Genomic DNA, 229,030 nt, shown 5'->3' with positions numbered 1-229,030 from the left:
AATTCACCGGGGTCTCCTTGCATCGAGTGCGGCCGGGGACGACACCCCGGCCGCACTCCAGTGCCATGACGTCAGCTGAGCTTGAGCTCCTGCAGAGCAGAGATCTCCGTGCCCTTGATCTGGTACGCCCAGATGACGACCTTCGACGGGTCGACATCGCCCTTGTCGTCGAACTTGATGTACTTCGAGACGCCCTGCTTGTCGTAGGACTTCACGTAGGCGAGGAGGTCGGCCCGGCTCTTCTTGCCGTCCTTGAACGCGTCCAGGTAGATCTGCGCCGCGTCGAAGCCCTCAGCGCCGTAGGAACCCGGCGCCTGGCCGAACTCCTTCTGGTAGTCGGCGGAGAAGGTGCCGCCGGCCTTGTCGGCCGGGAGGCAGGGGCAGGTGATGATGGCGCCCTCGGCGCCACCCGAGGCGCCCTGCGGGAACGCCGGGTCGTACAGACCGTCCGGGCCGACGAACTTGGCCTGGACACCGGCCGCGCGCATCTGCTTGACCAGCGGGGCCGCCTCACGGGTGTAACCGCCGTAGAAGACGAAGTCCGCCTGCGCCGCCTTGATCTTGGAGATCGTCGCGTCGAACTGCGACTGCTTCTCCTGGATCTTGTCGGTGCCAGCCAGCGTCCCGCCGAGGTTCTTGCCCAGCTCGGCGGTGATGCCCGCGCCGTAGGCGCTGCCGTCGTCGATCGCGAAGACCTTGGTCGCGTTCTGCGACTTCATGTAGCTCGCCACGGCGCCCGCCTGGGTGCCGTCGTTGCCGACCACCCGGTAGAAGGACTTGTTGCCCTTCTGGGTCAGGTCGGTCCGGGTCGCCGACGGGCTCACCATGGCCAGACCGGCGGCCTGGTAGATCGGCATGGTGGCGTCGGACTCGCCGGAGAAGTGCCCACCGATGACGCCGAGGAACGAGTTGTCACCGGCGATCTGGTTCGCGAACGGGGTCGCCACCGCAGGGTCACCCTGGGTGTCGAACTCCTGCATGGTGACCTTGCAGTCCTTGTTCTTCTCGTTGAACTGCTTGACGGCGAGCTTCGCGCCGTTCAGCGACGGGATCACCAGGCCCGCGTTGTCACCGGTGAACGCACCGAAGATAGCGATCTTGCCACCGCAGTCGCCGGACGCGGTGCCGCTGTCACCGCCAGAGTCCTGGCAACCCGCGGCGCCGACCATCGCCGCGGCGATTGCGGCGGCCCCCAGCACCCGTACATAGCTACGCCTCACGGCTTCCTGACCTCCTCCAGAAGCAAAAGGCGACTATCCCGAGAAGGCGGCGACAGCACAGCCCGCACCACCACCCACCCGGCAGGGACGCCCCCTGCGTTACGGCTCGTGATGGCGGAGCGTACCCACACTCATAACGCCGGGGAAGGGCTTGGGCCGTGGTCTGCAAAACCGTTACGAAGACGTGCGTCATCGCCCCGGAGCCCGTAACAGGCCGATCCCTGACCGGTCCTTAAGCAGGCCGGCGTGTCGTCAGCGGGCCACGACGGGCACCACCGCGGACCACGCCGTCGACCGGGTGCCGTCGTCGGTGAAGATCCACAGCCGCTCCCCCACCGCCGCCAGCGCCACGTCCCGGTCCGCCCCGGCCGGCACCGGACCGGGCAGCTCCAGCCGCCGCCACGACCCACCCCGGTCGACGGACGTCCAGACCGAACGGGACTTGCCGTCGGAAACCGCCGCCACCAGCCGTCCACGCGCCGTGACCAGGCCGTCCACCGACGGCACCTGCGACGGCGCCGCCCCGCCGAAGCCGCCGGCGGCAGCCCACCGGTCACCGTCGCGCCGCCAGGCGCCGAACGCCGCGCCCCGCAGCCCGACCGCCACCGCCGCACCGTCGACCAGGACGACCCGCTGCAACTCCTCGTAACGGTCGGTACCGGGCAGCGCCGTCCGCTGCCAGGTGCGGCCGTCCGCCGACGACCAGGCGACCGGGTCGCGGTCGATCCGGCCCGCCGGCAGCACGCCGCCCACCGCCAGCCACCCCCCGGGTACGCCCACCGCGTCGAACGCCCAGCTGACCCCGCGCCCGTCGCTGGCCAGCTCCGGCGCCCCCTCCATCAGGGCGAAGTCCGCCGCGTCCGGCGACACCCAGGCCGCCGCGCCGCTGGACCGGTTGCCGACGATCAACCAGCCGGCCGGCCCGCCCGTCAGGCGGGACACGTTCACCGCCTTCGGCCCGCCGTACGACTCGAACGAGGCGGACACCTCGACCAGCCCACCGTCGGGGCGCTGCCGCCAGGTGCTCACCCGGGGATAGCCGTGCGCGCCGCCGACCTTCGCGCCGATCACCGCCAGCACCCCGTCGCGGCAGCCGGCCGAATAGAGCACGTTCTGCTTGCCGTAGAAGGAATCCGCGGCGATCGGCACAACCGTCCAGTTCGTACCGTCCCGGCTCGACCAGGCTGCCGGCCGGGTACCGCCGGCGGCGTCCGCGAGGCCGCCCACCGCGTACCACCGGCCCGCACAGGCGGTCGCGTCGCGCAGCAGCGCGCGGCCCGGCGGCCCCGGCGGCGCCGGCAGGGTCAGCGCCTGCCACGCCGGGCGGACCGGCTCCTCGGCACGGCGCGGCGCGGGCGCCGGATCACAGGCGCCCAGCAGCACGGCCAGGACGCCGAGCACCGCGAGTACGGGCCGAGTGGACACGCGTCGATGCTAGCCACCGACGGTGGTTTCCGGGACCCGGCGGGCCGACCGGTGTCAGGCGGTCGGCTGGGTGACCTCGCCGCCGGCGGTCTCCGCGAGGATCCGCTCGGCGACCTCCTTCATGGTCATCCGGTGGTCCATCGCCGTGCGCTGGATCCACTTGAACGCCTGCGGCTCGGTCATCCCGTACGTGGTCATCAGCGCGCCCTTGGCCCGCTCGACGGTCTTGCGGATCTCCAGCCGGTCGGTGAGGCCGGCGACCTCCGACTCCAGGGCGGCGATCTCCGAGTAGCGCGACAGCGCGATCTCCACCGCCGGCACCAGGTCGCTCTTCTGGAAGGGCTTCACCAGGTACGCCATCGCGCCCGCCGCCCGGGCCCGCTCCACCAGGTCGCGCTGGCTGAACGCGGTCAGGATGATCACCGGGGCGATGCGGGCGCCGGCGATCCGCTCGGCGGCGGCCAGCCCGTCCATGATCGGCATCTTGATGTCGAGGATGACCAGGTCCGGCTTGAGCTCCTCGGCCAGCCGGACGGCGGTCTCGCCGTCACCGGCCTCGCCGACGACCTCGTAGCCCTCCTCGACCAGCATCTCGGCCAGGTCCAGCCGGATGAGCGCCTCGTCCTCGGCGATCAGTACGCGCCTGCGCTCGGCGTCCGTCTGCGTCTCGGCCACGAGCCACTCCCACCATCGATCTCGGCACGGCTACCACCCATGCTCTCGCATGAGACTAGTCGGGTACAGTGAGCCACACCCTCCGCAGGGGTGACGCCGGGATGATGGAATCGGCAGACATGAATGCCTCAAAAGCATTTGCCCGAAAGGGCGTGCGGGTTCGAGTCCCGCTCCCGGCACTTCTGTCATACACCTGTTCGATGATGCACGTGTGCACCCTCCTGAGATAAGGGCTCGCGCCCGCAGTCAGTACCTTGCCGGTGGCAGCGTGGCAGCCACCGCCCGCGCCCTCGGTCTCCCCTACCGGACCGTCTGGCACTGGTGCAACGACCGGCCCGAGCCGAGGCAGCACGGCACCCAGCTACGGTGCTTTCGATGCCGGTCCGTCGACAATCCGACAAAGCCGGCCGCCTATGCCTACCTGCTCGGCCTTTACCTTGGTGACGGTCACCTTGTCACCACGGCGCGAGTGCCGGTCCTTCGCATCTACTGCTCCGACGCTTGGCCGAACCTGATCGAGCTGTGCGACCAGGCCATGCGGGACGTGCTGGCGAATTCGGTGCAACGGGTACAGAAGCAGGGCTGTGTCGGGGTGCAGAGCTACGGAACGCACTGGCCCTGCCTGCTCCCGCAGCACGGCCCGGGCAAGAAGCACGAGCGGCCCATCGTCCTCGCCGACTGGCAACACGAGATCGTCGAGCGCTACCCGGGAGACTTCCTGCGAGGCCTTTTTCACTCCGACGGCTGTCGAGTCAGCAACCGGGTCACAGTGCGGGGAAAACGTTACGTCTACCCGCGGTACATGTTCAGCAACGAGTCGACCGACATCATGGAGCTCTGCCAGTGGGCGCTCGACCTGCTCGGCATCGCCTGGAAGATGAACCGCCGCAACTCCCTCTCCGTCGCCCGACGGGAGGCGGTCGCGGCCCTCGACCGGCACGTCGGCCCGAAGTCATGATCCAGACATGACGGACCCGAGGCGAAGTACCGGCCACGCGCGACGAGCGCGACAGGCCCGGCGAGCGCCGGTCAGATCACCCCGAGCGCCCGCTCCAGGTCGACCCGGAGGTCCTCCGGGTCCTCCAGTCCGACGGAGATCCGCAGCAGCCCGCCGCCCGGCTTGGCCTCCCCCGCCACCGGCCGGTGGGTGAGCGAGGCCGGGTGCTGGATCAGGGTGTCCACCCCGCCGAGCGACACCGCGTGGGTGATCAGTTCGCAGGCGCCGGCGACGGACGCGGCGGCGGGCGCGCCACCGCGTACCTCGAAGGCGAGCAGGCTGCCCGTGCCGGACAGCTGGCGGCCGACCAGGCCGGCCGGGTCGTGGACCGAGGGGTGGTGCACCCGCACGACGGCCGGGTGGCCGGCGAGCCAGCCGGCGAGCTTCTCGGCGCCGGCCTGCTGGGCGCGGACCCGCAGCGGCAGGGTCTGCAGGCCCCGGTGCAGCAGGTACGCGCCGAGCGGGTGCAGCACGGCTCCGGTGACGGCGCGTACCTGGCGCAGTCGGGCGGCCCAGTCGGCGTCGCAGGCGACGACGCCGGCGAGCACGTCGCCGTGGCCGCCGATGCTCTTGGTGGCGCTGTGCAGGACGAGCGCGGCGCCGTGTCGGGCGGGTTGCTGGAGCACGGGCGTGGCGACCGTGTTGTCGACGAGCAGCGGGACGTCGCCGGCGGCGGTGGCGAGCGCGGCGATGTCGACCAGGTCGAGGGTGGGGTTGGCGGGCGTCTCGACGATCACCAGGGCGGTGTCGGGGCGGACGGCGGCGGCGACCTCGTCGGGGCGGGCCCAGGTGACCTCGGTGCCGAGCAGTCCGGTGGCAAGCACGTGGTCGGTGCCGCCGTAGAGGGGGCGGACGGCGACGACGTGCCGGTTGCCGTCCCGGGTGGCGGCGAGCAGCGCGGCGGTCAGGGCGGCCATGCCGCTGGCGAAGGCGACGGCCGCGGCGGTGCCTTCCAGTTCGGCCAGGGCGGTCTCGAAGCGGGCCACGGTGGGGTTCCAGAGCCGCTGGTAGACGGCGCTGGCGCCGGCCGGGAGGGTGCCGCCGGTGGCGAGCAGCTCGTACGCGTCGCCGCCACCCTCGACCGAGGGCAGCGGGTTGGTGGTGGAGAGGTCGATCGGCGGCACGTGGACGCCGAGGCCTGTGAGATCGTCGCGGCCGGCGTGCACGGCCCGGGTGTCCACCGTCGTCATGCCGGAAGCGTCGAACAATAGGCCGTCTCCGGGCAACAGGATCGAAGATTATTCTGTGGATGTCGCTTTCGATGTCGCCGCATTCGCGGAAGGATGTTCACATGCCCCCTGCGCCGAATGATGTGCGGCCGTTCGCCGCGCTGGACGACGTCGACCGAGCGATCCTGACCGAGCTGGCGGCCGACGGCCGGCTGCCGAACAACGCCCTCGCCGAGCGGGTGGGGGTGGCCCCCTCGACCTGTCTCACCCGGACCAGGGCGCTGCGCGACTGCGGGGCGATCCGCGGCTTCCACGCGGAGGTGGACCCGGCCGCGGTGGGGTTGCCGTTGCAGGCGCTGGTGTCGGTCCGGCTGACTGCGCACGAGCGGGCCGCGGTGGACGCCTTCCGGGCCCGGTCGGTGCGGCTTCCGGGGGTGGTGTCGGTGTTCCACGTGGCCGGCGCGGAGGACTACGTGCTGCACGTGCGGGCGGCGTCCGGGGACGCGCTGCGCGACTTCGTGCTCGACCACCTGGCGGTGGACCCGGCGGTGCAGCACACCCAGACCAGCCTGATCTTCGAGCAGGCACGCGGCATGGGCTGACCGGCGGGTGCCGACGGGATGAACCGGGCCACCCGTACCCGACGAGGGGAACAAATCCGGCGCGCGGCGGGTTGGCCACAGCCGTGATCGACGTACCGATGTCTGTTCTTGATCTTGCTCCCGTGGCCCGTGGGGCGTCCGCCGGGGAGGCCCTGCGGGCCACCACCGAGCTGGCCCGCCGCACCGAGGAGCTGGGCTACCGCCGGTTCTGGGTGGCCGAGCACCACAACATGCCGGCGATCGCCAGCTCCGCGCCGGCGGTGCTGCTGGCGCACCTGGCGGCGCACACCTCGACGATCCGGCTGGGCTCCGGCGGGGTGATGCTGCCCAACCACGCGCCGCTGGTGGTCGCCGAGCAGTTCGGCACCCTGGAGGCGCTGCACCCGGGCCGGATCGACCTGGGCATCGGCCGCGCGCCGGGCACCGACCAGGTGACCGCGCTGGCGCTGCGCCGCACGATGGAGGGGCTGTCGGCGGAGGGCTTCCCGCGCGAGCTGGCGGACCTGATGAACTACTTCAGCGGCGACGAGCCGGGGCAGATCACCGCCACCCCGGGGCTCGGCCAGTCCCCCGCGGTCTGGCTGCTCGGGTCCAGCGGTTTCAGCGCCCAGCTGGCCGGGCTGCTCGGGTTGCCGTTCTCGTTCGCGCACCACTTCAGCGCGCAGAACACCCTGCCCGCGTTGCAGCTGTACCGGCAGAACTTCCGCCCGTCGCGCTGGCTGGAGCAGCCGTACGCGATGGTGGCGGTGAACGTGGTGTGCGCGGAGACCGACGAGCGGGCCGAGTGGCTGGCCGGGCCGAGCGCGCTGTCGTTCCTGAAGCTGCGCTCGGGGCGGCCGGAGCCGCTCGCCACGCCCGAGGAGGCGGCGGCGTACCCGTACAACGAGGTCGAGCGGGAGTTCGTGCGGCAGCGCCGCGACGGGCAGGCCATGGGGTCGCCGGAGACGGTCCGCCGGCAGCTCGGCGACCTGCTGGCGCGCACCGGCGCGGACGAGCTGATGATCACCACCATGGTGTACGACGTGGCCGACCGGGTGCGCTCCTTCGAGCTGGTCGCCGACGTGGCCGGTGGACTCAGGCGGAATGCCTGAAACACGCTCTTCATACCCACGTCACCCCACCGTCGCGTGCCGCGCCTAACTTGGTGACCGGTGGTGGTACGGCACTCCCGGTCGGGACGGGTCGGGGGTGCTGCGGTGTGGAGCACCGGGTCGCCAGTTGTGCGGATTCCGCGGCTGGCGACCCGGTGCCTACCGGATCGGGGTGACCGCCTCTTGCCCCCGCCGGATCGGTTTGGTCGACTCGTCAAATGGCTGAGCACATGGACCCGGACGAGTTCCGCCGCGCCGGGTACGCGGTGGTGGACTGGATCGCCGACTACTGGACGACGCTCGGGAAGCGTCCGGTCACCTCGCAGGACCCGCCCGGCGCGGTGGCGGCGGCGCTGCCCGCGAGCCCGCCCGAGCACGGCGAGCCGGTCGAGGCCGTGCTCGCCGACCTGGACACCCTGATCACTCCCCGGCTGACCCACTGGCAGCACCCCGGGTTCTTCGGCTACTTCCCGGCCAACACCTCCGGCCCGAGCGTGCTCGGTGACCTGGTCAGCTCCGGGCTCGGCGTGCAGGGCATGCTCTGGGCCACCGGCCCGGCCTGCACGGAGCTGGAGACGGTGATGCTGGACTGGCTCGCCGGGATCATGGACCTGCCGGAACGGTTCCGCTCCACCGGTCCGGGCGGTGGGGTGATCCAGGACTCGGCCTCCTCGGCCACACTGGTCGCCACCCTGGGGGCGCTGCACCGGGCCAGCGGCGGCCGGTGGCGCGCGGTGGGCATCGACCGCCGGTACCGGGCGTACACCTCCACCCAGGGGCACTCCTCCATCGAGAAGGCGGCGCGGATCGCCGGGCTGGGCGAGGACGGGGTCCGCCCGATCGAGGTGGACCCGGAGACGCTGGCGATGCGCCCGGCGGCGCTGCGGGCGGCGATCGAGGCCGACCGGGCCGCCGGGGACGTACCGGCGATCGTGGTGGCGACCATCGGGACGACGTCCACGACCGCCGTGGACCCGCTGCCGGAAATCGGCGCGATCTGCGCCGAGTACGGTGTCTGGCTGCACGTCGACGCCGCGTACGCGGGGGCGGCGGCGGTCTGCCCGGAGCTGCGCTGGTCGCACGCCGGGCTGCAGCTCGCCGATTCGTACTGCTTCGACCCGCACAAGTGGCTGCTCACCGGCTTTGACTGCGACGCGTTCTGGGTGGCCGACCGGGGCGAGCTGATCGAGGCGTTGACGGTGATGCCGGAGTTCCTGCGCAACGCCGCCACCGAGTCCGGCGCGGTGATCGACTACCGGGACTGGCAGGTGCCGCTGGGCCGGCGCTTCCGGGCGCTGAAGCTCTGGTTCGTGCTGCGCTGGTACGGCGTCGAAGGGTTGCGGGCGCACATCCGCACGGGCGTCGCGCTGGCCGACCGGTTCGCCCGCCGGGTGGCGGCCGACGACCGGTTCGAACTCGCCGCGCCGCACCCGTTCTCGCTGGTCTGCTTCCGGCTGCGGGCCGGCGACGAGGCGAGCGCCGCGCTGCTGGACCGGGTCAACGGCACCGGGCGGGTGCACCTGACCCACACCCGGGTCGGCGGGCGGTACACGCTGCGGCTGGCGGTCGGCTCGCCGCTGACCGCCGAGGAGCACGTGGACGAGGCGTGGGAGCTGCTGGCGTCCGCGGCGGGCGACGTGGTCGCCGGCTGACTCCGCCGGCCCGCCGGCACCCCCGTCGTCGCCCGGGGTCGCCCGGGTCAGGTCACGCGCGAGCGTGATACCTCAGAGGTATTTCGATGCCTCTGAGGTATCACGCTCATCGTCGTGTCGCCCCGCCCGACCTCACACCGCGTCACCGCGCGCGACTGTGGCGGCCCGGGAGCTGGGCGGTCGCCGGAGCCTGGCGGCTCACGTCAGGAGCACCGGGCAGACACGGCGGTGCGGGCTTGAGACGTACCCCCGGGGGTGGTCAGCGGTCGGCGGCGGCGAGTCGGGACACGGCCTCGACCGGCGCGACGGCCGCCTTCTCCGCGGCCTGGGCGGTCACCGCCCGGGCGGTCGGCCCGGGCGCGGGCTGGGCGGTCGCCGACAGCGCGGCGTCGACGGTGCTGCGGGCGCGGCGGGTACGGCGCAGCGCGCGCACCGCCAGCGCCAGCGCGACCGCCCAGCCGACGGCGAGCAGCGCGTAGACCGCCGGGCGGGCGGCGCCGCCCAGCTCGCCGGCGCGCATCAGGGTGCGGGCGTTGGTCAGCACGATCACGCCGCCGATGGTCGCGCCGAGCAGTTGGGCCGGGACGATGCGCACCAGCCAGGCGGCGACCGGCGCGGCGATCAGGCCGCCGACCAGCAACGCGGCCACCGTGGGCAGCAGGAAGCCCTGGCTGCCCAGCCCGATCAGGAAGCCGATGCTGGCCGCGCCGGCGACCACGACCTCGGCGGTGTCGACGGAACCGATCACCTTGCGCGGCTCCAGCCGGCCGGAGACCAGCAGCGCGGGCGTGGCCACCGGGCCCCACCCGCCGCCGCCGGTGGCGTCGACGAAGCCGGCGACCAGGCCGAGCGGGCCGAGGAACCGGCCGCGCAGCCCACCGGCGCCGGCCCGGGGACGCAGCGGCCGGGAGAAGCGGACCAGCAGGTACGCGCCGAGCACGAAGAGGATGCCCGCCATCCAGGGCGCGGCCGACTCGGTGGAGATGGCGCTGAGGAAGGTGGCCCCGGCGAAGGCGCCGAGCGCGCCGGGGACGGCGATCCGGGCGACCACCCGCCAGTCGACGTTGCCGAAACGCCAGTGCGCGACACCGGCGGCGAACGTGGTGCCGATCTCGGCCAGGTGCACCGAGGCGGAGGCGGCGGCCGGGGCGACGCCGGCGAAGAGCAGCAGCGTGGACGAGGTCAGACCGTACGCCATGCCGAGCGCCCCGTCGACGAGCTGGGCGGCCAGCCCGACCAGGGCGAGGACCAGAAGCTTGCGCACGCGCGCCCCTCCGAACTTTTCGGCATCTCCTATCGACTTGGTCGACAATGCGGCACGACGAGGGCTGGGTCAAGCCCCCTATCGGTGGGTGGGACGGCAGCGGACGGCGCGGCCGGACTCAGCTCCAGGCGCGGGGGTCGGCGGCCAGCTCGGTGATCCGGCCCGGCAGCTCCCCGGCGGCCACGTCGGCGATGCTGACCTGCTCCAGGATCTCCCGCTCGCTGGCCCGCAGGGCGATCCAGACCTCCTGCAACGCCCGGGCCGCGCCGTGGTAGCCCAGATCCTCGGGGCGCTGCCCACGCACGTGCGCCAGCGGACCGTCGATGACCCGGATCACCTCCGCCAGGGAGATCTCCGCGGCCGGTCGGGCCAGCCAGTAGCCGCCCTCGGGCCCGCGCTGGGCGTGCACGATGCCGCCCCGGCGCAGCTGGAGCAGGATGCTCTCCAGGAACTTCGGTGGGATCTCCTGGGCCCGGGCGATCTGCTCGGCGGTGACCGGCCGGGACCGCCCCACACTCGCGCCGTCGGCGACCGAGGCCAGCTCGGCGGCCGCACGGAGGGCATAGTCGACCCGGGCGGAGAGACGCATGACCGCAAGGTTAGTCGGCAGGTCAGCCCGCCGGCCTGCCGCCCCTCACCCTTTTGATCACTCGCCGACGCGGCGGAGCAGGCCCTCCTGCACGGCGCTGGCGATGTGCCGGCCGTCGGTGGTGAACATCCGGCCGGTGGCCAGCCCACGGGCGCCGGAGGCCGACGGGCTCCAGCAGTCGTAGAGGAACCACTCGTCGGCCCGGAACGACCGGTGGAACCACAGCGCGTGGTCGAGGCTCGCCCCGACCACGCCGCCCGGGCCCCAGACCTCGCCGTGCACCGAGAGCACCGAGTCCAGCAGGGTCAGGTCGGAGGCGTACGCGAGGGCGCACGCGTGCAGCAGCGGGTCGTCCGGCAGCTTGCCGTCGATGCGCATCCAGACCCGCTGGTTCGGGTCGGCGGGGCGGTCGCCGGGGCGTACCCAGCCGGGCTCGCCCACGTAGCGGACGTCTATCGGGCGCGGGATCTGCCCCCAGATGCCGAGCCGCTCCGGGTAACGGGAGAGCCGGTCGGTCATGGTGGGCACGTCTTCCGGCCCGGGCACGTCCGGCGGCGTGGGAGCCTGGTGGTCCAGGCCCTCCTCCTGCCGCTGGAAGGAGGCCGACATGAAGAAGATCGGCTTACCGTGCTGGAGGGCGACCGAGCGGCGCACCGAGAACGAGCGGCCGTCCCGGACGTTCTCCACCTGGTACTCGATCGGCTCCACCGGGTCGCCGGGGCGCACGAAGTAGCCGTGCAGCGAGTGCACGAAGCGCTCCGGATCGACGGTACGACCGGCGGCCACCAGGGCCTGGCCGGCGACCTGCCCGCCGTACACCCGCTGCGGGCCGACCGGCGGGCTCATCCCCCGGAAGGTCATCTCGCCGGTGTTGTCGAGGTCGAGGACCTCCAGCAACTGGTCGACCGCGGCCTGCCCGGCCACCTGACGCTCGGTCACTGCAGGGCCCGCGCGGAGGCCGCGTCGACCAGCGAGCCGAGCTGGTGCACCCGCAGGGTGTTGGTGGAGCCGGGGGTGCCGGGCGGGCTGCCCGCCACGATCACCACGTAGTCGCCGGGGTTGGCCCGGTTGAGGCCGAGCAGCGCCTGGTCGACCTGGCGGAACATGTCGTCGGTGTGCTCCACGAACGGCATCAGGAAGGTCTCCACTCCCCAGCAGAGCGCGAGCTGGTTGCGCACCTCGGGCACCGGCGTGAAGGCCAGCAGCGGCAGGTCGCAGTGCAGCCGGGAGAGCCGCTTGACGGTGTCGCCGGTCTGCGAGAAGGCGACCAGGGCCTTGGCGCCGATGGCCCGGGCGATCGAGGAGGCCGCGACGGTGAGCGCGCCGCCGTGGGTCCGCGGGTCGTGCTGGAGCCGGGGCACCCCGATCGAGCCGGACTCGGTGGTGGTGATGATCTTCGCCATGGTGCTGACGGTGAGCACCGGGTACTTGCCGACGCTGGTCTCACCGGAGAGCATCACCGCGTCCGCGCCGTCGAGCACCGCGTTGGCGACGTCGGAGGCCTCGGCGCGGGTCGGGCGGGAATTCTCGATCATGGAGTCGAGCATCTGGGTGGCCACGATGACCGGCTTGGCGTTCTCCCGGCAGAGTTGCACGGCGCGCTTCTGCACCAGCGGCACCTGGTCCAGCGGGAGCTCGACGCCCAGGTCGCCACGGGCCACCATGACGCCGTCGAAGGCCAGCACGATCGCCTCGAGGTGGTCCACCGCCTCGGGCTTCTCGACCTTGGCCAGCACCGGGCGGTGCACGCCCTCCTCGGCCATGATCCCGTGCACGAGCTTGATGTCGTCGGCCGAGCGGACGAAGGAGAGCGCGATCAGGTCGACGCCCAGGCCGAGGGCGAAGCGCAGGTCCTCCGCGTCCTTCTCGGACATCGCCGGGACGCTGACCGCCACGTTGGGCAGCGAGACGCCCTTGTTGTTGGAGACCGGACCGCCCTCGGTGACCAGGACGCGGATGTCGTTGCCGGTGACGTCGCTGACCTCGACGGCGACCCGCCCGTCGTCGATCAGCAGCCGGTCGCCCGGCTTCACCTCCTGCGGCAGCTTGCGGTAGGTGCAGGAGACCCGCTCCTTGGTGCCCACGATGTCGTCGCCGGTGATCACGACGGAGTCGCCGGTGCGCCACTCGTGCGGGCCGTCGGCGAACCGGCCGAGGCGGATCTTGGGGCCCTGGAGGTCGGCCAGGATGGCGACCGGGTGCCCGGCGGCGTCGGCCGCCTCCCGCACCAGCCGGTACACCGACTCGTGGTCGGCGTGACTGCCGTGGCTGAAGTTCAGCCTGGCCACGTTCATGCCCGCCTCGACGAGCCCCCGGATCCGCTCCGGGGACGAGGTGGCAGGGCCAAGAGTGCAGACGATCTTCGCGCGGCGTGTCACGCCCATCAGGCTAGTCTCTCCTCCGGGTCGGCCGGGCCGACCCCTTTCGGACTGTGGAACAGTTGTCCACCCGACGCGCCGCGCAGGGCGCGTGGCCGGCGGGCGCGGAGCCGCACCGGGGGACGTCGTGAGTGGCGGGCATCGGCGACCGCGCGCCGGGAATCGTACCGCCCGCCCGCATCCGCCGCCGGAGGCGCTCCCACGCCCGCGACGGGCGCCCGCCGCGCCACCGCTCACCCACCGCCGGCGACCTCGTCGGCGTCGCGGCAGCGGGCGACCAGCGCGGGCGCGTGGTCGACAGCGCCGTTCCAGACCCGGGTCGCGGCGGGGTAGTCGGCGAGCCGGAGCACCCGGTCGCCGATCAGCTCACGCAGGTCGGCGGCGGCGCGGGCGAGGTCGGGGGTGGCGGCGGAGGTCATCGGGGCTCCTCGGCCCGGCCCGGCGGCGCCCGGCGCGCCCGCCCCGGCCAGGGCCCTCCCAGTGGACACCCGCGCGGCGGCCGGCGCCGTCACCCCGGCGACAGTCGGTCAGCCCTGCGCCTTGACCAGCGGGAACTCCAGCGAGCCGGCCGGGCAGAGGAAGGTCAGCACGTCCACCTGGTAGAGCCCGGCCTGCACGGCCGGGTCGGCCTCCATCACGCTGCGCACGTCGTCGACCGAGCCGGTGCGGGCCAGGCCGATGCCGATCGGTGGGGCCGGCTCCCGGGCGGGGCCGTCGATCGACCCGGAGACCAGCACGATCCCCCGGCGCTGCAACGCCTGCATGTGCTCGAAGTGCTCGGCCTGCAACCGCTGCACGGTCTCGCTGGGCAGGGCCCGACCGGCCGCCCCCGGATAGATCACGATGCACTCGTACGTGTCGAGCGCGAAGTCCAGCTGCGGCATACCCGTCATGGCGCCCCCTCCCACGCTGCCGGCGTCGGCACCGCGCCGGCCTCCCCCGACTCGGCACAGCGTCGCACGCTGCGGCGGGCCGCAGCGGCCGCTCGGGCCAACTGCCCCGCCGCAGCACCCGGTTGCCGACCGGCTGGGTCGTTCGTCCAGCCGGCCACCGGGTACGTCGTCGGTGAAGCGTCCGGCGGAGCAGGCGGCCGCCGCCGAGGCCCGGCTCACCGACGACGACGGGCCGGGCGGCTGACCGCACGACGGGCGGACGGGGTGCTCCCGTCCGCCCGTCGCTGCTTCACAGGGCGAAGCAGTTGGGGCGAACCGGGGCGTCGGTGAGCACCTGCCGGACCACGGTGTAGGTGGTCCCGTCCAGGATCAGGCTGAGGTGACCGACCAGCCGCAGCGGGCACCAGCTCTGGATCAGCACGTTGTTCGCGCCGTCCGACAGCGCGGCGTTGCCGATCGGCCAGACCAGCTCGTCCTGCCAGGTCCGCACGGTCGCCCAGCGGATGGCGCCCGGGGTGTCGTCCCCGCCGTTGAGGGCGGTGAGCAGGTCCGAGCCGATGGACATCTGCTGGCAGGCGACGATGCCGGCGCAGCTGCCGAGGCCGATGAACTTGAGGATGTTGGCGGCGTAGGTGCCCTGCTGAGGGCTGCCCAGGCTCACGTACCGGCCGACGACGTCGGCACCGCCGAGGAACTTGACGTACCAGCGGGAGACGAGCCCGCCCTCGGAGTGGGCGACCAGGTCCACCTTGGCCGCGCCGGTGCTGGCGCGGACCTGGTCGACGTACGTCTTGAAGGCGCGAGCGGACTCGCGGATGTCGCCGAAGCCCAGCCCGGGGATCTGGAAGATGGAGACCCGGAAGCCGTCGGCACGCAGCCGGGCGGCGATCGGCTCGTACGCGATGGAGACGCCGATCAGGCCGCCGACCACGATGACCGGGTTGGCGTTGGCGTTCGCGGTGGCGGTGGCGGTGGCGGACGTGGCCGCGGCGCCGGCGGCCGTGGTGCCAGCGGTAGTGGTGCCAGCGGTGGTGGTGCGGTCGGGGGCGGCCGCGGCGGCGGTGGCCGGGACGAGCAGTGCGGCGACGGCGGTGGTGGCGGCGAGGATCGTTCGGAGCAGCATGGCTGCACCTCCGGTGGGAGGTTCCCGGGGAGCCGGGACGGCGGGTGGGGGGATCCGATCGATCGGTGGGACGATGATGCGGGTCACAATTCACACACGTCAATGGCAAGTTACGCGCCGGTAACGTGAAGTCTCCCCAGGGGCACGAACCGGCCTATCGGACGCGGCGGCGAGATGGTCCACAGTGGTGCGTATCGGTCGTGTGCCGACGGGCGGGTGCGGGTACGCGACGACGTCGCCCACCAGGGCGATCACGTCGCACGCTCCGAAGGGGGCTCGTATGCCCACACCCGGTGCCATCCGTTCCGGCATCGCCACCGCCGTCACCACGCTGCTGTGCCTGACGGCCACCCCCACCGCCGCCCTCGCCGACACGCGGCCCGGCCCGATCTCGTTCCTCAGTTCCCGGGACCGGATCGCCACCGCGTACCAGATCAACGCCAACCACGACGGCAATGCGGGGGCCGCCGTGGTGGCGCCGCCGCTGCGCCGGCACTGGTCGCGCAACCTCGGCGGAAGTGTGTCGTACCCGATCATCGCCGAACAGCGGGTCTTCGTCACCGCCCGCCAGGGCGACGAGTACGGCACCACCCTGTACGCCCTCGACGCCGCCACCGGCGCGAACGCCTGGCCGCCCGTGAAGCTCGGCGGGACGTACTGGTACGGCGGGCTCACCTACGGGGCGGGCCGGCTGTTCGCGCTCAACTTCGACGGTCGGCTCACCGCCTTCAGCGCCGCCACCGGCGCCCGGCTCTGGACCAGGGAGCTGGGCAGCGCGTACCAGTACGACTTCGCCTCCATGCCCACCTACCGGAACGGGGTCGTCTACTTCAGCGGCTCCGGCGTCGGCGGCACCCTGTACGCGATCAACGCCGACACGGGGTACGGGTGGGCGCGGCCGGTGGCCAACGGGCAGGACAGCTCGCCCGCCGTGACCGACACCGCGGTCTTCGCGTCCTACGGCTGCCCCCGGGTCTACCGCTTCGAGGTGGGCACCGGGACGCAACAGTGGGAGTACAACTCGACCTGCACGGGCGGGGGCGGCCTCACCCCGGTCCTGGCGGACGGGGCGGTGTGGGTCCGCGACGTCTTCAGCACCGCGCCGACGGTGCTGAACCAGTCCGACGGCGAGGTACGGGCCCTCTTCGGCGCCCGCTTCGAGCGAGCGAACCCACCGGCGTTCCTCGGCCGCACCGGCTTCTTCGTCACGGGCACGGCCATGCAGGCGCGACCGACCACCAGTCCGCTGCAGGCGCTCTGGACCTTCACCGGCGACGGCGGGCTGCTCAACGCGCCGATCATCGCTGGCGGGTACGTCTACGTCGGTTCCGAGACGGGCATGCTCTGGGCGGTCGACCCGGCAACCGGCCGAGCCGTCTGGTCCACCCAGGTCGGCGCGCCGATCTACCCGCCGAACGAGCGTGGCGGTGGCTCCCCCCGGACCGGGATGGGGGCGGGGCAGGGCCGGCTCATCGTCCCGGCAGCCAACCTCCTGGTCAGCTACGGCGGCTGACGCGAGCACGTCGGGTGGGTTCTGCGAGCGGGGCCGGCCCGACCACGCCCCTGGCTGCCCGGCGATCGCGGCCGGGCAGCCGGGGCGCCGACCTGGCCCGGGCAGCCGCGTCGCGACGCGTCAGGCGGTCGGGCCGGTCTCTCCGTCCGCCGCCTCGCGCAGCGCCTGGGTGGCCTGGTCGAGCAGCTTGGTGGGATCCGTCCGGCCGTTGACCTGGATCTCCGCCTCGGCGTCGCCGACCTGGATGCGGATGCTCACCTCGGTGCGCTGCTGGTCCACCCAGGACTGCACCAGGTTGAACAGGCCGGGCAGCAGTCCCTGGGCCACCACCGCGATGATCACCGCGTCGCTGAAGCCGGGCCGGCCGCCCTGGCCGGCGGCGTCGCGCACCGCGGCGCGGAACTCCGGCCGGCGGTGGATCCAGGCCAGCAGCGGCACCCGCGGTGGCCCGGCGGTACGCGGGGTCAGCACCATCCGCACGGGCCGTCCGGCCCGGTGCACGGAATCGGTCACGTCGTGCTCCTCCTCACTCGCCGCCGGGCCGGAACGTCAGCTTGCCGTCCACCACGGACAGCACCCCGGCCACCTGGATCTCCTCGTCCTCCGTGAACGGGGTGGTGCCGAAGAATCCGGTGGTGGTGCCGGTCGCCCGGGCCGACCCGCGGCCCTCGTACGGCGTCGACACCTGCGCCGAGGTCGGGCCGGTCAGGGTGAGTTCCACCGTCGGGTACCGGGTGATCTTCCAGGCGATCTTCTTCACCGTCTCCCCGGTGTAGTACCGGAACGGGCACCCCTGCGGCGCGGCCACCGTCTGGGCCGCGCAGGCGTCCAGGTACGCCCTGACGCTCTCCTCCGCCGTGGCCTGGGCCGCCGGGGCCAGCGTCGGCGTCAGGTCGGGGGTCCCCGCGCTCTCCTGCCCGGGCAGGACGTAGACGACCTGCGACGGGGTCTCGCTGAGCGCGTTGCGCTGGCCGCCGACGGTGTACACCCCGGGCAGCAGCGCCAGCTCCACGCCCGCTCCAGCCGCCGGTGCGGGTTGGCCGTTGACGGTCAGGCCCGCCGCGCCGGGGAGGCTGAGCCGCGCGGGTGGCGCGGCGACCTGCCACCGGTGGAACAGCCCGAGGGTCGCCGACTCGTCCCGGCGCAGCGGCAGCTCGGCGCTCAGCTTCTGCCCGGCCAGGGTGTAGGCGACCTTGGCGACCGCCTCGTCGCCGTCGCGCTCGACCGACGTGACGTCCACGTCGGTCGGCGGCTGGTAGCCCTTTCCGCCGACGATCCGGGCGAGCTGCTCGCCGTCGCCCGCCGCCGACCTGGCGTCCGGGGTCAAAGCCGCCAGGGCGGCCCGGCCGTCCCCGTCGTCCAGCGCCGAGAAGTAGGCGTCCACCGCCGCCTGCGGGCGGAACAGCAGCCACTGCGCCGTGGTGAGCGCGCCGCCGCCGAGGCAGCCGATCAGCGCCAGCGCGCCGACCAGCACCCAGGCCCGCCGGGAGCCGACCGGCCCCGGCCGCCCGAACAGCTCCTCGGTGCCCACCCGGGCGGGGCTCCCGTCGGCGGCCGTCGCCTCGTCGGCGGTGGCCGGCGTGAGCCGCTCGAGCCGGTCGAGCCGCAGCTCGGACGGCGGGTGGGTGGCGCAGACCGCCTCGTCCCACCCGCTGCGGCCGGTCTCGAAGGACCGACGCCGTTCCAGCATCGACCGCATCCCGGCCGCGTGGCCGGCGAGGACCGCCCCGGCGTCGGCCCGGTACTCCGCGGCCCGGACGTCGCGGCGGTGGCAGGGCAGCACCACGAACCGCATGGTCAGCAGCACCGGCCAGAAGACGAGGAAGACCAGCAGGTCGGTGGCCGGGTGCGGGAACCGGCGCATCAGCCAGGTCGGCACCGCGTGGACCAGCACCAGCGGCAGCCCGACCCCCCGGACGAACGCGCTGGTCACCTCGTCACCGGTACGCCAGTGCACCAGTTCGTGGCTGAGCAGCGCCGCGATGTCCTCGTCCGGCTCGTCGAGCAGGCTGGTGGTCACCACGATGTGCCGGGCGTAGGCCCGGGCGTTGGTGAGCACCGGGTCGTCCTCGATCAGCAGCCGGGGCACGCTCGGCAGGCCGAGCCGGGCGGCGCACCCGGACAGGATCGGCCGCAGCCGCTCCGCCTCCCGCCGGCTGAGCTGACGCGCGCCGGAGACGCTGAGCAACCACGGCTCCAGCAGCACCCGGCCGAGGGTGTAGACCAGGCCGACCAGGGCGGCGGCCACCACCATCCCGACCAGGCCGGTGAACAGGTTCGCCGGCTCGTCGAAGGCGTCCCGCCAGGGCAGCACCAGCACGACCAGGAAGCCGGCCAGGGAGCCGACCGCGAAGCCGACGAAGCCACCGACCACGCCGCCGGACCGGTTGAGGAAGGCGTCGAGCAGGGGACCGACCAGCGGCGCGTCGCGCACCACCGACGGCAGGGCGTCGCCCGACTGGGTGCCCCCGGCGACCAGCCCGAGCACGCCCAGCGCGAGCCCGCCCCACACCGCGGCCAGCAGCGCCAGCGGCACGTAGAACCAGGTGGCCAGGAAGCTGCCGAGCACGCCACGCCAGTCGCGCAGGATGCCGGCGCGCAGCCACACCAGCGCGTTCGGATACCCCGGCGGCCGGTCGGCCAGCCGCCGGTCGAGGCCGCCCGGCCCGGCCGGGCGCGGCTCGGTCGGCCGCTGCTCGGTCGGGCGCGGCTCGGTCGGCCGCTGCTCGACCGCGGGTCTCACTTGCGGGTCCACGTCCGGGTCGGTCACGGGCGACTCCTCGACGACAGACGCCACCACCCGGGACGGCGAAGGGGCGCACGTTCCACGGGCACGGCGCATCGGACGGCGGCCGGGCCGACCGTCGACGGTATGTGCGCGGACAGGAATACGGTGCCGAAATCGATCAGTGGATTTCGACGTCGCAGGACATTACCCGTAGCGAATGGATATCGCCACCACTGAACCGACCCGGCCCGCTCGCCACCGCACGCTGTGGTGGCCAGGATTCCCGTTCCACCAGGGCGTTCACCGCTCCCGCCCGGGTCGGTGGCGGCGTCGATCAATGCGAAAACAGGGGTTGGCGGGGTGCCTTCGGTGAATTGGCCGGGAGACCACGCCGATTGGTCGCGAACCCGCCAGGATATGCAAAACAGCGCAGGCGGCACCGCCCTGTTTCGGATCAGTTATCCGACACCGGGGCGCGGCATTGCGCTGCCGGGCGGGGCCGGATCAGCTGCCCAGCGCCCGTACCTTGGCGATGGTCTCCTGCACCTGCTGGCTGGCTGGCCCGGCGCCCTGGGCCGCCTGGGTCAGCGCCTGCCGGTAGGCGTCCAGCATCCCGATCAGCGGCCCGGCCGCGACCCCTTCCAGGGCACCGGCGACCAGTTCCCTCGCCTCGGCGGCGTCCTGTGCCGCGGCGGCGGTCTTCGCCTTCGCCTCGTCCAGCTTCTGCGCCGCCGCCGCCAACCTGGCGATCACCTGTGCTGCGCTCACGCGCCCTCCCCTGGTCGTTCCGCGTCGATCGGCCCCGCCACCGGCGTCGACCACAATGGAGGGTACGAGATGCCACGCCCTCCAGCGGTCACGCGACGACGGACCGATTGTCGACTACCGCTCGGCGACGAACACGCCGACGCCGCCGACTCCCTCGACGAGCCCTTCGATCTTGAGCGCGTTGATCGCCTGCCGGACGACGATGGCCGACACGCTGTGCTGACGGCACAGCTCGGACGTCGACGGCAGCTTGTCTCCCGGCGCGAGTTCGCCGGACTGGATCTGAGCGCGGATGCCATCGGCTATCTGCGCCCACTTGGCCTTGGCGGGCATTGGTGTCTCCCAGGTCTGCACCGCCATTTGATCACGTGAAACTTTGTATAGCAAGCAATGTCCGGTCCACTGCTTGCCCTTGCATGACCTGTTATATATGCTCTGTCTCGACCGGCTCCCAGGTCTGCAAACCGGAGTTGGTCCTTCCCCACCGCACAGAGCGCCCGGTCGGCCGGTCCCCCTGGACGGCCGGGCGTGCCGCGGCTGCCCGCAGGCAGCACCCACGCTGAAGCGATCCCCCACCAAGGAGACGCCACCGGACGGGAGACCCGATGCACGAGCAACCAAACGAGAACCGCTCCATGCATGGCGACGGGGACGGGGCGGGTGGAACACCATGGGTGTCAAACGCCTCCGGTGACACCCATGGTGTTCCACCGGCCGGCCGCGCCCGTCCTGCACCCACCGACCGGGACGATCGGGCGGGGCGACCGGGCGACGACCAGCCGTCCGGGCGGCCCGGCCGTCCGGAGTCGCTGGTGTCCGCACAGGACGTCGAGGACGCCGACGACATCCTCTTCGCCCATCCCCCGCGGGTGGTCACCCGGTGGCTCTGCGGCTGCGGCGAGGACTACCCCTGCCCCGACGTCCGCTTCGCCCGGCTGGTCAAGGCCACCCATAGCGGGGCCACCACCGGCGGCGAGGGCAGCCCGTGAACAGCTCGGACCTGCGCAGGTACGCGGCTGAGCAGGCTGCCGACGCGCGGCGGACCATCGCCGAGCACCGCACGGAGGCGTACACCGGGGTGTGCCGGAAGTGCGGGCGGCCCGGGCCGTGCGACGAGCAGCGGGCGGCGCGGACCCGGCTGGCGCACCACGACGCGACGCTGAACGCCCTGCGCCCGCAGGCCGGGCGCGGTCAGCGCAGGAAACGGACGAGCAATAGGCTGGCGCAGTACGCGGTCGGCACCAGCGCGACGCAGATGACGAAGCCGAGCGGGACGAACCGGGGCGGCTCCACGGTGGCCAGGGCGGGCCGCCCCCAGCGACCGAGGATCAGCCAGCCGGCGGCGAAGGAGAGCACCGGCAGCCCGGCGCAGATCCAGGCGCCCAGGGTGAAACCGCTGACCAGCCCCACGCCGGAGGCGACCACCAGGACCAGCATCAGCAGCACGCCCGCGGCGGCGCAGGCGACGTAGACGGCCACCGCCCGGGCCGCCGGCGACCAGGTCGGCAGCAGCTCCGGCCGGGCGGCGAGGGCCTCGACCTCCCGGGTCCGCAGGTCGGCCTCGTCGCCCAGCCGGCGGGCCTCCTCCAGCACGACACCCGGGTCGGAGTCGGCGGCGGGATCGACAGCGGCGGTGGCGACCGGGAAGCCGCTGGTGGCGTCCGGCCCGTCCGGAGCGGCCGCGGTGGCCGGCGGAATTCCGATCGCCTCGCCGAGCTGGTCTAGCCGCTGGCCCTGGGCGGCGAGCCGCTGGCCGACCTGCGCCACTCCGGCGTGCAGCCGCCGCCGGCGCTCCGCCTCGGCGGCGGCGCCCCGCTCGCCCTCGCGTACCTGCACGGAGAGCTGGCGCACCGCGGCGGCGTACTCGTCGAAGGTGGACACTCAGCGCTCCTCGTCCTCGGGCCGGTACCCGGGGCGGACGAACGGCACGATCAGCGCGGTCCGCTGCGCGTGCCGGTCCACCAGCAGCGCCCGGTCGGCCCGCGGGGTGTACGCCAGGTCGGTGACGCCCAGGTGCAGGCCGAGGTCGGCGCCGGCCACGTTGAGCGCCACCAGGCAGGCCACGTCGTCGCGGTTCTGCGAGCCGCCGAGGTCGTCGGCGAGCCGGCGCAGCCCGCGCCACCAGCCGAGCAGGTGCACCCCGTGGCCGGGGCCCTGGCGCAGCAGCGCCCGCAGGTCGTCGTGGCCGGAGCGGAAGGTCTCCGGGTCGGTCCGGGTGAGGGTGGCGCCGGCTGCGTCCACCCCGAAGACCACCAGGTACGTCCGGCCGCGCTGCCCCGGATCGGCGGCCAGCTCGCCGATCCGCCCGCGCAGCCCCGCCGCGTCGACCACGGTGACCGGGTGCCCGGCCGCCTTGATCCCGGCGGCGGTCTCGTCGGCCAGCTCGTCGGCGGCCTCGACCAGCGGCGCGAGCACGAACTCCGCCTCGCCCGGGGCGTGCTGGCGGGCCAGGCTCAGCGCGGCGGCGCGCAGCACGTGCGCCCCGGTCGCCGCGGTGCCCACCACGGCCAGGTGCCGCCCGGGGCCGGCGTCGAGGGCGAACCGGGCGGGGCTGCCCGCCACGTCGACGGTCCGGCCGACCAGCGCCGACGGGCGCCGCGCGCCGGGCCGCAGCGCGGCGGCGGCCGGCTCGTCCTCCAGGTGCGCCGGCTGGTAGCCGCGGAAGACCGCCGGCGGCGGCCAGCCCTCCGGCCGGTCGTCCCAGAGCTCGTAGCGCAGCCGGGCGACCTGCCGGGCGTCGGCGTGCGCGTCGGGGAAGCGGACCAGCAGGTCCGCGCCGGGCGCGCCGGCGGCGGTGTTGACCACGGCGGTGCCGACCGTGCCGGCGGTGACGGTCGCGGCGCGGGGACCGAGCACGGCCTCGCCGCCGGGCAGCGCCACCCGCAGCGCGAACTGCCCGAAGAGCGTCTCGGCGCGGCCGTAGAGGGCCTCGACGCCGGTGGTGCTCTGGCTGGCCAGCACCAGGTGCACGCCGTACGAGCGGCCCTTGCGGGCCAGTTCCTCCAGCAGGTCGACGGCCTCCCGGGCCAGCCGGTCGTTGCCGGCGAGCAGCACGTGGAACTCGTCCACCACGGTCACGATCCGGGGCACCGCCGCGTCCGCCGGCAGGTCGGCGAGCTTGGTGATGCCGTGCCGCTTGAACTCCTCGGCCCGGCGGCCCAGCTCCCGGCGCAGTTCGCGGAGCACGGCGAGGCCGTACTCGCGGTCGGACTCGACCCCGACGGTGCGGGCGTGCGGCAGGAACGACGGGTCCCGTTCGGTGGGCACGAACTCGGTGAAGCTGACGCCCTCCTTGAAGTCGAGCAGCCAGAGCTGGAGGTCGGCCGGGGAGTAGCGGGCGGCCAGTCCATAGAGGACGTCGACGAGGAAGACGGTCTTGCCGGCGCCGGTGCGCCCGCCGACCAGCCAGTGCGGGGTGGCGTCGTCGAAGGCGAGGGTGACCGGCTCCCGGCCGGCCCGGCCCACCACCGTGCGCAGCCCGGCCCGCGCGGACTCCGTCCAGCGCCGCTCGGGCAGCAGGTCCGCGACGTGCAGCGCCGCGTCGCGCCGCACGGCCGCGGCCAGCCGCCCGGCGAGCGAGCGTACGGCCTCCTGCGGCGGGTCGCCGTCGAGCAGCACGGGTACGGCCAGCCCGGTGCCGTCGTCGCCGAACGGGTACCCGGGCGGGTCGCCGACCCAGGCGTACCGCTCGTCGAGCCGCAGCGTGGTGGTGGCGCCCAGCGGCGGGGCCGGCCCGGACGGCGCCACCGGGTGGCCGGCGAGCAGCACGCAGACCGCGGCGGCGGGCCCGGCGTGGGTGAGCGCGGCGAGCCGGGCCAGCTCGCGCGGGGCCGGCACCGAGGCGGCCACCACCAGCAGCAGCTCGTGATCGTCGCGGTCGGCCTGCTGGGCGGCGCGGGCGTGCGCCTCGGCGGCGTCGAGCAGCGCGCCGATCTCGGCCTCGGTGGTGGCGGTCGCGCCGAGCACGCCGGCCTCGCGCAGCGGCCGCAGCGGCAGGAAGGTGGCGCCCAGCGCGGCCGGGTCGATGCCGACCACCCGGACGGCGCCGGGCGGGGTGGTGGCCAGCAGCCGCAGCACCAGCACCCGCAGCAGCACCGCCACCCGGGGGTCGCGGGCGTCGGCGCTGATCGCCAGGTGCCGGCCGGCGCCCAGCGGCAGCAGCAGCGGGAACCGGCCGTCGGCGGTGGTGGCGTCGCCGACGCGTACCGGCGCGGGTTCGCCGGCCGGGCGGGTCGCCGGTGCGGTGGGGGCGGTCAGCGAGGCGGCGAGGCGGCCGAGTCGGGCGACGAGGTCGACGGTGCGTTCCGGCACGGGCTGCCCGGCCAGCCGGTCGAGCAGCGCCCGAGCCCGGGTCCACCGGTCACGGGCCCGCCGGTGGGCGGTGACCGCCTGGCCGTACGCCGACGCGAGCCTGCCCACCGTCTGCTCCCCCACCACGTCCGTCCGATCGAGGGAACCCTAACGGAGCCGGGACGGCGCCGCACCAGGCGTCGCATCCGAGCCGTTGGTCCACTGTTCACCTGCCGGTCCGCCGCCGCGCCGCCCGGTGTTCCGCCGGTCCGGATTGCCTGCTGGCGGACGACTTGGTGAAAGAACTGGAAGGTGACGACGTGACCTCCTCCCCCATCTCCCGCCGCAACCTGCTGCGCAGCGGCGCGGCCGGCGGCCTCGGCATCGTGGTGGCCGGCAACCTGGAGGCGATCGCCGGACCGGCCGCGGCCCGGGCCGCCACCCGCCCCGCCGTGGGCTACGGCGAGCTGGTGCCGGACCCGGCCGGCCTGCTGGCGCTGCCGCCCGGTTTCTCGTACACGATCGTGGCGCAGGCCGGCAGCACGCTGCTGGAGAGCGGCCACCCGACCCCCAGCGACCCCGACGCGAACGGCTGCTTCCGGTCCCCGACCGGTTCCGTGCTGGTGAACAACCACGAGATCGGCGGCAGCGAGCCGTACGGCGTGCCCGCGCTGCCGGGCCTCACCTACGACCCGGGCGCCCGCGGTGGCACCACCACCATCGAGGTGGACGGCGCCGGGCGGCGGTTGCGCGAGTACGTCAGCGTGGCCGGCACCCACAACAACTGCGCCGGCGGGATCACCCCGTGGGGCACCTGGCTGACCTGCGAGGAGACCGAGCAGCGGGCCGGCGGGAAGTTCCTCAAGGACCACGGGTACGTCTTCGAGGTCGACCCGCACGACCCCACCGCCAACCAGGACCCGGTGGCCCTGAAGTTCCTCGGCCGCTACGCGCACGAGGCGGTGGCGGTCGACCCGTACACCCAGGCGATCTTCCTCACCGAGGACGCGGGCGGGCCGAACGGGCTCTACTTCCGGTGGACGCCCCCGGCCGGCTTCCCGGGCGGCAAGGGGGCGCTGCGCGCGCTGGCGCAGCGGCCGGACGGTGACACCGCCGGCAGCCTCCAGGCGATGAGCTGCTACCTCGGCGACAACCACATCGCGGACCTGTCCCAGGCGACCCTCCCGGGCACCCGGTACAAGGTGGAGTGGGTCGACGTGCCCGACCGCGACGCACGCACCGTCTCGGTGCGCAAGCAGTTCACCGACGGGCAGGTGACCCGCAGCCGCAAGCTGGAGGGCGCCTGGTGGGCCGACGGCGGCGCCTACTTCGTGGCCAGCTTCGCCCGGCACGGCGACGGCAGCGTCAACGAGCACGACGGCCAGGTCTGGTTCTACGACCCGCGCACCGAGACGGTCACCCTGAAGACCATCTTCGGCGTCAACCAGGCCCCGGACCAGGAGGGCGGCTACGACGGCCCGGACAACATCACCGTTTCGCCCTACGGCGGGGTGATCCTGGCCGAGGACGGCGACGGCCTGTCCCACCTGGTCGGGGTGACCGCGCAGGGCAAGGCGTACCCGCTGGCCCGCAACGAGCTGAACGACAGCGAGTTCGCCGGCCCGACGTTCAGCGCGGACGGCACGATCCTGTTCGCCAACATCCAGTCCCCCGGTTACGTCTTTGCGATCACCGGGCCGTGGGGGCGGCCGAGCGACGACGACCCGGCCTGATCCCTCGGGTGCGGCCGGCGTCCCGACCGGGCGGCCGGCGGCGATCCCGTGGACGGTGCGGCCGGCGTTCCTGACCGGGACGCCGGCCGCCCGGCCCGTCAGGCGGGGCGGCACGCCGGGTCGGGCGGGCCGTCGGCGGCGCCGCAGTGGTACACCTCCACCGGCTCCGCGTCCACGTCGGGCACCTCCGCCACCCGCAGCAGCGCGATCCGCTTCGCGACCGGCTCACCGGAGTCCGGGGCGTACCGGACCACCCCGGCGACGCCGCGGTAGCCGCCGGCGGCGTTCTGCCGCAGCACCTCGGCGTGCACGCCGGCCGGGTTGACCGCGCGGGGCTCCCAGCGCCGGCCGGTGTCGGCGTGCCGCAGCCGGGCGGCGAGGCTCTCCAGGGCGCGCACCATCATCATCGACGCGCCGTAGGCGAGGCTGACCCGCTCCCCGACCGGCGGGCCGGCGTCGTCGCGGCAGCGCGGCGGCTCCAGCAGGTCGTCGGCGCGCACCCAGCCGAGGAAGGTGCCCCGGGCGTCGTCGCGCCGGGCCTGCGCGGCCCGCAGCGCGCCGCAGGTCGCCAGGGCGGCCTTCGACACGTACGTCACCGGCAGGTTGCCGGGCGCGCTGGCCCGCAGCCCCGGGTTGGCCATGTAGCGGTTGACCGAGTCGTCGGCGAGCAGGTGCCGGGGCGGGTTCGCGCCGCACTCCTTGAGCGCGCGCAGGAACCCGTCGAACTCCGACCAGCGGCCGGCGAAGACCAGCGCGCCGGGGTAGCCGCACTCCTGGGTCAGCCGCCGCCCGGTACGCCACTCGTCCAGCCGGGTGAGCCGGTCGCCGAAGCGTTCCCGAAGGCCGTCGACGAGGGTGGAGACGTAGAGGTCGTCGGCGAGCGAGCTGCCCTCCCCGGTGGTGTGGTAGACGTGCGCCTCGGTCACCTTCAGCACCTGCCGGGCGTACGCCTCCAGCATCCGGGCCTGGTCGGAGTTGGGCGCCGACATCTGCAGGTAGAGGCTGGAGTTCTGGTCCATCCGGTCGGCCGACAGGGTGGGCGCGAGCACCGGCAGGCCGACCCGGTTGAGTTCCCGCAGCGCGGCGGCGGTGCTGGTCCGGCTCTCCACCAGGCCGACCACGCCGAGCAGGGTGGGGTCGTCGCGGGCCAGACCCTCCAGCATGGTCACCGCCCGGCCGGCGTGGCGCATCTGCCGGCCGCCGTTGGCAACGACGATGTGCAGCAGGGCGGCGCCGTCCGCGGCGGCGGACTCCTTGAGCAGGGCGTACTGGGCGGTCGCCATGCCCTCCAGCTCCTCCCGCTCGGAGACGTACGACTCCTCGTCCGCGCGGGTCCGGTTGCCGGTCAGCGAGCCCAGGTAGACCAGGGTGAGGTACGGCCGGCGGTGCTCGCTGCGCCGCCAGACCTCCGCGGCGGCGCGGTTCTGCGCGAAGATCCGCCGCTGCACCGCCCGTAGCCGGTCCTGGCCGGGGTCGCTGTTGAACAGCTGCCCCGCGCTGTCGCTGTAGCCGACGCACTCGCCGTCGACCAGCTGCACCCGGACCTGCCCCGTCGGGGACGGGTGGCAGTCGGGCGCCCAGCGCCGGTCGGCCCACGCCCCGGCGGCCACCAGCAGCACCAGGACCACCGCGGCCGGCAGGAAGCGCCGCGACCACCAGGGCGGGTCCGGCGTCACCAGCGCCCGGGGGGTGCCCCCCGGCGGGGGTACGACGTCCCCGGCCGCCACCCGCAGGACGACCAGCCAGGCGGCGGCCCGGCGCAGTCGCCGGGTCTCCGGCAGCGCCTCGGCCCACTCCTCGTACGCCTCGTCGGCCTCGCGCAGCGCGCGCGTGGCGGGCAGTTCCGGCGGCGGCTCGTCGGCGACCGCCACCACCAGCAGCGGGTCGTTGCGTCCGGTCTCGTTGCGGACGTCGTTGAGCAGCCGGACCAGGGTGTGCCCGACGGTGCCCACGGCGACCCCGTCGAGCAGCAGCACCGGGTATCCGGTGCGGCGCCAGTCCCCCGGTCGCCAGAACCGCCGGCGGTACGCCTGCCGCAGGTCCTCCAGGAAGGCGTGCAACAGCAGCTTGTCGACCTGGGCCGGCTGTTCGCCGTCCCGCCAGCCGGCGGTGAGCCGTTCGGCGAAGCCGAGAAAGGTCACCGACTGCCGGGGCGCGAGGTACTGCTGCCGCATGAACCACCGGTAGTGCCGGCCGACCAGCGGCACCCGCCCGGAGACGGCGATCCGGAACACCGCGCTGGGCACCGCGCGGCGCAGCAGCCAGAGCAGCACCTGCAGGGCGGTGCCGAAGCCCGACTCGCCGGTCACCGGGGGTTCCTCGGCGGAGCGCCGGCCCCGCCGGTCGCGCAGCCGCCGTACCAGCGCGGCCCGGCCGCTGTCGGCGGCGTCGACGCCGTCGGCGAGGGTCTGGTGCATCAGCCAGTCGGCCAGCGGGTAGTGCCGGAACCGCAGCCGGGCCGTGCCGAACGCCTCCAGGGACAGCTGCCGGTGCAGCTCGCGCAGCACGGCGGGGATGTCGTCGGTGCCGGGCCGGCCGGCCGGGTCGAGCACGGCGTGCGGCACCCGGCGGCCGGTGCCCTGGCCGACGAAGCGGCGCAGCAGCCCCGCCACGTCACCGGCGCCGGCCGCGCGGACCAGCCAGAGCAGCGGCAGCCGCCGGTCACCGCGCCGGGGCCGGCGCAGCAGCCGGGCCAGCAGGGAGAGCAGCTCCGGCCCACCGGTGGGGAGCCGGTCCCGGGCCGGCCGGGGCCGCTGCCGGGTGGTCGGTTCTCGCATCGCGCACCTCCGCCGGGTCCGGGCAGCCACGGACTCTCCATTGTCGGCAATGGATGCAACGGCGGCCGGTGGCCCGGGTACGGGACCGCCGGCCGCCGGGGCGCGTCGGTCAGCCGAGCACCGCGTTCAGCGCCGGCAGGTAGCCGTACCGGTAGCCGGCGGCGTTCGGGTGGTACGCCTCGATGACCCCGGAGACGTCCCGGATCCACGGGTCGGCGGCGCAGACCCCGTGACCGGCGAAGAAGGGACGGGCATCGGCGAAGGTGGCGCCGGCCGCGCGGGCCCGGTCGGCGATGACCGTGGCGAGCAGGTCGGCGGCCTCGTTGAGGAGGGTGCGCTTGTACGTGCTCATGGCCAGCAGCCCGCAGTAGTTGGTCTCGAACAGCCGCGGGTAGCCGAGGACCACGAGCCGGGCGTTGGGGGCCCGGTTGCGGATGGCGGCGTAGGTGGCGTCGAGCCGGCCGGGCAGCGTCGAGGTCGCGAAGCTCTTGGATTCGTTGACCGCGTTCACGCAACTGGTGGTGCTGCCGAACCGGCAGCTGGTGATCACGTCGGCGAAGCCGGCGTCGTTGCCGCCGATGGTGACGGTGACCAGCGTGGTGCTGGTGCTCAGCGAGTTGACCTGGCTGTTGATCACGTCGGCGGTGACCGCGCCGCCGCAGGCCGGGAACCGGAAGCTGGTCACCGCGTTGGCGGCGGCCCAGAGCGGGGCGTACGACTTCTCGCTGCGCAGGCAGGTGGACAGGTCGTACGGGCCGGCGCCGACCCCGGAGGAGTAGGAGTCGCCGAGGGCGACGTAGTTGACGGTGGCCGCCTGGGCGGTGCCGGGGACGAGCACGACGCCGAGGACGGTGGCGAGCAGGGCGACCAGCGCGGTGACGGCGCGGGCCAGGGCGCGGTGGGGCATCAGGGACCTCCACGGAGCAGGGGTGGTGGGATCCTCGTGACCGCGCGCTGGCCAGGGGTGTGGGTCTTGTTACTAGTCGGTAATACTATCGAAATATTTAGATCAACTGAACACCGCCGGGGCGGACACGTTCACAAACGTCGATTAGGTTCGTCCTGCGAACACCCCGACGGAGGGAGTCCACCTCGTGCGACGTGTTTTCACGGCGGCCATCGCCGCCCTGACCGTCACCACCGCCGGCACCCTGGTGACCGGCACCCCCGGCCAGGCCGCCCTACCGGGTTGGGGCCGGCCGGTCCCGGTCGCCGCCGCACCGGCGCCCGGCAGCCCGGGCCTGGGCGACAGCTACTTCCCCGACTACGGCAACGGCGGGTACGACGTCAGCCACTACGACGTCCGCCTGCGCTACGAGCCGGCCACCGACCGACTCACCGGCACCACCACCATCCTGGCGACGGCCACCCAGGACCTGTCCCGCTTCAACCTCGACTTCCTGCTCGACGTGGAGTCCGTCCGGGTCAACGGCTGGTCCGCCGCGTACACCCGCGAGGGCACCCACGAGCTGGTGGTCACCGCGCCACGCGCGATCGTGAAGGGTCAACTGCTGACCATCGTGGTCAGGTACTCCGGCGTGCCGTCGGAGACCCTGGTCGGCGGCTACACCGGCTGGACCCGCACGGACGACGGCGCGTTGGCGGTCAACGAGCCCGAGTCGGCCTGGTGGTGGTTCCCGGCCAACGACCATCCGCTGGACAAGGCCACCTTCGACATCTCGGTGTCGGTGCCCGCCGGGATCGAGGTGATCAGCAACGGCGTGCAGCCGCGCCCCCCGCTGGCCGAGCCCGGCAACCGGATGCGGTGGGGCTGGCGCAGCACCAGGCCGGCCGCCACCTACCTGGCGTTCCTGGCGATCGGCCAGTACGACATCGTCACCGACGCCGCGCCGAACGGGCAGCCGGTGATCAACGCGTACAGCGCCACGCTGGGTGAGCGCGGGCCGGCCGCGCGGGCCAGCATCGAGCGGACGGCCGAGATCGTCGACTGGGAGAGCGGCCTCTTCGGGCCGTACCCGTTCGAGGCCCAGGGCGGCGTCGCCGGGCCGATCGACGGCATCGGCTTCGCGCTGGAGACGCAGACCCGCCCGGTGTACGGGCCGAGCTTCTGGCGCCGCGGCGCGAACACCTACGTGGTGGTGCACGAGAACGCCCACCAGTGGTTCGGCGACTCGGTGTCCGTCGCGCAGTGGCGGGGCATCTGGCTCAACGAGGGCTTCGCCTCGTACGCCGAGTGGCTCTGGTCGGAGGGGCAGGGCGAGGGCACCGCGCAGGAACTCTTCGACTTCACCTACGCCGCCTATCCCGAGGACGCCGAGTTCTGGCAGGTGCTGCCGGGCGACCCGGGCGCCGACCGGGTCTTCGACGACGCGGTCTACGACCGGGGCGCGATGGCGCTGCACCAGCTCCGGCTGGCCGTCGGCGACGAGGCGTTCTTCGAGATCCTGCCGGCCTGGACCGCCGAGCACCGGTACGGCAACGGCTCCGTGGCGCAGTTCCAGGCACTCGCGGAGCGGATCTCCGGGCTGGAACTGGACGAGTTCTTCACCACCTGGCTGTTCACCGCCGGCCGTCCGGAACTGGCCACGGCCGCCCGCGCGACGGCGGTGGCCACGCCCGAGCAGCCGAAGTCGTGGACGAAGATCCGCGAGGCGCACCAGCTCCTGCAGCACTGACCCCCCGGCCCGGCCGGGTGCCCGCTCCCCTTCCGGGGGCCGGGTGCCCGGCCGGTGCGCCGTCCCGGCGGCGACGCCCGCCGGGCGGGAACAGCTCGCCCGAAACGCCGGGGCGGGCATCGCTCGGCAGGGCCGCCGGTCGGCGCGGACGCCGCTCAACGCGAAGACCACCTGGAGCGCAGACCGCCCCGAGACGCTACCGACCTGATGACGTGAACGACTCACGCCGCCCGGAGGGGTGTCAGGCCGCCGGCGTCGACAGCGGCGGCGCGGCCGGCACGCCGGCGGCCTCGATCGCCCGGATGTGCCGGTAGGCGAACCAGAGCGGTGGGAAGGCGCCGACCGCGAAGGAGAGGTCGACCAGCGTCCAGAACCACGGGATGTCCCGGATCGGCCCGCAGATCAGCGCCAGCGGCACGATCCCGGCGCAGGCGATCATGCCGAGCTGCACCACCCAGACGTTGCGCACCGGATCCCGCAGCGGTCCCCAGAAGGCCACCGCCAGCACCAGGTGGGCGAAGGCGAGCCAGTCGGTGCCGTAGAGCATGAACGGGTAGCGGTCGCCGGTCTCCACCAGCCCGGTGTGCACCCGCTCGATCCAGCCGACCAGCGCCGGCAGGTCGTCGGCGAGCGGATCGAGCGCGCGCAGCAGCCAGCGCACCTCGATCTCCAGCGGGAACGCGGTCGCTCCACTGAGGAAGAGACCCACCAGCACGATCCACAGCCACCGGCGGATCCGCCGCAGCCGCTCCTCGGTATCCATGGCCGGATCGTAACGATGATCTTCGCGCCGCCCGGTCCCGTGGACGCCTGATCCACCGGCGAACCTCATGACCTCGCTCACCCGCAGCCGGTCACGCCCGGTGAGGCCACCAGGAACGGCCACGCGGCCACCGGAGGACATCGCCACCGGCGAATCGTCTACGACATCAGGTCCGTAGCGTCCGGACACCGCTCGGGGTCGCACCGGGTGAGGTCCGGGCGCAGCCGGGTCGGCGGCCTGGCCCGAGGCAGGTGTGCAGCCGACACCGACAGCGCTTCCGCCCATGCCCTGCCCCGGCGTCGAGCCGCCTCAGGGCAGGCAGTCGCCCGGGGGCACCTCGATCAGGGCCGCGCCGCCGGCCAACCGGGGACGACGGCCGGACCGGGCCGGCGCCCCGCCGGCGCAGTCGGCCGCGGCCCGGACCAGTTGACTGGACGGCAGCCGCCCCGCCCCCGGCCGGCGCACCGCCGCCGGGTACCAGCCGGGCGGCGGGCTCCCCGCCGGGCGGGGCGTCGCGGCCGGGCGGGCGGTCGCGACGGGCCGGGTGGCGGGCGGGGTCGCGGGCCGGACGACGCGGGTGGCGATGGCGGCGACCCGGCGGGCCGGACGGCGCACCACGGGCGCGGCCAGCACCAGGGTGACCCGGCGACGCAGCCGGTGGTCGCGCAGCCCGTCGAGGGCGACGCCCGCGGCGGCCGTGGCGACGGCGGTCACCGCGCCGGCCAGCACCAGGGTCTGCCGGGGGCCGGCGTGCTCGGAGAGCCAACCGAGCAGGGGCGCGCCGACCGCCACGGAGACCGAGCCGGTGACCGCCAGGGCGGCCAGCACCCGACCGCGCATGGCGTAGTCGGTGTCGAGCTGGGCGCGGGCGCCGACCGTGGTGTCGATGACCACCGCCGCCGCGGCCACCGGGAGGATCACCGCGGCGAAGCTGACCGTGCCGGGAGCCAGCCCGGCGGCGATCTGCAACACGCTGGCCAGCAGGCCGGCGCAGATCAGCAGCCCGTAGCCCAGCTCGCGGCGGCGGGCCGCCACCAGCGCGCCCAGCACCGTACCGACCGCGAAGACGGTGGAGAGCACGCCGTAGCCCGACGCCCCGGCGCGCAGCGGGCCGTCACTCATCGCCGCCATGGTCACCTGGTAGTTGCGGCCCAGGCTGCCCAGCACGAACGACAGCGCCAACGCGACCAGCACCACCGGCTGGCGCAGCAGGTAGCGGAAACCGGCAAGGATGCCGCCGTCCACCGGCGCCGCGTCGGCCGCCGCCGGCTCGGCGGTGTGCCGCTCCTGATCGCGTACGGCGAGCAGGGCGCCGACCACCGCGACGAAGCTGGCCGCGTTGACGGCGAAGAGCAGTGCGGGGCCGACGGCGGCGACCACGACGGCGCCGGCGCTCATGCCGAGAATGCGGCCGGCGGAGTTGGTCAGCGAGCCGAGCGCGAGGGCGTTGCCCAGGTCCTTCCGGTCGACCAGCGTCGAGGACCAGCGGCCCGACACCGGCCCCTCGATCGCCGACACCGCCCCGGTGACCAGCGCGATCGCGTAGATCGCCGGGAGGCCGCCGACGCCGGTGACGGCGACCACCGCCAGCCCCGCGGCGAGCAGTGCGTGTACCGCCTGGGCGGCGATCAGCAGCGGCTTCGCCCGCAGCCGGTCGGCCAGCGCCCCGCCCCACACGCTGAGCAGCAGCGTCGGCAGGGCCTGGAGCAGGACGGCCAGGCCCATCGAGGTCGCCGAGTGGGTCTGCTCGAGCACGTACCAGTTGACGCCGAGCACCTGCATCCAGGTCCCGATCACCGAGACGAAGCCGGCACCGGCCCAGATCCGGTAGTTGCGGTGACGCAGTGCGGCGAACGTGCTTCCGAGGGCCACGAGGGCCTCCCCGTCCTGACGACGACATGACGAAGCCGAACCCACGGCGGGTTCGGCAGCGGCCAAGTCTGCCGCGCGCCAAACCGATTTCCGGCTTTCGTGAGCGGACTCACCGGGTCGACGGCGCCGGGGTGGGGCACGCCCCGCCAGCCCGGCAGGCCCCGGGACGGACCGGACGCCGACGACGGACACCCCGGTCGGGACGGGCACGTCCGGACCGGGGTGTCGGTGCGGCGGGATTGCCGCCGGGGTCGTCAGCGGGCGGCGAGCGGCTGCCGCGCCGGGTCCACCGGGGCCGGCAGCTCGCCGACCCCGCCGAGGTACGCGTGGATCGCCGCGGCGGCGGCCCGCCCTTCGGCGATGGCCCAGACGATCAGCGAGGCGCCCCGGTGCATGTCACCGGCGACGAAGACGCCGTCGGCGTCGGTCTGCCAGTCGGTTCCGGCGTCGACCGCGCCCCGGGCGTTGCGGCGCACCCCGAACTGCTCCAGCAGCGGCTGCTGCTCGGTGCCCTCGAAGCCGATGGCGAGCAGCACCAGGTCGGCCGGAAGCTCGCGCTCGGAGCCGGGCAGCGGGTTGACGATCCGCCGGCCGTCCCGCTTCTCGACGCTGACCTCGGCGATCCGCACGCCCTTGACCTGGCCGGTGCCGTCGTCGACGAACTCCTGCACCGCGACGGCGAAGACCCGCTCGCCGCCCTCCTCGTGCGCCGGGTAGTTGCGCAGCACCCACGGCCAGGTCGGCCACGGGTCGCGGGCGGCGTCCCGGGTCTGCGGGGGCTCCGGGTAGAGGTCGAGCTGGTGCACGCCGGCGGTGCCCTGCCGGTGGGCCACCCCGAGGCAGTCCGCGGCGGTGTCACCACCGCCGATGATCACGACGTGCTTGCCGGCGGCGTCGATCGGGGTGCCGTCGGGCAGCACGGCGAGGGCCCGTCGCCCGTCGCCGGCCGCCGCGACGCTGGGCCGGCCGGCAGCCGCCTCGGCGACTGCGCGGTTGGCGGCGACCAGGTGCGCCATCGCCTGGTGCACGCCGCGCAGCTGCCGCCCGGGGGTCTCCGGGGTGTCCCGGCCCTGGAGCGCGCCGCAGGCCAGCAGCACCGCGTCGTGCTCGGCGCGCAACTGCTCGGCGGTGACGTCCACGCCGACGTCCACGCCGGTGCGGAACTGGACGCCCTCGGCGGCCAGCTGGGCCAGCCGCCGGTCGATGTGCAGCTTCTCCAGCTTGAAGTCGGGGATGCCGTACCGGAGCAGGCCACCGATCGCGTCGTCGCGCTCGTACACGGTCACCGCGTGACCGGCGCGGGCGAGCTGCTGCGCGGCGGCGAGGCCGGCGGGGCCGGAGCCGACCACGGCGACCGACCGGCCGGTCGGCGCCGGCACCGGGCGGGGACGCAGCCCGCCCCGGGCCACCGCCGCGTCGGCGATCTCCACCTCGACCTGCTTGATGGTGACCGGCTGCCCGCCGCCGATGCCGAGCACGCAGGCGGCCTCGCAGGGCGCCGGGCAGAGCCGGCCGGTGAACTCCGGGAAGTTGTTGGTGGCGTGCAGCGACTCCACCGCGGCGTCCCAGTTGCCGGTACGGACCAGGTCGTTCCAGTCCGGGATGCGGTTGCCCAGCGGGCAGCCGTCGTGGCAGAACGGGATGCCGCAGTCCATGCACCGGGTGGCCTGCTCGCGGATCAGCTCCTCGCCGGCCGGCGGGTAGACCTCGCGCCAGTCGCTGATCCGCACCGGCACCGGGCGGCGCGCCGGCAGCCGCCGGTCGTAGCGCAGGAAACCGTTCGGGTCAGGCACGAGCCACCTCCTGGGCCGCCACCCGCGGGGCGGGCGGCACCGGCGCGGTCAGCGCAGACATGACCGCGTCGTCGACGTCACGGCCGGCGGCTTCGGCGGCCCGCATGATCTCCATCACCCGGCGGTAGTCCCGGGGGACCACCGCGGTGAACTCCTCCACCGCCTCCGGCCAGCGCTTGAGCAGCTCCGCGCCGAGGACCGAGTCGGTCTCCGCGACGTGCCGCTGCACCAGCTCGTGCAGCAGGTCGCGCTCGGCGTCGCGCAGCGGCGTCAGGTCCACCAGTTCGGCGTTGACCCGGTCGGTGTCCAGCCGGTGCACGTACGCGGTCCCGCCGGACATGCCGGCGGCGAAGTTGCGCCCGGTCTCGCCGAGCACCACCACCGTGCCGCCGGTCATGTACTCGCAGCCGTGGTCGCCGACGCCCTCGACGACGGCCACCGCGCCGGAGTTGCGTACCGCGAACCGCTCCCCCACCCGACCGCGCAGGAACAGCTCGCCGCCGGTGGCCCCGTACAGGATGGTGTTGCCGGCGATGATCTGGTCCTCGGCCCGGGCGCCGGCGGCGGCGTCCGGGTCGGCGAACGGCGCGGCGGCGTCCGGGCGGACGACGATCCGCCCGCCGGAGAGTCCCTTGCCGACGTAGTCGTTGGCGTCGCCGTGCAGCCGCAGGGTGACCCCGCGCGGCAGGAACGCGCCGAAGGACTGCCCGGCGGTGCCGCGCAGCACGAACTCGATCGTGTCGTCGGGCAGGCCGGCGCCGCCGAAGCGGCGGGTGACCTCACCGCCGAGCATCGCACCGACGCTGCGGTGCTCGTTGCGCACCGCCACCTCGACCCGGACCGGGCTGCCGTCGCGCAGCGCCGGCTGGGCGAGGGCGATCAGCTCGTTGTCCAGGGCCAGTTCCAGGCCGTGGTCCTGAGCCCGCACGCCGCGCCGCGCGGCGTCCGCCGGCAGCTCCGGCAGGTGCAGTACGCGCCCCAGGTCCAGCCCGTGCGCCTTCCAGTGGTCCACCGCCGGGGCGACGTCGAGCAGCTCGGCGTGCCCGATCGTCTCGTCGATGCTGCGGAAGCCCAGCTCGGCGAGGTAGCCGCGGACCTCCTCGGCGAGGAAGAGGAAGAAGTTCTCCACGAACTCCGGCTTGCCGGTGAACCGCTCGCGCAGCACCGGGTTCTGGGTGGCGATCCCGACCGGACAGGTGTCCAGGTGGCAGACCCGCATCATCACGCAGCCCTCGACGATCAGCGGGGCGGTGGCGAAGCCGAACTCCTCGGCGCCGAGCAGCGCCGCGACCAGCACGTCCCGGCCGGTCTTGAGCTGGCCGTCGACCTGCACGGTGACCCGGTCGCGGAGCTTGTTGAGCAGCAGCGTCTGCTGCGCCTCGGCCAGGCCCAGCTCCCACGGGGTGCCGGCGTGCTTGAGCGAGTTCAGCGGGGACGCGCCGGTGCCGCCGTCGTGGCCGGAGATCAGGATGACGTCGGCCTTGAGCTTGGCGACGCCGGCCGCGACGGTGCCCACGCCGACCTCGCTGACCAGCTTGACGTGCACCCGGGCGGCCGGGTTGACGCACTTCAGGTCGTGCACCAGCTGGGCAAGGTCCTCGATGGAGTAGATGTCGTGGTGCGGCGGGGGGGAGATCAGGCCGACACCCGGGGTGGCGTGCCGGGTACGGGCGATCCACGGCCAGACCTTGTTGCCGGGCAGCTGCCCGCCCTCGCCGGGCTTGGCGCCCTGCGCCATCTTGATCTGGAGGTCGTCGGCGTTGACCAGGTATTCGCTGGTCACACCGAAGCGACCGCTGGCGATCTGCTTGACCGCGGAGCGGCGGGCCGGGTCGTACAGCCGCTCGACGTCCTCGCCGCCCTCGCCGGTGTTGGACTTGCCACCGAGCCGGTTCATCGCGATCGCCAGGGTCTCGTGCGCCTCCGCCGAGATCGACCCGTACGACATGGCGCCGGTGGCGAACCGCTTGACGATCTCGGTGGCCGGCTCGACCTCGTCGATCGGCACCGCCGGGCGAACCCCGGTACGCAGGGTGAACAGCCCGCGCAGCGAGCCGGCCCGCGCGGCCAGCTCGTCGACCTTGGCGGTGTACTGCCGGAACACGTCGTACTGGCGGCTGCGGGTGGCGTGCTGGAGCAGGAAGACCGTCTCCGGGTTGAACAGGTGCAGCTCACCCTCGCGGCGCCACTGGTACTCGCCGCCGACCTCCAACCGGTCGGAGGTCTGGACGCCCGGCGCCGGCCAGGCCAGCGCGTGCCGGGCGGCCACCTCGGCGTGGATCTCGTTCAGCCCGATGCCGCTGATGGTGCTGGGGGTGCCGCGGAAGTAGCGCTCCACCAGCCGGGTGTGCAGCCCGACCGCCTCGAAGACCTGCGCCCCGCAGTACGACGACACCGTCGAGATGCCCATCTTCGACATGATCTTCAGGACGCCCTTGCCGAGCGCCTTGACGTAGTTGCGCACGGCCTTGGCCGGGTCGACGCCGACCAGCGCTCCGGTGGAGATCATGTCCTCGACCGACTCGAAGGCCAGGTACGGGTTGACCGCCGCGGCGCCGTACCCGATCAGCACGGCCGCGTGGTGCACCTCCCGGCAGTCGCCGGACTCGACGATCAGCGCCACCTGGGTACGGGTCTGCTCGCGGACCAGGTGCTGGTGCACCGCCGCGGTGAGCAGCAGCGACGGGATCGGCGCCAGGTCGGCGTTGGAGTCCCGGTCGGACAGGACCAGGATCCGCACCCCGTCCTCGATGGCCTCCGAGACGTGCCGGCAGATCTCGGTCAGCCGCGCCTTGATGCCGGCGCCGCCGTCGCGCACCCGGTAGAGCCCGGAGACCCGGACCGCCTTGAGGCCGGGCAGGTCGCCGTCCTCGTCGATGGAGAGGATCTTGGCCAGCTCGTCGTTGTCGATCACCGGGTGCGGCAGCACGATCTGCCGGCAGCTCGCCGGGCCCGGGTCGAGCAGGTTGCCCTCCGGGCCGACGGTCGACGACAGGCTGGTCACCAGCTCCTCCCGGATGGCGTCCAGCGGTGGGTTGGTGACCTGGGCGAAGAGCTGGTGGAAGTAGTCGTAGAGCAGCCGCGGCCGGGTCGACAGCGGGGAGATCGGGGTGTCGGTGCCCATCGAGCCGAGCGGCTCCGCGCCGAGCCGGGCCATCGGCGCGAGCAGGATCTTCAGCTCCTCCTCGGTGTAGCCGAAGGTCTGCTGGCGGCGGCGTACCGAGTCGTGGGTGTAGACGATGTGCTCGCGCGGTGGCAGGTCGGTCAGGTCGATCAGCCCGGCGTGCAGCCACTCGGCGTACGGCCGGGCGGCGGCCAGCTCGGCCTTGATCTCGTCGTCCTGCACGATCCGCCCGTTGACGGTGTCGACCAGGAACATCCGGCCCGGCTGGAGCCGGCCCTTGGCGACCACGGTGGCCGGGTCGAGGTCGAGCACGCCCGCCTCGCTGCCGAGCACGACGAGGCCGTCGGAGGTCCGCCACCAGCGGCCCGGGCGCAGCCCGTTGCGGTCCAGCACCGCGCCGACGATCTCGCCGTCGGTGAAGGCGACCGACGCGGGCCCGTCCCAGGGCTCCATCAGGCTGGCGTGGAACCGGTAGAAGGATCTCCGACCGTGGTCCATGTCGTGGTCGTTCTCCCAGGCCTCCGGGATCATCATCAGCACCGCGTGCGGCAGGCTCCGCCCGGCCAGGTGCAGCAGTTCGAGGACCTCGTCGAAGTTCGCCGAGTCGGAGGCGCCCGGGGTGCAGACCGGGAAGATCCGCCGGATGTTGCCGGGGATCTCGGGGCTGCGCAGCAGCGCCTCCCGGGCCTGCATCCAGTTCCGGTTGCCACGGATGGTGTTGATCTCACCGTTGTGCGCGATGAACCGGTACGGGTGGGCCAGCGGCCAGGACGGGAAGGTGTTGGTGGAGAACCGGGAGTGCACCAGCGCGATCGCGCTCTCCACCCGCTCGTCGGTCAGCTCCGGGAAGTACGCCGGCAGCTGGTCCGGGGTGAGCATGCCCTTCCAGGTCATCGTCCGCGAGGACAGCGACGGGAAGTAGGCCGGCACGCCCCGCTCGGCGCTCTCCCGCTCGGCCTGCTTGCGCACGCAGAACGCCACCCGGTCCAGGTCGAGGCCGGTCAGCGGCGAGCCGGCCGGTCCGGCAGGGGTGTCGGTGAGCCGGTGCGCGGCCAGGAAGAGCTGACGGATCCGGGGCATCGCCGCGAGCGCCGTCTCGCCCAGCCCGCTCGGGTCGACCGGCACGTCCCGCCAGCCGAGCAGGTCGGCCCCCTCCACCAGGGCGTACTTCTCCACCACCTGCCGGGCGCGGGCCTCCGCCGCGTCGTCGTCGGGGAGGAAGACCAGGCCGGTGGCGTACTGGCCGACCGGCGGCAGCGGGAAGTCGACCACCGCGCGCAGGAAGGCGTCCGGGACCTGGATCATGATCCCGGCGCCGTCACCGGTGTTGTGTTCCGCGCCCCGGGCACCCCGATGGTCCAGGCGGCAGAGCGCGCCGAGGCCGCCCGCCACCACCGCGTGGGAGCGCCGGCCGTGCAGGTCTGCGACGAAGGCCACGCCGCACGCGTCGTGCTCGTTGGCGGGGTCGTAGAGACCGGCCGCGGGCGGGGCCGACTGCGGGCTGTGAGGGTACGGAAAGGCCACCGGGTCTCCTGTCGTCACTCAGGTTGGATCATGGTCGGGACGACGTCGGCCCTTGGCGGTTTATTGAGTCTACGTTAGGGAGACCCGCGCAAGGCCAGTGCAGATTGATCACACCTTCCAGACTCTGGGACAGGTAGTCTCGCGCGGTGGATCCCCTGCGCAGCGAACTCCTCGCCCGGCTGGAACGCTTCTACGACGCGGTGCCGCGCGACGTCGCACGCGGGGAGGAATACGGCACGCTCGTGCTCTTCGTACGGGAAGGGGTCGGCTGGCCGTTCTACGCCCGACCCCGCCTCGACGCCACCACGCCCCCCTCGCTGGCCGACGTGACCGCCGTCCGCGAGCGGCAGCGCGAGCTGGGCCTGCCCGAGGCCCTCGAGTGGGTGCACGAGACCACGCCCGACCTGCTCGCGATGGCCCGGGCGGCGGGGCTGAGCGTGCTGGAGGCGCCGCTGATGGTGCTCGACCCGGCCGCTCTGCCCGACCCGGCGACCCTCACCGACGTACCGGTGCGGGTGCTGGACCCGGACGCGCCCGGCTTCGCCGCCGACGTGGCCGCCCGCCGCGCGGTCGCCGCGGTCGGTTTCGCCGCCGCCGGCACGGCCCGCGGCGACGCGGGCCCGGCGGAGCGGGACGCCGCGATCACCGAACTGGACGTGGCGGCGCTGGACGAGGAGCGGACCCGCCTCGCCGACGGCCGCCGGCTGTCGGTGGTGGCCGGCACGCCCGAGGACGGGGCGCTGGCCAGCGGGATGGCGATGCGGGTCGACGACGTGGCCGAGATCGCCGGGGTGGCCACCCTGCCGGCCGCCCGGCGCCGGGGCCTCGGCGCGGCGGTCACCGCCACCCTCGCCCACGAACTGCTGACCGCCGGCACCGACCTGGTCTTCCTCTCCGCCGGCAGCGAGGAGATCGCCCGGGTCTACCTCCGGGTCGGCTTCCGCCGCGTCGGCACCGCCTGCATCGCCGAACCCACCGCCCTCATCTGACCCCCGGCCCCCCGGCCGCACGCGTTGATCATGAAGTTAGCGGCGCCCACTCCGGCGTGTCCCGCCGCTAACTTCATGATCAACTTGGGTTTCGGGGGTAAGTCAGGGGGTTGGGGGGCGCCACTGGGCGGCCGACGAGGCGGCGCTGGAGAGCAGGCGGGGGCTTATCGTGCCGAGGGCGGCGTCGCGGGCGCGCAGGGCCAGCCGGCCCCGGGCCTGGAGGACCGCCGACATCCGGCGGGTCTGCCGGACCACCGTCGCCGCGCGGGGACGGCGCAACCGGTCGTACGCCTGCACGGCGTCGGGCAGTCGGGACTCGCGCAGCAGCGAGGAGAGGGTGGCCGCGTCCTCGAAGGCGAGGCACGCCCCCTGCCCCAGGTGGGGTGGCATGGCGTGCGCCGCGTCGCCGAGCAGCACCACGCCACCCGGGCCGGCCGGGAAGCCGTACGCCCGGGGCAGTGGGCGCAGCTCGCGGACCTCCTGCTGCACCAGGTCGGCCGGCTCGGTGGCGTCGAGCAGCTCGCCGATCGGCGCGGGCCAGCCGGCGTACCAGCGCTTGAGCAGGGCCAGCTGGGTCTCCGGCGGCTCGGGCCGGGGCGCTCCGGCGGCGGTGGCGACCCAGTAGATGCCGCCCCGGCGGGAGGCGCCGGAGGAGCCGCGCTCGCCCAGCGAGGCGGCCACGAAGCGGTAGCCCGCCCCCAGCACCTCCCCGCCGAGCGGCTGGTCGGCCGGCAGCCGGGGCGCCCGGTACCAGGGGATCACCGCGCGCCAGGCCGCGCAGCCGGAGCTGATCACCGCGGAGGAGGGAGCGAGCTGGCGGCGTACCGCGCTGTCGGTGCCGTCGGCGGCGACCACCAGATCGGCCTCGACCAGCTGCCCGGCGGTGCCGACCGCGGGCCGCTGGCCGGGGCGGACCCGGACGGTGTCCACGGCCACGCCGGTGCGCAGCTCCACCCGGTCGCCGAGCCCGGCGATCAGCGCGTCGTGCAGGTCCTCCCGGTGCACCACCACCGGCATCCGGTCAGCCGGCGTCGGGCGCGGCTGCACCAGCCAGTGCCCGTCCGGCCGGCGCACCCCGGCGTCGGGCAGCGGGGTCGCGATCGCGTCCAGGCCCGCGCCGAGGCCGAGCGCCTGCAGCGCGCGTACCCCGTTGGGCCAGAGCACCACGGCCGTGGCTTCCGGACGGACCCGGTCCGCCCGTTCCAGCAGGGTGACCTGCCAGCCGGAGCGGGCCAGCGTGCCGGCCACCGCCAGCCCGCCGAGCCCGGCGCCGACCACCACCGCGGTGCGCATCCCCGCCCCGCTCAGCTGTCCCGGTCGGCGGGCCGGGCGCCGGCGGCGCCCGCCCGGTCGTCCCGCTCCGGGACGTCGCCGTCGCCCACGGGCTCGGCCTCGTCGTCGGCGTCGGCCGGGGGTTCGTCGTCGGTCTCGGTGGTCGTCGCGGCGGCGGGCTCGTCGGGGACCTCGCCGGTCTCCCGGTACGCCTCGAACTGCTCCTCGCTGACCGTCCGGTAGCCCTCTGGAGCGACGGCCCGGGGGCCGTTCTCGGTGCGGGAGAGGTCGACCTGGGAGACGTCCCCACCGGCCGGCGGGACTGCGGCGGCCGGCACGCCCACCGGGATCAGGTACTCGCGGGGGCCGCGGACCCGGAGGAAGTAGATCAGCGCGCCGAGGAAGACCACGGCGGCGGTCCAGACATTGAGCCGGACGCCGAGGATCTGGTTCGCCTCGTCGGTGCGCATCAGCTCGATCCAGAACCGACCGGCGGTGTAGCCCATCACGTAGAGCGCGAAGGCCCGACCCTTGCCGAGCTTGAACCGGCGGTCGAGGGCGAACACCAGGGCGGCGACGCCGACGTTCCACAGCGCCTCGTACAGGAACGTCGGGTGGTAGAGCCCGGGCTCCAGGACCGCCTGGCCGGCAGGATCGCGCTGCGCCTGGCCCGGGTTGGCCGGGTCCATCCTGTGGATCTCCAGCCCCCAGGGCAGCGTGGTGCGGCCGCCGTAGAGCTCGTTGTTGAACCAGTTGCCGAACCGACCGACCGCCTGGGCCAGCGGCAGGCCGGGGGCGAGCGCGTCGGCCACCACCGCGAACGGGATGCCGAGCTGCCGGGCGGCGATCCAGGCGCCGACCGCGCCACCGGCGACCGCGCCCCAGATGCCCAGCCCACCCTCGTGGATGTAGAACACCTTGAGCCAGTCCCCGCCGGTGCCGAAGTACTTCTCCGGCGAGGTGATCACGTGGTAGATCCGGGCGCCGACGATGCCGGCCGGCACCGCCCAGACCGCGATGTCGAGCACCGCGCCCGGGGCCACGCCACGCTGGCGCAGCCGGCGCTCGGTGACCCAGCAGGCCAGCACGATGCCGAGGATGATGCAGAGCGCATAGGCCCGGATCGGCGCCGGCCCGAGATGCCAGACCGCGGTGGTCGGGCTCGGCAGGGCCGCCTGGGGGCTCAACGAGGCGAGGGTCACGGCTGCAAAGGCTACCGTTGCGGACCGCATCCGCGGCACCCCGGTCCGGCGAGGTTCGCGCGCCGGCTGACTTCCGGTTTGCCGGCCCGTACGCTCTGTGTCCATGAGCACGCTCACCTGGGCGGTCGCCGCGGTCCTGACCGACGAGGCCGGTCGGGTGCTGCTGTGCCGGCGCGACCGGGGCGGGCGGTGGGCGTTGCCCGGTGGGCGGCTGCACCGGCCGGGCTGCCCGACCGCGGCGGTGGCGGGCGAGGTCCTTCGGGAGACCGGGTGCCCGGTCGAGATCGTCGATCTGGTCGGCCTCTACCACCTGAGCCGCTCGCCCTGCGGCGGGCCGCCGACGCCGGACCCGCTGCCCGACGTGCTGGTGCACGTGTTCCGGGCGCGTACCCACCGGGACGCGGCCGAGACTCCGCCGGCCGGCTGCACGCTCTCCTGGCAGGTGCCGGACCGGCTGCCCGCGGAGGTCACCCCGGTCACCCGGGCCGCCGTCGCCGACGCCCGGGCCGGGCGCTCAGGGGTGCTGCGCGACCTGCGCCCCGACCCGGCGACGGTGATCCCGACCCCGCCGTCGCGGGCGGGCGATCCCGTGCCGCCCGCGCCGCGTGGCGCGTCGGCCGTCCGGCCCACTCCCTGATCCGAGGGCGCCACCCTGGGCCTCCGGCGCACTCCTGTTCGCGGGGTGTCGGGGTGTTCCGGCTTCGGGACACCCCGACCCGCCGCAAATCGGCGGGGACGCCGGGGCGGGCGGGTGGCGACGGGGGCGGGGCGGGTCAGCGGACGGGGTGGCGGACGCCCTCGGCGAGTTCGGCGCTGAGCGTGCGCAGGGCGGTCAGCCCGGCGGCCGGGTCCGGGGCGTCGAGCACGCAGCGGACCAGGGCGCTGCCCACGATCACGCCGTCGGCGTACCCGGCCACCGTGGCGGCCTGGGCGCCGGTGCCCACGCCGAGGCCGACGCCGACCGGCAGGTCGGTGACCTCGCGGAGCCGGGAGACCAGGACCGGCGCGGCCTCCGAGGTCTGCGCCCGGGCGCCGGTGACCCCCATGATCGCGGTGGCGTAGACGAAGCCCCGGCAGTGCTCGACGGTCATCTTCAGCCGGGCGTCGGTGGACGACGGCGAGACCAGGAACGTGCGGTCCAGGCCGTGGGCGTCCGAGGCGGCCAGCCACTCGCCGGCCTCGTCGGGGATCAGGTCCGGGGTGATCAGGCCGGTGCCGCCGGCGGCGGCGAGGTCGCGGGCGAACGCGTCGACGCCGTACTGCTCGATCGGGTTCCAGTAGGTCATCGTCACCACCGGGGCGCCGGTGGCGGCGACCGCCTCGACGATCCGCAGGGTGTCCGCGGTGCGGACCCCGCCGGCCAGGGCGATGTCGCTGGCCCTCTGGATCACCGGCCCGTCCATCACCGGGTCGGAGTACGGAATCTCCACCTCGATGACGTCGACGCCCGCCTCGACCATGGCGGTCATCGCGGCGATGCTGCCCTCGACGCTCGGGAAGCCGGCCGGCATACAGCCGACCAGCAGGGCCCGCCCGTCGGCGCGGGCCTTGTCGAAGGCCACCCCGATCCGACTCACGCTGTCACTCCTTGTCGAGGATGCCGAAGTACTCGCCGGCGGTGTGCACGTCCTTGTCACCCCGACCGGACAGGTTGACCACGATGACCGGCTCCCGGCCGAGCTCGGCGGTGAGCCGGGGAGCGATCCGCAGCGCGCCGGCCAGCGCGTGCGAACTCTCGATCGCCGGGATGATCCCCTCGGTACGGCAGAGCAGCTCGAACGCGGCCATCGCCTCGGCGTCGGTCACCGGCTCGTACGTGGCCCGGCCGCTGTCGTGCAGCCAGGCGTGCTCCGGCCCGACGCCCGGGTAGTCCAGCCCGGCGGAGATCGAGTGCGACTCGATGGTCTGGCCGTCGGCGTCCTGGAGCACGTAGGTGCGGGTGCCGTGCAGCACGCCCGAGGTGCCGCCGGTGATGCTGGCCGCGTGCCGGCCGGTCTCCACCCCGTCGCCGCCGGCCTCGAAGCCGTACAGCCGCACTTCGGTGTCGCCGACGAAGGCGTGGAAGATGCCCAGCGCGTTGGAGCCGCCGCCGACGCAGGCGGCGACCGCGTCCGGCAGCGCGCCGGTCAGGTCGAGGCACTGCTGGCGGGCCTCCTCGCCGATGCCCCGGACGAAGTCCCGGACCATCTCCGGGAACGGGTGCGGGCCGGCGGCGGTGCCGATCAGGTAGTGGGTGTCGTCGACGTTGGCGACCCAGTCCCGCATGGCCTCGTTCATCGCGTCCTTGAGGGTGCGCGAGCCGGTGGTGACCGGGACGACGGTGGCGCCGAGCATCCGCATCCGGGCCAGGTTGAGCGCCTGCCGCTGGGTGTCGACCTCGCCCATGTAGACCACGCACTCGAGGTCGAACAGGGCGGCGGCGGTGGCGGTGGCCACGCCGTGCTGGCCGGCGCCGGTCTCGGCGATCACCCGCTTCTTGCCCATCCGCCTGGTGAGCAGCGCCTGACCCAGCACGTTACGCACCTTGTGCGCCCCGGTGTGGTTGAGGTCCTCCCGCTTGAGCAGCACCCGGGCGCCCACCTTCGCGGAGAACCGCTCGGCGGAGTAGAGCAGCGACGGGGTGCCGGCGTAGTCGCGCAGCAGGGCGTCGAACTCGGCGAGGAACGCCTCGTCCGTCATCGCCTTGCGGTACGCGGCGTCCAGCTCGTCCAGTGCCGCGACCAGCGCCTCCGGCACGAACCGGCCGCCGAAGCGGCCGAAGTGACCGGCGGCGTCGGGAAGCTGACCGGCCGGGGCCGAGGCGTTGGCGCTCATGCCGTCACCTTCCTACGGTCGGCGACGCCATGAGGCACTGGCGCACCGCGCCGGATGATTCGCTCGCTGCGCTCGCTCAAGGCGGTGTCCTCTCGCTGCTGACGTCTCCCGGGCGCGGGCTCAGCGCACCGGGCGGGGCGTGGCCGGGTGGTTTCCGGCGTTGACCAGCTCGGCGACCGCCTCGCGGGGGCTCTTCTGGGTGACCAGGCCCTCGCCCACCAGCACGGCGTCGGCGCCGGCCGAGGCGTACCGGATGAGGTCGTGCGGGCCGCGCACGCCGGATTCCGCGATCTTGACGACGCTGCTGGGCAGGCCGGGCGCGATCCGCTCGAAGACCGACCGGTCGACCTCCAGGGTACGCAGGTCGCGGGCGTTGACCCCGATCACCTGCGCGCCGGCCTCCAGGGCGCGGTCGGCCTCCTCCTCGTCGTGCACCTCGACCAGCGCGGTCATGCCGAGCGACTCGATCCGCTCCAGCAGACCCGTCAGCACGTTCTGTTCGAGGGCGGCGACGATCAGCAGCACCAGGTCGGCGCCGTGCGCGCGCGCCTCGTGCACCTGGTAGCTGGAGACCACGAAGTCCTTGCGCAGGACCGGGACCCGGACGGCGGCCCGGACGGCGGCGAGGTCGTCCAGCGAGCCGCCGAACCAGCGCCCCTCGGTCAGCACGCTGATCGCCCGCGCGCCGCCGGAGGCGTACTGCCCGGCCAGGTCGGCCGGGTCGGCGATCTCGGCCAGCCGGCCCTTGGACGGCGAGGAACGCTTGACCTCGGCGATCACGGCCACCCCGGGCCGGCGCAGGGCCGCGTACGCGTCCAGCGGCGGCGGTGCGGCGGCGGCCAGCTCGCGGATCCGCTCCAGCGGAACCTGCTCCTGCCGCCGCGCCACGTCCTCCCGGACGCCGGCCAGGATCTCGTCGAGCACGCTTCCGGACGCCGCCGAACCGGCCTCGTCCCCCTCCGCGTGCGCATGCTCAGCAGTCACCAACGGACTCCCCTCTCCGGGTGTCATGGGCCGATGCTAGGGGGCGCCAGGTGACGACGGGTGCCGGGGGTATGGCGCTCCTCACGAAATGGGCTGTGGCATGATGGCCGACTTCCGGTGAACGCGGTGTCACGCAGCGCCACGATGCCCGTCGACCGGCCCGCACGCCCCGCTCCCCGGTCGTCGCTCGAGCATCCACCGTGGCCCATGGACCATGAGAGCACGGGCGCCCGGTCCCCGCAGCACGGCGACGCCCGTCGATGCTGTGACGAAGGTCAAGGAAGAACGGCCCTACCCTGGTCGTTCGCTCCGACGGACAGTTGATCCGGCCGTCACCACGGTGAAACGTGAGCCGGGCAGCCTGTCCACCGGGCAGACTCGATGACGCGCCTGCCGAGACGTCGGACTCCTCCTGCGGGGTGACCTCATGAGCACGACCGGGCCGAACTCCACCGCCATCGGACTGACCACCCTTTCCCGCACCGTCGCCTCGTTGGCCGTCGGGGTGGTGCACACCCTGGAACGCGCCGTGGTCGGCGAGGGTCGGGTGCGTACCGCGCGCGGCAACGCCTGGGAGGCGGTCTGCGCCGACCGGGCCCGCGCCGACCAGCGGGCCGAGCTGGACCGCCTGGTGGCCGAACTGGCCGCCGCCCGGGCCGCGGCCCGGGACCGCCGCGAGGTCCGCGAGCGCCAGCCGGTCAGCTGACCGTCGGGTCCTCGCCCCGGTCGAGGGCGTCCCACGCCTCGCGGGTGCCCCGCTCGGTGCCCGGACGCCCGTCGGCCCCCGCCGGCGCCTCGGCGCCGGCGTGCCGCTCGTACCGGGCGCCCATCGCCGGCCAGCGCTGACCGCGCGCCGCGGTGAGCCCGCCGCCGAGCGCCGCCAGCACCCCGCCGAGCAGGCAGAGCGCCGGCCACTGCCGGCTCACGTCGCCGTCGAACGCGGCGACCAGCCCGTACCCGCCGCCCGCCGCCACCGCCGCGCCGAGCAGGGCCAGCAGCCCGCCCAGCAGGCGCCGGACCCGGCCCCTGGTGGCCAGCACCGCGCCGCCCCCGGCCAGCCCGACCAGCGCCAGCGCCGACAGCCACGGCAGCAGGTCCGCGCCGGTGCGGCCCTGCCGCGCCGAGGGCAGCGACCCACGCGGGGTCACCTCCACCGACCAGGTCCGGGTCGCCGCCCAGAAAGCCAGGCCCGCGCCGGCCAGGCTGAGCAGCACCGCGTACGTCAACTCGCGCCGGCCCGAGGCGGCCGGCGTACCCGCTTCGGCGGGGGTGTCCGGCGCCGCGGGCGTCGCCGGACCGCTCACCGGGCCGCTCACCGGGCCGGCCGGAGGGTTTCGGCGGCGGCGATGGCGGCGAGCACCGCGGCGGCCTTGTTCCGGGTCTCCTGGTCCTCGCCGGCGGGATCGGAATCGGCCACCACCCCGGCCCCGGCCTGCACGTACGCCCGCCCGTCGCGGATCAGCGCGGTGCGGATGGCGATCGCCATGTCCAGGTCGCCGCCGAAGCCGAAGTACCCCACGGTGCCGCCGTAGATGCCGCGCCGGACCGGCTCCAGCTCCTCGATGATCTCCATGGCGCGCACCTTCGGGGCACCGGAGAGGGTGCCGGCCGGGAAGGTGGCGGCGAGCGCGTCGAAGGCGGTCCGGTCGTCGCGCAGCGTGCCCACCACGGTCGAGACGATGTGCATCACGTGGCTGTACCGCTCGATGGTGGCGAACTCCGGCACCTCCACCGTGCCCGGACGGCACACCCGGCCCAGGTCGTTGCGGCCCAGGTCGACCAGCATCACGTGCTCGGCCCGCTCCTTGGGGTCGGCGAGCAGTTCCGCGGCGAGCCGGGTGTCGGCGTCCGCGGTGGCGCCGCGCGGCCGGGTGCCGGCGATCGGGTGCAGCAGCGCCCGCCGCTGCCCGTCCGGGCCGGCGTTGACCTTCAGGTGCGCCTCCGGCGACGAGCCGACGATGTCGAAGCCGTCGAAGCGCAGCAGGTACATGTACGGGCTGGGGTTGGTGGTGCGCAGCACCCGGTAGACGTCCAGCGGGTCGGCGCGGGTGTCCCGCTCGAAGCGCTGGGCGAGCACGATCTGGAAGCACTCGCCGGCGCGGATCGCCTCCTTGGCCGCCTCGACCGCCTTCGGGTAGCCGCCGTCCGGGGTACGGCTGGCCACCTCGCCGACCGGCGGCCGGCCCACGGTGGAGATCATGGGCGGAATCGGTCGGGACAGCGCGGTGGTCATCGCGTCGAGCCGCCCGACCGCGTGGTGGTACGCCGCCGCGACCAGCGGCTCCCGGTCCGGCGCGTCCAGCGGCGGCAGCACCGCGTTGGCGACCAGGATCGCCGAGCCGTCGTAGTGGTCGAGCACCACCAGGTCGGTCGCGAGCATCATGCCCAGCTCCGGCACCCCGAGGTCGTCCTCGGTCAGCTCGGGCAGCCGCTCGAAGCGCCGGATCAGGTCGTAGCCCAGGTAGCCGACCATGCCGCCGGTCAACGGCGGCATGTCGCTGGCCGGGTCCCAGACCGGACCGGCCAGGGCCTCGACGGTCTCGCGCAGCACCTCGACCGGGTTGCCGGAGGACGGCACGCCGGCCGGGGGCTGGCCGGTCCAGACCGCGACGCCGTCCCGCTCGACCAGGGTCGCGCCGCTGCGCACGCCGATGAACGAGTACCGCGACCAGGACATCCCGGCCGAGCCGACGCCCTGCTCGGCGGACTCCAGCAGGAAGGTGCCCGGGCCGCCGGCGAGCTTGCGGTAGACCCCGACCGGGGTCTCCGCGTCGGCCAGCAGCCGCCGGGTCACCGGCACCACCCGCCAGCGGGCGGCCAGCTCGGTGAAGCTGCCCAGGTCAGGGCTCAGGGTGCCGTCGGTCATCGCCGGGCCTGCCTCTCGTCCGCGCCGGCGCGGTCCGGCCGCGCCCCGCTGTCCGCGCTCACCGCTGGGTCCCCGCGCCGCTGACCGGCAGCTCGGTGAAGAAGCAGGTGCGGTGCCCGGTGTGACAGGCCGCCCCCACCTGGTCGACGCTGACCAGCAGCGCGTCACCGTCGCAGTCCAGGGCGACCGAGCGGACGTACTGGTGGTGCCCGGAGGTGGCCCCCTTGACCCAGTACTCCTGCCGGCTGCGCGACCAGTAGGTGGCCCGGCCGGTGGTCAGCGTGCGGTGCAGCGCCTCGTCGTCCATCCAGGCGACCATCAGCACCTCGCCGGTGTCGTGCTGGCGCACCACCGCGGCGACCAGGCCGTCGGGGGTGCGGCGCAGCCGGGCGGCGATGGCCGGATCGAGGCGCGACGCGCGCACCGCGCCGGCGTCGCTCGGGGAAGAGTCAGTCACGGGCACAGTGACCCATTGTCCCGCACGCGGTGCGGGGACCTGCGGGCCGTACCCGCCCCGGCTCGCGGCCCGGGCGAGCTGGGCGACGTAGCGGTCCAGCCGCCCGTCGACGAGCGCCGCGGCCAGGTCCGGCCCGGCCACCTCCGCGACCCGGTCGGCGTACGGGCGGACCAGCGGGACGACTCCGGCGACCAGCCGCCCCGCGGCGGCCCCGAGCTGGCCGGTGGAGGCGGGGCGCAGCCCGAGGCAGAGCAGCATGTCGTCGCGGTAGCCGGGCGGGGCGACCGGCAGCGCGAGCGCGGCGGCGAAGGCGGCCCGCCGGGACACCACCCGGACGCTCGGGTTGGCCAGCCGCAGCACCGAGGGACAGAGCCGGGCCAGGTCGGCGGCGGCCAGCCGTACCCCGAGGTGGTCGCCGGCGGCGCGGGCGCCGGCCACCTTGCCCAGCGTGGCGACCAGCTCCTCCAGCCGGGGCTGGTCGGCGGGCTGGCAGAGCACCGGCAGGTCGATCCGGGGTCGCCAGCCCTCCTCGGCCCAGAGCAGCCGGACCGGCGCGGTGACCGGCAGGCCGAAGGCCCAGTCGGCCGGCTCGCCGAGCCGGTCCACCCAGGAGCGGACGTCGCGGGCGGCCACCGACACGTGCACCAGCCGGCCGTCCACCTCGACCAGGTACGCCTGCCGCGCGGCGTACGGGGTGCGGCCGGTGCCGGTGGACCGGCCCGTCGTGCCCGGCGTGGGCGGGGCGGGCCGGTCGTCGTCGGCGACGAGCACGTCGAGGTCGACGTCGCTGTGTGCGGTGGCAGCCCGTCGGGCGTGGCTGCCGCGCAGCAGGATCCCGACGACGGGGCGTTCGGCGCCCTCGCGCAGCCGGGTCGCCCAGTCGTCGAAGAAGGTGCCCGCCAACAACGGAGCGTGATCCACTACGCCATCGTGCCGTGTGCCCCATCGGGCCGCAATGCCCGATGACGGACACGGTGTCCGATTGACGGACAACCTGTCCGATCAGGAGGCTAGTGCCCGACGGTTCGCATTGATGCCTCGGGATACCTTTCGCCGGCCACCGCGCCGACGGGAACGGCCGCACCCAGCCGGTCCCGCTGCTCCGGGGTGAGCCGGATGTCGGCCGCTGCGGCGTTCTCCTCCAGGTAGCGGACCCGCTTGGTGCCGGGGATCGGCAGGATGTCCTCACCCTGGGCCAGCAGCCAGGCCAGCGCGGCCTGGGCCGGGGTGCAGCCGATCTCCTCGGCCACCGCGCGCACCGCCGCGACCAGCCGCAGGTTGGCGTCGAGGTTTCCCTCGGCGAAGCGCGGCACGCCGGCCCGCCAGTCGTCGGCGGCGAGCTGGTCGCGCCCGCTGATCGCCCCGGTGAGCAGCCCTCGCCCGACCGGGGAGTACGCCACCAGCGCCACCCCCAGCTCCCGGCAGGTGTCCAGCATCTCCCCCTCGACGTCCCGGGTGAACAGCGAGTACTCCATCTGCACCGCGGTCACCGGGTGCACCGCGTGCGCCGCCCGCAGCGTCGCCGGGCTCACCTCGCTGAGCCCGATCAGGCGGACCTTGCCGGCCTCGACCAGCTCGGCCAGCGCGCCGACGGTCTCCTCGATCGGCGTGCGCGGGTCGCGCCGGTGCAGGTAGTACAGGTCGATGGTGTCCACCCCGAGCCGGCCCAGTGAGGCGTCGCAGGCCTCCCGGGCCCAGGCGGCGCTGCTGTCGACGTACGCGCCGGGGGTGCCGGTGCCGCCGAAGCTGTCGCCGCTGGTGCGATTGCCGAACTTGGTGGCCAGGAAGACCTCGTCGCGGCGGGCCCGCACCACCGGGGAGAGCAGCCGCTCGTTGGCGCCGGCGCCGTACATGTCGGCGGTGTCCAGGTGGTTGACGCCCAGGTCCAGGGCCCGGTGCAGGGTACGGGTGGATTCCGCGTCGTCGCGGCCGCCGTAGGCGAAGCTCATCCCCATGCAGCCCAGCCCGATGGCCGAGACCTCGGGGCCGGTGGCCCCCATCCGTCGACGGATCATCGGCCCTCCTCGGCTCGGCGGTAGAGGTCGATCTTGTAGTTGAGCACCTTCAGGTCCTCCTCCAGTTCGGCCATCCGGGCCAGCACCCGGGCCCGGTGCGCCTCGAACAGCGCCCGCCGGGCGCCGAGCGTGCGGTCGCCCTGGCGGGCCAGTTCGGCGTACCGGCGCATGTCGCGCACCGGCATCCCGGTGCGGCGCAGCCGGGTGAGCAGGAGCAGCCAGTCCAGGTCGGACTCGGTGTAGCGGCGGCGCCCCGCCGAGTCCCGACCGACCGGGGCGACCAGCCCCTCCTGCTCGTACCAGCGCAGCGTGTAGGTGGTCAGGCCGACCCGGGCCGCCGCCTCGCCCACGGAGAGGGCCGGTTCCTGCGTGCTGATGTCCACGCCACCCAGGCTTCCAGTTCGAGAGCACTCGAAGTCAACCATTGCGCCGGTCCGGGTATCTCATCTAGCGTTGAGTTCAACAGCTGATGAGTTTTGGAGGTGGGCGGTGGAGGACGCGATCACGGTCCGCGACCTGGTCGTCGACCGGGGCCGGCGAAGGGTGCTGCACGGCATCGACTGCACCGTCCCCCGGGGCTCGGTGACCGGGCTGCTCGGGCCCAGCGGCAGCGGCAAGACCACCCTGATGCGGGCGGTGGTGGGGGTCCAGGTGATCGACTCGGGCACGGTCACCGTGCTCGGCCGGCCGGCCGGCTCGGCCGACCTGCGCCACCGGGTCGGCTACCTGACCCAGGCGCCCAGCGTCTACGCCGACCTGACCGTCCGGGAGAACGCCCGCTACTTCGCGGCGTTGCAGGGCCGGCACGGGGCCGACGCCGATCGGGCGGTCGCCGACGTCGGGCTGGCCGACGCGGCCACCCAGCTGGTCGGCACCCTCTCCGGCGGGCAGCGCAGCCGAGCCTCGCTGGCCTGCGCCCTGGTCGGCGACCCCGAGCTGGTCATCCTCGACGAGCCGACGGTCGGCCAGGACCCGGTGCTGCGGGCCGACCTGTGGGGCCGGTTCCACGAGATGGCGGCGGCCGGCACGACGCTGCTGGTGTCCAGCCACGTGATGGACGAGGCGGCCCGGTGCGACCGGCTGCTGCTGATCCGGGAGGGCCGGCTGGTCGCCGACGACACTCCCGACGCGATCCGGGAGCGCACCGGGGTCGACGACCTGGAGGAGTCGTTCCTGCGGTTGATCCGGTCGAGCGAGGCGGGCCAGCAGCCCGCCGGCAAGGAGGCATCGTGAGCGCGAGGAGTGAGCCGGGCCTGCGAGCGCCGCAGTCGCGAACCGAGGAGGCATCGTGAGCGCGAGGAGTGAGCCGGGCCTGCGAGCCCCGCAGTCGCGAACCGAGGAGGCATCGTGAGCGCGAGGAGTGAGCCGGGCCTGCGAGCCCCGCAGTCGCGAACCGAGGAGGCATCGTGAGCGCGAGGAGTGAGCCGGGCCTGCGAGCCCCGCAGTCGCGAACGGAGGAGGCATCGTGAGCGCGAGGAGTGAGCCGGGCCTGCGAGCCCCGCAGTCGCGAACGGAGGAGGCATCGTGAATGCGCGGATTCTGACCGTCACCATCGGGCGCATCCTGCGCCAGCTGCGGCACGACAAGCGCACGGTGGCGCTGCTGGTGGTGGTGCCCACGGTGCTGCTGACCCTGGTCTACTACATGTACGCCGACCTGCCCACCGCCCCCGGGCAGCCGTCGACCTTCGACCGGATCGCCCTGATCATGCTGGGCTTCTTCCCGTTCATCGTGATGTTCCTGGTGACCAGCATCGCGATGCTGCGCGAGCGCACCACCGGCACGCTGGAACGGCTGCTCACCACGCCGCTGCACAAGCTCGACCTGCTCTTCGGCTACGGCATCGCGTTCGGGCTGGCCGGGGCGGTGCAGGCGGCCATCGCCGCCGGCGTGGCGTACTGGCTGCTCGGGATGGAGACCGCCGGCAGCGCCGGGCTGGTCATCCTGGTCGCGGCGCTGAACGCCGTGCTGGCCGTGGCGCTCGGGCTGTTCTGCAGCGCCTTCGCCCGCACCGAGTTCCAGGCGGTCCAGTTCATGCCGGTCGTGGTCGCCCCGCAGCTGCTGCTCTGCGGGCTCTTCGTGCCGCGCGGCCAGATGGCCGGCTGGCTCCAGGCGGTCAGCGACGCGCTGCCCCTGTCGTACGCGGTCGAGGCCCTGCAGGAGGTCGGCGCGCACGCCGAACCGACCGGCACCATGTGGCGGGACGTGGGGATCGTCGCCGGCGCGGCGGTGGCGGCCCTGGTGCTCGCGGCGGCGACCCTGCGGCGGCGCAGCGGATGACGCGGCGCCGCACCGGCCGGCGCCCCGGCAACCCGGACACCCGGCAGGCCATCCTCGCGGCGGCCCGGACGACCTTCGCCGAGCGCGGCTTCGACGCGGCCTCGATCCGGGTCATCGCCACCGCGGCGGGGGTCGATCCGGCCCTGGTGCACCACTACTTCGGCAGCAAGGAGGAGCTCTTCCGGGCCACCGTCGAGATCCCGCTGGACCCGGCGGAGCTGCTCCCCGTGGTGCTGGCCGGCGGGGTGGACGGCGTCGGTGAGCGGCTGGTCCGGACGTTCCTCGGGGTGTGGGACTCGCCGGCCGGCAAGGCGGCGGTGGCCCTGCTCCGCTCGGCGGTCAACAACGACTGGACCGCCCGGCTGCTGCGCGAGTTCCTGGTCACCCAGGTGCTGCGCCGTGTGCTCGACCACCTCGACATCCCGCCGGCGGAGCTGCCGCTGCGCGGCTCGCTGGTGGCCACCCAGATGATCGGCCTGGCCATGATGCGGTACGTCATCCGGCTGGAGCCGGTGGCCTCCGCGGACCCGGAGACCCTGGTCGCGGCGCTCGGCCCGACGGTGCAGCGCTACCTCACCGGCGACCTGGCCTGACCGTCAGCGCCCGTCGGCCGCCGGGCGGGCGCCGGCCGCGCGCGGGCAGAGCATCGGGTGCAGCAGCCGGGACAGCTCCGCCGGGTCGGCCACCGGGTGCGGGAAGGCCAGCCGGGCCCGCCGCCGGTCGCCGGGCCCGCCGTACGCGACCACCAGGCCGTACCGGTCCAGCCGCACCACCCGGGGCCGGCCGCCGGCGAGGTCGAGGTGGCCGCGCAGGTACGCGGCGACCTGCGCCTCGTGGTGGTCGGTGAGGTCGGCCAGCAGCTCGGGCTCGATCGTGTGCAGCGGGTCCGGCTCGGCGGCGGCGTACTCCCCGGGGTCGACGCGGCGCACGGAGTCGGCGCCCTCCAGGCGGGCCTCGACCACCTCGAAGCGGTGCAGGCGGAACCGGGTGCCGACGTCGAGCAGGTCACCGGTCGGGTCGACGGCCGCGAAGTCGGCCGCACCGCGCCGGGCCTCCGCGCCCCGCAGCGGCACCGCCCAGCCGGAGACCCAGGCCCGACCGAGCGACGGCGCACCCGGCGCCGGCGGCAGGTCCAGCACGTCGAGCACCACGGCGACGTCGTCGTCGGCCCCGGGGTCCAGCTCGGCGGCGAGGTCGCTGACCACCGACACGAGCATCAGCACCCGTCCCTCCGGGTCGGTGGCGTGCCGGACGTGGTACGGGCCCGGGCGGTGCGCGAGGTGCACCAGACCGGGGAGCCGACCGGCGACCAGGGTGCGGACGATCTCGGCGGGGCTCGGTCCCATCGGGGCACCTCCTATATAGGTTAGGCTTACCTAAGTAGCACCCTAGAACACCCGAGCGGAGACGTCCACGTGAACCACCCCCGCCCCAAGGCCCGCCTCTCCCGGGCCCTCGGCATCCCACTGACCCGCAAGTGCGTCCAGTACCTCGAACGCCGCCCCTACCCGCCGGGCGTGCACGGCCGGGCCCGCCGGCGCACCTCCGACTACCAGGTGCGGCTGCTGGAGAAGCAGCGGCTGCGGCACCAGTACAACGTCAGCGAGGTGCAGCTGCGCCGCGCCTTCGACGAGGCGGCGCGGGGCGCCGGCAAGACCGGCCAGACGCTGGTCGCGCTGCTGGAACGGCGGCTGGACGCGGTGGTGCACCGCGCCGGCCTGGCCCGCAGCATCTACCAGGCCCGGCAACTGGTCGCCCACGGGCACCTCACCGTCGACGGGCGCAAGGTCGACCGGCCGTCGTACCGGCTGCGGCCCGGTCAGGTGGTCGCCGTCCGCGAGCGGAGCCGGCAGCTGCCGCCCTTCCAGCTCGCCGCCACCGGGGCCAACGCGGACGACGGGCCCGGCCGGCCGTACCTCTCGGTCGACCTGACCGGCCTGCGGGCCACCCTGCTGCGCGAGCCGGCCCGGCACGAGGTGCCGGTGGTCTGTGACGAGCAGCTGGTGGTCGAGCACTACTCCCGGTGAGCCGACCGGATCCGGCGCGCGACGCGCCGGATCCGGCTCAACGGGTCTGCTGTATCGGGCTCAACGGGTCAGCGGGTCTGCTCCAGCCAGGAGGCGAAGAGCAGGCCGTAGACCGACTCCGGGTCGCGGACCAGCTCGTCGTGCGGGCCGCGCTGCACGATCCGGCCCCGGTCCACCACGATCACCTCGTCGGCCGCCTGCGCGGTGGAGAGCCGGTGCGCGATGGCCAGGGTGGTCCGGCCGCGGGTCACCGCGTCCAGGGTGCGCTGCAGGCGTACCTCGGTGGCCGGGTCGACGGCACTGGTGGCCTCGTCGAGGACCAGCAGGTCCGGGTCGGCCACGTAGGCCCGGGCGAGCGCCACCAGCTGCCGCTCCCCCACGCTCAGCGACTCACCCCGCTCGCCGACCGCGGTGGCCAGGCCCGACGGCAGGCCGTCCAGCCAGTCGGCCAGCCCCAGCTCGGTGAAGGCCGCGGTGAGTTCCGCGTCGGTCAGCTCGGGGCGGGCGAAGCGGACGTTGTCGCCCACCGTGGCGTCGAAGAGGAAACCGTCCTGCGGCACCATCACCACCCGGGCGCGCAGCGAGTCGAACCGCACCCGGTCCAGCGGCACCCCGGAGAGCAGCACCTGCCCGTCGGTCGGGTCCATCAGCCGGGTGAGCAGCTTGGCGAAGGTGGTCTTGCCGCTGCCGGTCTCGCCGACCACCGCCACCCGGCTCTTCGCCGGGATGTCCAGGGTGACGTCGTGCAGCACCGGCGGACCGCCCGGGTACGCGAAGGTCACCCCGGCGAAGCTGATGTCCAGCGGGCCCGGCGGCAGCTCCCGCCCCTGCTCGCCGGGGTCGGCCACGTCCGGCGCGACGTCGAGCACGTCCAGCACCCGACGCCAGCCGGCGATGGCGTTCTGCGCCTCGTTGAGCACCTCGGTGGCGATCTGCACCGGCTGGATGAAGAGCGTGACCAGGAACAGGAACGCGGTGAGCTGGCCGATGGAGAGCGAGCCGTCCACGCCGAGCAGCACCCCGAGGACCACCACGCCGGCCAGCGCCAGGCCGGCGGCCAGCTCCCCCACCGAGCTGCCCACGATGCTGATCCGGATCGCCCGCTGCTGGGCCTGCCGCTGCCCCTCGATCGCGGTGTCGAGCCGCCGGGCGGTGCGCCCCGCGATGCCGTACGCCCGGATCACCGGCGCGCCGACCACGCTCTCGGCGATGGCGCCGAGCAGGGTGCCCATCCGCTGCCGGACCACCCCGTAGGCGGCGCCGAGCCGGCGCTGGAGCAGCCGGATCACCAGCACCGCCGGCGCGAAGGCGACCAGCACCACCAGGGTCAACTGCCAGGAGTACGCCAGCATCACGGCCGTGGTGACGACGAGCTGACCGAGGTTGACGAGCAGGATCACCCCGCCCCACTGCAGGAACTGGGTGATCTGGTCGACGTCGCTGGTCACCCGGGAGACCAGCGACCCGCGCCGCTCGGACTGCTGGTGCAGCATCGACAGGTCGTGCACGTGCCGGAACGCCCGGGTCCGGACGTTGGCCAGCGCGGTCTCGCTGACCGTGAACAGCCGGCGCATCATCAGGTAGCCGCAGGTGGTGGTGACCACCAGCACGGCCGCGGTGATCGTGACCACCCGCCACACCACGGCCAGGTCCAGGCCGCCGACGATGCCGCCGTCGATGCCGCGCTGCACGGCGACCGGCACGGCCACCCGGCCGACCATGTAGACCAGGGCCAGCGCCAGGGTGCCGGCCAGCCCGGTCCGCAGTTCCGGGGAGAGCGCCAGCCCGCGCCGCAGCGTCCGCCAGGTCGTCTCGGAACGCTCCTGCGGCTCCTCACGCCGCTCCGGCTCCACCGTCGTCGCGCTCACCGGGCCGACCTTTCGTTCGCGACTGCGGGGCTCCGCTCCGCTGCACTCCTCGCGCTCACCGGGCCGACCTTTCGTTCGCGACTGCGGGGCTCCGCTCCGCTGCACTCCTCGCGCTCACCGGGCCGACCTTTCGTTCGCGACTGCGGGGCTCCGCTCCGCTGCACTCCTCGCGCTCACCGGTCCACCTCGATCTCCAGGCCCGAGGTCAGCGGCGCGACCTCGTCGTACGTGCGGTTCTGCTCGCGTTCCTGCTCGGCCTGCTCGTACGCGGTCACCAGGTCGGCGTAGCCGGGCACGGTGGCGAGCAGCTCGGTGTGCGTGCCCCGGGCCACCACCCGCCCCTGCTCCACGTAGATCACCTCGTCGGCGAGGGCGATGGTCGCCCGCCGGTACGCGACCACCAGGATCGACGCGGCGGCGCCCTGCCCCCCGGTCGGGGCGCGCAGTCCGGCCAGGATGGCCGCCTCCACCCTCGGGTCGACGGCGCTGGTCGCGTCGTCGAGCACCAGCAGCCGGGGCCGGCCGGCGAGCGCCCGGGCCAGGGTGAGCCGCTGCCGCTGCCCGCCGGAGAGCGAGGTGCCCCGCTCGCCGACCATGGTGTCCAGCCCCTCGGGGAGTGCGGCGACGAAGCCGTCCGCCTCGGCCAGCCGCAGCGCGGCCCACACGACCTCGTCGCCGATGCCCGGCCGGTCCAGGGTGATGTTGGCCCGCACGGTGTCGTCGAAGACGAACGGCACCTGCGCGACCAGGGCGACCGTCGCCGCCAGCGAGTCCGCGGCCAGCTCGCGTACGTCGACGCCGTCCAGGGCCACCGTGCCGACGCGCGGGTCGACCAGGCGCACGGCCAGCGAGGCGATGGTGGACTTGCCGGCGCCGGTCGGGCCGACCAGGGCGACCGTCTTCCCGGCCGGCACGGTGAAGGTGACCTCGCCGAGCACCTCCGTGCCGGGCAGGTGCGCCTCGGCCGGCTCGTACCCGAAGCAGACGTCGGCGAAGGCCAGCGTGGCGGGTGTCGGCTCGGCCGGGGCGAGCCGACGCTCGCCGTACGGCATCTCGCCGGTGGCGTCCAGGACCCGGCGGACCCGGTCCCAGCCGGCGACGCTGCGCGGCAGCTCGGCGAGGACCCAGCCGATGGCCCGCACCGGGAAGGCCAGCACGGTGAAGAGGAAGGCGACGCTGACCAGCTCGGCGACGCTGATCGCGCCCGCCCGCAGCCGGAACGCACCGACCACCAGCACGGCGAGGGTGCCGAGGCTGGGCAGCGTCTCCAGCAGCGGGTCGAAGACGCCGCGCAGCCGGCCGACGGAGATCAGCGCGTCGCGCAGCTCGCCGGCCCGGGCCGAGAACCGGGCGGTCTCCTCGGCCTCGCGGCCCATCGTCTTGACCACCAGGGCGCCGTCGAAGCTCTCGTGGGCGATGCCGCTGACCTCGGCGCGCAGCCGCTGGGCGCGGGCCTGCCGGGGTGCCATCCGCCGGGAGTAGACCACGTTGAGCGCGAAGAGCGCCGGGAAGACAGCCAGCCCGACCAGGGCCAGCGCCCAGTCGGTGAGGAAGAGCGAGACGACCGCCCCGACCAGCATGACCAGGGTGCCGACCGCGAAGGGCAGCGGGGCGATCGGGTACCAGGCCGCCTCCACGTCCGAGTTGGCGTTGGACAGCAGGGTGCCGGTGGCGTTGCGCTGGTGCCAGGCCAGCGGCAGGTCGAGGTAGCGGCGGGTGACCCGGCGCCGGTAGGCGGCCTGGAGGCGGAACTGCATGTAGCCGGCGCCGAGCCGGCGGCCGAAGATGCCCACCACCCGCAGCACGCTGATGCCGAACAGCGCCGCCGCGGCCAGGGCCAGCGCGCCCGTCCCGACGGAGCCGCGGGCGATGGACGGCACCACCACCTCGCCGACCACCGCGCCCACCACGTACGCGCTGGCGATGACCATGAGGCCGAAGAGCACGCTGCCGCTCACCGCCACCGCGAAGATCCGCGGTTGTTCCCGGATCGCCCGGCCGAGGACCGACAGTCCCCTGCCGAGCACGTCCCGACTTGTCCCGCTCGCCACACTGTCCCCCGCCGTAAGCCGCCCTGTTCCCCCTCATCCTTACCGCTCCCGGCCACCTCCGCCGACCCGGACCCGGTATGTCCGCCGTCACGTGCCCTCTGGCACACTCCGGCGCGCCCCGGTCACCGCGGCACGCGCTCCGGCGCGCCGACACCGGCCGGCGCGCCTACGATCACCCTCATGCCGCGGTACGCCCGATCGGAGCGCGAGGCGCTCGTCGATCTCATGCTGGAGCTGGGACCGGACGCACCGACCGTCAACGAGGGGTGGACGACCCGCGACCTCGCCGCCCACCTGGTGGTGCGCGAGCGTCGCCCGGACGCCGCCGGCGGCATCGTGCTCCCGCCGCTGCGCGGGTACGCCGAGCGGGTGCGCCGGCGGGTCGCCGCCCGCCCCTGGGCGGAGCTGGTCGGCCTGGTGCGCCGCCCGCCGCTGTGGAGCCCGGTGAGCAACCCGCTCACCGACGAGCTGGCCAACACCCTGGAGTTCTTCATCCACCACGAGGACGTCCGGCGGGCCGCGACCGGATGGCAGCCGCGTGACCTGCCGGCCGGCCTGCGGGCGCGGCTGTGGAAGCCGGCCGCCCTGCTGGCCCGGGCGGCGTTGCGCCGGTTCCCGGCCGACCTGCTGGTGCAGGCGCCCGGCCACGGCGAGCTGTCGGTGGGCCGGGGCGGCGAACGGCTCCGGCTGGTCGGGTCGCCGGGCGAGCTGGCGCTCTTCCTCTCGGGCCGGCAGCGGGTGGCCCGGGTCCAGGTCGACGGCTCCGCCGGCCTCGCCGACCGGCTCCGCCACGCCTCGCTCGGCCTCTGACCTCCGGACCCGACGCCGTCCGGCTGGCTGGACCGGCGCGGCCAGGTGATCAGAAGTGCTGCTCGGCAGGTCGACCGATTCCGACCAGAGCCGGACGATTGCCGCCAGCGGCGGGTTCCGGGTGTGCGAAACCGGCCACGAGGAGTTTTCCCACCATGCGCGCCGAGCGATTCCCGCCAATGTGAGGTGTCGTACTCTTCTGCCCGCCGATCCCGTTCCGGGCGGCGGACAGGGGGCACCATGCGCGGCATCGCCGGGTCGGGACTGCACGAGCCCCCCTTCCCCGCCCGGCGGCACTCCGCCACCGGCCGGGTCGCCGCGGAGAGCCTGACCTGGGCCCGGAGCCTCGGGCTGGTGGAGGACGGGCCGCGCTGGCACCGACTGCGGGCCGCCGACGCCGCCGAACTCGCCGGCCGGGCCTGCCCACGGGCGCCGGTGGACCGGCTGCGGCTGCTCACCGACCTGATCACCTGGCTGTTCGTGGTGGACGACAGCTGCGACGAGGACGACCTCGGGGCCGAGCCGGGCCGGCTCGCGCCGACCGTCGGCGCGCTGCTGGACGTCCTCGACCGGCACGGCGCCGACGGCGGGGCGGCGCCCGCCGGCGGGCCGCTGGGCATCGCGCTGGCCGACATCTGTCGGCGGGTACGCGCGCACCGCCGTCCGGCGCTGCTGCTGCGACTGGTGGCCGAGTTGCGGGAGTACCTGCTGGCCCTGCTCTGGGAGGCGGCCAACCGGCAGCAGCAGCGGGTGCCGGAGCTGGCCGAGTACCTTCAGCTGCGCCGGCACACCGGCGGCGTACGCCCCAGCCTCACCCTGACCGATCTGGCGTACGACGTCCGGCCCGGCCGGGGAGGACGCACCGACCCGGCGGTGCTCGCCCTCGACGACCTCACCACCGACCTGGTCTGCTGGTGCAACGACCTCTTCTCGCACCGCAAGGAGCTGCGCGGCGCGCCCGACCCGCACAACCTGGTCACCGTCATCGCGGCCGGCACCGGGCAGGACGTCGACGCCGCCGTCCGCACGGCGGCCGGACTGTTCAACGACCGGCTGGACCACTACCTCGTCGGTGAGGCGGCGCTGGCCGGTGACCCGGTCCTGGCACCCTTCCTGGAGGTGCGCCGGTCCTGGATCCGGGCCACCTACGACTGGTCGCTGCGGGCCGTCCGGTACGCCTGAGCGTTCCACCTCGCGGGACACGGTCGGCTCACCGCTTTCGGGGCTAGCCGATGCCCCGGTGCAGGCAATACTCTTCGGTAACCGCAGAACGGCGTGACCCCCGTCACGTCCATCCACCCCCTGAAGGCGGCTACAGCGATGGCTCTCGATGTACCGTACCGTTCCATTCCCGACATGTTCCTCAAGCGCGTGGCCGCCACCCCCGACCGGCACGCGTTCGCCCACCCGGGCCCGGACGAGTCCGGCCCCGTCTGGCTGACGTGGGAGCAGGTCGGACAGCGGGCCAAGGCGGTCGCCGCCGGCCTGCACGCGCTGGGCGTCGGCCAGGAGGATCCGGTGGCGATCCTGGCCAACACCCGGCTGGACTGGGTGATCGCCGACTTCGGCATCATGTGCGCCGGCGGCGCGACCACCACGGTCTACCCCACCACCGAGCCCGAGGACGCGGTCTACATCATCGCCGACTCCGGCTCCCGGGTGCTCTTCGCCGAGAACCCGGCCCAGGCTGCCAAGATCGCCGGGGCGGAGCTTCCCGCGCTCACCCACGTGGTGCTCTTCGACGGCGCCGTCGACCCGGCCGCGGCCGTACCCCAGCTCACCCTGGCGGAGCTGGAGGAGCAGGGCGCGGCGCGACTGGCGGCCGAGCCGGACCTGATCGAGCGGCTCGTCGCCCCGATCGGCCCGGAGCACCTGGCCACCCTGATCTACACCTCGGGCACCACCGGCCGACCCAAGGGCGTCGAGCTGCTGCACGGCGGCTGGTGCTGGGAGGGCGTGGCGCAGGCCGAGATGGGGCTGCTGCGCGACGACGACCTGCAGTACCTCTGGCTTCCGCTGTCGCACTCGTTCGGCAAGACGCTGCTCTGCGGCGCCACCCACGTCGGCCTGCCGACGTACGTGGACGGGCGGATCGACAAGCTGGTCGACCTGCTCAGCGTGGTGCGGCCGACGCTGATGTGCGGCGCGCCCCGGGTCTTCGAGAAGGTCTACAACAAGGCCGTCACCACGGCCCAGAGCGCCGGCGGCGCGAAGGCGAAGATCTTCGCCTGGGGGGTCCGCGTCGGCAAGGAGAAGGTCGCGCTGGAGCAGGCCGGCCAGCCGGTCCCGGCGGGGCTGAAGCTGAAGTACGCGCTGGCCGAGAAGCTGGTCTTCAGCAAGCTCCAGGCCCGCCTCGGCGGCCGGATGCGGGTGCTGGTCTCCGGCGCGGCGCCGCTGAGCAAGGAGATCGCCACCTTCTTCGCCGCCGCGAACCTGCCCATCTCCGAGGGGTACGGCCTGACCGAGACCAGCGCCGGCAACTTCGTCAACCCGCCGGAGGGGCTGCGCATCGGCACCGTCGGCCGGGCGATGGGCGACCTGGAGTGCCGGATCGACACCGACGGCGAGATCCTGGTCAAGGGCACGCCGGTGATGCGCGGCTACCACAACCTGCCCGAGGAGACGAAGGCCGCGTTCACCGAGGACGGCTTCTTCCGCACCGGCGACATCGGCAGCCTCGACGACGACGGCTACCTGCGGATCACCGACCGCAAGAAGGACCTGGTCAAGACCTCCGGCGGCAAGTACATCGCCCCGTCGCACATCGAGGGCATGTTCAAGGCGATCTGCCCGTACACCTCGCAGGCGATCGTGATCGGCCAGGCCCGCAACTACTGCACCATGCTGGTCACTCTGGACCCGGACGCGATCAAGGGCTGGACGGCCGGCGGACCGCTGGAGGGCCGGGACTACGCCGAGGTCGTGGCCTCGCCCGAGGCGAAGGCCATGGTCGAGGAGTACGTCGCGCAGCTCAACGCGAAGCTCAACCGGTGGGAGACGATCAAGAAGGTCACCATCCTGCCGCGCGACCTGACCATCGAGCACGGCGAGGTGACCCCGTCGCTGAAGATCAAGCGACGCGGCGTGGAGACCAACTTCGCCGCCGAGATCGACAAGATGTACGAGGGCACGCTGGCCGAGATCTGACCGCCTCGGGTGGCCGTGGCCGGTAACCTCGCCAGGCACGGCCACCCGGGCGTCCGCTCACAGGTGCTCGCCCCGCCACCTGCTCTGCTCGGCCTCCGACGCCTCCTGCTCCGCCAGCGCCACCTGCCGGGTCCGGCGCCGGCGGGGGCCGTCGACCATCGTCTGCGCCCCGGTGGAGGCGCCGCAGACGAGCGCCAGCAGCCCCACCGCGGCCAGTTCGGGCACCCGGCTGGACAACGGCCCGAGGGCCGCGAGCAGCACCACCGTCGCCAGCGGCACCCACCGCACCTCGCCCCATGTCCGCCACCCCAGCCCGGCCAGGCCGAGCAGGTAGACGGCCACCCCGCCGTGCAGCACCAGCACCCAGAAGCCGCCCAGCGGCTCCCCCCAGGCCGGCGTGCCCGGCTCCGCACCCTCGGCCAGCAGGTCCTTGAGCCCCAGGGCGACGAAGATGATCCCGGCGATCAGCGGCAGGTGCAGGTAGGTGTACGCGTCCCGGGCGAGGCGCGCCCGCGCGGCGGGTTCCCGGATGCCGTGCAGCGCCTGCTCCATCGCCAGGGCGAGGGTGTCGAAGTAGGCCCACCACAGCGCCGAGACCACCGCGATGCCGAGCACGGCGGCCGCCATCACCGGCCAGGTCAGCGGCAACTCGGTGACGAACCGCGGGCCGAAGCCCAGCGCGATGACCGACTCGCCGAGCGCGACCAGCACGATCAGCGCGTGCCGTTCCGCCCAGTGCCCGGCCGACAGCACCGCCCAGTAGGCGCCACGCAGCAGCACGCCCGCCCCGTACTCGACCAGGAGCGCCGACGACCAGAGCAGCAGCCGCAACCACCTCTCGGCGGCGTCGTCGGCGACCCGGTGCGGCACCAGGGCGGCGGTGACCAGCAGCGCGGTCGCGATCACCGGCGGGCTGGCCAGCAGCAACCACCGCCGGCGGCGGGCCGGGTCGGGCCACTCCACCCAGCCGAGGACCGACAGCTGCGACATCCGGACCAGGAAGTAGCAACCGGCGAAGACGAGCGGGCCGTTCAACCCGCCCGGCCGGTCCACGAACGCCTTGGGCATGCTGAGCGCGAGCAGGAAGGTGGCGGCCAGGGTGACGAAGCCGATCAGCGGCAGCACGCCCTGGTCGGTGCGGACCGCGTTGCCGACGATGGCGAACCCGGTCCAGCACCACCAGAGCAGCGACAGCACCAGCAGGCAGCCGATCAGGTTGGGCACCGACGGCCGGCTCGACGTCACCGTGGTGACGGTGAGGAAGGCGAACACGAAGACGACGTCGTAGTACAGCTCCAGCCGGGTGGTCCGGGACCCCGGCGCGCCGGGGCGGACCCCGCGCGACCAGCGTTGGCCGCCGCCCGCCGCGCCCGGCCGCCGGTCCGCTGCCCCCACCCCCGCAGTGTCCCAGCAGGCCCGGCGTGGCCGGGGTGGATCGGCGCAACCCCACCCGGTCGGGCGGCCGGTCTAGTGCTCGGGCGCCGCAGCGGACCCGTGCTCGGCGAGGAAGGCGTCGCGCAGCTTGCGCCGGGCGTCGCCGAAGAGCACCACCTCCACCGCGATCATCCCGACGCAGACCACGGCGAGCAGTCCGAGGGCGGCCAGCGCCGGCAGGCGGTCGGCGACCGGGATCAGCAGCACCAGCAGCACGGCGGTCACCGCTCGCGGCCGGTTGGCCGAACGCATGTTGCGCAGCCGGAAGCCCAGGTGGCCGAGGAGGTAGAGGATCACCCCGCCGTAGAGGGCGTACAGGCCGATGCCGTGCAGCGGGTCGGTCAGGTCGTGCTCGGTGCCGTCGCCGACGTACGACAGGACCTTCTTGAAGCCGAGGGCGAGCAGGATGATGCCGGCCACCATCGGCAGGTGCAGGTACGTGTAGGAGTCGCGGGCCAGCGCGGCCCGCTCGGCGCCCTCGGCCCGGGCCAGTACCCGCTCGGCGGCGATCGAGACCACGTCGAAGTACGCCCACCAGAGCGCGGCGGCCACCGCGATGCCGAGGAACGACGCGACGACGATGGGCCAGGAGATCGGCAGCGCGGTCACCCCGACGCCGATCGCCACCAGCGACTCGCCGAGCGCGACGATGATGATCAGCCCGTGTCGCTCGGTCCAGTGCGCGGCGGAGTAGACCTGCCAGCCTCGCGCGCCGATGGCCATGATGCCGCCGTAGTCGACGACGAGGGCGAGCACCCAGAGCGCCGTCCGGATGACATCCTCCTGGTGCGGGGAGTCGGCGAGCTGCTGGGGCAGCACGGCGGCGGTGAACAGCACGGTGGCCCCGGCCAGCATCGGCAGGGCCGCCCGCAGCAGTTGCCGGCGCAGCGCGGCGTCGTCCTGGACCCGGGCGGCGTGCCAGTAGATCACCAGGTGCAGCACCCGGACCACCAGGTAGCCGGCCGCGAAGACGGCCGGCCCGGAGAGCCCGCCGGGCAGGTCCGTGAAGGCTTCGGGAATGGTCACCGCGACGACGAACATGGTGCCCATCACCGCGAACAGCGCCACCCGGACCACCCCCTCGTCCGCGCGCACCGTGTTGCCCAACCAGGCGTAACAGCACCAGCACCACCAGAGCAGGGCCAGCAGGAGCAGCCCGTGCAGCATGCCCCACCAGGTCAGGTCCCCCGCCATCAGCGCGGTCACCTGGGTGAGCGCGTAGACGAAGACCAGGTCGAAGAAGAGTTCCAGCGGGGTGACCGAGGCGCCCTCGGTCACGGCCCGCATCCGCGGCGCGCGCCGCGTCGTACCGCCGTCCGTCACGGCGCACAGTCTGGCAGCCGGGATCACGGCGTGGCGTCCCCGGTGGGTCCACCGCGTCGGGCTCAGGCGATGACCGTCGCCTCCCGCCACTGCGGACGCCCGGCCCGGTCCAGGTCGTAGCGGACCGCGGCGAGCCGGCCCACCGCCTCGACCAGGTCGGCGGCGGGCAGGGTGAAGGGCAGCCGCAGGAAGCGTTCCAGCGTCCCGTCCAGGCCGAACCGGGGGCCGGGCGCCAGGCGTACGCCGACCTCCTCGGCGGCCCGGGCCAGCGCGCTGGAGATCGGCCCGTCCAGCTCGGCCCAGAGGGTTACCCCGCCGTGCGGCGCGGTGACCCGCCAGTCGGGCAGGCGCTGCGCGAGCGCGTCGAGCAGGGCGTCGCGCTGTGCGGCGAGCTGGGCCCGGCGGGCGGCGACGATGGTCGGCGCGTCGGCGAGCAGGTGCACCGCGACCAGCTGGTCCAGCACCGGGCTGGCCATGTCGACGCCGACCCGGGCCGCGGCCAGCCGCTGCACCTGCGGCGCGGAGGCGCGTACCCAGCCGATCCGCAGCCCACCCCAGTACGGCTTGCTCATCCCGCCGATGCTGATCACCCGGCTGTGCCGGTCGAAGGTGGCCGCCGGTGGGGGCAGCTCGGTGCCGTCCAGCGGGAGATCCACGAACGACTCGTCGACGACCAGGTCGGTGCCGGCGGTGTGGGCGACGGCGACCACCCGTTCGCGCAGCTCGGCCGACATCAGGTGACCAGTCGGGTTCTGGAAGTCGGGGATCAGGTAGGCCAGCTTGGGCCGGACCTGGCGGATGCTGCCCAGCAACAGGTCGGCGTCCCAGCCGGCCCCGTCGACGGCCAGTCCGTGGGTGGTGATCCGGGCCCGCCGGGCGGACAGCGCGGCCAGCGCGTTCGGATAGGTCGGGGACTCCACCAGCACGCTGCCGCCGGGCGCCAGCGCCAGCCGGAGCACCAGGTCCAGCGCGTGCTGGGTACCGCTGGTCACCATGATCTGCTCGGCGCTGGTGGGCAGCCCCCGGGCGGTGTACGACCGGGCGACCGCCTCGCGCAGCTCGATGATCCCGGTCGGGTGGTAGCCGGCGCCGCCGAGATAGCGGGGCAGGTCCTCGGCGGCGGCGCGGGCGGCCGGCACGAGCTGCGGCGGGGCGGCCAGCGCGGCGACGCCCAGGTCGATCATGTCGCGGTCGTCCAGCGGGGTCCAGAGCCCGGTGCTGGCCACCCGGTGGGTGCCGGGCAGCATGGTCCAGCTGCCCGCCCCGCGCCGGCTGGCCAGGTGCCCGGTCTCGCGCAGCTGCCGGTACGCCGCGGTGACCGTGGTCCGGCTGATCCGCAACGCCTCGGCCAGCTCCCGCTCGGCCGGCAGGCGTACCCCGAGGGGGAGCCGGCCGTCGGCGAGCAGGCCGCGGACCGCGGCGGCGAGCGCGGCGTAGTCCGGGCTGCGACGGCGGCCCGGAAGCGCGTGCCACTGCCCCAGCAGCCGAGCCAATTGGGCTCCCCGCACCTGGCTGGTCACGGCCACCCCTCCCAAATTGGCTCTTCTCTCGCCACGATTGGCACCTAGGGTGGCATGCATGGCAGCGATTGGCAATCTGCGGCACCGGCCGGTCCGGCGGCTCACCCAGCTCTACGTCGGGCTGGTCCTCTACGGCGTCAGCATGGCGCTGATGATCCGCTCCGGCCTCGGGCTGAACCCGTGGGACGTCTTCCACCAGGGCCTGTCCCGACAGACCGGCATCTCGGTCGGCACGGCGAGCATCCTGGTCGGCGCGGTGGTGCTGCTGCTCTGGATCCCGCTGCGGCAGCGGCCCGGGCTCGGCACGGTCAGCAACGTGGTGGTGATCGGCCTGGCCGTGGACGCCGCCGTGGCGCTGCTCCCGGCGGACCTGCCGCTGCCGGCGCGGATCGGCCTGCTGGTGACCGGCATCGTCGCCAACGGCGTCGCGACCGGCCTCTACCTCGGCGCCGACCTCGGCCCCGGCCCGCGCGACGGCCTGATGACCGGGCTGGTCGCCCGGCGCCCGGGCAGCTCGGTGCGGCTGATCCGCACCGGCATCGAGGTGACCGTGCTGGCCCTGGGCTGGCTGCTCGGCGGCACGGCGGGCATCGGCACCGTCGCGTACGCCCTCGCCATCGGCCCACTGGCCCAGTTGTTCACCCCGCTGTTCACCGTTCCGCCCCGGTCCACCCCGGACACTCCGGTGGTCACCCTCGCTGAGCTGCGCTGACGTCACAGCGGGAAAGTAGGTGTTTCCTCCATCGACCCCGCCGGGCATCATTCGTGCATGGGGGAGAGCGGATGGCGCTGGACGGACGCCTGGATCTTCGTGTCACTGGTGATCGCGAGCGGCGCCGGGCGGCACCGCCGCGCGGCGGACACCAGACGCCCGGAGGGCGTCCGGCTGACCGACGTGCTCTCCACCGCGGAGCACCTCAACCAGGCGATCCCGGAGCGGGAGGACGTCGAGGCGGCGGTCCGCCGGCTGGCCGGCGCCGGCCTGGTCAGTGTCTCCGACGGCTGGTTCCGGATCACCCCCGACGGGGAGCGGCTCTGGCGCACCCGGCCGAGCGCGGGCGTGGGCACCACGGTGGACACCGTGCAGGGGGTGCTGGTCCGGCGGCACACCCCCGGTAGCGCCGAGTGGCACCTGCCCGAGGAGGACCACGCCGCCGCCGTCCAGGAGTACATCGTCCGGTCGATCCCGGCCCCGCGCCGCTCGCCGGAGGGGCGGACCGGCCGCTGAGCTGCCGAGGCGCGGAGGCGCCGGCGGCGGGGCCAGCGGCGCCGGCGGGCTGGCCGGTGGGGCGGCCCGGAGGCCGCGCTCGCCGACCGCTGACCGGAGGTCGCGTAGCGGAGCCGGCGGAAGGCACCACGATGGTGCCGGTGATACCTCAGGGTCATATTGATACCTGAGAGGTATCAGGCCCACACCGGACCTTGTCCCTTGACCCCGACACGCACGGAGCACGGCCGAGGACCCCCAGCGCGCGGCGCCGGGTGACAGACCCGGCGGGGTGACGGCGTGGCCGGGCCCGCGCGCCTCAGCGCACCGGGTGACCGGCGGCCTTCAGCGCGTCCTTGACCTCGCCGACGGTCAGCTCGCCGAAGTGGAAGACGCTCGCCGCGAGCACCGCGTCGGCGCCCGCGCCGATGGCCGGCGGAAAGTGCGCCACCGCGCCGGCGCCGCCGCTGGCCACCACCGGCACGTCCACCACCGCGCGGACCGCCTGGATCAGCGCCAGGTCGAAGCCGGCCTTGGTGCCGTCGGCGTCCATCGAGTTGAGCAGGATCTCCCCCGCCCCCAGCTCGGCGCCGCGCCGCGCCCACTCGACCGCGTCCAGGCCGGTGCCCCGGCGGCCGCCGTGGGTGGTCACCTCGAACCCGCTGGGCGTGGTGCCCGCCGGAGCCCGGCGCACGTCCAGCGAGAGCACCAGCACCTGCCGGCCGAACCGGTCGGCGATCTCGGCGATCAGCTCCGGGCGGGCGATCGCGGCGGTGTTCACCCCGACCTTGTCCGCGCCGGCCCGCAGCAGCGTGTCGACGTCGGCGACCTGCCGGACGCCGCCGCCCACGGTCAGCGGGATGAAGACCGACTCCGCGGTGCGCCGGACCACGTCGAGCATGGTCCCCCGGTCGCTGGAGGAGGCGGTGACGTCGAGGAAGGTCAACTCGTCCGCGCCGGCCCGGTCGTACGCCGCGGCCAGCTCCACCGGGTCGCCGGCGTCGCGCAGGTCGAGGAAGTTGACCCCCTTGACCACCCGCCCGGCGTCCACGTCCAGACAGGGAATCACCCGTACCGCCACCGTCATGGGGCGAGCCTATCCAACGGAAACGCGGCGGCGACCGGCCTGTGAGGCCGGCCACCGCCGCGCGTCGGATCGGGACTCACACCCGGACGAGCATCTTGCCCAGGTTCTCGCCGCGCAGCAGGCCGAGGAACGCCGCGGGGGCGTTCTCGATGCCGTCGACGATCGTCTCGTCGTACGAGAGCTTCCCGTCGCGCAGCCAGCCGGAGACGTCCCGCACGAACTGCTCGCGCAGGTTGCCGTGGTCATTGACGAGGAAGCCGCGCAGGGTGAGCCGCTTGCCGATGACCATTGCCAGGTTGCGCGGGGCGGCCGGCGGCTCGGTGTCGTTGTACTGGGCGATCATGCCGCAGATGGCGGCCCGGCCGTGCAGGTTCATCGCCGAGATCGCCGCCTCCAGGTGGTCGCCGCCGACGTTGTCGAAGTAGACGTCGATGCCGTTGGGGGCGGCCGCCTTGAGCGAGTCGCGTACCGGGCCGTCGTGGTAGTCGAAGGCGGCGTCGAAGCCGAGCGCCTTGAGCCGCTCGACCTTGGCCGGCGACCCGGCGCTGCCGACCACGTGCCCGGCGCCCTTGAGCTTGGCGATCTGGCCGACCAGGCTGCCGACCGAGCCGGCGGCGGCGGAGACGAAGACGCTCTCCCCCGGCTTCATGCCGGCCACGTCGAGCAGCCCGGCGTACGCGGTCAGACCGGTCATGCCGAGCACGCTCAGGTACGCGCTCACCGGCGCGATCGTCGGGTCGACCGGGCGGGCGGCCTTGGCGTCGAGCAGTGCGTACTCCCGCCAGCCGAGGCCGTGCAGCACGGTGTCGCCGACCTTGACGCCGTCGGCCTCGCTGGCCACGACCTCGCCGACCGCGCCGCCGTCGAGCGGCGCCCCGAGCTGGAACGGCGGAACGTACGACTTCACGTCGTTCATCCGCCCCCGCATGTACGGGTCGACCGACATGAACTGGTTACGGACCACGATCTGGCCCGGGCCGGGCGTCGGCACCTCGGTCTCGACGAGGCGGAAGTTGTCGGCGGTCGGCCAGCCCTGGGGGCGGGAGGCCAGGTGGATCTCGCGGTTGGTGCTCACGGTGTCGTCCTTTCGTACGCGGGGGATCAGGGCCGGGCGGCGCTCAGGCCGCGGCGGCCTCGCGGACGGTGAGGGCGACCTCGATGTTGCCGCGGGTCGCGTTCGAGTACGGGCAGACCTGGTGGGCCTGCGCGACCAGCTGCTCGGCGGCGGCCCGCTCGACGGCGGGCAGGTCGACCAGGAGGGCGACGGTCAGGCCGAAGCCGCCGCTGCCGTTCGGGCCGATGCCGACCTCGGCCTCGACCACGGAGCCGGAGACGTCGGCCTTGGCCCGGCGGGCGACCAGGCGCAGCGCCGAGTGGAAGCAGGCCGCGTAGCCGGCGGCGAAGAGCTGCTCGGGGTTGGCCGCGCCACCGGCGCCGCCCATCTCCTTCGGGACCGCCAGGTCCACCTCGATCGTGCCGTCGGAGGTGCGGACGTGGCCGTCGCGGCCATCGCCGCTGGCGAGGGCGGACGCGGTGTAGAGCACCTGCATGGTCACTGCTCCTTCTGTCGGTGGATCGTCTCGGTGACCCGGGTGAGGGTGTCGCGCAGGGCGATCAGCTCGGCCTCGGTGAGGCCGGTGGCGCGGGCGACCCGCAACGGCACCTCGTCCATCCGCTGCCGCAGGGCTCGACCGTCGGCGGTGAGCCCCACCTCCACCCGTCGCTCGTCGCGCGCCGACCGGGACCGGACCACCAGGCCCGCCGCCTCCAACCGCTTGAGCAGCGGGGAGAGCGTGCCGGAGTCCAGCCGCAGCGCGGCGCCGAGCTCGGAGACCGTGGGGGCGTCCTCGCGCTCCCAGAGCACCAGCAGCACCAGGTACTGCGGGTAGGTCAGGCCGACCTCGTCGAGGATGGGCCGGTAGACGTCGGTGAGGGCGCGCGACGCGGCGTAGAGCGCGAAGCACACCTGTCGACGTAGCACCAGATCATCGGTCACCGGGAAACCGTAGCCCACGATTGAATTGTGCACAACCGGTCTGCCCGGGATGTGGCCGCGGCCACCCGGTCACCCGGGCGGGGCGGCCGGGATCAGCGGTCGCCGAGCCAGGCCTCCAGCTCCACCTCGACCAGCTGGTCGGGGTCGAGCAGGCCGGCCACCACCACCATCGTCGCCGCCGGACGGACGGCCCCGAACACCGCGTTGTGCGCCCGACCCACCTCGTCGGCGTAGCGCCGGTCGGTCACGTACATCCGGGTCCGGACCACGTCGCCCGGCTCGGCGCCCACCTCGGCGAGCGCGTCCAGCCCGATCCGCAGCGCCTGCGCGGTCTGCGCCGCGGCGTCGCCGACGTGCGTCACCCGACCGTCCACGGTCGACGTGCATCCCGCCGTCCAGGCCAGGTCACCCGCCCGGACCACCCGGGCGTAGCCGTAGACGGCCTCCCACGGGCCGCCCGAGCCCAACCGGGTGACGGTCACGCGGTGGCCAGCGTTTCCAGCGCCTGGGCCACGGTGAACGCGCCGGCGTAGAGCGCCTTGCCGGCGATCACGCCCTCCACCCCGATCGGCTCCAGCGTGGCCAGCGCCCGCAGGTCGTCCAGGGTGGACACGCCGCCGGAGGCGATCACCGGGGCGTCGGTGCGCGCGCAGACCTCGCGCAGCAGGTCCAGGTTCGGCCCGCGCATGGTGCCGTCCTTGGTGATGTCGGTCAGCACGTACCGGGCGGCGCCCGCCTTGTCCAGCCGCTCCAGCACCTCCCACAGGTCACCGCCGTCGCGGGTCCAGCCCCGGGCGGAGAGGGTACGACCGCGCACGTCCAGCCCGATCGCGACGCGGTCGCCGTACTCGCCGCAGACCCGGTCGCACCACTGCGGGTCCTCCAGCGCGGCGGTGCCGATGTTCACCCGGGCCGCCCCGGTGCCCAGCGCCGCCTGCAACGACTCGTCGTCCCGGATGCCGCCGGAGAGCTCCACCTTCACGTCGAGCTGCCGCACCACCTCGGCGAGCAGGTGCGCGTTGGAGCCCCGACCGAACGCCGCGTCCAGGTCGACCAGGTGGATCCACTCGGCGCCGTCGGCCTGCCAGGCCAGCGCGGCCTCCAGCGGGTCGCCGTACGCGGTCTCGCTACCGGCGGCGCCCTGCACGAGCCGGACGGCCTGGCCGTCGGCGACGTCCACGGCGGGCAGAAGGGTGAGGCTCAACTTCTCTCTCCTCGCATCAGATCCGACGGTCCAGCGCGATCACGACGATCGCCGGCAGGACCAGCAGCAGCAGAACGACCAGCACCAGGCGCAACGCCAGATCGTCGACGAACGTCCAGATCCCGAACAGCGCTGCCAGGGTCAGGCCGGCGATGGCGGCCCGTTCCCCCCGGCTGCGGCGCCCCAGCCGGCCGGTGCGACCCCGCCGCCACTGCGGCGTCAGCCGGCGGACCAGCGTGCGGGTGCGCTGCCGGCGGGCCAGCCGGCGCTGGCGCACGACGCGTTCCCGGGCGGCCTCGGCCTCCCGGACGGCGCGGCGGCGGGCCCGCTCCTTGCTCACGCCGTGCCCCGCGGTGCCCCGGCGGCCGCCGTGCCCCGCGCCGGGCCGGCCGGCTCAGCCAGCTCAGCCAACCGTGGCCAGCCAGTTGCGCAGGAGGGCGGCACCGGTGTCGGCCGACTTCTCCGGGTGGAACTGGGCGGCCGACAGCGCGCCCCGCTCCACCGCGGCGACGAATTCGGTGCCGTGGTGGGCGGTGGTCACCGTGGCCTCGGCGGCGGCCAGTCCGGCGACGTCGTTCACCCCGTACGAGTGGACGAAGTAGAACCGGCTGTCGGCGGGCAGCCCGGCGAAGAGCACCGAGCCGGCCGGCGCGTCGACGGTGTTCCAGCCCATGTGCGGCAACCGGTCGGCGGGCAGTTTCGTCACCCCGCCGGGCAGCAGCCCGAGCCCCTTGGTGACCACGCCGTGCTCGTCGCCGTGCTCGAAGAGCACCTGCATGCCGACACAGATGCCCAGCACCGGCCGGCCGGCGGCGACCCGCTCGGCGATCACCGGGCCGGCGCCGAGCGCCTCGATCCCGGCCATGCAGGCGGCGAAGGCGCCCACGCCCGGCACCACCAGGCCGTCCGCCTCCGCGGCCACGGCCAGGTCGTCGGTGACGGTCACCTCGGCGCCGGCGCGCTCCAGGGCGCGCTCGGCCGAGCGCAGGTTGCCCGAGCCGTAGTCCAGCACCACGATCCGCGTGGTCATCAGCCCTCCCCGGGAAGCAGCCAGAGCACGCCGCCGACGGTGGCGAGCGTGGCCAGCAGCGCCATCAGGACCACCGCGCCGCGCGGTGCCCCCTGCCGGTGCAACGACCAGGTCCCGCCGGCCAGCACGCCGGCCAGGATCAGCAGCAGCGTCGGCAGCACCGGCCCCATCAGAGCTCTCCCTCATTCGCGACTGCGGGGCTCCGCTGCGCTGCACTCCTCGCGCTCATCAGAGCGCACCCTTCGTGCTCGGGATCGCACCCTGCGAGCGCGGGTCGATCGCGGTGGCCTCGCGCAGCGCCCGGGAGACCGCCTTGAACTGCGCCTCCACCACGTGGTGGGCGTCCGGGTGGCCACCGGGGCGGGCCGCCCGCAGCACGTCCACGTGCAGGGTGATCCGGGCCGACTGGCCGAAGGACTCCCAGATGTGCCGGGTCATGCTGGTGGGGTAGACCGGGCCGATGTACGGCGCGAGCGGCGGCTCGTCGTGCAGCACGTACGGGCGGCCGGAGAGGTCGACGGCGGCCCGGACGAGGACCTCGTCCATCGGCACGGTGGCCGAGCCGTACCGCCGGATGCCGGCCTTGTCCCCCAGCGCCTCGTCGAAGGCGGCGCCCAGGGCCAGCGCGGTGTCCTCCATCGTGTGGTGGGCGTCGATCTCCAGGTCGCCGACGGTACGCACGGTGAGGTCGAAGCCGCCGTGCCGGGCGATCTGGTGCAGCATGTGGTCGTAGAAGCCGACGCCCGTGCTGATCTCGGCCTGGCCGGTGCCGTCGAGGTCGATCTCGACCAGCACCTTGGTCTCCTTGGTGATCCGCTCCACCCGGGCGGTGCGACTCATGTCAGCGTCTCCATAGCGGTGAAAAAGGCGTCGGTCTCGGCGGGGGTGCCGGCGGTGACCCGCAGCCAGCCGGGCAGGCCGACGTCGCGGACCAGGACGCCCGCGTCGAGCAGGGTGCGCCAGGCGACCGCCTGGTCGCCGGCCACCTGGAAGAGCACGAAGTTGGCGTCGCTGTCGGCGACCCGGTGGCCGCGGGCGCGCAGTTCGGCGACGATCCGGTCGCGCTGGGCCTTGATCGCGTCGACGGTACCGAGCAGGGCGTCGCGGTGCGCCAGCGCCGCCCGGGCGGCGGCCTGGGTGAGCGCCGAGAGGTGGTACGGCAGCCGGACCAGCTGCACGGCGGCCACCACCGCCGGGTCGGCGGCCAGGTAGCCCAGCCGGCCGCCGGCGAAGCCGAACGCCTTGCTCATCGTCCGGGTGACCACCAGCCGCGGGTGGCCGGGCAGCACGGCGAGCGCGCTGACCGTGCCGGCGCGGGCGAACTCGGCGTACGCCTCGTCGACCACCACCATGCCGGGGGCCGCGTCGAGCACCGCGGCGACCACCTCCGGGTCCAGCGCGGTGCCGGTGGGGTTGTTCGGCGAGCAGAGGAAGACCACGTCCGGCCGGTGCTCGCGCACCTGGGCCACCGCGTCGTCGACGGTCAGCCCGAAGTCGGCGCCCCGGACCCCCGGCACCCAGCCGGTGCCGGTGCCGAGCGCCAGCAGCGGGTGCATCGAGTACGCCGGGGTGAAGCCGAGCGCGGTGCGCCCCGGGCCACCGAACGCCTGGAGCAGCTGCTGCTGGATCTCGTTGGAGCCGTTGGCCGCCCAGACCTGCTCGACGGTGAGCCCGTGGCCGAGGTACGCCGCCAGGTCGGCGCGGAGCGCCACCGCGTCCCGGTCCGGGTACCGGTTGAGGTCGCGCAGCTCCACCGCGAGGGCCTTGCCGATCGCCTCGACCACCGGCTCGGGCACCGGGTACGAGTTCTCGTTGGTGTTGAGCCGCACCGCCACGTCGAGCTGCGGCGCCCCGTACGGCCGCAGGCCCCGCAGGTCGTCGCGGAGGGGCAGGTCGTCCAGGGTGGTCACACCGGCCCCCCGGGGAAGCGGGCCGCGACGGCCTGGCCGTGCGCCGGCAGGTCCTCCACGTTGGCCAGGGTCACCACGTGCGGGGCCACCTCGCGCAGCGCGTCCTCGGTGTACTCCACCAGGTGGATGCCGCGCAGGAAGGACTGCACCGACAGCCCCGAGGAGTGCCGGGCGCAGCCGCCGGTGGGCAGCACGTGGTTGGAGCCGGCGCAGTAGTCGCCGAGCGACACCGGCGACCAGGCGCCGACGAAGATCGCACCGGCGTTGCGGACCCGCATCGCCCACGCCCGGGCGTCGACGGTCTGGATCTCCAGGTGCTCGGCCGCGTACGCGTCGACCACCCGCAGCCCGGCGTCGAGGTCGTCGACGAGGACCACGCCGCTCTGCTGGCCACTGAGCGCGGTGCTGACCCGCTCGGCGTGCTTGGTGGCCGGCACCTGCCGGGCCAGCTCCCGCTCGACCGCGTGGGCCAGCTCGACCGACGGGGTGACCAGCACGCTGGCGGCGAGGGGGTCGTGCTCGGCCTGGCTGATCAGGTCGGCGGCGACGTGCGCCGGGTCGGCGGTGTCGTCGGCCAGGATGGCGATCTCGGTCGGGCCGGCCTCGGCGTCGATGCCGACCACGCCCCGCAGCAGCCGCTTGGCGGCGGTGACCCAGATGTTGCCGGGACCGGTGATCATGTCGACCGGGTCGCAGTGCGCGCTGCCCTCGGCGTCGACCGCCGCGCCGTACGCCAGCATCGCCACCGCCTGGGCGCCGCCGACGGCGTACACCTCGTCGACGCCGAGCAGCGCGCAGGCCGCCAGCACCCGCGCGTCGGGCAGGCCGCCGTTGTCCTGCTGCGGCGGGCTGACCACCACCAGCGAGCGCACCCCGGCCGCCTGGGCGGGGACCACGTTCATCACCACGGTCGACGGGTACATCGCCAGGCCACCGGGGACGTAGAGGCCGACCCGGTCGACCGGCACCCAGCGCTCGGTCACGGTGCCGCCCGCGACGACCTGGGTGGTGTGGTCGGTGCGCCGCTGGTCGGCGTGCACCTTGCGGGCGCGCGCGATCGACTCCAGCAGCGCGGCGCGCACCTGCGCATCGAGCGTCCCCTCGGCCTCGGCGACCGCCTCGGCCGGCACCCGCAGCACCGCCGGGGAGACCCCGTCGAACCGCTCGCTGGCCTCCCGGATCGCCGGGTACCCATGGTCCCGGACCGCCTCGACGAGCGGGCGGATCCGCTCGACGGCCACGGAGACGTCGAGCTGGGCACGGGGCAGCAGGCGGCGCGGGTCACGGACAACGCCGCGCAGGTCGATCCGATTCAACACCCTTGCGAGTCTAGGCGGCCTCGTCCGGATCTTTCCGCGCCGCCCGTACCGCGGAGGCGTGAGCCGAGCCACGCCGCGGGCGGCCGGTCCGGATAGGCTCGACCCGTGACTGCGCGGCTGCCGGTGTTCCCGCTCGCAACGGTGCTCTTTCCCGGACTCGTGCTGCCGCTGCACATATTCGAGGAGCGCTACCGCGCCCTGGTGCGCCACCTGGTCGGGCTGCCCGAGGGGGCGCCCCGCGAGTTCGGCGTGGTGGCGATCCAGGCCGGCTGGGAGGTCGCCCCGGCGCCCGGCCGGTCGACCCCCGGCGGCGGTGACGTGACGCTGCACGAGGTGGGGTGCACCGCCGAGCTGCGGCAGGTCACCGAGCTCGACGACGGTGGCTTCGACATCGTCACGGTGGGCCGGCGACGGTTCCGGATCGCCGACGTGGACCGCTCCGCCGCGCCGTACCTGACCGCCGAGGTGGAGTGGCTGCCCGAGCCGGCCGGCAGCGACGAGATCGCCGAGCTGCTCGCGGCCCGGGTGATCGCGGTCTTCCGGCAGTACCTGGGGCTGATCCGGCCCGACCCGGAGGAGATCTCCGAGCAGCTGCCGGAGGACCCGACCGTGCTGTCCCACCTGGTCGCCGCGACGGCCGCGCTCACCGTGGCGGACCGCCAGCGACTGCTCGCCATCGACGACACCGCCACCCGGCTCCGCGCCGAGCTGCGGCTGCTCAACCGCGAGGCGGCTCTGCTGCGCCAGGTGCGGGCGGTTCCGGTGCCGCTGTCGGAGCTGGCATCGCCCCCGGCGCCCAACTGAGGCCGCCGGGCTCCGGCTCCGGACGCAGCGACGGCCAGCGCGACCAGCCGGCCAGCAGGGTGTACGTCACGGCCGCGGCGAACGCCGGCAGCAGCAGGTCCCCGAAGGGCACCGGCAGGAACCCGAACAGCCACTCGATCCCCCCGGCGCGCAGGTCGGCCGGCTTGGTGAAGGCGGTGCCGTCCGGGGCGTTCGCCAGCAGCCGCTGGTAACCGGAGAGCCCGACCCGGCGGCCGACCTGCCAGGCGACCAGCGCGGCGCCGAGCGCGCCGAGCGCCGCCCCGGCCAGCACTGCGGGGCCCCGGCGGCGGCGCAGCACGACCCAGAGCCCGACCGCGGCGAGCAGCCCGAAGCCGAGCCCGAGCAGGCTGAACCAGCCGTCGGCGGCGATCGGCTGCTCCGGCTGCGGCTGGGCGTAGATGGCGCCCTCCGCGGTCTTGAGGACCGGGGTGTCCGGGGCCACGAGGGCCCAGAGCAGCCCGAGCGGCACGCCCAGGACGGTCAGCCCGAGCACGGTGGCGAGGGTCACCGCGACGGGCCGGCGGGGCCGGTCGGCCGGCTGCTCCGGGAAGCCGGCGTACGCCGGGGGCCAGGACGCGGCCGGTCCCGGTCCGCCCGGCTGCGGCCAGCGGCCACCGCCCGGCGTGGCCGGCTCGACCGGGCCCGACTCGGCCGGCGGCGATCCGGCCTCGGGCGCACCCGAGAGCGGCGTCCAGCCGTCATTGACCGAGCGGGCCGGCGGGGCGGGGCCGGCGGGCGCGGCGGCACGGTCCGGCTCGTCGGGACGGTCGACGGACCGGTACGGATCGGGGGTGTCCGGGCTCACCCGGTGATCCTCTCAGGCCGGGCGACGACGCGGGGTGCCGGTGGTCGGACAGCCCCGACAGCCTCTTAGCGGGCGAACGGCTCCAGCATCACCGCGGCGGCGCGCAGCCAGGCCTGCCGGGTCTCCGGCTGGAGCTGGTGGTACTCGATCGAGGAGCCGGTCTCCAGCGCCGGGTCGTACGGCACCACGGCGACGGCCCGGGTACGGGTGGCGAAGTGCCGTTCCAGGTCGTCCTGCAGCTGGGAGCGGCCGGGCGTCGGGCACGAGATCAGGGTGACCGCGTTGTCGGCCAGCTCCCCCATCCCCTCCTCGTGCAGCAGGTCCAGCATCCAGTCCGCGCTGAACGCGGCGTCCTCGCGCGGCACGGTGGTCACCACCAACTGGTCGGCGGCGTGCATGACGGTGCGCCAGTTGGCGCTCTCCACGTTGTTGCCGGTGTCCACGCAGACCACGTCGTGGGTGCGGCGCAGCAGCTCCAGCACCCGCTTGACGGTGAACTGGTCCAGCCGCTGGGCGAACCGGGGGCTCTCCTCGCCGGCCAGCACGTCGTACGAGCCGTCGGAGGCGTGCCGCAGGTAGTCGTCGAGGGACTCCAGCAGCTCGGCGCCCTCGCGGATCTCGATGTGCGCCAGGTCGCTGATCAGGTGCCGGATCGTCCGGGCGTGCCGGGCGCTGCCGGCGCGCAGCCCGAGCGTGCCGCGCAGCTCGTTGTCGTCCCAGGCCAGCACGCCCCGCCCGCGGACGCTGCCGACGGTGGCCGCGGCGAGCACGGTGGCGGTGGTCTTGTGCACCCCGCCCTTGGGGTTGGCGAAGGCGAGCACCCGGGGCGTGCCGAGGTCGCGGCGCAGCACGCCGGCGGCCCGCTCCTGCTCGTCCTGCGGGGCCTGCGGGCGCCACTCGATCCGGGCCGGTTCGATCCGCGCCGGCGCATAGCCCCGGTCGGCGGTCACCGCCGGCGGGTACGCCGGCTCGGCGGGCACGGCCGGCTCCGGCGGATAGGTCGGCTCGGGCCGGTACGACGGCTGCGGCGGGTACGCCGGCTCGGCCGGGGCGTAGCCGGGTCGGTAGCCGTCGTCGAGCAGCGGGGCGTACCGCGACTCGACCGGCGGCGGGTCGTGCCGGTAGCCGTTGTCCAGCAACGCGTAGCGGGACTCCGCCGTCGGCTCGGGCGGGGGACCGGGCTCGGCCCGGTACGAGGGCTCCGGCGGGTACCCCGGCTCACTCCGGTAGGCCGGCTCCGGCTGGTACGACGGCTCGGGCTGGTACGAGGGCTCGGGCTGGTACGACGGCTCGGGCTGGTACGACGGCTCCACCCGGTACGCCGGGTCGACCCGGTAGGTCGCCTCGGCCCGGTAGCCCGGGTCGGCGCCGTACCGGGGCTCGACGGGCGGCACGGCGGCAGAGGCCCGGCCGGACCAGCCGGTGCCCGGGCCGCGCCGCGGCAGCGACTCGCGCGCCGGTGGCGGCTCCTCGGGGCGGTGGTCGGCCTCCGCCGGCTCGCCGCCGCGACCGCCGAGCCGGGCACGGTCGAGCAAGGCCCGCCATCGCGGTGCCGGTTCGGCCGACCGACCCCAGCCGGTCTCGGTGCCGTCCAAGGCTCGCCCTCCCCGCCCATCGATCTCCGCCTGACAGGCTACGAACGAAACCCTATTCGGACCACACCTGTCCCCGCACATCCCCCATGGGCAATCCTCACCCGCCCGGCGCCGGTGCACCCCCGCCGCCGGTGTCCGGCGAGGTCGGAGGGGGTGTGGGTGCCCGCGAGCCGGCCGATCCGCCGGGTGAGGGATCGATCACGTCCCGTGCCTGTTCCGACGAAACGCCCACCGACGCGGGCTCCAGCGCGGTGTCGGCCGGCGGTCGCACCACGTCCCGCTGTTCGGGCAGCGGCGGCAGGACCACCGCCCGGTCCAGCCGGCGCACCTCCGGGGCCGGGTCCACCGCCCGCACCCCGGGACGGCCGGCCAGCCTCCGCAGTACGACCGGGTCGGCGCGTACCACCGCCGCGTAGACGCACGCGCACCCCGCCCGGTACGCCCGCGCCTCCCGCGCGGCGACCTCCGCGCCGGTGGCGTACACCCGGCGCAGCTCGCCCTCGGCGGTGCCGGCGGCGCGGGCGCGCTGGTCGGCGGCCTCCCGGTCCTTGCGCTCGGCCACCCCCGCCATCCCGGCGACGACGTCCTGCGGCAGCAGCTGCGCCGCCAGGCGGACCACCTCGGTCTGCCGACCGGGCAGCGGCACCCGCGTCACCACCTCGGAGGCCGGCGCGTCGGCGAGCACCCCGGGCAACTCCCCCGGGGCCAGGTACCCGGTGAACGAGACCAGCGCGTACGTCCCGGACGGCGAATCGGCCGGCGGCAACGCGGCCAGCTCGGCCGCGGCGGCGCGCACGTACTCGGGAATCCGGTCGCCCGGCCGCACCCCGACCCGGGTGACCTCGCCGACCGTGCGGTCGCCGACCGGCTCCTCCCGGCGCCCCGCCCAGCCGGCGGTGAGCAGCACCGCCCCCACCGCGGCGAGCGCGGCCGAGGTCAGCCAGCGCGGCCGGGCACGGCCGGGCCGGCCCACCGGCGGTGTCGGCCGGTCGGCCGGTGGCGGTACGGCGGCGCTCACCGGCGCGGGCCCCCTGTCGGCTCGGATCGGGTGCGGTTCGGTCGGCTCGACCGGTGCGGTCAGTCGCGCAGGATCGCCAGCGCCCGGGCCAGGTCGTCCGGGTACTCGCTGACGAAGGTCACCTCGTCGCCGGTACGCGGGTGCAGGAAGCTCAGCGACCGGGCGTGCAGCCACTGCCGGCCCAACCCGAGCCGGGCCGAGAGGGTGGGGTCGGCGCCGTAGGTGATGTCGCCCACGCAGGGGTGCCGCAGCGTCGAGAAGTGCACCCGGATCTGGTGCGTGCGGCCGGTCTCCAGGCGCACGTCGAGCAGGCTCGCCGCCGGGAACGCCTCGATGGTGTCGTAGTGGGTGATGCTCGGCTTGCCGCCGGAGACCACCGCCCAGCGGTAGTCGTGGTGCGGGTGCCGGTCGATCGGGGCGTCGATGGTGCCGCGCAGCGGATCGGGGTGCCCCTGCACCACGGCGTGGTAGCGCTTCTCCACCTCGCGGTACTTGAACGCCCGCTTCAACGCGGTGTACGCCTGCTCGCTCTTGGCCACCACCATGATGCCGGTGGTGCCGACGTCGAGCCGGTGCACCACGCCCTGCCGCTCGGCGGCGCCGCTGGTCGAGATCCGGTGCCCGATGGCGGCGAGGCCGCCGATCACGGTCGGCCCGGTCCAGCCGGGGCTGGGGTGGGCGGCCACGCCGACCGGCTTGTCCACCACCACGATGTCGTCGTCGGCGTGGACCACGTCCAGACCCGGCACCGCCTGCGGCACCACGGTCGGCGGCGCGACCGGGGCGGGCAGGGTCACCTCCAGCCAGGAACCGGCCTTCACCTTGTGCGAGTTGGGCCGCGCGGTCCCGTCGACCAGCGCGTCTCCGGCGTCGACCAGGGCCGCCGCGGCGGTACGGGAGAGCCCGAAGAGCCGGGACACCGCCTGGTCCAGGCGCATGCCGTCGAGCCCGTCCGGGACGGGCAGGGAACGCTGGTCACCGCCACCGGCGGCGAAGGCCGAGGTCACGCCCGCTCCCGGGGCTGGGCGCCGGCGGCGTCCCGGTCGCCGGCGGCGGCGTTCTCGGCGGCGCGTGGCGCACCGGCCCGGCTGCCGTCGCGCTGGCGGCCGGTCAGTTCGAGCAGCACGGCGAGGAGCACCCCGGAGACCAGCGCGCTGTCCGCCAGGTTGAACACCGGCCAGACCTGCCCGTACGGGTCGAAGGGGCTGACCATATCCACCACGTGCCCGACGAAGTGGCCGGGGGCGCGGAAGATCCGGTCGGTGAGGTTGCCCAGCGCGCCGCCCAGCACCAGGCCGAGGGAGACCGCCCAGGGCAGGGACCGCAGCCGTACCGCCATCCAGACGATCCAGCCGACCACGCCGATGGTGATCAGCGGGAAGACCCAGGTGTGGTCGGCGCCGATGCTCCAGGCCGCCCCACTGTTGCGGGTCAGGGTCAGGTAGACGGCGCCGCCGAGCAGGCGTACCGGACCCCGGTCGTCGAGGGTCACCAGCGCGAGGTGCTTGGTGAACAGGTCGGCCAGCAGGGCCGCGAGGGCGATGCTGACCAGGACCACGACCGCCTTGCGGCGAGGCGTACCGTCGCCCGGCTCAGCGGTGCCGGATCCGGCGGTCGGTGCTGTGGTCATCGACTCCCCATCGACTGTCCGACGGTGAGCGGTTCACCGTCTCGCGTTTGTCACCGGGGAGCGGACGTCAGCGCCGCTCCTCCAGCTGCTTGCAGGTCACGCAGAGGGTCGCCGACGGGAAGGCGGCGAGCCGCTCGACCGGGATCGGGTTCCCGCACCGCTCACACCACCCGTAGCCACCCTCGTCGAGGCGCTCCAGGGCCCGCTCGACCTGCGTGATCCGTTCCCGGATGCTGTTGGCGAGGGAGATCTCCTGCTCGCGCTCGAACGTCTTGGTGCCGGTGTCGGCCTGGTCGTCCCCGGCCGAGTCGGTCAGCCGGTCGCGCTGCAGCTCGGTGATCTCGCTCAGCGTCTGATCGTACTCGGCTCGCAGCTCGTCCCGTCGGGCCGCCAGGGCCGCCCGGATCTTCTCGGTCTCCGCCGCGCTGCGGGTGGCCTTCACCGCAGCCTTGCGGCCGGCGGTCCTGGTGTCGGCTGGCTTCGCCATCGTCAGCTCCCTCAGCCGCGTAACGCGGCGGTCGGCGGTGTCCGGACAGGGGTCACCGGCCTGGCGTCCCCCACGTAACGAAACGGGCGCACGGCAACGTCGGCCGCGCACTCCGGAGGTTGGCAAGAATACGGAACGTACAGGCGTCCGACAACGTGGCGCACCGTCGTGCCGCTATTCAGCCCCTAGTAAGCCCTAATTGGGGCAAAGGGAACGCTAGCAGATCAGCCATCCCGATCCTCGCCGTACTCGCCAAACCACCTGGCCAGTCGACCCCGCCGACTGACCGCCCGGAGCCGCCGCTCGACCTCGTCCCGCACCCCGGCCGTCGCCACGATCAACAGGCTGTCGCCCGCCTTGAGCCGGGTGTCCGGGCCGGGCACGAAACCCGCCCCGTCGCGCAGCACCAGGGTCACCGAGGCACCCACCGGCAACCGCAGTTCGTCGACGTGCACCCCGGCCAGCCGGGACCCCGGCGGCACCTCCAACTGGAGCAGGTCCGCCCGCATCCGCTCCAACGGCGCCGTCTCCACCCGGATCTCGGCCAGCTCGGCGGGCGCGGTCACCCGCAACCGGCGGGCCGCCGGCGCCAGCGTCCCCGCCTGCAACAGCGTGAAGATCACCACCAGGACGAAGACCGCGTCGAAGAGCCGGTCCGCCCCGGGCACCCGCTCGGAGAGCGGGATGGTGGCCAGCACGATCGGCACCGCCCCGCGCAGCCCGGCCCAGGACAGGAACGCCTGCTCGCGCAGGTTGACCCGGAACGGCAGCGCGGCCACCAGCACCGACAGCGGCCGGGCCAGCAGCAGCAGGGCCAGGCCGGCGACCACCGCCGGCAGCACCGCCGCGTCCAGCCGGCTGGGCGTGGCCAGCAGCCCGAGCAGCACGAACAGCCCGATCTGGGCCAGCCAGGCCAGCCCGTCGGCGAAGCCGAGGATGGCCTGCCGGTGCGGCAGCCGGGCGTTGCCGAGCAGCACCCCGGCCACGTACACGGCGAGGAAGCCGGAGGCGTGCAGCACCGCCCCGGCCGCGTACGCCAGCACGGTGAAGCCGACCGCGGCGATCGGGTAGAGCCCGGACGAGGGCAGCGCCGCGCGGCGCAGCGCGAAGCGGCCGGTCAGCCCGGCGGCGAGCCCGACCGCCGCCCCCATGCCCAGCTCGTAGCCGACCAGGAACACCTCGTACCACCACGGGTGACCGCCCTCGGCGCCGCGGGAGAGCAGCACCACCAGGATCACCACCGGGGCGTCGTTCATCCCGGACTCGGCCTCCAGCGTGGCCACCAGCCGGGGCGGCAGGCGCAGCCGGCGCAGCGTGGCGAAGACCGCCGCCGCGTCGGTGGAGGAGAGCACCGCGCCGTAGAGCAGGGCGAGCCGCCAGTCCAGGCCGAGCAGCAGGTGCACCACCAGGCCGACGACCAGGATGCTGACCAGCACCCCGACCGTCGACAGGGCGGCGGCCAACCCGAGCACCGGGCGCAGGGTGCTCCACCGGGCGGTCAACCCGCCCTCCGCGATGATCACGATCAGCGCACAGAAGCCCAGCACCCGGGTCAGCTCGGCGTCGTCGAAGCGGATGCCGAGGCCGGCCTCCCCGATCGCCACCCCGAGCGCCAGGTAGACCAGCAGACTCGGTACGCCGAGGCGGGTCGAGAAGCGGACCGCGCCGATCGCCACCAGCAGGACGGCGGCGCCGAGCAGCAGCGCGAGGTCCAGCCCCGCCGTCACGGGCCACCGACCCGCAGCGCCCTCACCCGTCCGATCCGTCGCGCAGCCGGCGGAGCACGTCGGTCAACCCGGGGGTGGGACGCTCGACGGTGAACAGCTTGTCGCGGCTGGCCGCGCCGGTGCGCAGCGACACCGCGGCCGGTCGTACGCCGAGCGCGCCGGCCAGCGCCTTCCGGGCCGCCTCGGTGGCCCGCCCGTCCACCGCCGGCGCGTTCACCGCGATCACCAGCGCGGGGCCGTGCGGGCCGTCGAAGCGGCCGCCGACGCGGGCGCGGGAGGCGCCGGGCTTGACGCGTACCGCCACGGTGAGCGGGTCCCCGGTGGGCATCGACGCGACTCAGCCGGGTCGGGTGTCGGCGAGCAGGGTGGTGTTCGGCGCGCAGTCCGCGCAGGGGGTGAAGCCGAGCGAGACCGCTTCGGCGACCGGCAGCGGCTCGTCGTCCCGGCCCAGCAGATGGAGGCAGGAGCGCAGGTGGTAGCGGGGGCGGCCGTCGACCACCCGCACCTCGGTGTCGAGCCGGGCCACCCACGCGGCGTCGGCGGGGGACACGTCCTGGGCCTCCGGTTCGTCGTCGACCTCGGCCTGTTCCGCCGCCCAGCCGCCGGCCGCCCCGTCGCGCCAGGGGCCCGGCGCCGGACTCACCGAGTCCCACGGGCCGGCGTCGTCGACGTCGCGGGACCGCCCGGCGGTCGACGTGGCCTGCCACGCCGGGTCCGCGTCCGGTGCGCGGCGCGCGGCCACGCTGTCGGAGTCCCACGGACTCTCGGCCTGCGGCTCCCACGGGTCGGCGTCGCCGGTCACCGGCGGCTCGGGCGGTTGCCGCCACCCGTCGCCACCGGTGCCGCTCGTCGTGGGAACGTGCTGGACGGGGATCTCCGACTCCACCGGGGCGTAGGGCTCCGGCGGGGTCGTGCCGCGGGGCGTACCCGCGAAGCCCCGGCCCGCGCGCGGCCCGGGCCGGTCCGTCGTCGCCTTGGTGGCGGCCACCTGGCGGGCGCCCGCGACCAACGCGACGGCTGCCAACAGGCTGGCCGCGATGGAACTGATCAACAGGGTGCTGGAGCCGTCAGCGAGACCGACCACCAGCAGTACGACCGCGACGAGGATGAGCAGCAGACTTGCGACTATCACGGCTCACCCCCGCCGCGTCGTGTCGGTGTGGCGCGGTCGACGACCGTCGGGCGACGGCCGCCGACCGTGGATCAGCGACCGGCTTCGAGAGCGCCGGAGCGACCGCCGCCGTACGAGCCGGCGAGGCTCGCGGCGGCCAGCCCGTTGCCGGTGGCGGCGCGGCTGCCCTCGGTGCGGGTCATCTCGGCCTCCAGGCCCTGGCCCCGGCCGTCGAGGTCCCGCAGCTGGCTCTCCAGGTACGCCTTGAGCCGGGTGCGGTACTCGCGCTCGAACTGCTTGAGCTCCTCGATGTGCTTCTGCAGCGCGGTGCGCTTGGCGTCCAGGCCGCCCATGGCCTCCTGGTGCCGCTGGCGGGCGTCCCGCTCGAGGGCGTCGGCCTTGGCGCGCGCCTCGCGGGTGACCTCCTCGGCCTTGGACCGGGCCTCGGAGAGCAGCTGGTCGGCCTCGCGGCGGGCGTCGGACACGTGGTCGTCGGCGGTGCGCTGGGCCATCATCAACACGCGCAGCGCCTGCTGCTCGCCGTCGCCGCCGCCGGCCGGGCCACCAGCGGACCGGACCTGCTCCAGCTCGGCCTGCATGGCCCGGGCGGCCTGCTCGGCCGCGGCCTTGTCGCGCTGCACCCGGTCGAGCTGGGCCTTGACGTCGTTGAGCTCCGCCGCGAGACGGGCGTCGCCGCCGGGGCCGGCGGGAGCGCCACCACGGCCGCCGCGCTCCACCTGGGCGCGCAGCTCGTTGTTCTCCTCGATAAGACGGGCAAGCTCGCGCTCGACCTCGTCCAGGAAGGCGTCGACCTCCTCCTCGTCATACCCCCGCTTGCCGATCGGCGGCTTTTTGAAGGCGACGTTGTGGACGTCGGCCGGGGTCAGCGGCATCGAAACTCCTCGGGTCAGTTGCGGCCGCGTAGCGGGCTGGGCCACCGGACGTTCATCCGATGATCAACCGCTTCAACACGAACTCCATCAGCACGAACAGGATAACCAGGAGCACAAGGGAGGCCAGGTCGATGCTCACGGTACCAATTCGCAGTGGAGGGATCACACGCCTCAACGCCTTGAGAGGCGGATCAGTGACGCTCCACACGGATTCCAGTCCCGCCGATGCCCCGCGTCCCGGTTGCCACCGGCGACCGTACTGCAGTACGGCGCTGAGAACGAATCGGGCCAACAGCACAATTAGGAAGAGGTACAGGAGCAGGTACAGCGCTTGGAGCACGATCGACAACACGGCAGGCGACGTCCCTTGGTCGGGCGGACTTAGCTCAGGCTGAAAAAGCCGCCCTCAGCAATCTTGGCCTTGTCCTCCGCGGTGACCTGGACGTTGGCCGGTGAGAGCAGGAACACCCGGTTGGTCACGCGCTCGATCGTACCGCGCAGACCGAACGCCAGCCCGGCGGCGAAGTCCACCAGTCGGCGGGCGTCCGCCTCGTCCATCTCGGTGAGGTTGATGATCACCGGAACGCCGTCGCGGAAGTGCTCGCCGATGGTGCGCGCCTCCCGGTACGTGGTCGGGTGCAGCGTGGTGATCTGGTAACGCTGCTCCTCCTCGGCGACCACCGCCCGCTCGCGCGACTGGGTCTGCGGAGCCAGGGCCAGGTTGTCCCGGGTGTGGTAGGTCAACGCACCCGAGGTCTCCCCCGCACCGGACCGGGTGATCGAGCGGACGCTGGACCGCTCGACCCGCTCCGGACGATCGTCGTCGGAGCGGTCGGCCTCCAGGGCCCGGCCCGCGCCGCGCTCGCTCAGCCGGCCCCGCTCGCCGAGCCGCGGGCGCGGCGCCGGCGGCTCCTCCGACTCGTCCTCGTCGTCGGCGAACTCCTCGGAGTACCGGCTCGACCGGTACCGCGAGTCGCGGTAGCCGGGCTTGTCATAGCCGTCGTCGTAGGCCCGCTCGTCATCCTCCTCGACGAGACCGAGCCAGACCCCCGCCTTGCGCAGTGCACCCATCCCGCGCCCTTCCGTCCGCCGTGCGGCACGCACCCCCGTGCCGTGTCGCCTGATCACGAATGGACAATCCATGCCCACCGGATCGGATCGGCAATCCCCCGACAGGCGATTCGCGGCCGCCCGCCGTGGCCCCCGACAACGGGACGCCGTTCCCTCAAACAACACAGATGTAATTTGCTTCTACCGCGGTCAGGCTACCGCAGCGTGGGACGCATTCCGAGCAACGCGCTGCCGACGCGGACATGTGTCGCGCCGTATTTGATGGCCGCTTCGAGGTCGCCGCTCATTCCGGCGGAGAGCGCGGTGGCCTCCGGGTGCCGGTCGCGGAAGCGCGCCGCCACCTCGGCGAGCCGGGCGAACGCCCGCTCCAGCTCCCAGCCCAGCGGCGCCACCGCCATCAGCCCGGCCAGCCGCAGGCCGTCGGCCCCGGCCAGCGCCTCGGCCACCGGGCCCAGGCCGCGGTCCGGGTCGGCCGAGTCCGGCAGCGCGCCGCCGCGCGCCGGGTCGCTGTCGATGCTCACCTGCACCAGCGCGTCCAGTGGCCGGTCCCGGCCGGCGGCCGCGGCCGCGGCCAGGGCCCGGGCCAGCCGGACGCTGTCCACCGAGTGCACGACGTCGGCGTAGCGGACCACCGAGCGGGCCTTGTTGCGTTGCAGCTGGCCGATGAAGTGCCAGCGGACGGCCACCCCGGCGGCGGCCACGTCGGCCGCCTTCGGCGCGGCCTCCTGGTCGCGGTTCTCCCCCACGTCGGTCACCCCGAGCCCGGCCAGCGCGACGACGTCGCCGGCCGGGTACGTCTTGGTGACCGCGATCATGGTGACCTCGGCGCGGTCCCGTCCGGCGTCGGCGCAGGCGTCGGCGATCCGGGTGCGGACCCGGGCCAGCCCGGCCGCGAGTTCGGCACGCCGGTCGGGCCGTACCGTGGCTGGTTCGTCGGTCATCGGCGGAGCTCAGGAACCATTCTTGAGGAAGTCGGGCACGTCCACGTCGTCGAAGAGCACCCGGCGCGGCGACTGCTGCTGGGCCGGCAGGGTGGTCGACGGCGCGACCGGCGGGTTCTGCGGCGCCGGCTGGTTCTGGTTGGTCTTGCGCGGCGCCTCGGCCGCCTTGTACGACGGCGTGCCCCCGTCGAAGCCGGCCGCGATGACGGTGACCCGGACCTCGTCGCCGAGCGCGTCGTCGATGACCGCGCCGAAGATGATGTTGGCCTCCGGGTGCGCCGCGTCGGTGACCAGCTGGGCCGCGTCGTTGATCTCGAACAGGCCCAGGTCGGAGCCGCCGGCGATGGAGAGCAGCACACCCCGCGCGCCGTCCATGCTCTGCTCCAGCAGCGGGCTGGAGATGGCCGCCTCGGCCGCCTCCACCGCGCGGTTCTCGCCGCGGGCGCTGCCGATGCCCATCAACGCGCTGCCGGCGCCGCTCATCACGCTCTTGACGTCGGCGAAGTCCAGGTTGATCAGACCCGGCGTGGTGATCAGGTCGGTGATGCCCTGGACGCCGGAGAGGAGCACCTGGTCGGCCGTGCGGAAGGCGTCCATCATGGAGATGTTGCGGTCCCCGAGCGCCAGCAGCCGGTCATTCGGGATGACGATCAGCGTGTCGCACTGGTTGCGCAGCTCGTCTATGCCGGACTCGGCCTGCACCTGGCGGCGCTTGCCCTCGAAGGAGAACGGCCGGGTCACCACGCCGATGGTCAGCGCGCCGAGCTTGCGGGCGATGTTCGCCACCACCGGCGCGCCGCCGGTGCCGGTGCCGCCGCCCTCGCCGCAGGTCACGAAGACCATGTCGGCGCCCTTGAGCACCTCCTCGATCTCGTCGCGGTGGTCCTCGGCGGCGTTCTTGCCGACGTCCGGGTTGGCGCCGGCGCCGAGGCCCCGGGTCAGCTCCCGGCCGACGTCGAGCTTGACGTCGGCGTCACTCATCAGCAGCGCCTGGGCGTCGGTGTTGATCGCGATGAACTCGACGCCCTTGAGCCCAACCTCGATCATCCGGTTGACGGCGTTGACGCCGCCGCCCCCGATGCCGACGACCTTGATGACCGCCAGGTAGTTGTGCGGAGGTGTCATCTCCGGTCCTTTCCCTTCGAGATTGGCATCGCCCCGACCGGGTACGGCGTGGCCAGACCGACGGTCGACGACAGCTGTCACCACAGAGGATCAGGAATAAACCCTCACCCTCTACTAGAGGCTTACAGTTATGTCAACCACTGATCCTCTTCCGGGCAACGTAAGCGCCCCCACGCCGAGAGCCAAGGACCTGCCCGGCGTGTCGCCGCCATTGGCGGGACGGCTCACGTCCGGCGTGCCGGTATCACTTGAAGGTGACCACGTCGGGCGCGCTGACGTCGATCGTGTCGGCCTTGCGACCCAACAGCGCGGTGGCCACCCGCGCCTTGTCCGCCCCCCGAGTCGCGTCACCCCAGACGACCGTCCGATCGCCACGGAGGGTGAGGCTGATCCGGGCCAGCCCCTGCACGGTGAGCTCGGTCAGCTCCGCGCGCAGCGGCGGGGTGAGCACCGCCAGCACCTCCAGCGCGGCCCGGGTGCCCGGGTCGTCCGGGCCGGGGCTGGCCAGCCGGACCACCGGCAGGCCGTCGGGGGCGCGCGGCACCGTCCGGAACACCACCCCGTCGGCGTCGAGCACGACGAACTGCCCGTCCCGGGGCACCGCCGCGACCCCGGTCCGCTCCACCACCGTCACCACCAGGGTGCCCGGCCAGTCCCGGGTGACCGTGGCCCGCTCCACCGGGGCCAGCGCGCCGATCCGGCGGCCGGTCGCGGCCAGGTCCACCCGGGCCAGCGGGACGCCGTCCGGCACCCCCGCGGCCTCCCGCACCTCGACCGGGGTGACCAGCTCCGCGCCGACCACCCGCACCTCGCGGACCCCGAGCAGCCCGGTGCCGAGCACCGTCCAGGCGACCAGCGTGGCCACGGCGAGCACCGCGGCGGCCACGGCCCAGGGCAGGGCCGCCCGCATCCGCCGCTGCCGCGCCCGGGCCATGAACCGCCGGGTGGACGGCGGGACGGCGTCGCTGCCGGCCCGGACGAGCTGCCAGCGCCGGACCGGGTTGCGCCGGGGGCCGCCGCCGTCCGTGCCGGCGGTACGGCCGCGCGCCGGACCCGGGCTCATCCGGCGGCGGAGGCCGCGCCGTCCGGGTCGACGGCCACGCCGAGGGCCGTCGGGTCGGCGGCGCCGCCGGAGGCCCGCGCGGTGAGGGCGTCGATCAGCTGGTCCCCCATCAGGGAGATCGGCGGGGCGCCCATGGTCACCACCACGTCGCCGGGGCGGGCCCGCCGGGCCACCTCGACCGGCGCGTCCTCCCAGGAGTCGACGAACACCTTGTTCGCGGCGTCCAGCGGCACCGCCTCGACCAGGGCCGCGGAGCCCTCCCCCGGCTGGCGCAGCTCGCCCGGCCCGAAGACCTCCAGCAGCACCAGCTCGTCGGCGATGCCCAGCGCCGCGGCGATCTCCGCCTGGAGGTCCCGGGTGCGGTAGAGCCGGTAGGGCTGGAAGACCACGATCAGCCGGCCGTCCCCGGCCACCTCGCGCAGCGTCTGCAACGCCAGCGTCATCGAGGTCGGGTGGTACGCGTACTCGTCGTAGACCAGCACGCCGTCCGCGACGCCCTTGCGCTCGAAGCGCCGGCGTACGCCGGGGAAGGCGCCCAGCGCCACCTCGGCCGCCTCCACGGGCAGCCCCAGCAGGTACGCGGTGAGCACCGCCGAGGCGCTGTTGAGCCCCATGTGCCGCCCCGGCACCGGCAGCCGGATCTCGCCCAGCGAGTGGCCGTCGATCCCGGCCAGGAAGCGCACGCCCTGCGCGGTGGAGGCCATGTCGTCCAGCCGCAGGTCGGCGTCGGGAGACAGGCCGTAGGTGTGCACCCGGCGGCCCTCCGCGCGCAGCGTCTCAGCCAGCCGGCGGCCGCCCGGGTCGTCGGCGCAGGTGATGATGAAGCCGTCCGGGTCGGTGAGCCGGGCGAACTCGGCGAAGGTCGCCTCCAGGTTGGCCAGGTCGCCGTAGGTGTTGAGGTGGTCCGCCTCGATGTTGGTGATGATCGAGACGTACGGCCGGTAGATCAGGAACGAGCGGTCGCTCTCGTCCGCCTCGACCACGAAGTACTCGCCGGTGCCGTGGTGCGCGCCGGAGCCGACCTCGGAGATCTCCCCGCCGATGACGAAGGACGGGTCCGTGCCGGCCTGCTGGAGCACCATGGTGACCATCGAGGTGGTGGTGGTCTTGCCGTGGGTGCCGGCGACCGCCACCGTCCGGCGACCGGTCATCGCCGCGGCGAGGGCCTCGGAGCGGTGCAACACCCGCAGGCCGCGCCGGCGGGCCTCGACCATCTCCAGGTGGTCCTGGGGGATGGCCGAGGAGTAGACCACGGTGTCCACGCCGTCGAGGTTGCTCACCTCGTGGCTCATGTGGATCGTCCCGCCGAGCGCCCGCAGCCCGGCCAGCGACGGCCACTCGCGCAGCTCGCTGCCGGAGACCGGCAGGCCACGGGTGAGGAAGAGCCGGGCCAGGCCGCTCATGCCGACCCCGCCCACCCCGATCAGGTGGATCCGGCCCAGGTCCTCGGCGGTGAGCGTGCCGGCCGGGGTGAACTGCGCGGTGTTCATGCCAGGTACCTTCCCGTCGCGGTGGCCGACGTCATCGGGCCACCGCCTCGTAGACGAAGTTCAGCAGCGCGACATCGCCGTCGCGCCGGCCGTACCCGGCCGCGGCCGCACCCATCGCGGCGAGCCGGCGGGGGTCGCGGACCAGCGGGATGACCGTCCGCTCCAGCCAGTCCGGGGTCAGCTCGGCGTCGTCGACGAGCAGCCCGCCGCCGGCCTCCACCACGGGCAGCGCGTTGCGCTTCTGCTCCTGGTTGCTGTGCGGGTACGGCACGTAGATGGTGGGCAGGCCGATGGCGGCCACCTCGGCGCAGGTCATCGCCCCGCCCCGGCCCAGCATCAGGTCGGCGGCGGCGTAGCCCAGCTCCATCTCGGACAGGTACGGCAGGGTCACGTACGGCACCGGCAGGTCGGTGGGGATCGGCACCGGCTCGTTGCGGGCACCGATCACGTGCAGCACCTGCACGCCGTTGCGGGCCAGTTCCTTGGCCGCGCCGGAGACCGCCAGGTTGATCGAGCGGGCGCCCTGCGAGCCGCCGGCGACGAAGAGCACCGGCAGGTCGGGGCGGAGTCCGAAGTGGGCCCGGGCGGCGTTGCGCATGGCGACCCGGTCCAGCCCGGCGATGCCCCGGCGCAGCGGCACGCCGACCACCCGGGCGTCGCGCAGCGACTCGGCCTGCGCGGGCTGGTGCGGAAAGCCCACCGCGACGTTCTTGGTGAACTTCATGCCGAGCCGGTTGGCCACGCCCGGCGGCACGTTCACCTCGTGGATGACGATCGGCAGCTCGCGGCGCCAGGCGGCGAGGTAGCCGGGGACGGAGACGTACCCGCCGAAGCCGACCACCGCGTCGGCCTGCACCTCGTCGATCACCTTGCCCGCGGCGCGGGCCGCCTTCCACATCCGGTCCGGGGTGCGCACCAGGCTCATGTTGACCGAGCGGGGCAGCTGGTACGCCGGGATCTGCCGCAGGTCGTAGCCGGCCGGCGGGATCAGCTCGTTCTCCAGCCCCTTCGGCGTGCCCAGACAGGTGATCCGGACGCCCGGGTCGTGTCGGCGCAGGCAGTCGGCGAAGGCGAGCAGCGGGTAGATGTGGCCACCCGTACCGCCTCCACAGAGCACCACCGAACGCAGCGGACCCATCAGCGTCTCCTCTCGCTCGCCGTCCCGCCCCGGGTCCGGCCCTGCCGGCCACCGCGCGGTGCGGCCTGGTCGTCCTCCCGCCGCGCTCGCGACCGGGGCACGGACCCTCGGGCAGCCGGTGGCGTCGCCGGGCGGCGGCGCCGGCCGGGAAGCGGCGGCAACGGGGCCCAGAGTAGTCGGACCCACCGGGCGGGTGGACGGGCATGCAGGGCTCGCGCGGCGTCGGGCTCGGCGCGGGCGAACGAGGCGAGGATGCCGACCGCCGCCAGCGTCACGACCAGGGCGCTGCCGCCGTCGGAGATGAACGGCAGCGGCACGCCGGTCAGCGGCAGCAGGCCGATCACGCCACCGACGTTGATCACGGCCTGGCCGACCAGCCAGGCGGTGATCGCGGCGGCGGCGAGCCGGCGGAACGGGTCCTCGACCCGCCGGGCGACGCGCAGCCCGGTGTAGGCGAGCACGGCGAAGAGCACCAGGATGACGGTGCAGCCGACCACCCCGAGCTCCTCGGCGATCACCGCGAAGATGAAGTCGTTGTGCGCGGCCGGCAACCAGCCGAACTTGAGGCTGCTCTTACCCAGCCCGACGCCGAACCAGCCGCCGTGCTCGATGGCGTTGCGGGCCTGGACGAGCTGCCAGCAGCCGGTCTCCAGGCAGGTGGCCGGGTCGGGCGGGCTGATGAACGAGGTCAACCGGGCCAGCCGGTAGTTCTCCTCGCCGGCCGCGCCGGAGCCGGCGCCGAGCGAGGCCACGGCCACCAGCAGGCCGATGCCGAGCAGGCCCACCGCGGAGAGCGCGGCGAACACCCGCATTCGCACCCCGGCCGCCCAGAGCAGCCCGACCACGATCGCCAGCAGGCAGAGCATGGTGCCCAGGTCGTTGTAGCCGACCAGCACGAAGAGCAGCCCGACCACCGGGAAGAGCGGGGTGGCCAGCTCCTTCCACCAGCCGAGCGCGGCGCCCTTGCGGGCGATCACGTGCGCGCCCCAGAGCACCAGCGCGAGCTTGGCCAGCTCGGAGGGCTGCACCTGGATCGGGCCGAGGTAGAGCCAGAGCAGGTTGGCCCGCAGCGGGCCGAGCGCCGTGATCCGGAACAGCGAGTCCAGGGCCAGCAGCAGGTTGAGCACCAGCAGCAGCACCACCGCCGCGGCCAGCACCGGCCGGCCGAGCGAGCGGAAGGTGCTGGCCGGGAACCGCTGGCAGGCCCAGAACGCGACGATGCCGATCACCGCGAAGACGGCCTGCTTGGTCACCGACGCCGAGGCGTCGCCGGCCTCGGCGTAGTCCTTCACGCTGGTCGCCGAGAAGACCATGGTCAGGCCGATCAGCAGCAGCAGGCCGGCGCTGGACAGCAGCAGGTAGTAGGAGGCCAGCGGGCGGGCCAGCAGGCCGCGCAGCGCCGCCAGGCCGCCGGCCGCGTCCAGGCCGGCGATCGCCGCCGGCGGGTCGGCGGTACGCCCCGCGCCCGCGACCCGCCGCGCCTGGGTCTCCGCCGTCGTCGTCGTCGTGCCGGTGCTGCCTCGGTCCTCCCCCACGAGCCCATCATCGCCGCTTCTCCGGGCCCGTTCGCGCCGTTCGGCCCGGTCGGCGTGTCGGAATGCGGAACGGGGGTCCCTCGGCTATGAGGGACCCCCGTACGCGACGGTCGCGGCGCGGCCCGGCCGGCGTTCGCCGACCCGGTCGGGGCCGATGGTGCGGGCGACTCAGCCCATGCTGGCCAGGAAGTCGCTGTAGAACAGGCCGAGGGCGATGGCGACCCCGATCCCGGCGATGATCCAGAACCGCACCACGATGTTGACCTCGCTCCAGCCGGCGAGTTCGAAGTGGTGCTGCAACGGCGACATCCGGAACACCCGCTTGCCGGTGGTCCGGAAGGAGATGATCTGGATCACCACCGACATGGTGATGATCACGAACAGCCCGCCGATGATCGGCAGCAGCAGGATCGTGCGGGTGGACATCGCCATGCCGGCGATCAGACCGCCCAGGCCGAGCGCGCCGGTGTCGCCCATGAAGATCCGGGCGGGCGAGGTGTTCCACCAGAGGAAGCCGACGCAGGCGCCGGCGGCCGCCCCGGCGATCAGCGCGATCTCCAGCGGATCCCGGACCGCGTAGCAGTAGTTGTTCGGGTTGGCGGTGTAGGTCGGGTCGGCGCACCAGTGCCGGTACTGCCAGAACGCGATCAACGCGTACGCGGCCAGCACCATCACCGAGGCGCCGGTGGCGAGGCCGTCGAGGCCGTCGGTGAGGTTCACCCCGTTGGTCGCCGCCATCACCACGAAGATGATCACGATCACCGAGGCGATCTTGCCGATCTCCAGCGCCGGGATGTCCCGGATGAAGCTGAGCGTGGTGGCCCCGACGGTCTCGGTGTTGGTCGCCGCGCCGCTGGCGTCGGTCATCGTGCTCGGGAAGTAGAGCGCCACCACCCCGAAGATCGCGCCGACCAGGATCTGCCCGGCGAGCTTGCCGCGCTTGTTGAGACCGCCGCTGTGCCGCTTGCGGACCTTGAGGAAGTCGTCGATGAAGCCGACCGCGCCGGAGAAGACCATCAGCCCCAGCAGCACCAGCGCCGTGATGGTCGGCTCGACCTGGGCGATCTGCGCGTCCGGCAGCGTGGTCAGGGCCAGGTGACCGGCGACGTACGCGATCACCGTGGCCAGGATGAAGACCACGCCGCCCATCGTCGGCGTGCCCTTCTTGCCCTGGTGCATCGCCGGGCCCTCGGCCCGGATCGGCTGCCCGGCCTTCAGCCGGGTGAACACCTTGATCGCGATCGGGGTGCAGAGCAGCGAGATCAGGAACGCCACGCCGACGGCGATGATGACCGCCCTCATGCGGCGACCCCGTTTCCAGCAGCCTCGGCGCGCAGCGCGTCGGCCACCTCCCAGGTGCGGTACCGGGAGCCCTTCACCAGGACGACGTCGCCCGGTCGTAGCTCTCTGCGCAGCACCTCGACGGCCGCCGCCTGATCGGTGAGCAGCACCGACTCTCCTCCCCAGTCACTTACCGCTGTCGCGCCCTCGTGGATCGGCGCCGCCGGCTCACCCACCACGAGCAGCCGGTCCACGCCCAGCTCCGCCGCGAGCCGGCCCACCTCCCGGTGCCCGTCGCGTTCGAAGTCGCCCAGCTCGGCCATGTAGCCGAGCGCGGCAAAGATACGCCCTTCGCGGCGCATGCCGGCAAGCGCGCGCAGCGCCACCGCCGTCGACGCCGGATTGGCGTTGTACGAGTCGTCGATCACGGTCACCCCGTCGGACCGGTCGAAGACGTCCATCCGGCGGGTGGAGACCAGCCCCAGCTCGCCCAGGGCGCCGGCCACCTCGGCCGGCGGCATCCCGAGCTCGCGGGCCACCGCCGCCGCGGCCAGCGAGTTGGAGACCTGGTGCCGGCCGGTCAGCCCGAGCCGCACCGGCGCGCTCCCCTCCGGGGTGAGCAGCGTGTACGACGGCCGGCCCCGGTCGTCCAGCGACACGTCGACCGCCCGGACGTCGGCGTGCGCGGCCTCGCCGTACCGGACCACCCGGGCGCCGGTACGCGCGGCCATCGCGTCGACCAGCGGGTCGTCGGCGTTGAGCACCGCCAGCCCGTCGGCCGGCAGCGCCTCGACCAGTTCCCCCTTGGCCAGGGCGATGTTCTCCACCGAGCCGAACTCGCCGATGTGCGCGACCCCGACGTTGAGCACCACGGAGATCCGCGGCGGCACCACGTCGCACAGGTAGCGCACGTGCCCGATCCCCCGGGCGCCCTTCTCCATCACCAGGAAGCGGGTCTCCGGCGTGGCCTGCAACGCGGTGTACGGGTGCCCCAGCTCGTTGTTGAACGAGCCGGGCGGGGCCACCGTCGGGCCGAGCCGGACGGTGAGCTGGGCGATCAGGTCCTTGGTGGTGGTCTTGCCCGACGAGCCGGTCAGCCCGATCACGGTGAGCTGCGGCAGCCGGTCCACCACCGCGCGGGCCAACCGGCCCATCGCGGTCAGCGCGTCTCCCACCAGCACCATCGGCACCCCGGGCACCTCGCGGGTGCCGAGCACCGCCACCGCGCCCGCGTCCACCGCGCCGGCGGCGTAGTCGTGCCCGTCGACCTTCTCGCCGGGGAACGCGACGAAGAGCGCCCCGGCGGTGACCTTGCGCGAGTCGAACTCGACCGGGCCGGTGACCCGGGCCGCCGGGTCGGCGCCGACGAGGCGGCCGTCGACGGCCGAGGCGACCTCGGCCAGGCTCAGCGGGATCACCGTCGACCCGCCAGGTCCCCGAAGCGGGCGCCGAGCGCCTCCGCCAGCTCCACCCGGTCGTCGAACGGGTGCACCTCGCCGGCGACCTCCTGGCCACGCTCGTGGCCCTTGCCGAGCAGGGCCACCACGTCGCCGGGCTCGGCGAGCCGGACCGCCTCGGCGATGGCGGCCCGCCGGCCCGGGGCCTCGATGATCCGGGCGGGGGTGCCGGCCCCGTACGCCCCGGCGAGCACCTCGGCCCGGATCGCGGCCGGGTCCTCGGTACGCGGGTTGTCGTCGGTCACCAGCACCACGTCGGCGCCCCGCGCCGCGGCGGCGCCCATCACCGGCCGCTTGCCCCGGTCCCGGTCACCGCCCGCGCCGATGACGCAGATCAGCCGACCCGCGCTCAGCTCGCGCAGCGCGGCCAGGGCGGCCACGATGGCGTCGGACTTGTGCGCGTAGTCGACCACGCCGCGCACCGGACCGGCCGCGCTGACCAGCTCCAGCCGCCCCGGGACGCCGCCGCAGGCGGCCACCCCCTCGGCGGCGACCGCCGGGTCGACCCCGGCGGCCACCAGGCTGGCGATGGCCAGCAGCGCGTTGGCCACGTTGTGCCGGCCGGGCAGGGCCACCCCGGCGGGCAGTGCCAGGCCGTCCGGGCCGTGGACGGTGAAGCGCTGGGCGTACCCCTCGCCATCGACCTCGTCGGCCCACCAGGTGGCCGCGCGGTCGCCGGCCGCCGAGTAGCTGACCGTGGCGGGCTTGAACAGCGGGCGCAGCGCCGGGTCGTCGAGGTTGAGCACCTCGAAGGCGCAGCGGCCGTCGAAGAGCCGCGCCTTGGCCGCGAAGTAGTCGGCCGAGTCGGCGTGGAAGTCGAGGTGGTCGGAGCCGAAGTTGGTGTAGCCGCCGACGGTGAACCGGACCCCGCCGACCCGCCCCATCGCCAGGGCGTGGCTGGAGACCTCCATGACCAGCGCGGTCACCCCGCGCTCGCGCGCGGCGGCGAGCATGGCGTGCAGGTCCGTCGCCTCCGGGGTGGTCCGCACGCTGTCGATCACCAGATCGCCGAGCCGAGTCTCCACGGTGCCGATCAGGCCGGTGGTGTACCCGGCGGCGCGCAGGCCGGACTCCACCAGGTAGGCGGTCGAGGTCTTGCCGGCCGTGCCGGTGACCCCGATCACGGTCAGCCCCTCGGTCGGGTCGCCGTAGACGGCGGAGGCGAGGTCGCCGAGCACCGCCCGGGGGTCGGGCACCACCAGGGCGGGCAGGCCGGCCTCGGTCACCGCGGCGGCGCCGGCCGGGTCGGTCAGCGCGGCCACCGCGCCGGCGGCCGCGGCGGCCGCGGCGAACTCCGCGCCGTGCCGGCGGGCCCCGGGGAGCGCGGCGTACAGGTCGCCGGGGCGGACCTCCTGGCTGGCGTGGGTCGCCCCGGTCACCGCCACGTCGGCGGCGGCCTCCGGCGGCGCGACGGCGAGCCGGGCGGCGAGGTCGCCGAGCCGGACTCCGGGCACGGTACGGGGACGTGGATTGCCGGGCACGGCGTCAGACCCTACCCGGTCGTCCGGTTTCGAGCGCACAGCCGCCCCGGTGGTTCGTCCCCACTCACCGATGATGTCCCGCCGTGGCTGTTCAGTGCGGAAAGACCTCGAACTTGGGGGCCTTGCCGCCCGACGGGGGAACCCGGTAATGCCGCAGCGTGAAGCCCATCATCTCGCGGAAGGCGGGCGCGGCCACCGTGCCGCCCTCGCCGCCGGGGCTCCACACGAAGACCGCCACCACGTACCGGGGCTTCTCCGCCGGGGCCATCCCGATGAACGAGCCGACCTCGCCGGGCTGCTTCTCGCCCTCGACCAGCCGCCAGCCGGTGCCGGTCTTGCCGGCGACCCGGTAGCCGGGCACCGCCGCGGCCACGCCGGTCGCCCCCTCGACGGTGGTGACCGCCTCCAGGATGGTGCGCAGCGCGGCGGCGTTGGCCGGGCTGAGCACCGGTCGGGTGACCGGCGGCCCGGCGGGCGTACGCTTCCCGTCCGCCCCACTGATCACCTCCTTGATCAGGTGCGGCTGGACGTACGTGCCGTTGTTGGCGATGGTGGCGTACGCGGCGGCCATCTGCAGGGGCGTGGCGTCCACGCTGTGCCCGATCGGCACCGACCCGTACGACGACAGGCTCCACTCGTCGGCGGGCAGCAGCCGCCCGGAGGCCTCCCCCGGCATCCCCTCGCCGGTGGGCTGCCCCAGCCCGAACCGCTTCTGGTAGTCGATCAGCCGGTCCCGGCCCAGCTCGTGGGCGATCTCGATGGTGCCGACGTTGGACGAGAAGGCCATCATCCCCGGCAGGCTCATCCGCCGGCCGTTCGCCGGGTGGGTGTCGGCGAAGGTCGTGTCGCCCTTGGTGACGGTGTTGGGGATGGGCAGCGTGGTGTCCGGGGTGACCACCCCCTCCTGCAACGCCGCGCCGAAGGTGATCGCCTTGTGCACCGACCCCGGGTCGACCACGAAGCTGGTCGCCGCGTCCTCCCGGTCGGTCGGCCGGCTCGGCTCCGGGTTGGCCGCGTTGTAGCTGGGGTGGCTGGCCTGGGCCAGCACCTCGCCGGTCGCCACGTCCAGCACCACGGCGGCGCCGACGCTGCCCCGGGTCTGCGCCATCTGCCGGCCGAGCACCTGCTGCACCTGGTACTGCAGGTCCCGGTCGATGGTGAGCACCAGCGAGCTGCCCGGCTTGGCCGGGGTGGTCTGGCTGTAGCCGCCGGGGATGGGGGCGTCCAGGTCGCCCTGGCCCGCCTCGTAGACGCGCCGCCCGTCCTTGCCCTGGAGCACGTCGTCGTAGCGCGCCTCCAGCCCCTCCAGGCCGTTCATGTCCTGGCTGACGAAGCCGACCAGGTTGGCGGCGAGGTCGCCGCCGGGCACCTCGCGCCGCTCGTCGCGGTGGGTGCCGATGCCGGCGAGGTCGAGCGCCTCGATCTGCTTGGCCTTGGGGATGTCGACGCCCCGGGCCAGGTACTGGAACTGCGACTCGCCGCCGCCGGGCAGGCCGCGCCGCTTCATCTTCTCGACCAGCTCGGAGGCGGGCACGCCGAGCAGCGGGGAGAGCAGCCGGGCCGTGGCCGGCCGGTCCTTGACCTGGGTCGGGTCGGCGAAGACGTACCGGGCCTCGACGCTGCGGGCCAGCGGCGCGCCGGTGCGGTCGACGATGGCGCCGCGCGGGGCGGGCAGGTCGACCCGGGTGAGCCGGGAGTCGATGCCCCCGCCCGCGTACGCCGGGGTGTCGACCGCCTGGAGGAAGACCAGCCGGATGCCGATGGTGACGAAGAGCGCCAGCACCAGCATGGTGCCCAGCCGCAGCCGGCGGCGCGGCTCGGCCAGCTTCGGCGGTCGGCGCGGCTTGCGGGCGGGGCGGCGGGCCGCCGGACGCTCCGGCCGGCGCGGCGTGCGTCCGCCGTTCCGGCGGCGCGGCGGCGCCAGCTCCTCCTCGTCGTCGTCGGTCCAGGCCGGCCGGGTCGGGACGGTGCGGATGACGCCGGCCCGGGCGACCGGGGCGGCGTCCCGTCGCCCGGCGCGGGCTCCCGCCCGGCCGCCGTCGAGCACCTGCAACGCCGGGCGGAACGGGTCGCCGGAGCGGCCCGCCCGGGGGGTACGCCGCTGGCCGGCCCGCTCCTCACGGCCGCCGGCCCGCTCCTCGCCGCTCTCCCGGATGGTCCGGCCCCGAGGGGTGTACGCCCGGGCGTCGGAGATCCCGCCGATCCCCGGTTCGCCGGTACGCGGGTCCCCGCCCCGGCCGGCCCGGGACGGGCCGCGCCGGGAGCCCGTGGTGGGGTCCCGGCGCGGTTCGTCCGATCTCGGCGGCACTGCTATCCCCCGTTGCCCTGCTGGCTGGTGATCGCCGGCTGCCCGTCGGCGGGCTGCGGCACGCCGATCACCTTGCCGTCCGGCAGCCGGATGTACGCCGGCTCACCGGCCTCGACCAGGCCGAGCTTGCGCGCCTCGGCGGTCAGGTTGCCCGGCGCCTTGGCCTCCTCGATCTGCTTGTTCAGCTGCTGCTCGTCCACGTCGAGGCGGGCCTGCTGCTGCTGGAGCTGCTGGAGCTTGAAGGCGTTCTCGTTGATCTTCGTGTTGACGGCCAGGATGCCCAGCACCCCGCCGACGACCAGCACCACGATCAGCGCCGCGAACGGCGCCCGCGGCACCCGCACCGGCGGCGGCGGAGCGACCCGCAGCCGGGGCCGGGCGGCCGTGGTGTCGGCGACCTTCTCGGCCGGCCGCAGCGCGGCGTTGCCCTGGACCGGGAACTCGCGCGCCCCCCGGGCGCGAGTCTCCCCCTGCCGGCCGGCGAGGTCCGCCGGCTTGTCGCCGCGCGTGGTGCGCTGCGCCGCGGTCCGGCCCCCGACCGCGGTGCGCGCTGCCCGACGGCCTCCCGGCCGTCGCGCTTGTTGACGTTCATGTCCCCTCCCCCTCTTCGTCCGTCCCTCTGCCGTCCCCCGGCGCCGACCCACGGTCCACTGAGGAACCCGCCGTCGACCCCGTCCCCGGTTGGTGCATCGCCTTGACCCGGCGGCGGTACCGTTCGCGGTCGGTCCGCCCCTGCTGCTCGGTGGCCGGGTCGAGTCGCTCCGCGGCCCGCAGGCGCACCGAGGCGGCGCGCGGGTTCACGGCGACCTCCGCCTCCCCGGCAAGCTCGGCGCCCCGGCTGAGCAGCCGGAACGTCGGGCCCGACCCGGGAAGTTCCACCGGGAGGTCGACCGGGCCCTTACTGCGGACCCGGTCGGCGAGCGCCTGCTTGGTGAGCCGGTCCTCCAGCGAGTGGTAGGACAGGACCACCATGCGGCCGCCCACGTTGAGCTTGTCCAGAGCGGCCGGCAGCGCCGTCTCCAGCGCTGCCAGCTCCCTGTTTACCTCGATCCGTAAAGCCTGAAACGTTCTCTTGGCCGGGTGTCCACCCGTTCGTCGGGCTGGTGCCGGAATGCTCTCCCTGACCAGCTCGGCGAGCCGGGCCGAGGAGGTGATCCGGCCGCGCTCGCGCTCCCGGAGGATCGCCGAGGCGATCCGCCCGGCGAACTTCTCCTCGCCGTAGACCCGCAGCACCCGGGCCAGGTCCGGGTGCGAGTAGGTGTTGACCACCTCCTCGGCGGTCACCCCCCGGGTCTGGTCCATCCGCATGTCCAGCGGCGCGTCCTGGGCGTACGCGAACCCGCGGTCGGGCGCGTCCAGCTGCAACGAGGAGACCCCCAGGTCGAACAGGATCCCGTCGATGCCCGGGTAGCCCAGCCCCGCCAGCACCTCGGGCAGCTCGTCGTAGACGGCGTGCACCAGGTGGATGCGGTCGGCGAAGCGGGCCAGCCGGACCCGCGCGTGGGCGAGGGCCTCGGTGTCCCGGTCCAGGCCGATCAGCACCGTGCGCGGGTGCCGTTCCAGCACCGCCTCGGCGTGCCCGGCCAGCCCCAGCGTCGCGTCGACGTGCACCGTCCGGTCACCCCGGTCCAGCGCGGGGGCCAGCAACTCGAGACACCTCTCGAGCAGCACCGGCACGTGCGTGCCGCGTAGCTCCCCCATGTCGACCCCCACTGGTTGAAAGTTCCGTTCGGTCCTGCGACCCTGCTCGTCGGACGACGCCGTGCCGTCGTACCGCCAGATCCCCATCCGCTCCCGCTTCGCCTCCCGAGGCCGCGGCCCCGGAGACTGATCGTGCGCCTGGCACCGGGGAAGGGGTGCCAGGAACTCGAAAGCGGCTGGAGATCTCGCAGTACGTCGGGCGTCGTCACGCCCTACAGGCCGCCGGGCAGCACCCCCTCCTCGATGTCGGCGAAGTCGTCTTCGCTCTCGGCGAGATAGGTCTCCCAGGCCGCCTTGTCCCAGATCTCCACCCGGGTGCTCGCCCCGATCACCACCAGGTCCCGGTCGAGCGCGGCGTACGACCGGAGGTGGGCCGGGATGGTGACTCGTCCCTGCTTGTCCGGGACCTCGTCGTGCGCGCTGGCGAAGAAGACCCGGCTGTAGGCCCGGGCCGCCTTGTGCGTCATGGGCTGCGCGCGCAACTGGTCGGCGATCCGCTGGAACTCGGGCGTGGGGAAGACGTAGAGGCAGCGCTCCTGCCCTTTGGTGATCACGACACCCCCCGCCAGCTCGTCCCGGAACTTCGCCGGAAGGATCAACCGGCCTTTGTCGTCCAGGCGCGGAGTGTGGGTGCCGAGGAACATCGGCCCTACCCCCTCGCCCTTTTAGCGGCGTTCGCGGCGCCGCTGACCCCCCGGGCCGGTGGGCCCTCCCGGCCTCACCATCGCGCCCCACTCTACTCCACTTCCCTCCACCTGCAACCAGAAACGCCCGCGTGGCGCGCCGCTCCGCCGGGCAAAAGAGCACGTCAGAAGGGGTGGAGCGGAGTGGAGGGCCGGAGCGCCCCCCGCGCCCCGTCCGCTACCCGACACGGTCGACGCCGACCGGCCGAGCGCGGGGCGACCGGACGCCCGAGAAGGAGCCGGCCGAACGGTTCGCCGTCGGCGGCGATCTGGTGGGCGTGCCGGTCCGGTAACCTCGCTCGGGTGACGGACGCGAAGATGCCCCTGCGGGCAAAGGTGGCCAGCTCCGTGTCCCGGACGGCCGCGGCCCTGTCGCGCGCCGCCGGCCGGGGCGACGGCTCGGTGATCGGCGGCTGGATCGGGCTGAAGATCGATCCCGACCTGCTCGCCCACCTCTCCGCCGGCCGCGCCATCGCGCTGGTCTCCGGCACCAACGGCAAGACCACCACCACCCGGCTCGCCGCCGCCGCCGTCGGGGTGCTCGGTCGGGTGGCCACCAACTCCTTCGGCGCCAACATGCCGACCGGCCACACCTCCGCCCTGGCCAAGGCCGGCAGCACCCCGTACGCGGTGCTGGAGGTCGACGAGCACTACCTCGCGCAGGTGCTGGAGGCCACCGAGCCGCACGTGGTGGCGCTGCTCAACCTCTCCCGCGACCAGCTCGACCGGGCCAAGGAGGTCGCCATGATGGCGCAGCTCTGGCGCGCCGCGCTGGTCCGGCACGCCGACGTGCGGGTGGTGGCCAACGCCGACGACCCGATGGTGGTCTGGGCGGCCACCCCGCCGGCCGACCCGGCGCGCGGCGTCAACCCGCCGCACGTCACCTGGTTCAGCGCCGGCCAGCGCTGGCACGACGACTCCTGGGTCTGCCCCGAGTGCGGCTCCACCATCCAGCGCTCAGGAGAGCAGTGGTGGTGCACCGGCTGCCCGCTGCGCCGGCCCGAGCCGCAGTGGACCGTGGAGGACGACGGCGTCCTCGACCCCGTCGGCGCCTGGCACAAGGTGGCCCTCCAGCTCCCCGGCAAGGTCAACATCGGCAACGCGGCCACCGCGCTGGCCGTCGCCGCCGAGTTCGGGGTACGTCCCGTCGACGCGGTCTCCCGGCTCGGATCGGTCACCTCGGTCGCCGGCCGTTACGCCCAGGTCGACCGGGACGGGCGCAACATCCGGCTGCTGCTGGCCAAGAACCCGGCCAGCTGGCTGGAGGCGTTCGACATGGCCGACGTGGCGCCGACGCTGCTCTCCATCAACGCCCGCGACCCCGACGGGCTGGACACCTCCTGGCTCTTCGACGTCGACTTCGCCCCGCTGCGCGGCCGGCAGGTGCTGATCACCGGCGACCGGGCGTACGACCTGGCGGTCCGGCTCGACGTCAACGCCGTGCCGTTCCAGCACGTGCGGACGTTCGACGAGGCGGTCCAGGCGGTCCCGCCGGGCCGGCTGGAGGTCATCGCGAACTACACCGCCTTCCAGGACATCCGAGCGGAGTTGGACCGTGTCAACTGAGAGCCTGCGCATCGTCTGGATCTACCCCGACCTGCTCTCCACCTACGGCGACCGGGGCAACATGCTGATCCTGGCCCGCCGGGCGCAGCTGCGCGGGATGCCGGTCGAGGTGATGGAGGTCCGCTCCGACCAGCGGCTGCCCGCGACCGCCGACATCTACCTGATCGGCGGCGGCGAGGACGGCCCGCAGGCGCTGGGCGCGCAGCGGCTGATCGCCGACGGCGGCCTGCACCGGGCGGTCGCCCAGGGCTCGGTGGTCTTCGGCGTCTGCGCCGGCTACCAGCTGCTCGGCACCTCCTTCTTCGCCAAGGGCACCAAGTGCACCGGGCTGGAGCTGCTCGACCTCTCCTCCGACCGCGGCCCCACCCGGGCCGTCGGCGAGCTGGCCGGCGAGATCGACCCGCGGCTCGGCCTACCGGCGCTGTCCGGGTTCGAGAACCACGGCGGGCGTACCCACCTCGGCCCCGGCGTCTCGCCGCTGGCCCGGGTCACCGCCGGAGTCGGCAACGACGGCGCCACCGAGGGCGCCTGGCGCGGCAAGCTGCTCGGCACGTACTCGCACGGGCCGGCACTCGCCCGCAACCCGGCCCTGGCCGACCTGCTGCTGCGCTGGGCCACCGGGGTGCACCAGCTCCCGCCGCTCGACGACACCTGGGCCGACCGGCTCCGCTCCGAGCGCCGTGCCGCGGTGGCCGCCGCCGACCGGGCATGATCCACGCCGTCCGGCGGCTGTTCGGCCAGCCGTCCGGGCGTCGCTTCGCCGCGCTGCTGCTCCTGCTCGCCGGCTTCGGGGTGCTGCTACTGGTGGTACCCCGGCCGGACGTCGCCCGGCTGCCGCACCTCGCCGACTCCCTGGGCGGGTACGCCCCGCTCGCGGCGATCGCCACCGGGGCGGTGCTGCTGGTCGCGCTGGTCCCCCGCACCTTCGTCACGCTCGCCTCCGGCGCCATCTTCGGCCCCCTGGAGGGCGCCGGGTACGCGCTCGGCGCGGCCCTGCTCGCCGCGGCGATCGGCTTCGCGGTCGGCCGGGTGCTGGGCCGGGAGTTCGTCGCGGAACGGGTCCGGGGCCGGCTGGCCCGGCTCGACGGCTGGTTCGCCCGGCAGAGCGTGCTGGGGGTGATCACCGTCCGGCTGCTGCCCATCGCCGGCTTCGGCCTGGTCAGCTACGGCTACGGCACCACCGGCGCGCGGGTGCTGCCGTTCCTCGTCGGCAGCGTGCTCGCCTCCGCGCCGACCGCGTTCGGCTACGCCGCGATCGGCGCGGCGGTCAGCTCGCCGGGCGACGTCAACTGGTACGCCGCCGCCCCCGCCAGCCTCGGCCTGATCGCCAGCGCCGCGCTGATCCACCGCTGGTGGCGGGCCGAACGGCAGCGCCGCCGCGGTGCGCCGGAGCCGCGACCGTGACGGGTGGGAACCGGCCGCCGTCGGCCGGATCCGCTCCCCCGGGATGAGCTGGTCACCGTCATGCTCGACCAGATCGAGGGCACCTGGCGGGGCATCGACGCCGGCGCGGACCGGGACGAGCCCGGCATGCGCCGGCTGCGCGCGGCCGGCGCCGTCGACGGGGTACGCCGCTGGCAGGACTGGCTGCGCAGCCACCGGCGCACCGTTAAGTCGACCCTGCACGCCTGAAGCCCGCTGGGCCGCCGGCCGGCATGGCCCCGGCGTGTCGCGGCCCGAAGTGGACGTGGCCGAAACGAGCGTGATGACTGTGAGGCATAAATATGCCTCACAGTCATCACGCTCGTTTCGGCGTGCGCCACCACGGACGTCACGCTCGGTTTCCCGGCCTTCCGGGCGGCGTTCCCCGCTGGACCGGGCCGCGCCTGACCGCCGCGGGCCGGGTGGGTCATTCCGACGGGTGGACCAGCCTCGCCTCGTAGGCGGCGATGACCAGGTGCACCCGGTCGCGGGCGCCGAGCTTGGTGAAGAGCCGGGCGACGTGTGCCTTGGCGGTGGCCACGCTGATCACCAGCTCGGCGGCGATCTCGGCGTTCGACATCCCGCGCCCGACCAGGGTCAGGACCTCCCGTTCCCGGTCGGTCACCCCGGCCAGGGCCCGCGGCCGGGCCGGCGGGCCGGGTCGGCGGACGAACTCGGCGATGAGCCGGCGGGTGACGCCCGGGGCGATCAGCGCGTCCCCGGCGGCCACCACCCGGATCGCGGCGAGGATGTCGTCGAGGGCCATGTCCTTGACCAGGAACCCGCTGGCGCCGGCCCGCAACGCGGCGTGCACGTGTTCGTCGTCGTCGAACGTGGTGAGCACCAGGACGCGGGTCGGCCCGCCGCGCGCGGTGATCGCGCGGGTGGCCTGGATGCCGTCCGTGCCGGGCATTCGCAGGTCCATCAACACCACGTCGGGCGCGACCTCGCGGGCCAGCCGGACGGCCTCGGCGCCGGTGCCCGCCTCACCGATGACGTCGATGCCCGGTGCGTCGGCGATGAGCACCCGCAGGCCGGCCCGGACCAGCGGCTGGTCGTCGGCGAGCACTACCCGAACGGTCACCGGTCGGCCTCCGGCGCCGGCAACCGGGCCGTCACCCGGAAGCCACCCTCGGGGCGCGGCCCGGCGCGGAACTGCCCGCCGAGCAGGGCGACCCGCTCCCGCATGCCGACGATGCCGTGCCCGTCGCCGGCGACCGGCCCGCCCCGGCCGTCGTCCACGACGTCCACAAATACCTCGCCTGGGCCGTGCTCCACGGTCACCCGGCACCGGTCGGTTCCCGCGTGCCGGACCACGTTGGTGAGCGCCTCCTGCACGATCCGGTACGCAGCGAGGTCGAGGTCGGCGGGGACCGGCCGCGACGGTTCGTTCCGCCGCAGCCGCACCCGGACCCCGGCGTCCGCGGCGGCGGTGACCAGCCGATCGAGGTCGGCCAGGCCAGGGGCCGGGTCCAGGGACGCCGACTCGGACTGCGGGCGGCGCAGCGCGCCAAGCGTACGCCGCAGGCCGGCCAGGGTCTCCCGGCTGGTCGCCTCGATGGTGGCGAGCGCGGCCCGCGCCTGCGCCGGTTGGCTGTCGATGACCCGGGCCCCGACGCCGGCCTGGATGGCGATGACCCCGATGCTGTGCGCGACCATGTCGTGCAGCTCGCGGGCGATGCGCAGCCGTTCGGCGGTGACCGCCTCGGCGGCGGCGTGCGCGCGCAGCGCGTCGGCGTGACGGCGGCGGGCGCGCACCGAGTCGCCCACCGTCCACGCGGTGACCACCGCCAGCACGGAGAGGGTGGCCCGGCTCAGCGGCTCCTGGGACGGGTTCACGAAACTGGCCGCCACCTGCACCGCGAGCACGACGACGGCGGCCGGCACCGAGACGCGACGGGGCCGGTGCGCCGCGACCAGCCCCACCACCAGGTCGATGGCGAGGAACTGCCCGTACCAGATGTCGCGCAGGTAGCCCTCCTCCGGGACGTAGACGGTCACGGTGACCACGCACGCCGCGGCGAGCATCAGCCCCAGGGCCAGCATCGGGCGACGCCGCAGCAGGCCGGCGGGCGGGGCCACGGCCAGCAGCGGCACCAGGTAGCGCCCGGGGAGCCACCAGTCGCCGAAGCCCAGACCGTTCCGGCTCCACGCGACGGCCGGGGCGAGGAGCACGGTCACCGGCAGCACCGCGACGCCGGCCCAGGGCAGTACCGCCCGCGCCAGCGACGAGGCACGGCGCGGCAGCGGCACGGCGTCGTCCATCCGGACACGGTAGCCAGCCGGGCCCGCCCCGGGCATCGGCCCAGGGGCGTACGCCCGCGGGCGGGTGCCCGGTGGACGGGTGTGACCGCCGGTGGGACGCGGCGCCGGCCGCCGCCCGGCAGCGTGGGTCGCGTGATCGAACTCCACGCCCTGACGAAACGCTACGGCCCGACCACGGCCGTCGACGACCTGACCCTCACCGTGCGGCCCGGCCACGTCACCGGCTTCCTCGGCCCGAACGGCGCCGGCAAGTCCACCACGCTCCGGATGATCCTCGGTCTCACCGAGCCGACCAGCGGCACCGCCATGGTGAACGGCACCCGGTTCCGGGGCCGGCCGCGCGGGCTACGGCACGCCGGCGCGCTGCTCGACGCGGGCGACGTGCACGGCGGGCGCAGCGCGGTGGCGCACCTGTCCGCGCTGGCCCGGAGCAACGGCATCGGCCGTGGCCGGGTCGACGAGGTGCTGCGGGAGGTGGGCCTGGCCGGCGTCGCCCGCCGTCGGATCGGCGGCTTCTCACTCGGCATGCGGCAGCGACTCGGCATCGCCGCCGCCCTGCTCGGCGACCCACCCGTGCTGCTCTTCGACGAGCCGTTCAACGGCCTCGACCCGGAGGGGGTGCGCTGGGTGCGTGACCTGTTCCGGCGGCTCGCCGCCGAGGGACGCACAGTCTTCGTCTCCAGCCACCTGATGAGCGAGATGGCGAACTGCGCCGACCAGCTCGTGGTAATCGGCCGAGGCCGGCTGATCGCCGAGCAGGGCCTCGCCCAGTTCGCCGCGCGGAGCACCCAGGCCAGCGTGGCCGTCCGTACGCCCGACCCGGCGGCGCTGGTCGCCGTGCTGGCGGCCGAGGGCGGCACCGTCCGCCCGGATGGCCCGGGAACGCTCGTGGTGACCGGCCTGACCGCCGAGCGGATCGGTGATCTAGCGTTCGCCCACCGGGTCCCGCTGCACGAGTTGACCACCCGCACCGCCTCGCTGGAGGAGGCGTTCATGGAACTCACCGCCGCCAGCGTCGAATACACCGCGAGGGAGCCCGGATGACCAACGTGACGCCACTGCCCACCCGCGCGCCGGTGACCGGCGCTCCGGCCCGGTTCCGCGACCTGCTCGCCGCCGAGTGGATCAAGCTGTGGTCGCTGCGCTCGACCCGGTGGACGCTGCCGCTGGTCTTCCTCTTCGTTGTCGGGGTCAGCGTCAGCGCCAGCCTCGCCGACCACCGCAACTGGCCGATGTACCCGGACGGGCGGCGCGAGATGTTCCACCTCTACGGACCGGTGCGGGACGCGTTCCCGGAGGCCGGTTACCTGCTGCTGATGCTCGCCGCCACCACCGTCGGCGCGCTGACCCTCGTCGGCGAGTACCAGAGCGGACTGATCCGCACCACGTTCGCCGCCGTCCCCGCCCGCCGGTCGGTGGTGGCGGCGAAGGCCGCCGTGCTGACCGCGGTCATGCTCGTGCTGGGCCTGGTCACCGCGGCCACCTCGTTCTGGGTGTCGCAGGCGATCCTGTCCGGACGCGACGCCGGCTGGTCGATCGGCGAGCCGGGCGTGGCGCGCTCCGTCCTCGCCAGCGCGCTGCTCGTACCGGTCTGCGCGCTGCTCGGGATGGGTCTGGGCGCGGTCATCCGGCACGCCGCCGGGACGGTCGTCGCGGCCACGTCGGTGCTCGTGCTGCTGCCGCTGGTCGTCGACAGCGACAGGTACCGGTGGATCGCGGAAGTCCGCCATGCGCTCCCCGTCGCGGCCTGGCAACGGCTGATCGAGGTGCACCCCGACATCCTCAACCCGGACCCGTTCCCGGCCACCGTCACCGGCTCCTGGCTGACCTTCGCCGGCTGGTCCGTCGCCGCGCTCGCCGCGGCCGTCCTCGCCATCCACCGGCGCGACCCCTGATCCGCCCCGCCGGGCCCGACTCGGGGCGGGCCCGGCGGGCGGAACGGGTCAGGCGACGACGGAGACCATGCGGCCCTTCACGACGATGACCTTGCGGGGTTCCTTGCCGGCCAGCGGGCCGGCCACCGCCTCCAGGGCCGCCGCGCGGACGGTCTCCTCGGACGCGTCGGCGGGGACCTCGACCCGGCCGCGGACCTTGCCGTTGATCTGCACCGGGTACGTCACCGTCTCGGCGACCAGCAGCGCCGGGTCGGCGGTCGGGAAGTCCGCGTACGTCAGCGAGGTCTCGTGCCCCAGCCGCCGCCACAGCTCCTCGGCCACGTGCGGGGCGAACGGCGCCAGCATCAGCACCAGCGGCTCGGCCACCTCGCGCGGGGTCTCCGACAGCCGGGTCAGCCCGTTGGTCAGCTCGATCAGCTTGGCGATCGCGGTGTTGAACCGGATCGCCTCCATGTCACCGCGGACCCCGTCGACCACCTTGTGCAGCAGCCGCCGGGTCGCCTCGTCGGCCGGGGCGTCGGTGACCCGCAGCGCGCCGGTCTGCTCGTCGACGATGGCCCGCCAGACCCGCTGCAGGAACCGGTACGACCCGACGACCGCCCGGGTCTCCCACGGGCGGGACACCTCCAGCGGGCCCATCGACATCTCGTAGACCCGGAACGTGTCGGCGCCGTACGCGGCGCACATGTCGTCGGGGGTGACGACGTTCTTCAGGGACTTGCCCATCTTGCCGTACTCGCGGTTGACCCGGGTGTCGCCCAGGTAGAAGCCGCCGTCGCGCTCGGTGACGTCCTCGGCCGGCACGTAGGCGCCCCGGGCGTCGGTGTACGCGTACGCCTGGATGTAGCCCTGGTTGAACAGCTTGCGGAACGGCTCGAACGACGAGACGTGGCCCAGGTCGTACAGCACCTTGTGCCAGAAGCGGGCGTACAGCAGGTGCAGCACGGCGTGCTCGGCGCCGCCGACGTACATGTCGGTGCCGCCGCAGTCGCCCTCGCCGCGCGGGCCCATCCAGTACCGCTCGTTCTCCGCGTCGACGAACCGCTCGGAGTTGGTCGGGTCCAGATAGCGCAGCTCGTACCAGCAGGAGCCGGCCCACTGCGGCATCACGTTGGTCTCGCGGGTGTAGCGCTTCGGGCCGTCACCCAGGTCCAGCTCGACCTCGACCCAGTCGCGCCGCCGCGACAGCGGGGTCTCCGGATTGCTGTCGGCGTCGTCGGCGTCGAAGGTGCGCGGCGAGAAGTCGTCCACCTCGGGCAGCTCGACCGGCAGCATCTCCTCGGGCAGCGCGATCGCCGCGCCGGTCTCGTCGTACACGATCGGGAACGGCTCGCCCCAGTAGCGCTGCCGGGAGAACAGCCAGTCGCGCAGCCGGTAGGTGACCGCGCCGGCGCCGTGCCCGTTGGCCTCCAGCCACTCGATGATCGCCGCCTTGGCGTCGGCGACCCCCAGGCCGTTCAGGTCCAGGCCGCGGTCGGGCGCGGCGCTGTTGATCGCCGGTCCGTCCCCGGTGTACGCCTTGCCGTCGAAGCCCTCCGACGGCTGCACGGTCCGCACGATCGGCAGCTCGAAGACCTCGGCGAACGCCCAGTCCCGCTCGTCCTGCGCGGGGACCGCCATGATCGCGCCGGTGCCGTAGCCGGCCAGCACGTAGTCGGCGATGAAGATCGGGATCTGCCCGCCGGTGACCGGGTTGACGGCGTACGCGCCGACGAAGACGCCGGTCTTCTCCCGGGTGTCGGCCTGCCGCTCGACGTCGGTCTTGGCCGCCGCCGCCTTGCGGTACGCCTCCACGGCCGCGCGCGGGTTGGCGTGCCCGCCGGTCCAGGCGTCCTTCGTCCCGGCCGGCCAGGCTGCCGGCACCAGCGCGTCGACCAGCTCGTGCTCCGGGGCCAGCACCATGTAGGTGGCGCCGAAGATGGTGTCCGGGCGGGTCGTGAACACCCGGATGGGCTCCCGCTCGGTGCGGAAGTCGATGTGGGCGCCCTGGGAGCGGCCGATCCAGTTGCGCTGCATCAGCTTGATCGGCTCGGGCCAGTCCAGGGTGTCCAGGTCGTCCAGCAGCCGGTCGCCGTACGCGGTGATCCGCATCATCCACTGCTTCAGGTTGCGCTTGAAGACCGGGAAGTTGCCCCGCTCCGAGCGGCCGTCGGCGGTGACCTCCTCGTTGGCCAGCACGGTGCCCAGCCCGGGGCACCAGTTCACCGGGGCCTGCGAGATGTACGCCAGCCGGTGGTCGTCGACGATCTGCCGCCGCTCGGCCACGGTCAGCTCGGCCCAGGGCCGGCCGTCCGGGGTGGGGCGGTTGCCGCCCTCGAACTCGGCGATCAGCTCCGCGATCGGGCGGGCCCTGCGCACCTCCGGGTCGTACCAGGAGTTGAAGATCTGCAGGAAGATCCACTGGGTCCAGCGGTAGAAGTCGGTGTCGATGGTCGCCACCGAGCGGCGCTCGTCGTGGGCCAGCCCCAGCCGGCGCAGCTGCGCCTTGTACCGCTCGATGTTCGCCACCGTGGTGGTCCGCGGGTGGGTGCCGGTCTGCACCGCGTACTGCTCGGCGGGCAGGCCGAACGCGTCGAAGCCCATCGCGTGCAGCACGTTGCGCCCGGCCATCCGCTGGTAGCGGGCGAAGCAGTCGGTGCCGATGTAGCCCAGCGGGTGGCCGACGTGCAGGCCGGCGCCCGACGGGTACGGGAACATGTCCAGCACGTACAGCTTCTCCGCGCCGGCCCGGGGGTGGTCCGGGTCGGCCAGCGGGCCGGTCGGGTTCGGGGCGTGGAAGGTGCCCTCACGCGCCCAGACGTCCTGCCAACGGTTCTCGATCTCGTCGGCCAGGGTCGCGGTGTACCGGTAGGGGGGAATGTCGCCCGCCGGTGCGGCTGCCTCACTCATGGCGTCTCCTCGCTTCGCTCGTCGCCGCCGGCCATGCGCGGCCGGGCTGGGTGCTGACCTCGCTCGGCGTGGTCATGGGTCGGGTATGGGGAGTGGATCCGCTCCCGGTGCGGCCCGCCCGGGCCAGGGCGGGCCCGGGGCGCACGCCGGCCGGCGGAGGGCACAAAAAAGCCCCTCGCGCAGGAGGGGCCGCCGTGCTGTCGCGCGTCAGCGCATCAGCACGGCCCGGTAAGAAGCAGGAAGACTCCGGCCATGACCGGCAGTGTACCCCGCCCGCCGGACGCGCGGGTGGCCCGCCACCGCGGGCCGGCGCCGGGCCGGCCGGGGCCACCCGCGGCCGGGGCCCGCGCCGATGCCGGCGCCGGTGCCCATCGTGATCATGGTGGGCACCGACAGCGACCGCCAGGTCCCCCGTTGCGGCGAATATTCGGGGCGTAACCGACCGTCTACCTGCGGGGGTCGGCGACAACGAGAAACATGGTTAGCCTGAGAACCAGTGAGATTTCTGCGGCAGACGTGGCTCGGCGTCGCGAACCCAACGGCGGGTCCAGGTGCTCTATACAGAGCTGCCGTTCCGGCGACGAGGAGGAGGCCCGTGACACAACAGACCTGGGACGAGGTGGGCGGCCTGCTGCCGCACGACCAGTTCCGCGCCGCCAGCGAAGCCATCGTGGCCAACATCGAGCAGGTCATCGAAGGCAAGACCGCGACCGTGCGCCTCGCCCTGGCCGTCCTGCTCGCCGAGGGACACCTCCTGATCGAGGACGTGCCGGGGGTCGGCAAGACCAAGCTGGCCAAGGCCCTCGCCCGCTCGATCGACTGCTCGGTCCGGCGCATCCAGTTCACCCCCGACCTGCTGCCCAGCGACGTCACCGGGGTCAGCGTCTACAACCAGGAGACGCACGACTTCGAGTTCCGTCCGGGCGCCGTCTTCGCCAACCTGGTGGTCGGCGACGAGATCAACCGGGCCTCGCCGAAGACCCAGTCGGCGCTGCTGGAGTGCATGGAGGAGCGGCAGGTCACCGTCGACGGGGTCACCTACCAGCTCCAGACGCCGTTCATGGTGATCGCCACCCAGAACCCGATCGAGATGGAGGGGACGTACCCCCTGCCGGAGGCCCAGCGCGACCGGTTCACCGCCCGGATCGCCATGGGCTACCCGGACCCCGGCGCCGAGCTGGCCATGCTGGACGGTCACGGCGCCACCGACCCGCTGCAGGAGCTGCGCCCGGTCTCCGACGCCGCGACGGTGCGCCAGCTGATCGCCACGGTCCGGCAGGTGCACGTCGCGGACGCGGTCAAGCAGTACGCGGTGGACCTGGTCACCGCCACCCGCGAGGCTCCCGACCTGCGCCTCGGCGCCTCCCCCCGCGCCACGCTCCAGCTGCTGCGCACCGCCCGCGCGGTCGCCGCGCTGGAGGGTCGCGACTACGTGCTCCCCGACGACCTGCAGGCGCTGGCGGTGCCGGTGCTGGCGCACCGGATCATCCCGACCGCCGACGCCCAGCTGGCCCGGCGCACCACCGACGCGATCGTCTCGGAGCTGGTGCACCGGCTGGCGCTGCCGCAGGAGCGCAAGCGCACCCCGTACGACACGCCGCGGCCCGCCGCGGGCAACGGCCGCGGGCCGTACGAGCCGCGGAGGCCGTGAGGTGCGCGACGGGCTGCGCGGCCTGACCACCCGCGGCCGCTCGTTCCTGGCGGCCGCGGTCGCGGCGGCGGTCTCCGCCGGCATCCTCGGCGAGAAGGACCTGCTGCGGGTGGCGGTGCTGCTCGCCGTCCTGCCGCTGCTCGCCGCGCTCTACGTCGGGCGCAGCCGCTACAAGCTGGCCTGCAACCGGTCGCTCGAGCCGCACCGGGTGCCGGTCGGGGCCAGCTCCCGGGTGGTGCTGCGCCTGCAGAACATGTCCCGCCTGCCCACCGGCACCCTGCTGCTGGAGGACCGGCTGCCGTACGCGCTGGGCAGCCGGCCCCGGGTGGTGCTGGAGCGACTCGGCGCGCTCCAGGCCAGTTCGGTGGCGTACACGGTCCGCGCCGACGTGCGCGGCCGGTACGAGGTGGGCCCGCTGGTGGTCCGGCTGACCGACCCGTTCGGGCTCTGCGAGCTGACCCGGGCCTTCCCCAGCACCGACCACCTGACCGTGATTCCCCAGGTCACCCCGCTGCCGACGGTCCGCCTCCCCGGCGAGTACGCCGGCAGCGGCGACAGCCGGGCCCGGTCGGTGGCGGTGCACGGCGAGGACGACGCCGCCACCCGGGAGTACCGGGTCGGCGACGACCTGCGCCGGGTGCACTGGAAGTCGACCGCCCGCACCGGTGAGCTGATGGTGCGCCGCGAGGAGCAGCCCTGGGAGAGCCGGGCCACCGTCGTGCTGGACACCCGGGCGTTCGGCCATCGCGGCGACGGCCCGACCGCCAGCTTCGAGTGGGCGGTCTCCGCCGCCGCGAGCATCGCGGTGCACCTGCGCCAGTCCGGCTACAAGCTGCGGCTGGTGACCGGCTCGGGTGCGGACGTGGACGCCACCGAGCTCGCCGGGGACGGCCTGCTCCTGGATCACCTGGCGGACGTCCGCCTCGACCAGCGCGGCGAGGTCGCCACCCTGGTGCAGCGGGTCCGGCAGCGCTCCGACGGCGGCCTGATCATCGCCCTGCTCGGTGCGGTGAGCACCGTCGAGGCCGAGCTGCTGGCCGGGCTGCGCGTCAACGGGGCGACCTGCGTCGCCTTCCTGTTGGAGAGCTCCACCTGGCTCAACCTGCCGGAGAAGGCCCGCGCCGAGTCGGAACGGGCGCACGGCGCGGCCGCGCTCGCCCTGCTCCAGGGCGGCTGGCGGGTGATCGGGGTGGACCACGGCGGCCGGCTGCCCGCGCTCTGGCCGCAGGCCGCCCGGGGCTCGCAGGGCTTCGCGTTGCGCGCGGCGCTCGCCGAGACGGTCGCCGGCGGCGTCCGATGACGGAAAGGGTGACGTCGTGATCGCGTCCCGGAACCTCGGCTTCGTGGCCGCCGCGGCGACTCTGCTCGCCGCGGCGCCGCTGTCTTCGATCTTCCAGCGCTGGACCTGGCTGATCGAGGCCGCCATCGCGGTGGCCGTGGTCGCCGGGGTGGCCGCGCTGACCCGGCTGGTCCGGGCTCCCCTGTGGGGCCAGGTGCTGGGCATGCTGGCCGGCCTGCTGCTCGCCCTGACCTGGCTCTTCCCGGGCGGCACCGAGCTGGTCGCGTTCCTGCCCACGCCGGCCACCCTGGCCCACTTCGGCGAGCTGTTGCAGGGCTCGGTGCAGGACATGCGCTCGTACGGCGTCGAGGTGCCGGACACCACCCCGCTGCTGTTCATCACCGTGCTCGGGGTGGGCTCGGTGGCGATCATGGTGGACGTGCTCGCGGTGGGGCTGCGCCGTCCGGCGCTGGCCGGCCTGCCGATGCTGGCGATCTACTCGGTGCCGGTGGCGGTCTACGTGGACAGCGTGCCCGCGCTGCCGTTCGTGGTCGGCGCCTCCGGCTACCTGTGGCTGCTGGTCACCGACAACGTCGACCGGGTACGCCGGTTCGGCCGCCGGTTCACCGGCGAGGGACGAGACGTCGACGTCTGGGAGTCCTCCCCGCTGGCCGCGGCCGGCCGCCGGCTGGCGGTGGTGGGCGTGGCGCTGGCCGTGGTGCTCCCGCTGGCCGTGCCCGGGATGACCGGTGGGCTGCTCAACCAGGTCGACTCGACCGGCAACGGCACCGGCAACGGGCGGCCCGGCCAGGGCGGCAGCCCCGGCCGGATCGACCTGTTCGCCGCGCTCAGCGGCCAGCTCAACCAGAGCGAGGTGGCCGAGATGGTCAAGGTGACCACCACCGAGCCGAGCCCGTTCTACCTGCGCTTCGGCGTCGCCGACGAGCTGCGGCCGGACGGCTTCCGGGTGCGCCCGCCCAACGGCCGGCGGGTGGACCGGGACCTGCCCGCCCCACCGGCCCGCCAGGGCGCCGAGCAGCAGCGGTACCAGGCCACCGTGGAGGTCACCCGCAACCTCGAGATGCCGCTCGTGCCGGTGTACGCCGACCCGGTCAACGTCGACGGTCTCAGCGGCAACTGGCTCTACGACTCGAACCTCGGGGTGGTCTTCTCCAACCGGGACAACTCCCGGGGCAAGCGCTACTCGTTCGAGTACGTCCGCTCGACGTTCACCCCGTCCGCCCTGCGCCGGGCCCGCTCCCTGCCCGCCGAGCACCCGATCGCCGTCCAGCAGACCCGGCGGCCGGCGGTGCAGCAGGTCGACCTGCTGGTGTCCCGGCTGGTCGAGGGCAAGCAGAACGACTACGACAAGGTCCGGGCGATCTACGACTACTTCTCCCGGGACAACGGCTTCAGCTACTCGCTGAGCACCAAGGGGGGCACCAGCGGCGAGGAGATCGTCGACTTCCTCACCAACAAGGTCGGCTACTGCCAGCAGTACGCGGCGGCGATGGCCTGGCTGGTGCGCTCCGCCGGCATCCCGGCCCGGGTGGCGTTCGGCTTCACCAACGGCACCAGCGCCGACGACGACACGTACGTGCTGACCAACCGCAACCTGCACGCCTGGACGGAGGTCTACTTCGACCAGCTGGGCTGGGTCCCGTTCGACGCGACCCCGGCGTACGCGGTGCAGGGCGCGAACCGCTCGGCCTGGGCCCCGGACAGCGACGCCCCGGACCCGGAGCCGTCGGAGACCAGCGCGCCGGGCGCCTCCCCGGAGGACCCGGCCGCCACGGCCGGGCCGGACCGGGAGGACGCCGCCGACCGGGACACCGACGCCGGCTTCGACGCGGCCGGCGGCGCCCCGACCCGGCGCGCGCCGAGCTGGCCCTGGTGGACGGCGGGCGCCGTGCTGGTGCTGATCGCCCTGCTCTGCCTACCGGCCCTGCGGCGGATGGCGCTGCGGCGTCGTCGCCACGGCCGGCCGGCCCGGGCGGTCGCCGCCGTCGCCGGTGCCGGCGGCCCGGACGGGGCGGGCGGGGCGGGCGCCGACGCGCCCGGCATGGTCGTGCTCGGCGCGGACCACGACCGGGCCCGCGCCGACGCGCACGCGGCCTGGGACGAGCTGCTGGACACGCTGGTCGACTACCGGGTACGCGTGGACCACACCGAGACGCCCCGGGCCACCGCCGAGCGGCTGGCCCGCGAGGCCGTCGCCGACGACACCGCGTCCGCGGCGGCGGTACGGCTGCTCGGCCGGGCGGAGGAGCGGGCCCGGTACGCCCGTGACCCGCTCACCGGTGAGCCGTTGCACCGGGCGTTGACAACGGTTCGGGGCGCCATCGCCGCCCGGTCGGACCGGCGCACCCGGTTCCTGGCGACTGTGCTGCCGCCGTCGGTGCTGCTGCGCTGGCGGCTGGCGGCGGCGGACTCGTCCTCCCGGCTGGTGGCGAGCGGCGGGCGGACCCGCTCACGGTTGCTGCGCTGGAACCCGCGCCGGCTGCTCGCCAACCGCTCCACCCGCCACGCCTGACCCGGCCCCCCACCCGCCTGGCCACGTGCTCGGGGCCGCCCCGGCCGAGCACTTTCAGAGAAAGCGTGGCTATTCTTCGCCGAATAGCCACGCTTTCTCTGAAAGTGCGTGAGGACAGCTCGGCGTGGGCGGGCCGGGGCCGGGGCTCGGATCGGGGCCGGACGTGCGGAAACGACGGAGGTGGCCGGACCTCGTCCGGCACCCACCGTCGTGGCGACGCCCACCCGCCTCAGGGGCGGTGAGCGTTCAGCGATGTCCCTCCGGACGCTGCCGCCACCGGTCCTCCATGCGGTCCAGCAGCGACGGCCGTCGACCACCCGCGCGCCCGCGCGGACGACGGCGACTCGTCGTGCCACCCACCACGTGCAGGTCGGGTGACTGCGACCGGCGATGCGACTGCACCGCGTAGCCCAGCGCGGCCAGCATGACGACGAAGCCCGCCACTGCCAGCGGCGGAGTCTTGATCACCGCGCCGTAGACCAACAGGGCCAGTCCGACGACGACCACGCCGGCAGCGACGAGCAGGCGACGCCGCGCGTGGAAACGCGGGTCGCTGGCGCGCACGGCCGAGGCGAATTTGGGGTCCTCGGCAAGCGACCGCTCGATCTGCTCGAACAGCCGCTGCTCGTGCTCCGAGAGCGGCACGGCACTCCTCCCCGGTCACGTTGGTCGGCCCGGTCGGGCCGACAGACCGTGGCAGCCATCCGGCTGCTTGCCGTCAAGTCTACGAGGGGGCTCGCGCGTCGGAAAGCGGGACGACCTACGGCCGGGTCGGATTTTCGCCTCTACGGGTATCACGCTTGCCGAGCAGACTGGCCGGACCTATGACGGACCGCCCGAAACGGGCAGCCGCGGCGTCGGCGGCAGCTTCCGCCTCCCGCCAGCCGCGCTCGGGCGCGCCGAGGGTCAGCTGCTGTGGCGTCTCCGTCACCCCGGCCAGCCCCTCCATTCGTACGCCGACCAGGCGGACGCGCTCGGCGGGGTCGAGAACGGTGTAGAGCGCCCAGGCGGTGTCGAAGATCTCCCGCGCGGTGTCGGTGGACACGCCGAGGGTGCGGGACCGGTTGACCGTGCGGAAGTCGGCCAGCCGGACCTTGAGCGAGACCGTCCGGCCGACCTGCCCGGCCCGGCGCATTCGGGCGCCGACCTTGTCACTGAGGGCGAGCAGGGCACGGCGGATCTCCACCGGGTCGGCGACGTCGGCGTCGAAGGTCACCTCGGCGCCGATCGACTTCTCCACGTGCTCGGGGCTGACCGTGCGCGGGTCGCGCCCCGAGGCCAACTCGTGCAGGTGGCTGGCGGACGCCTCGCCGACCGCCTTGCGGAGCATGCCGTACGGCGCCTCGGCCAGGTCGCCGATGGTGTTCAGGCCCAGCCGGCGCAGCGTCTCGGCGGAGCGCTCCCCCACCCCCCAGAGCGCGCCGACCGGCAGCGGGTGCAGGAACTCCAGCACCCGATCGGCCGGCACCACGAGCAGGCCGTCCGGCTTGGCCCGGGTGGAGCCGAGCTTCGCCACGAACTTGGTCGGGGCCACCCCGACCGAACAGGTCAGCTCCTGCTCGGCCGCCACCCGTTCGCGGATCCGGCGGGCGATCTCGGCCGGCGGCCCGAACAGCCGCCGGGCGCCGGCCACGTCGAGGAACGCCTCGTCCAGGGAGAGCGGCTCGACCAGCGGGGTGACGTCCCGGAAGATCTGCATGACCGCCCGGGAGGCCGCCGTGTACTGCGCGAAGTCGGGCGGGAGGTAGACCGCGTGCGGGCAGAGCGCCCGGGCGCGCATGGTGGGCATGGCGCTGCGGACGCCGTACCGCCGGGCCTCGTAGCTGGCGGAGCTGACCACGCCGCGGGGCCCGACGCCACCGACCACCACGGGCCGGCCGCGCAGCTCGGGGCGGCGACGCACCTCCACCGAGGCGAAGAAGGCGTCCATGTCGACGTGCAGGATCGGGCTGCCGGAGTCGTCGGCGTCCGGCCCGAAGCGCGGGTCACCGCCGCGCGGCAACGACTGGCTCCGACCCACTCCCGCAGGCTAACCCGCCGGTACGACAGCCCGACCGGTCAGCCCCGCACCACCAGCAGCGGGATGGTCAGCTCCGCCGCCGTGTCCGCCCCGTGGTACGCCACCAGCCGGGACACCGCGGGCGGCTCGGAGCGGCTGGCCAGCACGGCGTACGTGCCGTGGCAGGTCACCACGACGTCGCCGACGCGCCGCAGGTGCTCCTCCGGCACCGGGCCGAACCGCCCGGCGGCCACCGCCTCGTCCCGGGTCTCCACCCGGGCGGCCGGGCCGAGCACTGCCGACCAGGCGGCCACCACGTCGTCGACGGCGCCCGGCTCCACGTGCAGGTAGCGCACCCGCGGCTCCCCGGCGACGACCTGCACCCCGGCCCGCAGCCGGGAGTCGGTGTCCAGGTCGAAGCGGTGCGCGGCGGGCACGTCGAGCTGCCCGTGGTCGGCGGTGACCAGCAGCGCGGCGTCCGGCGGCAGCCCGTCGACGAGCCGGGCGAGCAGCGCGTCCACCTCGGCGGCGGCGATCCGCCACGGCGCGGAGTCGACGCCGGTCAGGTGACCGTGCCGGTCCAGGTCGGGGTGGTAGCCGGAGACCAGGGTCGGTCCGGGGCCGGCGGCGAGCGCGGCGAGCATCGTCGCCGCCAGGGCGTCCACCCCGGCGGCGCCCCGGTAGTCACCGCCCCGGTTGGCGGCCAGGGTCAACCCGCTGCCGGCGAACTCGGGGCGGCTGACCACGGTCACCGCGACGCCGGCCGCCCGGGCCCGCTCCCACTGGGTACGGACCGGCTGCCAGGTCAGCGGCTCCGGGTCGCCGGCCCACTCGATGTGGTTGAGCACCCGGTCGGTGCCGGGCACCCGGACGGTGAAGCCGAGCACCCCGTGCGACCCGGGCGCGACGCCCGCGCCGAAGCTCACCAGGCTGGTCGGGGTGGTGGAGGGAAAACCCGAGGTCAACGGCCGACCGACGGTGGCGGCGAGCCCGGCCAGGGTTGGCGCGTACGGCGCGGCCGTCGGGATCTGGTACCAGCCGAGCCCGTCGACCAGGAGCACGGCGATCCGCCGCACCCCGGCCAGCCGGGGGGTGAGCCCGAGCAGGTCGACCGCGCCGGGCACGCCGAGCACCGCCAGCACGCTGGGCACCACGTCGGCGAGGCTGCCGCCGCCGTAGCGGGGCGCCACGACGTCCAGCGGATCGGGCGGTGCCGCCGAGGTCATGCCGTCATGCCGGCCGGCGGGCGAACAGGTGCAGCTGGGCGGCGAGGTCCCGGTACGGCGACCGGGCGGCGAGAGCCCGCTCCAGCTCGACCAGGTTGCCCGGCTGGCCGTCGGCCACGGCGGCGGGAAGCAGGTCGGCGAGGACGCGTACCCCGTGGATCTCCTCGACGGTGAGCCCGGCGGCGCGCAACAGCGCGGCGGCGCCGTCGGCGTCGAAGCGCCGGCGCAGGGTGTCCCGCGGCCCGGCGGAGCCGTCCGGGGCGGCGGCGAGCGCGGCGGCGACGTCCAGGTGGCCGTTCATCGCCCGGGCCAGCACGGCGGCGGCCCGGCCGGCGACCAGCACGCTGGCCGCGCCCCCGGGTCGCAGCGCGGCGGCCAGCGCGGTGACCACCGGCGTCGGGTCGTCGACCACCTCCAGCACGGAGTGGCAGAGCACCAGGTCGGCGCTGGCCGGTTCGACCAGCCCGGCCAGGGCGTCGCCGTCGCCCTGCACGGCGCGTACCCGGGCGGCGACCCCGGCCTCGGCGGCCCGGCGGGTCAGCGCGGCGAGCGCGTCGGGGCTGGCGTCGACCACGGTGACCCGGTGCCCGGCCTGGGCGAGCGGGACGGCGAAGCCGCCGGTCCCGCCGCCGACGTCGAGCACGGTCAGTTCGGCGTCGGCACGTCGGTCCAGCTCGGCGGCGAGGACCGACCAGATGACAGCGGTACGGGGGGTCAACGGCGGCCCGGTGAACCGGCCTCGGGTGGTCTGCTCCACCCGGTCGAGCCTAGTCACCCGCGCCACCGGACCCCCCGCAGGCGGTACCGCGCTGGTCAGGACTCGCCGCCGGCGGCGGGGTCCTCCTCCGCGCGGGACCGGTTCGCGTTGGCCACCGGGCCGTCGTGCACCTGGTACTCGCGCGTCTCCACGTCCTGCGCCGGCGCCCAGCCGGCCGCGAGCCGGGTGCGCCGGGCGTTCGCCACGCCGCCGGTGTGCATGCTGTTCGACGTCATCGCGTCTTCCCCCTTGCCGCGAGCGGGCCACTCTGCCCGCACGTGCCGGAAGTCTCCCGCCTGGCGCCCGGGGAAACCGTAATGTGGATCACTGGAATCAACGGAAATCCCGGGACGCCGGGCTGACCGGTGGCTCGATGGCGTCCAGCCGGTCCGCGGTGAGGCTGGTGACTCCCTCGTGCCGCTGCAACCGGCCTCGCACCACCAACGCCGCGCTGGTGCGGGCGATACGACGGTAGCGCTGCCACAGCCCCGGGGAGCAAGTGACATTGAGCATCCCCGTCTCGTCCTCCAGGTTGAGGAAGGTGACCCCGCCGGCGGTCGCCGGCCGCTGCCGGTGGGTGACGATCCCGCCGACCCGGATCCGCCGGCCCGGCTCCACCCGGCCGAGCCGGGCGATCGGCACCGCGCCGAGGGCGTCGAGCCGGTCGCGGATGAACCGGGCCGGGTGGCTCTCCGGGGACAGCCCGGTCGCCCAGACGTCGGCGACCAGCCGGTCCACCGCCTCCATCCCGGGCAGGGTGGGCGCGGCCGTCCCGGTCACCGTGCCGGGCAGCCGGCCCGGCCGGTCCTGGGCCGCCGCGCCGGCGGCCCAGAGCGCCTGCCGCCGGGTCAGCCCGAAGCAGGCGAAGGCGTCCGCGGTGGCCAGCGCCTCCAGCTGCGCGGCGGTGAGCCCGACCCGCCGGGACAGATCCGGCATGTCCCGGTACGGCCCGTGCGCCGCCCGCTCCGCCTCGATCCGCTCGGCCACGTCCTCGCCGAGGGTACGCACGCTGCCGAGCCCGAGCCGGACCGCCGGCCCGCCCAACCCCCAGGCGTGCGGCGGCTCCCCCGGCTGGCTCCCCCACCGGGTCTGGTGCGTCGACTCCAGCACCGCCTTGGCCCCGCTGGCGTTGATGTCCGGCCGGCGTACCTCCACGCCGTGCCGGCGGGCGTCGTCGACCAGGGTCTGCGGCGAGTAGAAGCCCATCGGCTGGGCGTTGAGCAGCGCGGCCAGGAACGGCCCCGGGTGGTAGCGCTTGAGCCAGGAGCTGGCGTAGACCAGGTAGGCGAAGCTCATCGCGTGGCTCTCCGGGAAGCCGTAGCTGGCGAAGGCGGTGAGCTTGCGGTAGACGTCGTCGGCCAGCTCGCCGGTGATGCCCCGCTCGGCCATCCCGGCGTAGAGCCGGTCGGCGATCTGCGTCATCCGCTCCACCGAGCGCTTGGACCCCATGGCCCGGCGCAGCTGGTCGGCCCCGGCCGCGTCGAAGCCGGCCAGGTCGATCGCGAGCTGCATGAGCTGCTCCTGGAACAGCGGCACGCCGAGGGTCTTCTCCAGCGCGTTGCGCATCAGCGGGTGCGGGAAGGTCACCGGCTCCTGGCCGTTCTTGCGCCGGATGTACGGGTGCACCGAGCCGCCCTGGATCGGGCCGGGCCGGATCAGCGCCACCTCGACCACCAGGTCGTAGAACTCGCGGGGCTTGAGCCGGGGCAGGGTGGCCATCTGGGCGCGGCTCTCCACCTGGAACACCCCGACCGAGTCGGCCCGGCAGAGCATGTCGTAGACCTCGGGGTCGTCCAGCGTCATGTCGCCCAGGTCGAGGGTCGTCCCGATCATGTCGTAGCCGTAGTGCAGCGCGGAGAGCATGCCCAGGCCGAGCAGGTCGAACTTGACCAGGCCGACGGCGGCGCAGTCGTCCTTGTCCCACTGGAGCACGCTGCGGCCGGGCATCCGGCCCCACTCCACCGGGCACACCTCGATCACCGGCCGGTCGCAGATCACCATCCCGCCGGAGTGGATGCCCAGGTGCCGGGGGAACGTCTGCAGCTCGTTGGCGTACGCGACCACCTGCTCGGGGATGTCCTCGACGTCGACCGACGCCACCGAGCCCCACCGGTCGATCTGCTTGCTCCAGGCGTCCTGCTGGCCCGGTGAGAAGCCGAACGCCTTGGCCACGTCCCGCACCGCCGAGCGGGGCCGGTACGAGATGACGTTGGCGACCTGCGCGGTGTGCTCCCGGCCGTACCGGGTGTAGACGTGCTGGATCACCTCCTCCCGGCGGTCGGACTCGATGTCCACGTCGATGTCGGGCGGGCCGTCGCGTTCCGGGGCGAGGAAGCGCTCGAAGAGCAGCCGGTGCCGGACCGCGTCCACGTTGGTGATCCGCAGCGCGTAGCAGACCGCCGAGTTCGCCGCCGAGCCCCGACCCTGGCAGTAGATGTCCTGCTCGCGGCAGAACGTGACGATGTCGTAGACCACCAGGAAGTAGCCGGGGAAGCCCAGCTCCTCGATCATCTTCAGCTCGTGCTCCAGCTGCGCGTACGCCTCCGGGTGCGCCTCGGGCGGGCCGTAGCGCTCCCGGGCGCCCTGCATCGTCAGGTGCCGCAGCCAGCTCATCTCGGTGTGCCCCGGCGGCACCGGGTACGCCGGCAGCTGCGGCGCGACGAGCTGGAGGTCGAAGGCGAGCTCGGCGCCGAACTCCGCGGCCCGGGCCACCGAGCCCGGGTACGCGGCGAACCGCGCCGCCATCTCCGCGCCGCTGCGCAGGTGGGCGGTGGCGGCGGCGGGCAGCCAGCCGTCGATCTCGTCCAGGCTGCGCCGGGCCCGGACGGCGGCCAGGGTGGTGGCGAGCCGGCGCCGGGCCGGGGTCGCGTAGTGCACGTTGTTGGTGGCCACCGTGGGCAGCCCGGCGGCGGCGGCCAGCTCGGCGAGGGCGTCGTTGCGGTCGGCGTCGACCGGGTGGCCGTGGTCGGTCAGCTCCACCGCCACCGTCTCGGCGCCGAAGAGGGCGGTGAGCCGGTCCAGCTCGCGGGCCGCCGCGTCGACGCCCTCGGTGAGCAGCGCGCCCGGCACGTGCCCCTTGCGGCAGCCGGTCAGCACCAGCACGTGGTCGCGCAGCTCGGCGGCGACCTCCTCCAGCTCGCCGTAGACCGGGCGGCCCTTCTCCCCGCCGCGCAGCTGGGCGCGGGCGATGGTGGCGGCCAGCCGGGCGTACCCCTCGTGGCCGTGGGCGAGCACCAGCAGGTGCGCGCCGTGCGGGTCGGGCTCGCCGTTCTGCGGGCCCGGCAGCCCGAGGGAGAGCTCGGCGCCGAAGATCGTCGGCAGGTGCAGCGCGCGGGCCGCCTCGGCGAAGCGGACCACGCCGTAGAAGCCGTCGTGGTCGGTGACGGCGAGCGCGGTGAGCCCCAGCCGGGCGGCCTCCTCGGCCAGCTCCTCGGGATGGCTGGCGCCGTCGAGGAAGCTGAAGTTGGTGTGCGCGTGCAGCTCGGCGTAGGGCACCGTGCCGTCCGGGTGGGGCAGCTCGGGCGCCTCGTACTGCTGGCGCTTGCGGCTCCAGGCCGGGGCGTCGCCGCCGTCGGCGTCGACCGCGAGCGGGTCGACCACGTGCAGGTGCCGCTCCTCGCGCGACCGGCCACCCCGCGGCCTCCCGCCGCCGCCCGACCCGCCGCCGGGTCGCCCGGAGAGCACCCGTTCCAGCTCTGACCAGGGCAGCTTGGGGTTGTGGAAGCTCATCTGGCCGCCCCCGCGGGCAACCGGGTCCCGACGGCCGGCTCCACCGACGAAAGGGTCGGTGAGCGATATGCCGGAGAGTCATAAATATGCCTGCCAGTCATATCGCTCACCGGGGCATCCGCCCCCGACCCGGAGCGGACCGACCGGTCGGGCGCGCCGGCTCCGCGAGGGAACCGCCCCGGACCGGACGGGACCGGCTCAGTCATAGATCGCCTCCACCAGCCACTGGCCGGCCTCGACCGCCAGCAGCAGGGCGGCGCCGTCGGCCAGGCAGACCTGGAACCGGGCCCGGCGCCGGGCCTCGGCGGGCGCCCACCAGCGCTCGTCCACCGGCCACGGCCCGGCCCAGCCGACGATCTCGACCGGTCGGGCCGTGCCGACGGCCAGTCGGGCCGGCGCGGCGCTCACCGTCAGGCGCGCGCTGACCACGACCGGCTCACCGGCAGCGTCGTGCACGGTCGCGGTGAGCGGGGTGGGCAGCACCACGGCCGGTGCGGGCGGCGGCAGCCGGCCCGGCCACGGCGGGACGGCGCTCCCGCCGCCGCCGGCCCGGCCGGCGCCGGCGGAGCGGCCGGCAGCGGACCCACCGGCGGCCGGGCCCGCGCCGGCGGGGCCACCGGCGGCCCGGTCGGCGCCGAGGGCCGGCTCGCCGGGCAATGCCGGCGGGCCGGGGCGGGCCGGGATCCGCTCGTCGCCCCAGGGGACCAGGTGGGTCTGGTCGGCCGGGGAACGACCGCCGCCGAGCACGGCGGTCACCACCGCCTCCGGGCCGAGGATGCCCTGCACCCGGCTCAACGCCCGGTGCGCCCGCTCCCGCTCCTCGCCGGTCTCCCCCCACAGGCCGGGTTGCAGCCCCGCCTGGGCCAGCACCCCGTCGGGGACCAGCCGCAGCCGGACGATCCCGGCGGTCGGCCGGGCCGGGCGGGCGCCGGCCCGGCCGGTGCTGCCGGAGAGCCAGCCGTCGAGCTGCCACCGGACCCGGTCGGCGATGGCCGCGGCGGTGAGCAGGCCGTCGTGCCGCCAGACCCGGTGCAGCTCCTGGCCGTGCGCGGTGACCGCCTCGATGCCGAGCCGGGTGCAGGCCAGCCCGTGCGCGGCGAGCCGGTCGTGCAGCCGCTCGGCGAGCGCGCGGGCGGCGAAGGCGGCCGCGTCGACCCGGTCGAGCGGCTCGTCGTGGTCGGCGGTCACCGCCAGGTCGACCGGGGGCTGCCGGACGGCCAGCGGGCGGTCGTCCCGCCCGGCGGCGAGCCGGTGGGCCAGCGCCCCGTCGAGGCCGAACCGGGCCAGCACGTCGCCGGCGGGCAGCGCCGCGAAGTCGCCGAGGGTACGCACGCCGAGCCGGCGCAGCAGGTCGGCCAGCGCGGGACGGCCGAGCGCCTCGACCGGCAACCCGGTCAGGAACTCCGGCGTCCCGCCCGGGGGTACGACCCGACCGGCGCGCGCGGCCAGCCCGGCGGCGAAGACCCCGTCGGCGATGCCGACCTGGCTCTCCACCGCGCAGGCCTGGGCCACCTGCTCGACGATCCGTTCGGCGGCCGCCTCCTCACCGCCGAGGTAGCGGCTGGGGCCCCGGGCGGCCACCGCGCAGGCGCCGGGGCGTACCACCTCGACGCCGGCGACGACCTCCTCGACGGCGGCGACCACCGGTTCGAAGGCGCGGGCGTCCCGCCCCGGGTCGTGGTCGACGACGGTCAGCTGCGGGCAGCGTCCCTGCGCCTCCCGCCGGCGCAGGCCCCGCCGTACCCCCTCGGCGCGGGCCTGCTCGGAGCAGGCCACCACCCGGTTGGCGTGCAGCACGGCGACCGGGCCGGTGGCGGGCACCCCGTCGACGATCTCGGCGGCGATGACCGGCCAGTCCGGACACCAGAGCAGCAGGGTGCGCACCGGCGTGCCGGTCACGCGGACCCGACCACGGTGAGCGCGCCACGCCGGGGGCGGCCGACGCCGCCCACCGTGGACGGCCGGGGGATGACCCGGGTGAGCCCGTCACCGGGCAGCCAGACCTTGATCTCCTTGGGGCGGGCGGCCGCGCCGCGCCCGCGCGCCGACACGGTCACCTCGCGGCGGCGCAGCCGGCCCCGGCCCGACCCCAGCCCCTCCCAGACCCCGCGGACCACCTGGAGGGTGACGTCCGCGCCGTCCCACCGGCCGTATGGGACGAGCACGCTGCCGCGCTGCCGGGCCCGGGCGGCGAGCCGGTTGGCGACCGAGGCGGAGACGGTCTGCGGTACGGCGGTCACCACCACGTCGACCCCGTCGATCAGCGCCGCGACGACGGTGGGCCACTCCGGGCCGGGGTCGGGCACCAGGGCGAGCCGGTCCAGCGCGATCCCGATCTCGGCGGCCGCGCCGGCCCCGAAGGTCGGCACCCCGACCACCGCGCACCAGGAGCCGGCCCGGGACGCCTCGGCGAGCAGCGCCAGGACCAGGGAGGTGCCACCGCTGCGTCGGGGCTGGCCGGCGGAGACCGCGATCGTGCTGCCCCGGCGCAGCCCGCGGTTGGGCAGCAGGCCGGTCAGCTCGGGCGCCACCGGGAGCACCCGGTGGCCGCCGGCCGGGTCCGGCGCGCTCGCCGGGCGCACCAGATCGGCCAGTGCGGCGGAACCGACCACCATGCGGCCCGCCATGGGACCAACCCCCCGTCGTGTTTCTGCTGGATCAGGTGTCGCTTGTCGGATGGGGCGCCGGGTGTGCCCGGCGGGGGAACCCGGGCGGTGCCGGGTCAGGCGGCGAGGCCGTCGAGGGTCGGCTGGTGGGCCAGGCCGAGCGCGGTCTCCACCACCGAGACGAACTGCTCGGCGGCCCGGAGCAGGTCGTCGGCCTCCCGGGCGCTCACCACGCGGGGTATCCCCGCCTCGGCGGCGGCCCGCTTGCCGGCGCCGGCGGCGAAGTAGGCGGACCACTCGTCGAGCTCGGGGGCGACCGTGGAGAGCAGGACCCAGACGCTGGTGATCCGGTGACGTCGGGCGGGCGCGGGGCGGGCGCGGGCGGCGAGCAGGGCCGCGGCCGCGCGCAGCGCGGCGAGGTGGGCGGCGGCGTAGCGCAGCCCGTCGGGGCGGGTCTGGGCGGCCTCGCTGAGCCCGATCCGGGCCACCGCGAGGAGCTGGGCCGGGGTGCGGTGCGGCAGCACGTGCGCGGGCACCGTCGGTGCCTGGGCCGGGTTGGTCGGCATGACTGTCTCCTCCGCGTGACCGGGGCGGGCGCGACGCGCGGCGGAAGGGGATCCGTCGGCGGGCGCCCGGAGCGGGTGGTGCGGAGGAAGACGCACCGGATGGGGGCCGGCCGGGTGTGGACGCTTCCCCACACCACACCCGGCCGGCGAACCGGCGGGTTCGTCGTCCGCCGCCCGGGGGTCGTGGGCGGCGAACGACGATCCTGCCTTGACGGGACCGGGCTCGCGACTGCCCGGAACCCGGTGCGGTCCGCGAAACCGCACCTCTCCCGGAAGCCGGAGCCGCGAAACACCACTCCCGGGCGTTGGAACGGGCGTACGACTCAATCGAACACTCGTTCTAACTGCTCCCGACAGTACACCCTCCCTCCGACGAAAACGCAACGTGTGACGTCCGGCGTGCCGCCGTCTCCGGGGAGCGCGGGGATCGGGCCGGGAGCGGGCGCGCCGGCGTGGGCGCGGAGATTCAGGGCGCGCACAGCAGCGGCAAGCCGCAGCGGAGCCGGCTCCCCCGGGTGCCGCCCGCCGCCCCCGACACCCGCCACGCCGACCGGACCCGACCGGCTCCACCGGGCCGGGGCGTACCGGGAAGAATGGGGGCATGCAGCCACACCCGAACGTGCAGGCGGTGCAGGCGGCCCTGGACGGCGCGGGCGCGCGCGACAGCGCGGGCGCGCCCAGCCTCGTCCGCCTGCTGCCCGAGGCGGTCCACACCGCGGCCGCAGCCGCCGCGGCGCTCGGCGTCGACGTCGGCGCCATCGCCAACTCGCTGGTCTTCGAGGCCGACGGCGAGCCACTGCTGGTGCTGACCTCCGGCGCGCACCGGGTGGACACCGCCGAACTGGCCGCCCGGCTGGGGGTCACCCGGCTGCGTCGGGCCACCCCGGAGTTCGTCCGGGAACACACCGGCCAGGTGATCGGCGGGGTCGCCCCGGTGGGCCACCCCCGCCCGCTGCGCACCCTGGTCGACACCGCCCTGCAGGAGTACGCCGAGATCTGGGCGGCCGGCGGGGTCCCCCAGGCGGTCTTCCCCAGCACGTACGCGGACCTGCTGCGGATCACCGCCGGCACCCCGGCCGAGGTGGCGTGAGCGAGCCCGGCGGGGCGACTGCCGGCGACACCGTTCCCGAGCTGGTCACCCTGCACGTGTGGCGGATCTCCCGGGCCGCGCTGCCCCGGGCGCTCACCCGGATGGCGCTCGACCCGCGCCGGCTGCGCGCCACCCCGGGCGTACGGTTCGGCAAGCTGCTCGGCACCGGGACCGGCACCGGCTTCGGGCCCGGCGACGCCGACCTGACCCGGTGGGCGGCGCTGACCGTCTGGGACTCCCCCGCCGCCGCCGACGGCTTCGACGCCTCCCCGGTCGGCCGCGCCTGGGCCCGGATCGCCCGGGCCACCGTCCGGGTCGACCTGCGCCCGGTGAGCAGCCGGGGCGAGTGGTCCGGCCGGCGCCCGTTCGGCGACCCGCCCGGCGGCCGGGTCGGCGGACCGGTGCTGGCGCTGACCCGGGCCCGGCTGCGGCCCCGCCGGGCGGCCACCTTCTGGACGGCGATCCCCCCGGTGGCCGCCGCGCTGCACGCCGCGCCCGGGCTGCTCGCCCGGTTCGGCGTCGGCGAGGCCCCGCTGGGCTGGCAGGGCACGGTCAGCGTGTGGCGCGATCCCGCGGACCTCGTGGCGTTCGCGTACCGTCACCCGGAGCACCGCGCCGCGATCAGCCGCACCCCCACCGAGGGGTGGTACGCGGAGGAGCTCTTCGCGCGGTTCGAGGTGCGCGACGTGGTCGGCGACCGGACGGTGCTGGGGTGGGTCGCCGACGGCGACGCGGCAACGGTGAAGGGACACGCATGAGGTTGGTGCGGTGGACGCCGGACGATCTCGTCCGGCGGCTGGACGACGTGGTCGCCGTCTACGGGGAGGCGATGAACTACCGCGCCGACCTGCTGGAGGCGCGCCGCGGCTACATCGCCACCCACGTGCGCCGCCCCGGCTTCCGCGCCGTCGCCAGCCTCACCACCGACGGCCGGCTGGCCGGCTTCGGGTACGGCTACCTGGGCGCGCCCGGGCAGTGGTGGCACGACCAGGTGCACCGGGCCCTGGACCCGCAGGCCCGCCGGCGCTGGCTGACCGACTGCTTCGAGGTGGTGGAGCTGCACGTCCGGCCACCGGCGCAGGGGCACGGCCTGGGCATCCGACAGTTGACCGCCCTGCTCACCCTCGCCGAGGGCGCCACCACCCTGCTGTCCACCCCGGAAGCCGACGAGCAGACCTCGCGGGCCTGGCGGCTGTACCGGCGGTTCGGCTTCGTCGACGTGCTGCGGCACTTCCACTTCCCCGGCGACGAGCGGCCCTTCGGCGTGCTCGGCCGGGACCTGCCGCTGGCCGTCGCCGACCCGGCCGCCACCGTCGGGTCCGGCCCGGCCGCGCGGTGATCCGACGGCGAGCCCCCTGGGCGTTGCTGGCGGTCGGAGTCCTCGCCCAGATCTGCTACCCGCTCACCACCGGGACGACCCGGGCCCGGCTGACCGTGGCCACCGTGCTGCTGGGCTACCTGCTCGCGGTCGGCCACGCCCTGCTGAGTCGCGGCCCGCGTACGGCGGGGGCGCTGGTCGCGGTGGCCACCGGCGGGGGCTTCGCGATCGAGGCCCTCGGGGTCGCCACCGGCTTCCCGTTCGGCAGCTACGACTACTCCGGGGAACTCGGTCCGAAGCTGGCCGGGGTGCCGCTTATCATCCCGCTGGCCTGGACCTGGATGGCGTGGCCCGCCTGGCTGGCCGCCGTCCGGCTGACCGCGTCCGGGCCCGGGCGGATCGCGCTGGCCGCCGTGGGGCTGGCCGCCTGGGACCTCTTCCTCGACCCGCAGATGGTGGCCGAGGGCTACTGGGTGTGGCGTGACGCCGATCCGGCCCTGCCCGGGCTGCCCGGCATCCCGGTCAGCAACTACCTGGGCTGGCTGCTCTTCGCGGTGCTGCTGATGAGCGCGCTGCGCCCGCTGGCCGGGCCGTCCGTCGCGGTCACCGACTCCCGGGACGACCCGATGTTCGCGCTCTACCTGTGGACGTACTTCTCCAGCGTGCTGGCCCACGCGGTCTTCCTCGACCTGCCCGCCTCGGCGGCCTGGGGCGCGGCCGGCATGGCGGTGGCGGCGGTGCCGCTGGCGGTGACGCTGGTCCGCGCCCGCCGGCACGGCGACGACCGGCGGGCACCCCGCCGACCGGCGCGTCCCGGCGTCGACGCCACCGCATGAGCGCGGCGGTCCTCGCCCTGGTCCTCGCGCTCGCCGCGCTGACCGCGCACACCGGGGTCAACGCGGGCCGCTGGCTGCGCCGCCCCGCCGGCGGGCCGGTCGAGGTCACCGAGCCGGTGGCGGTGCTGCTGCCGCTGCGCGACGAGGCGGCCCGGCTCACGCCCTGCCTGCGGTCGCTGCTCGCCCAGCGGGGGGTGCCGCGGCTGCGGATCGTGGTGCTCGACGACTCGTCGACCGACGGCACCGCCGACGTGGTCCGCGCCGTGGCCCGTGACGATCCCCGGGTCACCCTGCTCACCGGGGTCAACCCGCCGCCGGGCTGGCTGGGCAAGCCGCACGCCTGCCACCAGCTCGCCGGCCGGGCCGATCCGGCCGCCACCGCGCTGGTGTTCGTCGACGCCGACGTGGTGCTCGCCCCGTACGCGGTCGCGGCGGCGGTCACCGAGCTGCGCGCCGCCGGGGCGACGCTGCTGTCGCCGTACCCCCGGATCGTGGTGCGGACGGCGGCCGACCGGCTGGTGCAGCCGCTGTTGCAGTGGTTGTGGCTGACCTTCCTGCCGCTGCGCGCGATGGAACGCTCGCCGCGGCCGTCGCTGGCCGCCGCCGGCGGGCAGTTCCTGGTGGTGGACCGGGCCGGCTACGACCGGGCCGGCGGGCACGCCGCGGTGGCCGACAAGGTGCTGGAGGACATCGAGCTGGCCCGGGCGGTCAAGCGCTCCGGCGGGCGGATCGCCCTCGCCGACGGCTCCGGGTTGGCCACCTGCCGGATGTACGAGAACTGGCGGCAGCTGCGCGACGGCTACAGCAAGTCGCTCTGGGCCTCCTTCGGTCACCCGGCCGCGGCGGCGGTCGTGGTGGCCCTGCTGCTCCTGCTCTACGCCGCTCCCCCGCTGGTCGCCGTCGCGGCGCTGGTTGCCGGCGCGCCGGTGGTGGCCGTGCTCGCCACCGGCGGCTACCTGCTCGGGGTCGCCGGGCGGGTGCTCAGCGCCCGGGCCACCGGTGGGCGGGCCTGGCCCGACGCGCTGGTACACCCCGTGTCGGTCGTGGTCCTCGGTTGGCTGACTTTGCGGTCGTACCATCTGCGGAAGCGGCGACGTCTGTCCTGGCGGGGCCGCCCGGTCAGCTAGGAGGACGCGGCATGGCGCGGATCGTGGTCGTCGGCGCCGGGGTGGGCGGCCTGGCCGCCGCCGCCCGGTTGGCCGTCACCGGGCACGAGGTCACCGTCTTCGAACGCGCCGACACCGTCGGCGGCAAGCTCGGCCGGTACGCGCACCACACCCCGGCCGGCTCGTTCCACTTCGACACCGGCCCCAGCCTGTTCACCCTGCCCCAGGTCTTCCACGACCTGTTCGAGGCCACCGGGGCCAAGCTCGACGAGTACCTCGACCTGGTGCCGCTGGACCCGATCGTGCGGCACGTCTTCCCCGGCGACGGGCCGGTGCTGGACTCCTGCGCCGACCCGGCCGAGTTCGCCGCCCGGATCGGCGCGGCCCTCGGCGACCGGGCGGCCGCCGACTGGCAGCGGCTGTGGCGCCGGGCCGGCCGGGTCTGGGAAGCCTCGCACCGGGACATCCTGCGCCGGGCCGTCGGCTCGCCGCGCGACCTCGCCGCGCTGGCCTGGCGGCTGGGCGACCTGGCCGCCATCGGTCCCGGCCGCAGCCTGCGCGGGCTGGGCCGGTCGCAGCTGTCCGACCCGCGGCTGCGGATGCTGCTCGACCGGTACGCCACCTACACCGGCGCCGACCCGCGCCGCGCCCCGGCCGCGCTGGTCGCCGTCCCCTACGCCGAGCTGACCTTCGGCGGCTGGTACCTGCGCGGCGGGCTGGGCACCCTGGCCGACGCGCTGCTGTCGCGCTGCCTGGACCTCGGCGTGGTCGTGCAGACCGGCGCCACGGTCACCCGGATCGACGCCGCGGGCGGCCGGGTGCACGGGGTACGCCTCGCCGGCGCCGCCGCGCCCGTCCCCGCCGACGTGGTGGTGGCCAACACCGACGCGCTCACCCTCTACCGGGACCTGCTGCCCAGCCCCCGCCGGCTGGCCGGGCTGACCGACCGCAGCCTGGCCGGCTTCGTGCTGCTGCTCGGGGTACGCGGCGACTCCGGGCTGGCCCACCACAACGTGTTCTTCCCGCGCGACTACGACGCCGAGTTCGACGCGGTCTTCGGCGACCCGGGGCGGGGCGTCCGGGCCCGGCCGGCGGCCGACCCGACCGTCTTCGTCACCGTCGCCGACGACCCGATGGTCCGTCCGGACGGGCACGAGTCGTGGTTCGTGCTGGTCAACGCCGCCCGCCACGGCACCGCCGCCGGGGCGGTGGACTGGCGCCGGCCGGGGCTCGCCGAGGCGTACGCCGACCGGATCCTCGACGTGCTCGCCGAGCGGGGCGTCGACGTCCGCGACCGGCTGGTGTTCCGGGAGGTGCGTACCCCCGCCGACCTGGACGCGGCGACCGGCGCGCCGGGCGGCACGATCTACGGCACCGCGGGCGGGCTGCTGCGCCCGGCCAACCGGGGCCCGGCCCACGGGCTCTGGCTGGTCGGCGGCTCCAGCCACCCCGGCGGCGGCCTGCCGATGGTGGCCCTCTCCGCGCAGATCGTCGCCGAGGAGATCGGCCCGGCCTGGTAACGCGCCGCCCGGCGGTGGGCGACGAGCGGGTCAGCCGGCGTCGATCAGGGCGCGGCGCACGGTCGACAGCAGCTGTCCCAGGCCGAACCCGGCCAGTAGCACCCAGACCGCGGCGGCCATGGTGATGGTGCCGGCGGCCAGGTCCGGGTCGATCAGGCCGGTCAGGCCGGCCAGCAGCAGCCCCACCAGGGCCACGCAGACCCGGGTCGGGCGCTCCCCCACGGTCACCGCGCCGATGTCGCGCATCCCGGCGGCGACCGCGCGGGCCCGGACGTACTCGTGCAGCCAGGACAGCGCGCCACCGGCGACGACCAGCACCCCCGGCGCGCCGACCAGCCAGAACGCGGCCAGCCAGGCGATCTCACCGAGCCGGTCGGCGAGCGAGTCGTAGACGTAGCCGAGGCGGGTGGTCCGGTTGGTGGCCACCGCCACCGCCCCGTCGACGCTGTCCGCCACCGAGGCGAGCAGCACGAACAGCGCGCCCAGGATCGGCCCGTTCACCGACCGTACGGAGAACAGCGGCACGCAGAGGCAGAGCAGCACCCCGGCGACGGTCACCGCGGTCGGGGTGATCCGGAGCCGGCCCAGGATGTATCCCACGTGGTAGGCGAAGCGCAGCCAGGCCCGGACCACCGGCGCGGCGGCACGCGGGTCGAAGCCGCCGTGCAGCCGGGCCCAGGCGGTCGCGTAGTCGTCCCACTTCAGCTGTGTGCCCACCATCGGTCAACCGTCGCGGCGTGGTTCAGGTGGCGGGGTGCCCGCGGTCACACCCGGGCGCCGGCCTGGAGACTGCGCCAGACCTCCCGGGTGGCGGTGGACCGGTTGAGGGTGATGAAGTGGATCCCCGGCACCCCCTCGTCCAGCAGCTTGGCGCACATCTCGCTGGCCTGCTCGATGCCGAGCCGACGCACCGCCTCCGGGTCGTCGGCCACCCGCTCGAAGCGCTCGGCGAGGGCGGGCGGGAAGGGCGCCCCGGACAGCTGCACGGACCGCTCGATGGTGCCGATCTGGGTCACCGGCATCACGCCGGCCAGGATCGGGGTGTCGCAGCCGGCGGCGGCGACCCGGTCCCGCAGCCGCAGGTAGTCGTCGGCGTCGAAGAACATCTGGGTGATCGCGAACTCGGCGCCGGCCCGGCACTTGCGGACGAAGTACGCGGTGTCACTGGCCACGTCCGTCGAGCGCGGGTGCTTGTACGGGAAGGCGGCCACGCCGACGCTGAAGTCGCCGGCGTCGCGGACCAGCCGGACCAGTTCCTCGGCGTAGAGCACGCCCTTGGGGTGGCGGACCCACTCGCCGCCCGGGTCGCCCGGCGGGTCGCCGCGCACGGCGAGCACGTTGCGCACCCCGACGCCGGCCAGCCGGCCGATGACGTTGCGCAGCTCGGCGACCGAGTGGTTGACCGCGGTCAGGTGGGCCATCGGCAGCAGGGTGGTCTCGGTGGCGATCCGCTCGGTCACCGCCACCGTGGTGTCCCGGGTCGACCCGCCCGCGCCGTAGGTGATGGACACGAACGAGGGACGCAGCGACTCCAGCTCCCGGATGGCCTGCCAGAGCAGCCGCTCGCCCTCGGGCGTCTTGGGCGGGAAGAACTCGAAGGAGAAGGTCGGCTGGCGCTCACGGATCAGCTCCCCGATCGCCGGCTGGGGATTGGGGAGGACGGAGGGAAGACCGAGCGCCACGACCCGACTCTAGCGGGCGGCGGCCCGCCGACCCACGATCTTCCCATTGCGGCATCGACGGCCGTCGCCGAACACCGGCGGACCGCTCGGCGCGGCGACGCACGACGGGTCCGACGCGACGTCGTACCCCCGGGGTAGACAGGAGCCAGCGCGGGTGGCGCCGGTCGGGGCCGGCGCCCGGGGGCACGCGCGGGGGTCAGCACCGACCGACGGCGCGCCGGTCCCGTCCCGCGGGGCGGCCGGCGTCGCCGCGCCGACGCCCGACCGGAGGACCGATGACCCCGCCCGACCCGCGCCTGCTCGGGCCGCTGATCGCCCAGCTACGGCTGGCCCGCGGCTGGAGTCAGCAGCGGCTCGCCGCCGAGCTCTGCGCCGCCGCCGGCGCGGCCACCGTGACCCGGCACGAGATCTCCCGCTGGGAGCGCCAGGCCCGGGTGCCGGGCGACCGCTGGCTGCGCCGGCTCGCCCTCGTGCTCGACGCGCCGGCCGCGCTGCTGGTCGAGGCCGCCGGGCGCAGCCGGCACCACGGCCCGGTGGGGGCGGGCGGGTCCCGATCCCGGTCGGCCCTGCTCGCGCTGGCCCAACGCTGGGTGGCCGACCCGCACGCTCCGCTGCTGGTCGCGCCGGCGGCGCACCGGTCCGCCCCGGTGGGCGCACCCGGCGGGTCCGACCCGGGCGGGCCGGCCGGGCCCGGCGAGCTGGCCGAGCTGCGCCGGCTCGACGATCTCACCGGCGGCGCCGACCTGGCCCCGGCCGGGGCGTACCGGCTGCGGCGGGCGGTTCGGGCGCTGGCCGGGGCGGGTCCGGCCGAGCGGCGACGGCTGCTGCCGGTGCTGGCCGAGACGGCCCAGCTCGCCGGGTGGCTGCACGCCGACGCCGGCCATCCCACCGTCGGGCTGGACGCCTACCGGCTCGGCCTGCGGGCCGCCGCGGCGGCCGGTGACCCGGCGCTCGCCGGGCACGTGCTCGGGTCGGCCAGCCATCTGCTGGCCGGGGCCGGCGACCCGGAGGGCGCGCTGCTGCTGGCCCGCACCGCGTACGCGGGGGCCCGGCGGTCGGCCGGTCCGGGGCTGCGGGCGCTGCTGCTGCACCGGGTGGCGCTGGCGGCCGCGCTGGGCGGGCGGGCCCGGGCCGCCCGGCAGGCCCTGGACGCGGCGCGGCAGACGGCCGGCGCGGTCGAGCCGGGCGCCGAGCCGGCCTGGCTCTACTGGCTCGACGACACCGAGCTGGCGGCGATGACGGGCCGAGCCCTGGTCGCGCTCGGCCGACCCCGGCCGGCGCTGCCGCTGCTGCGCGCGGCCCGGCGCGGTGGCCGGCCCCGCCGGGCGGCGGTCTACGGCGGCTGGCTGGCCCGCGGCCTGCTCCAGCTCGGCGAGGTGGAGCAGGCCTGCGCGGTGGCCGGGGCCGCGCTGCTGGACGCGGTCCGCGCCGGGTCGGCGCGGGCCGCGACCCCGCTGGTCGAGCTGGAGCGGCGGCTGGCCGCGCACCGCACCGAGCCGGCGGTACGCCGCTACGCCGCGCTGCTCGCCGACGCCCGCGGCTTTCTGCCCCGTGGCCCGGTCACCGCCCCCTCCCGACCGCCCGCGCCGGGGCGGCGGGGCGGCCCGTCGGGCGCGGCGGGCGCGACGCGCCGGGCCGGTGGGGGGACGCGGCCAACCCCGACCGGCTAGCGTCGGTACGTGACCCACGCTGCTCCCGTCTCCCCCGTCGACCGCGCCGGTCTGCGTCAGCGCGTCGACAAGGCCCTGGCCGAGTTCCTGGCCAACCAGCGCACCTGGATGACCGGCGTCGACGACGCGCTGGTGCCCGTCGCCGAGGCGATCGAGGCGTTCGTGCTGGGCGGCGGCAAGCGGCTGCGCCCGGCGTTCGGCTACTGGGGGTACCGGGGCGCCGGCGGGGTCGACTCCGACCACGTGGTGACCGCGCTGGCGGCGTTGGAGTTCGTGCAGGCCAGCGCCTTGATCCACGACGACCTGATGGACCGCTCCGACACCCGTCGCGGCGAGCCGGCGGTGCACCGGCGGTTCGCCGCCCGGCACCGGGCGGCCGGCTGGGGCGGCGATCCGGACGGGTTCGGCGACGCCGCGGCGATCCTCCTCGGCGACCTCTGCCTGGTCTGGTCGGACGAGCTGCTGCACTCCGCCGGCCTGGAGCCGCGGACGGTGGCCCGGGCCCGGCCGGTCTTCGACGAGATGCGCACCGAGGTCACCGTCGGGCAGTACCTGGACGTGCTGACCCAGGTCACCGGGGACACCTCGCTGGAGCGGGCCGGGAAGGTGGCCCGGTACAAGTCGGCCAAGTACACGGTCGAGCGGCCGCTGCTGCTCGGCGCCGCGCTGGCCGAGGCGTCGGCGGACGTCCGGGCGGCCTACTCGGCGTACGGGCTGCCGCTGGGCGAGGCGTTCCAGCTCCGCGACGACGTGCTGGGGGTCTTCGGTGACCCGGCGCAGACGGGCAAGCCGGCCGGCGACGACCTGCGCGAGGGCAAGCGCACCTACCTGGTGGCGGCGGCCGTGGAGGCGACCGACGACGCCGGTCGCGAGCTGCTGCTCGGCCAGCTGGGCGATCCGGGGCTGGACGAGGCCGGGGTGGCGCGGCTGCGGGACCTGATCAGCGCCAGCGGCGCGCTGGCCCGCACCGAGCAGCGGATCGTCACCCTCACCGACGCCGCGCTGGCCGCGCTGACCACCGTCGACCTCGACACCGAGGCCCGCCAGGCCCTGGTCGATCTCGCCATCGCCGCCACCCGCCGCGCCGACTAACCCCACCCCCGCCCCCCGCCCCCTCCCGCCCCAGCAAAGTTGATCATGAAGTTATTGCCACCGACACCGGCGCGTCGGGGGCAACAACTTCATGGTCAACGGGGCGAGGGAGCCGGGGAGGGGTCAGAAGCCGAGGGCTTGGGCGCGGCGTTTGACCTCGCGGGCGTGGTCGCCGCCGAGGGTGGCCGCGGCGGTGCCGCCGGAGAGGGTGTCGTCGGGCTCGTAGAGCCAGCGCAGGGCGGCCTCGTCGTCGTAGCCGGCGTCGGCCAGCAGGTTCAGCACGCCGGGCAGGTGCTTGAGCACCGTCTTGTTCGCCACCAGGTCGACGGGAATCCGGCGGACACCGTCGCGGCGGACGGCGATCAGCTCCCGGTCGCGGATCATCTGGTGGACCTTGCTGATCGGCAGCTCGAGGCGCTCGGCCACGTCGGGCAGGGTCAGCCAGGCGGCCGGGTCGGACGGGCCGGCGAGAGCGGCGCCGGAAGCCTGGTCGGCGGGTACGGAATCGGTCACCCGACCACCCTGCCACGTCGCCCCGGCCCGGGCGCAGCGGCACCCCGGGTGGCCTGCGACAGCACGGCGGGACGGACCGGATCGTGTCCCGGCTGTAGCATCCTGTTCAACCTTCACCCTCCGGACACATAGACTGCCTGCCGATGGACACACAGGTCGCCGACACGTTGCTGGGCTCGCTGCTCGACGGGCGTTACCGCATTCGCGGGCGCGTCGCGCGCGGCGGGATGGCGACCGTGTACACCGCCACCGACGAGCGCCTGGAGCGCACCGTGGCGGTCAAGATCATTCATCCGACCCAGGCACCGGAGGCCCGCGGTCGGGCGGCCGGGTTCATGGCGCGGTTCACCGACGAGGCGAAGACGATCGCCCGGCTGACCCACCCCAACGTGGTGGCGGTCTACGACCAGGGCACCCACGGCGGGCTGCCGTACCTGGTGATGGAGTACGTCCGCGGCCGCACCCTGCGCGACGTGCTGGCCGAGCGGCGCCGGCTCAACCCGGACGAGGCGTTGGCGATCATGGAGCAGATGCTCGCCGCGATCGCCGCCGCGCACCGGGCCGGGTTGGTCCACCGGGACGTGAAGCCGGAGAACGTACTGGTCGCCGAGGCGCCCACCGGCGGCGTGGCGAACCTCGTCGACAGCGTGGTGAAGGTCGCCGACTTCGGCCTGGCCCGCGCGGTCGAGGCCAGCGCCGAGGAGGAGAGCGGCAACCAGCTCATGGCGACCGTCGCGTACGTGGCGCCGGAGCTGGTCACCGACGGGCACGCCGACCCCCGCACCGACGTCTACTCCGCCGGAATCGTGCTGTTCGAGATGCTCACCGGGCGGGTCCCGTACGACGGGGACCGGCCGGTGGACGTCGCCTGGCAGCACGTCGACCGGGACGTTCCGGCCCCGTCGACCCTGGTACCCGCGCTGCCCAAGGTGCTCGACGACCTGGTCGCGCGGGCCACCCGGCGCGACCCCGGCGCCCGCCCGACCGACGCCGGCGCCCTGCTGGCCGAGGTGCAGGTGGCCCGGGACGACCTGGGCAATCCGAACACGCACACCGCCGTGCTGCGCCAGGTGGGCGACGAGACCTCGGCGGTGGCCCAGCCGACCATGGTCGTGGCGGCGGTCCACCCGGCCCAGCGGCCGGCCTGGGCGCGCCTGCCCGAGGGGGCCCAACAGCGGCCGCACCGCCGTCGGGCCGCCCCGGAGTCGGACCTCGGGGCCCGGTTCGCCGCGCTGCGCACCCGCCTGATGGGCAGCCAGCGCGGCCGGCTCTCGGTCGCCGCCGCGGTGCTGGCGCTCGGCCTGCTCGCCGCGCTCGGCGGCTGGTGGGTCGGGGTGGGTCGCTACACGGTCGCCCCGGAGCTGGTGAGCCTGAGCAAGGCCGAGGCGCAGGCGCAGGCGGACCGGGCCGGCTTCACCCTGGCCTACGCCGAGCCCCGCTACGACGAGAAGACCCCCCGGGACAGCGTCGTGGCGCAGGATCCGGTCTCGGCCGCCAAGATCCTCAAGGGTGGCACCATCACGCTCACCCTGTCGCTGGGCCCGGAGCGGTTCCCGGTGCCGGACGTGGTGGGCAAGGAGTTCGAGCTGGCCGAGGCGGACCTGACCAGCGCGAAGCTGCTGGTGGCCAAGGGCGCCCCCCGCTACGACGACAATCTGCCGGCCGGGGTGGTGCTGGAGACCAACCCGAAGGTCGGCGCCGAGGTGAAGCCGGGCACGAAGATCACCCTCATCCTGAGCAAGGGCCGGGCGCCGATCTCGGTGCCGAACCTGCTCGGCAAGAACGTCAACGAGGCGCGGGCTACGCTGGCCCAGCTCGGCCTGGTGCCGGTCGAGACGTACAAGGACTCGGACAAGCCGAAGGACGAGATCCTCGGGCAGAGCCCGGCCAACGGCGCCGGGGTCGAGAAGGGCGCCCAGGTCCGGCTGGAGGTCAGCAAGGGTCCGGCCCAGGTGATCATGCCCCGGGTGGTCGACCTGCCGTGCCCGCAGGCCAAGCAGCAGCTGGAGAGCCAGGGCTTCCCGGTGACCGTGCAGTTCAACCCGAACGGGATCGTCCGGTTCCAGAACCCGCCCGAGAACTCACCGGTGCCGCCGGCCACGCCGGTCACCATCGGGTGCCTGTGACCATGCGACCCGTCGGCTCACACACCCCCACCTCGGGCGGACTGGCCCGGGCGGCCCTGCCGTACGTCGACGCGGCCGGCTCCGAGGTGGTGCAGGTCTACGTCTCCAACTCGCGCGGCTGGGCGCTGCCGGCCGGCGACCCGGCCCAGGACATGCTCTTCCGGGACGGCTGCGCCGAGCGGGGTGTCCCGGTCTTCATCCACGCCTCGCTGCTGGTGAACCTCGGCTCCCCGACGGCGGCGACGGTGCAGCGGTCGGCGGAGACCCTGGCGCACGCGCTGCGCCGCGGCCGGGCGATCGGTGCCCGGGGCGTGGTGTTCCACGCGGGCAGCGCGGTCGACGCGGGGCACGCCGAGGCCGCCATGCGACAGGTCCGCGAGACGCTGCTGCCGTTGCTGGACGAGGCTGCGGCCGCGGGCGGGCCGATGCTGCTGGTCGAGCCGAGCGCGGGCGGGGGTCGCTCGCTGGCCTCGCGGGTGGAGCAGCTGGGTCCCTACCTGGACGCGGTGGACCGGCACCCCGGGCTCGGCGTCTGCTTCGACACCTGCCACGCGTGGGCGGCCGGGCACGACCTGGCCGCCGAGGGCGGCATGACGGCGACGCTGGACGCCCTGGTGGCGACCGTCGGGGCGGACCGGCTGCGGCTGGTGCACGCCAACGACTCCAAGGACCTGTGCGGTTCCACCCGGGACCGGCACGAGAACATCGGCAAGGGCAGTATCGGTGAGCCCGCGTTCGCCGAGCTGATGGCCCACCCGGCCACCGCCGGCGTCCCCGTGTTGGTGGAGACCCCCACCGAGAAGCACGAGGGCCACGCCGCCGACATCGCCACCCTCAAACGCCTCCACCCCTGACCCACCCGCGCGCAGGCCGCCGGTCCCGCCCCGCGGGGCCCGCTCGGCTCAACCCCACCGGCCCGACTCGACCCGGTCGGGCCCGACCCGGCTGGACCGACCGGTTGATCAAGAAGTTTGCGTCAGTTCCGGCCCGGATCCTGACGCAAACCTCTTGATCACCGTGGCGGGCGGGCACGGGCAGCGCGGGCGGGCACGGGCAGCGCGGGCGGGCACGGGCAGCGCGGGCGGGCACGGGCAGCGTGGGCGGGCAGGCGCAGCCGAGCCCCGGCCGGGTGGGCGCGGGGCTCGGGTGCGCCAGGTGGGTCAGGCGCGCAGCAGGCGGGTGAGGATCTCCACCGCGCGGTCGATCCCGGCGTCGTCGACGTCCATGTGGGTGACCAGGCGGGCGGTGCGCGGGCCGAGCACCGAGACCAGCAGGCCCTCGGCGCGGGCGGCGGCGGCCAGGGCCTTCGCGTCCAGCGGGTGCTTGGTCAGGTCCAGCGGGACCAGGTTGGTCCGGACCGGCGCGGCGAGCACCCCGAACGGGGCGACCGCCTCGGCCAGCCGGGCGGCCTTGGCGTGGTCCTCGGCGAGCCGGGTGACGTGGTGGGCCAGCGCGTACCGGCCGGCGGCGGCGAGGACGCCGACCTGGCGCATGCCGCCGCCCATCCGCTTGCGGATGAACCGGGCCCGGTCGATCTTCTCGGCGCTGCCGAGCACCAGCGAGCCGATCGGGGCGCCGAGGCCCTTCGACAGGCAGACCGAGAGCGTGTCGAAGAGCGCGCCGTACTCGGCCAGCGGCACCCCGTCGGCGACGTGCGCGTGCCAGATCCGGGCCCCGTCGCAGTGCAGCGCGAGCCCGTGGTCGTCGGCGACCCGGCGCAGCTCGCGCAGGGTGGTCAGCGGGATCACCCCGCCGCCGCCCCGGTTGTGGGTCTGCTCGACGGCGATCGCCCGGGTGGGGACCGCGAAGTAACCGTCGGGCCGCACCATGCCGGCGACCACGTCCGGGTCGATGTCCGCGCCGACCGCCGGCCAGGTCCGCGAGGAGATCCCGCCGTACGCGGCGGCGGCGCCGATCTCGTACGTGACGACGTGCGCGTCGGCGTCGCAGAGCAGCTCGTCACCGGGGGGCACGACGAGCTGGAGGGCGATCTGGTTGGCCATCGAGCCGGTCGGGGCGAACAGCGCCGCCTCGTGCCCGAAGAGCGCGGCGACCTCGGCCTCCAGCGCGGCGACCGTCGGGTCCTCGCCGTAGACGTCGTCGCCGACCTCGGCGGTGGCCATCGCCTCCCGCATCCCGGCGGTGGGCCGGGTCACCGTGTCGGACCGCAGGTCGATGAAACTCTCAGCCACAATCATCCTTTCGGCTGCCGACGGCGGGGCTCGCAAGCTCACTCCTCGCGTCAGCCACGCAGCATCTCCGCCACCAGGAAGGCCAGCTCCAGCGACTGCTGGGTGTTCAGTCGCGGGTCGCAGGCGGTTTCGTACCGATCGGGCAGGTCGAGGTCCTCGATGCCCTGGGCGCCGCCGAGGCACTCGGTGACGTCCTCGCCGGTCAGCTCCACGTGCAGGCCGCCCGGGTGGGTCTCCAGGCCGCGGTGCACCTCGAAGTAGCCGAGCACCTCGTCGACGATCCGGTCGAAGTGTCGGGTCTTGTAGCCGTTGGACGACTCGTGGGTGTTGCCGTGCATCGGGTCGCACTGCCAGACGACCTTGGCGCCGGCGGCGGTCACCTTGGCCACGATCGGCGGCAGCGCGTCGCGGACCTTGTGGTTGCCCATCCGGCTGATCAGGGTGAGCCGGCCGGGGACGTTGTCCGGGTTGAGCTTCTCGCAGAGCTCGATGGCCTCGTCCGGCGTGGTCGTCGGGCCGAGCTTGACGCCGATCGGGTTGGCGATCCGGGAGATGAAGTCGATGTGCGCCCCGTCGAGCTGCCGGGTCCGCTCGCCGATCCACAGGAAGTGCCCGGACAGCCCGTACGCCCGGCGGTCGGAGACCCGGGTGAGCGCCCGGTCGTACTCCAGGGCCAGGGCCTCGTGGGAGCAGTAGAGGGTGACGGTGCGCAGCGCCTCGTCCTCGGTCATCCCGCAGGCGCGGATGAAGGCCAGCGCCCGGTCGATCTCCCGGGCGATCGCCTCGTAGCGCTCGCCGGCCGGGGAGTTCTTGACGAAACCCTTGTTCCAGTCGTGCACGGCGTGCAGGTCGGCCAGCCCGCCGGCCAGGTACGCGCGGAGCATGTTCATCGCGGCCGCCGAGTTCGCGTACGCCCGGATCATGCGCTGCGGGTCGGCGATCCGCGCCTCCGGCGTGGCCTCCAGCGCGTTGATCATGTCGCCGCGGTACGCGGGCAGCCCACGGGCGTCGGTCGGCAGGGACCGGGGCTTGGTGTACTGGCCGGCGACCCGGGCGACCTTGACCACCGGCAGCGAGGCGCCGTAGGTCAGCACGATCGCCATCTGGAGCAGGGTGCGGGCGTTGGCCAGCAGGTGACTCTCGGTGTTGTCGGCGAAGGTCTCGGCGCAGTCGCCGCCCTGGAGGAGGAACGCCTTGCCCTCGCAGACCAGCGCGAGGCGCTGCCGGAGCCGGTCGACCTCGTAGGGCGCGACCACCGACGGTACGACGTCGAGCACCTTGCAGACCTCGGCCACCTGCGCCGGGTCGGGCCAGGGCGGGGTCTGTTCCCGGGGCAGGTCCCGCCAGCGGTCCAGGCCGAGGGCCGCGTCCTCGGCGGAGTCGACGGTGGGTCGGCTGGTCTGCAGCCCGGGGCTGCTCACGGCGGGGTAGCTCAGCTGATGCCACTCATGGCGCATGAGGGAAAGCGTACGGCGACGGTCGCGGTGACCCGCCGTCGAGGGTGACGGTTCCGGCAGATGGGAGGTCAGGGAGTGACCGACGGCTCCGGGGTGTGCCCGCCGGGCGCTTCGCCGGAGATGCACCAGTCGGCGCCGCTGCGGGTGACCGTGAACAGCAGCGGCCGGGCCACGTCCCGGGCGCCGACCGAAACGGTCACCGAGGCGCTGACCTCCTGCCCACGCGGGCCGGAGCGCACGTCGGTGATGGCCGCCTTGGGCACCTCGAAGTGGTCGGCGAAGTCGCCGTTCGGGCCGGTTGCCGCCGCGTCGAAGGCCTGCTGCATCGGCGCGCAGAGCTGGCTCCGGCCGGCCGCGACGTCCTTGGCGGCCATCGCGTCGAGGTAGGCCTGCACCCGCTCGCGGGACTTGGTGGCGGCCTCCTCGGCGGGGGCGCGTCCGATCGCGGGACCGTCGCCCGCGTCGTCGTCGCCGCCGATCCCGCAGCCGAGCAGGGACAGCGGCAGCAGTGCCAGCGCGGCGACGCCGGCGGCGCGGTTCCTCGGGCGCATGGTTCCTCCCCTCGCTGCGGACATCGAGAGATGCCGAGCGGCGAGTCTGTCACATCGACCGGGCCGGGAGTTGCGGCGGGGCCGGAGCGCCTGCCGGGGCACCGTCGCCTCGCGCACCCCGGCGGACCCTGGTTAGTCTGCGGTGGTCGACGCGCCCGGGCGCGTCGCCGTGGCAGGAGGTGACCGCCCATCCTTTCCGTGGCGTCGGTCGACACCGGGTGGCTGCCACCGGCCGAGCGGTTCGACTTCTGGCAGGACCTGGTCGCCCGGGAGTCGGTGCCGGCCCGGATCAGCAGCGACCACGCCGCCGACTTCACCGCCTCGGCGCGGGTGGTCGACCTGGGCGTGGTCCGGCTCGGCGTGTGGCGGTACCCGTCGCTGGAGCTGCACCGGACGCGTCGGATGATCCGCAGCACGGATCCGGAGCTGTACCAGCTCGCCCTGCCGCTGTCCGGGCACGGCGCGGTGTCGCAGCAGCGGCGGCAGTCGCCGCTCGCCCCGTCCGGCTTCGCCTTCGTCGACACCGTCCGCCCGCACGGGTCGTCGCACCGGACCGACGGGACGGCCGCCGGCCCGCTGCGCACGCTGACCGCGCTGGTGCCCCACGCGGCGCTGCCGCTCCCGGCGCACCGGATCGAGGAACTGCTCGCCGCCGAGCTGCCCGCCGGCAGCGGGATGGGACTGCTGCTGGCCCGCTTCTTGCGTCAGGTCGCCGACCACCCCGAGCAGTACGCGCCGACCGACGCCGCCCACCTCGACCAGGTCGCCCTGGCGCTGATCGCCGGCACCCTGGCCGGCCGGCTCGACGACGAACACGCCCTGCCGATGGACGTCCGGGTCACCGGGCTGCGTACCCGGATCGAGGCGTTCGTGCAGCGGCACCTGGCCGACCCGGAGCTGACCCCGGCCGCGGTGGCCGCGGCGCACCACCTGTCGCTGCGGTCGCTGCACCGGCTCTTCGAGGGCACCGGCACCACGGTGGCCGGCCTGATCCGCGCCCGCCGCCTGGAGAGCTGCCGGCGCGACCTGGCCGATTCCCGGCTGGGCGGCCTGTCCGTGCACGAGGTGGCCGCGCGCTGCGGGTTCCGCGACCGGGCCCACTTCAGCCGGGCGTTCCGTGCCCGGTACGGCGTGTCCCCGCGCGAGCACCGGGAGTGGGCCGCCCGGCGGTGAGCGCACGCGGGCGGGGAGGGACCGTGGTGTCCCTCCCCGCCGTGTGGGTGGTGCGTCGGCGCTCGGCTCAGCCGAGACCGCCCTTGATGGCGCCGATCAGCTCGCCGTTGCCGGTGTCACCGGAGAGCTCCCAGAAGAAGGCGCCACCGAGGCCCTGGTTCTTCGCGTAGGTCATCTTGCCGCCGATGGTGGACGGGGTGTCGTAGCTCCACCAGTTGCTGCCGCACTTGGCGTACGCCGTGCCGGCGATGGTGCCGGTGGCCGGGCAGGTGTTCTTGAGGACCTTGTAGTCATCGATGCCCTGCTCGTAGGTGCCCGGGGCGGGGCCGGTGGCGGTGCCGCCCGGAGCGGTCTGGGTGACCCCGGTCCAGCCCCGGCCGTAGAAGCCGATGCCGAGCAGCAGCTTGCTGGCCGGGATGCCCTTGGCCTTGAGCTTCTGGATCGCGGCGTCGGACCAGAAGCCCTGCTGCGGGATGCCGGTGTACGAGGTGAGCGGCGAGTGCGGGGCGGTGGGGCCCTGCGGGTTGAAGGCGCCGAAGTAGTCGTACGTCATCGGCATGAGCCAGTTCAGCGACGACGCCGCGCCGGCGTAGTCGGTGGCGTCGATCTTGCCGCCGGTGCTGCCGTCCGCGGTGATGGCGGCGGTGACCAGCGCGCTGGAGCCGAACTTCGACCGCAGGGCGCCGACCACGTTCTTGAAGGCGTTCGGTCCGCTGCTGTCGCACTGCAGGCCGCAGGCGTTGGGGTACTCCCAGTCGACGTCGATGCCGTCGAAGACGTCGGCCCAGCGCGGGTCCTCGACGAGGTTGTAGCAGCTGTCGGCGAAGGCGGCGGGGTTCTGCGCGGCCTGGGTGAAGCCACCCGACCAGGTCCACCCGCCGAAGGACCAGATCACCCTCAGGTGCGGGTACATCTTCTTGAGCTTGCGCAGCTGGTTGAAGCTGCCGCGCAGCGGCTGGTCCCAGGTGTCCGCGACACCGTCCACACTGTCGGCCGCGGTGTACGCCTTGTCGTAGTCGGCGTAGCTGTCACCGATGGTGCAGCGCCCGCCGGTGGTGTTGCCGAAGGCGTACAGGACGTGGGTCAGCTTGGCCGCGGACCCGCTGGTGTGGATGTTCTTGACGTGGTAGTTGCGGCCGTAGACGCCCCACTCGGCGAAGTAGCCGACGACCTTCTTGTCCCCGGTCGGCGGGGGCGCGGTCGGCGACACCGTCGGCGAGGTGGTGGGCGAGGCAGTGGGCGACGCGGTCGGCGACGCGGTCGGCGAGACCGTGGGCGAGGCGGTCGGCGAGGTGGTCGGGGTGCCCCCGCCGCACGGCGCGCCGTTGACGGTGCAGTTCAGCGGCGCCTTGTACGCCCCGGTGCCGTTGTAGCCCCAGCTGAAGCTGGCGCCGGGGGCGAGCGGGCCGGCCCAGCTCTTCTTGACCGCGACGTAGTGGGTGCCGCTGCTGGTGACGTCGGCGTCCCAGAAGCTGCTGATGGTGGTGCCCGACGGCAGGTCGAACTCGATGCGCCAGGTGTCGACGCTGACGCTGGAGCCGTTGGCGACGGTCACGCGGGTCTCGTGGCCGGTCCCCCAGTCCTGCACCTTGGCGAACGTGGCGGTCACGCTACCGGCGCCGAACGCCGAGGTCACCGGCACCGCGGCGACGGTCAGCGCGACCACGGCGCCGGCCCAGAGGGCGCGACGGAGCGATCTCTTCATGTGGCACCTCCTCCAACAGTTAGGAAACTTTCCAGAAGATGGGGAGACGCTACTCACGCTGTCATCACTTCGTCAAGATGTGCATTTATCGATTTCCCACGGGTCGCGGCGGCGCGCCGGCCGGGGCGCGTAGCCTCGCGACATGACCGTCTTCGACATCGAGATAGACGCCCTGGCCGGCGGCCCGGCCGACCTGGCCGCGTACCGGGGCCGGGCGCTGCTGGTGGTGAACGTGGCCTCCCGCTGCGGCCTCACCCCGCAGTACGCCGGCCTCCAGGAGCTCTACACCACGTACGCCGACCGGGGCCTGGTCGTGCTCGGGGTGCCGTGCAACCAGTTCGCCGGGCAGGAGCCGGGCACGGCCGACGAGATCGGCGACTTCTGCCAGGTCAACTACGGGGTCACCTTCCCGCTGACCGAGAAGGTCGACGTCAACGGCCCGGCGCGGCACCCGCTCTACGCGGAACTGGTCGGCACCCCCGACGCCGAGGGGCACACCGGGGACGTGCGGTGGAACTTCGAGAAGTTCCTCGTCGCGCCGGACGGCACGGTCGCGGCCCGGCTCGCCCCGACCGTCACCCCGGACTCCGCCGAGCTGCGCGCCAGCATCGAGAAGGTCCTGCCGGCCTGAGCCGCCGCCCGGCAGCCCCGGCCGGCGCGGGCCGGGGCGCGGCGTCGTCCACCCCGGACGAAGGCGCGACCGCGCCGCCCACCGGTCGGTGGGCGGCGCGGCGCCGCCGGGGGCGGCGGTGGCGGGTCAGCCGGCCGCCGAGCGGAACACCGGGTAGTAGCCGCCGGACTGACCGGCCGCCGTCGGGTGGTACGAGATGCCGATGTTGGTGTAGTTCAACGCGTGCAGCCACTTCTCCCCGTAGCTGCACAGCTGGTGCCCGACGAAGATCGATCGGACGTCGGCGAAGGTGAAGCCGGCGGTGGCCGCAGCGCTGCGGGTGATGTCGTCGACCAGGTTGATGCCTTCGTTGATCTTCGCGCGGGAGGTGGCGCTGAGCCCGACGCAGAGCGTGCCGAGCTGGTAGAAGACCGGGTAGCCGACGACCACCACCCGGGCGGACGGGGCCCGGCTGCGGATGCCGTTGTAGACGGTGGCCAGCAGGCCGGCCAGCTGCGCCCGGGCCTTGTCCTCGGCGGCCTGCACCGCGGCCACGCACTGCGTCTCACCCTGCAGCACGCAGGTGGTCATGATGCTGGAGAAGCCGACGTCGTTGCCGCCGACGGTGACGCTGACCAGCGTGGTGCTCGCCGACAGCGCGGAGAGCTGGGTGTTGGTCACGCTGGTGGTGGTCGCCCCGGAGCAGGCCACCGAGCGGTACGCGGCGGGCTTGATGTTGGTGTTGTACAGCGCCGGGTACGCGCTGGTGCTGCGCTGGCAGGAACCGCTCTCGGCGGTGTAGTTCCCGGCGCCGACGCCGGAGGCGTACGAGTCGCCGAGGGCGATGTACTGGTCGCTGGGGGATGCCTGGGCGGGCACCGCGATGCCGAGCGTGACGCCGAGGGACGCGGCGAGGCTCAGGGCGAGGGTCATGAAACGGGATCTCCGCACGTCGCACTCCTGGGGGTGGGAAGTGGTGGTGTGAGATAGATATCAATTGATCGGTGCGGGTCGGAAGATCACCGATTGCGCGGCAGGTGCAGATAGATACTTAGCGATACAAACCATTGCCAGTGATGCGATCGATGATGAAGGATTCCTCCACGGGAGGATCCGTGCGCGCCGCCGGCCGAATAACCAAGCACGGCGGTGGGGAATGCCGACGTCCACACCGGAGTTGGCAACGGACATGACAACTGTGGGACTGATCGGCAGCGGCAACATCGGTGGCACCGTGGCCCGGCTGGCGGTGGCCGCCGGTCACGACGTGGTGCTCAGCAACTCGCGCGGACCGGAGACGCTGAAGGACCTGGTGGCGGAGCTGGGCCCACGGGCCCGAGCGGCCACGCCGGCCGAGTCCGCCGCGGCGGGCGACCTGGTCGTGGTCACCATTCCGCTGCGGGCCTACCGCGAGGTGCCCGCCGCGCCGCTGGCCGGCAAGACGGTCATCGACACCAACAACTACTACCCGGAGCGGGACGGGCACTTCCCGGAGCTGGACGACGAGTCGACCACCACCAGTGAGCTGCTCCAGGCGCACCTGCCGGAGTCCCGCGTGGTCAAGGCCTTCAACAACATCTACTTCGCGCACCTGCACGCCCTGGCCCGCCCGGCCGGGGCCGCCGAACGCAGCGCGCTGCCGATCGCCGGCGACGACGCCGGCGCCAAGGCCGCGGTGACCGCGTTCCTCGACTCGCTCGGGTACGACGCCGTCGACGTCGGGCCGCTGGCCGAGGGCTGGCGGTTCCAGCGGGACACCGCCGCGTACGCCGGCCTCTACTCGGCCGACCCGGCCGACTGGGAGCGGCCCGCGCCGAGGAACGCGGAGCAGGTCCGGGCCGCGCTCGCCGCCGCCCGCCGCTACGCCGACAGCTGAGCGGCGACGCTCCACCCGGTGGCGGTGCCGGTCCGGCACCGCCACCGCTGCGGGCCGGCCCCCGTCCCGGCCGTCCGGGGCCGCACCCGGAGCAGCCCCAGCCACCCGGGGTCGGGCGCTGGACGGGCCGGCGTCAGGCCGGCGAGCGCCACTCGGCGGCGAGCACCGACCAGACCTCGATGTCGATCCGGCCCGCCGGGCCCGGGTAGAGCTGCCGCAGCGTGCCGTCCCGGCGCATGCCGAGCCGCCGGGCCACGGCGATGCTGCGCGTGTTGGTGGCGTTGGTGCGCCACTCCACCCGCTGGATGCCCCGCTCGCCCACCGCCCAGTCGACGATCCGGCCCACCGCGCGGGTGACCAGCCCCCGACCCTCGGCCGCCGGCTCCAGCCAGCAGCCCGCCTCACAGACGCCGAGCGCCGCGTCGAACGACACGAACATCACCCCGCCGACCAGGACGCCGCCGTCCCAGATCCCCCAGATGCCACCGGCGTCGCGCGCCCACAGGTCGGCGTAGCGACGCAGCACGGTCCGGGCCGAGTCGAGGTCGGTGGCCACGAAGGACGCGCCGACCCAGGGCGCGATGTGCTCCCGGGCCCGGTCGAGGTGGGCCAGGAACTCCTCCGCGCACCAGGGCGACAGCGGGCGCAGCTCGGCGGAACCGGTCAACGGCAGGGCGAACACGGCGACTCCTCAGGACGCGGGCAGGCTCAGGCGCAGGGTGGGGCCGGGGGTGTCCCGGAAGCCGAGCGAGCGGTAGAGCGCCTCGCCGGCCACCGACGCCCGCAGGTCGATCTTCAGCACGCCGCGGTCCCGGTACCAGTCGAGCAGGCCCGTCATGCAGGCCCGCGAGTAGCCGCGCCGCCGGTACCCCGGATCGGTGACCACGTTGAAGACGTAGCCGGTCAGTCCACTGGGGTTGCCCGGCCCGCCCAGGCGACGCTCGATGGTGCCGGTCGCGCAGGCGGCGAGCACGCCGGGCCGGTCGGGAGCGTCCACCACGAAGACGGCCATCAGGTCCACCGGGTCGGCGAGCCGCTCGCGCAGCACCTCGCGGGCGGCCGGCTGCCACGGCCCGGGCGGCGGCTCCGCCCCGTCCATCGACGCCAGCATCACCCCGCGCAGCCGGACGATCTCCGCCGCGTCACCGGGTCCGGCCCGCCGCACCTTGATCATGACCGGACGGTACCGCACCCCGGCGGCCGGGTGTCGCAGGTGATTCCGCTGGTCGGGAACGGCCACGACACGCGCGTCGGGAGTTGCGCGGCAGTCCCTTGAACGAGACTCTATGACCGGTCCCCTGACACGCCTCGGAGGCGACGTATGCCCCAGCTCCGTACCGCGCCCCGCCGGCTGGTCGCCGCCGCCGGGGCGCTGCTGCTCGGCGCCGCGCTGACCGCCGCCGCCACCCCACCCGCCCGGGCCGCCGCCGGCCAGGACGTCGGGTACGTGCGCCTGGCGCACCTCTCCCCCGACACCCCCGCCGTGGACGTCTACCTCTCCGCGCCGGGCGTTGCCGAGCCCCGGGTCTTCCCCGCCGTCGGCTACGGGGTGGTCTCCGCGTACCTGCCCCTGCCCGCCGGCCGGTACGCGGTGGCGATGCGCGAGGCGGGCGCCCCGGCCAGCCAACCACCGGTGCTCACCACCGAGGTGGCCGTCGAGGCCGGCGCGGCGTACACGGTCGCCGGGGTGGGCCGGCACGCCGACCTCGGCCTGCGGGTGCTCGCCGACGATCTCAGCGCCCCGACCCCCGGGCAGGCCAAGGTCCGCGTCGTGCAGGCGTCGGTCCGGGCGCCGGTGATCGACGTCGCGGCGACCGACGGGCCGGCCATCGCCGACGCCGTCCGCTTCGCCACCACCACCGACTACCGCGAGATCGATCCGGGACGCTGGCGGCTGCGGCTGGGCGGGGACAACGGCCCGACCACGGACGCCGAGGTCACCCTCAGCGGCGGCCGGGTCTACTCGCTGCTGGTGCTGGACGGCCGGCGCGGTGGGCTCGTCACCGAGCTGCGCGAGGACGCCCGGGGCGGGGCGGTCACCCCGGCCGGCGGGGTGGCGGCGGGAGCCGGTGGGCTGGCCGGGCGGGGGCTCGGGGCGTACCCGATGGTGGCCGGCGCCCTGCTCGCGGCGGCCGTGGTGGTCGGGGCGGCGCTGCTGGTGCGGCGCCGGCGGCGACCGGTCTGGTGACCAGCCGGCCCGGCTTCGCGATCCGGCGGCACCGCGACCGCCGGGCGCCGCTGGCCGCGCTGGTCGCGGCCGGCGCGGCGGTCTGCCTCGCCGCCGGCACCGGCGTCGGGCTGGCCGGCGAGGCCGCGCCGGTGCCGCCGGCGAGCTGGCGGCCGGGCTGCGTCGACGGTTGCGCGACGACCGCCGCCCCGCTGCCCGCGCCGCACGGTCCCCCCACCCGGGTACGCGTCGCGCGGATCGGCGTCGACGCCGACCTCGCGGTGCTCGGGCTGGACGCGGCCGGCCAGCTGGTCCCGCCCGCCGACTACGACCGGGCCGGCTGGTACGGCGGCGGCCCCGCGCCGGGCGACCCGGGGCCGGCGGTGATCGCCGGCCACCTCGACTCCCGCCGGGGGCCGGCCGTCTTCGCCCGCCTCGGTGAGCTGCGCGCGGGCGACCGGATCGAGGTCTGGCGCGGCGGGCAACGGCTGGCCTTCCGGGTCACCGGGTCGCTGCGCACCCGCAAGGACGCCTTCCCCACCGCCACCGTGTACGGCCCCACCCCCGGCCCGGAGCTGCGTCTGGTCACCTGCGGCGGTGACTTCGACCGGCGCTCCGGCCACTACCGGGACAACGTGGTGGTCTTCGCGGTCGCCGCGCCGCCGGCCGACCCGCTCCCCCGCTCGGCGGCCGACTGAGCGGCAGACCGCTCGGCGGCCGGCGATGCGTCAGACCGGCGGCCGGCGGTGCGTCAGACCGGTCGACGGCCGGCGAAGCCGCACTCGGCGCGGTGGTACCAGCGCACGTCGGTGTCCCCCTCCAGCCAGCACCACAGCACCGGCCGGCCGTCGCGTTCGCCGGGGAAGTCCAGCAGCACCGGGGCGATGCCCTTGACCTGGATGTCGTGTCCGTTCAGCTCCTCCAGCACGGCGTGCAGCCGGGCCTCCAGCCCCTTCACCTCGGCCCGGCCGCCGAGGGCCGAGACCCCCGAGGCCGCCAGGTCGGCGCGGAGTTCGGCGAGGTCGGCACGGAGCCGGATCAGCTCGTCGACGCGGGGGCGCAGGGTGGCCACCAGGTGCCGGGCCTGGGCGAGAGTGAACACCCGGCAAGTATGGGCCACCGGGACGCCGTCGAGCGGCCCAGCCCGCGCCCGGAGCGCTCCGGGACGAGGTGCCCCGGCCCGCCCGCCGGCGGGCTCAGTCGGCCTGGGCGGCCAGCTCGCGGGCCCGGTCGCGGGCCGCCTCCAGGGCGGCCAGCATGGCCGCGCGGACGCCGTGGTTCTCCAGTTCACGGATGGCGGAGATGGTGGTGCCGGCCGGTGAGGTGACCGCCTCGCGCAGCTTCACCGGGTGCTCCCCGGAGTCGCGCAGCATCACCGCCGAGCCGATCGCGGTCTGCACGATCAGCTCGTGCGCCACCTGCCGGGGCAGGCCGAGCAGGATGCCCGCGTCGATCATGGCCTCGACCAGCAGGTAGAAGTACGCGGGACCGGAGCCGGAGAGCGCGGTGACCGCGTCCTGCTGGGACTCGGGCACCCGGATGGTGGCGCCGAGCGGAGTGAACATCTCCTCGGCCAGCTCCAAATGCGCGCCGGTGGCGTGCGCGCCGGCCGAGATGGCGGTCATCGCCTGGTCGACCAGGGCCGGCGTGTTGGTCATCACCCGGACCACCGGGGTGCCCTCGGGCAGCCGGCGGGCGAAGAAGCCGGTGGGCAGGCCGGCGCAGAGCGAGATGACCAGCTTGTCCGGCGGAACCTTGGGGCCGATCTCGTCCAGCAGGGTCGCCGCGTCCTGCGGCTTGACCGAGATCGCCAGCACCGCCGCCTCCTCGACCGCGGTGAGGTTGTCGACCACCCGTACGCCGTACCGGGCGGTCAGCTCCTCGGCGCGCGCCGGACGCCGGGCGGTGGCCAGCAGCCGCTCCACCGGCCAGCCGGAGCGCAGCAGCCCGGAGAGCATCAGCTCGCCGATCTTGCCGGCGCCGATCACGGCGACCGTGTGCCTGCCCGGTGCCATCGCTGTGGTACCCCTTCCGTCACGGTGGCCGGCGGCGCGGCGGGTGTTCCGCCACGCCACCGGCACCGGGCGATCAGCTGCCGAAGAAGACCTCGGCCTCGGCGTACCGCTCCAGCGGCACGGTCTTCAGCTCAGCCGTGGCGTCGGCCAGCGGCACCCGGACGATGTCGGTGCTCTGCATCGCGACCATCTTGCCCCAGTCGCCCTCGTGCGCCGCGTCGATCGCCTGGAGGCCGAGCCGGGTGGCGAGCACCCGGTCGAAGGCGGTCGGGGTGCCGCCGCGCTGGATGTGGCCCAGCACGACAGTGCGGGCCTCCTTGCCGGTCTTCGCCTCCAGCTGCTCGGCGAGCCACTGGCCGATGCCGCCGAGGCGGACGTGGCCGAACGAGTCCAGCTCCTGGTTGTGCAGGACCATCTGGCCCTCCAGCGGCTGCGCGCCCTCGGCGACCACCACGATCGGGGCGTACTGGTGCTGGAAGCGCTTCTCGACGTAGCCGGCGACCTGCTCGACGTCGAACTGCCGCTCCGGCAGCAGGATCACGTTGGCGCCACCGGCCAGGCCGGCGTGCAGGGCGATCCAGCCGGCGTGCCGGCCCATCACCTCGACGACCAGGGTGCGGTGGTGGCTCTCCGCGGTGGTGTGCAGGCGGTCGATCGCCTCCATCGCGATGTTGACCGCGGTGTCGAAGCCGAAGGTGTAGTCGGTGGCGCCGAGGTCGTTGTCGATCGTCTTCGGCACGCCGACCACGTTGACGCCCAGCTCGTGCAGCTTGGTGGCGACCCCGAGGGTGTCCTCGCCGCCGATCGCGATCAGCGCGTCCACGCCCTGCGCGGCAAGGTTCTCCTTGATCCGTTCCACGCCGTTCTCGATCTTGAACGGGTTGGTCCGGGACGAGCCGAGGATGGTGCCGCCGCGCGGCAGGATGCCGCGGACCTCCGCGATGCCCAGCGGCTTGGACAGGCCCTCCAGCGGGCCCTTCCAGCCGTCCTTGAAGCCCACGAACTCGTGACTGTAGGTGGCGACGCCCTTGCGGACCACCGCCCGGATTACCGCGTTGAGACCTGGGCAGTCGCCGCCGCCGGTGAGCACGCCGATACGCATGATCTGCTCATCCTCCTGGAGCATCAGGTGAAGCCCGGATAAGCCCCAGGATATGCGTCAGATCAGACCATCGGCGCCGTTGCCGGCCCGGGGCGGGCCGTCAGTGCGCACTGTAGTCGGCGCGGGGGTCCGCCGACACCGCGCCCCGGCCCCGTTCCATCCGCCGAACCGACCTACCGGTCAGTAGCTGACCTCGTGGTTCTCGCCCGCCTTCGGTGGCCTGCCGGTCACCGCCGCCTTGGCGAACCCGAGCAGGTTGACCACCGCGCCGCCGGGCGAGTCCCAGTACTCGGCGGAGTTGGCGTGCACCTTGATCAGCGTCAGGCCGGGGGTGTCCAGGCCGTCCGGGAACCAGGTCTTCAGCAGCGGGTTCCACAGCTGCTCGGCCTTCGCCCGGTCGTAGCTCTCCTGGGCGGTGCCGGAGACCGACACCCAGGCGTCGTGCCGCTGGTCGGAGAAGGCGACGTTCACCTCCGGGTTGACCCGGATCTGGCGCACCTTCGGCGAGTCCGCGTAGGCGAAGAACCAGAGGTCGCCGTCGAACTCCGCCTCCTGCAACGCCATCGGCCGGCTCACCATCCGACCGTCGACGCCGATGGTGGTCAGCATGCAGATCCGAGCCTGTCGGATCAGCTCGGTCACGCGGCGGCGGGCCTCGGCGGCGCTGGTCGGGTCACTGCTCATCGTGAACTCCCTCGCATCGGCTCGTCGAACCGGTGCCCAGGACAGAACGGGTCAAACCCGCATCGCCTCACCGGCCGGTCATCGCCCGCCAGCGCGCCAGGTTGTGCCGGGCGTCGACCAGGGCGTCGTGCCGGTCGGCGTCGGCGTCGGGCAGCTTCGGCCGGCCCCGGTCGTCCCAGAGCTGGCGCAGCTCCTTGGTGAACCGGGGGATCTCCCGGGGCAGCGCCGGCATCGCCCCCCAGAGCTGGGCCAGCACCACGTGGTCGTACGCGGCGTACCAGGCCCAGAGTTCGAGCTGCTCGCCCGGACGGTCGCGGACCGGCTCCAGCAGGAAGTCGTAGAGGTCGTCGCGGATGCGCTCGCGCGAGCGCCAGGCGCGGTCGGCCGGGGACGGCAGCTTGTCGAGCACGTTGCGGCGCACCCAGGGCACGGCGCGGGAGTCGTCGAACTGGGTGGAGACCGCATAGAACTCACGGCCGTACTCGTCGACGACACCGATCGACACGAGGTCGACGATGCGGCCGTCCTCGATGAATTCGCAGTCGTAGAAATAGCGGTAGACCATCGCGTCAATCCTCGCGTACGCCCGGCGGCGTCCGCCGCCCGGGTCCGATCCCGACCGGCTCCCCACCCTTGCGACGGGGGCAAAACCGCACCTCAGCCGGCACCTCGACCCCGTCCGGCGGCGTCACGCAGACGATTTGAGGGGTGTACAGCAAGCGACTGGACCGTCATGATCTGATGTGTACCGCTACCGGACGCCGAACCGGTGTCAGTTCACCTCTTCAGGGGCCGTCAGGTTCACCCGGTGAGCGAGTTGTGGTCCTTGACCGGGGAGGGGTTGGGCCGTGGAGATGCGCCTGCCGGAGCCGGGTGACGCCCTCACGGGCGTGGAGATGTTCGCCGGGCTGGAGCCGGAGGTGCGGCAGCGGGTGATCGCCGCGGCGGTGCCGCGCACGTACCGCAAGGGCCAGCTGCTCTTCGTGGAGAACGACCCGGGCGAGTCGCTGATCGTGCTGCGCCGGGGGGCGGTGGCGGTGTTCCGCACCGCGCCGACCGGCGAACGGGCGGTGCTGTCGGTGATCCGACCGCCGGACGTGCTCGGCGAGGTCTCGCTGCTGGACGCCTCCACCCGCTCGGCGTCCGCGGAGGCGATCGAGGACAGCGCCGCGCTGGCCCTGTCCCGGCCCGCCTTCATGGAGCTGGTGCACTCCAACCCGCGCATCCTGGACGCGGTGATGCGCTCGCTGGGCGGGCTGATCCGCCGGCTGACCGAGCAGAACGCCGACCATGTCTTCCTGGACCTGCCCGGCCGGGTGGCCAAGACCCTGGTCCGGCTGGCCGGCGAGAGCCAGGCCCCGATGATCACCATCGAGCTCAACCAGAGTCAGCTCGCCGAGATGGCCGGCGGCTCCCGGCAGAGCGTCAACCAGGCGATCGGCTCCTTCGCCAGCCGGGGCTGGCTGCGGACCGAGGGTCGCCGGATCGTCGTCACCGACGTGTCGGCGCTGCGCCGCCGGGCCGGGATGAACGACCGCTGACCGCGCGACGCGGCCGGGCGCTGCCTGCGCCGGCCGCGTCGGCTCACCGCCCCCGGCTCACGGGGTGGTGCTGGTCGGTCCCGCCCAACTGGTGGTGGTGCCGGTCGGCCCGGCCCAGTCGGTGCCGTCCTTGCCGTCGCCGGACTGCTCGCTGACGATCCCCTCGGCCTGGAGCACGGCCAGTGTGGCCGCGTCGACGTCGACCGACTCCCCCGCGGAGTGGGCGACGCCGTCACCGTCGGTCCAGTCGCTCTCCAGCTTCACATATACCATGATCTCTCCCCTTGATCATTGATGCGATTTCGGCCGCCTGAATGTAGCTCTCCCCACCGGCCGGAGGAGTGTCCACAAGCCAACAGCCCGGTACCTGACAGCGCCGGCAACGGCGATACTCACGGTGGACACCGGGCGACGACCGGCAGGCAGACCCACCCAGTGGAGGGTGTCATCTCCGCGCAGTGTGACCGTTGTGGACGTACCGCCGCCGACGGCGACCGCTTCTGCGGTGGCTGTGGGACGGAGCTGGGTGCGCTCTGCCCGCACTGCCTGCGGCCGCTCGCCACCGACGCGGTGTTCTGCACCTCGTGCGGCGCGCCCCGGGCCGGCTCCGGCCAGCCCGTCGCGACCCCGCAGGAGGACCGCCGCCGGGTCAGCGTGCTCTTCGTCGACCTGATCGACTTCACGCCGTACGTCGAACGGGCCGACCCCGAGCAGGTCCGCGGCATGCAGACCGGCTTCTTCTCCGCCGCCAAGCGGGTCGTCGGGCAGTACGGCGGGGTGGTCGAGAAGTACATCGGCGACGCGGTGATGGCGCTGTTCGGTGCCCCGGTGGCCACCGAGACCGACGCGCTGCGCTGCGTCCGGGCCGGGCTGGAGCTGCAACGGGTGCTCACCCGGTTCGCCCCCACCGGCGCCGACGAGCTGCGCTTCCGGGTGGGCGTGGCGACCGGCGAGGCGCTGGTCGACGTGGCCGCCGCCCGCGACGGCGGGCAGGCCATCGTGGCCGGCGACGTGGTCAACACCGCCTCCCGGATGCAGTCCGTGTCGCCGCCCGGCGGGGTGCTGGTCTGCGGCACCACCCACGCGCTGACCAAGGACGCCATCCGGTACGCCGAGCAGCCGCCGGTCACCCTGCGCGGGCGTTCCTCGCCCACCGAGGTCTGGCTGGCCCTGTCCCCGGTACGCCGGCAGCCGACCGACCGGGAACCCGACACCACCCCGCTGATCGACCGCGAACACGAGCTGGGCCTGCTGGTCAACGCCCTGCACCGGTCGCTGCGGGACCGCCGCCCCCAGGTGGTGACGCTCTTCGGCCGGGCCGGCATCGGCAAGAGCCGGCTGATCCGGGAGCTGTACCGACACTCCGGGCGGCTGGTCGACGAGCCGGTGAGCTGGCGTACCGGGCGGTGCCCGCCGTTCGGCGAGAACGTCACGTTCGCCGCGCTGGCCGACATCGTCAAGACCGAGGCCGGCATCCTGGACACCGATCCGGCCCCCACCGCGTCCCGCCGGCTGAGCGCGGCGGTGGCCGAGCTGGTCGGCCCCGGCGAGCGGGACCGGCTGGTGGACGCGCTGCGCCCGCTGGTCGGGCTGGCCGGCGTCACAATGCCCGCGGAGGAGACCGAGTCGGCCTGGCGTCGCTTCCTGCTGGCGCTCGCCGCCCGCCGTCCCACCGTGCTGGTCTTCGAGGACCTGCACTGGGCCGACGACGCGATGCTGCGCTTCGTCGAGCTGCTCGGCGCCGCCGCCCGGGACGTGCCGCTGCTGCTGCTCTGCACCGCCCGCCCGGAACTGGTGGACCGGGACCCGAGCTGGGCGGGCACCATCACCGGCTCGGTGACGATCACCCTCCCGCCGCTGCGCGACACCGGCATCGCCTCGCTCTACGCGCACATGTTCGGCCAGGCGGCCTTCTCCGCCGACATGCTCACCCCACTGATCGAGGTGGCCGGGGGCAACCCGCTCTACGCCCACGAGTACGTGCGGATGCTGATCGAACAGGGCGCGCTGCGCCAGTCCGGGCGGGGCTGGTCGCTGGAGAAGCACCTCGAACTGCCGATGCCCGAAAGCGTGCACTCGGTCATCGCCAATCGCGTCGACCTGCTCGACGCCAAGGACCGCGCGGTGCTGCTGGCCGCCTCGGTGGTCGGCGTGCAGTTCTGGCCGGGCGCGGTGGCCGCCGCGCTGGGCCAGCCGGTCGAGTCGGTGGAGCGGTCCCTGCGCCGGCTGGAGCAGCGCGACTTCATCCACGAGCAGGCGGCGTCCACGATGGCCGGGCAGCCGGAGTTCCGGTTCCGGCACGTGCTGGTGCGCGACGTCTGCTACCAGCGGTTGCCGCGTACCGAGCGGGTGGCCCGGCACGAGCGGACGGCCGGCTGGCTGGACGCGCTGTCGCAGAGCCGGGACACCGATCTGGCCGAGGTGCTGGCGCACCACCGCTGGGCGGCCCACGAGATCGCCCGCACGCTGGGCATGCCGATCCAGCGGTACGCCGGCCCCGCGCGGGCCGCGCTGCACCGGGCGGCCCGCCGCGCGTACGCCCTGCACGGGCTGGACGCCGCGGCCAGCCACGCGGGCCGCGCCCTCGGCCTGGCCGACGACAGCGACCCGGTCGACCGGCTGCAACTGGAGCTGCTGAGCACCGAGATCTCGTTCTACCGCGACGGCAACGCCTTCCTCTCCGGCGGCGGCCCGGAGCAGCTGCACGCGCTGGCCGACCGGCTGCTCGCGCACGACGACGACGCCTGCGCCGCCCGGGCGTGGACGCTGCTCGGCCAGGCCGCCTGGCTGCGCGCCGACCGCAGCGCCGCGGTGGCCTGTCTGGACCGCGCGGTCGCGCTCTTCGCGCCACTGCCGGACAGTGCCCAGAAGGCGGACGCGCACGCCGAGCTGGGCCGGCTGCACATGCTCAACTACGAGCGGGACGCGGCGGTGGCCGCCGCCGAGACGGCGGCCGGGATCGGCGAGCGCCTGGGCCTGGCGGAGATCCGCACCAACGCCCGGATCACCGCGGCCACCGCCCGCTACCAGGCCGGTGACCGGGCCGGCCTGGACGAGCTGCACGCGCTGGTCGAGTTGAGCCGGACCCAGCAGCTGCTGGCCCTGCCCCGGGCGTTGCAGAACCTCGCCTTCGCGCTGCGCGAGGAGGGCGACTGGCTGCGCTCCGACGCGCTGCTGTCGACCGCGCCGGCCGCCCGGGGCAGCGGGCAGACCCTCGCCACCAGCTACTCCGGCGAGGCGATGCGGGCGTACTTCGACGGGGACTTCGGCCGGCTGCTGGCCGCCGCCGACGCGTTCGTGGACACCCCCACCGGCGGCTGGGACATGCAGGTGCGCGGCCTGCGCTCGTGCCTGCTGGTGCTGCGGGGCCTACCGGTGCCGCTGGCGCCGCGCCCGCTCCCGGCCGCCGGGGACGAGCCGGCCGCCGTGGGGGCCGAGCGGCACCGCGACGACGTGGCGGCGGCGCTGGAGACGGCCCGCCGCGGCGGGTTCCACCGGCCCTACTGGACGATGCTCGGGATGGCCGCGCTCTGCCGGGCGTTGCAGGGGCGACTCGACGAGGCGGCCGCACTGGTGGACGAGCTGGCCGACGCGTGGACGGCCGTGCCGGCGCTGGCCAGCGGCGAGTGGATCGCGGCGGCGGCGTACGCGGCGACGCTGGCCGGCCGGGACGCCGCCGTACGGGTCCGGGCGATGCTGGACCAGTTGGCCCACCGCACCCCGTGGTCGGAGGCGGCGCTGCGCACCGTGACCGGGGCGCTGGCCGCGGCGGACGGCGACCACCGGCGCGCCGGCGAGCTGCACCTGGCCGGGGCGGAGATCTACGCCCGCATCCCGGACGTCACCGACCGGGTGCTGGCCCTGGCGCTGGCGGCGGCGGAGCTGACCCTGGCCGGCGACCCGGCGGCCCGGGCGCCGCTGACGGAGGTACGCACCTTCGCCCTGCGCAACGACGCCCCGGGCCTGCTGGACCTGGCCCGCGGCCCGGTCCAGCAGGCCGGCCCCGCCCTCGCCTCCTGACCCCCGCTCCCCCGGCCCACCCACCCGCCACCCCCGGGCCCAAGATCCGCCCAGTTTCACGGAAAGAGTGGCTGTTCCGCGCGGAATAGCCACTCTTTCCGTGAAACTGCACGCTCAGGGCAGCACGTGGCGGGGGGGTCGGTCAGGCGGCGATCGGCTCGCGGGTGACCGGCTCGGTGGGGGGCTGGTTCTTCAGCTTCGCGGCGTACATGTCGATGTACTCGCGACCGGAGAGCTCCATCAGTTCGTACATGATCTCGTCGGTCACCGCGCGCTCGACGAAGCGGTCGCCGGCCAGGCCGGCGTAGCGGGAGAAGTCCAGCGGCGGGCCGAACCGGATCCGGACCCGGGCGATCTTGGGGATCAGCTTGCCGGGCGGCTGGATCTCGTCGAGGTTGAGCATCGCCACCGGGACCACCGGGGCGCCGCTCTCCAGCGCGAGCCGGGCCACCCCGGTCTTGCCCCGGTAGAGCCGCCCGTCGGGCGACCGGGTCCCCTCCGGGTAGATCCCGGCGACGCCGCCGCCCCGCAGCACGGTGAGCTGGGTGTTCAGGGCCGCCTGGGCGGCGCGGCCGCCGGAGCGGTCGACCGGGATGCAGCCGGTGCCGGCGAAGAACGCCTTGGTGAGCCAGCCTTTGATGCCCTTACCGGTGAAGTATTCCGCCTTGGCCACGAAAGTGACTTTTCGCGGCACGATCAGCGGGGTGAAGATCGAATCCGAGAACGACAGGTGGTTGCTCGCGAGGATCACCGGACCGGTCTCCGGCACGTGGTGCAGCCCCTCCACCCGGGGACGGAAGATCAGCCTGAGCAGCGGGCCGAGGATGATGTACTTCATCAGCCAGTACAGCAACGGTGTCCTTCCGAAGCAGGGGCGGGCGACACCACCGCCGATCGGGTCGGCGGGCCGCCGGGCGGACCCGGCGACCCCGCCGGGAATGGCCGTCGGCGGGCGGGATCGTCGGCCATGAGCCTACGAACCGGGAGCGGCACGCCACAACGCACTCCCGGAACCGGGTCCGGACGTGTCACGATTCAGGGCACGGCGTACGGGGCGCCGACACAACCGCACCGTGAGGTGCGCCGAGGAGGATGTCCGGTGTCAGCGGGTGGGGCCCGCCGGGGGCGGCGGGACAACGGGATCGACGCGAGCGAGTACGCCGTCGCGGGCGACGTCGATCCGCGCGTCGGCGAGCACCTGCTCGACGTGCTCGCCGCCGGCGGAATCGCGGCCTACCTCCAGCCGTCGGCCGACCTCAACCCGATCACCCGCACCACCACCGTCCCGGCCCGGCCGGTCGACCGGCTCTACGTGGACCGCTCGCACCTGACCACCGCCCGGGACTACCTCACCCAACTCGCCGACGAGTCGACCCCGGAGCCGCCGCGCGGCGAGCCGGACGTCGACGCCGAGTGGGACCGGATCGTCGCCGCCTTCCACACCGCCCCGGCCGCCGGCAGCCACCCCTGGCCCGCCGCCGAGGACGTCGACGACGACCCGACCGGCCCGGCCGGCGCGCCGGCGACCCGCACCGAGGAGGCCACCGGCCCGACCGCCACCGACGTGCGGCGGCTGCCGTACGCGGCGGACATCTCCGGCGTCTCGGTGAGCCGGCCGCGGGCCGAGGAGCCCTCGCTGCTGGACGGTCTGGACACCTTCGGCGCCGACCTGCCGGGTGGGGAGGACGAGGGCTACACCCCGCCCCCGCCCCCGCCGCTGCCCCGGGTGTCGAAGTACGCGGTGGTCGGCGTGCTGGCGATCGTGCTCGGCTTCGTGCTCTTCCTCAACCCGGCGCTGCTGCCGGTGGACGCCTCGGTGGTGACCCTGCTCGGGTTCACCGGCATCCTCGCCGGCTTCGTCACGCTGATCTGGCGGCTGCGTCCCGGCGACGAGGACGACGAGGATCCCGACGACGGCGCGGTCGTCTGACGCTCCCCCGTCCGATCGGCACCCTTCGCCCGTATCCCGGGACGGCCACGACCCCGCCGCCGAGGTAACAGTGGTGTAACTTACGGTCAGTAGGAATACCGCTGTCCGTCACTTCCCCCCTCCGGCTGCCCGGTTGTTCCTCCCCTCGCGGTGGTCGGCCCCCGCTGCGGATCGGAATGCCCGAGATGCGACCGAATTCCAGTTCCCTGGTGGTGGTGGCCAATCGGCTCCCCATCGACGACAGCATGGCGCCCGACGGCGCCTGCGAGTGGCGCCGCAGCCCCGGTGGGCTGGTCAGCGCGCTGCACCCACTGCTGCGACACACCCCGGCCACCTGGGTCGGCTGGGCCGGCGGCACCGGTCCCGCGCCCCGCCTGCCCGACATCGACGGCGTCCGCATGCACTCCGTCTCGCTCACCGCCGAGGACCTGCGCGACCACTACGAGGGCTTCGCAAACGCCACCCTCTGGCCGCTCTACCACGACGCCGTCGAGCAGCCGGTGTACCACCGCCGCTGGTGGGAGGCGTACCAGCGGGTCAACCAGCGGTTCGCCGAGGCGGCCGCGGCGGTGGCCGAGCCGGGCGGCCTGGTCTGGGTGCAGGACTACCACCTGCAACTGGTTCCCGGCCTGCTCCGGGCGCTCCGGCCGGACCTGCGGATCGGCTTCTTCCTGCACGTGCCATTCCCGCCGCCGGAGTTGTTCATGCAGCTGCCCCGGCGGGCCGAGCTGCTGCGCGGCATGCTCGGCGCCGACCTGATCGGCTTCCAGCGGGCCCAGGCCGCGCACAACTTCGCCCAGTTGGTGGTGAAGGTGCTCGACCTGCCGGCCACCGACCGGCGGATCGGCGTCGACGACCGGGTGGTGCGGGTCGGGGCGTACCCGGTCTCGATCGACACGGCCGAGATGGCTGCGCTCGCCGGCCGTCCCGACGTGACCGCCCGGGCCCGCCGGCTGCGCCACGACCTCGGCGACCCGCAGCAGGTGATCCTCAGCGTCGACCGGATGGACTACACCAAGGGCATCGAGCAGCGGCTCAAGGCCTACAGCGAGCTGCTGGCCAGCGGCGACGTCAAGGTCCGGGACACGGTGCTGGTCCAGGTGGCGGTGCCCAGCCGGGAGCGGGTCGGCCAGTACCAGATACTGCGGGACCGGGTGGAGCGCGAGGTCGGCCGGATCAACGGCGAGTTCGGCCGGGTCGGCGAGCCGGCCATCCATTACCTCAACCAGCCCTTCGACCGCGCCGAGCTGGCCGCCCTCTACCGGGTCGCCGACGTGATGGCGGTGACCCCGCTGCGGGACGGGATGAACCTGGTCGCCAAGGAGTACGTCGCCGCCCGGGTCGACGACACCGGCGCGCTGCTGCTCAGCGAGTTCGCCGGCGCGGCGGCCGAGCTGGAGCAGGCGTACCTGGTCAACCCGCACGACCTGGAGGGCCTGAAGCAGATGCTGCTCACCGCGCTGCGGGCCGGCCCGGACGACGTCGGCGACCGGATGCGGGCGATGCGGACGTATCTGCACCGCCACGACATCCGCGCCTGGGCCCGCTCCTACCTCAGCGCCCTGGACCAGACCGGCTCGCTGGTCACCCGGCTGGGCAGCACCGGCTGACCCCGGTCACACCCGCTGCGGGTCCTTGACCAGCCAGTCGAGGATCGCGTCGATCGGCTCCCGCCACCGGGCGTCGAGCATCAGGTCGTGCCCCATGCCGGGAAAGAGCAGCGGAGCCGAGCCGTACCGGCGGGCGGCCCGGGTCAGCGCGGCCGGCGGCACCACCCGGTCGTCCGGGCTGCCCAGCACCAGCACCGGCGGGCGACCCACCGCCGGCTCGGCCTCCCGGCCGGCCAGCAGCTGCCACTGCGCGCGCCGCCCGGCCCGGCCGAGCCGCGCCACGTGCCGGCGGGCGTCCGCCTCCGGCAGCTCCCCGCTGAACAGCTGCCGGCGGTGCAGCCGCAGGCCGCCGCCGAACAGCGCGGGCAGCGTGCCGACCGGGTTGCGGCGCAGCGCCACGCCGGCCGTCGACCAGCCGCCCAGCACCGGCGCGGCCAGCACCGCGGCCCGGGCCGGGTAGCGGGCCAGCGCGTGGGTCACCACGAGCGCCCCGGCGCCGTACCCCACCAGCACCGCCTGGCGCGGCAGGCCCGCGGCCACCTGGACCACGTCATGGGTGTACGCCCGCAGCGTCGCCTCCGGCGCCGGCTCGCTGCCGCCGTGCCCACGCAGGCTCAGCGCGTACGCCGCGAAGCCGCGCGACGCGGCGTGCTCCAGCCAGTGCTCGGCGAACGCCCAGGCCCCGTGCCCGAAGCCGGGGACGAAGAGCAGCGGCGGCCGCCCCTCCTCCAGCTCCGGGGCCGCGCCCAGCACCTCCCGCCGGGCCGGGCGGACCGGGCGGGCCCACTCCCGGCCCCGCATGATCCGCAGCCGCTCGCTCATCTGCTTTGCCCTCCGTCCGCGACCGCTCGAGCCCGCCCCGCCACCTCGCGCGCACTCACCGGTCGCTCTCCAGCTCGTGCAGGGCGCGCTGTACGGCGCGCAGGTAGTCGGCGTGGCCCACCTCGAACCAGTGCCGGCTGCTGTCCTTGACCTTGCCGGAGTACCGCTCCCCGGCACCGGCCTCCACCTTGGACGCGAACGCGGCCGCCCGCTCCGGGCGGCCCAGCCGGGCCTGGAGCAGCCGGGCGAAGAGCACGGTCTGCCAGTGCGACAGGGTGAAGATGCCGGAGTCCGGCTGGACCAGGCCGGCCACCGCGAGCGTCGGGTACCCGGGGACGAGGGCGTTGAGCCAGAGCCGGGGGCGGCCCGAGGCGTCTTCGTCGCCGAGCACCTTCGGGTCGAGGAACTCGAAGCGGGGCAGGTAGCCGGTGGCGAAGACGACCAGTTCCGGGTCGATCTCCCGCCCGTCGGTGAGGGTGACCCCGCCGGCGTGGAACCGGGCCAGCTCCGGCACCGGGGTGATCTCGCCGTGGCCGACGTAGTAGACCAGCTGGCTGTTGGCGATCGGATGGGTCTCGTAGACCCGGTGGTCGGGCTTCGGCAGGCCGAACCGGGTCAGGTCGCCGACGGTCAGCCGCAGCGTCCAGTGGTAGAGCCACTGCCGGACCCGCAGCGGCACGCGCAGCGCGAGCAGGGCGTCGTTGACCTGGTCGGCCGGGCGGCCGAGGACGTACTTCGGGGCGTACCAGTAGCCGCGGCGGGTGGAGTGCCAGCAGCGGGAGGCCTGCTGGGCGGCCTCGACCGCGATGTCACAGCCGGTGTTGCCCGCGCCGACCACCAGCACCCGCTTGCCGCGCAGCTGCGCGGGGTCCTTGTAGGACGAGGCGTGCATGACCTCGCCCCGGAACTCCTCCAGCCCCTCGTAGCGGGGCAGCTTCGGCGACCAGTTGTGGCCGTTGGCGACCACCACAGCGGCGTAGCGGGAGGTGCGCTCCGGGCCGTACCCGCCGGTGCTGCGGGTGGTGACGTCCCAGCGATCGCCGACCACCGGCTCGACCCGGACGACCTCGGTGCCGAACCAGATGTGCTGGCGCAGGTCGAAGTGGTCGGCGTAGCGCTCGAAGTAGGACAGCAGCTGGCTGTGGTGCGGGTAGTCCGGCCAGGAGTCCGGCATCGGGAAGTCGGGGAACTGGGTGAACGGCCGCGACGAGATCAGGTGGGTGCTGGCGTACACCGGGCTGCGGTCGTGCCGCCAGTTCCACGCGCCGCCGACGCCGGTCTCGCGCTCGTAGCAGTCGACGCCGAAGCCGTGCTCTTTCAGGTTCTTCACGGCGGTCAGGCCGCTGGCGCCGGCGCCGATGACGCAGACCGTGTCGCCCCGGTCGGAGACCGGGCGGCCGTCCCGGCTCGGGGCGAGCGTGGTCTCCGGATCGGGCCGGCCGTGCTCGGTGGAGGGGGGCACCGGGGAATCTCCTTATGTGCGGCACGAACGCCGGTTCGACGGGCATCCTCCCCGTACCCGGAGCCGGTTGTCCAGCCCGGCACTCCGGGCGCGGACCGGCGCCGGGCTCAGGCGGTGGCCGGCAGGAGCAGGTCGACCAGGACCGGGAAGTGGTCGCTGGCCCGCCGGGTGAGCGGGGTGTCGACCACGTCGTAGCCGACCACGGTGACCCGCGGATCGACGAAGAGCGCGTCGATGCGCCGGCGCGGGTTGGCGCAGGAGTAGGTGTGCCGGTCAGCGGCGTCGGCGGCGACCGCCGCGTCGGTCAGTCCCGCACCGACGGTGCGCCAGGCCGCCCCGTCCGGGCCCTCGTTGAGGTCCGCGCCCAGCACCACCGGCAGGTCGGCGCCGGCCAGCTCGCGCTTGAGCAGCGCGGCCTGGCGGGGCCGCTCGGCCGGGTCGGTGGACAGGTGCGAGCCGGCCAGCAGGAACCGCGCGCCGCCGACGGCGCACTCGGCGTACGCCGCGCCGCGCAGGTGCCGCCCGGGGGTGAGCGGAAACCGCTGGCAGCGGGTCGCCAGCACCCGCACCCGGAGGCTGGTGAGCAGCAGGTTGCCCAGCGACGGCAGGCCACCGGCGGCCACCACCAGGCCGAACGACTCGGCGAGGGTGGCGCAGCGCTGCCGCCAGCGGAACCGGCGCGGGGCCTCCTGCACGATCACCACGTCGGGGGCCGCCTCGCGGACCACCGCCGCCAGCGCGGCCGTGTCGTCACGCTGGCTGTGGATGTTGTACGACACCACCCGCAGTCGCACCCCGCCGGCGGGGGCCGGCGCGACGGTCACAGCCGGCGGGCGAGGTCGGCGGCACCGATGACGCCGGCGGTGTTGCCCAGCTCAGCGGGGCGCACCTCGGCCACGGCGAGCCGGCTGCGCTGGGCCAGCGCGTCGGTGAACGAGCGCCGGGTCGGGCCGAGCAGCAGGTCGCCGGCCTCGACGACGCCGCCGCCGACCACCAGCACCTGCGGGTCGAGGATCTGGGCCATGTCGGCCAGGCTGGTGCCGAGCCAGCGCCCGATCTGGGCGAACGCCTCGGCGGAGATCGGGTCGCCGGCCTGCGCGGCGGCGGTGACCATCGGGCCGGTGACCGCCTCGGCGTCGCCGCCGGCCAGCTCCAGCAGGGCGGTGGCGCGCTGCGGCTCCTGCCGGGCGCCGGCCCGGGCGAAGCGGACCAGGGCGCTGCCGCTGGCGTACTGCTCGATGCAGCCGAGCCGGCCGCAGCCGCACTGGTGGCCGTCCGGGACGGTCAGCATGTGGCCGAGCTCGGCCGCGATGCCGTTGGCGCCGCGCAGCAGCTCGCCGCCGAGCACGATGCCGCCGCCGACCCCGGTGCCGATGGTGAACATGACCATCGAGTCGTCGGCGTCGCGGGCCGCGCCGTAGCGGAACTCGGCCCAGGCGGCCACGTTGCCGTCGTTCTCCACGATCACCGGCAGGCCGGTGGCGGTGCTGACGTACTCGCGCAGCGGTTCGTCCCGCCAGGCCAGGTTGGGGGCGAAGAGCACGGTGGAGCGGGAGGCGTCGATCCAACCGGCCGCGCCGATGCCGACCGCGCCGATGTCGTGGCCGGTCGCCAGTTCGGTGACCAGCTCGATGATGACGTCGCGGGTCTTGCCGACATCGTCCGCAGGGGTGTCCCGTCGGGCCTGCACGAGAACCTTGCCGGTGTCGTCCACGACACCGCCGGCCACCTTCGTGCCACCGACGTCGACTCCGATGGTCAGCGTCACCGCTGCCACTCCCCTCTGCTGTGCTGCCCGACATCGGCCGGACCGGCCGGATGTGATGTCGGATGTCCCGTGTTCAGGCCTCGTCGCCTGGTGCGTCCCCGCCCGCGCCGGCCGGCGCTCGCGAGGCGGGCACCACCGGACGGTCGGCCGTCGACCGGACCTGGGCCGGCGCGACCGGCCCGGCGTCGTCGACGGGCGCGGCGGCGGCCGGCACGACCACGTCCTCCGCCCGCGTGGCGGCGGACCAGACGTCCCGCTCCGGCGCCGACGGAGAATCATGCCCGGTACGGGTCGCCTCGCGCCACACGTGGTCGGCGTCGGCGTCCGACCTGGCGGCGGGTCCGGGGGCACCGGCCGCTCCGGCCGCCCTGTCCGAGGCTTCCCCGCTGTCGGCGGGAGCGAACGCGCGCATCAGACTGGCGATCCCGGCGGCCAGATCACCGGCGCCGGTGGCGAGCCGCTCGGCGAATTCCGGACTCGGATCGCGCAGCGCCGCGATACCGCGGCAGACCGGGCAGACGCAGCATTCCGGCGATCCGGTGGCGAATCCCCCGGTGCCGCCGGCACCCCCGGCCGGGCCGGAGGCGCCGCCACTGTGACCGAGGACACCGGAGAGGATCCCACCGAGCGGGCCCCACGGACCGCCGCCGGACCCGGCGTTGGCCAACCGTGCCGTGGCCAGCAGCGTGGCGACGAGCCGCTCGGCCTCCTCCCGGGCGGAGCCCGGTTGCGTACCCGCCATCGTCGGCTCCTCTACCGTGCCGCCGGCTGCGTCACTGTGCCGCACCGGTTGCTTCTACCCGGCGCTTGAGCTGCTTCAACGCCGTATCCATGATCATTTTCTCGGCCTTGCGGCGAAACATGCCGAGCATGCCCACCGACAGCTCGACCTCGAGGGTGTAGGTGACCGTCGACGTCCCGTCCGGGTTGCCGACGATGTCGTACGACCCGCGCTGGGACTTCTGCATCTTCGACGGCGCCACCAGGTGCCACTCGATCCGGGACAGGTCCTCGGCGTACTCGTACGCCAGCACGTACTCGTCGGCCATCACGCCGGCGTCGATGGTGAAGTGGACCTGGCTGGCGTAGCCGTCCTCGTACTCCTCGACCACCTCGGCCCGGCGCACCGCCTCGGTCCACTCGGGGTAGCTCGCGAAGTCGCAGATGACCGCCGCCACCCGGTCCGGTGACGCGCCGATGATGATCGACTGGGTGGAGGAGTCCGCCATGGGGGGAGGCTACCCGGAGCGACCCCGGCGCGCGGCGCTTGACCCCGGCCACGCCCGGCGCGGCGGCGCCGACGGCCCCGCGACGGCGGCGTCCCACCAGGCGGGCGGGCGGCCTCCCTACCTCACCCGCCCGGGCGTGCGGGTAGGTTTCGACAAAGCCGAACCGCCACGGCGGCCGGCCCGGCCAGTGCGAGCACGAGGGAGTGCAGGTGCGCGAGTTCTCCGTCCCGCCGATCGTCACCATCGGCGACGCGGCCAACCTGACCGACCCGGTCTGGGACAACGCCGCGACCGCGCCGGACGCGGTCCAGTTCGTCCGGCCCGCCGCCCGCGCCGAGGGTGCCGCCCAGGTGGACGTGACCTGCCGGCAGTTCCGCGACGAGGTCGTCGCCGTGGCCCGCGGCCTGGTCGGCTCGGGCGTCAACCCGGGCGACCGGGTCGCGCTGATGAGCCGCACCCGCTACGAGTGGACCCTGCTCGACTACGCCATCTGGGCGGCCGGCGCGGTCACCGTGCCCATCTACGAGACCTCCAGCGCCGAGCAGGCCGCCTGGATCCTCGCCGACTCCGGCGCGGTCGCCGTCGTGGTGGAGTCCAACGCGCACGCCACCCTGGTCGCCGGCGTCCGCGACCGGCTGCCCGAGCTGCGCCAGGTCTGGCAGATCGAGCTGGGCGGGGTGGACGAGATCGTCGCGGCCGGCGCGTCGGTCGAACCGGAGGAGGTCGAGCGGCGCCGCAAGGCGGTCCGCGCCGCCGACGTCGCCACGATCATCTACACCAGCGGCACCACCGGCCGGCCCAAGGGCTGCGTGCTGACCCACCGCAACATGTACGCCGACATCGCCAACGCCGTGCCGGTGCTGCCGAACCTGTTCCGGCCCGGCGCGTCGACCCTGCTCTTCCTCCCGCTGGCGCACGCCTTCGCCCGGCTCATCCAGATCGGCGTGGTGCAGGCCCGGGCCACCATGGCGTACTGCCCCGACACCAAGAACCTGGTCGCCGAGCTCCAGGCGTTCAAGCCGACCTTCGTGCTCTCCGTACCCCGGGTCTTCGAGAAGGTCTACAACGCCGCCCGGCAGAAGGCCGAGGCGGACGGCAAGGGCAAGATCTTCGACCGGGCCGAGCGGGTGGCCATCGCCTACAGCGAGGCGCTGGAGACCCCCGACGGCCCGGGCCTGACCCTGCGCGCCCAGCACGCGCTCTTCGACAAGCTGGTCTACCGCAAGCTGCGCGCCGCGCTCGGCGGCCGCTGCCGGGACGCGATCTCCGGTGGCGCCCCGCTCGGCGCCCGGCTCGGGCACTTCTTCCGCGGCATCGGGGTGACCATCTGCGAGGGCTACGGCCTGACCGAGACCTCCCCCGCCGCCGCCGCGAACCTGCCCACCGCCACCCGGATCGGCACGGTCGGCCGGCCGCTGCCCGGCGTCACCATCCGGATCGACGACGACGGCGAGATCCTGATCTCCGGCGACCTGATCTTCCAGGGCTACTGGCGCAACGAGGCGGCGACCGCCGAGGCGATCACCACCGACGGCTGGTTCCGCACCGGCGACCTGGGTCAGATCGACAGCGACGGGTTCGTCAGCATCACCGGCCGCAAGAAGGAGATCATCGTGACGGCCGGCGGCAAGAACGTCGCACCGGTCGTGCTCGAGGACCAGGTGCGGGCGCACCCGCTGGTCAGCCAGTGCCTGGTGGTCGGCGACCGGCAGCCGTTCATCGCCGCGCTGGTCACCGTCGACGAGGAGGCCCTGCCGAAGTGGCTGGCCACGCACGGCCTGCCGGAGGACACGCGGGTCGAGGAGCTGGTCGACCACGAGGAGCTGCGGGTCGAGATCCAGGGCGCGGTCGACGTGGCCAACCAGGCGGTCTCCAAGGCCGAGGCGATCAAGGTCTTCCGGATCCTGCCCCGGGACTTCACCGAGGCCACCGGCGAACTGACCCCGTCGCTCAAGGTCAAGCGGCAGGTCGTGCACAAGACGTACGCGTCCGAGATCGCCGAGATCTACCGGAGCTGACTACCATCCGTCACGTGCCCGCCTCCACACCCGTCCGACCCCAGCCGCATCCCCTCGCCGTCGCGGCGCGCGGGATCATGCTCGTCCTGGTCGGCGTCCTGACCCTGATCGCCACCCGCGACCCCGCCCAGCTCTGGTGGATCGCCCTGCTGGCGGCCGCCGGCCTGCCGGCGGTGCTCGCCCCCGAGCACCGGCTGCTCGGCCCGCTCAGCCGGGTCGCCGAAGCGGTGGTGCTGGGACTGGCCGCCAGCCAGGTCGCCGTCGAATCCGCCCTCGGCGGATCGGTCGGTGGGCTCGGCGCCTCGGCGGTGCTGCCCTACCTGGCGGTGCCGGTGACGGTCACCGCGCTGCGCCGCCGCTTCCGCGAGGGCGCGGCGCTGCTCGGCGTCGCCGCGGCGACCTTGCTGATCGCCGGGGCGTTCACCGAGGTGGACGGCGGGCGGCAGCTCGGCCAGCCCGGCTACCTGGCGGTCTGCGCGCAGTGGCTGATCCTGGCCGGGCTCGGGCTCTACGCGGCCGGCACGCTGCACCAGGTGATGCGGGTCCGGGGCGAGGGCAAGCCGCAGCCGTACGCGGAGGCGACCCGGCTGCTGACCCAGCTGCGCACGGTCGCCCGCCAGCTGCCCGGCGCGACCCTGGACCCGGGCGGCATCTCCGAGCACCTGCTGGAGGAGCTGCGCGGCGTCGCGCCCAACAACCGGGCCGCGGTGCTCTCGGCCAGCGGCGGCGGCCGGCTCGTGGTGCTCGCCCAGGTCGGGGTGGACCGGGTGGACTGGGAGACGACGCTCGACGCGGACTCGGCCATCGCCGACGCCTGGGCCAGCCAGCAGCCGCAGACCGCGGCCCGGTCGCAGGCCCGCTCGCACCGCGGCGGGGACGTCTCGGCGCTGATCGTGCCGCTGGTCGCCGGCGTGCGTACGGTCGGGCTGGTGGTGCTGGAGGCGGACGCCGCGCACGCGTACCCGCCGCCGGTGGTGTCCCGGGTGACCGCGCTGACCGGCCCCGCCGCGCTGCGGCTGGAGGCGGCGCTGCTCTTCGACGAGGTGCGCTCGCTAGCCACCAACGAGGAGCGGCAGCGGCTGGCCCGGGAGATCCACGACGGGGTCGCCCAGGAGCTGGTGATGGTCGGCTACGGCATCGACAACGCCCTGGCCACCGTCCACGACGACGCCGACGAGACCGCCGAGGGGCTGCGTACGCTGCGCGGCGAGGTGACCCGGGTGATCACCGAGCTGCGGCTGAGCCTGTTCGAGCTGCGCAGCGAGGTGGACCGGCACGGCGGCCTGGCCGCCGCGATCGCCGAGTACGCGCGCACCGTCGGCGCCTCCGGCGGCCTGCGGGTGCACCTGTCGCTGGACGAGTCCACCGCCCGACTGCCCGCCGCCACCGAGGCCGAGTTGCTGCGTATCGCGCAGGAGGCGGTCACCAACGCGCGCAAGCACGCGGGGGCCTCGAATCTCTGGGTCACCTGCGAGGTGGACCCCCCGTACGCGCAGATCGAAGTGTCGGATGACGGTCACGGCATCGGTGACCAGCACGCGGACGGGCACTACGGTCTTGCGATCATGGCCGAGAGGGCGGAACGTATCCGGGGCCGGTTGGAGATCAGGCCGCGACAGCCCAGCGGCACGACCGTGGCGGTGGTGGTCGGTTCCTCGCCCCGGCGCGATAACGTGCGTGGCAGCGCAGCAGCAGAAGGGGAGTAACCCGAGGATGACCACAAGCCCGACACCGGCCACTCGTACCAAGGTCCTCCTTGTCGACGATCACGACCTGATCCGCAAGGGGCTTCGGCACGCCTTCGAGCGCGACCGGCAGTTCGAGGTCGTCGGCGAGGCCGCCACGGCGGCGGAGGGCGTACGCCAGGCTGGCGCGCTGCAGCCGGACGTCGTCATCATGGATCTGCGCCTCCCGGACGGCAGTGGCCTCGAGGCCACCCGGGCCCTGCGCAAGTCCAGCACGACGATGGGGATCGTCGTGCTCACGATGTACGCCGGTGACGACCAGCTCTTCGGCGCGCTGGAGGCCGGCGCGAGCGCCTTCGTGCCGAAGACCGCGCCGGCCGACGAGGTGGTGGCCGCCGCCCGGCACGCCGCCTCCTCCCCCAGCGCCTTCACCGCGGCCGACCTGGCCGAGGCGATGAAGCGCCGGCTGGCCCCGTCCGGTCCGCAGCTCTCCCCCCGCGAGGGGCAGGTGCTGCGGCTGCTGGCCGACGGCATGAGCGTGGCCGGCATCGCCAAGCAGTTGTTCGTCAGCGAGTCCACCGCCAAGACCCACATCTCGAAGCTCTACGAGAAGCTGGGTGCGGCCAACCGCGCCCAGGCGCTGATGACGGCGCTGCGGCTGGGCCTGCTCGAGGCCCCGGACGCGCCCAAGTTCTGAGGCTCCGGCCCGTCGTCGAGAGGTCCGCGCCGCCCGCCGGTCGCGGACCTCTCGCCTGTCCGGGGCACCGGCAACGGCAGCGCCCCCAGCGCCCTGAGTGAGCATGCCGTCGCGCAACGACCGTGGTCTTTGCACCGGGGCGAAGCGAGGGCAGAATACCCGCGTGGCCCGCGCGGGCGACGATCCTCGCGTTTGTCAGCTAAAGGGGTGGGCATGCAGCGGCCGGACTGGGCACCCGACGACATCGACATCGAGCGCCCCAGCGTCGCCCGCATGTACGACTACTACCTCGGCGGCTCGCACAACTTCGCCGCCGACCGGGCGGCGGCCCGGGCGATGATGGAGGCGGTCCCCGAGGCTCCGCTGATGGCCCAGGCCAACCGGGCGTTCATGCGGCGGGCGGTGCAGTACCTGGTCGACTCCGGCGTCCGTCAGTTCCTCGACATCGGCTCGGGCATCCCCACCGTCGGCAACGTGCACGAGATCGCCCAGCGCGCCGCGCCCGACTCCCGGGTGGTCTACGTCGACGTCGACCCGGTGGCGGTGGCCCACAGCCGGGAGATCCTCCAGGGCAATCCCGGCGCCACGGTCGTCCAGGAGGACCTGCGCCGACCGGCCGCGATCCTCAGCCATCCCGAGGTGACCAAGCTGCTCGACCTCTCCCAGCCGGTGGCCGTGCTGATCGTGGCGGTGCTGCACTTCGTCCCGGACGCGGACCGGCCCGAGGAGATCCTGCGGACGCTGCGCGAGACCCTGGCGCCGGGCAGCTACCTGGTGATGTCGCAGGCCACCGACGAGGACCGGGGCCACACCGGCGAACGGGCCGAGGCCGAGCGGGTCTACCGCCGCACCGACAGTCCGCTCTCGATCCGCAGCCGGGCCGAGCTGACCGCACTCTTCGACGGCTTCACGCTGCTCGAACCGGGCGTGGTGTGGGTGCCGCAGTGGCGGCCGGAGTCGCCGGAGAGCGCCGAGGACGCCGCGCAGGCGGTCTTCATGGGTGGCGTCGGACGCCTCGGTGGGTGAGACACCGGACCTGCCGGGGCACCCGTCGTGCCCCGGCGTGTTCGCCCGTGCCTGGGCCAAGGCGGTCTCCGGCACCAGCTACCTGCCGATGACCCAGGCGCAGCTGGAACTGCTGCTGCAACGGCTCACCGAGCGGTTGGCCGGGGCGCTGCGGGCCGAGCCGTTCGACCCGCGCGTCGGGCACCAGGTGGGCGCGGAGCTGGTCGCCGCCCACATCGCCTCGGCCGAGGGTCTCGGCCGCACCGTGGAGGTCATCCAGCTCCGCCTGATCCGCGACCTGGGGCTGGTCGCCGACGACGTCGAGGACCGGATGGCCCGGCTGCTGGCCACCGTCACCACCGGGTACGCCCGGGCGCTGCGCGACCGGACGCTCGACGAGCAGGAGTCGATCCGCCGGGCCGCGATGGTGGCCCGGGCCCAGGCCGAGCGGGCGCTGCGCGACAGCGAGGCCCGGTTTCGCCACCAGGCCAGCCACGACCCGCTGACCGACCTGCCCAACCGGCTCCTGTTCACCGAGCGGCTCACCGCGGCGATCGGCGCGCCGGGCCGGAGCGCCGACCGGGTGGGCGTCTGCTTCCTCGACCTCGACCGGTTCAAGGTGGTCAACGACTCGCTCGGGCACCAGATCGGCGACGCCCTGCTGGTGTCGGTGGCGCGGCGGCTGCGCGCGGCGCTCGGCGAGCACCTGCTCGCCCGGCTCGGCGGCGACGAGTTCGTCATCCTGGTCGAGCGCACCGCCCGGGTCGACGACGCGGTCGCGGTCGCCGAGGCGGCGCTGGCCGCGCTCGCCGAGCCCTTCCTGGTCGACGGGCACGAGCTGACCCTCACCGCCAGCATCGGCATCGTGGAGCGCCCGGTGGCCGGCACCACCCCCGGCGAGCTGATGCGGGCGGCCGACAGCACCCTGCACTGGGCCAAGGCGGCCGGGGGCGCCCGCTGGTCGGTGTTCGACCCGGACCGGCACCGCGCCGACCTGGCCCGGTACGCCCTCGCCGCGGCGATCCCCGCCGCGATCGACCGGGGTGAGTTCTTCCTCGACTACCAGCCGCTGACCTCGCTGCGCGACGGCACGATGCTCGGCGTGGAGGCGCTGGTCCGCTGGCGCCACCCGGAGCTGGGCGTGCTGCGGCCGGACAGCTTCATCGGGCTGGCCGAGGAGACCGGCCTGATCGTCCGGCTCGGCGGCTGGGTGCTCGCGGAGGCCTGCCGCGAGGCGGAGAGCTGGGGTGCCCGGGCCCCCTTCGTCAGCGTCAACCTGGCCGTCCGCCAGGTGCACCGGCCCGGCCTGGTGCAGGAGGTGCGCAGCCTGCTGGCGGCCACCGGCCTGCCGCCGGAACGGCTCCAGTTGGAGCTCACCGAGAGCACCATGATGAGCACCGCGGAGGAGCCCGTCCGGGCCCTGCGGGTCCTGGCCGACCTCGGCGTACGGATCGCCATCGACGACTTCGGCACCGGCTACTGCAACCTGGCGTACCTGCGGGACCTGCCGGTGACCGAGCTGAAGGTGGCCGGGGAGTTCGTCACCGGGCTGCGCGCGCCGGCGGTCGACCCGGCCAGCCGCACCGACGAGCGGATCCTCGCCTCCCTGGTGTCGCTGGCCCACGCGCTGGACCTGACCGTCACCGCCGAGGGGGTGGAGACGGCCGGGCAGGCCGAACGGCTGCGGGCGATCGGCTGCGACGCCGGTCAGGGCTGGTACTTCGGGCGGCCGGGGCCGGCCGAGGGCTGCCTCGGCCGCTCCCCCGCGCTGTCCACAATGGCTGGCGTCGAGCCGGTCGCCTCAGCCGGGTAGCGACGGTCCGGCGGCGGTACGCCGCGGCGCCCGGCCCGGCACCGGCAGCTGGCTGTCGTCCCCGTTGAGGTACGTCAGCACCGCCAGCACCCGCCGGTTGTCGTCGTCCGACGGCGGCATCCGCAGCTTGCTGAAGATGTTGTTGATGTGCTTGCTGACCGCCTTCTCGGTGACGAAGAGCCGCGCGGCGATCGCCGCGTTGGACCGCCCCTCGGCCATCAGGCCCAGCACCTCGCGCTCGCGGGCGGTCAGCTCCTGCAACGGCTCGGCCCCGGAGCGGCTGGCCAGCAGCTGGGAGACCACCTCCGGGTCCATCACGGTGCCGCCGCCGGCCACCCGGCGTACCGCGTCGACGAACTGGGCCACGTTGGAGACCCGGTCCTTGAGCAGGTAGCCGACGCCACCGGCGCGGTCGGAGAGCAACTCCCGGGCGTAGAGCTGCTCGACGTGCTGGGAGAGCACCAGGATCGGCAGGCCGGGGATCTCGGCGCGGGCTCCGATGGCGGCCTGCAAGCCCTCGTCGGTGAAGGTCGGTGGCAGCCGCACGTCGAGCACCGCCACGTCCGGGCGGTGGGTGACCAGGGCCGACAGCACCGACGGTCCGTTGTCGACGGCCGCGACCACCTCGAAGCCGAACGCCTCGAGGATGCGGGTCAGCCCGTCCCGGAGGAGGGCGAGGTCTTCGGCGATGACAACTCGCAAGGCAGCTCCATGGTCACGACTGTGGGCCCGCCGGGCGGACTGGTCACCACCATCGTTCCATCAAAGGCCGCGAGCCGTCGTCCGATCCCGGCCAGTCCGCTGCCCGCCGCCGGGTCGGCGCCGCCCCGGCCGTCGTCACCCACCACCATGGTCAGTCGGCCGTCGCCGTAGCTCACCTGGATCCAGGCCTGCGCGGCGCCGCTGTGCTTGGTGACGTTCGCCAGCCCCTCGGCCACCGCGAAGTACGCCGCCGACTCCACCGGCGCCACCGGGCGGCCCGGCAGCTCCACCTCGACCGCCACCGGCAGCGGCACGGCCAGCGCGAGGGCCCGGACCGCGCCGTCCAGGCCGCGCTCGGCGAGCACCGGCGGGTGGATGCCGCGCACCAGGCCGCGCAGCTCGACCAGGGCCTGACCGCTGGTCTCCCGCGCCTCGGCCAGCAGCTTCCCGGCGGCGGTCGGGTCCTGCTCCAGCAGCTGCTCGGCCAGGCCGATGCTCATGCTCAGCGCGACCAGCCGCGCCTGCGCGCCGTCGTGCAGGTCCCGCTCGATGCGGCGCAGCTCGGCCGCCTGGGCGTCGACGGTGTCGGCCCGGGTGACGGTGAGCTGGCGGACCCGCAGCGCCAGCTCCGCCGCCCGGGTGGGGGCCAGGAAGAGCCGGGCGAAGCGCAGGTGCAACCAGACCAGCCAGGGGGCGACGGCCAGGCCGCCGAGCAGCAGCAGCCAGCCCTGCGGCAGCGCGGCCAGCGCCTCGGCCAGGTTGGTCATCGGCCAGAACAGGCCATAGCCGTAGGAGTCGGCGAGGACGTAGAGCAGCAGCGGCACCCCGAGCGAGCCCTCCAGCCCGTACAGCGGCAGGACGAACGCGAGCAGGCACGCCCCGCCGGTGACCGCGCCGGGGACCAGCCAGGCGAAGTCCCGCCAGGTGGCCGGGTCGCCCACCACCCATCGGAAGCGCCGCCAGGTGCCGAACTGCGCCCCCTCCGGCAGCGGCCGGTACGGCGTGGCGATGGGTACGCCGCCCCACCGGGCCAGCCGACGTTGCAAGCCGGTCGACAGCCGCACCAACGCCGTCACCATCGGGAACAGCGCGAAACCGATGCCGAAGACGGGGATGAGCAGCAGCGACACCAGCGACAGCACGAACAGCGCGACATTGGTGGTCAGGGAGAGCACGGCGACGGCCAGGCCCTGGAGGGCGGCGGTCGCGCCGGGCCGGACCGTCTGGCGGGCGAACTCTCGTACGGGGCTGTCCACGGGTTCCATTCTCGGGCACGACCGCCCCGGCTTCGGTGGTGCTAGGACCACCGACGTCGGGGACGTGACACTCCTGTCCGCACGCCCGTGGGCCAGAAGGATCGAAGGCAGGAAGCGAACCCGATCCTCGGAGGAACTCGACATGTCCCGGCAAAGACTGGCCGGTCTGCCGTCCGGCCGACGCAGCAAGTACGCCCTGATCGTCTTCTGGCTGGTCCTCGTCGCGGTGGCCGGCCCGCTCTCCATCAAGCTGAGCGAGGTGCAGAACAACGACACGCTCGGCCTGCTGCCCGCCGGCGTGGAGAGCAGCCGGGCCGTGGAGCGGGCCGAGGCGGCCTTCCCGGACTCGAAGAAGCCCGTGGCGATCGCCGTCTACGTCCGCGACAGCGGCCTCACCGACGCCGACCGCGCCAAGGCCGAGGCCGACCGGGCCGTCTTCGTCCGGTACGCCGACGGCGGCGCCGTGTCGCCCCCGGTGCCCAGTGGCGACGGGAAGGCGCTGCTGGTGTCCTTCCCGGTCGCCGGTGACGACACCCAGCGCCCGGAGGCGGTGACCGACGTCAAGGAACGCCTCGCCCTCGACCAGCCGGCGGGCCTGCGCACCGCGCTGACCGGCGACGCGGCGGCGGAGAGCGACGTCCTCGACGCCTTCGGCGGGATGGACACCACCCTGCTGCTGGCCACCGCGGCCACCGTCGCGGTGCTGCTGCTGGTCACCTACCGCAGCCCGGTGCTCTGGCTGATCCCGCTGATCACCGTCGGCATCGCCAACCAGTTCGCCGGCGGCATCGTGTACCTGATGGCGAAGTACGGCGGGGTGACCGTCGACTTCCAGAGCCAGACCATCCTGACGGTGCTGGTCTTCGGCGTCGGCGTGGACTACGCCCTGCTGCTGATCGCCCGGTACCGCGAGGAGCTGCGCCGGCACGCCGACCGGCACGAGGCGATGCGGGTGGCGCTGCGCCGGTCGTTCGGCGCGATCTGCGCCTCGGCCGCGACCGTCGCGATCGGACTGCTCTGCCTGCTCGCCGCCGACCTGCCGTCCACCCGTGGCCTCGGCCCGGTCGGCGCGGTCGGCATCGGAGCCGCCCTGCTCGCGATGACCACCCTGCTGCCGGCGGTGCTCGTCCTGTGCGGCCGGTGGCTCTTCTGGCCGTTCGTGCCGCGCTACACGCCGACCGCCGTCAGCGCCGACGTCACCGCCGACCACGGGATCTGGCGCCGGATCGCGGGGCTGGTCGGGGGGCGTCCCCGCGCGGTCTGGATCGGCACCGCGGCGGCGCTCGTCGCGCTGACCTTCGGCATCGGCAACCTCAGCATCGGCCTGCCCAACGAGGAGTCCTTCACCTCCGAGGTCGGCTCGGTGACCGGCCAGCGGCTGATCGCCGCGCACTACCCGAGCGGTTCCGCGTCGCCGGCGGAGATCCTGGCCACCGCCGGTACGGCCGACCAGGTGATCGCCGCCGCCCGGACGGTGCCCGGCGTCGCCCGGGTCGACGAGCCGGAGCGCTCGCCGGACGGCGCCTGGGTACGGGTCCCCGCGGTGCTGGCCGACACGCCGGACAGCGACGCCGCCTTGGAGACCGTGCAGCGGCTCCGCACGGCGGTGCACGAGGTGCCCGGCGCCCAGGCGCTGGTCGGCGGCAGGACCGCGGTGCTGGTGGACGAGGAGCGCATCGTCGGCCGCGACAACCGGGTGGTCATCCCGCTGATCCTCGCCGTCGTCCTCGTCATCCTGGTGCTCCTGCTGCGGGCGCTGGTCGCGCCGCTGCTGCTGATGGTGAGCGTGGTGCTGTCGTACGCCGCCGCGATGGGGGCCGCCGGCTTCGTCCTGGACGCGCTGGGCTACACCAAGCTCTTCGTGGGCATCCCGCTGCAGGCGTTCCTGTTCCTCGTCGCCCTCGGCGTCGACTACACGATCTTCCTGATGACGCGGGCCCGGGAGGAGGCGGCGCAGCTGGGCCACCGGCCGGGCGTCCTGCGGGCGCTGACCGTCACCGGCGGCGTCATCACCAGCGCGGGGGTCGTGCTCGCGGCCACGTTCGGCGCGCTGGGCGTGCTGCCGCTGGTGCCGTCGATGCAGACCGGGGTGATCGTGGCCGTCGGCATCCTGCTCGACACGCTGCTGGTCCGCAGCCTGCTCATCCCGGCGCTGACGCTCGACCTGGGCGCCCGCACCTGGTGGCCGGGGAAGCTGTCCCGGCGGACCGCCGCAACCGCCCCGGCCGCCCCGGCCGAGCGGGTCCCCGCCGGAGCCTGACCGACACCGCACCTCCGCCGACCGGGCGGGCCGGGCCGCACCGCCTGGCCCGCCCGGTCTGGCGTGCGGACTGCCGCATCGCGACACCCCGCCGCCCTCGCTCGATGGCCGCAGGACGCCCGCACCGCTCCCCGAGCCGCCACGCGCTGTCTATCCGACCCGACCGTCACCGAACGAGCGTGATACCTCAGAGTCATATTGATGCCTCTGAGGTATCACGCTCGCGGTGATGTCATGACCCGGACTCGCGCCGGCACCCGCCGACGTGCCCCCACCCGTCGACCGCGCCGCTCGTCAGCCGGCGAGCAGGGCGGCCATCCGCTGCGCCTGGGTCTCCCAGCGCCACTCCCGCTCCACCCAGGCCCGGCCGGCCGCCCCGAGCTGCCGGGCCAGGTCCCGGTCGGCGAGCAGGGTGGCCACCCGGTCGGCGAGCTGGGCCACGTCCCGGCCGCGCACCACGTACCCGGTCTCCCCCTCGCGGACCGCGTCCGGCGCGCCGCCGGAGTCGCCGGCCACCACCGGCAGGCCGGTCGCGGAGGCCTCCAGGTAGACGATGCCGAGCCCTTCGACGTCCAGGCCGCGGTTGCGGGTACGGCAGGGCATCGCGTAGACGTCACCGGCGGCGTAGTGCGCGGGCAGCTCGTCGGCGGGCACCGAGCCGGTGAAGACCACGTCGCGCTCCACGCCGGTGTGCCGGGCCAGCTTCTCCAGTGCCGCCCGGTACGGCCCGCCGCCGACCACCAGCAGGGCCGCGTCCGGCACCCGGCGGCGGATCTCCGGCATGGCCCGGATCAGCATGTCCTGCCCCTTGCGGGGCACCAGCCGGGACACGCACACCACCACCGGCCGGTCGGCCAGGCCCAGCCGGACGCGGACCGGCTCGCCGTCGACGGACGGGTGGTAGGTGTCCACGTCGACGCCGGGAGCCAGCCGGTGCAGGTCGGTCACCCCGTGCAGCGCCCGTTCGAGCCGTACCCGGGTGTAGTCGCCGAGGTAGGTGACCACGTCGGTGCCGCGACCGATCCGGCGCAGCGCGGCCCGGGCGGCGGGCAGCGCCGCCCAGCCGACCTCGTGGCCGTGGGTCTGCGCGACCACCCGGCGGATCCCCGCCCGGCGGCGCAGCCCGGCCGCCAGCAGGCCGAGCGGGGCGGCGGCGCCGAACCAGACCGTGTCGCAGCCGTGCTCGCGGGCCAGCCGGGCCGCCCGGCGGGCCACCAGCGGGGTGGGCAGCAGCACCCGGGTCCGCTCCCGGACCACCTCGAAGGGCTGGTCGGCGTCGAACTTCGCCGCCCCCCGCCAGCTGGAGGCGTAGACCACCACGGAGCCGGAGGGCTGGCGGACGGCGAGGTTGTGCACGAAGGACTGGATGCCGCCGGGGCGGGGCGGGAAGTCGTTGGTGATCAGCAGCGTCCGGCTCATCTGCCGGCCTCCCTGGCATAGGCGCGGGCGGCGGCCATCCGCTCCACGGTGGACGGATGCGACGCCGACCAGAGGTACTCCCAGCGCGGCGGATCGGGATCGGCCAGGTTGACCCCGGCCAACCGGCGCTGCATCGCCTCGAAGGTGGCCGGGTCGCCGGTCAGCGCGAGGGCGTGCGCGTCCGCGCGCGCCTCGACCCGGCGGGAGAGCAGCGCCTGCGCCGGCGCGGCGACCAGCCCGGCCACCGTCACCAGAGCGATCAACAGCGGGAACGCGCGCGGCTCGGCGACCGAGTCGACCCCGGCCAGCCGCAGCAGCGGCCCCCAGGAGCCCAGCAGGTAGAGCGCGACGACCGCGAGGGCGGCGCCGAGCGCGCCGGTGAGCGTGCCGGTCCAGACGTCCCGGTCCTTCGCGTGCCCCAGCTCGTGCGCGACCACGCTGGTCACCTCGGCCGGGGTGGCCTCGCGCAGCAGGGTGTCGTAGACCACCACCCGCCGGGTCGGCCCCAGCCCGGAGACGTACGCGTTGACCGCCTTCGTCCGCCGGGAGGCGTCGGCGACCAGCACGTCGCGCACCGGCACCCCGTCGCGGGCCGCCATCGCCATCAGCTCGGTGCGCAGCGGACCCTGCTCCATCGGGGTGAACCGGTTGAACACCGGCTCCACCAGCACCGGCAGCACGAACGACAGCAGCACCACCAACCCGGCCGCCCCGGCGGCGCCGAACGCCCACCACCAGCGGGGAGCGAGCCGGGTCACGGTGTAGAAGCCGAGCAGCGCGATCGCACCGATGACCGCGCTGACCGCGTACGACTTGAGCAGGTCGACGGCCCAGCCGCTCCAGCCGTGGGTGCTCAGCCCGTACCGGGTGAGCACGGACTGCCGCCAGGCGGCGAAGGGCAGGGTGAGCAGATCGGCGAGGAGCACCACGGCGAGCCCGCCGAGCACCGCGCGGGCGGTCCAGTGGCCGCCGAAGGGGCGCCCGGCCAGCTCGACCAGGCGGGCGCCGAGCGGGGTGAGCCCGAGCAGCACCGCCACCAGCAGCCCGACCACCAGCGCGCCGTACGCGCCGGGGCGCAGCGCGGAGCGGAACTCGCGCGCGTGGGCCACCTGGTCGACGGGGAGTTCGCCCAGCGCGGCGACCTGGTCGGCCCGGGGTGCCGGCGGCCGGCTCCACGGCACCAGCACGATGCTGGCGACCAGCAGCGCCAGCACCAGCCCGCCGAGGGTCAGCACCGCCCAGCCGCGGGGGGTCACGCCGGCACCTCGTCCGCCGGCCCGCCGCCACCACGCCGTAACCGCGTCATGCCGCCGCTCCTCCCGCCGTGAGCGCCCATCCTATTGCCCGTCGCCACCGGGCCCGGCGCGGTGCCCACAGTGCGGACCGACCGGCGCGGACCACTGTCGGGCGGCCGGCGCGGCCCGCCGCCGGGCGACCGGCACGGCCTGCCGCCGGGCGACCGGCGCGGTCGGCCGACGGAGACGCGACGGGGTGGGTGCGGGTCAGGCCACCCGGCGCCGGCGGGCGGCACGGGTCGGCGCGGCCTCGTGGGCCAGCACCTCCACGTCGAAGCCGGCCCGGGCGAACACCTCGACCGCCCGGAGCTCGGCCGGCCCGAGGTCGGCGGCCGGCGAGTCGGCGTCGAGCAGGGCGGTCACCAGGCAGCCGTTACAGCCGGCACCCCGGATCCCGCACCTGTCGCAGTCGATGAGCATCGTGCCTCCCTGACGGAGTGCGGCGCGGCGGGGGCGACAGCCTGGTCACCACCCGCGCACCGTCGGTCAGGTCGGACACTAGTCATCGGGTACGACAGAAACGGACAACAGTGATCAAGAGTCAGGAACGGGCCAGCCGGCGCAGCAGCGAGTCCGCGCCGAGCGGGTACGCGCCGTGCCGGCGCACGCCGTCGGCGACCTCGCGGTCCGACGAGACCACCACCACCGGCCGGCCGGCCGGCTCGGCCCGGACCAGGCGGCGGATCAGCTCGTCGGCGGTCTCCCCCTTGCGGGAGAAGAGCACCCGGACGCCGCGCGGGGTGGGCGGCAGCCCGTGCATCCGCTCCGCGCCGTCGAAGACCACGGTGACCTCGTCGCCGGTCTGCGCGGCGATCCCGCCCAGCCCGGTGATCAGCCGTTTGCGCTGCTGTTCGAGGGACATCTCGCCGAAGCCGCGCTTGGTGACGTTGTAGCCGTCCACCACCAGGTGCGCCCGGGGCAGGGCGAGCAGCTGGTCCAGCCGGGCCGGGTCGTCGGTGTCCCGGGCGCGGGCGGCGGTGCCGGCGGGCGTCACCGCCGACGAGTCGGCGAACGCGTCGGCCACGAAGTCGGCCGGCAGCTTCTCCACCGGGTCCAGCGCCAGCTCCCGGCGCAGCCCGACGGCGGCCTGGCCGATGGTCTCCAGCAGCAGCCAGAGCCGGGCGTCGTCGACCGAGCGGGCCTCCTTGGCGCTGGCCCGGGCGACCCCGGCCGCCGCCTCGGCCTCGGCCAGCCGGGCCCGCGCCCGGCGCAGCTCGGCGTCGCTGTCGGCGGCCGCCCGGGCCGCCCGGCCCCGCTCGGTGGCGAGCAGCTCGTTGGCCCGGCGTTCGCGCGCCTGCGTCTCCCGCAGCGTCCGCTGGAGCTGGCGGTTCTCCTCCCGCAGCTGCCCCAGCTCCTCGCGGACCCGGGCCACCTCGTCGCGGAGCTTCTCCGCCTCGACCCGGGCCACCGCCCGGTCGTGCTCGGCGCGGCTGGCCCGCTGCTCGGCCTCCCGGACCAGCTCGGCCACGACGGCGCTGTCCGCCTCGGCCCGCACGGCGGCGCCGCTGGCCTCGATCAGCTCCCGCCAGCCGCGGGGCCGGGCCAGGTACGCCAGCGCGGCCACCTCGACCGGGTCGGCGGCGGCCGGCGCGGTGCCCTCGACCACGGCGGCGCCCAGGTCGCCGGCGTCGGCGAGCACCCGCGCGGTGACCCGCTGGCGGAACAGCGGGTCGGCGGTGAGTTGCGCGGCGATCACCGGCGCGCCCAGCCGGGCACGGCGGTTCGGGGCGAACTTGGCCACCCGGCGCAGCGGCACCGGCAACTCGTCGGCGGGCAGCCCGGGCAGCACCGCCGCGGTGAGCGTGACGATGCGCTGGCGGACCGGCTCGGGCAGGGTGGGCTCCGGCTCGGGCGCCCCCGCACCCGGTTCCGCTCCGCCCTCGGGCGCGGCGGTCGACGACCCCTCCTCCGGGAGGTGGTCGTCGTACGGCTCGGTGAGGGGCATGGGGCAAGTCTCCCACCGCGACCGGGCCCACCGCCGGGTGAGTGAGCCGATCTCTCATCCTAGACCGGCGGTGACCGCTGGGACCGCTGCGACGGGAGTGTCGGACCGGGCCGCTAGCCTGCCGCGCGTGGCACCTGGCGAGTACGTCCAGCAGACGCTGGCCGGTCTGGATCCGACAGCGGGCGGCGGGGTGGACCCGGCGCTGCCGCTCTACGCGACGACCTTCGTGGTGGTCGACCTGGAGACGACGGGCGGCGCCCCGGACGGCGGCGGCATCACCGAGATCGGCGCGGTCAAGGTGCGCGGCGGCGAGGAGCTGGGCGTGCTGGCCACCCTGGTCAACCCCGGGGTGCCGATCCCGCCGTTCATCACCGTGCTGACCGGCATCACCCAGGCCATGCTGATCCCGGCCCCGCCGATCGAGCAGGTGCTGCCGAGCTTTTTGGAGTTCATCGCCGACGCCGTGCTGGTCGCCCACAACGCCCCCTACGACGTGGGCTTCCTGAAGGCGGCCTGCGCGAAGCACGGCTACCGCTGGCCCAACCCGCGGGTGCTCGACACCGCCGCCCTGGCCCGCCGGGTGCTCACCCGCGACGAGGTGCCCAACCGCAAGCTCGGCACCCTCGCCGCCTACTTCCGCACCGCCACCCAGCCCACCCACCGCGCGCTGGACGACGCCAAGGCCACCGTCGACGTGCTGCACGGGCTGATCGGGCGGCTGGGCGGGCACCGGGTGGACACGGTCGGCGAGGCCATCGAGTTCGCCCGCGCGGTCACCCCCACCCAGCGCCGCAAGCGGCACCTCGCCGAGGGCCTGCCCAAGGTGCCCGGGGTCTACATCTTCCGGGCCGCCGACGACCGGCCGCTCTACGTCGGCACCTCCGGCGACATCGCCACCCGGGTGCGCAGCTACTTCACCGCGGCGGAGAAGCGGGCCCGGATCTCGGAGATGCTGGCCGCCGCCGAGCGGGTGGAGGCGGTCGAGTGCGCCCACCCGCTGGAGGCCGAGGTCCGGGAGCTGCGGCTGATCGCGGCGCACGCCCCGCCGTACAACCGGCGCTCCAAGTTCCCGGAGCGGATGGTCTGGCTCAAGTTGACCGACGGTCCCTATCCGCGACTGTCGGTGGTGCGCAGCCTCGCCCCCGGCGACACCGCCTACCTGGGTCCGTTCCGCTCCAAGCAGGCCGCCGAGCTGGCCGCCGCCGGTTTCCACGACGCCGTCCCGCTGCGCCAGTGCACCCACCGGCTCTCGCTGCGCACGGTCACGCCGGCCTGCGCGCTGGCCGAGCTGGGTCGCTGCCCGGCGCCCTGCGAGCACCGGATCACCCCGGAGGAGTACGACCACCGCGCCGCCGCCCCGTTCCGTACGGCGACGGCCAGCGACCCGCAGGTGGTGGTCGACGCCCTGCTCGCCCGGATCGAGACGCTGTCGGCGGGCCAGCGCTACGAGGAGGCCGCGGTGGTGCGCTCCCGGCTGGCGGCGGTGCTGCGGGCGAGCGTACGGATGCAGCGGCTGGCCGGGCTGACCCGGATCGCCGAGCTGACCGCCGCCCGGCGTGCCCCCGGCGGCGGCTGGGAGCTGGCGCTGGTCCGGCACGGCCGGCTCGCCGGGGCGGGGGTCTCCCCGCCGGGGGTCCACCCTCGACCGACCATCACCGCGATCCGGGCCACCGCCGAGACGGTGGAGCCGGGCCACGGGCCGGTGCCGCGCGCCTCCGCGGAGGAGACCGAACGCATCCTGTCCTGGTTGGAGCGACCGGAGACCCGGCTGGTGGAGATGTCCTCCGAGTGGTCCTCGCCGGTATCCGGCGCGGCCCGCTTCCGCGACCTGCTGACCAAGGCCGAGAACGGCGGATCCCACCAACTCTCGACCGAACGCTCATGAGCAAGTGACCGATCGGACGACGGTGACTGACTTAGGCTGTTAAGGGAGTGCAGTCCTGCCCGTTTCGTGGGCCTGCTTCCGGTTACCAGAGATGGTGATCGCGGAGCCGGGGTGAGGAGGTGTCCCTCGTGGACGTCGACGCCGGACACGGCGCCGCCCTGGGGGGCGCGCTCCCGACCCAGCCCGGGGAGCTGCCACTGGCCCGCCGGCTGCGGTCCCTGCTCACCTGGCCGACCAACGACGCCGACCCGGTCAACCACCTGGTCCGCACCCACCGGGGCATTCACGCCAGTGCCGAGACGTCGGTGCTGCGCCGGGCGTACACGATCGCGGAGAACATGCACCGCGGCCAGTTCCGCAAGAGCGGCGAGCCGTACATCACCCACCCGCTGGCGGTCGCCCAGATCTGCGCCGACCTCGGCATGGACACCACCACCCTGGTGGCGGCGCTGCTGCACGACACGGTGGAGGACACCCGCTACACGCTCCAGGCGCTCTGTGAGGACTTCGGCCGCGCGGTGGCCCACCTGGTCGACGGGGTGACCAAGTTCGACAAGGAGTTCTACGGCAAGGCCGCCGAGGCGGAGACGATCCGCAAAATGATCATCGCGGCGGGCAAGGACGTCCGGGTGCTGATCATCAAGCTGGCCGACCGGCTGCACAACATGCATACCCTCGGCGTACGTTCGGCGGCGTCCCGCGAGCGGATCGCCCGCAAGACCCAGGAGGTGCTCGTCCCGCTCTGCGACCGGCTGGGCATCCAGACCCTCAAACGCGAGCTGGACGACGTGGTGCTGCTGCACCTGCATCCCGAGGAGCACGCCCGGATCGCCCGGCACGTGCACGACCGGCCCGGCTGGGACGCCTACCTGGACGACGTGGTCGCCCAGACCAGGACGGCGCTGCGCCGCAGCCGGGTCGACGCCGAGGTGAGCCCGCGACCCCGGCACCTCTACTCGATCTGGAAGGACACCGTCGCCGGTGGCCACACCGCCCCGTTCGACCTGCCCCGGATCGTGATCGTGGTGGACGGCCCGGCCACCGACTGCTACGCCGCGCTCGGCGCGGTGCACGGGCGCTGGCGGCCCGTCCCCGGCCGCTTCAAGGACTTCATCGCCTCCCCGAAGAACAACCTCTACCGGTCGCTGCACACCAGCGTCTGCGGCCCGCAGGACCGCACCGTCGAGGTGCTGATCCGCACCCGCGAGATGCACCGCTCCGCCGAGTACGGCGTCGCCGCCGACTTCCGCTTCCCCCGCTCCTCCGGCGAGGCGGCCCAGGCCAAGCAGCTGGGCTGGCTGCGACGGGTGCTGGACTGGGAGCAGGAGGCCCCCGACCCGGCCCAGTTCCTCCAGTCGCTGCGCTGCGACCTGGCCGAGACCCAGATCCAGGTGGTCGCCGACGGCCGGCAGGTCGTGCTCCCGGCCGGGGCCACCCCGGTTGACCTGGCGTACGAGCTGGGCACCGAGTGGGGTGACCACTGCCTGGCCGCCCGGATCAACGGCCGCTTGGCGCCGCTCTCGTCCGAACTGGACGAGGGCGACGTGGTGGAGATCTTCACGGAGAACGACGCGGAGAGCGGCTTCGAGGCCGACTCGGCGCCACGCGGGCCGCGGCGCGAGTGGCTCGGCTTCGTCAAGTCGCCGCACGCGCAGATGCAGATCAGCCGCTGGTTCGCCGAGCACACCGAGCCGGGCATCTCGATCGCCGACAAGGTACGCCTCGGCCGGGCGACCATCGGGCTGGCGCTGCGCAAGCACGACCGGGGGCTGGCCAGTGACCTGCCCCTGCTGCGGCTCTCCGAGGAGCTCGGCTACCCCGACCTGGAGACCCTGCTGGTGGCGGTCTTCGACCGGACGGTCGAGCCCGACGCCGTCGTCCGGCAGCTCATCGACCTGGTCGACCACCGCCAGTGATCCCTACCCGGTCCGACCGTCCCCGCGCGGGTGGTGGGGCCGGGGGGCGGGTGGGGGGCCGAGGGCCTAGCCTGGAGTCATGATCCCCCGCTCGCGCGCCACCGGCCGGGCCGTCGCCTACAAGGTCTTCTACCGCCTTCCGGTGGGGATGCGCCGCCGTCTGGTCCGGCTCGCCGTGCCGAAGTACGTCGTCGGCGCGGTCACCCTGGTCCGGGACAGCGAGGCCGAGGGGACCGGCCGGCTCCTGCTGCTGCGCCAACCGCCCGGGTACAGCTGGACGCTCCCCGCCGGCCTGCTCCAGCGCGCCGAGGCCCCGGTCGTCGGCGCCGCCCGCGAGCTGTACGAGGAGTCGGGCATCCGGCTCTCCCCCGACCGGCTCCGCCCGGCCGTCCCGAACGCCCTGGTGCACGCCAAGGGCTGGGTCGACATGGTCTTCGAGGCGGAGGTGCCGGCGTCGACCACCGAGCTGACGGTGGACGGCGCCGAGGTCTACGAGGCCGCCTGGCACGCGCTGGACGACCTGCCCCGGCTCAGCCGGGCCACCGCCTTCCTGCTCGGCCACTACGGCATCGGGCCGCTGGCCGGGCAGCTCCCGCCCACCGGCCGAGCGGCGTGACCACGATCCCCGACCGGCCGTCGCCCCGGCCGGCCGCCGACCCGGCGCCGGTGCCGCCGGCGGGGATCTGCGCGGTGCTGCTCGCCGCCGGCGAGGGGACCCGGCTGCGGCCGCTCACCGAGGGGGTGCCCAAGGCGCTCTGCCCGGTCGGCAACGTGCCGCTGCTGGACCGCGCGCTGGCCCGGCTCGGCGGCCTGGGCCTGACCGGTCCGGCGACGGTCGCGGTCAACGCCAGCTACCTCGCCGACCAGGTGGTCACCCACGTCGGCGCCCGGGCCCACCTCTCCGTCGAGCCGGGCGACCCGCTGGGCACCGCCGGGGGCGTGGGCAACCTGCGGGACTGGATCGCCGGGCGCGGCGTGCTCGTCGGCAACGCCGACGCGTACCTCGCCGATCCGGCAGCCGCCCGCGGGCCGGACGTCGCCGCGCTGCTCGACGGCTGGGACGGGCGGAGCGTACGCCTGCTCGGTCAGCCCGCCGCGGACCCGGCGGCCCCCGGCACGTTCGACGGGCACCGGTTCACCGGGTTCTCCCTGCTGCCCTGGCGGCTGGTCCGGGAGCTGCCGGCGACCTTCGGCGACCTGGTCCGGGCGGTGTGGCGGCCGGCGGAGGCGGCCGGCGCGCTGGAGGTGGTGGCGTACCCCGGCACGTTCTACGACACCGGCACCCCGGCCGACTACCTGGCGGCCAACCTGCACGCCGCCGGCGACGGCGAACTGGTCGATCCCGGCGCCGTCGTGACCGGCCGGGTACGCCGCGCGGTGGTCGGGGCGGGCGCGGTGGTCCGCGGCGACGTCGAGCGGGTGGTGGTCTGGCCCGGCGCCCTCGTCGACGAGGGCGAACGGCTGTGCGACGTGATCCGGGCCGGCGACGCGCTGACCGTGCCGGCGGGCTGAGTGGCCCGCGCCGGACCGGTCCTGCGCCGGCCGGCGAACATCTAGCATGAGCCACGACGTCGACGAACGGAGAAGCGTCCAGTGATCACCGCGATCGTCCTGATCGACTGCGCCACCGACTCGATTCCCGAGGTGGCCGAGACCCTGGCCAATCTGCCCGGCGTCAGCGAGGTCTACTCGGTGGCCGGGCACGTCGACCTGATCGCCATGGTCCGGGTCCGGGAGTTCGAGCAGATCGCCCAGGTCATCGCCGGCAGCATCTCCAAGGTGCCCGGCGTGCTCAACACCGAGTCGCACATCGCGTTCCGGGCGTACTCCCAGCACGACCTGGAGGAGGCGTTCGCGATCGGGCTGGCCGGCGCCGACTGACCGGTGAACGCGCGGTGGCCGGCCCACCCCGGAGGGCGGACCGGCCACCGTCGGCCGTGCGGTGACGTCAGCTGGTGCCCGGAGCCGGCGTCTCAGTGGTGCCACCCGGCGACTCGGTGCCGCCCGGGGCCGGTGATTCGGTGGTGCCGCCCGGGGCCGGCGTGGTGGTGCCGCTCGGGCTGGGCGTGCCGGTGGCGCTCGCCTCCGGCACCGGGATGCCCAGCTGCTGCGCGAGGTTCACCAGCTCGTCGTAGTGCGCCTGGAGCACCGGCAGCGTTGTCTGCGCCAACTGGATCACCGACTGCTCCTGACCCTGCGAGATCTCGGTCTGGGTGGCCTGGATCGCCTGAAGGTGCGCGGCGAGCTGCGCGGTCACCCACTGCCGGTCGAACTCCTCGCCCCTGGCGTTGTTCAGCCGGTCGAGGATCTGCCGCTGGTCGGCAGTCGGCTCACCCGGCAGCTGCACACCCAACTGGGAAGCGGTCTGCTGGACCGACTGGTCCAGCTGGGTGTGGTCGGTCTTGAACATCTCGCCGAGCCGCTTGACCTCCTGGTTCTGACCCTTGTCCCGGGCCAGGTCACCAGCCTTGATCTCGAACAGGTTGGACTGGTGCACCGCCTGCAGATACTGGCTGTCCTGCGTCGACGGCTGTGCCGCGGCCTGCGCGGCCGCGGCAGGCGCCAGACCGACCAGCACCAGCGCGGCCAGCAGGCCGAGGCGTTTGATTCCCAACATGTTTTCCCTCCCCGTTGACGTTGGACCGCACGGATACCCGGCTGGCGGGGGTTATTCCTGCGTTTCCACCCGTCAGTGGGCGGGTTGCGCGGTGGGCAGGGCGGACCCGGACGAACGCCGCGGAAATGGACGTGGCGCCCGCCGGAGAACTCCGGCGGGCGCCACGGTCAGGTACGTCGTCAGCGACGGCTCTCGCCGCTGCCGATCTCCTCCCGCTCGGGGCGGGGCTCGACCGGCGGGTGCCCCGGCGAGACCGGCGCCTCGGCCGGCTTCTCGATCGGGTAGAAGAAGCCCCGGATGGCCGGGCCGAGAGCCCCGAGCCGGTTCATCTTCTTCGGCACCACCCAGCCGACGTAGTCCAGCTCGCCGTGCCCGTCGTGGCCGTCGGCCGCGGTGAGCGGCTGGTGGACCTCGACGAACCGGCCGTCGGGCAGGCGCCGGATGATGCCGGTCTCCACCCCGTGGGCCAGCACCTCCCGGTCGTGCTGCTGGAGACCGAGGCAGAGCCGGTACGCCAGGTAGTACGCCAGCGGCGGCGCCACCAGCAGGCCGATCCGGCCCGCCCAGGTCATCGCGTTGAGGCTGATCTGGAACTTGTCCGCGATCACGTCGTTGGCGCCGGAGAGGGTCAGCACCACGAAGAACGCCACCGCCATGGCGCCCGCCGCGGTCCGGGCCGGCACGTCCCGGGGCCGCTGGAGCAGGTTGTGGTGCTTGCGGTCCTTGAGGTGCCGCGCCTCCATGAACGGGTAGAACAGGGAGATCGCGACCAGGATGCCCGGCAGCACGACCGTCGGCCAGAACAGCGGCGGGATGACGTACCCGTCGCCGAGCGGGATGGTGATTTCCCAGGCCGGCATGAGTCGCGTCGAGCCGTCGAGGAACATGACGTACCAGTCGGGCTGGCTGGCGGCCGAGACCACCCACGCCTCGTACGGGCCGAAGTACCAGATCGGGTTGATCTGGAAGAGGCCACCCATCAGCGCGATCACGCCGAAGACGACCATGAAGAAGCCGCCCTGCTTGAGCGCGTAGCGCGGGAACATCCGCTCGCCGACCACGTTCTCGTTGGTCCGGCCGGGGCCGGACCACTGGGTGTGCTTCTGCTTGAACACCAGGCCCAGGTGGACGCTGATCAGCGCCACCAGCAGACCCGGGATCAGCAGCACGTGGGCGATGAAGAAGCGGCTGATGATGATCTCGCCCGGGAACTCCCCGCCGAAGATCGACGAGGTGACCCAGGAGCCGATCACCGGGATCGACAGCATGATGGCCGAGGCGATCCGCAGACCGGTGCCGGAGAGGCCGTCGTCCGGCAGCGAGTAGCCGGTGAAGCCGGCCAGGAAGCCGACCCAGAACAGCAGCGAGCCGATGATCCAGTTCGTCTCACGCGGCTTGCGGAACGCACCGGTGAAGAAGACCCGCAGCATGTGCACGACGATCGAGGCCATGAACAGCAGCGCCGCCCAGTGGTGCATCTGCCGCATGATCAGACCGCCCCGGACGTCGAACGACAGGTCCAGGCTGGAGGCGTACGCGGCCGACATCGGCGTGCCCCGCAGCGGGGCGTAGCTGCCGTCGTAGACCACCTCGGTCATTGCCGGCTCGAAGAAGAAGGTCAGGAAGACACCGGTCAGCAGCAGCACGACGAACGAGAAGAGCGCGATCTCGCCGAGCAGGAAGGACCAGTGGTCCGGGAAGACCTTGTTGAGCAGCTTGCGCAGCGGGGTGGCCGCCTGGAACCGGGCGTCCAGCGCCTCGGCGGTCTTGCCCGGCACCGCTGCTACGTCAAACTTTCGGCGCTTCATGCGGGGCGCTCCCAGAAGTCCGGCCCGACCGGTTCCTGATAGTCCGTCCGAGCCACGAAGAAGCCCTCCTCGTCCACCTCGATGGGCAGCTGCGGGAGCCTCCGGCTGGCGGGACCGAAGATGGGACGGGCGTTGTCAGTGATCAGGAACTGTGACTGGTGGCACGGGCAGAGCAGGCGGTTCGTCTGCTGCTCGAAAAGGCTCGCCGGGCATCCGGCGTGGGTGCAGATCTTGGAGAAGGCCGCGAAGTTGCCCCACATGAAGTCAGGCTTACCCACGCGCTCGTTGTTGCGCCGCGAATCCGCTGCGTCCGTCTCCCGCAGGTGGATCAGAAGCGTCGGCGAGTCAGCGTGCTTGTTGCTCACGCCGTGCTCGATGCCGGGGAAGACGGTGAGCTGGCCGCCGACGCTGACGTCGGAGGGGCGGATCGGCCGGCCGTCCTCGCGGACCAGCCGGACCTTCTCGCCCGCGTTCGCCGGGGCGAACCCGGTGCGGAACATCTGGTTGTTCTTGTGCGGGTCGGAGATCAGGCCACCGACCAGCGGGGCCGCGACGACCGCGCCCACCGGCAGCAGGCCGGCGACCAGCGAGACGCCGAGCAGCGGCCGACGCTTGATGCCCATCTCGTCGGCCATGTAGAGCATGGTCTGTCCGGTGATCCGGCGGTCCTCGGGCGGACTCGGGGCGTCGTGCCGGCTCTGGATCGAGACCTCCTTGGGCAGCAGCTTCTTGCCCCAGGTCAGGATGCCGAAGCCGACGGCCAGGAGCGCGACGCCCAGGGTGAGGCCGAGCAGCGGGTTGTACCACTTGTCACCGCCGCGGCCGGCCTCCCACTTCCACGGCCACCAGATGTAGATGACCAGGAAGGCGGTCGCGGCCAGGCCGGTGAGCAGGAACAACCCGGCAACCAGGCGGGTCAGCCGACGCTCGGCCTTGGTGCCCGGGACCACCTGCTGCTCGTAATGGACGATCTCGATCTCGTCCCGGCGCGCGCCCTCCTGGACGATGTCGAACCGGGACACGCGGGGGTCGTTGACATCGAGCCGCTCCCGGCCCTGCGGGGCCGGGTGCTCGGTGTGGATGGTCATGCCCTCACCTCGATACGGGCGGTGCCGACGCACGGCACCATGCCAATGCTACTCACGGTCGACCGGGTCACGACTTGCCCGCGATCCACAGGCTGGCGAAGACCAGCGCGACGATGCCGATCAGGAAGGCCGCCAGGCCCTCCGTGGAGGGGCCGTACCGGCCGAGGTTGAATCCGCCCTGGTCCTGGTCGTGCTTCAGCGTCTCCTGGATGTAGGCGATGATGTCCGCCTTCTGCTCCGGGGTGATCTGGTTGTCGCCGAACACCGGCATGTTCTGCGGGCCGCTCAGCATGGCGGCGTAGATCTGCCGGTCGCTGGCCGGGCGCAGGCTCGGGGCGAACTTGCCCGAGGAGAGCGCGCCGCCGCCGCCACCGAAGGCGTGGCACTGCGAGCAGTTGATCCGGAACAGCTCACCGCCGGTCGCCACCTGGGCGCCCTCGCGGAGGTCACCCTCGGGGACCTGCGGGCCGCCACCGAGCTCCTGGACGTACTGGGCGAGCTGGCGCACCTGCTCGTCGGTGAAGACCGGGGGCTTGCGCTGGGCCTGGGCCTCCTGGCGGGCCATCGGCATGCGGCCGGTGCCCACCTGGAACTCGACCGAGGCGGCGCCCACGCCGACCAGGCTCGGGCCACGACCCTCGACACCCTGCGCGTTGCGACCGTGGCAGGTCACGCAGCTCACGTCGAACAGCGCCTTGCCCTCGGCGGCGGCGCCGGTCAGCGGCGGGTTTTCCTGCGCCTGCACGCCCGGGGCGAAGACGGTGTAGGCGCCGCCGGCCAGCGTCAGCGCGGCGATCAGCCGGACCGCGGCGCCCAGCCGGCGGCGGCCCCTGCTGCGCGCTACGGGCCGCCCGCGCAGGCGCGCGAGCAGACCGCGTCGGCGGTCGTTGTCAGAAGTCATGACCTGTGTCCTTAACCGGTTGGACCTTGTCTCAGGGGACGGAGCAGCGGCGCGGTTCGTGACGCGCCAAGATCACTGGAGCCAGTAGATCATGGCGTAGAGCCCGATCCACACCACGTCGACGAAGTGCCAGTAGTACGACACGACGATCGCCGAGGTGGCCTGCGCCGGGGTGAACCGGCCCATGGTGGTGCGGATCATGAAGATGATGAAGGCGATCAGGCCGCCGGTCACGTGCAGGCCGTGGAAGCCGGTGGTGAGGTAGAACATCGACCCGTAACCGTCTTCGTTGATCTTCACGCCCTCGTGCACCAGGGTGCGGTACTCGTTCGCCTGGCCGAGCACGAAGATCAGGCCCATCACGAAGGTGATCGTGAACCAACGCCGCAGGGCGTGGACGTCGCCCTTCTCCGCCGCGAAGACACCGAGCTGGCAGGTCACCGAGGACAGCACCAGGATCACCGTGAAGGTGGTCGCGTACGGGATGTTGAGTCCCTCGGTGTGCTTCTCCCACTGCTCCGGCGCTGCCGCGCGGATCGAGAAGTACATCGCGAACAGCGCCGCGAAGAACATGAGTTCGCTGGAGAGCCACACGATCGTCCCGACGCTGACCATGTTGGGTCGGGTCAGGGAGTGGATCCGGCTCTTGTCAATGGCTGGGGCCGCAGTCACGCGGTCATTATTGCCCCTGACCGGGGCGAGCGATCAGCGGGGGGCCAAACCTGGGCGAGGGATGGCCCGATCGTGGTGGTCCGGTTCGCCTGGCCTAGCCTGATAAGCGTGCTGCACGTCGATTCGATCTTCGCCGCGACCTCGGCGGGCCCGTCGGCGGTCCTCGCCGCCGGGGGCGAGGCCGTTCCGCCGCCGTTCACCGTCGCCCGGGTCTTCACCGAGACCCGGCTGGACAGCTGGCTCGCCCTCGGGCTGGTGCTGGCCGCCGGGCTCTACCTGTACGGGGTCTACCGGCTGCGGCTGCGCGGGGACGCCTGGCCGGTCCTCCGGACGATCTGCTTCCTCGGCCCGGGCCTGGGCGGCATCGCCGCGGTCACGGTCAGCGGCCTGCACGCGTACGACACGGCGCTGGTGTCGGTGCACATGGTGCAGCACATGGTGCTGTCGATGATCGCGCCGATCTTCCTCGCCCTGGGCGCCCCGGTCACCCTGGCCCTGCGCACGCTGCCGGTACGCCCCCGCAAGCGGCTGCTGGCGGTCGTGCACAGCCGGTTCGCGAAGGTCTACGGCTTCCCGCTGGTGGCGTTCAGCATCTTCGTGGTGAACCCGTTCGCGCTCTACTTCAGTGGCCTCTACCACTACACGCTGGAGCACGCCTGGGCGCACGAGCTGGTGCACGCGCACTTCATCGCGACCGGCTGCGTGTTCTTCTGGCCGCTGCTCGGCCTGGACCCGCTGCCGGGGCGGTGGCCGTACCCGGCGCGGGCGCTGCTCATGCTGCTCTCCGTGCCGTTCCACACGGTGCTCGGCCTCACCATCATGCAGAGCACCACGCTGCTCGGCGGCGACTGGTACCCGTCGCTCAACCTGTCCTGGTCGGACCCCTGGAACGACCAGGTGGTCGCCGGCGGCATCCTCTGGGCCGGCGGCGAGTTCGTCAGTGTGACGATGCTCGCGGTGCTGGTCGTGCAGTGGATCCGGCAGTCCGAGCGGGAGGCCCGCCGGGTCGACCGCGAGCTGGACCGCCAGGAGGCCCGCGACCGCGCCGCCGACGCCGCCGCCACCGCGACCCCCGCCCCGGGCACCCCGGCCTGACCTGCCCCGACGCGGCGTCCGCGCGGCCCGGCCGGGCGGGATGTCGGCTACGCCACACCGGCGGGTACCATCAGCGGGCAGCTACGAGGTGGGAGCCAGTCCAGCGATGAGCGATCGTCAGTGCACCGTCCTGCTCTACAGCGACGACCCGCAGGTCCGTGACCGGATGCGGCTGGCGGTCGGCACCCGCCCGGCGCCCGGCCTCGAGATCGAGTTCGTCGACGCCGCCACCTACGCCGAGTGCATCCGCCTGGTCGACGACTACGAGATCGACCTCATGCTGCTCGACGGCGAGGCCAGCCCGGGCGGCGGCATCGGCATCGCCCGCCAGATCAAGGACGACCGGGACGACGCCCCGCCCACCTGCGTGGTCATTGCCCGCCCCGCCGACCGATGGCTCGCCGCGTACGCGCAGGTCGACGCCACGCTGGTGCATCCGCTCGATCCGGTGACCACCGGCACCACGGTCGCCGAACTGCTGCGTACGCACGCCGCCGCCTGAGTCTGCGCGCTCGGCGGCGCCTCCGGCGCCCGGGCTGACGGGCGCCGACCCCGTCCCACCCGCACCCACGCCCGCTCGGGAGGCCCACCATGGGCGAACGGACCTGGCCGCACCTGCTCAACGCGCTGCTGCGCGGCGACGAGCTCTCCACCGCGGACACCGCGTGGGCGATGGACGAGATCATGACCGGCGCGGCCGCCCCGTCCCAGGTCGCCGGCTTCGCGGTGGCGCTGCGGGCGAAGGGCGAGACCCCCGCCGAGCTGGCCGGCCTGGTGGAGGCGATGCTCGGCCGGGCGGTGCCGGTCGAACTGCCCGAGGAGCTGCGGCGCACCGCGCTGGACGTGGTCGGTACCGGCGGTGACCTCGCCCACACCGTCAACATCTCCACGATGACCGCACTGGTGGTGGCCGGCGCCGGGGTCCGGGTGGTCAAGCACGGCAACCGCGCCGCCTCCTCGCTCTGCGGCACCGCCGACCTGCTGGAGTTCCTCGGCGTGCCGCTGGACCTGGCGCCCGAGCAGGTCGCCCGCTGCGTCGAGGAGGCCGGGATCGGGTTCTGCTTCGCCGCCCGGTTCCACCCGGGGATGCGGCACGCCGGCCCGGTCCGCCGCGAGATCGGCGTACCCACCTTCTTCAACTTCCTCGGTCCGCTGACCAACCCGGCCCGTCCCCGGGCCGGCGCGGTGGGCTGCTTCGACGCGCGGATGGCGCCGGTGATGGCCGCCGTCTTCGCCGGGCGGGGCGACTCGGCGATCGTGATGCGCGGCGAGGACGGCCTGGACGAGTTCACCACCGCCGCCCCCACCCGGGTCTGGGTGGCCCAGCGGGGGACCGTCAGAGAGGCCGTGCTGGACGCGACGGACCTCGGGGTACCCCGGTCCACCCTGGCCGAACTGCGGGGCGGGGACGCGGCGTACAACGCCGCGGTGGCCCGCCGGCTGCTGGCCGGGGAGACCGGCCCGGTGCGGGACGCCGTGCTGGTCAACTCCGCCGCCGCGCTGGCCACCCAGGGGCCGCTGGACGGTGACCTGACCGAGGCGCTGCGGGCCGGGATGGACCGGGCCGCCGAGTCGATCGACTCGGGCGCGGCGGCCGCCGTCCTGCAGCGCTGGGTCGAGGTGGCCCGCGCCCTGTGAGCGGGTGGCGCGGCGGAACTGTCGGAGGGGCGTGCCAAACTACACGGGAGTAATTTTCCGTTTTCCGCCGCTGGCTCCGATGGTCGTCGGCGGGCACCGGAGCGAGAGGAGACGCCCGTGTCGGACCGCGAGCTCCACTGCGACACCTGCGAGGGCGTGCAGCCGTTCGAGGTCCCGCCCTGCGTCGACGGTCACGACCTCGACTGTCCCGAGCTGATCTGCACCGGCTGCGGCGCGGCCGAGCTGATCGCCACCTTCGCCTTCCCCGCCCCGCGCCTGGCCGACCGGCGCCCGCGGGCGGCATCCCGGTCGGGCCGCCGCGCGGCCTGACCCGCGGCGCCGCCCTCATCGCGCGCTCTCGCTCGCCGTGCTGCCAGGCCGTTGGCCCCGCCGGCGACCGCACGGCCGGCGTCCCGGTCCTGTCGACCTGATGCCGGGTACGGCTCAGCGGCCGGAACACGCGTAGGCCCGCGTCCCGGAGCGGGACGCGGGCCTACGGGCGAAGCCGTCAGATCAGTGCTCGGCGGTACGCCGGGTGCCGGTGTAGTACTCGAAGAGCAGGCCGCACGCGGCGAAGATGACCGCGACCAGGCCGAGGCCCACCAGCCAGAACTGCCAGTACACCAGGCCCAGGCCGGCCACCGCGGCGGCCAGCGCCAGGCCGAACGGCCAGTAGCTGCCCGGGCTGAAGAAGCCGATCTCGCCGGCGCCGTCGGCGATCTCGCCGTCCGGCCGGTCCTCCGGCCGCAGGTCGATGCGGCGGGAGACGAACCAGAAGAAGCCACCGCACATCGAGCAGAGCAGGAACGACAGCAGCAGAGCCACCGTGCCGACCCACTCGACCCGGCCGCCGTCGCCGTAGGTCCAGACGCCGTAGAGCACCGCCACGCCGAACAGGAACGCGGCGATGACCAGGAAGATACGCCACTCGGTCTTCATGTCGGTTCCCTCAGTTCCTCGGGTCGGAGTGCGACTTGTCGGGGTTGAAGGTGGCCACGTTGCGCCGCGTCTTGAACGGCTCGGTGGTCGACGCGTACGGGTCTTCGCCGATGGCGCTGAGCGCCTCCTGCGTCGACTTGCCGTCCCGCTTGGCCGCCAGGAACTGGTCGTACTTCTCCGGGGAGACGACGCGCAGCTCGAAGTTCATGAAGGCGTGGTAGCTGCCGCAGAGCTCGGCGCACCGGCCGACGTACGCGCCCTCGGACTCGAGCTTGGAGATCTCGAAGACGTTGCGGATGTTGCCCGGCATGACGTCCCGCTTGAACAGCAGCTCCGGCACCCAGAACGAGTGGATGACGTCGCGGCTGGTCTCCTCGAAGCGGATCGACCGGTCGGTCGGCAGGACCAGCACCGGGATGACCTCGCTGGTGCCCAGCACCGACGCCACGGTGTTCGCCTCGGGGCCCTGACCGTCGCGGTAGTTGAACTGCCAGTTCCACTTGAACGCGACGACCTCGACGGTCACGTCGGGGTTCTTCGTGATCCGCACCACGTCGGTCTGCACGACCGCCGTGTAGTAGAAGAGCACGGAGACGATCAGGATCGGCGCGATGGTGTAGAGGAACTCCATCGGCAGGTTGTAGCGGGTCTGCACCGGCAGCTCGTTGCCCCGCTTGCGGTAGCGCACGACGCACCAGAAGATCAGGCCCCAGACGAAGACGCCGACCGCGAGGGCGGCGATGCAGGAGGCGATCCACAGGTCGTACATCCGGTGCGACTCCGGCGAGATGCCGCCCTGCGGCCAGCCGAAACCGTCGAACGAGCTGCCGACGTTGCAGCCGGTGAGCAGAACCAGCAGCGCCGCTCCGCCGAGACCGAGCCCGGCGAGCCGACCAGCACCACGCCGCCGGCGCCCACCGGCTCCTGGGGAAGCGCTGTGCCGTACGGCTGAGGGCCGTACCTCCGAACTCCTTGCGACCACCTGGTCCTGCCTCCCTAGCGCGCCGCGGTGGGTTTCCCTGAAGCACCGACGGCAAAGGCGTCACCGACGGTCGCAGATTACTCGACCATGACGGGCTCGACCGTGTTGGGGTCACTGTGCGCCCCCATCGGGGGGCTCGTGGGCATACCGACCGGATAGCGTGGGCTGTCGTGAGCGCTACCCCGGTCTACCTGGACGCGGCCACCGCCGCGCCGCTGCACCCGGTCGCCCGGCAGGCACTGCTGGCCGCCCTCGACGACGGCTGGGCCGACCCGGCCAGGCTGTACACCCAGGCCCGCCGGGCCCGCCAGCTCCTCGACGCCGCCCGCGAGGCCACCGCGGCCACGCTCGGCGTCCGCGCCGACGAGCTCTCCTTCACCCCCAGCGGTACGGCCGCGGCGCACGGGGCGGTGCTGGGTGGCCTGGCCGGTCGGCGGCGGGCCGGTGCGACGCTGGTGCACTCGACGATCGAGCACTCCGCGGTGCTGCACGCCGGCGAGCGGCACGTGGCCGGTGGCGGCGCCGCCGTCGCCGTGCCGGTGGACCGGCTCGGCCGGCTCGACCTGGCCGCCTGGTCCGACGCGGTACGGGCCCCCGGGGTCGCGCTGGCCGCGCTGATCGCCGCCAGCCACGAGGTGGGCACGGTCCAGCCGGTGGCGCGGGCGGCAGCCGAGTGCGCCGACGCGGGTGTCCCGCTGTACGTCGACGCGGCCCAGGTGGTGGGGCGGGCGCCGGTGCCGGCGGGCTGGTCGGTGCTGACCGCCAGCGCGCACAAGTGGGGTGGGCCACCCGGGGTGGGGCTGCTGGTGGTGCGCAAGGGCACCCGGTGGGAGTCGCCCTGGCCGGCCGACGAGCGGGAGTCGGGGCGTACCCCGGGGGTGGTCAACCTGCCGGCAGTGGTGGCGGCGGCGGCGAGCCTGCGCGCGGCGGCGGCGGACGCCGCGGCCGAGGCGGCCCGGCTGGCGCCGCTGGTGGACCGGATCCGGGCCCGGGTGGTGGCCGAGGTGCCGGACGTGGAGGTGGTCGGCGACCCCGTCGACCGGCTCCCCCACCTGGTCACCTTCTCCTGCCTCTACGTCGACGGCGAGGTGCTGCTGCACGCGCTGGACCGGCGCGGCTTCGCGGTCTCCTCCGGCTCCTCCTGCACCTCCTCGACGCTGCGCCCGTCGCACGTGCTGGAGGCGATGGGGGTGCTCTCGCACGGCAACGTGCGGGTCTCGCTGCACCGGGAGACGACCGAGGCGGACGTCGAGCGGTTCCTGGCCGAGTTGCCCGGGATCGTCGCCGAGCTGCGCGCCGAGGCGGGGGTGGTGGGGCTGTGACCGATCCCACGGAGGTGCTCGACTGCCGGGGCCAGCGCTGCCCGCTGCCGGTCATCGCGCTGGCCCGCCGCCTGCCCGAGCTGCCCGTCGGCGCGGTGCTGCGGGTCCTGGCCGACGACCCGGCCGCCGCGGTCGACATCCCGGCCTGGTGCCGCATGCGGGCCCAGGACTTCGTCGCCGCCCACCCCGACACCACCGCCTACGACGTCCGCCGCACCCACTGATCCCTCCCCCACCCACCCCAGGATCTGCGCTGCGCTCGCGGGGCGCGCCGGGGGGTCAGGTCAGGTAGGTGAGGATGGCGGGGAGAGGGTCGAGGTCCACGGCGGTGTCGACCACGAGGCGGGGGCCGATGATCGGCTCGTACTCGGCGCGGCGCAGCAGGGTCTGATCCCAGGTGGGAAGCAGTGGGTCGGGCTCGGCGGGCAGCCGCGCCTCGACCCGGCGGCGGTGCTCCGCCTCGTCGCCGCAGTGCACCTCGATCAGCCGCAGCGGCACCCCGGCCCGCTGGGCCAGGTCGTGCCAGAGGCCGCGGGCGCTGGCCACCGGGTTGACCGCGTCGACCACCACGGTGAGGCCGAGTCCCAACTGCACCTCGGCCAACCCCGCCACCGCCTGGTACGCCGCCATCCCGGGCACGTCGCCGACCAGCCCGTGGTGGGCCAGCGCCCGCTCGACCGGGTCCACCGGCAGCACGGGCGCGCCCAGCGCCGCGCCGACCCGCCGGGCGAGGGTGCTCTTGCCCACCGCCGGCAGGCCGGCGAACGCGACCAGGACGGGACTCACGGCAGCAGGTGAGGCCGCACGTCCTCGGCGGCGGCGTCGCCGTACGACTCGGCCAGGCGCTTGACGAACAGGTCGCGGCGGACGTCGTACTCCTGGGTGCCGATTGTCTCCAGCACCAGGGTGGCCAGCAGCGAGCCGACCTGCGCGGCCCGCTCCAGGCCGAGACCCCAGGAGAGCGCGGCGAAGAAGCCGGCCCGGAAGCCGTCGCCGACGCCGGTCGGGTCGACCGCCTGGATCTCCCGGGCGATCGGCACGTGGATCGTCCCGAAGTCCCGGCCGGCGATCTCCGCGCCGTCCTTGCCCAGCGTGGTGACCCGCACCTTCACCCGGTCGAGCAGCTGCTCGTCGGTGAGGCCGGCCTTGCTCTGCAGCAGGGACTTCTCGTAGTCGTTGGTCATCAGGTAGTCGGCGCCGTCGATCAGGCCGATCACGTCCGCGCCGTCCATCCGGGCGAGCTGCTGGGACGGGTCGGCGACGAAGGCGTAGCCGCGCTCCCGGCACTCGGCGGAGTGGCGGATCATCGCCTCCGGGTCGTTGGCGCTGACCAGCACCAGGTCGAGGCCGCCGAGGCGCTGGGCGACCGGGGACAGCTCGATGTTGCGGGCCTCGCTCATCGCCCCGGCGTAGAAGGAGGCGATCTGGCACATGTCGGTGTCCGTGGTGCAGACGAACCGGGCGGTGTGCGCCACCTCGCTGACGTGCACCGACTCGCAGTCGACGCCGTGCCGCTCCAGCCAGGAGCGGTAGTCGGCGAAGTCGGCGCCGACCGCCCCGAGCAGCACCGGGCGCAGCCCGAGCTGCGCCATGCCGAAGGCGATGTTGGCGGCCACCCCGCCGCGACGCAGCACCAGGTCGTCCACGAGGAACGACAGCGACACCTTGTGCAGCTGGTCGGCGATGAACTGGTCGGCGAAGCGACCGGGGAAGCTCATCAGGTGGTCGGTCGCGATCGAGCCGGTCACGGCGATCTTCATGTCAACCCTCGGGGTCGGGAGCACGGCGCCGGTCAGCCTACCGGTCCGCCCGGGGAGCCGGTCCAGGGTCGGTCGACAATGCGCCACCCGCCGTTGGGCCCGACGTCACCCCCGGCGGAGCCGGACAGACGACGGCGGGGCCGCCCCGAAGGACGGCCCCGTCGTACGCTGGTCGACTCAGCTGAACGAGTCGCCGCAGGCGCAGGAGCTGCCCGCGTTGGGGTTGTCGATGGTGAAGCCCTGGGCGTCGATCCGGTCGGCGAAGTCGATGGTGGCGCCGGCCAGGTAGGGGGCGCTCATCCGGTCGACGACGACCTCGACACCGTCGAAGTCGGTGACGACGTCACCGTCGAGCGACCGCTCGTCGAAGAACAGCTGGTACCGCAGGCCGGAGCAGCCGCCCGGCTGCACCGCGACCCGGAGCCGCAGGTCGTCGCGGCCCTCCTGCTCGATCAGGGCCTTGACCTTCTGCGCCGCGACGTCGGTGAGGACGACGGAAGTAGGGGCCTGGGCCTCGGTCGACTCGGTCTGCGCTGGCGTGGTCACGTGGAAATCTCCCTGCGCGGTATGGGTCCGGACGCACTGGCCAACGTCGCGCGTCGTCCAGTGATTCCCGGTGTGGTCCAGATCCGATCGTACGCCGCCCCGGCCGGCGGCACCCGGGGGCGTGACCGGACGGCCGTCACCCGCGCCGCAGGTCCGCACCGGGGCGGCACCGTGCCGCGCACCCGGGCATCCCGACGTGTCTCTTCGGCACGGCCGTTACCGAACGAGCCTGATACCTCAGAGTCATCTTGATGCCTCTTGAGGTATCACGCTCGCGGTGGTGTCATGCTCCGGACCGGCGCGACCGGAGCCCGGCGCGACCGGATCGGCGGCGGCGCCCCGGCCGGGTGCTCAGCGGCTCCACTGCCGGGCCAGCCGGGCGCCCAGCGCCCGCAGCCCCTCGGCCGGGCGGCTCATCGCCGCCTCGACGCCGCCGCGTTCCTCCCCGCCGAAGTGCTCCACCAGGCTGTACGTCTCGGTGACGCCGGCCGAGGCGGCCTCCCGCCGCCCCGTGCTCACCCGCCCCGCCAGCACCACGCAGGGCACCCCGCGGTCGCGGGCGGCCCCGGCCACCCCGGCGACGACCTTCCCGCGCAGCGACTGGTGGTCGAAGGACCCCTCGCCGGTGATCACCAGGTCGGTGGCGTCGAGAGCGGCGTCCAGCCCGATCGCCCGGGTCACCAGGTCGATGCCGGACTCACAGCGCCCGCCCAGGGCGAGGATCGCCGCGCCGAGGCCGCCGGCCGCGCCGCTGCCCGGGAGCGCGCCCAGTCCGGGCGGACAGCCGGGCAGGTCCCGTTCGAGCACCGCCGCCCAGCGCTCCAGCGCGGCGTCGAGCAGCAGCACGTCAGACCGGGTGGCGCCCTTCTGCGGGCCGTAGACGTTGCTCGCGCCGTACAACCCGAGCAGCGGGCTGTCGACGTCGGTGGCGGCGACCAGGGTGGCCCCGCGCAGCCGGGGCGCGCCGTCGAGGGTGGCGACCGCGGCCAGCGCCGCCCCGCCGTACGGCAGGGCCCGGCCGGCGTCGTCCAGCGGCGTCGCGCCGAGCGCGGTGAGCAGTCCGGCCCCGCCGTCGTTGGTGCCGGAACCGCCCAGCCCGACCACCACCGTGCGCGCCCCGTGCTCGACGGCCGCGGTGACCAGCGCCCCCAGCCCGTACGAGGTGGTCGCCTTCGGGTCCCGCTCGGCGGCGGAGAGCAGGTGCAGCCCGCAGGCCTGGGCGCTCTCCAGATAGGCGGTGCCGTCGTCGGTGAGCAGGATCTCACCGGTGGCCGGCCGGCCCAGCGGGTCGACGGTCGGCACCGGGATCCGCCGCCCGCCGAGGGCGTCGGCGAGCACCGCGACGAAGCCCGGCCCGCCGTCGGCGAGCGGTCGGATCAGCAGCTCGTCGCCGGCGGCGACGGCCCGCCAGCCCTCGGCGACGGCGGCGGCGACCTCCGGAGCGGCGAGGGTGCCGGCGAACTTGTCCGGACAGAGCAGCACGCGCATGCCTGGCAGTGTGGCAGCCCACACCGGCGGAGGCTGCGCGGCAGCCACGCTGTGGGACCATGGGAGGCGTGACTTCGACCTGGGTGGAACCCTCCAACACCGCCACTGCGCTGCTGCTCCTCGGCCGCGGCAGCGACCCCGCCACCGAGCGTGGCGTGGAGTGTCCGGGCGACCTGCCGGCGCCGAGCGACCCCGACCTGGTGGCCCGGGCGGCGGCGGCCAAGGCCGCGCTCGGCACCAAGGTGTTCGTGCTGGGTCACCACTACCAGCGCGACGAGGTGATCCAGTTCGCCGACGTGACCGGCGACTCGTTCAAGCTGGCCCGGGAGGCGGCGGCCCGCCCGGACGCCGAGTACATCGTCTTCTGCGGTGTGCACTTCATGGCCGAGAGCGCCGACATCCTCACCTCGGACGCGCAGAAGGTGATCCTGCCCGACCTGGCCGCCGGCTGCTCGATGGCGGACATGGCGGTGCTGTCGCAGGTCGAGACCGCCTGGGACGTGCTGACCGAACTGGGCGTCGCGGCGGACACCGTGCCGGTGACGTACATGAACTCCTCGGCCGACATCAAGGGCTTCGTCGGGCGCACCGGCGGCGTGGTCTGCACCTCGTCGAACGCCAAGCGGGCCCTGGACTGGGCGTACCAGCAGGGGTCGAAGGTGCTCTTCCTGCCCGACCAGCACCTCGGCCGCAACACGGCGGTGCTGGAGATGGGCCTCTCGCTGGACGACTGCGTGCTGTACGACCCGCACAAGCCGGGTGGCGGGCTCACCCCGCAGCAGCTGCGCGACGCGAAGATGATCCTGTGGCGCGGGCACTGCTCGGTGCACGGCCGGTTCACCCTCGACAGCGTCAACGACGTGCGCGCGCGGGTGCCCGGGGTCAACGTGCTGGTGCACCCGGAGTGCCGCCACGAGGTGGTCACCGCCGCCGACCACGTGGGCTCCACGGAGTACATCATCAAGACCATCGAGGCGGCTCCGGCCGGCTCGGCCTGGGCGGTCGGCACCGAGCTGAACCTGGTCCGCCGGCTGGCGCTGGCCCACCCGGACAAGCAGATCATGTTCCTGGACAAGGCGGTCTGCTACTGCTCGACGATGAACCGGATCGACCTGCCGCACCTGGTCTGGGCGCTGGAGGAGCTGGTCGCCGGGCGGGTGGTCAACCAGATCACCGTCGAGGAGGACACCGCGCACCACGCGCGGGTGGCGCTGGACCAGATGCTCGCCCTGCCGGGCGCGGACACCCCACCGCCCACCGCCAGCTGATCACCCACGGTCACATCGCTGGTACGGAAACATGCCGGAATCCCCGGTTCGTTCCGTGCCTGGCGATGTGACCGATTCCATTTTCGTCACCGAGGGCTATGCTGCCGGGGCGACGACATCGCGGACCGTTTTGCGCCGGTCCCATTCCGGGTAGCTGAACAGCCGGCAAGAGCTGGACAGCCCGACCCCACCCTCGACACAGCACCACCCGACGCGCGCTGGAGGTTGCGTTGACCGACGACGTCCTGGTCGTACACGGAGGCACGCCGCTGGAAGGGCGGATCCGCGTGCGCGGCGCGAAGAACCTGGTCTCGAAGGCGATGGTCGCCGCCCTGCTGGGCGACACCCCCAGCCGGCTCTTCGACGTGCCGCGCATCCGTGACGTCGAGGTGGTCCGCGGGCTGCTCGGCCTGCACGGGGTCAAGGTCACCGACGGCGCGGAAGAGGGCGAGCTGGTCTTCGACCCGGCCAACGTCGAGAGCGCCAGCACCGACCAGATCAACGTGCACGCGGGTTCCAGCCGGATCCCGATCCTGTTCTGCGGCCCGCTGCTGCACCGGCTCGGGCACGCCTTCATCCCGGACCTGGGCGGCTGCCACATCGGGCCGCGCCCGATCGACTTCCACCTCCAGGCGCTGCGCGAGTTCGGCGCGACGGTCGAGAAGACCCCGGAGGGGCTGCACCTGTCGGCGCCGAACGGGCTGCACGGCACCAAGTTCGCGCTGCCGTACCCGAGCGTGGGCGCTACCGAGCAGGTGCTGCTCACCGCGGTGATGGCCGAGGGCGTCACCGAGCTGCGCAACGCCGCCGTCGAGCCGGAGATCATCGACCTGATCTGCATCCTGCAGAAGATGGGCGCGATCATCAAGGTCCACACCGACCGGGTGATCGAGATCCAGGGCGTCAAGCGGCTCAGCGGCTACACCCACCGGCCGATCCCCGACCGGATCGAGGCGGCGAGCTGGGCGGCGGCGGCGCTGGCCACCCGCGGGCACGTCGAGGTGCTCGGCGCCCAGCAGGTCGACATGATGACCTTCCTGAACATCTTCCGCTCGGTCGGCGGCGCGTACGAGGTGACCGACGCCCGCGCGCCGAAGCTCGGCGACCCGGGCCAGGAGGGCGGCATCCGGTTCTGGCACCCGGGCGGCGAACTCAACGCCGTGGCGCTGGAGACCGACGTGCACCCGGGCTTCATGACCGACTGGCAGCAGCCCCTGGTCGTCGCGCTGACCCAGGCCCGCGGCCTGTCGATCGTCCATGAGACGGTCTACGAGCAGCGGCTGGGCTACACCGAGGCGCTGAACACGATGGGCGCCAACATCCAGGTCTACCGGGACTGCCTGGGCGGCACCCCGTGCCGCTTCGGCCGGCGCAACTTCAAGCACTCCGCGGTGATCGCCGGGCCGAGCAAGCTGCACGCGGCCGACCTGGTCATCCCGGACCTGCGCGCCGGGTTCAGCCACCTGATCGCCGCGCTCGCCGCCGAGGGCACGTCCCGGGTGTACGGCGTGGATCTGATCAACCGCGGTTACGAGGACTTCGAGGCGAAGCTGGCCAGCCTGGGCGCGCACGTCGAGCGTCCGTAACCGAAAAACATCCGCTCCGCCGAGCGCCCGGTGCACCGTGATGTGCACCGGGCGCCGTCGTTTGGCTACCCTTCACCTCGTGCTGTCGCTGTTTCGTCGCAAGTCCGCCGACCCCGACTCCTCCGCCACCGTCGTGGCGACCGAGGAGCAGCCCGCCGCGCGCCCCCGGGGCTACACCCCGAGCAAGAAGGAACTGGGCCTGCAGACCCCGAAGCGGCCGGTCGGCGGTCGTCGCCCCGCCGGGCCGACGAAGCCGCTGACCAAGGAGGAGGCGCGGGAGCAGCGCCGGCTGGCCCGCGCCGAGGCGGCGGCGGAGTTCCGCCGCGAGGGCGGCCCGCGCGACCGCGGCCCGGAGCGGCTGCTGGCCCGCAACGTGGTCGACTCCCGGCGTACGGTCGGCACCTGGTTCTTCGGTGGCGCGCTGATCGTGCTGATCGGCTCCAACCAGGCCATGCCGCCGGCGATCCGGCTGGCCTCGAACATCGTCTGGGGTGCGCTCGCCCTCGGCGTGGTGATCGACTCGATCCTGATCTCTCGCAAGATCAAGAAGCTGGTCCGGGAGCGCTTCCCGAACAGCGGCGAGCGGATGGGGTCGCTCTACCTCTACGCGATCATGCGCTCGATCACCTTCCGCCGGATGCGGGCGCCCGCGCCGCAGGTCAACATCGGCGACAAGATCTGACCCGCACGGTCCCTCCCGAGCCCCTTCCCGCCGTCGCGGGGAGGGGCTCCGGTCATCGCGCCCCGGACCGGCGGCGGGCTCAGCCGGTGACCGGGGCCGCCCGGCTCGCCGGGGACCGGTAGAGCCGGGTCACCACCTCCTCGATGTCCGGCTCGACGATCGAGATGTCGCGGAGCGTGGCCAGGCCGGCCAGCCCGGCCACCACCTCCGCCGCGCCGGCCGACTCGCAGGCGTAGACCAGCCGGCGCCCGTCCGCCTCGACCCGTTCCAGCGGTGCGCCGGGCAGCGTCGGCGGGGTGGCCAGCGCGGTGTCCAGCTCGGCGACGACCAGCCGGCGGGAGCCGTACCGGCTGTGCAGGGCCGCGATCGAGCCGTCGTGCACCACCCGACCGTGGTCGATCACCACGAGCCGGCGGCAGAGCCGCTCGATGTCGGCCAGGTCGTGGGTGGTGAGCACCAGCGTGGTGTCGCCGGCCCGGCGCAGCTCGCCGAGGAAGTCGCGGACCGCCTGCTTGCTCACCACGTCCAGGCCGATGGTGGGCTCGTCGAGGAAGAGCACCCGCGGGCCGTGCAGCAGGGCGGCGGTCAGCTCGCCGCGCATCCGCTGCCCGAGGGAGAGCTGCCGCACCGGGATGTCCAGGAACTCGTCGAGGTCCAGCAGCGCGCGGCAGCGGCGCAGCCGGGTCGCGTGGTCGCCGGCCGGCACCCGGTAGACGTGCCGGAGCAGGTCGAACGAGTCGCGCAGCGGCAGGTCCCACCAGAGCTGGGAGCGCTGCCCGAAGACCACGCCGATGCCGAGGGCCAGCCGGGTGCGCTGGGCGACCGGGCGCAGCCCGCAGACGCGTACCTGCCCGGCGGAGGGGGTCAGCACGCCGGTGAGCATCTTCAGGGTGGTGGACTTGCCCGCCCCGTTCGGGCCGATGTAGCCGAGCGTCTCGCCGCGCTCCACCCGCAGGTCCACGCCGTCGACGGCGGTGACCGTCCGCTTCTCGCGGCGCAGCCGACCGACCTTGATCCGGACCGTGAACTCCTTGCGCAGCCCCTGCGCGTCGATCACCAGGCTCATGACCCCGTACTCCGGTAGTGGCGGACACCGACGCGCCAGGCCGCCGCCGCGCCGGCGGCGGCGACGAGCGCGACCCCGGGCGAGGCCCAACCCGCCCAGGCCGGCAGGCCCAGCGGGTCGGCCCGGCCGAGCAGCGCCAGCGCCGGCTGGTAGCTGACGAAGGCGAATCCCAGCCCGTACGCGAAGGCCGCCCGGAACCAGCCCTCGAAGATCGTGACCGGGTACGAGGTGAAGTCCCGCCCACCGTAGGTGAGCGAGTTGGCCAACTCCCCCGACTCCACCCAGTAGAACGAGACGGTGGCGGTGGCCACGAAGAGCGAGCCGAAGAAGACCACCCCGGCCAGCGGGGCGACGACGGCCAGCACCACCCGCCCGGGCGTCCAGTCGATTCCGGCGGTGGCCAGCGCCACCACCAGCACGCCCAGGCCGAACAGCGCCCGGGACAGCTTGCGCAGCGGCAGGTCCATCAGCAGCAGTTGGGGCAGCGCGCCGAGCGGTCGCAGCAGCACCGCGTCGAGCAGCCCGGTGCGCACGTACCGGGGCAGCCGTTCGATGTTGCCGACCAGCAGGTCGGCGGTGGCGAAGGCGCAGGCGGAGAGGCCGACCATCACCAGCGTCTCGGAGAGGGTGAAGCCACCCAGCTCGTGGGTCACCCCGTAGAGCACCAGGACGGTGACCACGTCGAAGACGGTGGCCCCGACGTTGCCCAACAGGTCCACCACGAACGACGTCCGGTACGCCGTCTGCGACCGCGCCTGCGCCCGCAGCAGCGCCCGGTACGCGGTGGCCGCGCCGCCCGCCTCAGCCACCCTGCACTACCAGCCGCCGTTCGGCCCGGCGCTGCACCAGCCGGCAGGCGGCCAGGATCAGCACCGCCCACCAGAGCTGGAGGGCGACCAGCCCGAGCTGGGTGACCGGCGGGTCCCGCTCGACCAGCACGTCCAGCGGGGTCTGCAGCAGGCTCGGGAAGGGGGTGCCGAGCGAGAGGGAGAGCTGGAGCGGCTCGGGCAGGAACCGCAGCGGGAAGTAGAGCCCGGCCAGCACCCCCGAACCGAGCGTCCAGAGGATCATCGGGCCACGGACGTCCTGCAACCAGTACGCCGTGGTGTTGACCAGGTACCGGCAGCCGAAGCAGAGCACCAGCGCGGTGACCACGGAGACGCCGAAGAGCGGCAGGGTCGACCAGCGGGTGGGCAGGTACACGTCGAAGAAGAGCGGACCGACGAGCAGCGGCGGCAGGAAGCGGGCCAGCACGGCGTACCCGGCGCGGCCGAGGTCGGTGGCGAGGTAGCTGGTCACCGGGTGCACCGGGCGGAGCAGGTCGCCGGCGACGTCACCGGTGCGGATCCGGTCGGCCAGGTCGGTCCAACCCCAGAGCAGGATCACCGCCAGCAGGCCTTGGGCGACCCAGACGAAGGTGGCGAGCTGGGCGCGGTCGTACCCGCCGACGCTGCCGGCGGTACCGACTGCCGCGAGCAGCACGTAGCAGTGCAGGAACCCGAAGACGGAGTTGGTGACGGCACCGGCCAGCGCGGCCTGCCGATAGGTGGCGTATCGTCGGAAGCCGGATCGGGATATCGCCCGGAATGTCCGAAACCATAGGATAACGTTTGAGTCCGTGGGCGGTGCCACAGTGGCGGTGACCGAGCCCACGCCGTTACCCTCCATCCGCAGCCATGCCGTGCCGGGCCGGGCGACTCTACCGGCAGGTGGGGGCCCCGGCACGACAATTTTGCAACGAGGTGACACCGCCGTGAGCGAGCGACGCGAGCCGGGCATCGGGCCGCGCCGCACGGGCGGCGACGAGGGCCCTCGATGACAGGCGGCTACCGCGACCGCTGGCACGACCCGGCCGAGCCCTCCTGGGTCGTCGAACCGACCACCGAGTGGCAGCCGCAGTTCCCCGGCCAGCGCTACCCCGGCGACATCGGCACCCGACACGTTCCGGCACCGCCCCCGCGTGGGCGGGCCGCCGTGGTCGGCCGGGCCGAGGTGCCGCCGCTCGCCCCGACCCGTCCCGACGGGACGTACCTCGGGCGGTCCTGGGACGAGCACGACGAGGAGCCGCCGCGCTGGGGTGGCCACCCCGTCGCCGCACCGCAGCCGCACGCCGACGAGGCGTACCGGCGCGACGACGACCTGTACCGGCGGCCGGCCTCCGACCTGACCTGGCAGCGCGAGCGCCGCCGGCCGGAGCCGGAGGCTCCGGCCCCGCGCGCCGCCCGTACCGCCTGGGCCGACCGACCGCGCGAGGTCGCCGACCGACCGCGCGAGAGCGCCGACCGACCGCGCGAGGCGGCGTGGCACCGCGACCGGGGCGCCCCCGACCGGTACGACGGTCATCCGCAGCGCCCCGCCCCGGGTGTCGCCCCGGTCTCCCCCGGGCCGAGGCACGAGCCGGCCCGTGGCGTCGAGCCCGGCTGGGTGCCCGAGCCCGACGAGGCGTCGCCGGCGCGCCGGCCCGGCACCGGCTACGACCGCCGTCCGGCCGACGACGGCCGCCGGCGGGACGGTCACGAGCAGTTCCCGGCCGACCGGCGGACCCGCCCCGACCAGGAGGTTCCCGGCCGGTACCGCGAGCCGGACGAGCGCCGCCCGGCGCGCCACGACGAGCGCCCGCCGGCTTCGCACGGATACGACGACCGCCCGCCCGCCCGCGACCACGCCGGCCACCGACCCGGACCGAACGGGTACCCGGACCGGCCCACCCCGAACGGGTACGCCGAGCACCGCCCGGCACCGAACGGGTACACCGACGAGCGGCCCGCGCCGAACGGGTACGCCGAACAGCGGCCCACCCCGAACGGGTACGACGACGAGCGGCCCACCCCAAACGGGTACCCCGACGAGCGGCCCGCGCCGAACGGGTACGCCGAACAGCGGCCCACCCCGAACGGGTACGACGACGAGCGGCCCACCCCAAACGGGTACCCCGACGAGCGGCCCGCGCCGAACGGGTACGCCGAACAGCGGCCCACCCCGAACGGGTACACCGAACAGCGGCCCACCCCGAACGGGTACGCCGAAGAGCGGCCCACCCGGAACGGGTACGACGACGCGCGCCGCCCGCCGTCTCGCGGGTCGGACGAGCGCTGGCAGCGCGGGCACGACGAGCGCCGCCACCCCGAGGAGCGGGGACCGTCGCGCGAGGCGGCCGCCCGCGCCGAGGCGTACCCGGACCGCCGGCCGCGCGAGGCGACGCCGCCCGCCGAGGCGTACCGCGAGCAGTGGAGCCGGCCCGGCACGGACCGCGACGGGCGGGGCGGCCCCGGCCCGGACCACGGCCGGCACCAGGAGCAGCGGCCCGCCCGCCCCTCGTGGCACGAGGAACGGCCGGCCGCCCACGGCCCGGTGCGTCCGATCTCGCCCGCGCCGGTCTCCGGGGCGCCGTCCTCCGGCGGCCCGGCCCCGGCCACACCCGTCTCCCCCGCCCCCACCTCGGACGCGCCGGTCTCGGGCGCGCCCGTCCGCCCGGTCGCCGACGCGCGTGCCCCGCACGGCCGGGACCAGTTCCCGCCCCGCGCCGCCGGCACGCCGCCCTTCGCCGGGACCATGCCCCCGGTCTCCGGTCCACCGCGCCCCGCGCCGCCGACCACCGGCGGCTCAGCGGGCCGGACCCGCGACGACCGGCCCACCTCGGCCCCGCCCGGCCCGGAGCGCGACGCGCCGATCTCGTCGCCCCCGGCGGCCCGGCCGCGGCCGGAGTTCCGGCCCGGCCAGGAGGGCGCGGCGCGCCCCACCGCGCCCGGCGACGCCGGCCCGACCGCCCAGCGCCCCGTCCCGGCCGACCACCGGCCGGCGTCCGCGCCTCCGGCCGACGGGCGACCGGTCTCCGGTGCCCCCGGTGCGGGATCCCGGCACTCCGCCGACGACCGGGTACCGCCGGCGCACGGCCGGCCGTTCCCCGGCCAGCAGCCGACGCCCGACCGGCGGCCGGTGTCGGGAGCGCCCGTCGGGCACCAGCCCGTGCCGAGACCGTCCGTCGGCCACCGGCCGGTCTCCGGGCCGCCCGTCGGCCCGCCCCCGCCGCCCGAGGCCCGGGTCGCGCCGCAGCGGCCCGCCGGGCCGCCTCCCGCGCCGTCCACCCCGGCGAGCGCGGGCCCGTCGGCCGCCGGCCCGTCCCTGGAGATCACGCCGGACAAGCCGCGCCGCTACGTCCCTCCGGCGCCGGAGCCCACCGCGCCCGTGCCCCCGGTCGCCCGCAGCACGGCGCCGAACAGTTCCGAGGCGTGGTTCCGCCCCGCCCGCCCGACGCCGGCCGACGAGGCCGACGACCGCCCGGTGTCCGCCCCGTCCGGCGCGGCGGGCACGTCCGCGCCGGCGGCCCGCCCGGCCCCGGACGCGGACCGGCCGACCCCGGTCGATCCGCCCCGGGACGCGTCCCGGTCGGCGGCCCCGGTGTCCGCGCCGCCCGAGGCCAACCACCCCTCGGACGAGCGGTTCCCGGTGCCGTCCCCCGACGAGCCGTACCGGCCGGTCTCCGCGCCGCCGGCGTTCCGGCCGGTCGCCGACCGGGCTGCGTCCGACGTCACGGGACCGGCGGCGCCTCCGGCCGCGCCCGTCTCCGGGCCGGCCGCCGCACCGGTCGAGCCCATGGCCTCGACGCCCGAGCGGGACACCGCCGACGAGGTTCCCGCCTCCGCGCCCTGGGCCGAGCTCCCGGGGCCGTCGGTTCCGGTGTCCACGCCGCCGGCGGACGCCGCTGTGGAGCCGGCCCGACCCATCTCCGCGCCACCGGCCGACACCCTGGAGCCGGCCCGACCCGTCTCCGCGCCACCGGTCGCGGACCGGGCGGCAGGGACCGCCGGACCCCACGCGTCCGACGGCCCCGAACCCGCCTCACCGGCCCACACCTGGGCGACCGGGACGGCCGGACCGGCCCGACCGGTCACCGTGCCACCGGCTGACAACTGGGCGGCCGGGACGGGCGAATCAGGCGCGTCCGACGCCGCCGAACCGGCCCAACCGGTCACCGCACCGCCGGCTGAGCCCGAGCCGGCCGCAACGGTCGGACCGGACGCCGTCGGCACGTCGGCCCGACCCGTCTCCGCACCGCCGGCCGGCACGGCCGAGCAGTCCGCCCCGCCGGTGCCGGGAGTCCCCTCCTCGGTGGCCGACGCACCGTCCGGCGAAGCGGAGTCCACGGCGCCCGGGGCCGACACCGACGAGGAGCCGGCCCATCCGGTCTCGGCACCGCCGTCGCCGACCGGCGCGGGTCCGACCTCGCCCGAGGCGTCGACGCCGCCCGCCACCGCGCCCGAGCAATCCGCCGGGCTCGTTCCGACGCCCCCAACCGTCGCTGCCACCACCGAACCGGCACCCGACCCGGACCCGGCCGTCCCGGTCACCCCGCCGGCCGCCGAGGCGGAGACGACCACGGCGGACCGGCCGGCCACCACCGCCCCGGAGACCACCACCACCGCCCCGGTCGAGCCGCCGGCCGACCCGGAGCAGGTCCTGGCCGCGTACCGGTGGCGGCTGGACCCGGAGACGCTGCGCGAGATCGTCGACGACGTTGACGAGCTGCGGACGCTGCGCCGGCGGCTGACCGAGAAGCTCGGCGCGTCCCTGGACAACCGGGCCCGGGCGCGGCTGCTCAGCCTGCGCGCGGTGGTCTCCCGGGTCGTCCACGACCTGGACGACGCGCTCGCCGACGGCCGGCTCGCCCTCACCTACGCGGAGGCGACCGGCGAGCTGCGGCGTACCGCGCTGGCCCGGGCCCGGCTGGCGGAGGTGCTGCGCTGGAAGGGCGAGTTCGCCGAGGCGGACCGGCTCTTCGCCGAGGCCAACTCGGCCGAGCTGCCGGACCGGCTGCGGGCGGCGCTGCACGAGCACGCCGGCCGCTCCTGCTACGACCAGGGCCGGCTGATGGAGGCCTGCGAGCATTTCGAGCGCGCCCTGGACCTGCGCCGGGTCGACGACCCGGAGCTGACCGAGCGGATCCGGGTCTGCCTGGACGCGGTGCACACCCGGGCCACCGCCCGGGGCGGCTTCGGGCCGTACCCCCGCAGCCGGGAGGAGGTGCTGCGCGGACGCAAGTCCCCGGTGCCCACGCTCGACGGCGGCCTGGGCCGGTGGGGGTACGCGGACGCCGAGGGTGAGCTGGTCCTCGACTACCGGTACGCCGAGGCACAGCCGTTCCGCGAGGGCCTGGCCTGGGTACGCCGCCCGGACGCCCCGGGCTGGGAGCTGATCGACGACGCCGGCAGCACCCTGATCGGCCCCTCGTACGCGGCGGTGCGGGCCTTCTCCGACGGCCTGGCCTGGGTCTCGCGCGGCGGCGAGGCGGACTGGATGGCGATCGACTCCGAGGACACCGTGGTGGTGCCGGCGGGCTTCGAGGACGTCCGGCCGTTCACCGCCGGGGTCGCCGTGGTGCGCCGGGGCGGCTGGGGCGCGGTGGACCGCAACGGTCGACTGGTCGTCCCGACCCGGTACCACGGCTTCCGCACCGCGCTGACCGGCGGCCGCCGGCTCGACGGCTTCACCGACGAGGGGCTGGCCGTGGTGGAACTGGGCGGCTTCCGGGGCGTGGTGGACCGCACGGGCCGGGTGCTGGTCGCGCCGGCCCACCCGGAGCTGGTGATCCACCCGGTGGCGTTCCTGGCCAACGACCGCACCGGCCGGTGGGGCGCGCTGGACCGGCGCGGCGAGTCGCTCATCGACCCGGTGCACCCCGGCCCGGACGCGGTGCTGGCCGAGATCGACCTGCTGCTGACCGACGCGCATCCGGTGCTCTGAACCACCCGGCCGCCGCGCCGTCCGGTGGTCATGATCGGGGCGGACTAGGGTCGGGGCATGGAATTCCGACACCTGGGCCGTTCCGGCCTGATGGTCAGCGAGATCTCGTACGGCAACTGGATCACCCACGGTTCGCAGGTCGAGGAGGACGCGGCGCTGGCCTGCGTCCGCGCCGCCCTGGACACCGGCATCACCACGTTCGACACCGCCGACGTCTACGCCGGCACCCGCGCCGAGGAGGTGCTCGGCAAGGCCCTCGCGGGCGAGCGCCGCGAGGGCCTCGAGGTGTTCACCAAGGTCTACTGGCCGACCGGGCCGGGCCGCAACGACCGGGGCCTGTCCCGCAAGCACATCATGGAGTCGATCGACGGCTCGCTGCGCCGGCTGCGCACCGACTACGTGGACCTCTACCAGGCCCACCGCTACGACTACAGCACTCCGCTGGAGGAGACGATGTCGGCGTTCGCCGACATCGTGCACGCCGGCAAGGCGCACTACATCGGCGTCTCGGAGTGGAAGGCCTCGCAGATCCGCGAGGCCCACCAGCTCGCCCGCGAGCTGCGCATCCCATTGGTGTCCAACCAGCCGCAGTACTCGATGCTCTGGCGGGTCATCGAGACCGAGGTCGTCCCCACCAGCGAGGAGCTGGGCATCGGGCAGATCGTCTGGTCGCCGATGGCCCAGGGGGTGCTCTCCGGCAAGTACCTGCCGGGCCAGCCGCCGCCCGCCGGCTCCCGCGCCACCGACGAGAAGTCCGGCGCCGGGTTCATCGCCCAGTGGCTGACCGACGAGGTGCTGACCCGGGTACAGCGGCTCAAGCCGCTGGCCGAGCAGGCCGGGCTGACCATGCCGCAGCTCGCCATCGCCTGGGTGCTGCAGAACCCGAACGTCTCGTCGGCGATCGTCGGGGCGTCCCGCCCGGAGCAGGTGCACGACAACGTCAAGGCGGCCGGCGTGAAGCTCGACGCCGACCTGCTCAAGGCGATCGACGAGATCGTCGAGCCGGTCACCGAGCGGGACGCGGCGAAGACCGAGAGCCCGGCCCAGCGGCCGTGACGCTCCCCCGGGCCGGCGCGGCGTCCGCGCCGGCCCGGGCCCTTCCCCGGGTACGCCGACCGCGAGCCGCCCCGCCGCTGCGCGGCGGCTCGCGGACTCAGCCCTGCCAGAAGCGGATCAGGTCCAGCCCCAGGCCGTAGAGCCAGCTCGGCAGGCCGAGCAGGTCGCCGATCGCGAAGACCGCGTCGAAGAACCAGCCGCCGATGCGCGGGTTCCACAGCAGCGCGAAGAGCAGAATGAAGCCGTACGGGGCGAACATGTCGTACATCCGCCGCCACTGCGGGTTCAGCCAGGGTTGGATCATGTTGCCGCCGTCCAGGCCGGGCACCGGGAGCAGGTTGAGCACGCTCGCGGTGAGCTGGAGGAACGCCAGCAGCGCCACCCCGGCCCAGAACTCGATCGGCCCGCCGGCGGTCCCCGTGCCGATCCGCAGCGCCGCCACCAGCAGCAGCGTGAACAGCACGTTGGTGGCCGGGCCGGCGAGGCTGACCAGGGTGTGCCGCAGCCGGCCCGGGATCGCGTGCCGGTCCACCCAGACCGCGCCGCCGGGCAGGCCGATGCCGCCGAGCAGTACCACCACCACCGGCAGCACGATCGACAGCAGCGGGTGGGTGTACTTGAACGGGTTCAACGTCAGGTAGCCCCGGTGGGCGATGTCCCGGTCGCCGGCCCGGAACGCGACCACCGCGTGGGCGTACTCGTGCAGGCAGAGCGAGACCAGCCAGCCCGAGAGCACGAAGAGGAACACGTCGAACTTCACGTTGCCGAACCGGTTCCAGGCCATCACCCCGCTGGCCACGAAGAGCGCGACCAGGGCCAGGAAGACCGGGCTGGGCCGGAACGCCGCCCGGGGCACGCCGAGCACCAGCGGCTCGCCCCCCGGGCGGTCGTAGCCCATCACTCCGCCGTCGGGAGCAGGCTCATCCGGTACTCCACCCGGTCGTCCTCCACGAGCGCGACCGAGGTGACGCCGGACGCCGCGAGCTCCCGCCAGGTCTGGCCGATCCACGATTCGGCGTCCGCCTGACTGCCGAACGACTCCGCCGGTCCATCGACCGACGCGCCGTTCGCGCCCTCGTACCGCCAGCTCCACGCCATGCCGCGTCTCCCCTCGCCGCTACACCGTCCCCCGGGACGGACCCCCGCAAGCGTAGTCGGCCGTCCGCGCGGCGGCCCGACGCTCACCCCCGGCGGCGCCCGGGCGGTGATCACCACGAGCGTCCCCGGCCGGTACGGTGGCGCGGTGCTGACTCAAGGAGTGGTGCTCAGCAACCGGTACCGGCTGGGCGAACGGGTGGCGACCGGCGGCATGGGCGCGGTCTGGCGGTGTGTCGACACGTTGCTGGACCGCGAGGTGGCGGTGAAGGTGCTGCTCCCGGCGCTGGTGGAGGACCCGGAGTTCACCAGCCGGTTCCACGCCGAGGCCCGGATGATGGCGGCCCTGCGGCACCCGGGCATCGTCGCGGTGCACGACTTCGGCTCGGCGACGCTGGCCGACGGCAGCCAGGTCAGCTACCTGGTGATGGAGTACGTCGACGGCGAGCCGCTGGTCACCTGGATCCGGCGGGCCGGCCGGCTCGACCCGACGTCGACCATGTCGGTGGTGGCGCAGGCCGCCGCCGCGCTGCACGCCGCGCACACCGCCGGCATCGTGCACCGGGACGTCAAGCCGGGCAATCTGCTGGTGAAGCGGGACGGGACGGTGGTGCTGGTCGACTTCGGCATCGCCCGTTCCAGCACGATGGCCTCGCTGACCGCCGCGCACATGGTGCTCGGCACCGCCTCGTACATGTCGCCGGAGCAGGCGGTCGGCCAGCCGGTCTCGGCGGCCACCGACGTCTACGCGCTCGGGGCGGTCGCCTACTACTGCCTGACCGGGCAGCCGCCGTTCGTCGGGGAGAACCCGTTGCAGGTGGCGCTGCGGCACGCCCAGGAGGAGCCGGCGCCGCTGCCGTCAGGCACCCCGCCGGCGGTGGCCGAGGTGGTCGCGCGCGCCCTGGCGAAGAGCCCCGGTGACCGCTGGCCCAGCGCCGCCGCCCTGGCCGACGCCGCCCTGGACGCCCGGGACGCCACGCTGGCCGTGCTGCGGGTGCCGCCGCGTCCGCCGTGGGCGCTGCAGGGTCCGGCCCTGCCGACGCCGGCCGCGCCATCGACGCCGTCCGGTCCGTCGACACCGTCCGGTCCGTCGACGGCGTCCGGTCCGTCGACGCCGGCCGGCCCGGCCGGCGACCCGTCGGGGGCGGCGTCCGCCGGTCCACGGGACACCGGCGCGGGGACCGGCTCGGGGGCAGTTCCGGCCGGAGCGCCGACGCCGCCCGGCGCGGGGACCGGGGCGATGTCCGCCGCGTCCGCCACCCCGCCCGCGCCGTCCACCGGCCCCGGGACCGTGGCTCCGCAGTGGCGGCAGGGCGGCCCGCCCGCCACACCGCCGGGCGGCGCACCCATTCCGACCGGGTACCCGGCTAACGCACCCTTTCCGGCCGCCGGCCAGCCGTATCCAGGCGGGCCGTACCCGGCCGTCATGGGCGGCCAGCAGGCGACCCCGCCCGCCGGCTACCCCGGCCGGTACCTCGTACCGGAGACCGTCCCGACCCGGGAGGACCGGGCCGGCGGCGTGGGCCGACGGCGCCGGCTCGCCCTGGCCGGCGCGGCGGGCGGGGTGGTGGCCGTGCTGGCCGCCGTGGCCGCGGTGGTGGCGCTCCGGCCGGACGAGCCCGCCCGCGGCGGCCCGGCGCTGACCGGCGAGTCCGGGGCGGCGGCACCGGTGCTGCCGGGCCCGAGCGTCAGCACCCGGGGCGGGAAGCCGAGGCCGAGCGCGAGTGCCAGCGGTTCCCGGTCGGCCTCGGCGACGCCGACCGCCGGGTCGACCGGCACGACGACGGGCCCGGGACCGAGCGCGTCCCCCACCGCCTCCGCCGCGCAGCCGGGGACGACCACCACCCCGCCGGCGAGGACCAACCCGTACACGCCGGCCCAGGTCTGCGGCAGTGGCTACCAGGTGATCGACTCCGCCTCGTTGACCGCGAACGGGGTCCGGCGGGGAAAGGTCTACCTGCTGTGGAACGAGTCGGCCAAGGCCAACTGCGTGGTCACCATGAAGGTGACCGCGGTCGGCGAGCGCACCACGGCGTCGGCGTTCCTGGAGGTACAGGGGAAGACCCGCGCCACCGACAGCGGCACGTTCGAGTACTACGCCGGCCCGGTGCGGGCCGGAGCCGGCGGGGCCTGCGTGAAGTGGGGCGGGGCGACCGGCGGCGCCAGCTACGCCAGCGGATTCGAGCACTGCGGCTGAGCCCGGGCCGGGCGGCGACCGCGGCTCGGGCGGCTTTAAGGTACGGGCATGTCCGTTGACGGCTGGAACACGGTCCTGGTGCTCGGCGGTATCCGCTCGGGCAAGTCGGAGTTCGCCGAGTCCCTGGTGGGTGACGCCCCGACGGTGCGCTACGTGGCGACCTCCGCCGACGCGGACCCGGACGACACCGAGTGGGCCGCCCGGCTGGCGGCGCACCGGGAACGCCGGCCGGGCAGCTGGACCACCGAGGAGACCGCCGACGACCCGCGCCGGCTGGCCGACGTGATCGCCTCCGCCGGGCCGAACGAGACGCTGCTGGTGGACGACCTGGGCGGCTGGGTGACGGTGCTGCTCGACCCGGCGCACCAGCCCGCCGACGACGTGGCCACCATCGCCGAACTGGCCGCGGCGGTCCGCGCCAGCGCGGCGCGGATCGTGCTGGTCAGCCCCGAGGTGGGGCTGTCGCTGGTGCCGACCACCCCGCTGGGTCGGGCGTTCACCGACGCGCTCGGCGCGGCGAACCGGGCCGTCGCGGACGCCTGCGACGCCGTGGTGCTGGTG

205 protein-coding genes, 1 tRNA gene and 3 pseudogenes (2 of these 209 cut by a window edge) are annotated in these 229,030 nt (G+C 74.5%); 74 read left to right on the top strand and 135 right to left on the bottom strand.

The features are described from left to right. The 4 genes from GA0074696_RS12115 to GA0074696_RS12100 form a co-directional block, all read right to left on the bottom strand. A protein-coding gene (locus GA0074696_RS12115) for a branched-chain amino acid ABC transporter permease (protein WP_088961203.1) crosses the window boundary here: on the bottom strand, window positions 1-7 show its start. Its footprint begins 977 nt before the window's first position; 7 of the gene's 984 nt are visible here — the first part of the coding sequence; the start codon lies at window positions 5-7; its stop codon lies off the left edge, out of view. A gap of 64 nt (window positions 8-71) precedes the next feature. Then, complete coding sequence (locus GA0074696_RS12110) at window positions 72-1,220, bottom strand: branched-chain amino acid ABC transporter substrate-binding protein (RefSeq protein ID WP_088961202.1); 1,149 nt, start codon at window positions 1,218-1,220, stop codon at window positions 72-74. Window positions 1,221-1,472: 252 nt separating this feature from the next. Continuing rightward, window positions 1,473-2,645, bottom strand: coding sequence for a hypothetical protein (locus GA0074696_RS12105; protein WP_088961201.1), 1,173 nt, complete (start codon window positions 2,643-2,645; stop codon window positions 1,473-1,475). 54 nt (window positions 2,646-2,699) lie between these two features. Beyond that, on the bottom strand, window positions 2,700-3,320 hold the full coding sequence (locus GA0074696_RS12100) for an ANTAR domain-containing response regulator (protein WP_088961200.1): 621 nt from the start codon (window positions 3,318-3,320) through the stop codon (window positions 2,700-2,702). Between the two features lie 95 nt (window positions 3,321-3,415). Between GA0074696_RS12100 and GA0074696_RS12095 the strand changes: the two genes are divergently transcribed. Together GA0074696_RS12095 and GA0074696_RS12090 are read left to right on the top strand one after the other, a co-directional pair. Beyond that, window positions 3,416-3,499: transfer RNA gene (locus tag GA0074696_RS12095), tRNA-Leu, on the top strand. A gap of 89 nt (window positions 3,500-3,588) precedes the next feature. After that, window positions 3,589-4,278, top strand: coding sequence for a transcriptional regulator (locus GA0074696_RS12090; RefSeq protein ID WP_231925338.1), 690 nt, complete (start codon window positions 3,589-3,591; stop codon window positions 4,276-4,278). Between the two features lie 71 nt (window positions 4,279-4,349). Here the strand turns inward: GA0074696_RS12090 and GA0074696_RS12085 are convergent, their stop codons facing one another. Next, complete coding sequence (locus GA0074696_RS12085; protein WP_088961198.1) at window positions 4,350-5,525, bottom strand: trans-sulfuration enzyme family protein; 1,176 nt, start codon at window positions 5,523-5,525, stop codon at window positions 4,350-4,352. A gap of 83 nt (window positions 5,526-5,608) precedes the next feature. Between GA0074696_RS12085 and GA0074696_RS12080 the strand changes: the two genes are divergently transcribed. The 3 genes from GA0074696_RS12080 to GA0074696_RS12070 all read left to right on the top strand — a co-directional run bounded on the left by GA0074696_RS12080 (window position 5,609) and on the right by GA0074696_RS12070 (window position 8,831). Beyond that, on the top strand, window positions 5,609-6,088 hold the full coding sequence (locus tag GA0074696_RS12080) for an Lrp/AsnC family transcriptional regulator (RefSeq protein ID WP_088961197.1): 480 nt from the start codon (window positions 5,609-5,611) through the stop codon (window positions 6,086-6,088). Window positions 6,089-6,186: 98 nt separating this feature from the next. Beyond that, window positions 6,187-7,179 carry an LLM class flavin-dependent oxidoreductase gene (locus GA0074696_RS12075; protein WP_172894266.1) on the top strand — a complete coding sequence of 331 codons (993 nt, stop codon included), beginning with the start codon at window positions 6,187-6,189 and terminating at the stop codon, window positions 7,177-7,179. A 218-nt stretch (window positions 7,180-7,397) separates the two neighbouring features. Then, window positions 7,398-8,831 carry a pyridoxal-dependent decarboxylase gene (locus tag GA0074696_RS12070; RefSeq protein ID WP_231925337.1) on the top strand — a complete coding sequence of 478 codons (1,434 nt, stop codon included), beginning with the start codon at window positions 7,398-7,400 and terminating at the stop codon, window positions 8,829-8,831. A gap of 259 nt (window positions 8,832-9,090) precedes the next feature. Here GA0074696_RS12070 and GA0074696_RS12065 read toward each other — a convergent pair whose 3' ends face one another. The 7 genes from GA0074696_RS12065 to GA0074696_RS12035 all read right to left on the bottom strand — a co-directional run bounded on the left by GA0074696_RS12065 (window position 9,091) and on the right by GA0074696_RS12035 (window position 15,078). Beyond that, window positions 9,091-10,095 (bottom strand): sulfite exporter TauE/SafE family protein, encoded by a 1,005-nt coding sequence (locus GA0074696_RS12065; RefSeq protein WP_088961194.1) that lies wholly within the window; start codon window positions 10,093-10,095, stop codon window positions 9,091-9,093. Window positions 10,096-10,213: 118 nt separating this feature from the next. Continuing rightward, window positions 10,214-10,684, bottom strand: a complete 471-nt coding sequence (locus GA0074696_RS12060) for an RrF2 family transcriptional regulator (protein ID WP_088961193.1) — start codon at window positions 10,682-10,684, stop codon at window positions 10,214-10,216. 57 nt (window positions 10,685-10,741) lie between these two features. Beyond that, window positions 10,742-11,623, bottom strand: a complete 882-nt coding sequence (locus tag GA0074696_RS12055) for an acyl-CoA thioesterase (protein ID WP_088961192.1) — start codon at window positions 11,621-11,623, stop codon at window positions 10,742-10,744. Next, complete coding sequence (gene pyk / locus GA0074696_RS12050; protein WP_088961191.1) at window positions 11,620-13,068, bottom strand: pyruvate kinase; 1,449 nt, start codon at window positions 13,066-13,068, stop codon at window positions 11,620-11,622. Before pyk ends, GA0074696_RS12055 begins: the two co-directional genes overlap by 4 nt. Before the next feature lie 227 nt (window positions 13,069-13,295). After that, complete coding sequence (locus tag GA0074696_RS12045; protein ID WP_088961190.1) at window positions 13,296-13,481, bottom strand: hypothetical protein; 186 nt, start codon at window positions 13,479-13,481, stop codon at window positions 13,296-13,298. 108 nt (window positions 13,482-13,589) lie between these two features. Continuing rightward, window positions 13,590-13,955: a YciI family protein gene (locus tag GA0074696_RS12040; RefSeq protein ID WP_088961189.1), complete on the bottom strand. Its 366-nt coding sequence runs from the start codon at window positions 13,953-13,955 to the stop codon at window positions 13,590-13,592. 289 nt (window positions 13,956-14,244) lie between these two features. Continuing rightward, a complete protein-coding gene (locus GA0074696_RS12035) occupies window positions 14,245-15,078 on the bottom strand; it encodes a lipase family alpha/beta hydrolase (protein WP_088961188.1) in 834 nt (277 codons plus the stop codon). Window positions 15,079-15,358: 280 nt separating this feature from the next. Here GA0074696_RS12035 and GA0074696_RS12030 point away from each other — a divergent pair, with 280 nt between their 5' ends. Continuing rightward, window positions 15,359-16,591, top strand: coding sequence for an outer membrane protein assembly factor BamB family protein (locus GA0074696_RS12030; RefSeq protein ID WP_088961187.1), 1,233 nt, complete (start codon window positions 15,359-15,361; stop codon window positions 16,589-16,591). Window positions 16,592-16,711: 120 nt separating this feature from the next. Here GA0074696_RS12030 and GA0074696_RS12025 read toward each other — a convergent pair whose 3' ends face one another. The 4 genes from GA0074696_RS12025 to GA0074696_RS12010 all read right to left on the bottom strand — a co-directional run bounded on the left by GA0074696_RS12025 (window position 16,712) and on the right by GA0074696_RS12010 (window position 20,447). Further along, on the bottom strand, window positions 16,712-17,104 hold the full coding sequence (locus GA0074696_RS12025; RefSeq protein ID WP_088961186.1) for an effector-associated constant component EACC1: 393 nt from the start codon (window positions 17,102-17,104) through the stop codon (window positions 16,712-16,714). A gap of 13 nt (window positions 17,105-17,117) precedes the next feature. Continuing rightward, a complete protein-coding gene (locus tag GA0074696_RS12020) occupies window positions 17,118-19,361 on the bottom strand; it encodes a M48 family metalloprotease (RefSeq protein WP_172894264.1) in 2,244 nt (747 codons plus the stop codon). A 462-nt stretch (window positions 19,362-19,823) separates the two neighbouring features. Further along, window positions 19,824-20,087, bottom strand: coding sequence for a DUF6244 family protein (locus GA0074696_RS12015; protein ID WP_088961184.1), 264 nt, complete (start codon window positions 20,085-20,087; stop codon window positions 19,824-19,826). 114 nt (window positions 20,088-20,201) lie between these two features. After that, on the bottom strand, window positions 20,202-20,447 hold the full coding sequence (locus GA0074696_RS12010) for a winged helix-turn-helix domain-containing protein (protein WP_088961183.1): 246 nt from the start codon (window positions 20,445-20,447) through the stop codon (window positions 20,202-20,204). A 452-nt stretch (window positions 20,448-20,899) separates the two neighbouring features. On the opposite strand from GA0074696_RS12010, the gene GA0074696_RS30735 reads away from it, so the two are divergent. Further along, complete coding sequence (locus tag GA0074696_RS30735) at window positions 20,900-21,076, top strand: hypothetical protein (protein ID WP_157745875.1); 177 nt, start codon at window positions 20,900-20,902, stop codon at window positions 21,074-21,076. A gap of 202 nt (window positions 21,077-21,278) precedes the next feature. Here the strand turns inward: GA0074696_RS30735 and GA0074696_RS12005 are convergent, their stop codons facing one another. Further along, a complete protein-coding gene (locus tag GA0074696_RS12005; protein ID WP_088961182.1) occupies window positions 21,279-21,968 on the bottom strand; it encodes a hypothetical protein in 690 nt (229 codons plus the stop codon). Then, window positions 21,969-24,506, bottom strand: coding sequence for an FtsK/SpoIIIE domain-containing protein (locus tag GA0074696_RS12000; RefSeq protein WP_088964513.1), 2,538 nt, complete (start codon window positions 24,504-24,506; stop codon window positions 21,969-21,971). A 191-nt stretch (window positions 24,507-24,697) separates the two neighbouring features. Between GA0074696_RS12000 and GA0074696_RS11995 the strand changes: the two genes are divergently transcribed. Further along, window positions 24,698-26,110, top strand: coding sequence for an alkaline phosphatase PhoX (locus tag GA0074696_RS11995; protein WP_088961181.1), 1,413 nt, complete (start codon window positions 24,698-24,700; stop codon window positions 26,108-26,110). Window positions 26,111-26,208: 98 nt separating this feature from the next. On the opposite strand, the gene GA0074696_RS11990 is transcribed toward GA0074696_RS11995, so the two are convergent. Continuing rightward, complete coding sequence (locus GA0074696_RS11990) at window positions 26,209-28,887, bottom strand: type 1 periplasmic-binding domain-containing protein (protein ID WP_088961180.1); 2,679 nt, start codon at window positions 28,885-28,887, stop codon at window positions 26,209-26,211. A 109-nt stretch (window positions 28,888-28,996) separates the two neighbouring features. Further along, on the bottom strand, window positions 28,997-29,794 hold the full coding sequence (locus GA0074696_RS11985) for an SGNH/GDSL hydrolase family protein (RefSeq protein ID WP_088961179.1): 798 nt from the start codon (window positions 29,792-29,794) through the stop codon (window positions 28,997-28,999). A gap of 187 nt (window positions 29,795-29,981) precedes the next feature. Here GA0074696_RS11985 and GA0074696_RS11980 point away from each other — a divergent pair, with 187 nt between their 5' ends. Then, window positions 29,982-31,523: a M1 family metallopeptidase gene (locus GA0074696_RS11980; RefSeq protein WP_088961178.1), complete on the top strand. Its 1,542-nt coding sequence runs from the start codon at window positions 29,982-29,984 to the stop codon at window positions 31,521-31,523. Window positions 31,524-31,764: 241 nt separating this feature from the next. Here the strand turns inward: GA0074696_RS11980 and GA0074696_RS11975 are convergent, their stop codons facing one another. From GA0074696_RS11975 to gltB, 4 genes are all read right to left on the bottom strand, one after another. After that, on the bottom strand, window positions 31,765-32,286 hold the full coding sequence (locus tag GA0074696_RS11975; RefSeq protein WP_088961177.1) for a hypothetical protein: 522 nt from the start codon (window positions 32,284-32,286) through the stop codon (window positions 31,765-31,767). Window positions 32,287-32,595: 309 nt separating this feature from the next. Then, window positions 32,596-34,158 carry an MFS transporter gene (locus GA0074696_RS11970; RefSeq protein ID WP_088961176.1) on the bottom strand — a complete coding sequence of 521 codons (1,563 nt, stop codon included), beginning with the start codon at window positions 34,156-34,158 and terminating at the stop codon, window positions 32,596-32,598. Window positions 34,159-34,412: 254 nt separating this feature from the next. Then, window positions 34,413-35,951: a glutamate synthase subunit beta gene (locus GA0074696_RS11965; RefSeq protein WP_088961175.1), complete on the bottom strand. Its 1,539-nt coding sequence runs from the start codon at window positions 35,949-35,951 to the stop codon at window positions 34,413-34,415. After that, window positions 35,944-40,599 (bottom strand): glutamate synthase large subunit, encoded by a 4,656-nt coding sequence (gene gltB / locus GA0074696_RS11960; RefSeq protein WP_088961174.1) that lies wholly within the window; start codon window positions 40,597-40,599, stop codon window positions 35,944-35,946. Before gltB ends, GA0074696_RS11965 begins: the two co-directional genes overlap by 8 nt. A 146-nt stretch (window positions 40,600-40,745) precedes the next feature. Here gltB and GA0074696_RS11955 point away from each other — a divergent pair, with 146 nt between their 5' ends. Next, a complete protein-coding gene (locus GA0074696_RS11955) occupies window positions 40,746-41,588 on the top strand; it encodes a GNAT family N-acetyltransferase (RefSeq protein ID WP_088961173.1) in 843 nt (280 codons plus the stop codon). A gap of 102 nt (window positions 41,589-41,690) precedes the next feature. On the opposite strand, the gene GA0074696_RS11950 is transcribed toward GA0074696_RS11955, so the two are convergent. Further along, window positions 41,691-42,881, bottom strand: coding sequence for an FAD-dependent oxidoreductase (locus GA0074696_RS11950; protein ID WP_088961172.1), 1,191 nt, complete (start codon window positions 42,879-42,881; stop codon window positions 41,691-41,693). Window positions 42,882-42,892: 11 nt separating this feature from the next. Beyond that, window positions 42,893-44,062 carry a prolipoprotein diacylglyceryl transferase gene (gene lgt, locus GA0074696_RS11945; protein WP_088961171.1) on the bottom strand — a complete coding sequence of 390 codons (1,170 nt, stop codon included), beginning with the start codon at window positions 44,060-44,062 and terminating at the stop codon, window positions 42,893-42,895. Between the two features lie 103 nt (window positions 44,063-44,165). Between lgt and GA0074696_RS11940 the strand changes: the two genes are divergently transcribed. Then, a complete protein-coding gene (locus GA0074696_RS11940) occupies window positions 44,166-44,699 on the top strand; it encodes an NUDIX hydrolase (RefSeq protein WP_088961170.1) in 534 nt (177 codons plus the stop codon). A gap of 136 nt (window positions 44,700-44,835) precedes the next feature. Here GA0074696_RS11940 and trpA read toward each other — a convergent pair whose 3' ends face one another. The 3 genes from trpA to trpC form a co-directional block, all read right to left on the bottom strand. Then, a complete protein-coding gene (gene trpA / locus GA0074696_RS11935) occupies window positions 44,836-45,639 on the bottom strand; it encodes a tryptophan synthase subunit alpha (protein ID WP_088961169.1) in 804 nt (267 codons plus the stop codon). Between the two features lie 4 nt (window positions 45,640-45,643). Then, a complete protein-coding gene (trpB, locus tag GA0074696_RS11930) occupies window positions 45,644-46,876 on the bottom strand; it encodes a tryptophan synthase subunit beta (RefSeq protein ID WP_088961168.1) in 1,233 nt (410 codons plus the stop codon). Between the two features lie 120 nt (window positions 46,877-46,996). Beyond that, window positions 46,997-47,800, bottom strand: coding sequence for an indole-3-glycerol phosphate synthase TrpC (gene trpC / locus GA0074696_RS11925; protein WP_172894616.1), 804 nt, complete (start codon window positions 47,798-47,800; stop codon window positions 46,997-46,999). Window positions 47,801-48,287: 487 nt separating this feature from the next. Here trpC and GA0074696_RS11920 point away from each other — a divergent pair, with 487 nt between their 5' ends. Next, on the top strand, window positions 48,288-48,566 hold the full coding sequence (locus tag GA0074696_RS11920; RefSeq protein WP_088961166.1) for a hypothetical protein: 279 nt from the start codon (window positions 48,288-48,290) through the stop codon (window positions 48,564-48,566). Here GA0074696_RS11920 and GA0074696_RS11915 read toward each other — a convergent pair. The 6 genes and pseudogenes from GA0074696_RS11915 to GA0074696_RS11895 all read right to left on the bottom strand — a co-directional run bounded on the left by GA0074696_RS11915 (window position 48,559) and on the right by GA0074696_RS11895 (window position 53,581). Next, the gene (locus GA0074696_RS11915) at window positions 48,559-49,164 is read right to left on the bottom strand and encodes a Trp biosynthesis-associated membrane protein (RefSeq protein ID WP_088964512.1); all 606 of its coding nucleotides are present in this window, start codon (window positions 49,162-49,164) and stop codon (window positions 48,559-48,561) included. The two genes, GA0074696_RS11920 and GA0074696_RS11915, sit on opposite strands and share 8 nt — an antisense overlap. Window positions 49,165-49,172: 8 nt before the next feature. Continuing rightward, window positions 49,173-50,726 carry an anthranilate synthase component I gene (locus GA0074696_RS11910; protein WP_088961165.1) on the bottom strand — a complete coding sequence of 518 codons (1,554 nt, stop codon included), beginning with the start codon at window positions 50,724-50,726 and terminating at the stop codon, window positions 49,173-49,175. Between the two features lie 58 nt (window positions 50,727-50,784). After that, the gene (hisI, locus tag GA0074696_RS31770) at window positions 50,785-51,282 is read right to left on the bottom strand and encodes a phosphoribosyl-AMP cyclohydrolase (protein ID WP_407940606.1); all 498 of its coding nucleotides are present in this window, start codon (window positions 51,280-51,282) and stop codon (window positions 50,785-50,787) included. 75 nt (window positions 51,283-51,357) lie between these two features. After that, a pseudogene (locus tag GA0074696_RS31765) lies at window positions 51,358-51,681 on the bottom strand (phosphoribosyl-AMP cyclohydrolase); the annotation flags it as partial. A 512-nt stretch (window positions 51,682-52,193) separates the two neighbouring features. After that, window positions 52,194-53,198: an aldo/keto reductase gene (locus tag GA0074696_RS11900; protein ID WP_088961163.1), complete on the bottom strand. Its 1,005-nt coding sequence runs from the start codon at window positions 53,196-53,198 to the stop codon at window positions 52,194-52,196. Then, on the bottom strand, window positions 53,195-53,581 hold the full coding sequence (locus GA0074696_RS11895; RefSeq protein WP_088961162.1) for a MerR family transcriptional regulator: 387 nt from the start codon (window positions 53,579-53,581) through the stop codon (window positions 53,195-53,197). Before GA0074696_RS11895 ends, GA0074696_RS11900 begins: the two co-directional genes overlap by 4 nt. A 106-nt stretch (window positions 53,582-53,687) precedes the next feature. On the opposite strand from GA0074696_RS11895, the gene GA0074696_RS11890 reads away from it, so the two are divergent. From GA0074696_RS11890 to GA0074696_RS11880, 3 genes are all read left to right on the top strand, one after another. After that, complete coding sequence (locus GA0074696_RS11890) at window positions 53,688-54,431, top strand: ABC transporter ATP-binding protein (protein ID WP_088961161.1); 744 nt, start codon at window positions 53,688-53,690, stop codon at window positions 54,429-54,431. Between the two features lie 291 nt (window positions 54,432-54,722). Next, a complete protein-coding gene (locus tag GA0074696_RS11885; protein WP_088961160.1) occupies window positions 54,723-55,478 on the top strand; it encodes an ABC transporter permease in 756 nt (251 codons plus the stop codon). After that, window positions 55,475-56,071: a TetR/AcrR family transcriptional regulator gene (locus tag GA0074696_RS11880; RefSeq protein ID WP_088961159.1), complete on the top strand. Its 597-nt coding sequence runs from the start codon at window positions 55,475-55,477 to the stop codon at window positions 56,069-56,071. The genes GA0074696_RS11885 and GA0074696_RS11880 overlap by 4 nt, the downstream gene beginning before the upstream one ends. A 3-nt stretch (window positions 56,072-56,074) precedes the next feature. Here the strand turns inward: GA0074696_RS11880 and GA0074696_RS11875 are convergent, their stop codons facing one another. Next, window positions 56,075-56,824: a DUF2470 domain-containing protein gene (locus tag GA0074696_RS11875; RefSeq protein WP_088961158.1), complete on the bottom strand. Its 750-nt coding sequence runs from the start codon at window positions 56,822-56,824 to the stop codon at window positions 56,075-56,077. A 69-nt stretch (window positions 56,825-56,893) separates the two neighbouring features. Between GA0074696_RS11875 and rpsD the strand changes: the two genes are divergently transcribed. After that, window positions 56,894-57,505 (top strand): 30S ribosomal protein S4, encoded by a 612-nt coding sequence (gene rpsD / locus GA0074696_RS11870; RefSeq protein WP_088961157.1) that lies wholly within the window; start codon window positions 56,894-56,896, stop codon window positions 57,503-57,505. A 68-nt stretch (window positions 57,506-57,573) separates the two neighbouring features. Here the strand turns inward: rpsD and GA0074696_RS11865 are convergent, their stop codons facing one another. Together GA0074696_RS11865 and GA0074696_RS11860 are read right to left on the bottom strand one after the other, a co-directional pair. Then, window positions 57,574-59,373 (bottom strand): ABC transporter ATP-binding protein, encoded by a 1,800-nt coding sequence (locus tag GA0074696_RS11865; protein ID WP_231925336.1) that lies wholly within the window; start codon window positions 59,371-59,373, stop codon window positions 57,574-57,576. 173 nt (window positions 59,374-59,546) lie between these two features. After that, window positions 59,547-61,424: an ABC transporter ATP-binding protein gene (locus tag GA0074696_RS11860; protein WP_088961156.1), complete on the bottom strand. Its 1,878-nt coding sequence runs from the start codon at window positions 61,422-61,424 to the stop codon at window positions 59,547-59,549. A gap of 180 nt (window positions 61,425-61,604) precedes the next feature. Between GA0074696_RS11860 and GA0074696_RS11855 the strand changes: the two genes are divergently transcribed. The 3 genes from GA0074696_RS11855 (at window position 61,605) to GA0074696_RS11845 (ending at window position 65,381) form a co-directional block, all read left to right on the top strand. After that, window positions 61,605-62,234 carry a TIGR03085 family metal-binding protein gene (locus GA0074696_RS11855; RefSeq protein WP_088961155.1) on the top strand — a complete coding sequence of 210 codons (630 nt, stop codon included), beginning with the start codon at window positions 61,605-61,607 and terminating at the stop codon, window positions 62,232-62,234. 240 nt (window positions 62,235-62,474) lie between these two features. Then, window positions 62,475-63,416 carry a terpene synthase family protein gene (locus GA0074696_RS11850; RefSeq protein WP_088961154.1) on the top strand — a complete coding sequence of 314 codons (942 nt, stop codon included), beginning with the start codon at window positions 62,475-62,477 and terminating at the stop codon, window positions 63,414-63,416. Between the two features lie 138 nt (window positions 63,417-63,554). Then, the gene (locus GA0074696_RS11845; protein ID WP_088961153.1) at window positions 63,555-65,381 is read left to right on the top strand and encodes an AMP-dependent synthetase/ligase; all 1,827 of its coding nucleotides are present in this window, start codon (window positions 63,555-63,557) and stop codon (window positions 65,379-65,381) included. A 57-nt stretch (window positions 65,382-65,438) separates the two neighbouring features. Here GA0074696_RS11845 and GA0074696_RS11840 read toward each other — a convergent pair whose 3' ends face one another. The 3 genes from GA0074696_RS11840 to yczR form a co-directional block, all read right to left on the bottom strand. Beyond that, window positions 65,439-66,776: a low temperature requirement protein A gene (locus tag GA0074696_RS11840; protein WP_088961152.1), complete on the bottom strand. Its 1,338-nt coding sequence runs from the start codon at window positions 66,774-66,776 to the stop codon at window positions 65,439-65,441. A 72-nt stretch (window positions 66,777-66,848) separates the two neighbouring features. After that, complete coding sequence (locus GA0074696_RS11835; protein ID WP_197700830.1) at window positions 66,849-68,138, bottom strand: low temperature requirement protein A; 1,290 nt, start codon at window positions 68,136-68,138, stop codon at window positions 66,849-66,851. Between the two features lie 62 nt (window positions 68,139-68,200). Beyond that, on the bottom strand, window positions 68,201-69,658 hold the full coding sequence (gene yczR, locus GA0074696_RS11830) for a MocR-like transcription factor YczR (protein WP_088964510.1): 1,458 nt from the start codon (window positions 69,656-69,658) through the stop codon (window positions 68,201-68,203). Window positions 69,659-69,716: 58 nt separating this feature from the next. Between yczR and yczE the strand changes: the two genes are divergently transcribed. Beyond that, window positions 69,717-70,370, top strand: a complete 654-nt coding sequence (gene yczE, locus GA0074696_RS11825; RefSeq protein WP_088961150.1) for a membrane protein YczE — start codon at window positions 69,717-69,719, stop codon at window positions 70,368-70,370. 57 nt (window positions 70,371-70,427) lie between these two features. Beyond that, window positions 70,428-70,886, top strand: coding sequence for a hypothetical protein (locus tag GA0074696_RS11820; protein WP_088961149.1), 459 nt, complete (start codon window positions 70,428-70,430; stop codon window positions 70,884-70,886). Between the two features lie 298 nt (window positions 70,887-71,184). On the opposite strand, the gene hisF is transcribed toward GA0074696_RS11820, so the two are convergent. The 12 genes from hisF to hisD all read right to left on the bottom strand — a co-directional run bounded on the left by hisF (window position 71,185) and on the right by hisD (window position 79,411). Next, a complete protein-coding gene (gene hisF, locus GA0074696_RS11815; protein WP_088961148.1) occupies window positions 71,185-71,952 on the bottom strand; it encodes an imidazole glycerol phosphate synthase subunit HisF in 768 nt (255 codons plus the stop codon). A gap of 76 nt (window positions 71,953-72,028) precedes the next feature. Continuing rightward, window positions 72,029-73,027 (bottom strand): NADP-dependent oxidoreductase, encoded by a 999-nt coding sequence (locus GA0074696_RS11810; protein ID WP_088961147.1) that lies wholly within the window; start codon window positions 73,025-73,027, stop codon window positions 72,029-72,031. Between the two features lie 43 nt (window positions 73,028-73,070). Then, window positions 73,071-73,502, bottom strand: coding sequence for an organic hydroperoxide resistance protein (locus tag GA0074696_RS11805; protein ID WP_088961146.1), 432 nt, complete (start codon window positions 73,500-73,502; stop codon window positions 73,071-73,073). A gap of 2 nt (window positions 73,503-73,504) precedes the next feature. After that, entirely contained in the window at window positions 73,505-73,948 is a 444-nt protein-coding gene (locus GA0074696_RS11800; RefSeq protein WP_088964509.1) for a MarR family winged helix-turn-helix transcriptional regulator, read from the bottom strand. Between the two features lie 92 nt (window positions 73,949-74,040). Next, the gene (locus GA0074696_RS11795) at window positions 74,041-74,430 is read right to left on the bottom strand and encodes a RidA family protein (RefSeq protein ID WP_088961145.1); all 390 of its coding nucleotides are present in this window, start codon (window positions 74,428-74,430) and stop codon (window positions 74,041-74,043) included. Next, window positions 74,427-75,152 carry a bifunctional 1-(5-phosphoribosyl)-5-((5-phosphoribosylamino)methylideneamino)imidazole-4-carboxamide isomerase/phosphoribosylanthranilate isomerase PriA gene (priA, locus tag GA0074696_RS11790; RefSeq protein ID WP_088961144.1) on the bottom strand — a complete coding sequence of 242 codons (726 nt, stop codon included), beginning with the start codon at window positions 75,150-75,152 and terminating at the stop codon, window positions 74,427-74,429. The genes GA0074696_RS11795 and priA overlap by 4 nt, the downstream gene beginning before the upstream one ends. A 16-nt stretch (window positions 75,153-75,168) precedes the next feature. Then, window positions 75,169-75,492, bottom strand: coding sequence for a hypothetical protein (locus GA0074696_RS11785; RefSeq protein ID WP_088961143.1), 324 nt, complete (start codon window positions 75,490-75,492; stop codon window positions 75,169-75,171). A gap of 63 nt (window positions 75,493-75,555) precedes the next feature. Beyond that, window positions 75,556-76,182: an imidazole glycerol phosphate synthase subunit HisH gene (gene hisH / locus GA0074696_RS11780; RefSeq protein WP_088961142.1), complete on the bottom strand. Its 627-nt coding sequence runs from the start codon at window positions 76,180-76,182 to the stop codon at window positions 75,556-75,558. Continuing rightward, window positions 76,182-76,352, bottom strand: coding sequence for a hypothetical protein (locus tag GA0074696_RS31165; protein ID WP_172894262.1), 171 nt, complete (start codon window positions 76,350-76,352; stop codon window positions 76,182-76,184). Before GA0074696_RS31165 ends, hisH begins: the two co-directional genes overlap by 1 nt. Window positions 76,353-76,410: 58 nt before the next feature. Continuing rightward, window positions 76,411-77,022, bottom strand: coding sequence for an imidazoleglycerol-phosphate dehydratase HisB (gene hisB, locus GA0074696_RS11775; protein ID WP_088961141.1), 612 nt, complete (start codon window positions 77,020-77,022; stop codon window positions 76,411-76,413). Further along, window positions 77,019-78,092 (bottom strand): histidinol-phosphate transaminase, encoded by a 1,074-nt coding sequence (locus tag GA0074696_RS11770; protein ID WP_088961140.1) that lies wholly within the window; start codon window positions 78,090-78,092, stop codon window positions 77,019-77,021. The genes hisB and GA0074696_RS11770 overlap by 4 nt, the downstream gene beginning before the upstream one ends. Continuing rightward, a complete protein-coding gene (gene hisD / locus GA0074696_RS11765) occupies window positions 78,089-79,411 on the bottom strand; it encodes a histidinol dehydrogenase (RefSeq protein ID WP_088961139.1) in 1,323 nt (440 codons plus the stop codon). Before hisD ends, GA0074696_RS11770 begins: the two co-directional genes overlap by 4 nt. 105 nt (window positions 79,412-79,516) lie before the next feature. On the opposite strand from hisD, the gene GA0074696_RS11760 reads away from it, so the two are divergent. Further along, on the top strand, window positions 79,517-80,215 hold the full coding sequence (locus tag GA0074696_RS11760; protein WP_088961138.1) for an LON peptidase substrate-binding domain-containing protein: 699 nt from the start codon (window positions 79,517-79,519) through the stop codon (window positions 80,213-80,215). Here GA0074696_RS11760 and GA0074696_RS11755 read toward each other — a convergent pair. The 25 genes and pseudogenes from GA0074696_RS11755 to mraZ all read right to left on the bottom strand — a co-directional run bounded on the left by GA0074696_RS11755 (window position 80,130) and on the right by mraZ (window position 106,737). Further along, window positions 80,130-81,041 carry a DUF2567 domain-containing protein gene (locus GA0074696_RS11755; RefSeq protein WP_331716537.1) on the bottom strand — a complete coding sequence of 304 codons (912 nt, stop codon included), beginning with the start codon at window positions 81,039-81,041 and terminating at the stop codon, window positions 80,130-80,132. The genes GA0074696_RS11760 and GA0074696_RS11755 overlap by 86 nt on opposite strands. A gap of 65 nt (window positions 81,042-81,106) precedes the next feature. Continuing rightward, window positions 81,107-82,636, bottom strand: a complete 1,530-nt coding sequence (locus tag GA0074696_RS11750) for a MinD/ParA family ATP-binding protein (RefSeq protein ID WP_088961137.1) — start codon at window positions 82,634-82,636, stop codon at window positions 81,107-81,109. A 97-nt stretch (window positions 82,637-82,733) separates the two neighbouring features. Beyond that, window positions 82,734-83,654 (bottom strand): hypothetical protein, encoded by a 921-nt coding sequence (locus GA0074696_RS11745; protein WP_231925335.1) that lies wholly within the window; start codon window positions 83,652-83,654, stop codon window positions 82,734-82,736. Window positions 83,655-83,713: 59 nt separating this feature from the next. Next, window positions 83,714-84,661, bottom strand: coding sequence for an RluA family pseudouridine synthase (locus GA0074696_RS11740; RefSeq protein ID WP_088961136.1), 948 nt, complete (start codon window positions 84,659-84,661; stop codon window positions 83,714-83,716). Beyond that, window positions 84,658-85,284 (bottom strand): signal peptidase II, encoded by a 627-nt coding sequence (gene lspA / locus GA0074696_RS11735; protein WP_088961135.1) that lies wholly within the window; start codon window positions 85,282-85,284, stop codon window positions 84,658-84,660. The genes GA0074696_RS11740 and lspA overlap by 4 nt, the downstream gene beginning before the upstream one ends. 67 nt (window positions 85,285-85,351) lie before the next feature. Then, the gene (locus GA0074696_RS11730) at window positions 85,352-85,771 is read right to left on the bottom strand and encodes a TraR/DksA family transcriptional regulator (RefSeq protein WP_088961134.1); all 420 of its coding nucleotides are present in this window, start codon (window positions 85,769-85,771) and stop codon (window positions 85,352-85,354) included. 224 nt (window positions 85,772-85,995) lie between these two features. After that, the gene (locus GA0074696_RS11725) at window positions 85,996-87,498 is read right to left on the bottom strand and encodes a potassium/proton antiporter (protein WP_088961133.1); all 1,503 of its coding nucleotides are present in this window, start codon (window positions 87,496-87,498) and stop codon (window positions 85,996-85,998) included. Window positions 87,499-87,520: 22 nt separating this feature from the next. Then, complete coding sequence (locus tag GA0074696_RS11720) at window positions 87,521-87,826, bottom strand: DUF167 domain-containing protein (protein ID WP_088961132.1); 306 nt, start codon at window positions 87,824-87,826, stop codon at window positions 87,521-87,523. A gap of 9 nt (window positions 87,827-87,835) precedes the next feature. After that, window positions 87,836-88,084 (bottom strand): annotated as a pseudogene (locus tag GA0074696_RS31760) (hypothetical protein); the annotation flags it as partial. A 617-nt stretch (window positions 88,085-88,701) separates the two neighbouring features. Continuing rightward, window positions 88,702-89,502, bottom strand: a complete 801-nt coding sequence (locus tag GA0074696_RS11710; RefSeq protein WP_088961130.1) for a DivIVA domain-containing protein — start codon at window positions 89,500-89,502, stop codon at window positions 88,702-88,704. A gap of 52 nt (window positions 89,503-89,554) precedes the next feature. After that, window positions 89,555-89,854, bottom strand: a complete 300-nt coding sequence (locus GA0074696_RS11705; protein ID WP_088961129.1) for a YggT family protein — start codon at window positions 89,852-89,854, stop codon at window positions 89,555-89,557. A gap of 29 nt (window positions 89,855-89,883) precedes the next feature. After that, window positions 89,884-90,573: a cell division protein SepF gene (locus tag GA0074696_RS11700; RefSeq protein WP_088961128.1), complete on the bottom strand. Its 690-nt coding sequence runs from the start codon at window positions 90,571-90,573 to the stop codon at window positions 89,884-89,886. Between the two features lie 194 nt (window positions 90,574-90,767). Then, window positions 90,768-91,514 (bottom strand): YggS family pyridoxal phosphate-dependent enzyme, encoded by a 747-nt coding sequence (locus GA0074696_RS11695; RefSeq protein ID WP_088961127.1) that lies wholly within the window; start codon window positions 91,512-91,514, stop codon window positions 90,768-90,770. A gap of 9 nt (window positions 91,515-91,523) precedes the next feature. Continuing rightward, window positions 91,524-92,639, bottom strand: coding sequence for a cell division protein FtsZ (gene ftsZ, locus GA0074696_RS11690; RefSeq protein WP_088961126.1), 1,116 nt, complete (start codon window positions 92,637-92,639; stop codon window positions 91,524-91,526). A gap of 244 nt (window positions 92,640-92,883) precedes the next feature. Continuing rightward, window positions 92,884-93,702: a cell division protein FtsQ/DivIB gene (locus tag GA0074696_RS11685; protein ID WP_088961125.1), complete on the bottom strand. Its 819-nt coding sequence runs from the start codon at window positions 93,700-93,702 to the stop codon at window positions 92,884-92,886. After that, a complete protein-coding gene (gene murC / locus GA0074696_RS11680) occupies window positions 93,699-95,192 on the bottom strand; it encodes a UDP-N-acetylmuramate--L-alanine ligase (protein WP_088961124.1) in 1,494 nt (497 codons plus the stop codon). Before murC ends, GA0074696_RS11685 begins: the two co-directional genes overlap by 4 nt. 31 nt (window positions 95,193-95,223) lie before the next feature. Next, window positions 95,224-96,330 carry an undecaprenyldiphospho-muramoylpentapeptide beta-N-acetylglucosaminyltransferase gene (murG, locus tag GA0074696_RS11675; protein ID WP_088961123.1) on the bottom strand — a complete coding sequence of 369 codons (1,107 nt, stop codon included), beginning with the start codon at window positions 96,328-96,330 and terminating at the stop codon, window positions 95,224-95,226. Then, window positions 96,330-97,736, bottom strand: a complete 1,407-nt coding sequence (locus GA0074696_RS11670; protein WP_088964507.1) for an FtsW/RodA/SpoVE family cell cycle protein — start codon at window positions 97,734-97,736, stop codon at window positions 96,330-96,332. The genes murG and GA0074696_RS11670 overlap by 1 nt, the downstream gene beginning before the upstream one ends. Window positions 97,737-98,033: 297 nt before the next feature. Continuing rightward, window positions 98,034-99,167 (bottom strand): phospho-N-acetylmuramoyl-pentapeptide-transferase, encoded by a 1,134-nt coding sequence (gene mraY / locus GA0074696_RS11665; RefSeq protein ID WP_088961122.1) that lies wholly within the window; start codon window positions 99,165-99,167, stop codon window positions 98,034-98,036. Then, window positions 99,164-100,564, bottom strand: a complete 1,401-nt coding sequence (locus GA0074696_RS11660; protein ID WP_088961121.1) for a UDP-N-acetylmuramoyl-tripeptide--D-alanyl-D-alanine ligase — start codon at window positions 100,562-100,564, stop codon at window positions 99,164-99,166. Before GA0074696_RS11660 ends, mraY begins: the two co-directional genes overlap by 4 nt. Continuing rightward, window positions 100,561-102,123, bottom strand: coding sequence for a UDP-N-acetylmuramoyl-L-alanyl-D-glutamate--2,6-diaminopimelate ligase (locus GA0074696_RS11655; RefSeq protein ID WP_088961120.1), 1,563 nt, complete (start codon window positions 102,121-102,123; stop codon window positions 100,561-100,563). Before GA0074696_RS11655 ends, GA0074696_RS11660 begins: the two co-directional genes overlap by 4 nt. 52 nt (window positions 102,124-102,175) lie before the next feature. Continuing rightward, a complete protein-coding gene (locus tag GA0074696_RS11650; protein ID WP_088961119.1) occupies window positions 102,176-104,392 on the bottom strand; it encodes a peptidoglycan D,D-transpeptidase FtsI family protein in 2,217 nt (738 codons plus the stop codon). A 2-nt stretch (window positions 104,393-104,394) separates the two neighbouring features. Continuing rightward, window positions 104,395-104,984 (bottom strand): annotated as a pseudogene (locus GA0074696_RS11645) (hypothetical protein). Then, complete coding sequence (gene rsmH / locus GA0074696_RS11640) at window positions 104,981-106,093, bottom strand: 16S rRNA (cytosine(1402)-N(4))-methyltransferase RsmH (RefSeq protein ID WP_088964506.1); 1,113 nt, start codon at window positions 106,091-106,093, stop codon at window positions 104,981-104,983. The pseudogene GA0074696_RS11645 and the gene rsmH overlap by 4 nt, the downstream one beginning before the upstream one ends. A gap of 212 nt (window positions 106,094-106,305) precedes the next feature. Then, window positions 106,306-106,737, bottom strand: coding sequence for a division/cell wall cluster transcriptional repressor MraZ (gene mraZ / locus GA0074696_RS11635; protein WP_088961118.1), 432 nt, complete (start codon window positions 106,735-106,737; stop codon window positions 106,306-106,308). A gap of 357 nt (window positions 106,738-107,094) precedes the next feature. Between mraZ and GA0074696_RS11630 the strand changes: the two genes are divergently transcribed. The 4 genes from GA0074696_RS11630 to GA0074696_RS11615 are packed head-to-tail and all read left to right on the top strand — an operon-like array spanning window position 107,095 to window position 109,974. Next, window positions 107,095-108,342: a MurT ligase domain-containing protein gene (locus GA0074696_RS11630; protein WP_088961117.1), complete on the top strand. Its 1,248-nt coding sequence runs from the start codon at window positions 107,095-107,097 to the stop codon at window positions 108,340-108,342. After that, window positions 108,332-109,054 (top strand): type 1 glutamine amidotransferase, encoded by a 723-nt coding sequence (locus tag GA0074696_RS11625; RefSeq protein WP_088961116.1) that lies wholly within the window; start codon window positions 108,332-108,334, stop codon window positions 109,052-109,054. Before GA0074696_RS11630 ends, GA0074696_RS11625 begins: the two co-directional genes overlap by 11 nt. Then, window positions 109,051-109,746 carry a TVP38/TMEM64 family protein gene (locus tag GA0074696_RS11620; protein WP_088961115.1) on the top strand — a complete coding sequence of 232 codons (696 nt, stop codon included), beginning with the start codon at window positions 109,051-109,053 and terminating at the stop codon, window positions 109,744-109,746. The genes GA0074696_RS11625 and GA0074696_RS11620 overlap by 4 nt, the downstream gene beginning before the upstream one ends. Window positions 109,747-109,806: 60 nt before the next feature. Beyond that, window positions 109,807-109,974, top strand: coding sequence for a hypothetical protein (locus tag GA0074696_RS11615; RefSeq protein ID WP_157745874.1), 168 nt, complete (start codon window positions 109,807-109,809; stop codon window positions 109,972-109,974). A gap of 217 nt (window positions 109,975-110,191) precedes the next feature. Here the strand turns inward: GA0074696_RS11615 and GA0074696_RS11610 are convergent, their stop codons facing one another. Next, window positions 110,192-110,848 (bottom strand): response regulator, encoded by a 657-nt coding sequence (locus tag GA0074696_RS11610; protein WP_088961113.1) that lies wholly within the window; start codon window positions 110,846-110,848, stop codon window positions 110,192-110,194. Then, the gene (locus tag GA0074696_RS11605) at window positions 110,845-112,029 is read right to left on the bottom strand and encodes a sensor histidine kinase (RefSeq protein WP_157745873.1); all 1,185 of its coding nucleotides are present in this window, start codon (window positions 112,027-112,029) and stop codon (window positions 110,845-110,847) included. Before GA0074696_RS11605 ends, GA0074696_RS11610 begins: the two co-directional genes overlap by 4 nt. A 132-nt stretch (window positions 112,030-112,161) precedes the next feature. Here GA0074696_RS11605 and GA0074696_RS11600 point away from each other — a divergent pair, with 132 nt between their 5' ends. Continuing rightward, window positions 112,162-113,073: an ABC transporter ATP-binding protein gene (locus GA0074696_RS11600; RefSeq protein WP_172894259.1), complete on the top strand. Its 912-nt coding sequence runs from the start codon at window positions 112,162-112,164 to the stop codon at window positions 113,071-113,073. Continuing rightward, entirely contained in the window at window positions 113,070-113,924 is an 855-nt protein-coding gene (locus GA0074696_RS11595; protein WP_088961111.1) for an ABC transporter permease subunit, read from the top strand. Before GA0074696_RS11600 ends, GA0074696_RS11595 begins: the two co-directional genes overlap by 4 nt. A 48-nt stretch (window positions 113,925-113,972) precedes the next feature. On the opposite strand, the gene leuS is transcribed toward GA0074696_RS11595, so the two are convergent. Then, on the bottom strand, window positions 113,973-116,813 hold the full coding sequence (leuS, locus tag GA0074696_RS11590; protein WP_088961110.1) for a leucine--tRNA ligase: 2,841 nt from the start codon (window positions 116,811-116,813) through the stop codon (window positions 113,973-113,975). Between the two features lie 595 nt (window positions 116,814-117,408). Here leuS and GA0074696_RS11585 point away from each other — a divergent pair. Genes GA0074696_RS11585 through GA0074696_RS11575 form a run of 3 tightly spaced genes read left to right on the top strand, consistent with a single transcriptional unit; the run spans window position 117,409 to window position 122,276 of the window. Then, entirely contained in the window at window positions 117,409-118,464 is a 1,056-nt protein-coding gene (locus tag GA0074696_RS11585) for an AAA family ATPase (RefSeq protein WP_088961109.1), read from the top strand. A gap of 1 nt (window position 118,465) precedes the next feature. After that, the gene (locus GA0074696_RS11580; protein ID WP_088961108.1) at window positions 118,466-119,764 is read left to right on the top strand and encodes a DUF58 domain-containing protein; all 1,299 of its coding nucleotides are present in this window, start codon (window positions 118,466-118,468) and stop codon (window positions 119,762-119,764) included. A 16-nt stretch (window positions 119,765-119,780) separates the two neighbouring features. Next, complete coding sequence (locus GA0074696_RS11575; protein ID WP_088961107.1) at window positions 119,781-122,276, top strand: transglutaminase TgpA family protein; 2,496 nt, start codon at window positions 119,781-119,783, stop codon at window positions 122,274-122,276. Window positions 122,277-122,522: 246 nt separating this feature from the next. On the opposite strand, the gene GA0074696_RS11570 is transcribed toward GA0074696_RS11575, so the two are convergent. The 9 genes from GA0074696_RS11570 to GA0074696_RS11530 form a co-directional block, all read right to left on the bottom strand. Further along, window positions 122,523-122,921: a DUF3040 domain-containing protein gene (locus GA0074696_RS11570; protein ID WP_088961106.1), complete on the bottom strand. Its 399-nt coding sequence runs from the start codon at window positions 122,919-122,921 to the stop codon at window positions 122,523-122,525. Window positions 122,922-123,036: 115 nt separating this feature from the next. Continuing rightward, entirely contained in the window at window positions 123,037-124,296 is a 1,260-nt protein-coding gene (locus tag GA0074696_RS11565; RefSeq protein ID WP_088961105.1) for a DNA polymerase IV, read from the bottom strand. 38 nt (window positions 124,297-124,334) lie between these two features. After that, the gene (locus GA0074696_RS11560; RefSeq protein ID WP_088961104.1) at window positions 124,335-125,501 is read right to left on the bottom strand and encodes an alkaline phosphatase family protein; all 1,167 of its coding nucleotides are present in this window, start codon (window positions 125,499-125,501) and stop codon (window positions 124,335-124,337) included. Window positions 125,502-125,505: 4 nt separating this feature from the next. Continuing rightward, on the bottom strand, window positions 125,506-126,276 hold the full coding sequence (locus tag GA0074696_RS11555; protein ID WP_088964504.1) for a class I SAM-dependent methyltransferase: 771 nt from the start codon (window positions 126,274-126,276) through the stop codon (window positions 125,506-125,508). A gap of 38 nt (window positions 126,277-126,314) precedes the next feature. Next, complete coding sequence (locus tag GA0074696_RS11550) at window positions 126,315-126,494, bottom strand: hypothetical protein (protein WP_088961103.1); 180 nt, start codon at window positions 126,492-126,494, stop codon at window positions 126,315-126,317. Window positions 126,495-126,591: 97 nt separating this feature from the next. After that, on the bottom strand, window positions 126,592-129,987 hold the full coding sequence (locus GA0074696_RS11545; protein WP_088961102.1) for an error-prone DNA polymerase: 3,396 nt from the start codon (window positions 129,985-129,987) through the stop codon (window positions 126,592-126,594). Window positions 129,988-130,185: 198 nt separating this feature from the next. Then, on the bottom strand, window positions 130,186-131,886 hold the full coding sequence (locus tag GA0074696_RS11540; protein WP_088961101.1) for a DNA polymerase Y family protein: 1,701 nt from the start codon (window positions 131,884-131,886) through the stop codon (window positions 130,186-130,188). Beyond that, on the bottom strand, window positions 131,883-132,614 hold the full coding sequence (locus GA0074696_RS11535; protein WP_088961100.1) for a hypothetical protein: 732 nt from the start codon (window positions 132,612-132,614) through the stop codon (window positions 131,883-131,885). The genes GA0074696_RS11540 and GA0074696_RS11535 overlap by 4 nt, the downstream gene beginning before the upstream one ends. Before the next feature lie 95 nt (window positions 132,615-132,709). Further along, complete coding sequence (locus tag GA0074696_RS11530) at window positions 132,710-133,159, bottom strand: SAV_6107 family HEPN domain-containing protein (RefSeq protein WP_088961099.1); 450 nt, start codon at window positions 133,157-133,159, stop codon at window positions 132,710-132,712. Window positions 133,160-133,760: 601 nt separating this feature from the next. Here GA0074696_RS11530 and GA0074696_RS11525 point away from each other — a divergent pair. Genes GA0074696_RS11525 through GA0074696_RS11500 form a run of 6 tightly spaced genes read left to right on the top strand, consistent with a single transcriptional unit; the run spans window position 133,761 to window position 139,029 of the window. Then, window positions 133,761-134,249 (top strand): YbaK/EbsC family protein, encoded by a 489-nt coding sequence (locus GA0074696_RS11525; RefSeq protein WP_088961098.1) that lies wholly within the window; start codon window positions 133,761-133,763, stop codon window positions 134,247-134,249. Next, complete coding sequence (locus GA0074696_RS11520) at window positions 134,246-135,007, top strand: monooxygenase (RefSeq protein WP_088961097.1); 762 nt, start codon at window positions 134,246-134,248, stop codon at window positions 135,005-135,007. The genes GA0074696_RS11525 and GA0074696_RS11520 overlap by 4 nt, the downstream gene beginning before the upstream one ends. Further along, window positions 135,004-135,588: a GNAT family N-acetyltransferase gene (locus GA0074696_RS11515; protein ID WP_088961096.1), complete on the top strand. Its 585-nt coding sequence runs from the start codon at window positions 135,004-135,006 to the stop codon at window positions 135,586-135,588. The genes GA0074696_RS11520 and GA0074696_RS11515 overlap by 4 nt, the downstream gene beginning before the upstream one ends. Further along, window positions 135,588-136,403, top strand: coding sequence for a carotenoid biosynthesis protein (locus tag GA0074696_RS11510; protein ID WP_088964503.1), 816 nt, complete (start codon window positions 135,588-135,590; stop codon window positions 136,401-136,403). Before GA0074696_RS11515 ends, GA0074696_RS11510 begins: the two co-directional genes overlap by 1 nt. Then, window positions 136,400-137,530: a glycosyltransferase gene (locus GA0074696_RS11505; RefSeq protein ID WP_088961095.1), complete on the top strand. Its 1,131-nt coding sequence runs from the start codon at window positions 136,400-136,402 to the stop codon at window positions 137,528-137,530. Before GA0074696_RS11510 ends, GA0074696_RS11505 begins: the two co-directional genes overlap by 4 nt. 11 nt (window positions 137,531-137,541) lie before the next feature. Continuing rightward, entirely contained in the window at window positions 137,542-139,029 is a 1,488-nt protein-coding gene (locus GA0074696_RS11500; protein ID WP_088961094.1) for a phytoene desaturase family protein, read from the top strand. Between the two features lie 30 nt (window positions 139,030-139,059). On the opposite strand, the gene GA0074696_RS11495 is transcribed toward GA0074696_RS11500, so the two are convergent. After that, a complete protein-coding gene (locus GA0074696_RS11495) occupies window positions 139,060-139,749 on the bottom strand; it encodes a CDP-alcohol phosphatidyltransferase family protein (RefSeq protein ID WP_088961093.1) in 690 nt (229 codons plus the stop codon). 44 nt (window positions 139,750-139,793) lie between these two features. Next, a complete protein-coding gene (gene metF / locus GA0074696_RS11490; protein WP_088961092.1) occupies window positions 139,794-140,711 on the bottom strand; it encodes a methylenetetrahydrofolate reductase [NAD(P)H] in 918 nt (305 codons plus the stop codon). Window positions 140,712-140,986: 275 nt separating this feature from the next. On the opposite strand from metF, the gene GA0074696_RS11485 reads away from it, so the two are divergent. Both GA0074696_RS11485 and GA0074696_RS11480 read left to right on the top strand, forming a co-directional pair. Beyond that, on the top strand, window positions 140,987-142,381 hold the full coding sequence (locus GA0074696_RS11485; RefSeq protein ID WP_197700829.1) for a helix-turn-helix domain-containing protein: 1,395 nt from the start codon (window positions 140,987-140,989) through the stop codon (window positions 142,379-142,381). 9 nt (window positions 142,382-142,390) lie between these two features. Further along, a complete protein-coding gene (locus GA0074696_RS11480) occupies window positions 142,391-143,473 on the top strand; it encodes a polyprenyl synthetase family protein (protein WP_088961091.1) in 1,083 nt (360 codons plus the stop codon). Window positions 143,474-143,596: 123 nt separating this feature from the next. Here GA0074696_RS11480 and GA0074696_RS11475 read toward each other — a convergent pair whose 3' ends face one another. Further along, on the bottom strand, window positions 143,597-143,986 hold the full coding sequence (locus GA0074696_RS11475) for an Rv2175c family DNA-binding protein (protein WP_088961090.1): 390 nt from the start codon (window positions 143,984-143,986) through the stop codon (window positions 143,597-143,599). A 143-nt stretch (window positions 143,987-144,129) separates the two neighbouring features. On the opposite strand from GA0074696_RS11475, the gene pknB reads away from it, so the two are divergent. Both pknB and GA0074696_RS11465 read left to right on the top strand, forming a co-directional pair. Then, window positions 144,130-146,112, top strand: a complete 1,983-nt coding sequence (gene pknB, locus GA0074696_RS11470; protein WP_088961089.1) for a Stk1 family PASTA domain-containing Ser/Thr kinase — start codon at window positions 144,130-144,132, stop codon at window positions 146,110-146,112. A gap of 2 nt (window positions 146,113-146,114) precedes the next feature. Then, window positions 146,115-146,966, top strand: coding sequence for a deoxyribonuclease IV (locus GA0074696_RS11465; RefSeq protein WP_088961088.1), 852 nt, complete (start codon window positions 146,115-146,117; stop codon window positions 146,964-146,966). Between the two features lie 306 nt (window positions 146,967-147,272). Here the strand turns inward: GA0074696_RS11465 and GA0074696_RS11460 are convergent, their stop codons facing one another. From GA0074696_RS11460 to GA0074696_RS11450, 3 genes are all read right to left on the bottom strand, one after another. Next, window positions 147,273-148,310, bottom strand: coding sequence for a threonine aldolase family protein (locus GA0074696_RS11460; protein ID WP_088961087.1), 1,038 nt, complete (start codon window positions 148,308-148,310; stop codon window positions 147,273-147,275). 44 nt (window positions 148,311-148,354) lie between these two features. Further along, window positions 148,355-149,761 (bottom strand): class II 3-deoxy-7-phosphoheptulonate synthase, encoded by a 1,407-nt coding sequence (locus GA0074696_RS11455; RefSeq protein WP_088961086.1) that lies wholly within the window; start codon window positions 149,759-149,761, stop codon window positions 148,355-148,357. Between the two features lie 68 nt (window positions 149,762-149,829). Beyond that, window positions 149,830-150,312 (bottom strand): hypothetical protein, encoded by a 483-nt coding sequence (locus tag GA0074696_RS11450; RefSeq protein ID WP_088961085.1) that lies wholly within the window; start codon window positions 150,310-150,312, stop codon window positions 149,830-149,832. Between the two features lie 198 nt (window positions 150,313-150,510). Between GA0074696_RS11450 and GA0074696_RS11445 the strand changes: the two genes are divergently transcribed. Beyond that, on the top strand, window positions 150,511-151,485 hold the full coding sequence (locus GA0074696_RS11445; protein WP_088961084.1) for an AraC-like ligand-binding domain-containing protein: 975 nt from the start codon (window positions 150,511-150,513) through the stop codon (window positions 151,483-151,485). A 67-nt stretch (window positions 151,486-151,552) separates the two neighbouring features. Here GA0074696_RS11445 and GA0074696_RS11440 read toward each other — a convergent pair whose 3' ends face one another. Next, window positions 151,553-153,190 (bottom strand): glycosyl hydrolase family 18 protein, encoded by a 1,638-nt coding sequence (locus GA0074696_RS11440; RefSeq protein WP_088961083.1) that lies wholly within the window; start codon window positions 153,188-153,190, stop codon window positions 151,553-151,555. Window positions 153,191-153,332: 142 nt separating this feature from the next. Between GA0074696_RS11440 and GA0074696_RS11435 the strand changes: the two genes are divergently transcribed. Further along, entirely contained in the window at window positions 153,333-153,821 is a 489-nt protein-coding gene (locus GA0074696_RS11435) for a glutathione peroxidase (protein ID WP_088961082.1), read from the top strand. A 126-nt stretch (window positions 153,822-153,947) separates the two neighbouring features. Here the strand turns inward: GA0074696_RS11435 and GA0074696_RS11430 are convergent, their stop codons facing one another. After that, on the bottom strand, window positions 153,948-154,751 hold the full coding sequence (locus GA0074696_RS11430; RefSeq protein WP_088961081.1) for an SGNH/GDSL hydrolase family protein: 804 nt from the start codon (window positions 154,749-154,751) through the stop codon (window positions 153,948-153,950). Window positions 154,752-154,989: 238 nt separating this feature from the next. Here GA0074696_RS11430 and GA0074696_RS11425 point away from each other — a divergent pair, with 238 nt between their 5' ends. Next, on the top strand, window positions 154,990-155,676 hold the full coding sequence (locus GA0074696_RS11425; RefSeq protein ID WP_088961080.1) for an NADPH-dependent F420 reductase: 687 nt from the start codon (window positions 154,990-154,992) through the stop codon (window positions 155,674-155,676). Window positions 155,677-155,809: 133 nt separating this feature from the next. Here GA0074696_RS11425 and GA0074696_RS11420 read toward each other — a convergent pair whose 3' ends face one another. Beyond that, window positions 155,810-156,358, bottom strand: coding sequence for a GNAT family N-acetyltransferase (locus GA0074696_RS11420; RefSeq protein ID WP_088961079.1), 549 nt, complete (start codon window positions 156,356-156,358; stop codon window positions 155,810-155,812). 9 nt (window positions 156,359-156,367) lie between these two features. Then, entirely contained in the window at window positions 156,368-156,850 is a 483-nt protein-coding gene (locus GA0074696_RS11415; RefSeq protein ID WP_088964502.1) for a GNAT family N-acetyltransferase, read from the bottom strand. A gap of 147 nt (window positions 156,851-156,997) precedes the next feature. Between GA0074696_RS11415 and GA0074696_RS11410 the strand changes: the two genes are divergently transcribed. Both GA0074696_RS11410 and GA0074696_RS11405 read left to right on the top strand, forming a co-directional pair. After that, window positions 156,998-157,864: a DUF4397 domain-containing protein gene (locus GA0074696_RS11410; RefSeq protein WP_088961078.1), complete on the top strand. Its 867-nt coding sequence runs from the start codon at window positions 156,998-157,000 to the stop codon at window positions 157,862-157,864. After that, entirely contained in the window at window positions 157,861-158,541 is a 681-nt protein-coding gene (locus tag GA0074696_RS11405; protein WP_231925334.1) for a class F sortase, read from the top strand. The genes GA0074696_RS11410 and GA0074696_RS11405 overlap by 4 nt, the downstream gene beginning before the upstream one ends. Before the next feature lie 53 nt (window positions 158,542-158,594). On the opposite strand, the gene GA0074696_RS11400 is transcribed toward GA0074696_RS11405, so the two are convergent. The 5 genes from GA0074696_RS11400 to GA0074696_RS11380 all read right to left on the bottom strand — a co-directional run bounded on the left by GA0074696_RS11400 (window position 158,595) and on the right by GA0074696_RS11380 (window position 162,209). After that, window positions 158,595-158,945, bottom strand: a complete 351-nt coding sequence (locus tag GA0074696_RS11400) for a DUF2203 domain-containing protein (protein WP_088961077.1) — start codon at window positions 158,943-158,945, stop codon at window positions 158,595-158,597. Between the two features lie 94 nt (window positions 158,946-159,039). Beyond that, window positions 159,040-159,858 carry a pyrroline-5-carboxylate reductase gene (gene proC / locus GA0074696_RS11395; RefSeq protein ID WP_088961076.1) on the bottom strand — a complete coding sequence of 273 codons (819 nt, stop codon included), beginning with the start codon at window positions 159,856-159,858 and terminating at the stop codon, window positions 159,040-159,042. A gap of 73 nt (window positions 159,859-159,931) precedes the next feature. Continuing rightward, window positions 159,932-160,960 (bottom strand): 6-phosphofructokinase, encoded by a 1,029-nt coding sequence (locus GA0074696_RS11390; RefSeq protein WP_088961075.1) that lies wholly within the window; start codon window positions 160,958-160,960, stop codon window positions 159,932-159,934. A 180-nt stretch (window positions 160,961-161,140) separates the two neighbouring features. Beyond that, window positions 161,141-161,644 (bottom strand): pyridoxamine 5'-phosphate oxidase family protein, encoded by a 504-nt coding sequence (locus tag GA0074696_RS11385; protein WP_088961074.1) that lies wholly within the window; start codon window positions 161,642-161,644, stop codon window positions 161,141-161,143. Between the two features lie 67 nt (window positions 161,645-161,711). Further along, complete coding sequence (locus GA0074696_RS11380; protein WP_088961073.1) at window positions 161,712-162,209, bottom strand: polyadenylate-specific 3'-exoribonuclease AS; 498 nt, start codon at window positions 162,207-162,209, stop codon at window positions 161,712-161,714. Window positions 162,210-162,492: 283 nt separating this feature from the next. Here GA0074696_RS11380 and GA0074696_RS11375 point away from each other — a divergent pair, with 283 nt between their 5' ends. Beyond that, window positions 162,493-163,185, top strand: coding sequence for a Crp/Fnr family transcriptional regulator (locus GA0074696_RS11375; protein WP_088961072.1), 693 nt, complete (start codon window positions 162,493-162,495; stop codon window positions 163,183-163,185). Between the two features lie 57 nt (window positions 163,186-163,242). Here the strand turns inward: GA0074696_RS11375 and GA0074696_RS11370 are convergent, their stop codons facing one another. Next, window positions 163,243-163,458, bottom strand: coding sequence for a hypothetical protein (locus GA0074696_RS11370; protein ID WP_088961071.1), 216 nt, complete (start codon window positions 163,456-163,458; stop codon window positions 163,243-163,245). Window positions 163,459-163,620: 162 nt separating this feature from the next. Between GA0074696_RS11370 and GA0074696_RS11365 the strand changes: the two genes are divergently transcribed. Continuing rightward, window positions 163,621-167,205: an ATP-binding protein gene (locus GA0074696_RS11365; protein ID WP_088961070.1), complete on the top strand. Its 3,585-nt coding sequence runs from the start codon at window positions 163,621-163,623 to the stop codon at window positions 167,203-167,205. A 142-nt stretch (window positions 167,206-167,347) separates the two neighbouring features. Here the strand turns inward: GA0074696_RS11365 and GA0074696_RS11360 are convergent, their stop codons facing one another. Continuing rightward, window positions 167,348-168,058: a lysophospholipid acyltransferase family protein gene (locus GA0074696_RS11360; RefSeq protein ID WP_088961069.1), complete on the bottom strand. Its 711-nt coding sequence runs from the start codon at window positions 168,056-168,058 to the stop codon at window positions 167,348-167,350. Window positions 168,059-168,304: 246 nt separating this feature from the next. On the opposite strand from GA0074696_RS11360, the gene GA0074696_RS11355 reads away from it, so the two are divergent. Beyond that, the gene (locus GA0074696_RS11355) at window positions 168,305-169,135 is read left to right on the top strand and encodes a DUF308 domain-containing protein (RefSeq protein WP_088961068.1); all 831 of its coding nucleotides are present in this window, start codon (window positions 168,305-168,307) and stop codon (window positions 169,133-169,135) included. Between the two features lie 176 nt (window positions 169,136-169,311). Beyond that, on the top strand, window positions 169,312-170,745 hold the full coding sequence (locus GA0074696_RS11350; protein ID WP_088961067.1) for an alpha,alpha-trehalose-phosphate synthase (UDP-forming): 1,434 nt from the start codon (window positions 169,312-169,314) through the stop codon (window positions 170,743-170,745). Window positions 170,746-170,751: 6 nt separating this feature from the next. Here GA0074696_RS11350 and GA0074696_RS11345 read toward each other — a convergent pair whose 3' ends face one another. From GA0074696_RS11345 to GA0074696_RS11320, 6 genes are all read right to left on the bottom strand, one after another. Next, window positions 170,752-171,567, bottom strand: coding sequence for an alpha/beta hydrolase (locus GA0074696_RS11345; protein WP_088961066.1), 816 nt, complete (start codon window positions 171,565-171,567; stop codon window positions 170,752-170,754). A gap of 55 nt (window positions 171,568-171,622) precedes the next feature. Further along, complete coding sequence (locus GA0074696_RS11340; RefSeq protein WP_088961065.1) at window positions 171,623-173,029, bottom strand: flavin-containing monooxygenase; 1,407 nt, start codon at window positions 173,027-173,029, stop codon at window positions 171,623-171,625. A 107-nt stretch (window positions 173,030-173,136) separates the two neighbouring features. After that, on the bottom strand, window positions 173,137-173,853 hold the full coding sequence (locus tag GA0074696_RS11335; RefSeq protein WP_088961064.1) for an endonuclease/exonuclease/phosphatase family protein: 717 nt from the start codon (window positions 173,851-173,853) through the stop codon (window positions 173,137-173,139). Then, on the bottom strand, window positions 173,850-174,797 hold the full coding sequence (locus tag GA0074696_RS11330) for an ROK family glucokinase (RefSeq protein ID WP_088961063.1): 948 nt from the start codon (window positions 174,795-174,797) through the stop codon (window positions 173,850-173,852). The genes GA0074696_RS11335 and GA0074696_RS11330 overlap by 4 nt, the downstream gene beginning before the upstream one ends. A 73-nt stretch (window positions 174,798-174,870) precedes the next feature. Next, window positions 174,871-175,539 (bottom strand): hypothetical protein, encoded by a 669-nt coding sequence (locus GA0074696_RS11325; protein WP_088961062.1) that lies wholly within the window; start codon window positions 175,537-175,539, stop codon window positions 174,871-174,873. A gap of 31 nt (window positions 175,540-175,570) precedes the next feature. Further along, the gene (locus tag GA0074696_RS11320) at window positions 175,571-176,026 is read right to left on the bottom strand and encodes an SRPBCC family protein (RefSeq protein ID WP_088961061.1); all 456 of its coding nucleotides are present in this window, start codon (window positions 176,024-176,026) and stop codon (window positions 175,571-175,573) included. Window positions 176,027-176,235: 209 nt separating this feature from the next. On the opposite strand from GA0074696_RS11320, the gene GA0074696_RS11315 reads away from it, so the two are divergent. The 5 genes from GA0074696_RS11315 (at window position 176,236) to GA0074696_RS11295 (ending at window position 183,244) form a co-directional block, all read left to right on the top strand. Further along, window positions 176,236-178,044, top strand: coding sequence for an AMP-dependent synthetase/ligase (locus GA0074696_RS11315; RefSeq protein ID WP_088964500.1), 1,809 nt, complete (start codon window positions 176,236-176,238; stop codon window positions 178,042-178,044). Window positions 178,045-178,058: 14 nt separating this feature from the next. Continuing rightward, window positions 178,059-179,750, top strand: a complete 1,692-nt coding sequence (locus GA0074696_RS11310) for a sensor histidine kinase (RefSeq protein ID WP_088961060.1) — start codon at window positions 178,059-178,061, stop codon at window positions 179,748-179,750. 7 nt (window positions 179,751-179,757) lie between these two features. After that, the gene (locus GA0074696_RS11305; protein WP_088961059.1) at window positions 179,758-180,426 is read left to right on the top strand and encodes a response regulator transcription factor; all 669 of its coding nucleotides are present in this window, start codon (window positions 179,758-179,760) and stop codon (window positions 180,424-180,426) included. 213 nt (window positions 180,427-180,639) lie between these two features. Continuing rightward, window positions 180,640-181,452 (top strand): SAM-dependent methyltransferase, encoded by an 813-nt coding sequence (locus GA0074696_RS11300; RefSeq protein WP_088961058.1) that lies wholly within the window; start codon window positions 180,640-180,642, stop codon window positions 181,450-181,452. Between the two features lie 88 nt (window positions 181,453-181,540). Then, window positions 181,541-183,244, top strand: a complete 1,704-nt coding sequence (locus tag GA0074696_RS11295) for a putative bifunctional diguanylate cyclase/phosphodiesterase (protein ID WP_088964499.1) — start codon at window positions 181,541-181,543, stop codon at window positions 183,242-183,244. On the opposite strand, the gene GA0074696_RS11290 is transcribed toward GA0074696_RS11295, so the two are convergent. Further along, window positions 183,233-183,946: a LuxR C-terminal-related transcriptional regulator gene (locus GA0074696_RS11290; RefSeq protein ID WP_088961057.1), complete on the bottom strand. Its 714-nt coding sequence runs from the start codon at window positions 183,944-183,946 to the stop codon at window positions 183,233-183,235. The two genes, GA0074696_RS11295 and GA0074696_RS11290, sit on opposite strands and share 12 nt — an antisense overlap. Then, the gene (locus GA0074696_RS11285; protein WP_231925333.1) at window positions 183,898-185,202 is read right to left on the bottom strand and encodes a sensor histidine kinase; all 1,305 of its coding nucleotides are present in this window, start codon (window positions 185,200-185,202) and stop codon (window positions 183,898-183,900) included. The genes GA0074696_RS11290 and GA0074696_RS11285 overlap by 49 nt, the downstream gene beginning before the upstream one ends. A gap of 142 nt (window positions 185,203-185,344) precedes the next feature. Here GA0074696_RS11285 and GA0074696_RS11280 point away from each other — a divergent pair, with 142 nt between their 5' ends. Then, the gene (locus GA0074696_RS11280) at window positions 185,345-187,462 is read left to right on the top strand and encodes an MMPL family transporter (RefSeq protein ID WP_088961055.1); all 2,118 of its coding nucleotides are present in this window, start codon (window positions 185,345-185,347) and stop codon (window positions 187,460-187,462) included. Window positions 187,463-187,756: 294 nt separating this feature from the next. Here GA0074696_RS11280 and GA0074696_RS11275 read toward each other — a convergent pair whose 3' ends face one another. The 4 genes from GA0074696_RS11275 to GA0074696_RS11260 all read right to left on the bottom strand — a co-directional run bounded on the left by GA0074696_RS11275 (window position 187,757) and on the right by GA0074696_RS11260 (window position 192,121). Beyond that, window positions 187,757-188,881 (bottom strand): glycosyltransferase family 4 protein, encoded by a 1,125-nt coding sequence (locus tag GA0074696_RS11275; RefSeq protein WP_088961054.1) that lies wholly within the window; start codon window positions 188,879-188,881, stop codon window positions 187,757-187,759. Continuing rightward, window positions 188,878-190,137 (bottom strand): M48 family metallopeptidase, encoded by a 1,260-nt coding sequence (locus tag GA0074696_RS11270; protein WP_088961053.1) that lies wholly within the window; start codon window positions 190,135-190,137, stop codon window positions 188,878-188,880. The genes GA0074696_RS11275 and GA0074696_RS11270 overlap by 4 nt, the downstream gene beginning before the upstream one ends. Window positions 190,138-190,383: 246 nt before the next feature. Beyond that, complete coding sequence (locus GA0074696_RS11265; protein WP_088961052.1) at window positions 190,384-190,596, bottom strand: hypothetical protein; 213 nt, start codon at window positions 190,594-190,596, stop codon at window positions 190,384-190,386. 121 nt (window positions 190,597-190,717) lie between these two features. Next, a complete protein-coding gene (locus tag GA0074696_RS11260; RefSeq protein WP_088961051.1) occupies window positions 190,718-192,121 on the bottom strand; it encodes an NYN domain-containing protein in 1,404 nt (467 codons plus the stop codon). A gap of 127 nt (window positions 192,122-192,248) precedes the next feature. Between GA0074696_RS11260 and GA0074696_RS11255 the strand changes: the two genes are divergently transcribed. From GA0074696_RS11255 to GA0074696_RS11235, 5 genes are all read left to right on the top strand, one after another. Then, a complete protein-coding gene (locus GA0074696_RS11255) occupies window positions 192,249-194,006 on the top strand; it encodes a DEDD exonuclease domain-containing protein (protein ID WP_088961050.1) in 1,758 nt (585 codons plus the stop codon). A gap of 128 nt (window positions 194,007-194,134) precedes the next feature. Then, on the top strand, window positions 194,135-195,922 hold the full coding sequence (locus GA0074696_RS11250) for a RelA/SpoT family protein (protein WP_088961049.1): 1,788 nt from the start codon (window positions 194,135-194,137) through the stop codon (window positions 195,920-195,922). A 79-nt stretch (window positions 195,923-196,001) separates the two neighbouring features. After that, on the top strand, window positions 196,002-196,538 hold the full coding sequence (locus tag GA0074696_RS11245; protein ID WP_088961048.1) for an NUDIX hydrolase: 537 nt from the start codon (window positions 196,002-196,004) through the stop codon (window positions 196,536-196,538). A gap of 50 nt (window positions 196,539-196,588) precedes the next feature. After that, the gene (locus tag GA0074696_RS11240) at window positions 196,589-197,434 is read left to right on the top strand and encodes a nucleotidyltransferase family protein (protein ID WP_088964498.1); all 846 of its coding nucleotides are present in this window, start codon (window positions 196,589-196,591) and stop codon (window positions 197,432-197,434) included. A gap of 81 nt (window positions 197,435-197,515) precedes the next feature. After that, entirely contained in the window at window positions 197,516-197,803 is a 288-nt protein-coding gene (locus GA0074696_RS11235) for an Lrp/AsnC family transcriptional regulator (RefSeq protein ID WP_088961047.1), read from the top strand. Between the two features lie 67 nt (window positions 197,804-197,870). Here the strand turns inward: GA0074696_RS11235 and GA0074696_RS11230 are convergent, their stop codons facing one another. From GA0074696_RS11230 to ctaE, 5 genes are all read right to left on the bottom strand, one after another. After that, window positions 197,871-198,539 (bottom strand): DUF4142 domain-containing protein, encoded by a 669-nt coding sequence (locus GA0074696_RS11230; RefSeq protein WP_088961046.1) that lies wholly within the window; start codon window positions 198,537-198,539, stop codon window positions 197,871-197,873. Between the two features lie 179 nt (window positions 198,540-198,718). Then, on the bottom strand, window positions 198,719-200,347 hold the full coding sequence (gene qcrB / locus GA0074696_RS11225) for a cytochrome bc1 complex cytochrome b subunit (RefSeq protein ID WP_088961045.1): 1,629 nt from the start codon (window positions 200,345-200,347) through the stop codon (window positions 198,719-198,721). Then, window positions 200,344-201,435: a cytochrome bc1 complex Rieske iron-sulfur subunit gene (gene qcrA / locus GA0074696_RS11220; protein WP_088961044.1), complete on the bottom strand. Its 1,092-nt coding sequence runs from the start codon at window positions 201,433-201,435 to the stop codon at window positions 200,344-200,346. Before qcrA ends, qcrB begins: the two co-directional genes overlap by 4 nt. Before the next feature lie 67 nt (window positions 201,436-201,502). Continuing rightward, the gene (gene qcrC / locus GA0074696_RS11215) at window positions 201,503-202,336 is read right to left on the bottom strand and encodes a cytochrome bc1 complex diheme cytochrome c subunit (RefSeq protein ID WP_088961043.1); all 834 of its coding nucleotides are present in this window, start codon (window positions 202,334-202,336) and stop codon (window positions 201,503-201,505) included. A gap of 72 nt (window positions 202,337-202,408) precedes the next feature. Further along, window positions 202,409-203,008 carry an aa3-type cytochrome oxidase subunit III gene (ctaE, locus tag GA0074696_RS11210; RefSeq protein ID WP_088961042.1) on the bottom strand — a complete coding sequence of 200 codons (600 nt, stop codon included), beginning with the start codon at window positions 203,006-203,008 and terminating at the stop codon, window positions 202,409-202,411. Window positions 203,009-203,116: 108 nt separating this feature from the next. Here ctaE and GA0074696_RS11205 point away from each other — a divergent pair, with 108 nt between their 5' ends. The 4 genes from GA0074696_RS11205 to GA0074696_RS11190 all read left to right on the top strand — a co-directional run bounded on the left by GA0074696_RS11205 (window position 203,117) and on the right by GA0074696_RS11190 (window position 206,071). After that, window positions 203,117-204,103, top strand: a complete 987-nt coding sequence (locus GA0074696_RS11205) for a cytochrome c oxidase assembly protein (RefSeq protein WP_088961041.1) — start codon at window positions 203,117-203,119, stop codon at window positions 204,101-204,103. A 106-nt stretch (window positions 204,104-204,209) separates the two neighbouring features. Next, window positions 204,210-204,605: a response regulator gene (locus GA0074696_RS11200; protein ID WP_088961040.1), complete on the top strand. Its 396-nt coding sequence runs from the start codon at window positions 204,210-204,212 to the stop codon at window positions 204,603-204,605. A gap of 89 nt (window positions 204,606-204,694) precedes the next feature. Further along, window positions 204,695-205,741 (top strand): anthranilate phosphoribosyltransferase, encoded by a 1,047-nt coding sequence (gene trpD / locus GA0074696_RS11195; protein ID WP_088961039.1) that lies wholly within the window; start codon window positions 204,695-204,697, stop codon window positions 205,739-205,741. Between the two features lie 117 nt (window positions 205,742-205,858). Then, complete coding sequence (locus GA0074696_RS11190) at window positions 205,859-206,071, top strand: hypothetical protein (RefSeq protein ID WP_088961038.1); 213 nt, start codon at window positions 205,859-205,861, stop codon at window positions 206,069-206,071. 183 nt (window positions 206,072-206,254) lie between these two features. Here the strand turns inward: GA0074696_RS11190 and GA0074696_RS11185 are convergent, their stop codons facing one another. Both GA0074696_RS11185 and ctaC read right to left on the bottom strand, forming a co-directional pair. Further along, entirely contained in the window at window positions 206,255-206,680 is a 426-nt protein-coding gene (locus GA0074696_RS11185; RefSeq protein WP_088961037.1) for a cytochrome c oxidase subunit 4, read from the bottom strand. Window positions 206,681-206,690: 10 nt separating this feature from the next. Continuing rightward, on the bottom strand, window positions 206,691-207,662 hold the full coding sequence (gene ctaC, locus GA0074696_RS11180; RefSeq protein ID WP_088961036.1) for an aa3-type cytochrome oxidase subunit II: 972 nt from the start codon (window positions 207,660-207,662) through the stop codon (window positions 206,691-206,693). 170 nt (window positions 207,663-207,832) lie between these two features. On the opposite strand from ctaC, the gene GA0074696_RS11175 reads away from it, so the two are divergent. Next, on the top strand, window positions 207,833-208,984 hold the full coding sequence (locus tag GA0074696_RS11175; protein WP_088961035.1) for a cysteine desulfurase family protein: 1,152 nt from the start codon (window positions 207,833-207,835) through the stop codon (window positions 208,982-208,984). Next, window positions 208,981-209,208: a sulfurtransferase TusA family protein gene (locus tag GA0074696_RS11170; protein WP_088961034.1), complete on the top strand. Its 228-nt coding sequence runs from the start codon at window positions 208,981-208,983 to the stop codon at window positions 209,206-209,208. Before GA0074696_RS11175 ends, GA0074696_RS11170 begins: the two co-directional genes overlap by 4 nt. 55 nt (window positions 209,209-209,263) lie before the next feature. Here GA0074696_RS11170 and GA0074696_RS11165 read toward each other — a convergent pair whose 3' ends face one another. The 4 genes from GA0074696_RS11165 to GA0074696_RS11150 form a co-directional block, all read right to left on the bottom strand. Continuing rightward, window positions 209,264-209,770, bottom strand: coding sequence for an AAA family ATPase (locus GA0074696_RS11165; RefSeq protein WP_088961033.1), 507 nt, complete (start codon window positions 209,768-209,770; stop codon window positions 209,264-209,266). Then, window positions 209,767-210,744: a carbohydrate kinase family protein gene (locus tag GA0074696_RS11160; RefSeq protein WP_088961032.1), complete on the bottom strand. Its 978-nt coding sequence runs from the start codon at window positions 210,742-210,744 to the stop codon at window positions 209,767-209,769. The genes GA0074696_RS11165 and GA0074696_RS11160 overlap by 4 nt, the downstream gene beginning before the upstream one ends. Before the next feature lie 177 nt (window positions 210,745-210,921). Beyond that, window positions 210,922-211,290, bottom strand: a complete 369-nt coding sequence (gene erpA, locus GA0074696_RS11155) for an iron-sulfur cluster insertion protein ErpA (RefSeq protein ID WP_088961031.1) — start codon at window positions 211,288-211,290, stop codon at window positions 210,922-210,924. Window positions 211,291-211,641: 351 nt separating this feature from the next. Next, window positions 211,642-212,778 carry a glycerate kinase family protein gene (locus tag GA0074696_RS11150; protein ID WP_088961030.1) on the bottom strand — a complete coding sequence of 379 codons (1,137 nt, stop codon included), beginning with the start codon at window positions 212,776-212,778 and terminating at the stop codon, window positions 211,642-211,644. Window positions 212,779-212,846: 68 nt separating this feature from the next. On the opposite strand from GA0074696_RS11150, the gene nadA reads away from it, so the two are divergent. The 3 genes from nadA (at window position 212,847) to GA0074696_RS11135 (ending at window position 216,314) form a co-directional block, all read left to right on the top strand. Further along, a complete protein-coding gene (nadA, locus tag GA0074696_RS11145; RefSeq protein WP_088964497.1) occupies window positions 212,847-214,046 on the top strand; it encodes a quinolinate synthase NadA in 1,200 nt (399 codons plus the stop codon). A gap of 230 nt (window positions 214,047-214,276) precedes the next feature. After that, on the top strand, window positions 214,277-215,632 hold the full coding sequence (gene murA / locus GA0074696_RS11140; RefSeq protein ID WP_088961029.1) for a UDP-N-acetylglucosamine 1-carboxyvinyltransferase: 1,356 nt from the start codon (window positions 214,277-214,279) through the stop codon (window positions 215,630-215,632). Window positions 215,633-215,714: 82 nt separating this feature from the next. After that, window positions 215,715-216,314 carry a DUF3043 domain-containing protein gene (locus GA0074696_RS11135; protein WP_088964496.1) on the top strand — a complete coding sequence of 200 codons (600 nt, stop codon included), beginning with the start codon at window positions 215,715-215,717 and terminating at the stop codon, window positions 216,312-216,314. A gap of 79 nt (window positions 216,315-216,393) precedes the next feature. Here the strand turns inward: GA0074696_RS11135 and GA0074696_RS11130 are convergent, their stop codons facing one another. Genes GA0074696_RS11130 through GA0074696_RS11120 form a run of 3 tightly spaced genes read right to left on the bottom strand, consistent with a single transcriptional unit; the run spans window position 216,394 to window position 219,033 of the window. Continuing rightward, window positions 216,394-217,380 carry an ABC transporter ATP-binding protein gene (locus tag GA0074696_RS11130; protein ID WP_088961028.1) on the bottom strand — a complete coding sequence of 329 codons (987 nt, stop codon included), beginning with the start codon at window positions 217,378-217,380 and terminating at the stop codon, window positions 216,394-216,396. Then, on the bottom strand, window positions 217,377-218,189 hold the full coding sequence (locus GA0074696_RS11125; protein WP_088961027.1) for an ABC transporter permease: 813 nt from the start codon (window positions 218,187-218,189) through the stop codon (window positions 217,377-217,379). Before GA0074696_RS11125 ends, GA0074696_RS11130 begins: the two co-directional genes overlap by 4 nt. Continuing rightward, window positions 218,182-219,033 carry an ABC transporter permease gene (locus GA0074696_RS11120; RefSeq protein ID WP_088961026.1) on the bottom strand — a complete coding sequence of 284 codons (852 nt, stop codon included), beginning with the start codon at window positions 219,031-219,033 and terminating at the stop codon, window positions 218,182-218,184. Before GA0074696_RS11120 ends, GA0074696_RS11125 begins: the two co-directional genes overlap by 8 nt. Window positions 219,034-219,195: 162 nt before the next feature. Here GA0074696_RS11120 and GA0074696_RS32255 point away from each other — a divergent pair, with 162 nt between their 5' ends. Further along, on the top strand, window positions 219,196-224,121 hold the full coding sequence (locus tag GA0074696_RS32255; protein ID WP_269458719.1) for a WG repeat-containing protein: 4,926 nt from the start codon (window positions 219,196-219,198) through the stop codon (window positions 224,119-224,121). Window positions 224,122-224,178: 57 nt separating this feature from the next. Beyond that, entirely contained in the window at window positions 224,179-225,177 is a 999-nt protein-coding gene (locus tag GA0074696_RS11110; protein ID WP_088961025.1) for an aldo/keto reductase family protein, read from the top strand. Window positions 225,178-225,274: 97 nt separating this feature from the next. On the opposite strand, the gene GA0074696_RS11105 is transcribed toward GA0074696_RS11110, so the two are convergent. Together GA0074696_RS11105 and GA0074696_RS11100 are read right to left on the bottom strand one after the other, a co-directional pair. Further along, a complete protein-coding gene (locus GA0074696_RS11105) occupies window positions 225,275-226,075 on the bottom strand; it encodes a site-2 protease family protein (protein WP_088961024.1) in 801 nt (266 codons plus the stop codon). After that, the gene (locus GA0074696_RS11100) at window positions 226,075-226,275 is read right to left on the bottom strand and encodes a hypothetical protein (protein WP_088961023.1); all 201 of its coding nucleotides are present in this window, start codon (window positions 226,273-226,275) and stop codon (window positions 226,075-226,077) included. Before GA0074696_RS11100 ends, GA0074696_RS11105 begins: the two co-directional genes overlap by 1 nt. Before the next feature lie 145 nt (window positions 226,276-226,420). Here GA0074696_RS11100 and GA0074696_RS32405 point away from each other — a divergent pair, with 145 nt between their 5' ends. Together GA0074696_RS32405 and GA0074696_RS11090 are read left to right on the top strand one after the other, a co-directional pair. Then, entirely contained in the window at window positions 226,421-228,469 is a 2,049-nt protein-coding gene (locus GA0074696_RS32405) for a serine/threonine-protein kinase (protein ID WP_088964494.1), read from the top strand. 48 nt (window positions 228,470-228,517) lie between these two features. Then, a protein-coding gene (locus tag GA0074696_RS11090) for a bifunctional adenosylcobinamide kinase/adenosylcobinamide-phosphate guanylyltransferase (protein ID WP_088961022.1) crosses the window boundary here: on the top strand, window positions 228,518-229,030 show its 5' portion. 1,404 nt of this gene lie beyond the right edge of the window; only the first 513 of its 1,917 coding nucleotides appear in the window; the start codon lies at window positions 228,518-228,520; its stop codon lies off the right edge, out of view.

The organism is Micromonospora purpureochromogenes, assembly GCF_900091515.1.
In the GTDB taxonomy this organism is placed as follows: Bacteria; Actinomycetota; Actinomycetes; order Mycobacteriales; family Micromonosporaceae; genus Micromonospora; species Micromonospora purpureochromogenes.
The sequence above is the reverse complement of the archived record's forward strand: the minus strand, read 5'-3'. Positions and strand labels throughout refer to the sequence as shown.

What these genes read in the sequence shown, in the direction of transcription:
- GA0074696_RS11415 (WP_088964502.1), bottom strand. Translation starts at nt 156,850, where the DNA reads ATGATCAAGGTGCGGCGGGCCGGACCCGGTGACGCGGCGGAGATCGTC.
- GA0074696_RS11390 (WP_088961075.1), bottom strand. Translation starts at nt 160,960, where the DNA reads ATGCGTATCGGCGTGCTCACCGGCGGCGGCGACTGCCCAGGTCTCAAC.
- GA0074696_RS11805 (WP_088961146.1), bottom strand. Translation starts at nt 73,502, where the DNA reads ATGCAGGTGCTCTACACCGCGTCCGCCCTCGCCAGCGGCGATGGCCGC.
- GA0074696_RS11350 (WP_088961067.1), top strand. Translation starts at nt 169,312, where the DNA reads ATGCCCGAGATGCGACCGAATTCCAGTTCCCTGGTGGTGGTGGCCAAT.
- GA0074696_RS11325 (WP_088961062.1), bottom strand. Translation starts at nt 175,539, where the DNA reads ATGGCGGGTACGCAACCGGGCTCCGCCCGGGAGGAGGCCGAGCGGCTC.
- rsmH (WP_088964506.1), bottom strand. Translation starts at nt 106,093, where the DNA reads ATGGGGGAGCTACGCGGCACGCACGTGCCGGTGCTGCTCGAGAGGTGT.
- GA0074696_RS11495 (WP_088961093.1), bottom strand. Translation starts at nt 139,749, where the DNA reads ATGGTGGGCACACAGCTGAAGTGGGACGACTACGCGACCGCCTGGGCC.
- GA0074696_RS11530 (WP_088961099.1), bottom strand. Translation starts at nt 133,159, where the DNA reads ATGCCGACCAACCCGGCCCAGGCACCGACGGTGCCCGCGCACGTGCTG.
- GA0074696_RS11150 (WP_088961030.1), bottom strand. Translation starts at nt 212,778, where the DNA reads ATGCGCGTGCTGCTCTGTCCGGACAAGTTCGCCGGCACCCTCGCCGCT.
- GA0074696_RS11185 (WP_088961037.1), bottom strand. Translation starts at nt 206,680, where the DNA reads ATGAAGACCGAGTGGCGTATCTTCCTGGTCATCGCCGCGTTCCTGTTC.
- GA0074696_RS12045 (WP_088961190.1), bottom strand. Translation starts at nt 13,481, where the DNA reads ATGACCTCCGCCGCCACCCCCGACCTCGCCCGCGCCGCCGCCGACCTG.
- GA0074696_RS11515 (WP_088961096.1), top strand. Translation starts at nt 135,004, where the DNA reads ATGAGGTTGGTGCGGTGGACGCCGGACGATCTCGTCCGGCGGCTGGAC.
- GA0074696_RS11595 (WP_088961111.1), top strand. Translation starts at nt 113,070, where the DNA reads ATGACCAACGTGACGCCACTGCCCACCCGCGCGCCGGTGACCGGCGCT.
- GA0074696_RS32255 (WP_269458719.1), top strand. Translation starts at nt 219,196, where the DNA reads ATGACAGGCGGCTACCGCGACCGCTGGCACGACCCGGCCGAGCCCTCC.
- leuS (WP_088961110.1), bottom strand. Translation starts at nt 116,813, where the DNA reads ATGAGTGAGGCAGCCGCACCGGCGGGCGACATTCCCCCCTACCGGTAC.
- GA0074696_RS11130 (WP_088961028.1), bottom strand. Translation starts at nt 217,380, where the DNA reads ATGAGCCTGGTGATCGACGCGCAGGGGCTGCGCAAGGAGTTCACGGTC.
- proC (WP_088961076.1), bottom strand. Translation starts at nt 159,858, where the DNA reads ATGGCACCGGGCAGGCACACGGTCGCCGTGATCGGCGCCGGCAAGATC.
- GA0074696_RS11855 (WP_088961155.1), top strand. Translation starts at nt 61,605, where the DNA reads ATGCCGCGGTACGCCCGATCGGAGCGCGAGGCGCTCGTCGATCTCATG.
- qcrC (WP_088961043.1), bottom strand. Translation starts at nt 202,336, where the DNA reads ATGACTTCTGACAACGACCGCCGACGCGGTCTGCTCGCGCGCCTGCGC.
- GA0074696_RS12060 (WP_088961193.1), bottom strand. Translation starts at nt 10,684, where the DNA reads ATGCGTCTCTCCGCCCGGGTCGACTATGCCCTCCGTGCGGCCGCCGAG.
- GA0074696_RS11550 (WP_088961103.1), bottom strand. Translation starts at nt 126,494, where the DNA reads ATGACGTCGAACAGCATGCACACCGGCGGCGTGGCGAACGCCCGGCGC.
- GA0074696_RS11265 (WP_088961052.1), bottom strand. Translation starts at nt 190,596, where the DNA reads ATGCTCATCGACTGCGACAGGTGCGGGATCCGGGGTGCCGGCTGTAAC.
- GA0074696_RS11985 (WP_088961179.1), bottom strand. Translation starts at nt 29,794, where the DNA reads ATGCCCCACCGCGCCCTGGCCCGCGCCGTCACCGCGCTGGTCGCCCTG.
- GA0074696_RS11370 (WP_088961071.1), bottom strand. Translation starts at nt 163,458, where the DNA reads ATGGTATATGTGAAGCTGGAGAGCGACTGGACCGACGGTGACGGCGTC.
- GA0074696_RS11450 (WP_088961085.1), bottom strand. Translation starts at nt 150,312, where the DNA reads ATGCGCCCGAGGAACCGCGCCGCCGGCGTCGCCGCGCTGGCACTGCTG.
- GA0074696_RS12010 (WP_088961183.1), bottom strand. Translation starts at nt 20,447, where the DNA reads ATGGCGGTGCAGACCTGGGAGACACCAATGCCCGCCAAGGCCAAGTGG.
- murC (WP_088961124.1), bottom strand. Translation starts at nt 95,192, where the DNA reads ATGAACACCGCGCAGTTCACCCCGGCCGGCACGCTCACCGCCGAGGAC.
- GA0074696_RS12075 (WP_172894266.1), top strand. Translation starts at nt 6,187, where the DNA reads ATGTCTGTTCTTGATCTTGCTCCCGTGGCCCGTGGGGCGTCCGCCGGG.
- GA0074696_RS11545 (WP_088961102.1), bottom strand. Translation starts at nt 129,987, where the DNA reads ATGAGCTTCCACAACCCCAAGCTGCCCTGGTCAGAGCTGGAACGGGTG.
- GA0074696_RS11435 (WP_088961082.1), top strand. Translation starts at nt 153,333, where the DNA reads ATGACCGTCTTCGACATCGAGATAGACGCCCTGGCCGGCGGCCCGGCC.
- GA0074696_RS12080 (WP_088961197.1), top strand. Translation starts at nt 5,609, where the DNA reads ATGCCCCCTGCGCCGAATGATGTGCGGCCGTTCGCCGCGCTGGACGAC.
- GA0074696_RS11380 (WP_088961073.1), bottom strand. Translation starts at nt 162,209, where the DNA reads ATGGTCTACCGCTATTTCTACGACTGCGAATTCATCGAGGACGGCCGC.
- GA0074696_RS11535 (WP_088961100.1), bottom strand. Translation starts at nt 132,614, where the DNA reads ATGGCGGGCCGCATGGTGGTCGGTTCCGCCGCACTGGCCGATCTGGTG.
- GA0074696_RS11910 (WP_088961165.1), bottom strand. Translation starts at nt 50,726, where the DNA reads ATGACCGACGGCACCCTGAGCCCTGACCTGGGCAGCTTCACCGAGCTG.
- GA0074696_RS11730 (WP_088961134.1), bottom strand. Translation starts at nt 85,771, where the DNA reads ATGGCGAAGCCAGCCGACACCAGGACCGCCGGCCGCAAGGCTGCGGTG.
- GA0074696_RS12035 (WP_088961188.1), bottom strand. Translation starts at nt 15,078, where the DNA reads ATGCTGCTCCGAACGATCCTCGCCGCCACCACCGCCGTCGCCGCACTG.
- GA0074696_RS11100 (WP_088961023.1), bottom strand. Translation starts at nt 226,275, where the DNA reads ATGGCGTGGAGCTGGCGGTACGAGGGCGCGAACGGCGCGTCGGTCGAT.
- GA0074696_RS11615 (WP_157745874.1), top strand. Translation starts at nt 109,807, where the DNA reads ATGCTCGACCAGATCGAGGGCACCTGGCGGGGCATCGACGCCGGCGCG.
- GA0074696_RS11710 (WP_088961130.1), bottom strand. Translation starts at nt 89,502, where the DNA reads ATGCCGCTGACCCCGGCCGACGTCCACAACGTCGCCTTCAAAAAGCCG.
- GA0074696_RS11720 (WP_088961132.1), bottom strand. Translation starts at nt 87,826, where the DNA reads ATGCCCACCGGGGACCCGCTCACCGTGGCGGTACGCGTCAAGCCCGGC.
- GA0074696_RS11425 (WP_088961080.1), top strand. Translation starts at nt 154,990, where the DNA reads ATGACAACTGTGGGACTGATCGGCAGCGGCAACATCGGTGGCACCGTG.
- GA0074696_RS11275 (WP_088961054.1), bottom strand. Translation starts at nt 188,881, where the DNA reads ATGAGCCGGACGCTGCTGATCACCAACGACTTCCCGCCCCGCCCCGGC.
- GA0074696_RS11560 (WP_088961104.1), bottom strand. Translation starts at nt 125,501, where the DNA reads ATGACCTCGGCGGCACCGCCCGATCCGCTGGACGTCGTGGCGCCCCGC.
- GA0074696_RS11990 (WP_088961180.1), bottom strand. Translation starts at nt 28,887, where the DNA reads ATGCGAGAACCGACCACCCGGCAGCGGCCCCGGCCGGCCCGGGACCGG.
- GA0074696_RS11305 (WP_088961059.1), top strand. Translation starts at nt 179,758, where the DNA reads ATGACCACAAGCCCGACACCGGCCACTCGTACCAAGGTCCTCCTTGTC.
- hisB (WP_088961141.1), bottom strand. Translation starts at nt 77,022, where the DNA reads ATGAGTCGCACCGCCCGGGTGGAGCGGATCACCAAGGAGACCAAGGTG.
- GA0074696_RS12070 (WP_231925337.1), top strand. Translation starts at nt 7,398, where the DNA reads ATGGCTGAGCACATGGACCCGGACGAGTTCCGCCGCGCCGGGTACGCG.
- GA0074696_RS31165 (WP_172894262.1), bottom strand. Translation starts at nt 76,352, where the DNA reads ATGGGGCCGGTGCTGCCGACGCTGCTGCTGATCCTGGCCGGCGTGCTG.
- GA0074696_RS11320 (WP_088961061.1), bottom strand. Translation starts at nt 176,026, where the DNA reads ATGGCGGACTCCTCCACCCAGTCGATCATCATCGGCGCGTCACCGGAC.
- GA0074696_RS11900 (WP_088961163.1), bottom strand. Translation starts at nt 53,198, where the DNA reads ATGATCCGTCGACGGATGGGGGCCACCGGCCCCGAGGTCTCGGCCATC.
- GA0074696_RS11695 (WP_088961127.1), bottom strand. Translation starts at nt 91,514, where the DNA reads ATGACCGACGAACCAGCCACGGTACGGCCCGACCGGCGTGCCGAACTC.
- GA0074696_RS11200 (WP_088961040.1), top strand. Translation starts at nt 204,210, where the DNA reads ATGAGCGATCGTCAGTGCACCGTCCTGCTCTACAGCGACGACCCGCAG.
- GA0074696_RS11260 (WP_088961051.1), bottom strand. Translation starts at nt 192,121, where the DNA reads ATGCCCCTCACCGAGCCGTACGACGACCACCTCCCGGAGGAGGGGTCG.
- GA0074696_RS11465 (WP_088961088.1), top strand. Translation starts at nt 146,115, where the DNA reads ATGCGACCCGTCGGCTCACACACCCCCACCTCGGGCGGACTGGCCCGG.
- GA0074696_RS11845 (WP_088961153.1), top strand. Translation starts at nt 63,555, where the DNA reads ATGGCTCTCGATGTACCGTACCGTTCCATTCCCGACATGTTCCTCAAG.
- pknB (WP_088961089.1), top strand. Translation starts at nt 144,130, where the DNA reads ATGGACACACAGGTCGCCGACACGTTGCTGGGCTCGCTGCTCGACGGG.
- qcrB (WP_088961045.1), bottom strand. Translation starts at nt 200,347, where the DNA reads ATGAAGCGCCGAAAGTTTGACGTAGCAGCGGTGCCGGGCAAGACCGCC.
- GA0074696_RS11110 (WP_088961025.1), top strand. Translation starts at nt 224,179, where the DNA reads ATGGAATTCCGACACCTGGGCCGTTCCGGCCTGATGGTCAGCGAGATC.
- GA0074696_RS11880 (WP_088961159.1), top strand. Translation starts at nt 55,475, where the DNA reads ATGACGCGGCGCCGCACCGGCCGGCGCCCCGGCAACCCGGACACCCGG.
- GA0074696_RS11300 (WP_088961058.1), top strand. Translation starts at nt 180,640, where the DNA reads ATGCAGCGGCCGGACTGGGCACCCGACGACATCGACATCGAGCGCCCC.
- GA0074696_RS11975 (WP_088961177.1), bottom strand. Translation starts at nt 32,286, where the DNA reads ATGGATACCGAGGAGCGGCTGCGGCGGATCCGCCGGTGGCTGTGGATC.
- GA0074696_RS11410 (WP_088961078.1), top strand. Translation starts at nt 156,998, where the DNA reads ATGCCCCAGCTCCGTACCGCGCCCCGCCGGCTGGTCGCCGCCGCCGGG.
- GA0074696_RS11620 (WP_088961115.1), top strand. Translation starts at nt 109,051, where the DNA reads ATGATCCACGCCGTCCGGCGGCTGTTCGGCCAGCCGTCCGGGCGTCGC.
- trpD (WP_088961039.1), top strand. Translation starts at nt 204,695, where the DNA reads ATGGGCGAACGGACCTGGCCGCACCTGCTCAACGCGCTGCTGCGCGGC.
- GA0074696_RS11850 (WP_088961154.1), top strand. Translation starts at nt 62,475, where the DNA reads ATGCGCGGCATCGCCGGGTCGGGACTGCACGAGCCCCCCTTCCCCGCC.
- trpB (WP_088961168.1), bottom strand. Translation starts at nt 46,876, where the DNA reads ATGAGCGCCAACGCCTCGGCCCCGGCCGGTCAGCTTCCCGACGCCGCC.
- GA0074696_RS11245 (WP_088961048.1), top strand. Translation starts at nt 196,002, where the DNA reads ATGATCCCCCGCTCGCGCGCCACCGGCCGGGCCGTCGCCTACAAGGTC.
- GA0074696_RS11630 (WP_088961117.1), top strand. Translation starts at nt 107,095, where the DNA reads ATGCCCCTGCGGGCAAAGGTGGCCAGCTCCGTGTCCCGGACGGCCGCG.
- lspA (WP_088961135.1), bottom strand. Translation starts at nt 85,284, where the DNA reads ATGACCACAGCACCGACCGCCGGATCCGGCACCGCTGAGCCGGGCGAC.
- mraY (WP_088961122.1), bottom strand. Translation starts at nt 99,167, where the DNA reads ATGAGGGCGGTCATCATCGCCGTCGGCGTGGCGTTCCTGATCTCGCTG.
- GA0074696_RS11345 (WP_088961066.1), bottom strand. Translation starts at nt 171,567, where the DNA reads ATGAGCGAGCGGCTGCGGATCATGCGGGGCCGGGAGTGGGCCCGCCCG.
- GA0074696_RS11440 (WP_088961083.1), bottom strand. Translation starts at nt 153,190, where the DNA reads ATGAAGAGATCGCTCCGTCGCGCCCTCTGGGCCGGCGCCGTGGTCGCG.
- ftsZ (WP_088961126.1), bottom strand. Translation starts at nt 92,639, where the DNA reads ATGACACCTCCGCACAACTACCTGGCGGTCATCAAGGTCGTCGGCATC.
- qcrA (WP_088961044.1), bottom strand. Translation starts at nt 201,435, where the DNA reads ATGACCATCCACACCGAGCACCCGGCCCCGCAGGGCCGGGAGCGGCTC.
- GA0074696_RS11920 (WP_088961166.1), top strand. Translation starts at nt 48,288, where the DNA reads ATGAGCACGACCGGGCCGAACTCCACCGCCATCGGACTGACCACCCTT.
- GA0074696_RS11230 (WP_088961046.1), bottom strand. Translation starts at nt 198,539, where the DNA reads ATGTTGGGAATCAAACGCCTCGGCCTGCTGGCCGCGCTGGTGCTGGTC.
- GA0074696_RS12030 (WP_088961187.1), top strand. Translation starts at nt 15,359, where the DNA reads ATGCCCACACCCGGTGCCATCCGTTCCGGCATCGCCACCGCCGTCACC.
- GA0074696_RS11525 (WP_088961098.1), top strand. Translation starts at nt 133,761, where the DNA reads ATGCAGCCACACCCGAACGTGCAGGCGGTGCAGGCGGCCCTGGACGGC.
- GA0074696_RS12040 (WP_088961189.1), bottom strand. Translation starts at nt 13,955, where the DNA reads ATGACGGGTATGCCGCAGCTGGACTTCGCGCTCGACACGTACGAGTGC.
- GA0074696_RS11460 (WP_088961087.1), bottom strand. Translation starts at nt 148,310, where the DNA reads ATGATTGTGGCTGAGAGTTTCATCGACCTGCGGTCCGACACGGTGACC.
- GA0074696_RS11160 (WP_088961032.1), bottom strand. Translation starts at nt 210,744, where the DNA reads ATGAAGATCGCCGTGACCGGCTCGATCGCGACCGACCACCTGATGAGC.
- murG (WP_088961123.1), bottom strand. Translation starts at nt 96,330, where the DNA reads ATGGGTCCGCTGCGTTCGGTGGTGCTCTGTGGAGGCGGTACGGGTGGC.
- GA0074696_RS11820 (WP_088961149.1), top strand. Translation starts at nt 70,428, where the DNA reads ATGGGGGAGAGCGGATGGCGCTGGACGGACGCCTGGATCTTCGTGTCA.
- hisH (WP_088961142.1), bottom strand. Translation starts at nt 76,182, where the DNA reads ATGACCACGCGGATCGTGGTGCTGGACTACGGCTCGGGCAACCTGCGC.
- GA0074696_RS11685 (WP_088961125.1), bottom strand. Translation starts at nt 93,702, where the DNA reads ATGAGCCCGGGTCCGGCGCGCGGCCGTACCGCCGGCACGGACGGCGGC.
- GA0074696_RS11500 (WP_088961094.1), top strand. Translation starts at nt 137,542, where the DNA reads ATGGCGCGGATCGTGGTCGTCGGCGCCGGGGTGGGCGGCCTGGCCGCC.
- GA0074696_RS11605 (WP_157745873.1), bottom strand. Translation starts at nt 112,029, where the DNA reads ATGGACGACGCCGTGCCGCTGCCGCGCCGTGCCTCGTCGCTGGCGCGG.
- yczE (WP_088961150.1), top strand. Translation starts at nt 69,717, where the DNA reads ATGGCAGCGATTGGCAATCTGCGGCACCGGCCGGTCCGGCGGCTCACC.
- pyk (WP_088961191.1), bottom strand. Translation starts at nt 13,068, where the DNA reads ATGGGCGTGACACGCCGCGCGAAGATCGTCTGCACTCTTGGCCCTGCC.
- GA0074696_RS11875 (WP_088961158.1), bottom strand. Translation starts at nt 56,824, where the DNA reads ATGGGACCGAGCCCCGCCGAGATCGTCCGCACCCTGGTCGCCGGTCGG.
- GA0074696_RS11940 (WP_088961170.1), top strand. Translation starts at nt 44,166, where the DNA reads ATGAGCACGCTCACCTGGGCGGTCGCCGCGGTCCTGACCGACGAGGCC.
- GA0074696_RS11455 (WP_088961086.1), bottom strand. Translation starts at nt 149,761, where the DNA reads ATGCGCCATGAGTGGCATCAGCTGAGCTACCCCGCCGTGAGCAGCCCC.
- hisF (WP_088961148.1), bottom strand. Translation starts at nt 71,952, where the DNA reads ATGACGGTGGCGGTACGGGTGATTCCCTGTCTGGACGTGGACGCCGGG.
- GA0074696_RS11700 (WP_088961128.1), bottom strand. Translation starts at nt 90,573, where the DNA reads ATGGGTGCACTGCGCAAGGCGGGGGTCTGGCTCGGTCTCGTCGAGGAG.
- GA0074696_RS11385 (WP_088961074.1), bottom strand. Translation starts at nt 161,644, where the DNA reads ATGAGCAGTGACCCGACCAGCGCCGCCGAGGCCCGCCGCCGCGTGACC.
- GA0074696_RS11295 (WP_088964499.1), top strand. Translation starts at nt 181,541, where the DNA reads ATGACCCAGGCGCAGCTGGAACTGCTGCTGCAACGGCTCACCGAGCGG.
- GA0074696_RS11950 (WP_088961172.1), bottom strand. Translation starts at nt 42,881, where the DNA reads ATGCGCACCGCGGTGGTGGTCGGCGCCGGGCTCGGCGGGCTGGCGGTG.
- GA0074696_RS11485 (WP_197700829.1), top strand. Translation starts at nt 140,987, where the DNA reads ATGACCCCGCCCGACCCGCGCCTGCTCGGGCCGCTGATCGCCCAGCTA.
- mraZ (WP_088961118.1), bottom strand. Translation starts at nt 106,737, where the DNA reads ATGTTCCTCGGCACCCACACTCCGCGCCTGGACGACAAAGGCCGGTTG.
- GA0074696_RS11505 (WP_088961095.1), top strand. Translation starts at nt 136,400, where the DNA reads ATGAGCGCGGCGGTCCTCGCCCTGGTCCTCGCGCTCGCCGCGCTGACC.
- GA0074696_RS11105 (WP_088961024.1), bottom strand. Translation starts at nt 226,075, where the DNA reads ATGGGCTACGACCGCCCGGGGGGCGAGCCGCTGGTGCTCGGCGTGCCC.
- GA0074696_RS11280 (WP_088961055.1), top strand. Translation starts at nt 185,345, where the DNA reads ATGTCCCGGCAAAGACTGGCCGGTCTGCCGTCCGGCCGACGCAGCAAG.